The organism is Burkholderia sp. MSMB1588, from assembly GCF_001546925.1.
In the GTDB taxonomy this organism is placed as follows: Bacteria; Pseudomonadota; Gammaproteobacteria; order Burkholderiales; family Burkholderiaceae; genus Burkholderia; species Burkholderia humptydooensis.
Map to the genome: position 1 here is coordinate 1,606,435 of NZ_CM003770.1, position 227,360 is coordinate 1,833,794.

At 69.3% G+C, this 227,360-nt stretch carries 193 protein-coding genes and 7 pseudogenes (2 of these 200 only partly in view); 101 read left to right on the forward strand and 99 right to left on the reverse strand.

Going from position 1 to position 227,360, the window contains the following annotated elements:
- The 8 genes in view from sctT (WS92_RS06355) to WS92_RS06390 are tightly spaced (at most 13 nt apart) and all read right to left on the reverse strand, a layout consistent with a single transcriptional unit that may run on beyond the window.
- Positions 1 to 187: the 5' end (the start) of a type III secretion system export apparatus subunit SctT gene (sctT, locus tag WS92_RS06355; protein ID WP_059932364.1), read on the reverse strand. Its footprint begins 707 nt before the window's first position; only the first 187 of its 894 coding nucleotides appear in the window; it begins with the start codon at positions 185 to 187; its stop codon lies off the left edge, out of view.
- Entirely contained in the window at positions 184 to 702 is a 519-nt protein-coding gene (locus tag WS92_RS06360) for a type III secretion protein HrpB7 (RefSeq protein ID WP_141667981.1), read from the reverse strand. The genes sctT (WS92_RS06355) and WS92_RS06360 overlap by 4 nt, the downstream gene beginning before the upstream one ends.
- On the reverse strand, positions 699 to 2,027 hold the full coding sequence (gene sctN / locus WS92_RS06365; RefSeq protein ID WP_006028710.1) for a type III secretion system ATPase SctN: 1,329 nt from the start codon (positions 2,025 to 2,027) through the stop codon (positions 699 to 701). Before sctN ends, WS92_RS06360 begins: the two co-directional genes overlap by 4 nt.
- A complete protein-coding gene (sctL, locus tag WS92_RS06370) occupies positions 2,024 to 2,740 on the reverse strand; it encodes a type III secretion system stator protein SctL (protein WP_059932326.1) in 717 nt (238 codons plus the stop codon). Before sctL (WS92_RS06370) ends, sctN begins: the two co-directional genes overlap by 4 nt.
- On the reverse strand, positions 2,725 to 3,408 hold the full coding sequence (locus WS92_RS06375) for a type III secretion protein HrpB4 (protein WP_059932324.1): 684 nt from the start codon (positions 3,406 to 3,408) through the stop codon (positions 2,725 to 2,727). The genes sctL (WS92_RS06370) and WS92_RS06375 overlap by 16 nt, the downstream gene beginning before the upstream one ends.
- Positions 3,405 to 4,244, reverse strand: a complete 840-nt coding sequence (sctJ, locus tag WS92_RS06380) for a type III secretion system inner membrane ring lipoprotein SctJ (protein ID WP_015603946.1) — start codon at positions 4,242 to 4,244, stop codon at positions 3,405 to 3,407. The genes WS92_RS06375 and sctJ (WS92_RS06380) overlap by 4 nt, the downstream gene beginning before the upstream one ends.
- A gap of 2 nt (positions 4,245 to 4,246) precedes the next feature.
- The gene (locus tag WS92_RS06385; RefSeq protein ID WP_015602697.1) at positions 4,247 to 4,663 is read right to left on the reverse strand and encodes a type III secretion protein HrpB2; all 417 of its coding nucleotides are present in this window, start codon (positions 4,661 to 4,663) and stop codon (positions 4,247 to 4,249) included.
- 13 nt (positions 4,664 to 4,676) lie between these two features.
- Positions 4,677 to 5,252 (reverse strand): HrpB1 family type III secretion system apparatus protein, encoded by a 576-nt coding sequence (locus tag WS92_RS06390; protein WP_059932322.1) that lies wholly within the window; start codon positions 5,250 to 5,252, stop codon positions 4,677 to 4,679.
- Positions 5,253 to 5,487: 235 nt separating this feature from the next.
- Here WS92_RS06390 and sctU point away from each other — a divergent pair, with 235 nt between their 5' ends.
- The 13 genes from sctU (at position 5,488) to WS92_RS06465 (ending at position 17,090) form a co-directional block, all read left to right on the forward strand.
- Complete coding sequence (sctU, locus tag WS92_RS06400; RefSeq protein ID WP_015603656.1) at positions 5,488 to 6,570, forward strand: type III secretion system export apparatus subunit SctU; 1,083 nt, start codon at positions 5,488 to 5,490, stop codon at positions 6,568 to 6,570.
- Complete coding sequence (gene sctV / locus WS92_RS06405; RefSeq protein ID WP_006028717.1) at positions 6,567 to 8,639, forward strand: type III secretion system export apparatus subunit SctV; 2,073 nt, start codon at positions 6,567 to 6,569, stop codon at positions 8,637 to 8,639. The genes sctU and sctV overlap by 4 nt, the downstream gene beginning before the upstream one ends.
- Positions 8,636 to 9,241 (forward strand): type III secretion system protein SctP, encoded by a 606-nt coding sequence (gene sctP / locus WS92_RS06410; RefSeq protein ID WP_059932320.1) that lies wholly within the window; start codon positions 8,636 to 8,638, stop codon positions 9,239 to 9,241. The genes sctV and sctP overlap by 4 nt, the downstream gene beginning before the upstream one ends.
- Positions 9,242 to 9,275: 34 nt before the next feature.
- Positions 9,276 to 10,478, forward strand: a complete 1,203-nt coding sequence (gene sctQ / locus WS92_RS06415) for a type III secretion system cytoplasmic ring protein SctQ (RefSeq protein ID WP_059932362.1) — start codon at positions 9,276 to 9,278, stop codon at positions 10,476 to 10,478.
- Complete coding sequence (sctR, locus tag WS92_RS06420; protein WP_006028720.1) at positions 10,465 to 11,115, forward strand: type III secretion system export apparatus subunit SctR; 651 nt, start codon at positions 10,465 to 10,467, stop codon at positions 11,113 to 11,115. The genes sctQ (WS92_RS06415) and sctR overlap by 14 nt, the downstream gene beginning before the upstream one ends.
- Before the next feature lie 26 nt (positions 11,116 to 11,141).
- Positions 11,142 to 11,405 carry a type III secretion system export apparatus subunit SctS gene (sctS, locus tag WS92_RS06425; protein ID WP_006028721.1) on the forward strand — a complete coding sequence of 88 codons (264 nt, stop codon included), beginning with the start codon at positions 11,142 to 11,144 and terminating at the stop codon, positions 11,403 to 11,405.
- Positions 11,402 to 12,283, forward strand: a complete 882-nt coding sequence (locus WS92_RS06430) for a hypothetical protein (RefSeq protein ID WP_059932318.1) — start codon at positions 11,402 to 11,404, stop codon at positions 12,281 to 12,283. The genes sctS and WS92_RS06430 overlap by 4 nt, the downstream gene beginning before the upstream one ends.
- 210 nt (positions 12,284 to 12,493) lie before the next feature.
- A complete protein-coding gene (gene hrpD5 / locus WS92_RS06440; RefSeq protein ID WP_059932316.1) occupies positions 12,494 to 13,501 on the forward strand; it encodes an HrpD5 family protein in 1,008 nt (335 codons plus the stop codon).
- Between the two features lie 27 nt (positions 13,502 to 13,528).
- Positions 13,529 to 13,780, forward strand: a complete 252-nt coding sequence (locus tag WS92_RS06445; RefSeq protein ID WP_059932314.1) for a hypothetical protein — start codon at positions 13,529 to 13,531, stop codon at positions 13,778 to 13,780.
- Between the two features lie 176 nt (positions 13,781 to 13,956).
- Positions 13,957 to 14,148: a hypothetical protein gene (locus tag WS92_RS06450; RefSeq protein ID WP_009915560.1), complete on the forward strand. Its 192-nt coding sequence runs from the start codon at positions 13,957 to 13,959 to the stop codon at positions 14,146 to 14,148.
- Positions 14,149 to 14,238: 90 nt separating this feature from the next.
- Positions 14,239 to 14,694 carry a CesT family type III secretion system chaperone gene (locus WS92_RS06455; RefSeq protein WP_006028725.1) on the forward strand — a complete coding sequence of 152 codons (456 nt, stop codon included), beginning with the start codon at positions 14,239 to 14,241 and terminating at the stop codon, positions 14,692 to 14,694.
- A 346-nt stretch (positions 14,695 to 15,040) separates the two neighbouring features.
- Complete coding sequence (locus tag WS92_RS06460; RefSeq protein WP_059932312.1) at positions 15,041 to 15,463, forward strand: hypothetical protein; 423 nt, start codon at positions 15,041 to 15,043, stop codon at positions 15,461 to 15,463.
- Between the two features lie 175 nt (positions 15,464 to 15,638).
- Positions 15,639 to 17,090, forward strand: coding sequence for a helix-turn-helix transcriptional regulator (locus WS92_RS06465; protein WP_059932310.1), 1,452 nt, complete (start codon positions 15,639 to 15,641; stop codon positions 17,088 to 17,090).
- Positions 17,091 to 17,216: 126 nt separating this feature from the next.
- Here the strand turns inward: WS92_RS06465 and WS92_RS06470 are convergent, their stop codons facing one another.
- Positions 17,217 to 17,702, reverse strand: coding sequence for an HrpB1 family type III secretion system apparatus protein (locus tag WS92_RS06470; RefSeq protein ID WP_059932308.1), 486 nt, complete (start codon positions 17,700 to 17,702; stop codon positions 17,217 to 17,219).
- Between the two features lie 290 nt (positions 17,703 to 17,992).
- Between WS92_RS06470 and WS92_RS06475 the strand changes: the two genes are divergently transcribed.
- The 4 genes from WS92_RS06475 to WS92_RS06490 all read left to right on the forward strand — a co-directional run bounded on the left by WS92_RS06475 (position 17,993) and on the right by WS92_RS06490 (position 22,127).
- The gene (locus WS92_RS06475; RefSeq protein ID WP_082743748.1) at positions 17,993 to 18,541 is read left to right on the forward strand and encodes a hypothetical protein; all 549 of its coding nucleotides are present in this window, start codon (positions 17,993 to 17,995) and stop codon (positions 18,539 to 18,541) included.
- 128 nt (positions 18,542 to 18,669) lie between these two features.
- The gene (locus tag WS92_RS06480; protein WP_059932354.1) at positions 18,670 to 19,758 is read left to right on the forward strand and encodes a sensor histidine kinase; all 1,089 of its coding nucleotides are present in this window, start codon (positions 18,670 to 18,672) and stop codon (positions 19,756 to 19,758) included.
- Between the two features lie 36 nt (positions 19,759 to 19,794).
- The gene (locus WS92_RS06485; protein ID WP_015602941.1) at positions 19,795 to 20,544 is read left to right on the forward strand and encodes a response regulator transcription factor; all 750 of its coding nucleotides are present in this window, start codon (positions 19,795 to 19,797) and stop codon (positions 20,542 to 20,544) included.
- Positions 20,541 to 22,127 (forward strand): secretin N-terminal domain-containing protein, encoded by a 1,587-nt coding sequence (locus WS92_RS06490; protein ID WP_059932306.1) that lies wholly within the window; start codon positions 20,541 to 20,543, stop codon positions 22,125 to 22,127. Before WS92_RS06485 ends, WS92_RS06490 begins: the two co-directional genes overlap by 4 nt.
- 173 nt (positions 22,128 to 22,300) lie before the next feature.
- Here WS92_RS06490 and WS92_RS06495 read toward each other — a convergent pair whose 3' ends face one another.
- Positions 22,301 to 23,404: a type IV pilus twitching motility protein PilT gene (locus WS92_RS06495; RefSeq protein WP_015603958.1), complete on the reverse strand. Its 1,104-nt coding sequence runs from the start codon at positions 23,402 to 23,404 to the stop codon at positions 22,301 to 22,303.
- Between the two features lie 324 nt (positions 23,405 to 23,728).
- Between WS92_RS06495 and WS92_RS06500 the strand changes: the two genes are divergently transcribed.
- The 10 genes from WS92_RS06500 to sctC (WS92_RS06545) all read left to right on the forward strand — a co-directional run bounded on the left by WS92_RS06500 (position 23,729) and on the right by sctC (WS92_RS06545) (position 35,217).
- A complete protein-coding gene (locus WS92_RS06500; protein ID WP_059932304.1) occupies positions 23,729 to 24,226 on the forward strand; it encodes a toxin co-regulated pilus biosynthesis Q family protein in 498 nt (165 codons plus the stop codon).
- Positions 24,226 to 25,998 carry a PilN family type IVB pilus formation outer membrane protein gene (locus WS92_RS06505; RefSeq protein WP_059932302.1) on the forward strand — a complete coding sequence of 591 codons (1,773 nt, stop codon included), beginning with the start codon at positions 24,226 to 24,228 and terminating at the stop codon, positions 25,996 to 25,998. Before WS92_RS06500 ends, WS92_RS06505 begins: the two co-directional genes overlap by 1 nt.
- Positions 25,999 to 26,009: 11 nt before the next feature.
- Positions 26,010 to 27,299: a type 4b pilus protein PilO2 gene (pilO2, locus tag WS92_RS06510; RefSeq protein ID WP_059932300.1), complete on the forward strand. Its 1,290-nt coding sequence runs from the start codon at positions 26,010 to 26,012 to the stop codon at positions 27,297 to 27,299.
- Between the two features lie 13 nt (positions 27,300 to 27,312).
- Positions 27,313 to 27,804: a type IV pilus biogenesis protein PilP gene (pilP, locus tag WS92_RS06515; protein ID WP_059932298.1), complete on the forward strand. Its 492-nt coding sequence runs from the start codon at positions 27,313 to 27,315 to the stop codon at positions 27,802 to 27,804.
- Positions 27,801 to 29,432 (forward strand): GspE/PulE family protein, encoded by a 1,632-nt coding sequence (locus WS92_RS06520; RefSeq protein WP_059932296.1) that lies wholly within the window; start codon positions 27,801 to 27,803, stop codon positions 29,430 to 29,432. The genes pilP and WS92_RS06520 overlap by 4 nt, the downstream gene beginning before the upstream one ends.
- Positions 29,422 to 30,498 carry a type II secretion system F family protein gene (locus WS92_RS06525; RefSeq protein ID WP_059932294.1) on the forward strand — a complete coding sequence of 359 codons (1,077 nt, stop codon included), beginning with the start codon at positions 29,422 to 29,424 and terminating at the stop codon, positions 30,496 to 30,498. The genes WS92_RS06520 and WS92_RS06525 overlap by 11 nt, the downstream gene beginning before the upstream one ends.
- A 32-nt stretch (positions 30,499 to 30,530) precedes the next feature.
- Positions 30,531 to 31,088, forward strand: coding sequence for a type 4 pilus major pilin (locus tag WS92_RS06530; protein ID WP_059932293.1), 558 nt, complete (start codon positions 30,531 to 30,533; stop codon positions 31,086 to 31,088).
- A 40-nt stretch (positions 31,089 to 31,128) separates the two neighbouring features.
- Positions 31,129 to 31,608, forward strand: coding sequence for a type IV pilus biogenesis protein PilM (gene pilM / locus WS92_RS06535; RefSeq protein WP_059932291.1), 480 nt, complete (start codon positions 31,129 to 31,131; stop codon positions 31,606 to 31,608).
- Positions 31,608 to 33,290, forward strand: coding sequence for a shufflon system plasmid conjugative transfer pilus tip adhesin PilV (pilV, locus tag WS92_RS06540; protein WP_059932289.1), 1,683 nt, complete (start codon positions 31,608 to 31,610; stop codon positions 33,288 to 33,290). Before pilM ends, pilV begins: the two co-directional genes overlap by 1 nt.
- Positions 33,291 to 33,405: 115 nt before the next feature.
- Positions 33,406 to 35,217, forward strand: a complete 1,812-nt coding sequence (sctC, locus tag WS92_RS06545; RefSeq protein WP_006028742.1) for a type III secretion system outer membrane ring subunit SctC — start codon at positions 33,406 to 33,408, stop codon at positions 35,215 to 35,217.
- 52 nt (positions 35,218 to 35,269) lie between these two features.
- Here sctC (WS92_RS06545) and WS92_RS06550 read toward each other — a convergent pair whose 3' ends face one another.
- From WS92_RS06550 to WS92_RS06560, 3 genes are all read right to left on the reverse strand, one after another.
- Positions 35,270 to 35,917: a hypothetical protein gene (locus WS92_RS06550; RefSeq protein WP_059932287.1), complete on the reverse strand. Its 648-nt coding sequence runs from the start codon at positions 35,915 to 35,917 to the stop codon at positions 35,270 to 35,272.
- A 358-nt stretch (positions 35,918 to 36,275) separates the two neighbouring features.
- A complete protein-coding gene (locus WS92_RS06555) occupies positions 36,276 to 36,506 on the reverse strand; it encodes a hypothetical protein (protein ID WP_009915523.1) in 231 nt (76 codons plus the stop codon).
- A gap of 198 nt (positions 36,507 to 36,704) precedes the next feature.
- Positions 36,705 to 37,514 carry a hypothetical protein gene (locus WS92_RS06560; RefSeq protein WP_059932352.1) on the reverse strand — a complete coding sequence of 270 codons (810 nt, stop codon included), beginning with the start codon at positions 37,512 to 37,514 and terminating at the stop codon, positions 36,705 to 36,707.
- Positions 37,515 to 37,593: 79 nt separating this feature from the next.
- On the opposite strand from WS92_RS06560, the gene WS92_RS35620 reads away from it, so the two are divergent.
- A complete protein-coding gene (locus tag WS92_RS35620; RefSeq protein WP_063534636.1) occupies positions 37,594 to 37,935 on the forward strand; it encodes a hypothetical protein in 342 nt (113 codons plus the stop codon).
- A 165-nt stretch (positions 37,936 to 38,100) separates the two neighbouring features.
- On the opposite strand, the gene WS92_RS06570 is transcribed toward WS92_RS35620, so the two are convergent.
- The 6 genes from WS92_RS06570 to speB form a co-directional block, all read right to left on the reverse strand.
- Positions 38,101 to 39,510, reverse strand: a complete 1,410-nt coding sequence (locus tag WS92_RS06570) for a hypothetical protein (RefSeq protein ID WP_059932285.1) — start codon at positions 39,508 to 39,510, stop codon at positions 38,101 to 38,103.
- 179 nt (positions 39,511 to 39,689) lie between these two features.
- Positions 39,690 to 39,977, reverse strand: a complete 288-nt coding sequence (locus WS92_RS31365) for a PAAR domain-containing protein (protein WP_080595205.1) — start codon at positions 39,975 to 39,977, stop codon at positions 39,690 to 39,692.
- An 11-nt stretch (positions 39,978 to 39,988) separates the two neighbouring features.
- Complete coding sequence (locus tag WS92_RS31370; protein ID WP_231755945.1) at positions 39,989 to 41,032, reverse strand: T6SS immunity protein Tli4 family protein; 1,044 nt, start codon at positions 41,030 to 41,032, stop codon at positions 39,989 to 39,991.
- Complete coding sequence (locus tag WS92_RS06575) at positions 41,026 to 42,978, reverse strand: esterase/lipase family protein (protein ID WP_059932283.1); 1,953 nt, start codon at positions 42,976 to 42,978, stop codon at positions 41,026 to 41,028. Before WS92_RS06575 ends, WS92_RS31370 begins: the two co-directional genes overlap by 7 nt.
- A 37-nt stretch (positions 42,979 to 43,015) precedes the next feature.
- Positions 43,016 to 45,796, reverse strand: coding sequence for a type VI secretion system Vgr family protein (gene tssI, locus WS92_RS06580; RefSeq protein WP_059932281.1), 2,781 nt, complete (start codon positions 45,794 to 45,796; stop codon positions 43,016 to 43,018).
- 338 nt (positions 45,797 to 46,134) lie between these two features.
- Positions 46,135 to 47,118, reverse strand: coding sequence for an agmatinase (gene speB / locus WS92_RS06585; protein ID WP_059932279.1), 984 nt, complete (start codon positions 47,116 to 47,118; stop codon positions 46,135 to 46,137).
- Positions 47,119 to 47,269: 151 nt separating this feature from the next.
- Between speB and WS92_RS06590 the strand changes: the two genes are divergently transcribed.
- From WS92_RS06590 to WS92_RS06605, 4 genes are all read left to right on the forward strand, one after another.
- The gene (locus tag WS92_RS06590; RefSeq protein WP_059932277.1) at positions 47,270 to 48,184 is read left to right on the forward strand and encodes a LysR family transcriptional regulator; all 915 of its coding nucleotides are present in this window, start codon (positions 47,270 to 47,272) and stop codon (positions 48,182 to 48,184) included.
- A gap of 242 nt (positions 48,185 to 48,426) precedes the next feature.
- The gene (locus tag WS92_RS06595; protein ID WP_009915517.1) at positions 48,427 to 48,876 is read left to right on the forward strand and encodes a hypothetical protein; all 450 of its coding nucleotides are present in this window, start codon (positions 48,427 to 48,429) and stop codon (positions 48,874 to 48,876) included.
- Between the two features lie 140 nt (positions 48,877 to 49,016).
- On the forward strand, positions 49,017 to 50,036 hold the full coding sequence (locus WS92_RS06600) for an AAA family ATPase (RefSeq protein WP_059932275.1): 1,020 nt from the start codon (positions 49,017 to 49,019) through the stop codon (positions 50,034 to 50,036).
- Complete coding sequence (locus WS92_RS06605; protein WP_059932273.1) at positions 50,033 to 50,569, forward strand: hypothetical protein; 537 nt, start codon at positions 50,033 to 50,035, stop codon at positions 50,567 to 50,569. The genes WS92_RS06600 and WS92_RS06605 overlap by 4 nt, the downstream gene beginning before the upstream one ends.
- A gap of 27 nt (positions 50,570 to 50,596) precedes the next feature.
- Here the strand turns inward: WS92_RS06605 and WS92_RS06610 are convergent, their stop codons facing one another.
- Together WS92_RS06610 and WS92_RS06615 are read right to left on the reverse strand one after the other, a co-directional pair.
- Positions 50,597 to 51,946, reverse strand: a complete 1,350-nt coding sequence (locus tag WS92_RS06610) for a type II toxin-antitoxin system HipA family toxin (protein WP_059932271.1) — start codon at positions 51,944 to 51,946, stop codon at positions 50,597 to 50,599.
- Complete coding sequence (locus tag WS92_RS06615; protein WP_059932269.1) at positions 51,943 to 52,317, reverse strand: helix-turn-helix domain-containing protein; 375 nt, start codon at positions 52,315 to 52,317, stop codon at positions 51,943 to 51,945. Before WS92_RS06615 ends, WS92_RS06610 begins: the two co-directional genes overlap by 4 nt.
- 862 nt (positions 52,318 to 53,179) lie before the next feature.
- Here WS92_RS06615 and bcsB point away from each other — a divergent pair.
- Genes bcsB through WS92_RS06660 form a run of 9 tightly spaced genes read left to right on the forward strand, consistent with a single transcriptional unit; the run spans position 53,180 to position 68,707 of the window.
- Entirely contained in the window at positions 53,180 to 55,453 is a 2,274-nt protein-coding gene (bcsB, locus tag WS92_RS06620) for a cellulose biosynthesis cyclic di-GMP-binding regulatory protein BcsB (protein WP_059932267.1), read from the forward strand.
- A 4-nt stretch (positions 55,454 to 55,457) separates the two neighbouring features.
- A complete protein-coding gene (gene bcsZ / locus WS92_RS06625; protein ID WP_059932265.1) occupies positions 55,458 to 56,867 on the forward strand; it encodes a cellulose synthase complex periplasmic endoglucanase BcsZ in 1,410 nt (469 codons plus the stop codon).
- Complete coding sequence (locus WS92_RS06630; protein WP_059932263.1) at positions 56,834 to 61,261, forward strand: cellulose synthase subunit BcsC-related outer membrane protein; 4,428 nt, start codon at positions 56,834 to 56,836, stop codon at positions 61,259 to 61,261. The genes bcsZ and WS92_RS06630 overlap by 34 nt, the downstream gene beginning before the upstream one ends.
- A gap of 10 nt (positions 61,262 to 61,271) precedes the next feature.
- Positions 61,272 to 63,386, forward strand: coding sequence for a cellulose biosynthesis protein BcsE (gene bcsE, locus WS92_RS06635; RefSeq protein ID WP_059932261.1), 2,115 nt, complete (start codon positions 61,272 to 61,274; stop codon positions 63,384 to 63,386).
- Complete coding sequence (locus WS92_RS06640) at positions 63,383 to 63,595, forward strand: hypothetical protein (protein WP_059932259.1); 213 nt, start codon at positions 63,383 to 63,385, stop codon at positions 63,593 to 63,595. Before bcsE ends, WS92_RS06640 begins: the two co-directional genes overlap by 4 nt.
- Entirely contained in the window at positions 63,592 to 64,377 is a 786-nt protein-coding gene (bcsQ, locus tag WS92_RS06645) for a cellulose biosynthesis protein BcsQ (protein ID WP_059932257.1), read from the forward strand. Before WS92_RS06640 ends, bcsQ begins: the two co-directional genes overlap by 4 nt.
- Positions 64,374 to 66,914: a UDP-forming cellulose synthase catalytic subunit gene (gene bcsA / locus WS92_RS06650; RefSeq protein WP_059932350.1), complete on the forward strand. Its 2,541-nt coding sequence runs from the start codon at positions 64,374 to 64,376 to the stop codon at positions 66,912 to 66,914. Before bcsQ ends, bcsA begins: the two co-directional genes overlap by 4 nt.
- 33 nt (positions 66,915 to 66,947) lie before the next feature.
- Positions 66,948 to 68,513 (forward strand): cellulose biosynthesis protein BcsG, encoded by a 1,566-nt coding sequence (gene bcsG / locus WS92_RS06655; protein WP_059932256.1) that lies wholly within the window; start codon positions 66,948 to 66,950, stop codon positions 68,511 to 68,513.
- Complete coding sequence (locus WS92_RS06660; RefSeq protein WP_059932254.1) at positions 68,510 to 68,707, forward strand: hypothetical protein; 198 nt, start codon at positions 68,510 to 68,512, stop codon at positions 68,705 to 68,707. The genes bcsG and WS92_RS06660 overlap by 4 nt, the downstream gene beginning before the upstream one ends.
- Positions 68,708 to 68,754: 47 nt before the next feature.
- Here the strand turns inward: WS92_RS06660 and tauD are convergent, their stop codons facing one another.
- Entirely contained in the window at positions 68,755 to 69,588 is an 834-nt protein-coding gene (gene tauD, locus WS92_RS06665; RefSeq protein ID WP_015603273.1) for a taurine dioxygenase, read from the reverse strand.
- Positions 69,589 to 69,877: 289 nt separating this feature from the next.
- Between tauD and tauA the strand changes: the two genes are divergently transcribed.
- From tauA to WS92_RS06685, 4 genes are all read left to right on the forward strand, one after another.
- On the forward strand, positions 69,878 to 70,888 hold the full coding sequence (gene tauA / locus WS92_RS06670; protein ID WP_006028947.1) for a taurine ABC transporter substrate-binding protein: 1,011 nt from the start codon (positions 69,878 to 69,880) through the stop codon (positions 70,886 to 70,888).
- Positions 70,889 to 70,908: 20 nt separating this feature from the next.
- A complete protein-coding gene (locus WS92_RS06675; protein WP_059932251.1) occupies positions 70,909 to 71,691 on the forward strand; it encodes a taurine ABC transporter ATP-binding protein in 783 nt (260 codons plus the stop codon).
- A gap of 2 nt (positions 71,692 to 71,693) precedes the next feature.
- Positions 71,694 to 72,548 (forward strand): ABC transporter permease subunit, encoded by an 855-nt coding sequence (locus WS92_RS06680; protein ID WP_059932249.1) that lies wholly within the window; start codon positions 71,694 to 71,696, stop codon positions 72,546 to 72,548.
- Between the two features lie 409 nt (positions 72,549 to 72,957).
- A complete protein-coding gene (locus WS92_RS06685) occupies positions 72,958 to 74,055 on the forward strand; it encodes an IS5 family transposase (RefSeq protein ID WP_082761070.1) in 1,098 nt (365 codons plus the stop codon).
- 168 nt (positions 74,056 to 74,223) lie between these two features.
- Here WS92_RS06685 and WS92_RS06690 read toward each other — a convergent pair whose 3' ends face one another.
- From WS92_RS06690 to WS92_RS06720, 7 genes and pseudogenes are all read right to left on the reverse strand, one after another.
- On the reverse strand, positions 74,224 to 75,549 hold the full coding sequence (locus WS92_RS06690; RefSeq protein WP_006028944.1) for an NADH:flavin oxidoreductase/NADH oxidase family protein: 1,326 nt from the start codon (positions 75,547 to 75,549) through the stop codon (positions 74,224 to 74,226).
- Between the two features lie 286 nt (positions 75,550 to 75,835).
- Positions 75,836 to 76,444 (reverse strand): acyl-homoserine-lactone synthase, encoded by a 609-nt coding sequence (locus WS92_RS06695; protein ID WP_006028943.1) that lies wholly within the window; start codon positions 76,442 to 76,444, stop codon positions 75,836 to 75,838.
- A gap of 173 nt (positions 76,445 to 76,617) precedes the next feature.
- On the reverse strand, positions 76,618 to 77,310 hold the full coding sequence (gene bpsR3, locus WS92_RS06700; protein WP_006028942.1) for an N-acyl-homoserine lactone dependent regulator BpsR3: 693 nt from the start codon (positions 77,308 to 77,310) through the stop codon (positions 76,618 to 76,620).
- 623 nt (positions 77,311 to 77,933) lie between these two features.
- Positions 77,934 to 78,695, reverse strand: a pseudogene (locus WS92_RS06705) (AMP-binding protein); the annotation flags it as partial.
- Positions 78,696 to 78,847: 152 nt separating this feature from the next.
- Positions 78,848 to 79,630, reverse strand: coding sequence for a 2OG-Fe(II) oxygenase (locus tag WS92_RS06710; protein WP_059930355.1), 783 nt, complete (start codon positions 79,628 to 79,630; stop codon positions 78,848 to 78,850).
- Between the two features lie 146 nt (positions 79,631 to 79,776).
- Positions 79,777 to 81,363, reverse strand: coding sequence for an inorganic phosphate transporter (locus WS92_RS06715; RefSeq protein ID WP_059930357.1), 1,587 nt, complete (start codon positions 81,361 to 81,363; stop codon positions 79,777 to 79,779).
- 156 nt (positions 81,364 to 81,519) lie between these two features.
- Positions 81,520 to 81,984: an Lrp/AsnC family transcriptional regulator gene (locus WS92_RS06720; RefSeq protein WP_006028937.1), complete on the reverse strand. Its 465-nt coding sequence runs from the start codon at positions 81,982 to 81,984 to the stop codon at positions 81,520 to 81,522.
- Positions 81,985 to 82,118: 134 nt separating this feature from the next.
- Here WS92_RS06720 and WS92_RS06725 point away from each other — a divergent pair, with 134 nt between their 5' ends.
- Together WS92_RS06725 and WS92_RS06730 are read left to right on the forward strand one after the other, a co-directional pair.
- A complete protein-coding gene (locus WS92_RS06725) occupies positions 82,119 to 82,739 on the forward strand; it encodes a LysE family translocator (RefSeq protein WP_059930358.1) in 621 nt (206 codons plus the stop codon).
- A 380-nt stretch (positions 82,740 to 83,119) separates the two neighbouring features.
- Complete coding sequence (locus WS92_RS06730) at positions 83,120 to 84,709, forward strand: S53 family peptidase (RefSeq protein WP_015602619.1); 1,590 nt, start codon at positions 83,120 to 83,122, stop codon at positions 84,707 to 84,709.
- 215 nt (positions 84,710 to 84,924) lie between these two features.
- Here the strand turns inward: WS92_RS06730 and WS92_RS35625 are convergent, their stop codons facing one another.
- Complete coding sequence (locus WS92_RS35625; RefSeq protein WP_156442984.1) at positions 84,925 to 85,275, reverse strand: hypothetical protein; 351 nt, start codon at positions 85,273 to 85,275, stop codon at positions 84,925 to 84,927.
- Between WS92_RS35625 and WS92_RS06740 the strand changes: the two genes are divergently transcribed.
- Positions 85,231 to 86,895 (forward strand): S10 family peptidase, encoded by a 1,665-nt coding sequence (locus WS92_RS06740; RefSeq protein ID WP_015602780.1) that lies wholly within the window; start codon positions 85,231 to 85,233, stop codon positions 86,893 to 86,895. The genes WS92_RS35625 and WS92_RS06740 overlap by 45 nt on opposite strands.
- Positions 86,896 to 87,016: 121 nt before the next feature.
- On the opposite strand, the gene WS92_RS06745 is transcribed toward WS92_RS06740, so the two are convergent.
- Positions 87,017 to 88,240 (reverse strand): alpha-hydroxy acid oxidase, encoded by a 1,224-nt coding sequence (locus WS92_RS06745; RefSeq protein WP_059930363.1) that lies wholly within the window; start codon positions 88,238 to 88,240, stop codon positions 87,017 to 87,019.
- Positions 88,241 to 88,339: 99 nt separating this feature from the next.
- Between WS92_RS06745 and WS92_RS06750 the strand changes: the two genes are divergently transcribed.
- Positions 88,340 to 89,227 (forward strand): LysR family transcriptional regulator, encoded by an 888-nt coding sequence (locus tag WS92_RS06750; protein WP_006028932.1) that lies wholly within the window; start codon positions 88,340 to 88,342, stop codon positions 89,225 to 89,227.
- A 111-nt stretch (positions 89,228 to 89,338) separates the two neighbouring features.
- On the opposite strand, the gene WS92_RS06755 is transcribed toward WS92_RS06750, so the two are convergent.
- Positions 89,339 to 90,658: an MFS transporter gene (locus WS92_RS06755; RefSeq protein ID WP_015602916.1), complete on the reverse strand. Its 1,320-nt coding sequence runs from the start codon at positions 90,656 to 90,658 to the stop codon at positions 89,339 to 89,341.
- Between the two features lie 263 nt (positions 90,659 to 90,921).
- Positions 90,922 to 92,619: a M4 family metallopeptidase gene (locus tag WS92_RS06760; protein WP_059930365.1), complete on the reverse strand. Its 1,698-nt coding sequence runs from the start codon at positions 92,617 to 92,619 to the stop codon at positions 90,922 to 90,924.
- A 192-nt stretch (positions 92,620 to 92,811) separates the two neighbouring features.
- Between WS92_RS06760 and WS92_RS34370 the strand changes: the two genes are divergently transcribed.
- Positions 92,812 to 93,048, forward strand: a complete 237-nt coding sequence (locus tag WS92_RS34370) for a hypothetical protein (protein ID WP_141667983.1) — start codon at positions 92,812 to 92,814, stop codon at positions 93,046 to 93,048.
- 26 nt (positions 93,049 to 93,074) lie between these two features.
- Here WS92_RS34370 and WS92_RS34375 read toward each other — a convergent pair whose 3' ends face one another.
- The 10 genes and pseudogenes from WS92_RS34375 to WS92_RS06805 all read right to left on the reverse strand — a co-directional run bounded on the left by WS92_RS34375 (position 93,075) and on the right by WS92_RS06805 (position 99,444).
- Complete coding sequence (locus tag WS92_RS34375; RefSeq protein WP_141667984.1) at positions 93,075 to 93,323, reverse strand: hypothetical protein; 249 nt, start codon at positions 93,321 to 93,323, stop codon at positions 93,075 to 93,077.
- Positions 93,305 to 93,742, reverse strand: coding sequence for a hypothetical protein (locus WS92_RS06765; protein ID WP_015602968.1), 438 nt, complete (start codon positions 93,740 to 93,742; stop codon positions 93,305 to 93,307). Before WS92_RS06765 ends, WS92_RS34375 begins: the two co-directional genes overlap by 19 nt.
- Positions 93,743 to 93,756: 14 nt before the next feature.
- A complete protein-coding gene (locus WS92_RS06770; protein ID WP_059930367.1) occupies positions 93,757 to 94,671 on the reverse strand; it encodes a winged helix-turn-helix domain-containing protein in 915 nt (304 codons plus the stop codon).
- A gap of 569 nt (positions 94,672 to 95,240) precedes the next feature.
- Positions 95,241 to 95,441 (reverse strand): hypothetical protein, encoded by a 201-nt coding sequence (locus WS92_RS35630; protein ID WP_015603952.1) that lies wholly within the window; start codon positions 95,439 to 95,441, stop codon positions 95,241 to 95,243.
- A pseudogene (gene sctL / locus WS92_RS06780) lies at positions 95,404 to 96,079 on the reverse strand (type III secretion system stator protein SctL). The gene WS92_RS35630 and the pseudogene sctL (WS92_RS06780) overlap by 38 nt, the downstream one beginning before the upstream one ends.
- Positions 96,048 to 96,635: a type III secretion apparatus protein OrgA/MxiK gene (locus WS92_RS06785; RefSeq protein ID WP_059930369.1), complete on the reverse strand. Its 588-nt coding sequence runs from the start codon at positions 96,633 to 96,635 to the stop codon at positions 96,048 to 96,050. The pseudogene sctL (WS92_RS06780) and the gene WS92_RS06785 overlap by 32 nt, the downstream one beginning before the upstream one ends.
- A complete protein-coding gene (gene sctJ / locus WS92_RS06790; protein ID WP_059930372.1) occupies positions 96,632 to 97,534 on the reverse strand; it encodes a type III secretion system inner membrane ring lipoprotein SctJ in 903 nt (300 codons plus the stop codon). Before sctJ (WS92_RS06790) ends, WS92_RS06785 begins: the two co-directional genes overlap by 4 nt.
- 4 nt (positions 97,535 to 97,538) lie before the next feature.
- Positions 97,539 to 97,841: a type III secretion system inner rod subunit SctI gene (gene sctI, locus WS92_RS06795; RefSeq protein ID WP_015602803.1), complete on the reverse strand. Its 303-nt coding sequence runs from the start codon at positions 97,839 to 97,841 to the stop codon at positions 97,539 to 97,541.
- A gap of 59 nt (positions 97,842 to 97,900) precedes the next feature.
- A complete protein-coding gene (bsaL, locus tag WS92_RS06800) occupies positions 97,901 to 98,170 on the reverse strand; it encodes a type III secretion system needle filament protein BsaL (RefSeq protein WP_009915466.1) in 270 nt (89 codons plus the stop codon).
- Positions 98,167 to 99,444 (reverse strand): PrgH/EprH family type III secretion apparatus protein, encoded by a 1,278-nt coding sequence (locus WS92_RS06805; protein ID WP_059930375.1) that lies wholly within the window; start codon positions 99,442 to 99,444, stop codon positions 98,167 to 98,169. Before WS92_RS06805 ends, bsaL begins: the two co-directional genes overlap by 4 nt.
- 486 nt (positions 99,445 to 99,930) lie before the next feature.
- Between WS92_RS06805 and WS92_RS06810 the strand changes: the two genes are divergently transcribed.
- The 21 genes from WS92_RS06810 to WS92_RS06910 all read left to right on the forward strand — a co-directional run bounded on the left by WS92_RS06810 (position 99,931) and on the right by WS92_RS06910 (position 121,555).
- Positions 99,931 to 100,596 (forward strand): helix-turn-helix domain-containing protein, encoded by a 666-nt coding sequence (locus WS92_RS06810; protein WP_041862113.1) that lies wholly within the window; start codon positions 99,931 to 99,933, stop codon positions 100,594 to 100,596.
- A gap of 13 nt (positions 100,597 to 100,609) precedes the next feature.
- Positions 100,610 to 102,505 carry a type III secretion system outer membrane ring subunit SctC gene (sctC, locus tag WS92_RS06815; protein ID WP_059930378.1) on the forward strand — a complete coding sequence of 632 codons (1,896 nt, stop codon included), beginning with the start codon at positions 100,610 to 100,612 and terminating at the stop codon, positions 102,503 to 102,505.
- The gene (sctW, locus tag WS92_RS06820) at positions 102,502 to 103,677 is read left to right on the forward strand and encodes a type III secretion system gatekeeper subunit SctW (RefSeq protein ID WP_059930379.1); all 1,176 of its coding nucleotides are present in this window, start codon (positions 102,502 to 102,504) and stop codon (positions 103,675 to 103,677) included. Before sctC (WS92_RS06815) ends, sctW begins: the two co-directional genes overlap by 4 nt.
- Before the next feature lie 2 nt (positions 103,678 to 103,679).
- Positions 103,680 to 105,749, forward strand: a complete 2,070-nt coding sequence (gene bsaQ / locus WS92_RS06825; RefSeq protein WP_059930381.1) for a SctV family type III secretion system export apparatus subunit BsaQ — start codon at positions 103,680 to 103,682, stop codon at positions 105,747 to 105,749.
- A gap of 11 nt (positions 105,750 to 105,760) precedes the next feature.
- Positions 105,761 to 106,168, forward strand: a complete 408-nt coding sequence (gene bsaR, locus WS92_RS06830) for a type III secretion system protein BsaR (protein WP_009915457.1) — start codon at positions 105,761 to 105,763, stop codon at positions 106,166 to 106,168.
- Positions 106,165 to 107,493 (forward strand): SctN family type III secretion system ATPase BsaS, encoded by a 1,329-nt coding sequence (bsaS, locus tag WS92_RS06835; protein WP_059930383.1) that lies wholly within the window; start codon positions 106,165 to 106,167, stop codon positions 107,491 to 107,493. The genes bsaR and bsaS overlap by 4 nt, the downstream gene beginning before the upstream one ends.
- Positions 107,490 to 107,954, forward strand: a complete 465-nt coding sequence (locus WS92_RS06840) for a hypothetical protein (protein WP_059930386.1) — start codon at positions 107,490 to 107,492, stop codon at positions 107,952 to 107,954. The genes bsaS and WS92_RS06840 overlap by 4 nt, the downstream gene beginning before the upstream one ends.
- Complete coding sequence (locus WS92_RS06845) at positions 107,932 to 109,164, forward strand: SpaN/EivJ family type III secretion system needle length determinant (RefSeq protein ID WP_059930388.1); 1,233 nt, start codon at positions 107,932 to 107,934, stop codon at positions 109,162 to 109,164. The genes WS92_RS06840 and WS92_RS06845 overlap by 23 nt, the downstream gene beginning before the upstream one ends.
- A complete protein-coding gene (gene sctQ, locus WS92_RS06850; protein WP_059930446.1) occupies positions 109,161 to 110,135 on the forward strand; it encodes a type III secretion system cytoplasmic ring protein SctQ in 975 nt (324 codons plus the stop codon). Before WS92_RS06845 ends, sctQ (WS92_RS06850) begins: the two co-directional genes overlap by 4 nt.
- On the forward strand, positions 110,125 to 110,814 hold the full coding sequence (gene spaP / locus WS92_RS06855) for a SctR family type III secretion system export apparatus subunit SpaP (protein WP_006028899.1): 690 nt from the start codon (positions 110,125 to 110,127) through the stop codon (positions 110,812 to 110,814). Before sctQ (WS92_RS06850) ends, spaP begins: the two co-directional genes overlap by 11 nt.
- Positions 110,815 to 110,847: 33 nt before the next feature.
- Entirely contained in the window at positions 110,848 to 111,102 is a 255-nt protein-coding gene (bsaX, locus tag WS92_RS06860; protein ID WP_004187417.1) for a SctS family type III secretion system export apparatus subunit BsaX, read from the forward strand.
- Between the two features lie 33 nt (positions 111,103 to 111,135).
- On the forward strand, positions 111,136 to 111,891 hold the full coding sequence (gene sctT, locus WS92_RS06865) for a type III secretion system export apparatus subunit SctT (RefSeq protein ID WP_171845198.1): 756 nt from the start codon (positions 111,136 to 111,138) through the stop codon (positions 111,889 to 111,891).
- A 3-nt stretch (positions 111,892 to 111,894) separates the two neighbouring features.
- Positions 111,895 to 112,995 carry an EscU/YscU/HrcU family type III secretion system export apparatus switch protein gene (locus WS92_RS06870; protein WP_059930392.1) on the forward strand — a complete coding sequence of 367 codons (1,101 nt, stop codon included), beginning with the start codon at positions 111,895 to 111,897 and terminating at the stop codon, positions 112,993 to 112,995.
- 125 nt (positions 112,996 to 113,120) lie between these two features.
- Positions 113,121 to 113,636, forward strand: coding sequence for a SycD/LcrH family type III secretion system chaperone BicA (gene bicA, locus WS92_RS06875; RefSeq protein ID WP_059930394.1), 516 nt, complete (start codon positions 113,121 to 113,123; stop codon positions 113,634 to 113,636).
- 70 nt (positions 113,637 to 113,706) lie between these two features.
- On the forward strand, positions 113,707 to 115,590 hold the full coding sequence (gene bipB, locus WS92_RS06880) for a type III secretion system translocon subunit BipB (protein ID WP_059930396.1): 1,884 nt from the start codon (positions 113,707 to 113,709) through the stop codon (positions 115,588 to 115,590).
- 41 nt (positions 115,591 to 115,631) lie between these two features.
- Positions 115,632 to 116,882, forward strand: a complete 1,251-nt coding sequence (locus WS92_RS06885) for an IpaC/SipC family type III secretion system effector (protein ID WP_059930398.1) — start codon at positions 115,632 to 115,634, stop codon at positions 116,880 to 116,882.
- Between the two features lie 133 nt (positions 116,883 to 117,015).
- A complete protein-coding gene (bprA, locus tag WS92_RS06890) occupies positions 117,016 to 117,306 on the forward strand; it encodes a T3SS protein BprA (RefSeq protein WP_009915432.1) in 291 nt (96 codons plus the stop codon).
- A 61-nt stretch (positions 117,307 to 117,367) separates the two neighbouring features.
- Entirely contained in the window at positions 117,368 to 118,303 is a 936-nt protein-coding gene (gene sctA, locus WS92_RS06895; protein ID WP_059930400.1) for a type III secretion system needle tip protein SctA, read from the forward strand.
- A gap of 113 nt (positions 118,304 to 118,416) precedes the next feature.
- A complete protein-coding gene (locus WS92_RS06900; protein WP_059930401.1) occupies positions 118,417 to 120,726 on the forward strand; it encodes a hypothetical protein in 2,310 nt (769 codons plus the stop codon).
- Positions 120,723 to 121,004: a T3SS-associated acyl carrier protein BapB gene (gene bapB / locus WS92_RS06905; RefSeq protein ID WP_006028890.1), complete on the forward strand. Its 282-nt coding sequence runs from the start codon at positions 120,723 to 120,725 to the stop codon at positions 121,002 to 121,004. Before WS92_RS06900 ends, bapB begins: the two co-directional genes overlap by 4 nt.
- A complete protein-coding gene (locus tag WS92_RS06910) occupies positions 121,001 to 121,555 on the forward strand; it encodes a lytic transglycosylase domain-containing protein (RefSeq protein WP_015602564.1) in 555 nt (184 codons plus the stop codon). Before bapB ends, WS92_RS06910 begins: the two co-directional genes overlap by 4 nt.
- A gap of 373 nt (positions 121,556 to 121,928) precedes the next feature.
- Here the strand turns inward: WS92_RS06910 and WS92_RS06915 are convergent, their stop codons facing one another.
- Positions 121,929 to 122,714: a type III secretion protein BopE gene (locus WS92_RS06915; RefSeq protein WP_059930448.1), complete on the reverse strand. Its 786-nt coding sequence runs from the start codon at positions 122,712 to 122,714 to the stop codon at positions 121,929 to 121,931.
- Between the two features lie 393 nt (positions 122,715 to 123,107).
- Between WS92_RS06915 and bopA the strand changes: the two genes are divergently transcribed.
- From bopA to WS92_RS06940, 5 genes are all read left to right on the forward strand, one after another.
- The gene (gene bopA / locus WS92_RS06920) at positions 123,108 to 124,661 is read left to right on the forward strand and encodes an autophagy evasion T3SS effector BopA (RefSeq protein WP_059930403.1); all 1,554 of its coding nucleotides are present in this window, start codon (positions 123,108 to 123,110) and stop codon (positions 124,659 to 124,661) included.
- Positions 124,658 to 125,110, forward strand: coding sequence for a chaperone SicP (gene sicP / locus WS92_RS06925; protein WP_006028886.1), 453 nt, complete (start codon positions 124,658 to 124,660; stop codon positions 125,108 to 125,110). Before bopA ends, sicP begins: the two co-directional genes overlap by 4 nt.
- A gap of 239 nt (positions 125,111 to 125,349) precedes the next feature.
- Positions 125,350 to 126,021, forward strand: coding sequence for a two-component system response regulator BprB (bprB, locus tag WS92_RS06930; RefSeq protein ID WP_082743592.1), 672 nt, complete (start codon positions 125,350 to 125,352; stop codon positions 126,019 to 126,021).
- 117 nt (positions 126,022 to 126,138) lie between these two features.
- Positions 126,139 to 126,582 carry a hypothetical protein gene (locus tag WS92_RS06935; protein ID WP_059930405.1) on the forward strand — a complete coding sequence of 148 codons (444 nt, stop codon included), beginning with the start codon at positions 126,139 to 126,141 and terminating at the stop codon, positions 126,580 to 126,582.
- A 152-nt stretch (positions 126,583 to 126,734) separates the two neighbouring features.
- Complete coding sequence (locus tag WS92_RS06940) at positions 126,735 to 127,790, forward strand: AraC family transcriptional regulator (protein WP_059930406.1); 1,056 nt, start codon at positions 126,735 to 126,737, stop codon at positions 127,788 to 127,790.
- On the opposite strand, the gene WS92_RS06945 is transcribed toward WS92_RS06940, so the two are convergent.
- The 17 genes from WS92_RS06945 to tssB form a co-directional block, all read right to left on the reverse strand.
- The gene (locus WS92_RS06945) at positions 127,781 to 128,920 is read right to left on the reverse strand and encodes an Ig-like domain-containing domain (protein WP_059930407.1); all 1,140 of its coding nucleotides are present in this window, start codon (positions 128,918 to 128,920) and stop codon (positions 127,781 to 127,783) included. The genes WS92_RS06940 and WS92_RS06945 overlap by 10 nt on opposite strands.
- Positions 128,921 to 129,099: 179 nt before the next feature.
- Positions 129,100 to 132,924 (reverse strand): type VI secretion protein IcmF/TssM N-terminal domain-containing protein, encoded by a 3,825-nt coding sequence (locus tag WS92_RS06950; RefSeq protein ID WP_197420758.1) that lies wholly within the window; start codon positions 132,922 to 132,924, stop codon positions 129,100 to 129,102.
- Complete coding sequence (locus tag WS92_RS06955) at positions 132,921 to 133,622, reverse strand: DotU family type IV/VI secretion system protein (protein ID WP_059930408.1); 702 nt, start codon at positions 133,620 to 133,622, stop codon at positions 132,921 to 132,923. The genes WS92_RS06950 and WS92_RS06955 overlap by 4 nt, the downstream gene beginning before the upstream one ends.
- Positions 133,619 to 135,016: a type VI secretion system baseplate subunit TssK gene (tssK, locus tag WS92_RS06960; RefSeq protein ID WP_059930409.1), complete on the reverse strand. Its 1,398-nt coding sequence runs from the start codon at positions 135,014 to 135,016 to the stop codon at positions 133,619 to 133,621. Before tssK ends, WS92_RS06955 begins: the two co-directional genes overlap by 4 nt.
- Before the next feature lie 32 nt (positions 135,017 to 135,048).
- Positions 135,049 to 135,855: a type VI secretion system lipoprotein TssJ gene (tssJ, locus tag WS92_RS06965; protein ID WP_059930410.1), complete on the reverse strand. Its 807-nt coding sequence runs from the start codon at positions 135,853 to 135,855 to the stop codon at positions 135,049 to 135,051.
- Positions 135,856 to 135,864: 9 nt separating this feature from the next.
- The gene (locus WS92_RS06970) at positions 135,865 to 136,257 is read right to left on the reverse strand and encodes a DUF4150 domain-containing protein (protein WP_006028877.1); all 393 of its coding nucleotides are present in this window, start codon (positions 136,255 to 136,257) and stop codon (positions 135,865 to 135,867) included.
- 27 nt (positions 136,258 to 136,284) lie between these two features.
- The gene (locus tag WS92_RS06975; protein WP_061083818.1) at positions 136,285 to 137,037 is read right to left on the reverse strand and encodes a DUF3540 domain-containing protein; all 753 of its coding nucleotides are present in this window, start codon (positions 137,035 to 137,037) and stop codon (positions 136,285 to 136,287) included.
- On the reverse strand, positions 137,034 to 138,098 hold the full coding sequence (tagB-5, locus tag WS92_RS06980) for a type VI secretion system accessory protein TagB-5 (protein WP_059930414.1): 1,065 nt from the start codon (positions 138,096 to 138,098) through the stop codon (positions 137,034 to 137,036). The genes WS92_RS06975 and tagB-5 overlap by 4 nt, the downstream gene beginning before the upstream one ends.
- A gap of 17 nt (positions 138,099 to 138,115) precedes the next feature.
- Positions 138,116 to 140,797, reverse strand: coding sequence for a type VI secretion system accessory protein TagAB-5 (locus tag WS92_RS06985; RefSeq protein WP_059930416.1), 2,682 nt, complete (start codon positions 140,795 to 140,797; stop codon positions 138,116 to 138,118).
- 25 nt (positions 140,798 to 140,822) lie between these two features.
- On the reverse strand, positions 140,823 to 143,807 hold the full coding sequence (gene tssI, locus WS92_RS06990; RefSeq protein WP_059930418.1) for a type VI secretion system Vgr family protein: 2,985 nt from the start codon (positions 143,805 to 143,807) through the stop codon (positions 140,823 to 140,825).
- Positions 143,808 to 143,834: 27 nt separating this feature from the next.
- Complete coding sequence (gene tssH / locus WS92_RS06995; RefSeq protein ID WP_059930421.1) at positions 143,835 to 146,663, reverse strand: type VI secretion system ATPase TssH; 2,829 nt, start codon at positions 146,661 to 146,663, stop codon at positions 143,835 to 143,837.
- A complete protein-coding gene (tssG, locus tag WS92_RS07000; protein ID WP_059930422.1) occupies positions 146,650 to 147,672 on the reverse strand; it encodes a type VI secretion system baseplate subunit TssG in 1,023 nt (340 codons plus the stop codon). The genes tssH and tssG overlap by 14 nt, the downstream gene beginning before the upstream one ends.
- The gene (tssF, locus tag WS92_RS07005; protein ID WP_059930424.1) at positions 147,660 to 149,411 is read right to left on the reverse strand and encodes a type VI secretion system baseplate subunit TssF; all 1,752 of its coding nucleotides are present in this window, start codon (positions 149,409 to 149,411) and stop codon (positions 147,660 to 147,662) included. Before tssF ends, tssG begins: the two co-directional genes overlap by 13 nt.
- A gap of 28 nt (positions 149,412 to 149,439) precedes the next feature.
- A complete protein-coding gene (gene tssE / locus WS92_RS07010; RefSeq protein WP_059930426.1) occupies positions 149,440 to 149,895 on the reverse strand; it encodes a type VI secretion system baseplate subunit TssE in 456 nt (151 codons plus the stop codon).
- A complete protein-coding gene (locus WS92_RS07015; RefSeq protein ID WP_009915381.1) occupies positions 149,874 to 150,362 on the reverse strand; it encodes an Hcp family type VI secretion system effector in 489 nt (162 codons plus the stop codon). Before WS92_RS07015 ends, tssE begins: the two co-directional genes overlap by 22 nt.
- 184 nt (positions 150,363 to 150,546) lie before the next feature.
- The gene (tssC, locus tag WS92_RS07020) at positions 150,547 to 152,073 is read right to left on the reverse strand and encodes a type VI secretion system contractile sheath large subunit (protein WP_006028867.1); all 1,527 of its coding nucleotides are present in this window, start codon (positions 152,071 to 152,073) and stop codon (positions 150,547 to 150,549) included.
- Complete coding sequence (tssB, locus tag WS92_RS07025) at positions 152,070 to 152,564, reverse strand: type VI secretion system contractile sheath small subunit (RefSeq protein ID WP_006028866.1); 495 nt, start codon at positions 152,562 to 152,564, stop codon at positions 152,070 to 152,072. The genes tssC and tssB overlap by 4 nt, the downstream gene beginning before the upstream one ends.
- A 259-nt stretch (positions 152,565 to 152,823) precedes the next feature.
- Here tssB and WS92_RS07030 point away from each other — a divergent pair, with 259 nt between their 5' ends.
- The 3 genes from WS92_RS07030 to tssA are packed head-to-tail and all read left to right on the forward strand — an operon-like array spanning position 152,824 to position 157,090.
- Positions 152,824 to 154,656, forward strand: coding sequence for an ATP-binding protein (locus tag WS92_RS07030; protein ID WP_059930428.1), 1,833 nt, complete (start codon positions 152,824 to 152,826; stop codon positions 154,654 to 154,656).
- Complete coding sequence (gene virG, locus WS92_RS07035) at positions 154,653 to 155,387, forward strand: response regulator VirG (RefSeq protein WP_059930430.1); 735 nt, start codon at positions 154,653 to 154,655, stop codon at positions 155,385 to 155,387. Before WS92_RS07030 ends, virG begins: the two co-directional genes overlap by 4 nt.
- Positions 155,378 to 157,090: a type VI secretion system protein TssA gene (gene tssA, locus WS92_RS07040; RefSeq protein WP_059930432.1), complete on the forward strand. Its 1,713-nt coding sequence runs from the start codon at positions 155,378 to 155,380 to the stop codon at positions 157,088 to 157,090. The genes virG and tssA overlap by 10 nt, the downstream gene beginning before the upstream one ends.
- A 233-nt stretch (positions 157,091 to 157,323) precedes the next feature.
- Here the strand turns inward: tssA and bimD are convergent, their stop codons facing one another.
- The 11 genes from bimD to WS92_RS07095 all read right to left on the reverse strand — a co-directional run bounded on the left by bimD (position 157,324) and on the right by WS92_RS07095 (position 168,498).
- Complete coding sequence (gene bimD / locus WS92_RS07045) at positions 157,324 to 157,680, reverse strand: protein BimD (RefSeq protein WP_059930434.1); 357 nt, start codon at positions 157,678 to 157,680, stop codon at positions 157,324 to 157,326.
- 49 nt (positions 157,681 to 157,729) lie between these two features.
- A complete protein-coding gene (gene bimA, locus WS92_RS31425) occupies positions 157,730 to 158,791 on the reverse strand; it encodes a trimeric autotransporter actin-nucleating factor BimA (RefSeq protein ID WP_082743593.1) in 1,062 nt (353 codons plus the stop codon).
- Positions 158,792 to 158,839: 48 nt separating this feature from the next.
- The gene (locus WS92_RS07060; RefSeq protein ID WP_059930442.1) at positions 158,840 to 160,123 is read right to left on the reverse strand and encodes an autotransporter strand-loop-strand O-heptosyltransferase; all 1,284 of its coding nucleotides are present in this window, start codon (positions 160,121 to 160,123) and stop codon (positions 158,840 to 158,842) included.
- Between the two features lie 160 nt (positions 160,124 to 160,283).
- Positions 160,284 to 161,101, reverse strand: a protein-coding gene (locus tag WS92_RS31430) for an IS5 family transposase (protein ID WP_085954781.1) whose coding sequence is annotated in 2 segments (ribosomal slippage) — positions 160,284 to 160,753 and positions 160,753 to 161,101 — 819 coding nt in all. Because the reading frame shifts where the segments join, the coding sequence is not laid out codon by codon here.
- Between the two features lie 85 nt (positions 161,102 to 161,186).
- Entirely contained in the window at positions 161,187 to 162,212 is a 1,026-nt protein-coding gene (locus WS92_RS07065; RefSeq protein WP_059931751.1) for an N-acetylmuramoyl-L-alanine amidase, read from the reverse strand.
- 251 nt (positions 162,213 to 162,463) lie between these two features.
- Entirely contained in the window at positions 162,464 to 163,078 is a 615-nt protein-coding gene (locus WS92_RS07070; RefSeq protein WP_059931753.1) for an SCO family protein, read from the reverse strand.
- A complete protein-coding gene (locus tag WS92_RS07075) occupies positions 163,075 to 163,929 on the reverse strand; it encodes a formylglycine-generating enzyme family protein (RefSeq protein ID WP_059931755.1) in 855 nt (284 codons plus the stop codon). The genes WS92_RS07070 and WS92_RS07075 overlap by 4 nt, the downstream gene beginning before the upstream one ends.
- A gap of 24 nt (positions 163,930 to 163,953) precedes the next feature.
- Positions 163,954 to 165,543, reverse strand: coding sequence for a copper-containing nitrite reductase (nirK, locus tag WS92_RS07080; RefSeq protein ID WP_059931757.1), 1,590 nt, complete (start codon positions 165,541 to 165,543; stop codon positions 163,954 to 163,956).
- A gap of 408 nt (positions 165,544 to 165,951) precedes the next feature.
- Entirely contained in the window at positions 165,952 to 166,392 is a 441-nt protein-coding gene (locus tag WS92_RS07085) for an SRPBCC family protein (RefSeq protein WP_059931759.1), read from the reverse strand.
- Positions 166,393 to 166,435: 43 nt separating this feature from the next.
- Positions 166,436 to 167,278, reverse strand: coding sequence for a phosphoenolpyruvate hydrolase family protein (locus WS92_RS07090; RefSeq protein WP_015603318.1), 843 nt, complete (start codon positions 167,276 to 167,278; stop codon positions 166,436 to 166,438).
- Between the two features lie 2 nt (positions 167,279 to 167,280).
- Complete coding sequence (locus WS92_RS07095) at positions 167,281 to 168,498, reverse strand: Tm-1-like ATP-binding domain-containing protein (RefSeq protein WP_059931761.1); 1,218 nt, start codon at positions 168,496 to 168,498, stop codon at positions 167,281 to 167,283.
- A gap of 111 nt (positions 168,499 to 168,609) precedes the next feature.
- Here WS92_RS07095 and WS92_RS07100 point away from each other — a divergent pair, with 111 nt between their 5' ends.
- Positions 168,610 to 169,551, forward strand: coding sequence for a TetR/AcrR family transcriptional regulator (locus tag WS92_RS07100; protein WP_059931763.1), 942 nt, complete (start codon positions 168,610 to 168,612; stop codon positions 169,549 to 169,551).
- Positions 169,552 to 169,679: 128 nt separating this feature from the next.
- On the opposite strand, the pseudogene nadE reads toward WS92_RS07100, so the two are convergent.
- The 3 genes and pseudogenes from nadE to WS92_RS07115 form a co-directional block, all read right to left on the reverse strand.
- Positions 169,680 to 170,192, reverse strand: a pseudogene (nadE, locus tag WS92_RS07105) (NAD(+) synthase); the annotation flags it as partial.
- A gap of 84 nt (positions 170,193 to 170,276) precedes the next feature.
- A complete protein-coding gene (locus WS92_RS07110) occupies positions 170,277 to 171,182 on the reverse strand; it encodes a DMT family transporter (RefSeq protein ID WP_059931765.1) in 906 nt (301 codons plus the stop codon).
- Between the two features lie 90 nt (positions 171,183 to 171,272).
- Entirely contained in the window at positions 171,273 to 171,458 is a 186-nt protein-coding gene (locus WS92_RS07115) for a hypothetical protein (RefSeq protein ID WP_006028849.1), read from the reverse strand.
- A gap of 213 nt (positions 171,459 to 171,671) precedes the next feature.
- Here WS92_RS07115 and WS92_RS07120 point away from each other — a divergent pair, with 213 nt between their 5' ends.
- Both WS92_RS07120 and WS92_RS07125 read left to right on the forward strand, forming a co-directional pair.
- Positions 171,672 to 172,430, forward strand: a complete 759-nt coding sequence (locus WS92_RS07120; RefSeq protein WP_015602580.1) for a DeoR/GlpR family DNA-binding transcription regulator — start codon at positions 171,672 to 171,674, stop codon at positions 172,428 to 172,430.
- 229 nt (positions 172,431 to 172,659) lie between these two features.
- The gene (locus tag WS92_RS07125) at positions 172,660 to 174,459 is read left to right on the forward strand and encodes a phospholipase D-like domain-containing protein (protein WP_009915356.1); all 1,800 of its coding nucleotides are present in this window, start codon (positions 172,660 to 172,662) and stop codon (positions 174,457 to 174,459) included.
- 156 nt (positions 174,460 to 174,615) lie between these two features.
- On the opposite strand, the gene WS92_RS07130 is transcribed toward WS92_RS07125, so the two are convergent.
- The 4 genes from WS92_RS07130 to WS92_RS07145 all read right to left on the reverse strand — a co-directional run bounded on the left by WS92_RS07130 (position 174,616) and on the right by WS92_RS07145 (position 178,122).
- The gene (locus WS92_RS07130; protein ID WP_006028846.1) at positions 174,616 to 175,290 is read right to left on the reverse strand and encodes a TetR/AcrR family transcriptional regulator; all 675 of its coding nucleotides are present in this window, start codon (positions 175,288 to 175,290) and stop codon (positions 174,616 to 174,618) included.
- Positions 175,291 to 175,380: 90 nt separating this feature from the next.
- Complete coding sequence (locus WS92_RS07135) at positions 175,381 to 176,673, reverse strand: NAD(P)/FAD-dependent oxidoreductase (RefSeq protein ID WP_015602759.1); 1,293 nt, start codon at positions 176,671 to 176,673, stop codon at positions 175,381 to 175,383.
- 150 nt (positions 176,674 to 176,823) lie between these two features.
- Positions 176,824 to 177,153, reverse strand: a complete 330-nt coding sequence (locus WS92_RS07140; protein ID WP_059931767.1) for a type II toxin-antitoxin system Phd/YefM family antitoxin — start codon at positions 177,151 to 177,153, stop codon at positions 176,824 to 176,826.
- 60 nt (positions 177,154 to 177,213) lie between these two features.
- Complete coding sequence (locus tag WS92_RS07145) at positions 177,214 to 178,122, reverse strand: LysR substrate-binding domain-containing protein (RefSeq protein WP_059931769.1); 909 nt, start codon at positions 178,120 to 178,122, stop codon at positions 177,214 to 177,216.
- Positions 178,123 to 178,307: 185 nt separating this feature from the next.
- Here WS92_RS07145 and WS92_RS07150 point away from each other — a divergent pair, with 185 nt between their 5' ends.
- The 3 genes from WS92_RS07150 (at position 178,308) to WS92_RS07160 (ending at position 182,228) form a co-directional block, all read left to right on the forward strand.
- The gene (locus WS92_RS07150; RefSeq protein WP_015603052.1) at positions 178,308 to 179,327 is read left to right on the forward strand and encodes a DUF1338 domain-containing protein; all 1,020 of its coding nucleotides are present in this window, start codon (positions 178,308 to 178,310) and stop codon (positions 179,325 to 179,327) included.
- A gap of 54 nt (positions 179,328 to 179,381) precedes the next feature.
- Positions 179,382 to 180,602, forward strand: a complete 1,221-nt coding sequence (locus WS92_RS07155) for an aminotransferase-like domain-containing protein (RefSeq protein ID WP_015603825.1) — start codon at positions 179,382 to 179,384, stop codon at positions 180,600 to 180,602.
- A gap of 114 nt (positions 180,603 to 180,716) precedes the next feature.
- Entirely contained in the window at positions 180,717 to 182,228 is a 1,512-nt protein-coding gene (locus WS92_RS07160) for an L-piperidine-6-carboxylate dehydrogenase (RefSeq protein ID WP_059931771.1), read from the forward strand.
- Here WS92_RS07160 and WS92_RS31445 read toward each other — a convergent pair.
- Positions 182,227 to 182,515: pseudogene (locus WS92_RS31445) on the reverse strand (FAD:protein FMN transferase); the annotation flags it as partial. The gene WS92_RS07160 and the pseudogene WS92_RS31445 sit on opposite strands and share 2 nt — an antisense overlap.
- A 28-nt stretch (positions 182,516 to 182,543) precedes the next feature.
- On the opposite strand from WS92_RS31445, the pseudogene WS92_RS07165 reads away from it, so the two are divergent.
- Positions 182,544 to 182,756: pseudogene (locus tag WS92_RS07165) on the forward strand (sensor histidine kinase); the annotation flags it as partial.
- Positions 182,757 to 183,095: 339 nt separating this feature from the next.
- On the opposite strand, the gene WS92_RS07170 reads toward WS92_RS07165, so the two are convergent.
- Both WS92_RS07170 and WS92_RS07175 read right to left on the reverse strand, forming a co-directional pair.
- On the reverse strand, positions 183,096 to 183,674 hold the full coding sequence (locus tag WS92_RS07170; RefSeq protein WP_009915346.1) for a hypothetical protein: 579 nt from the start codon (positions 183,672 to 183,674) through the stop codon (positions 183,096 to 183,098).
- A 154-nt stretch (positions 183,675 to 183,828) separates the two neighbouring features.
- Positions 183,829 to 184,830 carry a LacI family DNA-binding transcriptional regulator gene (locus tag WS92_RS07175; protein ID WP_006028837.1) on the reverse strand — a complete coding sequence of 334 codons (1,002 nt, stop codon included), beginning with the start codon at positions 184,828 to 184,830 and terminating at the stop codon, positions 183,829 to 183,831.
- Between the two features lie 226 nt (positions 184,831 to 185,056).
- Here WS92_RS07175 and ptsP point away from each other — a divergent pair, with 226 nt between their 5' ends.
- The 6 genes from ptsP to WS92_RS07205 all read left to right on the forward strand — a co-directional run bounded on the left by ptsP (position 185,057) and on the right by WS92_RS07205 (position 193,835).
- Positions 185,057 to 187,612, forward strand: coding sequence for a phosphoenolpyruvate--protein phosphotransferase (ptsP, locus tag WS92_RS07180; protein WP_059931773.1), 2,556 nt, complete (start codon positions 185,057 to 185,059; stop codon positions 187,610 to 187,612).
- On the forward strand, positions 187,609 to 188,646 hold the full coding sequence (locus tag WS92_RS07185) for a 1-phosphofructokinase family hexose kinase (RefSeq protein ID WP_015602773.1): 1,038 nt from the start codon (positions 187,609 to 187,611) through the stop codon (positions 188,644 to 188,646). Before ptsP ends, WS92_RS07185 begins: the two co-directional genes overlap by 4 nt.
- A gap of 22 nt (positions 188,647 to 188,668) precedes the next feature.
- On the forward strand, positions 188,669 to 190,426 hold the full coding sequence (locus WS92_RS07190; RefSeq protein ID WP_059931775.1) for a PTS fructose-like transporter subunit IIB: 1,758 nt from the start codon (positions 188,669 to 188,671) through the stop codon (positions 190,424 to 190,426).
- A gap of 403 nt (positions 190,427 to 190,829) precedes the next feature.
- Positions 190,830 to 191,564: a GNAT family N-acetyltransferase gene (locus tag WS92_RS07195; RefSeq protein ID WP_015602847.1), complete on the forward strand. Its 735-nt coding sequence runs from the start codon at positions 190,830 to 190,832 to the stop codon at positions 191,562 to 191,564.
- A 53-nt stretch (positions 191,565 to 191,617) separates the two neighbouring features.
- Positions 191,618 to 192,271, forward strand: coding sequence for a glutathione S-transferase family protein (locus tag WS92_RS07200; RefSeq protein ID WP_015603486.1), 654 nt, complete (start codon positions 191,618 to 191,620; stop codon positions 192,269 to 192,271).
- 139 nt (positions 192,272 to 192,410) lie between these two features.
- Positions 192,411 to 193,835 carry an MFS transporter gene (locus tag WS92_RS07205; protein ID WP_059931777.1) on the forward strand — a complete coding sequence of 475 codons (1,425 nt, stop codon included), beginning with the start codon at positions 192,411 to 192,413 and terminating at the stop codon, positions 193,833 to 193,835.
- A gap of 246 nt (positions 193,836 to 194,081) precedes the next feature.
- Here WS92_RS07205 and WS92_RS07210 read toward each other — a convergent pair whose 3' ends face one another.
- The 5 genes from WS92_RS07210 to WS92_RS07230 all read right to left on the reverse strand — a co-directional run bounded on the left by WS92_RS07210 (position 194,082) and on the right by WS92_RS07230 (position 201,489).
- A complete protein-coding gene (locus WS92_RS07210) occupies positions 194,082 to 195,095 on the reverse strand; it encodes a DUF2891 domain-containing protein (protein WP_059931778.1) in 1,014 nt (337 codons plus the stop codon).
- Positions 195,096 to 195,166: 71 nt separating this feature from the next.
- Positions 195,167 to 195,805: a hypothetical protein gene (locus tag WS92_RS07215; RefSeq protein WP_059931780.1), complete on the reverse strand. Its 639-nt coding sequence runs from the start codon at positions 195,803 to 195,805 to the stop codon at positions 195,167 to 195,169.
- 192 nt (positions 195,806 to 195,997) lie between these two features.
- Entirely contained in the window at positions 195,998 to 196,789 is a 792-nt protein-coding gene (locus tag WS92_RS07220) for a cupin-like domain-containing protein (protein ID WP_015602758.1), read from the reverse strand.
- A gap of 1 nt (position 196,790) precedes the next feature.
- Positions 196,791 to 198,155, reverse strand: coding sequence for a DUF3326 domain-containing protein (locus tag WS92_RS07225; RefSeq protein ID WP_059931782.1), 1,365 nt, complete (start codon positions 198,153 to 198,155; stop codon positions 196,791 to 196,793).
- Entirely contained in the window at positions 198,142 to 201,489 is a 3,348-nt protein-coding gene (locus tag WS92_RS07230) for a Rieske 2Fe-2S domain-containing protein (protein WP_059931785.1), read from the reverse strand. Before WS92_RS07230 ends, WS92_RS07225 begins: the two co-directional genes overlap by 14 nt.
- A 175-nt stretch (positions 201,490 to 201,664) precedes the next feature.
- Here WS92_RS07230 and WS92_RS36435 point away from each other — a divergent pair.
- Positions 201,665 to 201,874 (forward strand): annotated as a pseudogene (locus WS92_RS36435) (ABC transporter ATP-binding protein); the annotation flags it as partial.
- Positions 201,875 to 201,916: 42 nt separating this feature from the next.
- Here WS92_RS36435 and WS92_RS07235 read toward each other — a convergent pair.
- Positions 201,917 to 202,681 (reverse strand): TetR/AcrR family transcriptional regulator, encoded by a 765-nt coding sequence (locus WS92_RS07235; RefSeq protein ID WP_006028825.1) that lies wholly within the window; start codon positions 202,679 to 202,681, stop codon positions 201,917 to 201,919.
- A 218-nt stretch (positions 202,682 to 202,899) separates the two neighbouring features.
- Here WS92_RS07235 and WS92_RS07240 point away from each other — a divergent pair, with 218 nt between their 5' ends.
- The 5 genes from WS92_RS07240 (at position 202,900) to WS92_RS07260 (ending at position 209,912) form a co-directional block, all read left to right on the forward strand.
- Positions 202,900 to 204,081 (forward strand): isovaleryl-CoA dehydrogenase, encoded by a 1,182-nt coding sequence (locus WS92_RS07240; protein ID WP_059931787.1) that lies wholly within the window; start codon positions 202,900 to 202,902, stop codon positions 204,079 to 204,081.
- Between the two features lie 22 nt (positions 204,082 to 204,103).
- A complete protein-coding gene (locus tag WS92_RS07245) occupies positions 204,104 to 205,711 on the forward strand; it encodes a carboxyl transferase domain-containing protein (RefSeq protein WP_006028823.1) in 1,608 nt (535 codons plus the stop codon).
- A gap of 20 nt (positions 205,712 to 205,731) precedes the next feature.
- Positions 205,732 to 206,517, forward strand: a complete 786-nt coding sequence (locus WS92_RS07250) for an enoyl-CoA hydratase/isomerase family protein (protein WP_015602552.1) — start codon at positions 205,732 to 205,734, stop codon at positions 206,515 to 206,517.
- Positions 206,518 to 206,641: 124 nt separating this feature from the next.
- Positions 206,642 to 208,642: an acetyl-CoA carboxylase biotin carboxylase subunit gene (locus tag WS92_RS07255; protein ID WP_059931789.1), complete on the forward strand. Its 2,001-nt coding sequence runs from the start codon at positions 206,642 to 206,644 to the stop codon at positions 208,640 to 208,642.
- A gap of 127 nt (positions 208,643 to 208,769) precedes the next feature.
- Positions 208,770 to 209,912: a DUF2827 domain-containing protein gene (locus WS92_RS07260; RefSeq protein WP_009915317.1), complete on the forward strand. Its 1,143-nt coding sequence runs from the start codon at positions 208,770 to 208,772 to the stop codon at positions 209,910 to 209,912.
- Between the two features lie 24 nt (positions 209,913 to 209,936).
- On the opposite strand, the gene WS92_RS07265 is transcribed toward WS92_RS07260, so the two are convergent.
- The 11 genes from WS92_RS07265 to WS92_RS36440 all read right to left on the reverse strand — a co-directional run bounded on the left by WS92_RS07265 (position 209,937) and on the right by WS92_RS36440 (position 224,344).
- Complete coding sequence (locus WS92_RS07265) at positions 209,937 to 210,404, reverse strand: DUF4019 domain-containing protein (protein WP_015602772.1); 468 nt, start codon at positions 210,402 to 210,404, stop codon at positions 209,937 to 209,939.
- 47 nt (positions 210,405 to 210,451) lie between these two features.
- Entirely contained in the window at positions 210,452 to 211,600 is a 1,149-nt protein-coding gene (locus WS92_RS07270) for a DUF2827 domain-containing protein (protein WP_006028818.1), read from the reverse strand.
- A 21-nt stretch (positions 211,601 to 211,621) separates the two neighbouring features.
- Positions 211,622 to 212,776, reverse strand: coding sequence for a DUF2827 domain-containing protein (locus WS92_RS07275; RefSeq protein WP_059931791.1), 1,155 nt, complete (start codon positions 212,774 to 212,776; stop codon positions 211,622 to 211,624).
- Positions 212,773 to 213,234 carry a YadA C-terminal domain-containing protein gene (locus WS92_RS07280; protein ID WP_059931793.1) on the reverse strand — a complete coding sequence of 154 codons (462 nt, stop codon included), beginning with the start codon at positions 213,232 to 213,234 and terminating at the stop codon, positions 212,773 to 212,775. The genes WS92_RS07275 and WS92_RS07280 overlap by 4 nt, the downstream gene beginning before the upstream one ends.
- A gap of 15 nt (positions 213,235 to 213,249) precedes the next feature.
- Positions 213,250 to 215,046, reverse strand: coding sequence for a tetratricopeptide repeat protein (locus WS92_RS07285; protein ID WP_059931795.1), 1,797 nt, complete (start codon positions 215,044 to 215,046; stop codon positions 213,250 to 213,252).
- 257 nt (positions 215,047 to 215,303) lie between these two features.
- Positions 215,304 to 215,624, reverse strand: a complete 321-nt coding sequence (locus WS92_RS07290; RefSeq protein WP_059931797.1) for a hypothetical protein — start codon at positions 215,622 to 215,624, stop codon at positions 215,304 to 215,306.
- An 85-nt stretch (positions 215,625 to 215,709) separates the two neighbouring features.
- Entirely contained in the window at positions 215,710 to 220,773 is a 5,064-nt protein-coding gene (locus WS92_RS31455; protein WP_082761065.1) for an ESPR-type extended signal peptide-containing protein, read from the reverse strand.
- Between the two features lie 1,001 nt (positions 220,774 to 221,774).
- Positions 221,775 to 222,677 (reverse strand): aminomethyltransferase, encoded by a 903-nt coding sequence (locus tag WS92_RS07325; RefSeq protein ID WP_041861937.1) that lies wholly within the window; start codon positions 222,675 to 222,677, stop codon positions 221,775 to 221,777.
- 129 nt (positions 222,678 to 222,806) lie between these two features.
- Entirely contained in the window at positions 222,807 to 223,022 is a 216-nt protein-coding gene (locus WS92_RS07330; RefSeq protein ID WP_004198708.1) for a hypothetical protein, read from the reverse strand.
- 192 nt (positions 223,023 to 223,214) lie between these two features.
- Positions 223,215 to 223,877, reverse strand: coding sequence for an NADPH-dependent FMN reductase (locus tag WS92_RS07335; protein WP_006028811.1), 663 nt, complete (start codon positions 223,875 to 223,877; stop codon positions 223,215 to 223,217).
- Between the two features lie 80 nt (positions 223,878 to 223,957).
- Entirely contained in the window at positions 223,958 to 224,344 is a 387-nt protein-coding gene (locus WS92_RS36440) for a hypothetical protein (RefSeq protein WP_230479336.1), read from the reverse strand.
- A gap of 106 nt (positions 224,345 to 224,450) precedes the next feature.
- On the opposite strand from WS92_RS36440, the pseudogene WS92_RS07345 reads away from it, so the two are divergent.
- The 3 genes and pseudogenes from WS92_RS07345 to WS92_RS07355 all read left to right on the forward strand — a co-directional run.
- Positions 224,451 to 225,911: pseudogene (locus tag WS92_RS07345) on the forward strand (glycine betaine/L-proline ABC transporter ATP-binding protein); the annotation flags it as partial.
- Positions 225,904 to 226,806 (forward strand): choline ABC transporter permease subunit, encoded by a 903-nt coding sequence (choW, locus tag WS92_RS07350; RefSeq protein WP_006028807.1) that lies wholly within the window; start codon positions 225,904 to 225,906, stop codon positions 226,804 to 226,806. The pseudogene WS92_RS07345 and the gene choW, both read left to right, overlap by 8 nt.
- Before the next feature lie 114 nt (positions 226,807 to 226,920).
- Positions 226,921 to 227,360, forward strand: partial view of a GlxA family transcriptional regulator gene (locus tag WS92_RS07355; protein ID WP_015603856.1) — the beginning only. It continues 559 nt past the right edge of the window; the window shows 440 of its 999 coding nt (coding positions 1-440); its start codon is at positions 226,921 to 226,923; its stop codon lies beyond the right edge, outside the window.

Consider the following 227,360-nt stretch of genomic DNA (forward strand, 5'->3'; position numbering starts at 1 on the left):
ACGCGATGAACAGGCACCACACCGCCGCCGCGCCGCTGCGCATCGGGCCTTTCATCACGGTGTCGGCGGTCGCGGGCAGGATCGACATGATCACGAGCAGCCGCTCGCTCGACAGCGCGAGCAGCACGATGAAGCCGATGAGTTCGTCGCCCAGGTGCTGCAGCGCAAAGATGTCGTTGGTGTTCATCTGCATGCCTCGTCCGATGCCCGCGCGGCCGCGAGCCGGCGTGCGAGCACGCCTTCTTCGATGTCCTCGTCCTGCGTGTCCTCGGCGGCCGCCTCGGCCGCGCGCGCGAGCTGCTTGATCCGCTCGCGCACGACGTCGATCTGCGCGTCGTTGCGCGCGATCCGGCGCGCGGTCGCGGCGAGCTGGTCGAGCTTCGCCTGCAGCGCCGCGCGCAGCCCCGCGCATTGCGCGCTCGCGAGCGCGTGCTCGTCGAGCAGCGCGTCGCGATAGCGGCGGCATGCCGCGTAATCGCCGACCGCGAACGGCGCGTGGCCGGCCGCCATCGCGTCCACGCGCGCCGCATAGCGATTCGCCGCATCGAGCTTCGCGTGCGCGTGCGCTTCGCCCTGCGCGAGTTCGGCCGCCGCCGCGTCGCGTTCGGCGCGCAGCGCGGCCTGCTCCGCGCGCAGCCTCGCGCCGCGCTGCTCGCGCCGCGCGAGGAGCGTCTCGAAGGCACGCTGCCTGCGGCGCATCACTGGACGAGCGCGTGCAGCGCGGCGAGCGTCGCGTCGGGCGGCGAGTACTCGTCGGTGCGCTGGTTGAGGAACGTGCGAATCCGGTCGATCTTCGCGACCGCCTCGTCGGCCGCCGGATCGCTGCCCGCCTGGTATTCGCCGAGCTGCAGCAGCGTCTCGATCTCTCGGTGCTTCGCGAGCAACTGGCGCAGCCGGCCCGCCGCGCCGACGTGCTCGCGCGTCGCGACCTGCGGCATGATCCGCGACAGGCTGCCGAGCACGTCGATCGCCGGATACTGGTTGCGCGCGGCGATCTCGCGCGACAGGATGATGTGGCCGTCGAGAATGCCGCGCACTTCCTCGGCGATCGGGTCGCTGCCGGAATCGTCCTCGGCGAGCACCGTGTAGAGCGCGGTGATCGAACCGTGCTCGCCCATCCCGGTGCGCTCGAGCAGGCGAGGCAGCTCGGCGAACACGGAAGGCGGGAAGCCGCGCCGCGCGGGCGGCTCGCCGGCCGCGAGGCCGATCTCGCGGCCGGCGCGCGCGAAGCGCGTGAGCGAATCCATCATCAGCAGCACGCGCTTGCCCTGGTCGCGGAAATACTCGGCGATCGCGGTGGCCGCATACGCAGCCTTCGCGCGCTCGATCGACGAGCGGTCGGACGTCGCGCACACGACGACCGAGCGCGCCATGCCGTCCTCGCCCATGATCAGCTCGACGAACTCGCGCACTTCGCGGCCGCGCTCGCCGATCAGCGCGATCACGTTGACGTCGCACGACGCGCCGCGCGCGAACATGCCGAGCAGCGTGCTCTTGCCGACGCCCGCGGGCGCGAAGATCCCCATGCGCTGGCCTTCGCCGAGCGTGATCAGGCCGTCGACGATGCGCACGCCGGTGGCGAGCGGCGCGTCGACCATCCTCCGCGACATCGGGTTCGGCGGCGGCGCGATCACGGGACGCAGCGCGTCGTAGTCGAGCTCGCCGCGCCCGTCGATCGGCTCGCCGAAGCTGTCGATCACGCGCCCGAGGATGCCGTGGCCTACCTTCACCGACAGCGGCCGCCGCAGGCCGATCACGCGCGTGCCGCGATTGATCTCGCCGAGCGTGCCGAACGGCGACAGCAGCGCGACGTTGCGGGTGAAGCCGACGACTTCCGCATGCTGGATCAGCGCGCCCGACGCGCTGCGCAGCTCGCACAGCTCGCCCAACGTCGCTTCGAGGCCGACCACGCGCATGAGCGTGCCGATCACTTCGAGCACCTTGCCCGTCATGTCGACGGCGGGCTCGATCGCGAGCCGCGCGGCCATCGCGTCGGCGACGCGGGACAGATCGGTCAAGGCATTCATGGGCGGCCCGCGTCGTCGAGCGCGCGGGCGAGCGCCGCGCGGATCGCGTTCAGTTGCGTGTCGAGGCTCGCGTCGACGGTGCCGAAATCGGATTCGCACACGCAGGTGCCGCGCGCGACGCGCGGCTCGACGACGACGTCGACGGGCGCGTTGCGGCCCTGCCGGCGCCATGCGTCGGCCAGCAGCCCGAACTGTTCGCGCGCGGCGTCGTAGTCGGCATCGCACACGCGCACCGTCAGATAGCTCGCGCCGGCGACGACGCGCTCGACGGTCTCCGCCGCGCGCGCGAAGAGGCCGCGCGCGTCTTCCGCGCGCACCATCTGCTGGACGGCCGCGGCGACGAGCTCCGCGAGCCGCTCGCGCATCCGGTCGCGCACGCGCCGCTCCTGCTCGAACGAATCGGCCGCCTGCGCGTGCCAGTCGGCGATCGCCTGCGCGCGGCCCGAATCGTAGCCGCGCGCGTATGCGCTGTCGTGCTCGCGCCGCGCGGCGTCGACGAGCGCGTCGGCCTGCGCGCGCGCGTCGGCGGCGATCCGTTCGGCTTCGTCGCGTGCCGCGCGCAGCACGGCGTCGCGTTCCGCCGCGAGCGCGTCGAGCGCGGCGTCGAGCGCCTGAACCGTTTCGAACGCGTCTCGGCGCAGCACGCCGTGCGGCGCCGCGATGCATAGATCGTCGGCGAGCGCAATCCCGCGGTTCTTCAGCCAAAAAGCCATGACCACTCCGGAAACAGCGACGGCAGGCGCGCGAGCAGCATCGCGCCGTCCGCGTCAGCCGCCGCGCGTTCGATCCACGGCGCGCGCGCGGCGTCGCGCGGCAGCGCGAGGCGCACGATGCGCATCGGCCCCGCCGGCGACCAGGCCCGGTCGCGCTCGAACAGGCACCAGCCTTCCCAGGCGAGGTCGTCGCCGGACAGCCGTGCGAGCGGCGCGGCCGGCTCGCGGCGATCGAGATCGCGCGCGCGCGGCGCGTCGGGCAGCGCGGCGAGCGCGCGGCAGCCGCCCGCGCCGACCCAGCCTGCAAGCCGCTCGCGGCTCGCGCGGCCGATCCAGTGGCGCAGCTCGGCGCGCCGGAACAGCAGCGCGCGCACGCGCATGAGCCGCAGCGCATCGGCCACAGGCAGCGCGGCGAGCCGGTCCGCGGGCGCGTCGAAGCCGTCGAGCGCCGGCGACGGGCCCGCGAGCGTGCGCAACAGCAGCCGCGAGCACGCGGCGCGCAGCGCGGGCGCGCGCTCATGCATTGTCGCGACGAGCGGCGCGAGCGCGCCGTGCCAGCTCGCGTGGACCCAGTCCGCCGCGCGTCGCGCGTTCGCGTCGTAGCCGGCGAGCCACGCGGCCCGCGTCGAGACGCTGGCGACGCTCGCGACCGGCGCGCCGCCGCTCATCGCGCGCCGGCCTGCCGAGGCGCGGCCGCGGCCTTCGCGCCGCCGCCGCGCAGCCGCGCGGCGAGGCCGCCCACACCCGAGCCGCCGCCCTTGCGCGCGCGCCACCACAGCGCGCCGCCCGCAGCCGCGAGCGCGACGCCTACGAGGATGGCGACGAGCACGCCGGCGAGCGTCGCGCCGCCGGATTTCTGCGCGGGCGGCTGCGCGGCCGACACGAGATCGACCGGGTCGGCCGCGACCGACGTGACGCTCACTTCGTCGTACGTCAGCCCTTCGACGCTATGGACGACGAGGTTCTTGATCTGTGGCGTGAGCGTCGCGAGATTCGCGTTCGGCCGGTACTTGATGAACACCGACGCCGACGAAGGCTTCGCGACCTGCGCGAGCGGATCGTTGTTCGGCAGCACGATGTGCACGCGCGCGACGACGACGCCGTCGATCTTCGACAGCGTATCCGACAGCTCCTGCGACACGCCGTAGATGAACCGCACGCGCTCCTCGGTCGGCGTCGACACGAGGCCGTCCTTCTTGAAGAGCGCGCCGAGATCGTCGTAGCGTGCCGCGGGCAGCCCGCGCGCGCGCAGCACTTCCATCGCCTTGACGATCTGTTTGTCGTCGACGGCGAGCGTCCACGTCTTGCCGCCGTCGGGCGTCTTCTTCTGCGCGTCGACGCCGTTTTGCAGCAGCGCGGCCATCATTTCGTTGCAGTCGCGCTCGGCGAGGCCGCCGTACAGCTCCTGCCGGCAGCCGGCGGCGAGCGCCATGCACGCGACGAGCGCGGCGAGCCGGGCCCTGCGGCCGGCGGCCGCGGAGATCGGGAGACGGAGTGTGTTCATGATCACTGGTTCTTCATCAGCGAGCCGATCGCGTCCTTCGTCGACGTGACGACGCTCATCTTCGCCTGCAGGTCGATCTGCATCGCGGTCGCCTCGGCCGACACCTGGATCGACGCCGCGACCATCTCGCTCATCGACATCTCGTTCGCGTGCCGGCTCAGATAGGCGGTGTTCTCGAGCACCTGCTTGAGCGCGGCGTCCGACGTCTCGACGAGTTTCGACACCGCGCTCGTTTCGTGCGCCTGCGCGACGGGCGGCGTCGGCGTCGCGTTCGACATCAGCGCCTGGAAGCGGCCGGCGACGTCGGCAGGTACTTCCGGCGGGACGTTAGGCATCGACGCGGCCGGCGCGGCGGCCGCGTCCGAGAACGCGACGTCGAGCGCGCGGGTCAGATCCACCGGGGAAAGCGGGGCGTTCATGCGGATCTCCCCGTCAAAGACGCAGATATTGCTGGTGCGAGAACGCGGCCTGCGCATCGAAGCCGCTCGACGGATTCGCGGGCGGCGCATCGGCCGCGTCGCCGCTCGGGTTCGCGTTCGCGACCGATTCGGGCAGCTCCCATACGCCCGTGCGTTGCGCGTGCTCCTTCGCGAGCATCACGTCGTGCTGCCGCTCGAGCGCCTTGACGAGCGCGATCGCCTGCGCGGGGCCGCCCGCCGCCAGCACGTCGTCGGCGGCGATTCGCCATTCCGGATCGCGCTTCAGTTGCAGCGCGAACGCGAGCAGCGCCTTGCCGTAGATCGCGTTCGTCGGGCCGTTCGCGACCGCCGCGAACACGCGCACCGCGTCGTCGAAGTGGCCGAGCGCGACGTGCAGCATGCCGTCGAACATGTCGGCGGCGGGCAGTTGCGGCGCGAGCACGCGCAGCGCGTCGATCAGCAGGCCGATGTCGTAGGGATCGGCGGCCGGACCGCCGAGCGCGCCGCCGAGCGAGAGGCTCGCCGCGTCGATCAATACGTTCAACGCTGCCTGGCTGCATCGCAGATAGGTCGGCCGGGATTCGTCCATGGTGTGCGCTCCGTGTCGCCGCGCGAGCGGCGCATGTCGTTGAGGAAAAGGCGTATGGGGCGCAAGGTAGCAGCGCGCCGCCGCCGCCCGGCCGCCGATGCGAAGCGCGCGCGTGCGGCGCGAAGCGTCGCGCGCGCTTCGCGCCGCACGGCGCGGCTTCGGGCCGGCGCGCGCGCGCGGCGCGGCGCGCCGCTAACGTACGCGCCATGTCCGACTCTCGAGAGGAACGGCGGCGATGGCCGAAGAGAAAACCGAGGAGCCCACCGAGAAGAAGCTGAAGACGGCCCGCGAGAAAGGCCAGGTCGCGAAGAGCAAGGACGTCGCGGACGCGGTGACGCTGGCGGCCGCGATCGGCGTGCTGACGGCGGGCGAATCGATGCTGACGGGCGGCCTCACGCGCGCGATCCGCACCGCGCTCGACTTCGTGCACGGCGAGCGCACGCCGCAGGCGACGCTCGCCGCGCTGCACGATCTCGCGGCGAGCGCCGCGCTGACGATGCTGCCGTTCGTCGCCGCCGCGATCGTCGCGGGCGTCGCGTCGCAGGCGCCGCAGGCGGGCTTCATGATCACGCTCGAGCCCGTGATGCCGAAGTTCGACGCGATCAATCCGATGGCGGGCATCAAGCGGATCTTCTCGCTGAAGTCGCTGCTCGAGCTCGTGAAGATGATCGTCAAGGCGATCGTGCTCGCGTGCGTGATCTGGAAGATGATGACGTCGCTGTTTCCGCTCGTCGTCGCGAGCGTGTACGAGGCGACGCCGCAGCTCGCGCGCGTGCTGTGGACCGTGCTGATGAAGCTCGTCGGCGTTGTCGCGCTCGTCGTCGCGGTGTTCGCGGCGGCCGACTACAAGATCGCGCGCGTGATGTTCATCCGCGACAACCGGATGACGAAGGAAGAGACGAAGCGCGAGCACAAGGAGAGCGAGGGCGATCCGCACACGAAGGGCGAGCGCCGCCGGCTCGCGCGCGAGATCGCGACGAGCGCGCCGCCGCGGCAGAAGGTCGGGCAGGCGAACGTGCTCGTCGTCAACCCGACGCACTACGCGGTCGCGATTCGCTACGCGCCCGACGAGCATCCGCTGCCGCGGGTGATCGAGAAGGCCGTCGATGCCGGCGCGCTCGCGCTGCGCCGCCACGCGCACGCGCTCGGCGTGCCGATCGTCGGCAACCCGAGCGTCGCGCGCGCGCTGTACCGCGTCGAGCGCGACGCGGCGATTCCCGAAGAACTGTTCGAAACGGTGGCCGCGATCCTGCGCTGGGTCGAATCCATCTCGGGCGCGCGCGCCGACGCCGCCCCTCCCTCCGCGAGGTCGTCATGACGCTGAAAACCCTCAAACTTCCCGCTGGCGGCGAGGTCGGCATCACGGTGCTCGTCGTCGCGATCGTGTCGCTGATGATCCTGCCGCTGCCGCCAGAGGTGATCGACGTGCTGCTCGGCATCAACATCGCGATCAGCGTCACGCTGCTGATGGTGACGATGTATGTCGGCAGCATCGTGTCGCTGTCGGTGTTTCCGTCGGTCCTGCTGTTCACGACGCTGTACCGGCTGTCGCTGAACATCGCATCGACGAAATCGATCCTGCTGCACGCGAACGCGGGCGACATCATCGAGAGCTTCGGCGAGCTCGTCGTCGGCGGCAATCTCGTCGTCGGCCTCGTCGTGTTCCTGATCATCACGACCGTGCAGTTCATCGTGATCGCGAAGGGTTCGGAGCGCGTGGCCGAAGTCGGCGCGCGCTTCACGCTCGACGCGATGCCGGGCAAGCAGATGAGCATCGACGCCGACCTGCGCGCGAACATCCTGACGCCCGACGAGGCGCGCCGCAAGCGCGCGACGCTCGCGAAGGAGAGCCAGTTGCACGGCGGGATGGACGGCGCGATGAAGTTCGTCAAGGGCGACGCGATCGCGGGGCTCATCATCACGCTCGTGAACATCGTCGCGGGCATCGCGATCGGCGTGATGTACCACGGGATGACGGCGGGGGAAGCCGCGAACCGCTTCTCGATCCTGTCGGTCGGCGACGCGATGGTGTCGCAGATTCCGTCGCTGCTGATCTCGGTCGCGGCGGGCGTGATGATCACGCGCGTCGCCGACGATCACGACGAAGGCGAAGGCACGTCGCTCGGCTCCGAGATCGCGAGGCAACTGGGCGGCAGCCATCGCGCGCTGTATTTCGCGGCGGTGCTGCTGCTCGGCTTCGCCGCGGTGCCGGGCTTTCCGGCGGCGCTCTTCGTGCTGCTGTCGGCGACGCTCGCGTTCGCCGGCTACCGGCTGCAAAAGGGCGCGCGCCGCTCGACCGCGCGCGGCGAGCCGGTGATCGCGCTGCAGCGCGCGGGCGCGAAGAGCGGCACGCCGTCGATCCTGCCGCGCGCGCCGCTCTTCACGTGCGCGATCGGCGTGCGCGTCTCGCCCGATCTCGTCGCGCGGCTCGCGCCCGCCGCGCTCGACCGCGCGTTCGACGAGGAGCGCGCGAAGCTGCAGGAGGAGCAGGGGCTGCCGTTTCCCGGCATCACGCTGTGGACGAGCGGCGCGCTGCCCGCGGCGACGTGCGAGATCCTGATGCGCGACGTGCCGCAGGCGCGGCTCGAATTGCCGGCTGACCAGACGATGCTGCCCGACGCGGCGTCCGATCCCGCGCTCGCCGGCCGCTGCACGAAGCGCGGGCCCGCGGGCGGGCTCGCCGAGAGCTACTGGATCGACGACAAGGCGGCGCCGGCCGGCGCGCGCGCGTGGCGCGCCGAGCAGGTGATCGCGCACGAGACGATCGCGCTGCTCAGGCGCAACGCCTACCTGTTCCTCGGCATTCAGGAAACCCAGTGGATTCTCGACCAGCTCGGCCTCGACTATCCGGGGCTCGTCGCCGAGGTGCAGAAGGCGCTGCCGACGCAGCGCATCGCCGACGTGCTGCGCCGCCTGCTCGAAGAGCACATCCCGATCCGCAACGCGCGCGACATCATGGAGAGCCTCGTCGCGTGGGGGCCGAAGGAGAAGGACATGCTGATGCTCGCCGAATACGTGCGCGGCGACCTGTCGCGCTATCTCGCGTATCGCGCGGCGCGCGGCGCGCGGCAATTGCCGGCCGTGCTGCTCGACATGGCGGTCGAGCAACACATCCGGCAGTCGATCAAGCAGACGCCCGCCGGCAACTTCCTCGCGCTGCCGCCCGAGCAGGTGCGCTATCTGGTCGACAGCATCGCGTCGTTCGTCGGCGACGCGCCGCGCGACGACGTCGCGCTCGTCACGTCGATGGACGTGCGCCGCTACACGCGGCGGATGATCGAGGCGCGGCTCGGCTGGCTGCCCGTCTATTCGTATCAGGAGCTCGGCGACCAGGTCGAATTGCGGCCGGTCGGCCGCGTGACGATGCCGACGGCGGCCCACGCATGAGCGCCGCCGACCTGAGGCCCGTGCGGATCATCGCGGGCGAGCCCGCGCCCGAGCCGGGCGGCGCGCCGCGTGCCGCGCGCCGCGGCTTCGACTACGCGCAGTTGATGCGGCGCTCGCGCGTCGCGCCGGCCGGCGAGCGCGCGCCGGACGGCGGCGACGCGCGGCGGCGCGACGCGTCGAGCCCGTGGCGCGGCGGCGCGACGCCGCGCGTCGAGCGCGATCCGGCCGCGCTGCCGGACGCGGTCGGGCGCGAGGCGATGGCGCGCGCGCGCGCGGGCTCCGATGCGTTCGTCAATCAGGTGTTCGCGCAGCGCGAGCGGATGGTGCGCGTGGCCGAAGCGCTCGCGCCCGAGATTGCCGCGCTGTGCGCAGACGACGCATCGAGCCGATGGGAGATCAGCCTGCCGCTCGACGCCGCGCTGCTGCCGGACACGGTGCTGCATCTCGTTCTTTCGCGTTTCGACTTGCGGCTTCGGTTCGACACGCCGGACGCGGCGACGCGGCACTTACTCTCTACGCATGGCGCGACGCTGCACGCGCGACTCGACGCGCTGCTCGCGCATGACGGCGCGCCGCGCACCATCGAGATCGACGTCGGCTGAGCGAGCGCGCAACCGAACCCGACCCACCATGACGATGGATACCGAGCCGATCGAACTGGAACCCGACACCGCCGAGCCGCCCGGCATCAGCGCCGCGCTGCCGCTGCCCGCGTGCAGCGCGTTGGACGCGGCGCTCGCGCGCCTCGTCGCCGACGCGCGGCTCGCCGCGTGGCTCGCGCGCTTCCCGGCGCTGTCCGGCTGGCGCGCGGCGACCGGCGAACGGCCGCGCTTCGAGCGCCCCGGCGTGCTCGACCTGCGGCGCGACGGCGCGACCGCGCGCGTCGCGATCGACCTCGCGGCGTTTCCGGCGCTCGACGTCGTCGCAGCGCCTGCGCTCGATGCGCGCGGCGACGCGAGCGCGTCGCTGCGCACGGCGCTCGCGTCGGCGCTGCTCGCGCCGCTCGTTGCCGCGTTCGCGGCGGCGGGGCTCGACGGCGTGACGATCGGCGCGCTGCGCGCCGCGCATCCGGCTGCGCTCGGCGCTGCGCGCTGCGTGCTGTCGTTCGCGCTTGACGGCGCGCCGCTGCGCTGCGCGCTGCTCGACGCGCAGACGCCGTGGCTCGACGCGCTCGCGGCGCGGCTGCGAAGCGAGCGGCCGCGTGATGCGGCGGGCCTGCTCGCGCGCGTGCGCCTGCCGGGGCGTGTGCGGCTCGGCTCGCGCAGGCTGCCGCTCGCGGTGCTGCGCAGCCTGCGGCCGGGCGACGTGCTGCTGGGCCTGGCGCCCGCCGCGCTTGGCGTCGCGCGCGCGGGCCCGCTGCATGCATGGTGGGGCGCGCGTCGCGCGACGCAATGGCACGCAACCGTTCTGATCGAGGGAAACACGATGACGATGACCGACATGCCCGACACCGCCGACGATCTCGACGAGCCAATCGTCGCGGGCGATTTGCAGGCCGATTCGCAGGCTCATTCGCGCTCCGATTTGTGGACGGATTCGCCGACGGATTCACCAAGCAATTCGCCCGCCCGCGACGCGCCGTCCGCCGTGCCCGAGCCGGCGGACCTCGGCGACGTCGATCTGCCCGTGCACGTCGAGATCGACACGCTGTCGCTGTCGATCGCCGAGCTGGCCGCGCTGCGGCCGGGCTACGTGCTCGAGCTGCCGCTCGCCGCGCGCGATGCGCCGGTGCGGCTCGTCGCGTACGGCCAGGCGATCGGCGGCGGCCGGCTCGTCGCGGTGGGCGCGCATCTCGGCGTGCGGATCGACCGGATGGCGGGCGACGATGGTTCAGTTTAACGACATCACCGGCCTTTTGATCGCCGTGCTCGTGATGAGCATGGTGCCGTTCATCGCGATGGTGGTCACGTCGTACGCGAAGATCGTCGTCGTGCTCGGCCTGCTGCGCAACGCGCTCGGCGTGCAGCAGGTGCCGCCGAACATGGTGCTCAACGGCATCGCGATCCTCGTGTCGCTGTACATCATGGCGCCCATCGGCTTCGCCGCGCAGCAGCAGCTTCAGGGGCAGGCGCTGTCGCCGCAGCCGACGCAGGCGATGCTGCAGGCGTTCGGCGCGGCGAAGGAGCCGTTCCGCCGGTTCCTCGCCGCGCACTCGCGCGAGCGCGAGAAGCGCTTCTTCCTGCGCTCGGCGTCGGTGATCTGGCCGAAGGCCGCGGCCGCGCAGTTGCGCGACGACGACCTGATCGTCCTCGCGCCCGCGTTCACGCTCGCGCAGATGACGGACGCGTTCCGCATCGGCTTCCTCCTCTACATCGCGTTCATCATCGTCGATCTCGTGATCGCGAACGTGCTGATGTCGATGGGGATGAACCAGGTGCAGCCGACCAACGTCGCGATCCCGTTCAAGCTGATGCTGTTCGTCGTGATGGACGGATGGTCGACGCTCGTGCACGGCCTCGTGCTGACCTATTCCTGAATCCCGATTCCGAGGAGGCTCGCCCGATGGAAATCGACGACCTGATCCGGCTCACGTCGCAAGGCATGATGCTCTGTCTTTACATCTCGCTGCCCATCGTGCTCGTCGCGGCCGCGTCCGGCCTGGCGATCTCGTTTTTGCAGGCGATCACGTCGCTGCAGGAGCAGAGCATCTCTTACGGCGTGAAGCTCATCGCGGTGACGGTGACCGTCGCGATCGCCGGGCCGTGGGCGGCTGCCGAGATCCTGCATTTCGCGCAGCAACTGCTGACCGAGGCGGTGCCGTCATGAGCCGCATCACGCGCGCGACCGCGCACACCCTCCACGCGGCGAGGCATGAACCGCGGCGGCGCCGGCCGGTGCGCGCGCGCGCCGCGACGACCTACGGCAAGTACGGTACGCGCTTCGCGTATTCGAACGGCTATCAGGCGAGCATGATGGCCGCGCGCAACCAGATGCTCGCGAAGCTCAAGGCGCGCACGAAGGCGGCCGTGGCGGGATCGCGCCGCCGCCGCCGCGCGGACAGCCCGGGAGACGCATTCGACGCCGGCGACGAAGCGCCGGCGCCGCACGCGCAGGTCGCGCCGCACGACGAGCACGAGCGCGGCGGGCATGCGGGCGGGCGCGGCGGCGGCAGGCAGCAGCGCGATCAGGACGAGCGCGACGGCGAGCCGGCGACCGTGTCCGCGCTGCCGCGCGTGCGCGCGCGGACGGCATCCGCGCCGTTCCCCGCGCAACACGCGCTGCGCGACATCGCGCGCACGCTCGCGGACGGCGCGCAGCGCGAGCAGGCGCTGCGGCATCTGTGGGCCGACACGCTGCTCCAGCTCGGCCGGCGCGTCGATGCGCAGCCCGACGCGCACATCACGGCCGCGCTGCTGAATCACCACGCGGACCTGCTCGCCGCCCGCTTGCGCACGGGGCCGTGGACGCCGAGCGGCTGGAGCGGCGTGAAGCAACTGCTGCTCGACGCGATGCGCAGCGAGGGCGGCGCGCCGCGCGACACGTCGGTCGCGCGCGGCGAGCGTGCGCGCACGCACTACCTGCTGCTGCCGCTCCTCGTGTTCAACGCGGAGCGGCCGTCGACGAACGTGCAGCTCGCCCGCGCGATCGCGAGCGTCGAGACGCTGCGCGGCGGCATGGCTGCCGCGCGGCGGCCGCGATCGTGAGCGCGGGCGTCGCGATGAGCGCGGCGCTTCGCAAACGCGGCGGCGAATTCGCGCGGCGAACGGACCGCGTTGCCGCATCGAACTATTCTGGCTGCATGGATGAACGATGCGGCGCGATCGAAGCGGCGCACCGTTCTCGATCGATTCTCTCGATTTGCTCGAATCGATCGATGCGAATGAACCACACGACGCAAGGATGAGGAGCGACCGATGAAGCTGCTGCGGATCCTGACCGGCCTGCACGCCGGCGCGGAAATCGCGCTCGACGCGGGGGAGCACCGGATCGGCGCGGGCGACGACGCGGAGGTTCGCATCACCGACTGGTGCGACGGCGACCTGCTGCTGTCGATCGACGCGCAGGGCGCGACGCGCGCGCGGCGCGCGGCGAGCGTGCCGCCCGAGACGGCGGCGGACCCGTTCGATGCGGACGGCTCGCCGCTCCTGATGCTCGACTTCGTGCCGGTGCCGTTCGGCGAAACCGCCCTGTGCGTCGGGCCTGCGGACGGCGCATGGCCGAGCGATCTCGAACTGCTTGCGACGCTATGGGCGCCGCCGCCCGGCGCCGATGCGGCGCGGCGCGGCGCGCAGCGCAAGCTCGCCGCGTGCGCGGCGGCGGGCGGCGCGCTCGTCGCCGGGCTGCTCGCGATGGGCGCGATGCTCGCGAGCGCGCATCCGGGCGCGCCGCCGGCGGTCGAGACCATCGGCGCGCTCGCGAACCGCGTGGGCGGGGAGCTGAAGCGCGCGGGCTACGCGGAGCTGCACGCGGCGCCGCGCGGCGCGATGGTGGCCGTCACCGGAATGGTCGCGACGCCCGCCGACGACCTCGCTGCGCGCAAGCTGCTCGAGCGCCTCGCGGCGCACCGCGTCGAGCGGCAGTACGACGTCGCGCAGGACGATGCGCAAAGCATCGGCGAGTCGCTCGGCACGTCGGGCACATCGGGCGCGACGGTCGCGTATGCGGGGCAGGGGCGCTTTCGGGTGTCGGGCGTCGTGCCGGATCTCGCGCAGTTGCGCGCGGCGGTCGAGCGGGTGCGCGCGGACGTCGGGCCGAACGTGCGCGCGATCGAAGTCGACGCGCGCCAGTCCGGCGACGCGCCCGTGCCCGTCGCTTACTCGGGCATGCTCGAGATCGGCGACGTGCGCTACATCGAGACGCCGGACGGCGTGAAGCACGTGTTTGCGGGCGCGCCGGCCGACGGCGCGCCGGAGCTCAACTGACGGGACTCAACTGACGGGAGAAGCGGCATGTACGAAGCATTGGAGCGGGCGGCGGAGGAATTCGGATCGCTCGAGCGGGCGCTCGCGGCGCCCGACGCGGCCGCGCGGATCGGCGCGATTCGCCACGCGCTCGGCGAGACGGCCGAGCGCGTGAGCGCGGCCACCACGCACGCGGGGAGCGATTACGAGCGCGACGCGATGCAGAAGATCTATCGCGGGCTGCTCGCCGCGCAGCGAATCGTCGCGACGCTGCACGAGTCGAACGCGACGGCCGCCTGACGGCCACGGTTTCGCCGCGCAGCGTGCGGCGGCTAACGGAGCGGCGCGAGCCGTTCCGGACGATGCCGCACGCTGCGCGGCAAAAAAGCGGCGGGCCGCGCGATGGGCAACAAGCGGCGGTTGCGCCGGATCTTTGTCGATGCGTGTACGCACGCACTATCTAAGGAGTGTTGACTATGAGCATGATTAATACGGCGTTGCAGGCTGGCGGAGCTGTGTTGAATTCAGGCGCCAGCGCCGATGCGGGCATCGCGGCGATGAAACAGATGGCTCAGGATCAAATGAAGATGACGATCGCACAGTCGGAAATGGAAGTGCAAAAGGCTGCCGTCGGCCTGATGCAAAAAGGCGCGGAGAAGATCCAGTAAGTTGGCCGCTGCTCGCCGGGTGTCGGACAGCCGGCGCTTCGTGCGCCGGCTGTTTTTTTGCCGCGTGCCGGATTCCGGAACGGAATAGCCATGAGCCAGGAACGCTACGAGAAAGTCATCGCCGAGGTGTGCGCGATCGTCGATTTGCCGGATGTCGACCATGTGCTCGACACGCGCTCGATCGAGGTCGAAGGCTTCGACGTGCGGCTCGAACACTTCGAAGACGATCCGGATTCGATGTACGTGAACTTCCATTATGGAATCGTCAGCGCGGGCCGCACGCTCGCGGTGTACCGGCTGCTGCTCGAGGCGAACCTGTTGATCTACGCGCAGGACCAGGCGCAGCTCGGGATCGACGCGGACACGGGCAGCATCGTGCTGCTGATGCGTTTGCCGCTCACGCCCGACGTGACCGGCGAGACGCTCGCCGATCTGTTCGCGCATTACGCGGAACACGGGCGCTACTGGCGGCAGAACATCATCGAATCGGGCGACGAGATGTTCAACGGGATCGCGTCCGGCGAGTATTTCTGGCTGCGGGTGTAGCACGCGCCATTTATCAACAAGTTCTTCGAGGTCACTCAAAATGGGAAATTGCATCAGTAACGACGGTACTCATTCAGGTCGCGTAAGCGGCGATTACCAGGAGTCTCATGAGCTGACAAGGCCAACCCGGTCCGATGCTCGTCGCCCGCCGCGACGCACGACGGCCGGCCCGGTTGCCGGTCTCGGTGCGCGTTCGCGCGCAGCGCCTCCGCCACGACTTCGGGCCGCAGAGGGGGGGCATGGCACGCTGCACGGGTGGATCGAGGCCATCAACCATTCCGCGCGCTCGGCGCGGCCTATAAGCGTCGCAGACATTCAAAGCCGAGACGTTCCGATCCCTCCGACGGTGTACCGCGCTGCGAGGGACGACGCAGACGATATCGCGGAAAACGGCGTTCCCAGCGGCCGGTCTCGTCACCAGACCGACGACGAATATCTCGCGGACATCATTCGCCATACCGCACGCACAGGCGGCAGCGGGGGGCAGGTGCCATCGTTCAGTGCGAATCAGGCGACGTCATCGCGCTTCCTTAGACCGGGTATCGGAATGTCGTTTGTCACGGTCGACACGACCCGCGATCCGCGGGGATTTCGCACGGCGGCCAACATCCTTCTGCATGATGCCGAGCGCCTGGTGCAGCAACGGCTTGTTAGCCCGGGCACGGTCGCACGAGCGATCGAGAAACTTGTCGACGAGAACGAGAGCGAGGTTTTTTATGTACGTGGAAACGTACCGCACTCGATGATTCAGAGCGCCTCGGCGCGATGAGCCGCGGCTGGACCGCAATCGTAACGGAACGTCACAAACTGCTGCGCGGATCCGGCTCGAACGAGACGATGACGGCACGCATCCACGCCCGGCGCGTCGCGAAAAACGCGGCGCCCGGCGCGCGGATCGGGCTTGAACACTTCGTATTCGACACCGTTTGCCGAGAGGACCCGCCATGTTTTCGACACTCTATTTCGCTACCGCCGCCGCGCTCGCCAACCCGTCGTCGCATGACGCTTACGTTGCCCGCGTGCTCGACGGCCGCTTCTCCGAAGCATCCGCGCTCGTCGCCGCGCGCTGCGACGGCGAGCCGGGCGGCATCGCCGCCGACGTGCGCGACATCCACGCGTATGCCGACATCCAGCTCGTGCTCGGCCGCTTCGAGGAGGCCGAGGAAACGTTCCGCCGCGCGCAGAAGCTGCTGCGCGAATCGCGCGACCAGACGCGCGTGATGACCTGCCGCAACGCGAGCTGGCAGGCATTCTTCCAGAATCGCTTCGGCGTCGCGCAGGCGGGCTTCCAGCGCATCGCCGACGATCGCACGGCGAGCGGCGAGCAGAAGCTCGAAAGTCTGATCGGCGCGTGTGTCGTCATGCACCACCTGGGCCGCGCGGAAGACGCGATGGCGGCGCTCGATGCGCTCGACGCGGCCGCGCGCGACGCCGTCGATTCGCGTTGGCTGCAACTCGCGCGCGCGCTGCGCACGGATCTGCTGCTGCAATACCAGATCGGCCGGGCCGACGCGCTCGGCGATCACGTGTACTGGCGCTCGGCGCTCGCCGATCTGCCGCCCGCGGCGTTCGTCGATGCGGGCGCGGGCGCGGACGAGGCGGCGGCCGGCGGCCCGCAGGTGCCGCTGTTGCGGATGCGCGTCGGCTACATGCGGGAGGTGAGCGCGCTCGCGCTCGGCGATCATTCGGCGCTCGCGCGGATCGATGCGCATGTCGGCTGGTGCGCGCAGCGCGGCATCGCCGACTATCAGCGCAGCGTGCGGCTCGAGGCGGCGCTCGCCGCGCTCGCCGGCCACGCGCCGAACGTCGCCGATGCGATGATCGCGCCGTATCGCGACGCCGCGGCCCGCTGCGGCACGCACGTGCGCTGGACGCTCGACTATCTGTATTGCGCGGCGAAGGTCCGCGAACAGCAGGGGCGGATTCGCGAATCGTCGGCGCTGTATGCGCGCTATGCGCTCGCGTCGGTGCGGCACGTGCGTTCCGACGGCGCGGCGCTGGCGCCCGCGCTCGCGATCGCGCGCTGCGGCACGCATGCGGCCGCGCCGAGCGACGACGTCAGCGCGCGGCTGCCCGGCAAGTACCGGCGCGCGTATCGCTATCTGATGGAGCGGCTCGATCAGCGCGACCTGTCGGTGCGCGAGATCGCCGCGCACATCGACGTGACCGAGCGCGCGCTGCAGGCGGCGTTCAAGACCTATCTCGGGCTGTCGCCGAGCGAGTTGATCCGTCGGCAGCGGATGGAGCGGATTCGCGGCGAGCTGCTGTCCGACTCGCCGCGGACCGCGAGCGTGCTCGAGATCGCGAGCCGCTGGGGCATCCAGCACCGGTCGACGCTCGTCAACGGTTATCGGCGAATGTTCGACGAGGCGCCTTCGCAGACGTTCGACCGGTGACGTCGCGGCGGCGGCGCGCATCGAGGCATGCGCTGCCGCCCGGCGGCGTGAACGGACGGCGGGCCCGAACGGGTGCGCTTGAACGAGTGCGCTTGAACGACGCGTGAACCCGTACCCGCCCCGTCCTCACCCCATCCCGCTCGCATGCACGCGCCGCGCCCACTGATACCGATCGAGCCGCAGCAGTTGCGAGATGCGCGCGGCGACGTCGTCGTCATGCGCGCCTGCGTCGTTCGCGCGCTCGTTCACGTCGAGAAACCGGCCGACGAGCACCGTCGACGCGCGATCGCCCGACAGCAGCACGGTCTGCGCATAGCGCCGCCAGTCGTCGTCCTGCAGCGCGTACAGGCACCAGCTCTGCAGCGCCGCGCACAGCGGCGTGCCGCGCTCCTGTTCCTCGAGCGTGCGCAGGATGTGCAGCGCGCCGATCCAGTCGCGCCGGCTGATCCGCAGCCGCACGTCGCACAGGTCGACCGCGGCGTTGCGCGGCTGCAAGATGCGCAGCGCGAGCAGCAGTTCGTCGAGGTCCGCGTGCGCGCTCGCGCGCAGCCCGGCCGAAAAGACCGAGAGCAGCGCGCGCAGGGCGGCCTTGTTGCACGGTTTGATCGCCATGTCGGTGCGATGCGTCGAGAAAAGATGATCCGTCGACGATGATCGCCGTCGCGCGCGTGCACGCGGCCGTCGCGCGCGAAGCGGCATCGCGCGCGACGAAGCGCTGCGTGCCGCGCGGCGGCGGCGCGCACCCCGCCGCCGGTCGTTTCGGGCGCCGCGACGCCGCTTCGCGCGCTTTGCGGCGCGCACGGACGCGCTGCCTAAGCTTGTCGTCGAACCGCGGGCGCACCAGGGCCGTGCGCGTTCTTTTTCCTTTCCCTCAGTCGATGCACATTCATAGCGAGACGATCATGAGCGTTAACGGCATTTCGAACCAGACTCTCAATCCGACGCAGTACTCACCCTCGTCGACGTCGTCGAGCAGCCGCGATCAGAAGATCGAGGAACTGCTCCACGAAATCGAAGACCTGCTGATGCAGGGCGATTCGGGCGACGGCGACGATTCGACCGTCGGCAGCGATTCGGACAACAACCCGCCGGCCGGCAACCGCGGCGCGACGAACAACGCGGCCGTGCCGGCGGGCAACCAGCCGGGCCAGGGCCTGCACGACGTGAAGCTGAACACGAAGGCGGGCGGCGAGGCGCTGCATCTGCAGGAAGACTCGCAGGGCAACCTGTACAACGGCAGCGGCAATTCGGTCGGCGTCGTCGACAAGAACGGCAACGTCACGCTGAATTCGGGCGCGACGAAGGAGCTCCAGCGCCTCGAGACGGGCGGCAGCCACGATCTGTCCAACTTCGCGAACGTCGGCAAGCGCGGCGCGGGCGGCAACATCGAGTTCACAGCCGACGAAGTGACGGTGAGCGCGGGCGACCTGAACCAGAAAAACGACTTCTGACCGCGCGGGCGGCGCGGCGGCACTGGACAAGCACTTTCGAATCGGTCCACACTGCGCGCTTGCGCCGCCGCGTCGCGGCCCGTCCAATCATTCGCGGATTCCGACGTCCGCCGGAGTCGATCTTGAGCGTGTCGCAACGGGCCGATGCCCGAATTTTCGAGGTGATGCAGGCCCGGCAGCCGTGGGGCACGCTCGCGCTCGACCACGACGGCGCGATCGTCGCCGCCACCGCGCGCGCGCACGCGCTCCTCGGCCGCCCGCTGCGCGCCGGGCTGCCGCTCGCCGCCGTGCTCGGCGACGCGGCGCCCGCGGATTGCGCCGCGCTCTTCGACACGCTCGAACAAGGCTTCGAATTCGAAACCGACGAAGCGATCCTGTGGCTCACGCTGCAGCCGGTCGAGCACGATCCGGCGATCGCGGCGACGGTCTCGGTCGCCGACGTCACGCCGCTGCGCCGCGCGCTCGACGAGCGCGTCGCGTCGCTGCGCTTTCTTGCGCACGATCTGCGTTCGCCGCAGAATTCGATTCTCGCGCTGACCCAACTGCACGACGCCGATCCCGATGGGTTCGCCGCGTGCGGCGGGATCGAGCGGATCGGGCAGCTCGCGCGGCACGCGCTGCTGCTCGGCCAGGACTACCTCGTCGCGTCGGCCGCGGACGATCTGCGGCAGCGCCATTTCGTGCGCTTCGACCTGCGCGCGATGCTGCGCGAGCTCGTGCCGAAACTCGAAGTGAGCGCCGTCTATCGCGGCGTCGCGTTGCAGCTCTGGCTCGACGACGCCGCGCCGCTATGGCTGCGCGGCGCGCGCGTGTTCGTCGCGCGCGCGTTGCAGAACCTGATCGACAACGCGGTGCAGGCGTCGCGGCAGGGCGCGCGCGTCGAGATCCGGCTGCACGTGCGCGATGCGCACGCGGAGGTGACGATCCGCGATTGGGCGGGCGGCTTGCCGGGCCTCGCGGCGGATGGGCGGATGACCGATTTCGCGCCGCTCGCCAAGCGTGGATCGAGCGGCTCGATGGGCTTCGGCCTCGGGCTGCAGCTCGCCGCGCAAGTGGTGGCCGCGCATGCGGGCGCGCTGTACGCCGAATCGAATCGTGGCGTCGGCACGACGTTCGTGATGCGTGTGCCGGTGCTCGCGCCGGCGGCCGGCGCCGCGCCGCGGGCCGTGCCGGACGGCGTCGCGCGCTGGCGCGCGAGCGTCGCGCCGGATGGCTGAGCCCGTTTTTTTCGCTTGACGTTCCTTATTCTTGCGATGTCCGAACCGAACATGCAGCGCACCGTGCAGCAGCCCAAGCAGATCGTCGTCGTCGAGGACGATCCGGTGCAGCGCACGCTGCTCGTCACCTGGCTCAAGGCCGAGGGCTACCGCGTCGCGGCGTTCGACGACGGGCTCGACGCGCGCCGCTTTCTCGGCGAGAGCTGGGCCGATCTGCTGCTGCTCGACTGGGACCTGCCCGGCATGACGGGCGAGCGGCTGCTCGCATGGGTGCGCGGCCGCGCGCGCTCGATCGTCCCGGTGATCTTCCAGACCGTGCATTCGGACGAAGAGGACATCGTGAAGATCCTGGACGCCGGCGCGGACGATTTCCTCATCAAGCCGCTCGAAAAGCAGACGCTGCTCGCGCGCGTGCGCGCGCTGCTGAGGCGCTTCGCGGCGCTCTCCGCCGATAGCGCTCGCATGCGGCTCGGCGGCTACCTGCTGTCGCGCGCGACGCTGACCGTGTCCGGCGGCGGCGCGTCGCACGCGTTCAGCGCGAAGGAATTCGACATTCTCTGGCATCTGGCCGAGCATCCGGGCGCCGTCGTGCAGCGGCAGGATCTGCTGCGGCTCGTCTGGGGCGCGGACGCGTCCGCGCAGACCCGCACGGTCGACATGTACGTGAGCCGCCTGCGCAGCCGGCTGAAGGCGGCGGGCATCGGCTGGACCGTGCATGCGGCTTACGCGACCGGCTATCGCCTGAATCTGGGCGCGGACGCGGAAACGGCGGATCATCCATCGTGACGCCGCGCGCGGCCGCGTCGGCTGCCGCCGTGGCGCTCGCGCTCGCGCTCGCGAGCCATGCGCCGGCGCTGCACGCGGTGCCGCTCGCGTGGCCGCTCGCGCGCTTCGACTATCGCGTCGGGCCGGTGAGCGCCGCCGTCGCGTTGAGCGAGCTGAGCCGCCGGTCCGGCGTCGCAATCGACGTCGACGCGCACGCGCCATGCCGGCTCGACGTGCGCGATGCGTTGCCGCCGCAGCGCTTCGTCGACTGGGTCGCGCGCACGTGCGGGCTCGCGTCGTATTACGACGGCGCGGTGTTGCAGCTCGTCGCACCCGATGCGTTCGAGCGCGCGGCGGTGCGGCTCAATTACGCGACGCCCGCCGAGCTGCGCGCGACGCTCGCGCGGCAGCGGATCGTCGACAGGCGCTTTCGGCCCGGCTACGACGACGCGGCGCGGATCGTGCGCGTGGCCGGCCCGCCGCGCTATGTTGCGCTCGTGCTCGCAGCCGCGCGCGCGCTCGACGAGGCGGCGCAGGCGCGCGTGCGCACCGAGACGCGCGCGTTCCCGCTGCGTGCGCGCACGGCGGCCGACCGCGTCGCGCGCGGCGATGGGGATGGGGGGAGCGATGCGCCGCTGCCGGGGCTCGCGACGCGGTTGCGCCGCCGGCTCGAGCAGGACGGCGCCGCGCGGCGCGCAGTGCCGGGCGTGCGCGAATTCACCGCATCGTTGCCGATCGTCGACGCGGACGCACGCTCGAACACCGTGCTGATCCGCGACGCGCCCGCGCGGCTTGCGCGCGACGCGCGGCTCGTCGCGCAGCTCGATACGCTGCCCGCGTCGATCCGGATCGACGCGTTCGGCGTGACGCTCGCGCCCGCGCAGCTCGACGCGCTCGGGCTGCGGTGGCGCGACGACGCGCAGGCTTCGGGGGCGCCGCGCGCGGCGGGCGATGCGCCCGTATTGCCTGTATTGCCCGAATCGCCCGAATCCACCAGCGCATCCGCGCCGCGCGTCGCGATCGCGTCCGCGCCGGACGGCTGCGCGGCGACGCGCGCGCGCATCGCCGCGCTCGCCGCGCACGGCGACGCGTCGATCGACGCCGACGGCTCGACGCTGACGCTTCCCGACGGCAGCGCGGACTTCGGCCGGCTGCGGCTGGCGTTCGTCGCGTCGGGCGACGGCGACGCGCGGTCGCTCGATGCACAGCGCAACGGTTTCGCGATGCGGGTCACGCCGCACGAGACCGCGCAGCCGGACCGCTATGCGCTCGACATGCGGATCGTCGAGCGCTGGGCCGACGGCGCCGGCCGCGCGGCCGGCGCGTCGTCGCGTGAAACCGTGTCCGGCGTGACGCTCGCGGCGGGGGAATGCGCGGCAATCGCGCTGCCGCTTGCCGCGGGGCGCGGCGAGCAGCGGCTCGTGCTGGTGACGCCGCGCGCGATGCCGGCCGATCCGGCGCGCGTGCCGCCGCCGGCATCGCCGAGCGCGCCGGCCGCGGCACGCCCGCGCACGGCGTCACGCGCGCATCCGCCGGTGCCGCCGCTTTCGCCGCCGCTCGACGGCCTCGGCCTCAGGACGCAGACACGCCTGCTCGGCAATTGATGCGAATCCCGCCCATTATTAAACGGCCATCGCGCACGATTCAGGTGCGCGATGGCAATCGTCTTTTGAAATTAATGTGGCCAGTCGATTAACACGGCGATTCGGCTTGTTTATATGATTTTTTTTCGACTTTAGACCGGCGTATAAAAATGCCAGATCGGCTCCGCGCACGGCTAGCGATTGACAATGGACTGCATCATTTCATGCAGTTCGAGCCGATTGTAAGTTGCCCGTAACGCGTCTTTCGTCGTGATCCGGTTGCGGGCCGCGAGCGCGGCGAGATCGTCGTTCAGCGAGCGCGACATGTTGTCCTCCCGGCGCCGCAGGAACTCGTTGACGAGATGCAGCTTCGTCGGATCGGCGATCAGCTTCGCGACCTGGTTGTTGTTGTTGAACAGCAGCTCGCTCGCGAGCACGAGGCTCTCGCCGTCCGCGCTCGGCACGAGGCTCTGGCAGACGATGCCGATCAGCGATTCGGCGAGCGCGACCGCGTGCCGGTCGCGCTCGCCGGCCGGAAAGAACGACAGCAGCTTGTTGAGCGCGCTGACCGCGCTGCCCGTGTGCATCGTCGCGAGCACGAGGTGGCCGGATTCGCCCGCCTGCAGCAGCGTGTCGGCCGTCTGCGCGTCGCGCACCTCGCCCACCATCACCACGTCCGGCTTCTGCCGCAGCGCCTCGCGCAGCCCGTGCGGGAAATTCGGCGTGTCGGTCGGCACTTCGCGTTGCGAAATGATCGACTGGCGGCGCTCCAGATAGTATTCGATCGGCTCCTCGATCGTGACGATATGCGTGTTGCGCGTCGCGTTGACGTGCTCGAGCAGCGACGCGATCGTCGTCGTCTTGCCCGAGCCCGTCGGGCCCGTGACGAGGATGATGCCCTTCGTGTTGTCGAGCATCGAGCGCACATACACGGGCAGGCCGAGTTCCTCGAGCGGCAGCGGCTTGAGCGGCAGCCGGCGCATCGAGATCACGATCTTGCGGCCGCCGCCCGCGCGATACACGTGGCAGCGCAGCCGGCAGCGCGTGAGGACGAACGGGCGGTCGAGCGTGCCCTGACGCAGCGCGCTCTCCCAGTGCTCGTCGATCGCGTCGAGCAGCGGGCGCATGTCGTCGAGGAGTACCGGTTCCTCGCTCGTCTCGACCCAGCCGCGCGGCGTCTTGATCGTGACGGGGCGGTCCTGCTCGATGTGGATGTCGGTGAACATCTGCTTCAGATCGATCAGGCCGAGCACTTCGCTCGCGAGATCGCGCATCGGGGCGGCGGCATGCTGGTTCATCTTGGCGATTCGAATGAATGGAATGGGCGGCGCATTGCGGTGGAGCATTGCGCGCGGCGATTGGGAAATTGAATGGTCTATTGAATTTTGCACGTCAACTAGCTTTTGTCAAACTGTTCGGGGTATATTTGCCGCGCAATAATCAATTCAATAATGCGACTGCGTGCGCAGACCTATTATGTAAAGCCGAGGTAATCCAGGGTTCGGAAAGCCATTTCCGGCCGCGAGGGCAGTCCGACGCGTCGGGCGCGGCATCCGGGAACGTCGGGCGGCCAAGCGCGAGGGCCAGCGGCGCAAGGCAGCAGTCGAGTAACGAGGAAAATCATGATGCACGGCGCCACGGTCGCCGCGGCCGCGTTCATCGCGATCGCGCTTCTTGCAACCGATTGCGCGGCGAGCGGTCCGCCCGCCGGCACCGATCCGGCATCGGGCGGCTCGTTCGCCGAGCGTTTCGATCACGCACCGCTGACGGCGCCGCGCGTCGATGTGTTTCGCGCGCCATCGCCGGCCGCGTCGACCGCGCCATCCGCGCCGCAGCCGACTGCGGACATGTCCGTTCAGGACATGCCCACGTGGGACGTGCGCGCCTCCGACGGCACGATTCGCGGCGTTTTGTCCCGATGGGCGAGCGCGGCGGGCTGGCAGCTCGTCTGGGATGCGCCCGTCGATTTCAGCGTCGATGCGCAGGCGACGCTGCGCGGCTCGTTCGAGGATGCGCTGCAAGCGCTCGTCGCGAGCCTCGGCCGTACGTCGACGCCGATCCAGGCGATTCTCTATCGAGGCAATCACGTGTTGCGCGTCGTCGCGCAAGGAGCGGGCTGATGCGTGTCTTTTTCGCCGTTTCATTGCTGGCCGCCGCATGGCTCGCCGGCTGCACCGGGCTTCGCGGCGGCATCGAGCGTGACGCGCGGCGCGATTCGAACGAATCCGGCGCGCTCTTCAAGCGCGCCTCCGACGGCGACAACAACGTGCACGCGCTCGCGCCCGTCGTCGTCGACAACGGGCTGTGGGTGTCGGCGGGCGCCGTCAAGCTGCGCAGCAGCGAGCAGTTGCCGCCGCTGTTCGACGAGCCGGCGTCGTTCGACCGCGCGGTCTCTTCGTTATCCGAATTCGCCGAGCAGATCTCGCGGCTGACCCAGGTGCCGACGCAGGTCGCCGCGAGCGCGCAGCAGGCGGCCGCGCGTGCGCAGCGCGGTGGCGGCGCGGAGGGCGCCGCGCGCGGCGCGCCCGCGTTTCTCGACGCGGCGGGCGGGCGTTCGGTGCCGCCGCTGCCGTCCGGCATGCCGGGCGGCGCGTCGGCGGGCGGCGGCAAGGCGGGCGGCAGCGGCGCGGGCGCGGACGCGGACGGCGGCGGCACGTCGTTCGCGCCGGTGCGCATTCTGTACGCGGGCGGCACGCTGAGCGGCCTGCTCGACGCGGCGTGCGCGCGCTTCGGCGTCTTCTGGAAATACGAGCAGGGCGCGATCCGCTTCTTCTTCACCGATACCCGCACATTCCAGGTCAACGCAATTCCGGGCGATTCGTCGCTGAACGCGTCGGTCGTGAGCGGCGCGACGAGCGACGGCACGTCGGGCGGCTCGCAGTCGGGCGGCTCGGGCGGCTCGGGCGGCGGCCTCAACGGCGCGAGCTCCGGCACGACTGGCCTCACCGCGAACAACACGGCGAACACGGCGGTGAACTCGCAGCTATCGGTGTTCAACGGCCTGCAGAGCGCGATCCAGTCGATGCTCTCGCGCTACGGCAGCTCGGTCGCGTCGCCCGCGACGGGCTCGATCTCGGTGACCGACACGCCCGACGTGCTCGAGCGCGTCGCCGCGTTCATGGCGCAGCAGAACCGCTCGCTGTCGCGGCAGGTGCTGCTCAACGTGACCGTGCTCAGCGTGTCGCTGAAGGCGGGCGACGCATACGGGATCGACTGGAGCCTCGTCTACAAGACGATGTCGGCGGGATTCAACATCACGAATCCGTTCAATCCGGTGTCGCTGACGAATCCGGCCGATCTGTCCGCAACCGTGCTCAGCCCGACGAGCCGCTTCAACGGCACGAAGCTGCTGATTCGCGCGCTGTCGCAGCAGGGCACCGTGCGGCGCAAGACGTCGGCGTCGGTCACGACGCTGAACAACCAGCCGGTGCCCGTGCAGGTCGCGACGCAGACGGGCTACCTCGCGTCGGTGTCGACGACGAACACCGCGAACGTCGGCTCATCGACGGCGCTCACGCCGGGCACCGTGACGACGGGCTTCAACATGACGCTGCTGCCGCACGTGCTCGACGACGGCACCGTGATGCTGCAGTTCTCGACGAACATCTCGTCGCTGCTCGAGCTGAAGGAAGTGTCGAGCAGCACCGGCGGCAGCGGCGAGGCGCGGATCCAGACGCCCGACGTCGACATGCGCAACTTCCTGCAGCGCGTCGCGATGAAGTCGGGCGAGACGCTCGTCATCAGCGGCTACGAAGGCACGAACGATTCGCTCGACGAGCGCGGCGTCGGCACGCCGAAGATGATCGCGCTCGGCGGCGGCTACGAGGCGCAGCGCGCGCGCGAGGTGATCGTGATCCTGATCACGCCCGTCACGCAGCGCGGCGGCGCGTAACGGAGCCGGCGATGAGCGCGCAGGTGATTCAAATCGGCCGCCAGCGCTTCGTCGGCGGCCTGTTCTGGCAATCGCTGTCGAGGCGCAACGAGCTGCGCGCCGAAGCGGTCGAGCTCGCGAAGAAGCTGAAGTTCGACCTGATGGTGCTGCGGATCGATCGCGGCGTCGCGGCGGCGGGCTACGCGAACACGCGCGACGGCTTCGCGCCCGGGCATCTGTCGCTCGGCGCGATGGTGTCGCGCGCGATCGCGCTCGAAGGCGCGTTCTACAACGGGCGGCGTCAGCCCGCGCCGAACTGGCTCGGCGCGTTCGCGCTGCCCGACGGGCGCTGGGCGTACTTTGCGGTGCGCGACCACGCGTTCATGCCGAACGGCGACTGGGTGGGCAGCCGCGAGGAAGCGCTCGAGCGGCTGCATACCGATTACGCGTGGGGCGGCTGGAACGTCGTGATCGGCGAGCCGGAGCTCGAGAAGCAGGGCTTCCAGAATTTCCAGCCGAAGCGGCTCGACGATCTGCTGCCGCGCCGCGGCGGCCGGCCGCGCACCGAGCGCTGGTGGGCGCTCAAGCCGGTCGAGCGGCGCCTGTCGCCGCGCGCCGCGCTGATCGCCGCGACGGTGGCGTGCGTCGCGCTCGGCGGCGCGCTCGCGTATTGGCATCATCGCGCGAAGGTCGAAGCGCAGGAGCGCGAGGCGGCGCTCGAACGGGTGCGCGCGGAGCTTGCCGCGCGGCAGGCGAGAAGCGGCCCCGTTGCGCCTCCGTGGGCGACGCTGCCCGATGCGGTCGCGTTCGCGCGCGCGTGCGCGACGCGCTTCGGGCGGCTCGCGCCGGGCGGCTGGCGGCTCGAGCGCTACGAGTGCACGCCGGGCACGGCGCATTACGCGTGGGCGCGCAACGGCTCGAACGTGCGCTACCTGATCGCCGTCGAGCCCGCCGCGACGGTCGACACCGACGGCGAGCGCGCGACGCTCGACGTGCCGCTCACCGCGCCGACGGCGAACGACACGCCGCTCGTCGACGATTCGGTTGTCAGGACGCAACTTCTGTCGCGTCTGCAATGGCTCGACGCGGCCGCTAAACTGGACCGGCTGCTTCCCGATCAGGCGTCGCGCGCGCCGCTCGCGAACCTCGCGCAGCAGGCGGCCGCCGCGCCCGCGTGGCGCGCGTACCGGCTGAACGCGCGCCTCGGCGGCGTCGCGCCGCCGGAGTTCGTGCGCGCGATCGACGTGCCGGGGCTGCGCGTCGAGCGCATCGCTTACCAGAACAATCAGTGGACTCTCGAAGGAGTGCTCTATGCGAAATAGTCGCGTCCGATCGATGTGCGCGCTTGGTGTGGCGCTCTTCGCCGGCATCGCGCGCGCGGCGGGGCCCGCGCCGTCCGACGACGGCGGCGCGACCGCCGAACGGCTCACACGGTTGCAAAGCGAGACCGTTCTGCTGCAGGCGCAGTTGAAGAAGCTCGAGACCGAGCAGCAGGTCGCCGAGCGCACCGCGCAGCTCGCGCGCGCGCGCGGTGGCGGCGCGCCCGCCGGGCAGTTCGCTGTGACGGCGATCGAAGGCGTCGGCAAGCGCGCGTTCGCGACGCTGCGGATGAACGGCGGCGCCGAATTCGAGGTGCAGCGCGGCGACGCGCTGCCGGACGGCGGACGCGTCGCCGCGATCGAGCCGCGCGCGGTCGTCGTGTCGAATCGCGGGCGCACGTACCGGTTGTCTACGGCGTCGCCTTCCTATGCGGGCTATCCGCCGCTGCCGGCCGACGCGGCCGCGCCGCTGCCGACGCTGCCCGCCTTGCCGGCGAGCGGATCATGAGCCGGGACGCGCAACGGCCCGACCCGGCGGCCGCGCGCGCGACGCCGCACGCCGCCGCCGACGACACTGCCGATGCCGCCGCCGTCGCGCCGCCGCGCGGCCCGCGCGCCGTCAGCGAAGCGGGCGACTTCGCCGCGAGCGTCGAGGAGCGCAAGTTCGTCTGCCTGTTCGACGACGGGCGGCTGCTCATCGCCGAAGGCCACGAGATGAACCCGTTCGTGCTGTCGTATCGCGCGCGGCTCGACCGGATGGGCCGGCCGTACCGGCCGACGCCGGCGACGCTGATGCAGGTGCGCGAGGCGTACCGGCGGAACGTCGCGGGCGGCGGCGAGCGGCTCGACCACACGGTGATGCAGGTGCTCGCGAAGGAGCTGATCGGCCGCGCGTGCCGCGAGCGCGCGTCCGACGTTCACATCCGCGTGCGCCGCTTCAGCACCGAGGTCTACTTCCGCGTCCACAACGAGCTCGTGCGCGTGAACGAGCATACGCGCGAGCACGGCGAGCGCCTGCTCGCGACGCTGTACGGCGCGATGACGACCGTGTCGGACAACAGCTACCGGCCGAGCGAGCGGCAGGACGCGAGCATCGGCGACCGCGACAAGCTGCCGGACGACCTGTACGGCGTGCGGATCGCGACGACGCCGACGAGCGAGGGCAGCCTGATGGTGCTGCGGCTGCTCTACAACGATGCGGGCGACGCGACCGATCTCGCGGCGCTCGGCTTCGCGCCCGAGCACGTCGCCGCGTTTCGCGCGCTGCGCGCGCAGCCGCACGGAATGAACATCATCAGCGGCCCGACGGGCTCCGGCAAGTCGACGACGCTGCAACGGATGCTCGCCGCACAGATCGACGAATCGCACGGCAGCCTGCACGTGATCACGGTCGAGGACCCGATCGAATATCCGATCGACGGCGCGGTGCAGACGCCGGTGGCGAACGCGCCCACCGAGGACGCGCGCGCGCTCGCGTTCGCGGCGGCGATCACGAACGCGATGCGGCTCGACCCCGACACGATCATGATCGGCGAGATCCGCGACCGCGCGTCCGGGCAGACCGCGCTGCGCGCGTCGATGACGGGCCATCAGGTGTGGACGACGGTGCACGCGAACAGCGCGCTCGCGATCGCCGACCGCCTGATCGATCTCGGCCTGCACGCGCGGATGATCACCGATCACACGGTGATCTCCGGGCTCATCAGCCAGCGTCTCGTGAAGCTCTTGTGCCCGCATTGCAAGCTGCGGCTCGCCGATCATCCGGAGCGCATCGAGCCGGGCCTCTTCGCGCGGCTGCGGCTCGCGCTCGACACCCGGGTGCACGACGTATGCATCGCGGGCGACGGCTGCGCGCAGTGCGGCGCGGCCGGCACGATCGGCCGCACGGTGGTGGCCGAAGTGATCCTGCCCGATGCGCGGCTCTTCGAGTTCCTGCGCGACGGCGACAAGGTCGGCGCGCTCGAGTACTGGACCCGCACGCTCGGCGGGATGACGCTCGCCGAGCACGCGCTGCGCAAGGTCGCGGCGGGGCTCGTCGATCCGCGCGGCGTCGAGCGCGTGGTCGGCACGCTCGCGCCGGCGGCGGGCGAGGCGCGGCAGCAACTGTCGCTCGTCGGGTTCAGCTATGGCACTTGAGCTGAATCGCCATTGGGCGAAGCTGTGCCTGAATGCCGACGAGCGGCTGCGCGTGTACCGGAAGATCGCGAAGATGCTCGGCAACGGGCTGCCGCTCCTCAAGGTGCTCGAGGAGCTCGAATGGCGCGCGTCGCGCGAGGGCCGCAAGCCGCGCGAGCCGCTCGCGATCGTGCTGTCCGACTGGCGCCTCGCCGTGCAGAACGGCGGGATGCTGTCCGAGGCGATGGACGCGTGGGTGCCCGCGACCGAGCAGATGATCGTCGCGGCGGGCGAGCAGGCGGGGCGCATCGAGGACGCGCTCGCGTCGGTCGCCGACATCGTGCAGTCGAGCCGCAAGATCCGCCGCGCGGTGACGGGCGGCGTCGCGTATCCGGTCGGGCTCGTCGTGATGGTGATCGGCTATCTGTACCTGTTCGGCACGCACGTGATTCCGAAATTCGCGCTGATCGCCGATCCGTCGCACTGGCACGGCGCCGCGCGCTCGCTGTATCTGATGTCGCTGTTCGTGCAGGGCTGGATGCTCGTCGTCGTCGCGGCGCTCGCGGCGGCGCTCGTCGCGCTCGCATGGTCGCTGCCGCGCTGGCGCGGGCCGCTGCGCATCTATGCGGACCGCGTGCCGCCTTATTCGATCTACCGGCTCGTCGCGGGCAGCGGCTTTCTGATCGCGTTCTCGGCGCTGCAGGCGTCGGGCGTCACGGTCGAGAAGGCGCTGCTGAAGATCGGCGCGGTCGCGGGGCCGTGGCTGCGCGAGCGGATCGACGACACGCTCGTCGGCGTGAAATCGGGCCTCAACGCCGGCGAGGCGCTGCTCAACACCGGCTATCAGTTTCCGTCGCGCGAGATCGTCGAGGATCTGTGCATCTACGCCGAGTACGGCGGCTTCGACGCGGCGCTCAGGATGCTCGCCGACGAATGGCTCGAAGAGGGCGTCGCGCGGATCGCCGCGCAGATGCGCGTGCTGAACGGCGTCGCGATCGTCGTGCTCGCGGTGCTGATCGGCTGGCTCGTGACGGGCTTCTTCGGCATCCAGCAGGAAATCGCCGCGATGACGCGCGCGATGCATTGACGTCGCGCATTTTCAATTCAGGAGAAACCAACATGAAACCACTCGCCGCCCATCCCGCCTACCGCCACGAGTCGGCGCTCTGCCGGCGCCACCGCCACGAGCGCGGCGCGTCGCTGCTCGAGAGCATCGCGTATCTCGGCGTCGCCGCGATCGTGATCGTCGGCGCGATCGCGCTGCTCGGCTCGGCGTTTTCCAGTGCGAACACGAACCGGCTCGCCGAGGAGCTGAACGCGATTCAGACGGGGACCAAGAAGCTTTATATGGGGCAGGTGAACAATTACGGGGACAATGCTCCGCTCAATGCGAACCTGGTTGCGGCGAAGGTGTTTCCGAGCACGCTGCCGACCGACAACAACGGCAACGTATCGAACGCGTGGGGCGGCGCGGTCACGGTAACGGGGGCCGGCCAGACCTTCACCGTCCAGTACACGAACGTCCCGCGCGACGTCTGCATCAATACGCTGACGGCGGGCGGCAACTGGCGGACGGTTGCGATCGGCGGGAATGCCGCGATCGGCTATCCGGTTTCCCCCGGTAACGCGACGACGAACTGCGTGGACAACGCGTCGATCGTCTGGACGTCGAACTGACGCCTCATCGACTCCTTCGCCATCGCCCACGCCGCCGCTCATGTACGCCTTGGCCGTCGCGCTGGCCTTCGCATCGCTCGCCGCCGTCTACGCGACACTGCAAGGCCCGTCCGCCGTTCCCGCGCTGCAACCGTCGCGCGCCGCGCAAGCGCTCGCGGACAATCTCGCCGTCTACCGCCAGGCGGCGCTCGACTACGCGCGCACGCATCCGGGCACGCGCGGCGCGGTGCCGAACGCGCAGCTTCCGTTTCCGACGTGGTATCCGGGCGCGAACCCGCTTTGGCGCAACTACGTCGAGCGCGGCACGGTCGTCGCGTATGCGGCGTCGCCGCCGCCCGTGAACATCGCGGGCGAGATCGCGGCGCTCGCCGACGGCTCGCTGCTCGCGGGCGTTGCGTATCGCGGCGCGGTCGTGCGCCCCGGCTACGCGAATCCGAACGCGCCGGCGGACGGCGTGCCGCTGCCCGCGGGGCTTTCGATCGCGAACGGCCTTCCGGTCTGGATGGGGCAAGCGTACTGATGCATTTCATGTCTTCCCGCCGCCGCGCGCGCGGCTTCGCGCTGATCGAGATGCTCGGCGCGCTCGCGATCGCCGCGCTGCTGCTCGCCGGCATCGCGGCGATGCTGGACACGTCGCTCGACGACGTGCGCGCGCAGCAGGCCGCGCAATACCAGGCGCAGGTGACGGCCGCGGCGACGCGTGCGTTGAAGCGCGACTACGACGCGTGGCTGCAGCGCGCGAACGCGCAAGCGCCCGTCGTGATGACGCTCGCCGATTTGCAGGCGACGAACGATTTGCCCGCCGCGCTGCAGACGCGGAACGCGTATGGTCAGCACACGTGCGTGCTCGTCAAGCGCACCGCGAGCGGCGTCGGACTCGACGCGCTCGTCGTGACGACGGGCGGCGAGACGATCGGCGACAAGGAGCTCGGGCTCGTCGCCGCGAGCGCGGGGCCGGGCGGCGGCTCGATCGCCACGAGCGCGCCCGCGCTCGCGCGCGGCGCGTTTGATGCGTGGCGCATGCCGCTCGGCACCTACCTCGGCGGCAGCTCGCCGACATGCGATCCGGCCGACGCCGCGCCGCCGAATGCCGGCCATCTCGCCAGCGAGATCTTCTTCAACGGGCCGGGCCAGCAGATCAACAGCGATTACCTGTACCGCGTCGGCGTCGGCGGCCATCCGGAGGCGAACGCGATGCAGGTGCCGATCTGGCTCACGCACACGTTCGTCGATGGCAGTACGGACGCGGCGAACTGCGGCGCGGCGGGCAGTTACGCGAACGGCAAGCTCGGCGCCGACGCGGCCGGCAATCTGCTGAGCTGCAAGAGCGGCGTGTGGCGCGGCGCGGGCGGCCACTGGAAGGACCCCGTCGCCACGGCCGACGATCTGCCCACCGACGCATCGAACGAAACCGGCGACGTGCGCCTCACGCTCGACACGTTCCGCGCGTTTGCGTGGACGGGCTACGCCTGGAAGGCGCTCGCCGTGGACCAGAACGGCAACCTGATCGTGCCCGGCGTCGTCTCCGCGAACCAGTACGAAATCACCGGGCGCGTCGTCATCAACACGCCGTGCGCGCCCGATCCGAGCCGGCCGAACGCGGGGCTCGTGTCGATGGACCAGGACGGGCAGGTGCTGTCGTGCCAGGACGGCAAGTGGCTGCCGCAATCGGGGATCAAGATCGGCGGCACGGAGACGGCGTGCGAGATCCTGATGGAGACGCCCGGCGCGACCGATTTTTCGTGCGGGTACACCTACCGCGGCCCCTATCCGAACCCGCCGCTCATCACATACGAATCGGACGGCACGTACACGTACACGATCGACCGGCCGGTGAAGCTCGACAACAACGGGCTCATTTCGGTGAGCGCGTACATGCACATGAGCTATGCGACGTGCGCGCTGAAAGGGCGGGAAGGACAGATGCGTCTCGTCGTCGACGTGATCGACGTTCAAAGCGACCGGGTGATCGCGCACGGCGAGGCGCAATCGACGAAGCTGATCGAGGACGCCGCGACGATCAACGTCACGCTGAATCAGGCCGCCGAGCCGCGCAGCGGCTACACGGTCAGGCTTTCGAGCAAGTGGGCGACGTACGACAGCTACTCGGGAACGCCGTGGACGTCGACCTATTGCAGCGGCGGCAAGACCTTCCTCCAGACGCCGCTCGTGACCGGCTGGACGATCAATTCGTTCTATTGAACGGGCCTTCGCCGCGCGCGGGCGCCGCCGCGCGGCGCTGCGGTTAACTGCAGGGGTCTCCCATTCGCGGCGCGCGATCCGACCGACGGTGCGCGCGCTCCCACCGGACGGACCCATGAAGGCCAAGATCCCCGTTTTGCTGTCCCTGCTGTGCTCGCTCGCGAGTCTTTCCGCCGATGCCGCGCCCGTCCGCTGGCGCAGCGCCGAAATCCAGTACGCGGCGGAAGGCAAGGACGTGAAGGACGTGCTGCGCGATCTCGCCGCGAGCCAGAACATCGCGGCGAACGTTGCGCCCGGCGTGAGCGGCGCCGTCAGCGGCAAGATGAGGATGTCGCCGCAGCGCTTTCTCGATACGCTCGCCGCGTCGTTCGGCTTCGTCTGGTATTACGACGGCACCGTGCTGTACGTGACGCCCGCGAGCGACATGAAGAGCACGCTCGTCAAGCTCGATCACGCGAACACGGGCGACCTGCGCGATCTGCTCGAACAGATGAAGGTTGCCGATCCGCGCTATCCGGTCACCTACAACGCGCGGCAGCGCACCGCGCTCGTCGCGGGGCCGCCGCGCTACGTCGAGCTCGTGACGAGCGTCGCCGCGCGGCTCGACGAGAATTCCGCGCGCACGGGCGGCACGGCGATCCGCGTGTTCTCGCTGAAGCACGCGTGGGCCGCCGATCGCGACGTGAACGTCGACGGCACGACGGTGACGATGCCGGGTGTCGCATCGCTGCTGAACCGGATGTATCACCCCGGCGACGGCAAGCGCGCGTCGCAGACGACGGTCGGCCAGCCGATCAGCCGCGCCGCGCCGATGACGGATCTCGGCGGCGGGCGCAGCGGCGTGCCGCCGTTGCCGCCGCTGCCGCCGTACATGCAGGCCGCGCAGTCGGGCGACGGCGCGGGCATGCCGGCGGGCGGCGATCCGCGCCCGGGCGGCCTGCTCGCCGCGGCGATCGCGAATCCGGGCGCGGCGCGCGCGCCTGGCGGCGGCATGCCCGACGCGAACGGCTTGCCCGGCGGCGCGAGCGGCGTGGCAGCGGGCGCGGGCGACGCGCCCGACCTGCCGGTGATCCAGGCCGACCCGCGCACGAACTCGATCCTCGTGCGCGACGTGCCCGAGCACATGGCGCAGTATCCGGACCTGATCGCGCTCCTCGACGTGAAGCCGCGCCTGATCGAGATCGAGGCGCGCATCATCGAGATCGACGACGGCGCGCTCAGGCAGCTCGGCGTCGACTGGCGCGCGCACAACAGCCATGTCGACCTGCAGACGGGCACGGGGCTCACGTCGCAGAATTCGTATGCGAACGGCTCGCTGAATCCGACGTTCGGCTCGATCTCGCTGTCGGGCAACGATTCGGTCGGCGTGCCGGCGAGCCCGCTCGGGCTGTCGCTGACGGCCGTGCTCGGCGATGCCGGCCGCTACCTGCTCGCGCGGATCAACGCGCTCGAATCGTCGAACCAGGCGCGCACCGACGCAAGCCCGAAAGTCACGACGCTCGATAACGTCGAGGCGGTGATGGACAACAAGAAGCAGTTCTTCGTGCGCGTCGCGGGCTACACGTCGGCCGACCTTTACAGCATCTCGACGGGCGTGTCGCTGCGCGTGCTGCCGATGGTCGTCGAGGAAGGCGGGCGCACGCAGATCAAGCTCGACGTGCGGATCGTCGACGGCGAGCTGTCGCAGCAGACGGTCGACAACATTCCGGTCATCGTGTCGAATGAGATCAACACGCAGGCGTTCATCGAGCAGGGGCAGGCGCTCCTGATCGCGGGCTACAAGGTGGACGCGCGCTCGAACACGCAATCGGGCGTGCCGGTGCTGTCGAAGCTGCCGTTGCTCGGCGCGCTGTTCCGCTCGACCGACAAGCAGGACAGCCATAGCGAGCGGCTCTTTCTCGTGACGCCGCGGGTGATCGAGCCTTGAGCGGGCGGCATGCGGCCGCGTCGCGCCGGCCGGGTGCTCGCGCGCATCGCGCTCATCGGCCGAGATAGAGATAGAGCGACGCGAGCGCCGCCGTGACGATCGTCGCGGCGAGCGGCAGGCGGAACTGCGGCGCGCATCGGGCGATCTTGAGCATGAAGCCGGTATGCAGGCGCTTCGGCGACGCGAGAAACGCGACGTACCAGACGGCGAGATTCAGGCCGAAGGCGATCGAGAACAGCACGCTCATGCCGGCCGTGCGCAGAAACGCATGAAGGAGGCCGGAAGCCGGCGGCGCGCCGATGCCGATCCACTGTCCGAGCAGCAGGCCCAGCATCAGCGCGCCAAGCGAATAGGTATTGAGCATCACCTGGTGCGCGGCGAGCGCGAGCCACTTTTGCCGCGGCGCGGCGACGAGCATGCCGAAGAGAACCATGCCGAGCGTGGCGAACACGTTCCAGATGTGCGGGCCGATGCCTTCCTGGATCGCCGCCTGAAGGTACGTGACCGACCGGTGGCTGCCGAGCCAGCCGGTCACGATGACGCCCGCGATCGCGGGCAGCACCCACGCGGCGAGAACCGTGAACGCTTCGAAAAGCGTGCGGCCGGGCCAGAAATCCGACCGCGCGAAGTCGCGCGTGTGATGGCGGAGCCAGTGACGGGTTCGAAGCAGCAGCGTATGCAGGACAGGAGCGGCGATCATGTTCGAGCGTGGGCCATGCGCGCCGGACGCGCGCGCGATGCATGTCGCGGGGCGGCGGGTGACGGCGCGCGGTGACGGTGGATGATTCGAGGTTGACGGCAGCGTGCGGCGAAACTTGATAGCCGGTTTGCTTGCGCGCGCATCGGATCATCGCCGAAAACGTCCGCGTCCGGGCCCGGCCGCGATGCCGACGGTGCGGAGCTGTCGCGATTGCCGCCGACATGCGCGAGCGTTCACATGCTGCGTTGCGCGTTTTGCATGCAGACGGGACACGGCGATCGCCACGGTTCGACGCGCGCCGGCGTAGCCCGGCATCGCGCATCGTCGATGCGGGCGGCGCGGAGAAGGCGCAGTCGCTTCAGTTGCGCTTGCGCGAGCGCATCCGAACCGCGGAATCGAATCGCGCCTGAGCACGGGCGAGCTCGTCGAGCGCGCGATCGAGGCGCGACACCGCGGCCGCGTATTCGATGCTCGACGTCGTCTCCCCGGCGTCGCCGCGAACGGCGCGGAATGCGCGATCGACGTTGCGCGTCGCCTCGAAAAAACGCTGTGCGGCCTCGGCTTCCCGGGAATGCGGGATGGACGACATGGACGTTTCTCCTCCGTTGCCAGACATGACAGGCCGATCGCAAGCGCTTGCATCGCGCGATGCTCGCTTTGTCCCGATCGGGCCGCCGTGACCGGATGGCGACAGATGACCGGCGCGCAACGATGGTGCGCAGACGACGCAACGCTTCGCGCGTCGTCGCGCGGCGCGCGTCAGGCTGCACGTCAGACGCGCGGCCCGTCACCACGCATGGTTCGCATGCGCATGTGCGGGCGCGGCGTGGCCGAACGGCGCGGCGGATTCGACAGGCGACATGTCGAACAGATCCCGCGTGAACCCGCGCGCCTGCTCGGCGGCGGCGGGCTGGCTGCGCAGACGCGTGACCTGCTCGACGAACGTATCCAGATCGCCGTCGCGCGTCGCCTTCGTGATTTTCGCGAGATCGCGCGCCTTCAGCACGCTCGGTTGCGTGAGCCGCACGAAGTACGGCGCCTCGAGCTCGACCGACAGCGCGAGCGGATAGCTCCTGCCCGTCTGCTCCGTCTCGCGGCCGACGCAATCGACGACCGCCGCGCTCTGCGCGGCGCCGAGCACCTTGCCCGTGCTCACGCTGCGCAGGTGATCGGGATACACGCGCAGGCGCGTGCCGATGCTGAGCTCGGTCGGCGACGCGCACACGAGCGCGTAGTAGTGCTCGCGACGCCGGCCGGAAGGCAGCGTCGCGCGGCTCGTGATGAACGTATGCAGCGGCAATTGACGCACCTGGCCGCTCGCATCGATCCACGCGTTCCACAACAGCACGTCTTCCGTTTTTCTTTCCGGCTGCCTCGCCTTGCTCGACGCCGGCGAGAACAGCGCGATCAGCGAGCCCGTGCGGTGCGCGGCGATCTGCGCGCTGGTGCCGAGCGGCTGGCCGATGCCCCACAGAAACCGCCCGCCTCCGAGCCGGCGCTCCCATTCCTTTCTCAGCACGGTCGTCGGGAGCGCTTCGCCGGATTCGTGACCGATCTTGGTCCAGCAAAACGTCGGGGGGAGGTGTTTCAGTGTCATCAACTTTCTCGGAATGCGGCCGACCGTCAGCTTCGACGATCAATTCATTAGGCGTTAATGTATATGTATAATGCATGCTATGGAAGCCCCCAAGAGACATTTTTCTGTTCAGGACCTGTTGAGCCGATTATTGGCCGATACCCGCTCGTCCAGCGAAATAGCGAGGCTTTCGGGCGTCAGCCAGCCCACCGTCTCGCGACTCAGGTCGTCGAGCGGGCGTCGGCTGCGCAGGAGCGCATCATTCAATAAGCTATGCAGTTTCTACGGTGTCGAGACGCGGCAATCGGGCCGGTTGTCGGCGCCGTACAACGATTTGCTGCGCGAGGCGATCGTCGAGGCGTGGGACGGCTCCGAAGAGCACGGCCGCGCGCTGCTCGGCGTGATCAAGGGGTTGAAGGAACTGAGCGGCAAGCCGGGATGAGGGCTTGCGCGATGCGTGGGCTCGATCGCGTGCGGATTCGCGGTGCGCCGTGCGGGGCGTCGCGATCGCGCGTGCCCGCCGGTTGCGTCGGCGCAGCAGGCCGGCCCTACCCGCGATGCGATGCGGCCCGCCGAAGGCGGGCCGCATTTCTCGCGCTGACGGTTGTTACTTGCGGCCGAGATACTGTTCGGTGCAGATGTGCGTGAAGTGGATGATCGACGTCCGCTCCCGGATTTGTGCGTTGTCGAGATACGCGACAGCGAACGCATACGGGTTGTAGGTGATCCGCCAGCGATCCGAGGGCACCGACATCGTGTTGAAGTCGCCCGTCACCGTTCCGCCGCCCTGGCACACGCCGACGTTCAGATCGACGAGCAGGTTGCCGTTCGCGTCGGTGTAGCCCGACGTTTCCGTCAGCAGCGTGTTGGGGCCGTTCGGGCCCGCGCTGTCGTATGCGCGCAACCAGATGCGCTCGCCGGGCGGCAGGCGGACGTTGCCTGTCGAATCCCACGCGATGGCGCCTGCGGACACGACCCGCGCGACGTTCTCGTTGCCGCGCACGAGATGCGTGATGTTCTCGTTGTCGAGGAGGCGATAGAAGCCCGCAGTGCCCGCGCCGTCCGACACGCGCAGCGTATACGCTTGCGCGGCGGGCGCGGTTGTGCCCTTGTCGTAGACGCGGAACATCAGCGTCGCGCCCGCGGGCGACGTGATGTTGTACGACGTGCCCGACGCGAGCGTCGCCCACGTGTTCGGCGCAGTCTCGAGCTCGGCCGTCTGCGTGCCCGCGCCCTTGAACGTCACGTAGTTCGCCGTTTGTGTCGACGGCACCTGCACCGCGTAGTAATCGAAATCCGCGACCGTATCGAGGTTCGCGCTGATCTGCTGGTTGCCGGTCAGCTTCGTCGGATGCAGGATCGAATCGTTCGGCTCGTAGCTGTCATAGCCCGTCGTGCCGAACACCTGGAACTGGAACGGCGCGTTGCCCGCGCCTTGCTGCGCGCTGACGAGCAGCAAGAGGCGCACCGGGCCGTTCGGCACCGCCTCGACGATCTTGTTCGGCGACAGGTCGGCCTGGCTGTCGAGCACTGTCCACGAGCCGTCTTCGTTGACTTGCACGAGATGCGCGTCGTGCTGCTCGTTGGCGGGCAGGCTCACGACGTACGCGACGATCTTCGTCGCGCTCGGCGCGACGAACTGGAAGCAGTCGGCCTGGCCGGCGGGCGCGGTGACCGCGTTGTACGCGGCGCCGATCGTGACATCGGTGCAGTTCGCGACGGGCGGCGCGACGGTTGCGGCGGTTGCGGTGGTCGTTGCGGCGAGCGTCGCTTGGCGCTTCGCGAGCGGCGCGCGCGTGCCGGCCTGCCGGATCGCGCTGGCGGACAGCGTCGGCAGCGGCCGCGGCAGGGTCGGCAGCGACGCGCGGCGCGCGGCGAGCTGTTCGCCGATTTTCGTCGGCTCGGCCCGGCTGACGCCGTCTACGTGCGATTGCGCGACGAGGGTTGGCGCTTGCGCCCACGATGGGCTCATCGCCGCCGCGGTCAGCAGCGCTGCCGCGTACTTCAGTCTTTTCATAGGGTCTCCGTATGTGGATGCGCTTGATGCGCGGCAATCATCATACGTTTGCCACGGGGAAATAGGGCGGGAAAGTTTCGGAATTGTTTGGGGGGCGTGTGCGGATGCGCTGATGGACCGTCAATGAGCTGTATTAGCCAACAATCGATACACATTGCTAGCTTCGAAGTGTCGAGCATTCAGACTTCGATATATGACGCCGACTGAGATGCCACCAGTTTCGGCGACGGCGAACACAAGCAGATACAAAGATCGTCGCTTAACGCCGCCTGTCGCCCATCCGGCCCCGTGCTCGAAATTCGGGGACCATCACACGCAATCTTGCCGATTGTTTTACACGCCGGGCACAGCACAGGATCGTGCTCATATGCTTGTTCGCGGCCATTCAGCAGGTCGCCGCCATCGCCTCTTTGCACGATGCCGCCGGCTGTCGTCAGGTCGCCTTTCACGATGTCATATCGTCGCATGTCGTGCTCTCTTAAACCGCGCCCGGACGCAACCGCAAGCTATTCAGCAGCGTGTCCCATGTTTGCAGTGCGCCAGTCTCGTCCACTGGCGACGTTGCTTGATCCGGCGGCAGATCAGGGGAGGGGGAACCCAGCAACAATTGGATTGCCGTATGCGGCTTCGCGAGCGTGCTTGGATCACCCGGAGCCAGCAGGTAGAAACGATACGACGTAATCGGGCCGTCCTTTAGTTCGAATAACACTTCTTCGCCGTCCATTCCGCCCACCGTGCGTTTGCCTTGACGCAGAATACGATAGCTCCCACTGCCTGCGACTCGATCCATTTGTGCACGTAGGTCGGGCAATGTCTTAGTTAGTGGCTTCCCTTGATCCTGATTGATGGACTCCCTCATCTGGATCACCAGTAACGCTGGACGCCCCGGCATTAGCGCGAAGGACTGGCTCAATTCTTCCGTGTACTTGGACGAACCTGCCACGATTCCGCCATCGAAACAGAAGCCTGACTCCGTCGGCACCTTCCAGTTATCGCGTGCTTTGATGCGACGCACCGTATCGTTATAAATATCTTCCGCCCGATCAATTGCCGAAGAGCCAATTCCACCTACAACGTGAAAAAGTTTATTTTCATCGAAAACATAAATATCGGAATCAAAGGGAAGTTTTGAGGATTTTGCTACGCCTTCTTGAAAAATAAAAACTCGAGAATTATTTGTTGGGGAAAATGATTTTTCAAGCCAAGCGAGTCCAGTTTTTTCCTTTAGGTTAACGGGATTAACGCGCTGCATGGTGCGAAGTTCTTTTTCTCGGGCTTCAATTTTGGCTTTATATTCGGGGAGCGAAACGTTGTACTGAGTTTCAAGTTTATCTCCCCGGTACTCATACCGTTGGTTCGAGATTTCGCTCGTCGTAGGGCGATCGAAAACAAAGCGGCCAACACACCACGGACGCGGTTTGGACAATAAAGGATTGGTCATCGTTGGTTCCCCGGAATAGGTTATCGAGTTGGCGCACACGCCCACCACCACAATCAGAATTCGTGAAATACGAGTCAGCATGACGGCTCCCGCGCTTCTTGCGCAATTTGTACAATGCTATAGAGCAATGCCCATCGGGTCCACGGATGGTTGTAGCTGAACTGATGTTCGTAGCCGCCTTGATCGAACACCATCTGTACACCCGGAGCCGCACCGCCGCCAGCACTGTTTGCAGGGGCTTCCGCCGACCACACGGGCACCGTGCCATCGCCGGGAACGATGCCATTCTTGCTTGGGTCGGTTGTGGTGCTACCGGGCGGAAGCTTCGCCACTTTTTGCACTTCGAATTCGACGGTCAACTTGCGTGATTCCAGATAGATGCGCAGGTTCCCCTTCCCAGAATCAGAATTGGGATCGACGTGCAAGAACGTCGCTGCGCGCAGTTCTTCTTCTGTCACATCGGAAGGCAGATTCCCGGTCCAGATCACCGTGCCCCACCCCAGCAAATCTTCAAGCTTTTCGCCCGGCTCGATAGTTGGTTTACCTTTTTTATCACCTGATGAGGATTTCCATTTCGATTCCAATCCGCCGTCGGCATAGGAAACGTATGTTTTGTCGTGATAGGAATCTATTATTTTGCTTTGATTTGCGACAACGATTCGCATCTTTTCCCCGAAATTCTCTAGTACCGTTTTTCCATGCCCGTCCATATCGAGCTTCGCCTTAACTGTGCCAGCAGGATCGAGCAAGGAAGCATCGGGAACCAGTCCATACCACTTCGGGTTGATGTAAATGTCGTTATATGCATCACCACCTTTCGGCAACTGCATTACCGGTTGGCCATTGATCCGCGCAAATATCCACCACGGCTCACCCTTGTGATAGTCCGGCATCGGTAATAGCTCCAGCGGCCCCGGTGCGTTCGCTGCAACCGCCGTGAACTCCGCCGCGTTGTTCCCGACCAGGCTGCCGTTGATGAAGCCCTTCAACGCGCCCTCGTTACCGGCTCCGGTCCTGAACCGCTTCGCCGCAACCGGGGCGCCGGTTGCGGGCTGCACGCTATGAAACACCCCATACATCAGGTTCCCCGCGCCGTGCATCGCAATCGCCATCCGTGCGACCAGTCCACCCATCGAATGGGTCAGAATGATCGCCTTGTCGGTATGGTTCTCTGCGATGATTTCCTTGATGCCCATCAGGCGCGTTATCTTCTTGGTCTTCGGGTCTTTGTAATCCGAGCCGTTTATTACATCGAGTCCGGATTTTTCGTTCGATTGCAGCCAGTTATAACCAATCGCATAGACCCGATATCGAAACTTCGCGAAGTGATTGAATGCAGTCGATTTCTCGTCAATCGCTTGACCCTTGCCCTGCGTCCCCGCATCGGTCGCCCCATAGTCGGCAGGTTCGGTTCCAAGCAGCGGCTTGAGCGCCCACTTCTCACCCGTTGAATCGGGCGTCACCCACACCCCATGCGGCTTACCCATAAACTTAGGGCGATTGAGTTGTTCTTCCAGCCAAGCCAAAACCGGGTGATAGCTGGTCCGGTGTATCGACCCCCACCCCCGGCGGCGTGCTTCCGCCTCGTCCACGTACTGCTCCGGGCTATCGTTCTCGCCATGTTTGCCGACATTGATCGGCCCATGTGGCGTCACCGCCGCCTTGGTCGGATCGAACTGCGTTTCGCGCGTGGACGCGCCCTTGAACCACAATCCAAGCAGCGCGGGAAGTCCGCCCAGGTTCCCCAGCATCCCGTCCGTGTTTGGTGCGAAGAACATCTCGTCGCCGGTATCGGTGTTCGTCAAGAGCGAGCCCATGACGCCCGGCAGAAAGATCACCGGAATGATGGGCCGCACGTCGCACAACAATTCCTTGCTGCGCGTGTCGCTCGCTGGCGTCAACGTAAAGTGGCCGTACGACGATCCATCCGGGGCAGTGCGCCCCATCACCTGCACGACCTCTTGCTCGGCCGCATCGCCATCGGACGGCGCAACGCCGCCCGGATTGTCAGTCGGGTTATCGCTCATCGTGGATTGCTCTAATCATCTTGTTTGAATTGGGATGTCATGCCGACGTGTCGCCCGTGCTCGGAGTAGGGCGCAAAGCGTGGAGTTTCAGCGACTCGACATCCTCGTTCTTCTGCTCGGCAATGTGTCCCAATTCGTTCGTCATGCCTTTGATGCGCGTGCCGTCGTCGCGCACAATCTCGTACGGATGGTTTTTCATTACTTCGCCCGTGATTTGATTTCGCAGTACGTACGGGTCATTGAATTTCGCCTGCGGCAAGCTGTTCAGGTGCTGCGCGACGGAACTCGGCCCCTGACGGCTGAAGGATGCAGACTTGACCGTGCGCGGGCCTTGCGTCCCATCCTCGATGCCGCCAGCCGTCCACCGGGTGTACGAACCACCGGCCTTGATCCAGATTTCATCGGCATCGAGCACGATGCGCTTGGCCTTCATCGTCACGTCTTTGCCCGCGTTGATGCTCACGTTGTCGGTGTTGGCCGACATTTTGATGGGGCCTTTCGCCGTGACAAAGAACGCGCCAAGTTTCTGCGCGAAGAAACTGACCTTTTCCGCTGCCGCCACGATCATCGCTTTGCCCGTCGCAACATGGGTATTGCCGTTGCTGACGATATTCGCCTCGCCCTCGGCAACGATATGGGCCGATCGATCCGCTACGAGCGCAAGGTCTTTCGGCGTCGATACCAGAATGTTGGGCTGCGCAAATCCGTTGGCGCTGCCCGTGCCGCCGCCCGCCGTCACGCCGCCTGACGTTGAGCCTGATACCGCGTGCTGAATCTCCTTCGATAACCCCTTGAGCGCGTCCTGGCCTGCTTGCAGGGTTTCCGCTTGCGCGGTCATGCTCGCGCTCGATAGGGACTCGACCAACATGCCCGCCTGCTGCAACTGGGTTCGCGCCTCGTCCACGCTCATCTGCTCGTCGTCGTAGCCCTTCGGATGCGTACTGATCGACAAGCCCTTGCTCGCGCGAACCGCACCGAACTCGTCGGCGTGCAGGGCGAAACCCGAACCCAGATATCGGCCGCGCGTGTTGCCGTCCTGCTGAATCAGATAGCCCTGCATCAGGGCGGCATAGCTCTTGCCCGTGTAGCTGATGATCCGCGTGCCGCTTTGATGCGTGGCATCGTCGTGGACAAATGCGTTGTATGCGCCCGTGCCGCCAAACCCTTGCGACTGGAATCCCGACAGCAGCACATTCGAATGCCATTGCGAAGGGGTCGTGCCGCCGTTGACGCGCCCCAAAATGAATGGCTTGTCGCAATCGTTTCCCCAATAAGCGACGAGTACCCATTCTCCGGCTCTGGGCACATGAACCGAACCATAGCGGTTACCCGTGTCGGCCTGCATGGTCGACAGCAGCGGCGACGATCCGAACGCATCGTCTGGATTCTTCCGGTCCCACGCGAAATGCACGCGGACCTGATTGCGTTCATTCGTCCACGCCTCCATCCCTTTCTGTGTGACGACGATGGCGTGCTCAATCGTCATCTGCGGCTTCCGATGCACAAGCGGGCTACGATATTCGACGCTCGCCTCCTGTGCCTCGACTTCCATCACGAAGAATCCCGCCGTTCCATCCACGACGTGCCCTGGTGTCGAAAAGCGCGTCCCGTGTGCCGCCTGTTGCTCGGCCAGCGTCGCACGCAGACTGCGCGGATATTCGGTCACCTGCTGACCAATCGGTACGTTGTTTTCGATAAACCAGCGCGCCTCGATCACGAGGAATTCCCGCTTCGCCGGGTCACTGTCCGCATGGCGAGGGTGGTTGTTCAAGGTGAACCGCAATCCCGCATCGAGCCACCGTAGACCACCGACGCCGAAATACCGGCGCGCGCGTGATTCCCAGACTTGCACGCGGCGATGCGCACGCGTCTCGCCGCTGTCCATGTCGGCATAACCGTAGGCCGTCGGCTCGTAGATCGTCATCGGGGCGCGCGGAATGCCATGTGTGTACCGGTGTCGTCCATCGTCTTCGACATAGGTCGTCGATTGCAGCGCACTGCTCGCCTCAAAATGTGAGGTTGGCCGTTTGTAATCGAACGAGCGGGACATGAATTGCAGGCTCTGCATCGTCTGCATGATCGCCCATTGCGTGAACCCGTCGGCCTCGTGGTCGGTGTTGCCTCGATAGTATTCAGCGGGTTTCGCTGCCGGCAATGTCGACACGCGATCCAGAACGATAAGGGTCGTTTTTGGCGATTCGCCGTCGCGTGTTGGCTCATGCACCCAATAGAAGTACCAACCTTCCTCTTCGAGAAGGCGGTGGACGAAATGCAGGTCGGACTCGCTTTGCCGACACCACGAGCGCACAACCGGCTCGTTCGTCAGATCGAAGCGGAACCGCCCCCGAAGCTGCGGATACCGATTGAGTATTTCTGAAATGATTTCGCGCGCATCTTTTTCGAGCCATCCTTCGTCGTTGCGGGAATGGCTCAGGAAAATCAGGGCGGAGGAAAATTCGAGCTGGTACGTTGACAGACCGCCGTCCCCGCCCAGATAGCCGACCTGATGCACAAAGCCGTGCACCGGACGATAAACCGGATCGGCATACAGCACAGTCCGCTGCTGAATCCAAAGGGTAACGGGCTGGTGCATCAACGAAAGCAACGCGGTGTCGTCGTTCAGCGACGCCACATCGACCGTCCAGTGGTAGTCGCCGCCGATGCCGGACGATCCGCGCGCCCGCAATGGCGTCAATGCGTTTTTGCCGAGCGGGGTGTCCAGCATCAACAGCCGGTCACGCTGGAGCATTCCCCGGTGGACGGCCTCATAGAGATCGCGATATTTCAGTTCCCCGAGCTTGGGTGGTCTGAGTACCATTTTTCGTTATCCTTTCTCTCAGGTTCGACCGTCAAGAAAGTGACACGAGGACGGTCAGCCATGACGACCAAGGGTCGCTCGCGCGATTGTAGCTTACGTCAGACGAAACCAAGGATTGGCGTCAGAATCATTTGACAATCGCTAATGTCCGCTCATGTCCCAAATAACCGGATTGCATGCGCGCGGAATGATCGTCGCGAACGCCGTGGAGAACCCCCTCGCAATATCAATGACGAGCCGGCCTCGTCGTATTGCCGCCGTATTTCGCCATCCAGTATCGGGAGGCGGTCAGGCGCAATCTATTGTCGCGTGACTATTCGTGCGCCGGAGACGCCCTTTCATGCGCTGATGCGCGGCTCAGGCGAGCCTTGCGCGCGCCGCTTCACGCCGGGCAGCACGCAGAGCATCTCGTAAGCGAGATTCGCGCCGACGAGAGCCGTGGTGCCGAACGGATCGTACGGCGGCGCGACCTCGACGAGATCGGCGCCGACGATGTCGAGCCCCCACGCGCCGCGCACGATCTCGAGGCCCTGCGGCACCGTGAGGCCGGCGATCTCCGGCGTGCCCGTGCCCGGCGCGTACGCGGGATCGATGCCGTCGATGTCGAAGCTCAGATAGACGGGGCCGCCCTGCACGCGCGCGCGCACCTCCTCCATCAGCGGCGCGAGCGACCGGTTCCAGCACGCCTCGGCCTGGACGACGCGAAAGCCCTGGTCGCGGCACCAGTCGAAATCCTCGGCCGCGTAGCCGGTGCCGCGCAGCCCGATCTGTACGACGCGCCCGCGGTCGAGCAGGCCTTCCTCGACCGCGCGGCGAAACGGCGTGCCATGCGCGATCTTTTCGCCGAACATCGTGTCGTTGACGTCCGCGTGCGCGTCGACGTGGATGAGGCCGACGCGCCCATGCCTGCGATGCATCGCGCGCAGGATCGGCAGCGTGATCGTGTGGTCGCCGCCGAGCGTGACCGGGCGGCAGCCGTGCGCGAGGATTTCGTCGTACGCGGTTTCGATCCGCGCGATCGAATCGGCGAGGTTGTACGGGTTCGTCGCGACGTCGCCGACGTCGGCGACGCGCAGCGAATCGAACGGCGCCGCGCGCGTCGCCATGTTGTACGGGCGCAGCAGCACCGATTCGCTGCGGATCTGGCGCGGGCCGAACCGCGCGCCCGTCCGGTTCGACGTGCCGAGATCGAACGGCACGCCGACGAAGCACGCGTCGAGCCCCGCGGCGCTCGCCGCCTGCGGCAGCCGCATCATCGTCGCGATGCCCGCGAAGCGGGGCATCGCGTTGCCGCTTTGCGGCTGAAAGTCGTGGTCCGGCATCGTTTTCCTCCATCATATCGAATGTGCCGTATCATGCAGATACGACGACAGTTGGCGTTGTACGCCGCCAAAATGGCGGCTTGAATCATGAAGATCGAACATTCACATTGATGAATGTCGATGCATCGGCGGCGCTCGCCAAGGAGAACGCATGCTCGGCACCCTGACGGACCTGGACCTTCGGCTGATCCGCGTGTTCGTCGCGGTGGCCGACGCGGGCGGCGTGAGCGTCGCGCAATCGACGCTGAACGTCAGCCAGCCGACGATCAGCACGCAGTTGTCGACGCTCGAGACGCGCCTCGGCTTCCGGCTGTGCGAGCGCGGGCGCAGCGGCTTTCGGCTGACGGCGAAGGGCGAGCGCTTCTACGCGCTCGCGAAGAAGCTGTACGCGGCCGTCGACGAATTCACGAGCGAAGCGCGGCACATGGACAAGACGCTCGTCGGCACGCTCTCGATCGGCCTCATCGGCCACACGCCGATCAGCGAGAACGCGCGCGTGAGCGAGGCGATCGCGCGCTTCCGGCAGCGCGACGAGGCGGTGCGCTTCGTGATCTCGGTGCGGCCGCCGGGCGATCTCGAGGAACGGCTGCTGGGCGGCGACGTGCAGATCGCGATCGGCTATTTCTGGCATCGCGTGCCGACGCTCGAGTACGCGCCGCTCTTCATCGAGCGTCAGGTCGCGTACTGCGGGCGCGGTCATCCGCTCTTCCGGCGGGCCGGGCGGCTCGCCGCGGCGGGCGTCGCGGATTTCGAATGGGCGTGGCGAACCTATCCGTCGCCGGAAGTGACGCTGTCGACGACGCCCGCGAAAGTCACCGCGCACGCCGACAACATGGAGGCCGTCGCGCTGCTGATCCTGTCCGGCCATCATCTCGGCTATCTGCCGCAGCATTTCGCGGCTCCGTACGTGAAGCAGGGGCTGCTCAAGGCGCTGAATCCCGGCGCGCTGCGCTACGACGTGACGTTCGACGTGGTCACGCGGCGCGGCGGCCGGCGCGATCCGATCGTGCAGGCGTTTCTCGACGATCTGACACACGCGCACCGGGGCGACGCGGCGCACGCGTGAGCGGCGATCCGCTCGAAATCCGCTCGATTTCCCGCATGACGCCCGCGCGATTCGACGCCGCGCGCGCATCGATGCCGCCCGACGGTGCGCGCCCCGTTTTTTTCCGCGGCGGCGCGCGCGGGTGGACCTGTTCCATTTGAGCCAGGTCAAGTCAGCCGGCTTCGACTGCACGCAGTATGCATTCGGGCGAACGGAGTTTCGCCGGCGCGCGTGCGTCGGCGGGATCGCAACGGAGCAATGCAATGGAACGCGGGGACGGGCATCGTCGACGGCGAAGGCTGGCCAGGTGGATTCATGCAGTCGGGCTGAGCGCGCTGTTCGCAATCGGCATCACGTGGATCGGCGCGGCCGTCGATCATCCGGTCGAGCAGGCGATCGTCGACGGGATGGCGGCGCCGGAATGCGCGAGGGTGCGCGCGATGCCGGCGGGCTCGCTGCTGTCGGCGCAGCAGCCGGACAGCGCGGTCTGCCGGTCGTTCTTTCTGTACCGGGCGGCGTATGTCGACGCGGCGAGCAACCCGGACGGCTATTCGGCGGCCGTGATGCGGGCGCGCGTCGACGAGTTCTGGCAGCTCGTCGGCTATGTGCTCGCGCTGTGGTTCGTGTTCGTCTGCGTCGTCGTCGGCATCGTCCTCGTCGTGCGGCGGCTGTTCGAGCAGCACACGAGACACCACAAGTCGACGCCCACTTGAATCGAATCGCGCGGGCCCGCGCCGGGCGGGCGCGGCCGCGAGGCGCGCGACGCAAACCCGCGTCGTTGACTACGATCAATTGCCACGCTCCGAACCGTAGCAGCATGAGCGTTACGCCATACGAATAATGCTCGTGTGCCATGTCCGATTTCCTGTCCCTGCGTCTGCCTCCCGAAGCGCTGCGCCGCGTGTGCGACCCCGCGCAGCTCGACTTTTCCACGGCCGCCGAGCTGCCGGACCCCGACGGCATCGTCGGGCAGCAGCGGGCCGTCGACGCGATCCGCTTCGGCATCGAGATCGCGCACGGCGGCTACAACCTGTTCGTGCTGGGCCCCGCGGGCGCGGGCAAGCATACGGTGCTCGACCAACTCCTGAGCGCACGCGCGAAAGCGGAGCCGGCCCCCGACGGCTGGTGCTGCGTGCACGACTTCGCGCATCCGCACAAGCCGCACGCGCTGCGCCTGCCGCCCGGGCGCGCGTGCCGGTTGCAGCGCGACATGGCGCAGCTCGTCGACGAACTGCGCGCGGTGATTCCCGCGACGTTCGAGAGCGACGCGGCCGCGCAGAACGTCGCGCTGATCCGCACGCCGCTCGGCTTTTCGCTCGCGCCGCAGCCCGTGCCGCTCGACGTCAAGGTGATCCTGTTCGGCGATCGCTGGCTGCACTACCTGCTGCACGAGCCCGACCCGGATTTCTGCGAGCTGTTCAAGGTGTCGGCGGATTTCGAGGAGGACTTGCCGCGCGAGCGCGGCGGCGGCGTGTCGCTCGCGGACACGCCCGTGCGGCAGTCGCTCGCGGTGACGGGCTCGATCGATCAGCACGGCGACGTGCAGGCGATCGGCGGCGTCAACGAAAAGATCGAAGGCTTCTTCGATCTGTGCCGCGCGCGCGGACTGACGGGCGAGCAGGGCGTCGTGATTCCGCGCGCGAACGTCAAGCATCTTGATGTTGCGCGAGGATGTCGTCGACGCGGGCGCCGCCGATGCGCAGGGCGATTTCCCGCGCGACAGCGTGAACGGACGGGTCTGCGCGAAGCTCGCGTCGTTCGCCGACGTGCGGCGCATGTTCGCGCAGTCGCCGTCGGCAGGCGGGCGGCACCGGTGGCGGCCGGGGGGCGACGCACACGTGCGGATCGTCGCGACGAAGGGGAGGCGCAATGAGTGAACCGGCGAATTTTCTGGCGTTCCTGCCTGCGGGCAAGGGGCTGATGTGCGCGACGACGATGGCCGTCGTCGACGAAGACGTCTACGGCTGGTACACGGGGCCGAGTGCGCGCGGCCTCGTCGCGGCGTTCTTCATGCTCGAGCACTACTACTCGACGCACGAGACGGCGTTCTATCACAGCGTCGACGACGACGCGCGCGGGCCGTGGGTGCTCGCGTGGCCGAGCGTCGAGATCGATGCGGGGCGGCTGCCGCCCGTGTCCGATGCGATGTGCGCGGAGCTCGAGCGCATGCAGGACGCATTCGCCGCCGAATGGCTGTTCTATTGCGACGATCCAGCCGCGGCGGCCGAGGCCGCATGGTATCGGACGCAGGGGCTGCCGCTCGAAGGTGCCGGCATCCGGCATGCGCGGCTCAATCGGCTCGACCGCGGCGGGACGCTGTGGACGTATGCGTCGCCGTCGCTCGATCTGAACATCGTCGACTGCCTGCGGCAGCGCTGGCCGCTCGATTACGCGCTCGCGCCGTAGCGGCGCGCCGGCGGCCGCGCCGCGTCGTCACGACGCTCGCGCGGCCGCGCCGGCCGCGAGTTTCGCGCTCAGGCGACGCATCCCGTTGAAGATCGTATCGGCGACGTCCATCGGAAAATCTCGCGGCAGCCTGGCTGATACTTCGTCGGCGACGCCCTCGGTGCGCGCGGTCAACGCGCCGATGATGTCGTCGACTTCGGCCGGCGCGAAGCCGACGCGCTGGCCCTGCGCGATCCAGTGCCGCCGCTGGATCTGGTGGATCAGGTAATGGACGTGCTTGCCGCGCACGCCCATCGCGAGCCGCGCGCGCTGCGCCGGCAACCGGTTCGCCCCGCGGCCGATCACCGGATGCGCGGACAGCACGTCGTAAAGCGGCGTCGATCGATAGCGGTTGCCCGGCAGATGCGCGATGCTGAAGTTCTTCGCGTGGCCGTCGGTCGCGGCGAGCAGCCAGAACACGATCTGCGCCGCGAAGAACGCGTAGCGGTCGGCCGCGCGCTCGGAGCCGGCGAGCACGCCCATGATCGTCTCGATGCCCGGCCCGCCATCCGCCTGATATTTGTCGAGCGCGGACGTGCCGGTTGCCTGGCACATGTCTTCCTGCGGCAGGCGCAGGATCCAGCGCGCGTCGCTCGACGGCCTGCGGTCGAAGCGCTCGACGACGAGCGCCTTCTGGCCGTCGAAATGCGCGATGTCGCAATGCGCGACCGGCAATCCGTATGCGGCGACGATCTTCGAGCACAGCCATTCGTTCTCGACCGACGTGCGCATGTCCGCGCGCCGGTTGCCGACGAGCCCGAGCGGCAGCTTCAGGATGTGCGTGGTCGGCGTGCTGCCGTCGGGCAGCAGCCAGCGGCCGCGATGGCGCAGCAGCGCGGTCTTTTCCTGCGCGCCGGCGATCGACAGGCGCAGGTCGTCGAGCGGCTCGTGCTCGCCGGCTTGCGGCGCGGACGTGATGTCGCGCAGCAGGCGTGCGATGTCCGCATCGGCGAGCGCGTGGCCGCGGATGCGTTCGAGATCGTCCGGCGCCTCGTCGGGCGGCAGCATCTGCAGCGCGCCGACGCAATCGCGGCCGAGCGTCGCGAGCAGCTCGAACGGCGACGTGCCGTCCGTCCTGTAGCGCATCGCGATCCGCCGGCGGATCGGCTCGCTGTCGGGCAGCAGGTTGTCGAAGTAGTCGCTGACGAGCCGGCCGCGATACGGCTGGTTGCCCGGCGTGAACGGCAGCGACAGCGACAGCGGGCGGCCTTGCGGGTCCGCGATCCATTCGTCGAAGTAGACGAGGCGCTCGCCGTCGCGCGCGTGCTCCCAGTAGCCGACGGGCAGGCCGTTCATCCACAGGTGCAGGCGCGCGGTGCGCGCGCGGCGCGCGCTCACCAGTCCTCCCGCTGCTTCGGGGCGGCGCGCTTGCGCGCGGGGCGGGGCGTGCGCTCGGCGGCGCGCGGGGCGGGCATCGGCCGGTCCGCGGCCTTGCGCGCGGGCGCGGCGGCCTGCTTGGTGACTTGCTTCGCGGAAGTGGTATGGACGTGGGTCAGCGTGAGCTCGACGTCGAGGACGCGCAGCACCTTGAACAGCCGCTCGACGCTCGCCGACGCCGGGTTCGCCTCGAATTGCGCATACGTCTGCTGCGTGACGCCGAGACGGCTCGCGAGCATCGCTTGCGTCAATCCGGCCACCTTGCGGAAGCCTCGCAGGATGGGCCGCAATTGGTCGAGCGTCTTGATCTCGTGTTCGATGATGATGGCCATGCGCGCACCTGATTGAAGTACAAGGGATTGCCTGTAATCGAAGAAAACAGTTTATATGCTGTAAGTTGAATTTACAAGGTTTGGGCTGTTTTTTATAAAAACAGCTTATATCCTGTATGTTGCTGGGCGCGAGCAGATCGCGCGACGGCGTGGGAGGGGCGATTTGCCGCGGCGCGTCTTGCGTGCCGAAGCGGCCGTAGGCGCGGCAACGTTTGCGTGCGCGCGGTTTTTCGTTTGCGTATGACGATTCGCGCATCGTCCCTGTTTTCAGGCGGTTCGGGCCGCGCCGCGGCGTCGGTTTCCCGTCAAAAATTGCGCTGGCCCATGCGCTTTTAAGCGGCGATGTCCCGTATAATTCGCAGCTTTTTGACAGTCTGACGATCGGCTCCATTCGGGCCTCGCATCAACGCCGGACACGGCGGGCGGCGATCGCGCGATCGAAATCGTCAGACCGAAAAACGGCAAGCCGACGATGCCGTTCCGGCGCGTCCGCGCGATCGCAGTGCCTGCGTTCGCGCCGCGCGCTCAGGAGGAATTTCCCGGCAGGGCGGCGCGCGGGGGATTTCCGCGCGCCGGCCGCAGCGTGGCATGACGGGGGCGTTGCCGTTCGGGGCGGGATGACGGCGCGCGGTCACGCACGCGAACAATCGACAGCCACAGGCCGTAAGCGGTCTGTCGGCCGGCAGGCCGCTCGCGCCTGCGCGGACGATTGAGCGCGACTCGATTTCGAGACAGTCAGCAGGCCAATCCAATGTTCGCCGACAACAGGCCAGGTTTTTCGCGGGGAAGCTACGGACATCGACGCACGGCAGTGCCAGTCGTCCGGCATCGAGGCCGGTTTCGCCTCGGCGCGGCGGCGCCGATGAAGCCGATTGCAACGTTTGCGTGCGCATTCGCGATCGCCGCCGCGCTCGTTCATCCTGTTCCATCGCTCGCCGCCGGCCAGGCCGGCGCGTCCGCGCCGCTTGCCGCCTCCGCGCCGCTCGTCATGCCGCTCGCCGCGACGGCGCCGTCGGGCATCGCCGGCGCCGCGATCCGCGTGCCGTTCGCGACGCTCGGCGCATACGAGCCGCTGCGCCTGCGCGGCAGCGATACCGCGCGAACCGTCAACGTCGGCGTGCGGCTCGACCGGATGGTCACGGCCGCGCGGCTGCGGCTCACGTATACGTATTCGCCGTCGCTCGTGTTCCCGGTGTCGCATCTGAAGGTGTCGATCAACGGCGAAGCGGTCGCGACGCTGCCGTTCGACAGCGCTCACGCGGGCCGCGCGATCACGCAGGAGATCCCGCTCGATCCGCGCTACTTCACTGATTTCAACCAGATCGAGCTGCGCCTCATCGCGCACTACACGCTCGATCATTGCGAGGACCCGGAGCATTCGGCGCTTTGGGCCGACGTGAGCCCGACGAGCGAATTGATCTTCGACGAGGCTTCGGTGCGGCTGCCGAACGATCTCGCGCTGCTGCCCGCGCCGTTCTTCGATCGCCGCGACAACAGCCGGCTGCGGCTGCCGTTCGTGCTGCCCGCGACGCCCGACGACGCGACGCTGCGCAGCGCGGGCGTGCTCGCATCGTGGTTCGGCGCGCTCGCCGATTACCGGCACGCGCGCTTTCCGGTGTCGTCGGCGCTGCCCGCGAGCGATCATGCGGTGGTCGTCGGCACGGCGGCCCGGTTGCCGGCGTCGCTCGCGCTGCCGCCGATCGACGGGCCGATGCTCGTCGTCGCCGACAATCCGGCCGCGCCCGACAAGAAGCTGCTCGTCGTCACGGGCCGCAGCGCGGCCGACGTCGACGCCGCGACGAACGCGCTCGTGCTCGGCAACGCCGCGCTGTCCGGCCCGTGGGCGCGCGTGTCGCGCATCGACATCGGCGCGCCGCGCAAGCCCTACGATGCGCCGCGCTGGGTGCCGGTGAATCGGCCGGTGACGTTGCGCGAGCTCGTCGACAATCCGGCCGACCTGCAAGTGCGCGGCAGCGCGCCCGATCCGATCCGCCTGAACCTGCGCGTGCCCGCCGATCTGCATTCGTGGGGCGGCTCGGGCGTGCCGCTCGCGCTGCACTATCGCTACACCGCGCCGACCGTGCGCAGCGATTCGATGCTCGCCGTCGAGATCAACGATCAGCTCGTGCAGTCGTACCGGCTCTCGCCGCGCAGCCAGGACGCGCGCGGCCGCGTGCAGTTGCCGCTCCTGTCCGGCGCGGACAGCCGCGCGACGAACGACGTCGACATCCCGGCGTTTCGCGTCGGCAGCGCGAACCAGTTGCAGTTGCGCTTCACGCTCGATTCGGAGAAGACGGGGCTTTGCACGGGCGTCGCGAGCGAGCCGCAGCGCGCGGCGATCGATCCCGATTCGACGATCGATTTCTCGCGCTTCATCCATTACGCGATGCTGCCGAACCTCGCGTACTTCGCTAACAGCGGCTTTCCGTTCACGCGCTACGCGGATCTTTCGCAGACCGCGGTCGTGCTGCCGGAGCGGCCGTCGCCCGCCGAGCAGGAGGCGTATCTGACGATGCTCGGCCACATGGGGCAGTGGACCGGCTTTCCGGCGCTGCGCGTGCAACTCGCGCGGGCGGCCGATGCGCCGCGGATCGCGGACAAGGATCTGCTCGTGATCGACGGCGCGCCGCCTTACGCGCAATTGGCGAACTGGCGCGACGCGCTGCCCGTTGCGATCGGCGCGGCCGGCGGCGGTTTTTCGCGCGCGGCGTTCTCGGTGAAGGAGCGCTGGCGCGACGACGCGCGCTCGCCGTCCAGCGGCGCGCGCTTCGAGCAGAGCGGCACGCTGGCCGCGCTGTTCGGCTTCGAGCGGCCGGGCAGCGACGGGCGCAGCGTCGTCGCGCTGACGGCGACCGATGCGCGGCATCTCGGCGATCTGCTCGACGTGTTCGAAAAGCCCGGCCTCGTCGCGCAGTTGCAGGGCGACGTCGCGCTCGTGCGGGCGGGCGCCGTCGAGAGCCTGCGCGTCGGCGAGCCCTATCTCGTCGGCTACGTGCCGTGGTATGCGCGCGTGTGGACGGCGGTCGCGAAGCATCCGGCGCTGCTCGGCCTCGTCGGCGCGGCGGCCGGGCTGCTGCTCGCGCTCGGCGCGTTCGGCGCGCTGCAGCGGATCGCCGCGCGGCGGCGGGGGATCTGACGCGATGGCGCGGCGGGCGGGGCGCGGCGGGCGCGAGGCGGGGGAGGCGCGAGAGATGCGACAGGCGCGGGCAGGCGCGGCGCAGCGGCGATCGTCGCGCGGGCGGCGGATGCTTGGGCGCGTGGCTGCGCGCGTCGTGGCGGCGGGCGTCGCGGTGGCGGCGCTCGCGGCGATGTCGGGAAGCGTCGCGTGGGCGGCGGAGCGGGCACGGGGCGATGACGAGCGGCTCGATGCTGGATTGCGCGACGCGGCGGGTGCGATCGCGGCGTCAGCATCGGCATCGATGTCGGCATCGCCGCCGGCGGAGCCTGCCCGCGCGTCCGCGGGCGCCGCCGCCTGCACGCCGTCCTGGCCGCGCTGGGCGCGCTTCAAGCGCGATTTCGTGTCGGCCGACGGCCGCGTGATCGACGTCGGCTCGGCCGACGAGCGGACCGTGTCCGAGGGGCAGGCGTACGGCCTCTTCTTCGCGCTCGTCGCGAACGACCGGCCGGCGTTCGACGCGCTGCTCCGCTGGACCGAGGACCACCTCGCGCAGGGCGACCTGGCCGCGCATCTGCCCGCGTGGCTGTGGGGCCGAGCGGCGGACGGCGCGTTGCGCGTGCTCGACGCGAACGCCGCATCCGACGCCGATCTGTGGATCGCGTACGCGCTGCTCGAAGCCGGGCGCCTGTGGCGCGAGCGCAGCTACACCGCGCGCGGCGCGCTGCTCGCGAAGCGCGTGCTCGACGACGAGACCGCGACGTTGCCGGGGCTCGGCCTCGTGCTGCTGCCCGGCCCGACGGGCTTTCGGCCGGCGCGCGACGCATGGCGGCTGAACCCGAGCTATTCGCCGCCGCAGGCGATTCGCGGGCTCGGCGCGCATCTGCCCGGCGACGCGCGCTGGGCGCGGCTCGCGGCGAGCGTCGGCCGCGTGCTGATCGACAGCGCGCCGCACGGCTTCGCGCCGGACTGGGCGCTGTACCGCCCGGACCACGGCTTCGAGCCGGACGCCGACACGCACGGGGCGAGCGCGTACAATGCGATTCGCGTCTATCTGTGGGCGGGCATGCTCGACGCGGACGACGCGCTCGCGCGGCCGCTCGCCGCGCATTTCGCGCCGTTCGCCGCGCACGTCGCCGCGCACGGCGCGCCGCCGGAGACGGTCGATGCGGCGACGGGCGCAGCCGGCCCGCACGACGGCAACGCCGGGTTTTCCGCGGCGGCTGTGCCGTTTCTCGATGCGCGCGGCGAGCGCGCGCTCGCCGACGCGCAGGTCGCGCGCATCGCGCGGCTCGAACGCGAGACGGCGAGCGGCTACTACGCGAACGTGCTGACGCTGTTCGGGCTCGGCTGGCGCGACGGGCGTTACCGGTTCGCGGCGGACGGCACGCTGCGGGTCCGATGGAGCGAGCCGTGCTCGATGCCTGCTCGTTGAAGGCGGCGCCGAAGGCGAAGCGGCTCGCGGCTCGCGCGCGATGCGGCGCGCGGTTCGCCGGGATGGCGACCGCCGCGGCACTCGCAGGCGTTGCTTCGATTGCCGTGTTCGCCGCGCCTCGCTTAGCGTTTGGCGCGGCGACGGATGGTTTCGCCGTGGCGGCGGCGGGGCAATCGTTCGCTTCCGTTTTCGTTCCCGCAGGAGGGGAGCCGCGCGCATCCGGACGAGCCGTCTCGATGGCGAAGGCATTGTCGCCGTGGTTCTCGCCGGGCCCGCGCACGTCGTCGGACGCGATGTCCGCGCGGACCGAATCGATATCGCCGGATGCGCCGACGCAAGCCGTCGCAATGGCGCAAGCATCGTCGGTGCGGCTCGCGTCGATTCCGCGCACGTCGTCGGACGCGATGTCCGTGCGGACCGAATCGACACCGCCCGGCGCGCCGCATCGGCACGCGCCGCTTGCCGCGATGCGCGCGCGCACGGCCGCGGCGTCGTCGCCGTTCGCGCTGGCCGGCCCCGAGCCGGCCGCGCTTCGATCGATCGCGCCGCCGTATCCGACGCCGGCTGCGCAAGCGCCGGCGATCCGCTTCGTGCCCACCTTGCCGCGCGGCGCGCCGGCGACGCCGCAGCCCGTCGCGACGCCGCACGCGCCCGACGCCGACGCCGCGCGCGAGCTGTACGCGACCGCGCGCATGTGGGCGAACAAGCACCGCGACGACCTCGCGCGCGACGCGCTGCGCAAGGCGTTGCTGATCGCGCCGCGCGACCCGGTGCTGCTCGCCGGGCAGACGCGGGTCCTGCTGCGCGCCGGCGACGCGAAGGGCGCGCGCGCGTCGCTCGAACGCCTGAGGCAGGCGGCGCCCGGCGCGCTCGTGACGCGCCAGGTCGACGACGAATACCGCGTCGCGACGAGCGGCCGCGATGAGATGGCGCAGATTCGCCTGCTCGCGCGCAGCGGGCGCGGCGACGAAGCGGCTCGCCGCATCGTCGCGCTGTTTCCGCACGGCGCGCCGGCGGGCTCGCTCGGCGCAGAGTATTACCAGATCGTCGCGAGCGCGCCCGACGGCCGCGCGCGCGCGATCGACGCGCTGCGCCGGACCGTCGCCGCCGATCCGGCGGACGTCGACGCGGCGACGGTGCTCGCGAAGCTGCTGAACCAGCGCGGCGACACGCGCGCGCAGGCGAACCGGCTCGCATGGTCGCTCGTCGCGCGGCCGGACACGGACCGGCGCGCGTCGCTCTCGCTGTGGCGCAGCGTGCTGCAGTCGGCGGGGCGCGATCCCGCGTATCTCGACGCATTCCGCGCGTATCTGACGTTCGTGCCCGACGACGACGAGTTCCGCGGCGACGCCGCCGCGCTCGAGCAGCAGCGCGACGCGCGGCTTCGCCTCGAACGCGATCCGGACTACATCGCGCAGCAGCGCGGCCTGCAGGCGCTCGCGCGCGGCGATCTCGCGGCCGCCGAGCCGCTTCTCGCGCGCGCCGCGGCCGCGCGCGCGGGCGACCCGGACGCGGTCGGCGGCCTCGGGCTGCTGCGTCTGCGGCAGGGCCGCCACGACGAAGCGCGCGCGCTGTTCGTGCGCGCGGCCGCGCTCGCGCCGGACAATCGCGAGAAATGGACGAGCCTCGCGGGTACCGCGCGCTTCTGGGGCACGCTCGCGCAGGGCCGCGCGGCCGCCGCGCAAGGGCGGCCGGAGGACGCGGAGCGCGCCGCGCGCGCGGCGCTCGCGCTCGAGCCGGACAACGCCGACGCGAAGCTGCTGCTCGCCGATTCGCTGCTCGCGCGACGCGACTGGCGCGCGGCGGAGCCGCTGCTGCGCGCGCTGCTCTCCGCGCGCGCGCCGAGCGTGTCGGCCGCGCGCAGCATGCGCACGCTATACGAGGAAACCGGCCGCGCCGATGCGTTCGGGCCGCTCGTCGATGCGCTGCAAAGCCGTTTCGCCGCGGCCGACGATCGCGCGGCGCTCGCGCGGCTGCGCGCCGAGCTGCTCGCGCAGCAGGCGGACGCGCTCGCGGCGGCGGGCAAGCGCGGGCCGGCCGCGCAGCGCTACGAGGCGTCGCTGCGCATCGCGCCTGATGCGCCGTGGGCCCGCTTCGCGCTCGCGAGCCTGTATCGCGACATGGGTTTGCCGCAGCTCGGCCGCGCGGTGATGGACGACGGGCTCGCGGCGTCGGACGCGGCCGACATGCGCTATGCGGCTGCGCTCTATCGCAACTCGCTCGACGACGTCGCGCTCGCGCAGGCCGTGTTCGCGACGATTCCGGAGGCGAGCCGCACCGACGGGATGCGCGCGTTCGCGCGCAAGCTCGATGCCGAGGCGGCGCTCGCCGATGCGCGGGCCGCGCTCGCGCGCGACGATCGCGCGGCGGCCGACGCCGCGCTCGACCGCGCGCAACGCGCCGCGTCCGACGATCCGGACCTGCTCGCGGCCGTCGGCGCGCAGTGGATCGACCTCGGCGAAGTCGAGCGTGGCCTCGCGCCGCTGCGCGACTGGATCGCCGCGCATCCGCGGCAGGCGGACGCCGGCGTGCGGCTGCGCTACGGCGATCTGCTCGGCGGCGCGCAGCGCGACGACGCGCTGGCCGCATGGCTCGGCGCGCTGCGCGACAGCGGCGCGCCGCTCGACGCCGCACACGCCGCGCGCCTCGAGGATCAGTCGCTGCGGCTCGTGCTGCGCGAAACCGACGACGCGCTCGATCGCAACGACTATGAGGCCGCCGGGCGCCTGCTCGATCGCGCGAGCCCGGCGGGCAAGGCCGATCGCCGCTATGCGCTCGAGGTGGCCGAGCTGGCGCGCGCGCAGGGCCGCTACGACGCCGCGCGCGCGGCGCTCGCGCCGGTGCTCGCGCGTGCGCCCGACGATGCCGACGCGCAGCTCGCGCTCGCGCGCATCCTCGACGACGACGGCGAGCACGCCCGCGCGCTCGCGCTCGTGCGCGACGTGCTCGCGCGCACGCCGCCCGACGACGTCGACACGCAACTGTCGGCGTTGCGCCGGCTGACCGCGCTGCGTCGCGCCCAGGAGGCGGCCGCGCTGGCCGACACGCTGCGCGCCGCGTATCCGGCGCGCGCCGACGTGACGGTCGCGGCCGGGCGGGTCGCGCAGGCGCTCGGCCGCTACGACGACGCGGCGTCGCTGTACCGGCAGTCGCTCGCGCAGGAGCGCGCGGCGGGCGCCGCGCCGCGCCGCGACGGCGCGACGCCCGCGCAGGCCGCATGGGCCGACCTGCAGCAGCGGCGCGATCCCGAGATCGAAGCGGGCTGGCTGCCCGCGTACAAGTCCGGCGACGAGGGCGTCTCCGCGTATCGCGCGCATCAGGTGCCCGTCTATCTGCAGATCCCGTATCGCTACGACGGCCATGCGTTCGTTCATCTCGACGCGGTGCGGCTCGATGCGGGCACGCTCGACACGAGCGATCCGAAAGCGTACGCGCTCGGCACGTTCGCGACGCATCCGGCGCTCGCCGACGCGTCCGCCGCGCCAGGCGGTGCGCTGCGCCAGCGCGCGACGGGCGTCGGCGGCGGCATCGGCTACCGCAACGACGCGTGGCGCGTCGACGTCGGCACGACGCCGCTCGGCTTTCCGGTGCATTACGTCGTCGTCGGCGTGCGTTACCGGTTCGACGCGGGCCCGGCGAGCTTCTCCGTCAGCGCGTCGCGGCGGCCGGAGACGGGCAGCGTGCTGTCGTACGCGGGGCTGCGCGATCCATGGACGGGCGCGACGTGGGGCGGCGTGCGGCGCGACGGCGTCGGCATGCATGCGTCCGCCGACATCGGCCGCGTGAACCTGTTCGCCGATCTCGCCGCCGCGCGGCTGACTGGGCGCAACGTCGCCAGCAACGCGGCCGTCACGCTGCGCACCGGATTCATGACGCCCGTCTATCGGCGCGCGGACATGCGCGTGAGCGCGGGGCTCGTCGGCAACGCGTGGCACTACGCGCAGAACCTGCGCTACTACACGTACGGGCAGGGCGGCTACTACAGTCCGCAGCGCTACCTGTCGATCGGCATGCCGATCGAATGGGCGGGGCGGCGCGGCGCGTTTACGTGGGACGTGAGCGCGACGGTCGGCGTGTCGAACTCGTTCGAGCGCGATTCGCCGTATTTCCCGAACGGGCTGCCGGATTCGGCGCTCGTCAAGTCCGCGCAGGCGCTCGGCAACCCGGTGTTCTCGCGCGGCTCGACGCGCGGCGTGTCGTTCTGGTACGGGTTCGCGGGCGTTGCCGAGTATCGCGTGAACGGGCGGCTCGCAATCGGCGCGCGATTCGATGTCGACCACGCGCACGATTACGCGCCGAGCGCCGGGCTGCTGTACGTGCGCTACGCGTTCGACGCACGCAAGGACAGCGGCGGCTTCTCGCCGTCGCCGGTGCGACTCTATTCGAGCTACTGACGGATGCGAGATGAGCGACTCACGCTTGAAATCCACCGATCCCGTTTCCATCCGGTCCGCAAGCGGCGAAGCCGACGCGGGCGCGCTCGGGCGTCTGCGCGCGCTGTGGCGCGCGTGGTCGCGCGCGGCGATGCCGCGCGAGCGCGCGAGCGCGACGAACCGGCTCGCGATCGACGCGCTGCCCGACGAGTGGACCGAGCTCGCGCCGGGCGGCCTGTACGTGGTGTACGCGGCGGCGCGCACGGGCGCGTGCGATGCGCTGATCCGGGACAGCGTCCGGCATGCGCGCACGCGCGACGTCACGGTCGTGCTCGCGCGCGAGCGCGCGGAGGTCGCGGCGCGGCTGCGCGAGATCGGCTTCGTCGACGGCGTGCACGCGCGGGGTTGGCCGAGGCGCTTGAACGTGCTCGCGATGCCGCCGCGCGATACGAACACGCGGGACGCGTCGGCCGCATTCGATACGCCGGACGAGCTGGACGCACTGAATCCGCAACCGGCGCAACCCTCGCAACGAGACGCCGCACCCGCACCCGCGTTCGCGCGCCTCGTCGGCGGCCTGCGCGCGCTGAAGCGCTACCGCTTCCGTGCGAACGCGCTGTACTTCGTCGAAGGCGCCGAGCGCTGGCTCAGTTGGCACGATCCCGCCGCGCTGACGCACGAAGGGCGTGCGCTCGCCGGCTGGTGCCGCTCGCATCGGATCGCGCTCGTGCTGCTGATCGATCCGCAGGCGGCGGAGGCCGACGCGAGCCGCGCCGGCACGCCGCACACGGCAGCGTCGCGCATCGCGCCCGCCACGCGTGACAACACGCATGGCGACGATCGCGCAGCAGATCGCATCGACGATCGCGCCGCCCCCTTCGCCGTCGACCGCACGCCCGCCGCGCGCGGCGGATTTCACGGCGCCTGCGCAGGCGTCGCGCAATTGCAGCGCACGCACGGCGAGCTGCGCTGGCGGGTCGATTTCTGGCGCGCGCGCGGCGCGGTTGCCACAGGCGAGTTGCGCGCGCTGCGCTTCACGGGCGACGGACGGCTCACGGCCGTGCCGGCGGCCGGCGCGCACGCGGCGCGCGGCGACGCGCGGCTCGCGTTCGACGAGATGCGCGTCGTCGCAAGCCGCCGCGTGGTCGAGCGCGAATCGTGGGTGCCGGGCGACTGGGACATCGTCGACGACAACGCCGCGGTGCTCGACGCCTGCGACGGCGCGCATGCGGCGACCGCGGTGCTCGCGTTCACCGGCCGCGCGCAGCTCGAGGCGCTGTGCGCGACGATCCACGCGCTGCGCCTGCGGTGCGGCGGCGCGCTGAAGATCATCGTCGTCGAGCGCGGCGAGGCGATGCGCCATCAGTTCGAGCAGCTCGCGCTGAACCTCGGCGCGAACCAGGTCGTCGCGCGCAACCTGCCGTTCTCGCGCGTGCTCGCGGTGCTGCGTTCGCTGCGGGGCCAACTGTACGCGCGCCCGGTCGCGGCCGACTATCGGGCCGCGCTCGCCGCGTCGCTCGGCGACACGGTGCTCGGCTATCTGCCCGTCGGCGCGTTCTGCTCGCATGCGCGCGCGGTGCTCGAGCGCAGTGCGGTGCTCGCGCTGTCGCATACGCTCGTGAAGCTGACGCTGCTGCCAGGCGTCGCGCATGCGCACGCGCTGCGCGCGTGCACGCTGCGCCGCGCGGGCGACGTGCTGACCGCCGACGCGCAGCACCTGTACCTGTTCCTGTTCGCCTGCGAACTCGCCGATGCGCACGACGTGCTCGGCCATCTCTTCGGCGTGCCGATCGAGCGGATCGCGGATCGCGTCGTGCATCTCGCGGAAGAAAGCATCGAGCACGAGTTGAACGCGCTCGACGCGGCGAACCGGCGCGCGCCAATCGCCGATTACAGCGATCTCTTCTCGGCGGCGGCGGGCGGGCCCCCCGCGCGCAACGATGGTTCGTCGGCCGAACGCGCGCCGCGCGCATCGACCGGAACTGCGCAAATCGTCGTGCCGCCGCCGATCGCACCGATTACACCGACGGTTACGCCGCACGCGCCGCGACCGCACCGGCCGCGCACTGCCGGCGCGATCGCCCACGCGCGCGCCCGCACCGCCACGCGCGACGCGATGCCGTTGCGCATCAGGGAGGCCGAATGATTTCGCTGATGGTCGCCGGCTTCGTCGCCGGCATCGTGATCGCCGTTGCGATCCGGCTCGTCGCGTCGCGCGGCGGCACCGGCCGCGGGCTGTCGTTGCCGCGCGATTTCGATCGCCGCGACGCGGTCCACTGCACGATCGAACCGGTCGCGCTGCACGCGCGGTTGCTGCCGTCGGCCGCGCAACGCGAACGGCGGGACGGGCGATGAAGACGATCGCGATCGTTTCGACGACGGGCGGCGCGGGTCGCACGATGCTGACGGCGGCGCTCGCGGCGCTGCTCGCGCGCGGCGGCCGGCCGGTCGTCGCGCTCGATTTCGATCCGCAGAACCTGCTCGGCGTGCAGCTCGGGCTCGACGCGTTCGCGCCGGCGGGCGTCGCGCGCGCGCTGGCGGGCGCGGGCGGCGCGTGGCACGCGCACACGTGGCGCAGCGCGGATGGCGTGCTGTTCGTGCCGTACGGCCATGTCGATTCCGCGCAGGCGCTCGCGTGCGACGCGCGGCTCGCCGCCGATCCTGAATGGCTCGCGCGCTCGCTCGCCGACGTCGCGCTGCCGGCCGAAGGCGTGACGCTGATCGACACCGCGCGCTTCCCGTCGCAGCAGGCGGCGCATGCGTTGCGCTGCGCGGATCTCGCGCTGTGCGTCGTGCCGCCCGATCCCGCCGCGTGCGCGACGGCCGCCGCACGTCTGCCGGAGCTGCGCGCGGCGAGCGCGGGCGCGCTGCGCATCGTCGTGAACCGGCTGAACCCGGCGCGCGACATGCAGCGCGACGTGCTCGCGATGCTGCGTGCGGCGGCAGGCCCGGGCGTCGTGCTCGAGCAGCGCGTGCATCTCGATGCGGCATTGCCCGAGGCGCTCGCGCGCGGTACGTGGTTCTTCGACGACGCGCCGCATTCGCAGGCGTCGCACGATCTGCACGGCGTCGCGAGCTGGGTCGACGCATGGCTCGGCGCGCCGGCCGCGCGCGACGCGACGGGGGCGCCCGCATGACGGCGCGCGCGGCATTTCGTCGACGGATCGGCGGCGCGGCCGCGCGCGTGCGCGGCTGGGTCGCGCGCGGCCTCGGCGTATCCGACGAGCGTTCGTCGTTCGACTGGCTCGTGCGCGTGTTCTTCCATGCGCCCGCGCCGGGCACGCGCGACGTCGCGCGCGACTGGCTGCGCGCGGCGGTTCTTTGGGCCGCCGCGCAATGGGGCGTGACGCGGCCGCGCCGCGCGCGCGACTGGCTCTGGCGCGCGTTCGTGCGTGCGCCGCACGAAAGGCGGTCGCGCGCGCGCGATCCGTTCGCGTGGATCGACGCGACGCTCGTACCGGCGTTGACGCTCGCGCGCCGCATGCAGCGACGCATCGACGGATGGCTCGCCCGCTTGCCGTGGCATCGCTGGGGCGAGCGCGTCGAGCGCGGCGCGCAGCGCGCCGGCGCGCATCGCTGGCTGCTGCCGGCGAGCGGCGCGGCGGGGCTCGCGCTGTGGCTCGCGGCCGGCACGTCGCCGCTCGCGCCGGCGGGCCAGTTCGCGTTCTTCGCGACGCTCGCCGCGCTCGCGCTCGCGCTGCGCCGCATGCCGGGCCGCCTGCCGACGCTCGCGCTCGCGACGTTCGCGCTGCTCGCGATGGCGCGCTACATCTGGTGGCGCAGCACCGAGACGCTCGACTTGCGCACGCCGCTCGAAGCGTGCGTCGGCTATCTGCTGTACGCGGCCGAGGCGTACACATGGCTCATCCTCGTGCTCGGCTTCGTGCAGACCGCGTGGCCGCTCGAGCGTCCGGTCGCGCGCCTGCCGGACGATCCCGCCGGCTGGCCGAGCGTGGACGTCTACATTCCGACATACGACGAGCCGCTCGCCGTCGTGAAGCCGGCGATATTCGCCGCGCAGAGCCTCGACTGGCCCGCGGACAGACTCAACGTCTATCTGCTCGACGACGGCCGCCGCCCGGCGTTCGAGGCGTTCGCGCGCGATGCGGGCATCGGCTATCTGACGCGCGACGACAATCGCCACGCGAAGGCGGGCAACATCAACAGCGCGCTCGCGCGCACGCACGGCGAATACGTCGCGATCTTCGACTGCGATCACGTGCCGACGCGCTCGTTCCTGCAGACGACGATGGGCGCATTCCTTCGCGATCCGAACTGTGCGCTCGTGCAGACGCCGCATCATTTCTTCTCGCCGGACCCGTTCGAGCGCAACCTCGGCACGTTCCGCCGCGTGCCGAACGAGGGCAGCCTGTTCTACGGGCTCGTGCAGGCGGGCAACGACCTGTGGAACGCCGCGTTCTTCTGCGGCTCGTGCGCGGTGCTCAAGCGCGGCCCGCTCGAAGAGGTCGGCGGCGTCGCGGTCGAGACCGTCACCGAGGACGCGCACACCGCGCTCAAGCTGCATCGCCGCGGCTACACGAGCGCCTATCTGCCGACCGTGCAGGCCGCGGGCCTCGCGACCGAAAGCCTCGCGGGCCACATCCGGCAGCGCGCGCGCTGGGCGCGCGGAATGGCGCAGATCTTCCGGATCGACAATCCGTTCGTCGGCCGCGGCCTCGGTTTCTTCCAGCGCGTGTGCTACGGCAACGCGATGCTGCATTTCTTCTACGGCATTCCGCGGCTCGTGTTCCTGACGATGCCGATCGCGTACCTGTTCTTCCACCTGTATTTCATCAACGCGTCGGCGCTCGCGCTCGCCAGCTACGTGCTGCCGTACATGGCGCTCGCGCACGTCGCGAACGCGCGGATGCAGGGGCGCTTCAGGCATTCGTTCTGGGCCGAGGTGTACGAATCGGTGCTCGCGTGGTATATCGCGCTGCCGACGACGATCGCGTTCCTGAGCCCGAAGCACGGCAAGTTCAACGTGACCGCGAAGGGCGGGCGGATCGACGAAGGTTACGTCGACTGGGCGACGTCCAGGCCCTATCTCGCGCTCTTCGTGCTGAACGTCGCGGCGATCTTCGCGGGCGGCGTGCGGCTTGCCGCGGGCGGCGGCGACGAGGCGTCGACGATCCTGATGAACGTCGCGTGGGCGCTGTACAACCTCGCGATGCTCGGCGCGGCGCTCGCGGTCGCGCGCGAGGCGAAACAGGTGCGCGTCACGCACCGGATCGCGATGCGGGTGCCGGCGACGCTGCTTCTCGCCGACGGCACGACGGCCGCGTGCCACACGAAGGACTACTCGGCGGGCGGCCTCGGGCTCGATGCGGTGCCGGGTGCGCGCATCGCGCTCGGCGACACGTTCGACGTCTGCGTGAGCCGCGGCGACCGGCCGTTCCATTTCCCGGTGCGCGTGACCCGCGTCGACGCCACGCATCTCGGCGTGCAGTTCGAGCGGCTGACGCTCGAGCAGGAGCGCCAGCTCGTGCAGTGCACGTTCGGCCGCGCGGACGCGTGGCTCGACTGGCGCGACGCGAACCGCGACGCCGACGACGCGCCGCTGCGCGGGCTGAAGGAGGTGCTCGCGATGGGGTTCGCTGGCTACGCGCGGATGCTGCGGGCCGCGACGAGCGCGATGCGGGCAAGACGCGCGGCCGACCGGACGCGTCATTGACGCGCCGATTCAACTGACGACGGAGCCACGTCGATGACGTTCTGGAATCTGTATTTCATTCTGAAGCTCTATCTGTTCGCGGCGGGCCATCTGAAGCCGCTGTGGATCGCGAACCTCGGTTTCGCGCTCGCGCTCGCACTGAGCTCGCCGGTGAGGCGGCGCGGCTTGCGGCTGCTGCGCCACGCGCTCGCGTTCGTGATCGGCGTGCCGTTGATGTACTACGAAGCGGACGTGCCGCCGTTCGCGCGGCTCGTCGAAACGCTCGGCAGCCTGCGCTCGTTCAGCGTCGGCTACTGGATGGAGCTCGTGCCGCGCTTCGTGCCGCCGATGCTCGCGCTGATCGCGCTCGGCGTCGTGATCGGCTATCTGATCGTCAATCGCTGGCTGCGCGTCGCGACGTTCGTGCTGCTCGCGCTGATCGCGCTGCCCGTGTGGCAGGCGGGCAGCGCGGCGCTCGCGCGTCTCGACGCGGCGGCCGTGGCCGCCGGGGCCGCGTCCGGGCCGGTTGAAACGGGGCGTGCCGCGCAGCCGCAGGATCACAACGCGGCGCTTGCCGCGTTCCGCTCGCAGGAATCGCAGCGGCAGGTGACGTTCGGCCGCCCGAGCACCGATCCGGCGACGCAGTTCGACGTGATCGTGCTGCACGTCTGTTCGCTGTCGTGGGACGACCTCGACGTCGCGAAGCTGCGCAATCATCCGCTGCTGGGCCATTTCGACTATCTGTTCACGCACTTCAGCACGGCGGCGAGCTACAGCGGCCCGGCCGCGATCCGCGTGCTGCGCGCGAGCTGCGGGCAGGAGGCGCACGCGGACCTGTACAAGCCCGCGCCCGCGCAGTGCCATCTGTTCGCGCAGCTCGCGGGCGCCGGCTTCGCGCCGCAGACGCTGCTCAACCATGACGGCCACTTCGACAATTTCCTGCAGTTGATCCGCGACAACATCGGCGTGCCGAACGCGCCGATGATCCCGAACGCGGACGCGCCCGTCGCGATGCACGCGTTCGACGGCTCGGCGATCAAGGACGACTATGCGACGCTCGCGAACTGGTACGCGAAGCGCGGCGCGACCCTGGGCCCCGTCGCGCTGTACTACAACACGATCAGCCTGCACGACGGCAATCAGTTGACGAGCGGCCGGATGTCGAGCCTCGACTCGTATCCGCTGCGCGCGCGCAAGCTGATGGACGATTTCGACCGCTTCGCGGATCTGGTCGCCGCATCGGGCCGCCGCGCGGTGATCGTGTTCGTGCCCGAGCACGGCGCGGCGCTGCGCGGCGACGAGAAGCAGGTGGCGGGGCTGCGCGAGATTCCGACGCCGCGGATCGTGCACGGGCCGGTCGGCGTGCGGCTCGTCGGCTTCAAGGGCGACCACGGCGCGACGACCGTGATCGACGCGCCGGCGAGCTTCCTCGCGGTCGCGCAACTGCTGTCGAATCTCGTGTCGAACAGTCCGTTCAAGCCGGGCGTGACGCTGTCGCAATACGCGGCCGATCTGCCGCAGACGCGCATGATCGGCGAGAACGAAGGCACGGTGACGATGACGACGCCGACGGGCTACGCGGTGAAGACGCCGGACGGCGTATGGATCGAGGAAAAATGACGAACGGGAATCCGGACACGGCGGCGATGGCGCGCGGCGGTGAGCCGCTGCCGTCGAACGACATTGCAGGGCTCGCGTGCCGCGTGCGCGAGATCGATCCGTCGCGCTATCTCGACGAGCAGGCGCGGCTCGCGTACCACGATGCGCTCGACCGGTGGCCGCTGCTTGCGAAGCTGATGGGGCTCGCGGATTGACGCAGGCGGGCTTCGTCGCGCGATGCGCGCGGCGCCGCGCCGCCCGCTCAATACGGCCGGTCGCCGACGATCGTCGCGCGATGCATCACCCGGTGCGTTTTCCCATAGTCGTTCACCGCGTAGTGGATCGTCGAGCGGTTGTCCCAGAACGCGACGTCGCCCGGCTGCCAGCGCCAGCGCAGCGTGAACTCGGGCCGCGACTGATGCGCGAACAGGAAGCGCAGCAGCGCCGCGCTTTCTTCGTCGGGCAGCTCGTTGATCTCGGTCGTGAAGCCCTCGTTGACGAACAGCGCATGGCGGCCGTTCTCCGGATGCGTGCGCACGACGGGGTGCGTGACGCCCGGATGCGTCGCGCGCGTTTCTTCCCAGCGCGCGCGATCCTCCGCTGTGAGGCCGAAGCGCTTCAGCGGAAACGACTTCGTGAAGTCGTGCTGCGCGGTGAGGCCGTCGAGCTGTGTCTTCACGCGATCGGACAGCGCGTCGTAAGCGGCGAAGCCGCTGCCCCACAGCGTGTCGCCGCCCGTCTCGGGCAGCGTGCGCGCGGCGAGGATCGACGCGCGCGGCGGCGTTTCGACGAACGTCACGTCCGTATGCCAGATCGCGTTGTCCTTCAGGTCGAACACGGCGTTGTCGAGCACCATGATCTCGCGCGCATCCGGATGCGACGGATAGATCGGATGAACGTGCAGATCGCCGAAACCGGCCGCGAAGTCGCGATGCTGGACCGCGCTCAGGCGCTGGCCGCGAAAGAACAGCACCTGATGGCGCGCGAGCGCGGCGCGGAGGTCGTCGCGCAGGTCGTCGGTCGCGTTCGAGAGGTCCACGTCGTCGACGATCGCGCCGATCGCGGGTGTCAGTCGGGTCAGTTTCAGTCGGGTCATCGTCGGTCCGGATTCGGTGTGTCGGCGTCGGAGCGCGGCTTGCGTGCGCAGCCGGCGCTCGTGCGCCGCGCGTGGCGGAAAGCCGGAGAGTCTCGCAAAGCGCATGCGTGCGGTGAACCAACGAAATCCGCATTGCTTATCGTTGCGCCGGGATTGCAGCCGGCCCGGCGCAATCGCCGAATGCGCCGTCTCATATCCTTCGCAGATTTCGTTGTTTAACAGACGGCGCGCATCCCGGTAATCTCGACGGCCATCCGAATTCAACGCATCCAGAAGAAGGGAAGGCCTCATGATTCTCAAGCGCATCCTCGTCGCCGCGACGCTCGCCGTAGCCGTTTTTTCCGCGGTTCGTTCGCAGTCCGCATGGGCGGACACGGTGAACGTCGCCTATCAGTACGGCGCCGATCCGGCGAAGCTCGCGCAGGCGGGAGCCGCGTACGAGAAGGCCACCGGCTGGAAGATCAACTGGCGCCGCTTCGATTCGGGCGCGGACGTCGTCGCGGCGCTCGCATCCGGCGATGTCCAGATCGGCGACGTCGGGCAGAGCCCGTTCACCGCCGCGGTGTCGCGCGGCGTGCCGATCCAGGCGGTCGTGCTGAACGCGCTCACCGGCGTGTCGGAAGCGCTCGTCGTGCGCGGCGGCGCGCATATCGACAAGCCGGCCGATCTCGTCGGCAAGACGATCGCGACGCCTTACGCATCGAACTGCCACTATGCGCTGCTCGCCGCGCTCAAGCACTGGGGTATCGATGCGCAGCGCGTGAAGATCGTGAACCTCGGGCCGACGGAGATCGTCGCCGCGTGGGAGCGCGGCGTGATCGACGCCGCTTACACGTGGGACCCGGCGCTCGGCCGCGCGAAGGCGAGCGGCGGCAAGGTGCTCGTCGATTCGGCCGAGGTCGGCAAGTGGGGCGCGCCGACGTTCGACCTGTGGGCGGTGCGCAGCGATTTCGCGCAGGCGCATCCGGATTTCGTGTCGAAGTTCGTGAGCGTGACGACGCAGGCGATCGCCGACTATCGCGCGAACGGCCGCGCGTGGACGAGCGCGTCGCCGCAGGTCGCCGCGATCTCGCGGCTGAGCGGCGCGACGACGGGCGACATTCCGCAACTGCTCGCGGGCAATCTCTATCCGACGGCCGCCGAGCAGGCGTCGCCCGAGCTGCTCGGCGGCGGGACGGCCGCCGCGATCGCGTCGACCGCGCGCTTCCTGAAGGAGCAGCGCAAGATCGACCGCGTGCTGCCCGATTATCGGCCGACGGTGACGGACCGGTTCGTCCGCGCGTCGGTCGCCGCGCGCTGATCCGACGCGGCGGCACCGGCATGGCGAAGCTTTCCGCGCAACAGGTATCCGTCGTCTACGCGTCGCGCCGCGGCGCGCTGGCGGCGCTCGAGAACGTATCGATGTCGGTCGGCAGCGGCGAGATCGTCGTCGCGCTCGGCGCGTCCGGCTGCGGCAAGAGCACGCTGCTGTCGCTGCTCGCCGGCTTCCAGCCGCCGACGTCGGGCCGAGTGAGCGTGGACGGCGCGCCCGTCACGGGGCCCGGCGCCGATCGCGGCGTCGTGTTCCAGGACGACGCGCTGATGCCGTGGCTCAACGTGATCGACAACGTCGCGTTCGGGCTGCGGATGCAGGGCGTCGGCCGCGACGCACGCAACGCGCGGGCGCGCGACGTGCTGCGGCTCGTGAAGCTCGCGGGCTTCGAACAGCACCGGATCGACGAGATTTCGGGCGGCATGCGTCAGCGCGTCGGGCTCGCGCGCGCGCTTGCCGCGGACCCGTCGTTCCTGCTGATGGACGAGCCGCTCGGCGCGCTCGACGCGCTGACGCGCGAGCACATGCAGACGCTGCTGCTCGACGTGTGGCGCGCGACCGGCAAGGGCGTCTTTCTGATCACGCACAGCGTCGAGGAAGCGGTGTTGCTCGCGACCGAGCTGCTGATCCTGTCGCCGCGGCCGGGCCGGATCGTCGCGCGTCATTCGCTCGATTTCGCGCGGCGCTACGCGCACGGCGAATCGATGCGCTCGATCAAGAGCGATCCGCGCTTCACCGAAATCCATCTCGCGCTCGTCGAGCAGTTGATGCGCGAAACCGAGGAGGTCTGACGTTGGCCGCGACCGAACCGAATTCCGATCTCGCCCTGCCGCTTTCGGCGACGAACGCGGCCGCCGCGGCGTTGCGCGAGCGCCGCGGGTTGCGCGTGCATGCGGGCCACGCGGCCGCGCTCGCGACGTGGGTCGCGCTCGTCGCCGGATGGTGGCTCGCGGCGCGCTTCGAATGGGTTCCGGCCGCGCTGCTGCCGGGCCCCGAGGCCGTGCTGCGCAAGCTCGTCGTGCTGAGCACCGAGGGCTTCGACGATGCGACGCTAGGCCAGCATCTGCTCGCGAGCCTGTCGCGGATCGCGACGGCGTTCGCGCTCGCGGTCGTCACCGCGATTCCGGTCGGCATCCTGATCGCGACGAACCGGATCGTGCGCGGCGTCGTCGATCCGGTCGTCGAGTTCTACCGCCCGATTCCGCCGCTCGCGTACTTGCCGCTGATGGTCGTCTGGTTCGGGATCGGCGATGCGTCGAAAGTCCTGCTGATCTATCTGACGATGTTCGCGCCGCTCGCGATCGCGACCGCCGCGGGCGCAAGCGGCGTATCGGAAAGCCGCCTGCGCGCGGCCGCTTCGCTCGGCGCGACGCGCTTCAAGCTGCTGCGCCACGTCGTGCTGCCGAGCGCGCTGCCCGACATCCTGACCGGCGTGCGCATCGCGCTGGGCGCGGGGTGGTCGACGCTCGTCGCGGCGGAGCTGATCGCGGCGACGCGCGGGCTCGGCTTCATGGTGTACTCGGCGTCGCGGTTCCTCGTGACGGACGTCGTGATCGCGGGGATCCTCGTGATCGGCGCGATTGCGCTCGCGCTGGAAATCGGCTTGCGCGCGTTGCAGCGGCGATTGACGCCGTGGCGGGCGGATTAGGGTCTGTTTACATACGGAACGTGCATGCGAATGCCCGAAATCGCCCGTAGGGCAAGAAGTGAGGAGTGCCGTTTGGCCGAGCCAAACGCCCCGAAGGAAGTCCCCTTGGGGGACAAGCGACGAGCGACGCCGCCCTACGGGCGATTTCGGGCATTCCCCTGGAATGGATTCCAAGTTCGGGGTTGCCACGAGAACGGCCGCTCGCCGCGTTGCGCTTCTTGCGAATACGTCCAGTATTCGCCGCGTCACGCGCCTCGCGAGCGGCCGTTCTCGTGGCAACGCATGCACGTTCCGTATGTAAACAGACCCTAGCAGGCTGTTGAATTTGGGCCCAGCGTAAACGGGCGTTGAGAGTCGCGCGTTATGGATATCGTGTTCATGACCTTGGGCAATGAGAGCGATGCGCGGAATGGACGAGATGCAAGAACCGCTGTTCACAACGGTCAAGCTGGAAGACTTCGTGCCGGCCGATCACCCGCTGCGGCCGGTACGGCAACTTGTCAACGAAGCGCTCAAGCAGCTCAACGGATTGTTCAGCGTGATCTACGCGGACAGCGGCCGCGCGTCGATTGCGCCGGAGAAGCTGCTGCGGGCGTTGCTGCTGCAGGTGCTGTACTCGGTGCGCAGCGAGCGCATGCTGATGGAGCAGATGCGCTACAACCTGCTGTTCCGCTGGTTCGTCGGGCTGGCGATCGAGGACGCCGTGTGGGACCACTCGACGTTTTCCAAGAACCGCGACCGGCTGCTCGAACACGAGGTCGTCGAAGCGTTCTTCACCAAGGTCATGGGCTTGGCCGAGCAGCGTGGCCTGCTCTCGCGCGAGCACTTCTCGGTCGATGGCACGCTGATCCAGGCCTGGGCCAGCCACAAGAGTTTCCGCCCCAAGGACGGCCCGGGCGACGAGCCGCCCGCGGGTGGCGCTCGCAACGCCGACACTGACTGGCGTGGCCAGCGGCGCAGCAACGAGACACACCAGTCGAGTACCGATCCGGATGCACGCCTGTTCAGGAAGAGCAAGCAAAGCGGGGCCATCCTCGCTTACCAAGGACACATTCTCATGGAGAACCGCTCGGGCCTGGTGGTGGGTGCCGTGGTGAGCCATGCCGACGGCTTTGCCGAACGCGCGAGCGCCCTGCGCTTGCTTGATTGTGTACCGGGCCGCCATGCCAAGACGCTGGGCGCCGACAAGGGTTACGACATGCGCGACTTCGTTGGCGATTGCCGGGCACGCAAGGTGACGCCGCACGTGGCACGCAACGACACCCGCCAAGGCGGCAGCGCGATCGACGGCCGCACCTCGCGGCATGCCGGCTACCGGATCAGCCAAGTCATCCGCAAACGCATCGAAGAGCACTTCGGTTGGGGCAAGACGGTGGGCCGGATTCGGCAGACGGTGTATCGCGGCATCCGGCGCGTCGATCAGCACTTCAAGCTGACGATGCTCGCCAGTAACCTGACTCGCATGGCTCGAATACTGACGGTGGCGTCGCCCCGAGTTGCGCAATAAGCCGCCTGAGCGGGGCCGACGTGCGTCGGCATGCCGGCTGGCATGTCCACCAGCCGGGAGATTTGCATGGTGCTGCTGTAATTCACCGCTTGATCGCACGTGAAATCCTTTTAACCAGCGCTCCGGTTGTCATGACGGAGGGCTTTTCAACAGCCTGCTAGGGTCTGTTCAATGCGCGTCGTGCCGCTGCCCGCCGGCGATCGACGTCGTCGATCCATGAGCGGCCGACGCTTCGGATGACGAAGCACGCAGGCGCCTCGCCTTGAAGATCGCACAGCCCTTCGACGACAGATCGAGCAGGAACGACTTCAGCGCGTTCTCGTCGGGGATCGGATTGCGCCCCTTGCCGATTCGATGGAGCTGCCGCGTGTACCACGTGATCTCGAGCGAGCCGAGGCTGTCGAGGTATTTGACGCCCGTGCTGAGCGGCTTCACGCGATGCCGCGTTTCCTCGCCGCGCAACAGCCGCGCGGGCGCGTCGGGCTCGATCGCGAGGATGCGCCCGAGGCCGATCAGGTCGAGCGCGCCGTCGCGCAGCGGCGCCTGCATGCCGGCGAGGCTGCGGAAGCCGCCCGTGACCATCAGCGGCACCGTCACTTCGGCGCGCACCTTCTCGGCGAACGCGAGGAAATACGCTTCGCGCGCGATCGTCGACGCCTTGCGGTCGCCAAGCTGCATCACGGGCGCTTCGTAGGTGCCGCCGGAGATTTCGACCAGATCGATGCCCGCATCGACGAGCGCGCGGATCACGTCGCGCGATTCTTCCTCGGTGAAGCCGCCGCGCTGGAAATCGGCCGAATTGAGCTTGATGCCGATCGGAAAGTCCGGGCCGACCCGGCGTCGCACTTGCGCATACACCGCGAGCACGAAGCGCCGGCGATTCTCGGCGCTGCCGCCCCATTCGTCGGTGCGCTGGTTGTGCTGCGGCGACAGGAACTGATTGATCAGATAGCCATGCGCGCCGTGCAACTGGACACCGGTGAAGCCCGCCTGCTGCGCGATGGCGGCCGTCGTCCCATAGCGCCGGATCAGATCGTCGATCTCGGCGCTCGTCAGCGCGCGCGGCACCGCGAAATACGGCGACAGCTTCGGCCCGAAGCCGATCGCCGACGGCGCGACGGTCTCCGCGTTGAGTCCGCGTATTGCCTGCTTGCCCGGGTGATTGATCTGCATCCAGACCTCGCTGCCGTGCGATTTCGCGGCCGCGGCCCATTCGCGCAGGCGCGGCAGGTCGCGGTCGTCCTCGATCACGGCGTTGCCGGGCTCGCCGCGCGCCTGGCTGTCGATCATCACGTTGCCGGTGACGAGCAGGCCCGCGCCCGAATTCGACCAGCGCCGGTACAGCGCGATCAACTGCGGCGTCACGCGGCCGTCGTGACCGCATAGCGCTTCACTCAGCGCCGATTTCACGATGCGATTTTTCAGCACGACGCCGTTCGGCAGCGTGAGCGGCTGCGCGAGCAACGCGCCCGCGGCGGGATTCGGATCGGACATGGCGTGACGCTCCGGTTGGGTCGACGGTCAGGAATCCATCGATGAATGTTACATCAACTGATGTAGTGGTTGGGATCGTAGGTTCAAAATCGGAACCGAGTCAAGACGGGGTGACGCGGATGCCGATTCGGGTTCCGGAGCGGTCGAGCCGGGCGGCGCGCTGACGATGCGGTTAGAGGAGATCGCCCAATTCGGCGGCGCGCAGCGAAATCGCCAAAAAACAATCGGCAAGAAATCGGCAAAAACGACAAGACGCGCGTCTCGCCCGAGGCGCCCGCGCCGACGCTCAATGCATCGACAGACACGATGCGCACTGCTTGCGGCCCAGCGGCGCGAACGCGAGGCACGGCAGGTCGACTGAGCACGCGGACAGGCTGCCGTCCGCGGACGCCATCGCGTTGCCGAGGCGATGCAGCGCGATGCCCGAGCGGCGGTACAGGCGCTCGATCGACAGCGTCATCACGCCGACCACGCGCGTCGCGCCGAGCGACGCGGCCACCGTGAGCACCGACGGAAAGAAGTCCATCCCGAGCGGCTCGCGCCCGGTCGCGCGGCGGCGCCGGCGCGACGCGGCGAAGCGCGACATTTCCCAGACGGCCGGCGATTGCGGCGCGGGCGACGAGCCGAGCAGATGCGGAAACACGTCGCGCAGCAGATACGGGCCCGTCGTCGGCAGCAGGCGCGCATAGCCGCAGACTTCGCGCGCGTCGTCGAGCGCGACGACGTGAACCGTCGACGGACCGTCGAACTCGTCCCATTCCGCATGATCGTCATGCGCGCGACCCGCGATCGTCCAGCCGAGCCGGCGGACGAACACGTCGTAGCGATACGCGCCGAGATCGGTCTGGACGTGCGGCGGCAGTTCGTTCAATCGGCCCGCGATGATGTATGACATGGCGCTTGGTTCTCCGATGGATCGATCGTTGGCGTGAGGACAGCGCGCGTCCGATCGCGTATGAGCGGTGAGGGGCGAGAGGCTCGCGCGCGACGCAGCCTCGCCGCGGCAGGGCGACGATGGCGGCGGCGGATGAGACGGGCGGCGCTAACGAATCCGGATGGACCGCGCGCTCATGGAAAGATGAGCCCCTGTCGCGTGGCCTTCACAGCGGCGAACGTGCGGCTGCGCGTGTTGAGCTTCTCCATCGCGTTCTCGATGTGGAAGTCGACCGTGTATTTGGAGATGTCGAGCATGTTCGCGATGACCCACGACGACTTGCCGCGCGCGACCCACGTGAGGCACATCTGTTCGCGGTCCGTCAGATGGACGGACGGCGGAATCGGGCTGCACGTGCGCATGCTCTGGAACTGCAGATTGAACTGCATGCCGAGCAGATACGCGTTGCGCCATTTCGCGTCGGCGTCGTGCGTCGGCGCGGTGCCGGACAGGCTGACCAGCAGCACGCGTCCGAGCGGCTGATGCAGCGGAATGCTGATGCCGTTGTCGAGTCCCGCGTCCTCCGCTTCCATCAGCAGATGCCGTTCGCGCAGATTCGACGTCGCGATGTCGTTCCACGAGAACGGCGTGCTGTACTGGAATGCCGCGCGATGGACGGGATCGATGGCGAAGTAGTCGCTGCGGGTGTAATGCTCGACCCACTCCGACGGATAGTGCAGCGAGACGACGTCGATCGATGCCGGATGCGACGCGCCCGACAGTTCGACGATCGCATGGTGCTGATAGCCGATCTGCAGCGCCGCCTGCCTGAAAGTCTCGATCAGCGTGCGGACGTCGCGCGACTCCGGCAAGGTGGCGGAGAGCATCGGTGTCGAAGCGCTTTCCCCGGACGACGACCCCGCACCGTCGTCTCCACCTGTTCGATATTCGCGTTGAAGCAGCCTGCTCAATTTGCATGCCCCCGTTATTGAAAATCAAGACTTTCGAAAGTGCCGTGTACCGGGTTGGGGACGCGTCGCCAATGAAAATCGGATAACGCAATGACGTTGAAATTGTCTGCAAATAATATCAAATGCAATAACGATTGCAAGAGCGGCGTTCGGATAATCGGCGGTTCATTTTGGGAGAGCGTCCGATATTTTTATCTCGATGCGCCGGGTATTTTTCGCTGCCTGAAACGATCCGGATGACGAGGTGGTGGGGTGCGAGCAGATTGACGCAGCGATCGGCATTTTAAACCGATGCTGCGATGCAATAGGCAAGTTCATTTCATTTTCGCGTCGGCAAGTTTTTATGCGGGGAGCGAGTAAGCATGGAATCGTCGCGGGAAATCGCTGCCAGCGGGGAGTGGCGGTGAGTGATTATTCGGGCGGATTCGGGCTTATTAGATGTGCGGTAAATTCTTGTTTTCGTCGGAAAATGGCGAGCGAATATATTCGTGGCGGAGCGCGAGCGGGCGCCGCATTTCGCGCGGCGATCCGGCCGGCCTTCAGAGCGTTTCGACGAGATTCGCCGCGTCCGCGCGCAGCGCGACGCGATCGAATTTTCCGTTCGGATTGCGCGGCAGCGACGCGCGGGTTGCGATCGTATGCGGCACCATGTACGGCGGAAGCTGCTGCGCGCACCATGCGCGCAGCGCGTCGTGCGCGAACGAATCGGCGGACAGCGGCACGACGACGAGCGTGATCGATTCGCCGAGTTCGTCGTGGGGCACGCCGAGCGCGACCGCTTCGGCCACGAGCCCGCTCGCGTGCGCGACATCCTCGATCTCCTCGGGGCTGATCCGGTAGCCGGAGCGCTTGATCTGCGCATCGTTGCGCGCGACGAAATAGAGGAATCCGTCGTCGTCGCGGCGCACGAGATCGCCGGACCAGACGGCCGTCTCACGCGGCGCGCCGCCCGGCTTCACCTCGGGCGAGGGCCGATAGCGAAGCGCGGTGCGCGCCGCATCGTTCCAGTAGCCGAGCGTCACGCAAGCGCCGACGTGAACCAGTTCGCCGACCTCGTTCGGCGCGCATGGCGCGCCGTCCTCGCGCACGACGAGAATCCGCGCGTTCGGCATCGCCTTGCCGATCGAGTCGGGGCGACGGTCGACTTCGGCGGGGTCGAGATAGGTCGAGCGGAACGCTTCCGTCAGCCCGTACATCAGATACGGCGATGCGTGCGGGAACAGGTCGCGCAGCGCGCGCAGCACCGGTTGCGGCATGTGGCCGCCGGTGTTCGCGAAATAGCGCAGCCGTGTGCGCGCATCGCGACAGATGGATGCATGCGCAACCATTGGGATTCGTTCGGCCCGGCGTGCGTGGTCGAGCGCGCGGAACGCGGCGCATGCGCATCGATTTGCGCGCGTCGGCCGTCGTGATGCTCGTTCAGTCCGTGCCCGCGGCGGCGTGAGCGTCGGCGTCACAGCGCATCATGAAAGATGATCCCGAGCGTGTATCGTTGCCCGGAGCGCAAGCGGCTCACGCCATGCCGAAGATTCACCCGATATGTGCCGCGCGCGCCTTGCACCGGACGATGATGAACGGCGAAGACGACCGCGTCGCCTTGTTCGAGCGGCACGACGTCGACGCGCGATTGCATGCGCGGCCGTTGCTCGGTGATCACGAATTCGCCGCCCGTGAAATCGGCGCCCGGCTTCGACAGCAGGATCGCCGCCTGCAGCGGGAATACATGTTCGCCGTACAGATCCTGATGCAGGCAGTTGTAGTCGTCTTCGCGATAGCGCAGCAACAGCGGCGTCGGACGCCGTTGCCCGGCCGCGTGACAACGTTCGATGAATCGTTCGTGCTCGGCGGGGAAGCGCGCGTCGATGCGCATCCGCGCATGCCAGCGATTCGCGATCGGCGCGAGGTGCGGATAGAGCGACGTGCGCAGCGCGTGGATCGCGCGCGGCAGCGGGTGGCCGAAATACTGGTATTCGCCGCGGCCGAACCCGTGGCGCGCCATCGTCACGCGGCTGCGGAACAGCGCGTCGCGCGCGTAGAGCGCGGCGAGCGCTTCGCACGTGCGCGGCGCGAGCAGCCCGCGGACGATCGCGTGACCGTCGCGGTCGAGATCCCGTTCGATCGACGCCCACGGCAGCGCGTCGATCCGTTGCGCGAGCGCCGTTTCGCGCGACGCGCCGCTCGCCGTTTCGTCGCGCGCGCGGGCGGCCGCCACAGGTGGTTCGGACATCGTATTCATCGGCGCTTCCTCGCTGCATCGTGGGGGGATCGATGCGGCCAGTCTAGCGAGGCGGGCGATTCCACGCACACCGGATCTTGCGCTGCAATTCGCGCCGCGCGTTGCACGCCGCCGCCGCACGCCGCGCCGTCATTCCGCCGCGCGCGTCAGAGCAACGCGTGGAAGGTCCAATAGAGCGCGCCCGCGAGCACGATCGACGCGGGCAGCGTCAGCACCCACGCGAGCACGAGGCTGCGCACCGTGCTCCATTGCAGCCCCGAACCGTTCGCGGCCATCGTGCCCGCGACGCCGGACGACAGCACGTGCGTCGTCGACACCGGCAGCCCGTATGCATCGGCCGCGCCGATCGTCAGCATCGCGACGACTTCCGCCGATGCGCCTTGCCCGTACGTCAGATGCTGCTTGCCGATCTTCTCGCCGACGGTCACGACGATGCGCCGCCAGCCGACCATCGTGCCGAGGCCGAGCGCGATCGCGACCGCGACCTTGACCCAGGTCGGAATGAACTTCGTCGCGTGATCGAGGTGCTTGCGATAGTCGTCGAGCGCGCGGCGGTCCGCCTGCGAGAACGCCGGCTGGCCGGTCTTCTCCATCAGGCGCAGCGCTTCGGACACCAGATACATCGTATTGCGAACGTTGTCCGCCTGGCCATCGGGCACTTTCGCGATCGAGCCCGTCGCGCCGACTTCGGCCGCGAGCGCGTCGGACAACTGACGAACCGCGGGCAGCGTCGCGCCGCCCAGGCGGCGCGACTGCACGTACGTCTGCACTGCGGCGCGCGGGTTCGGCGACGGCGGCGCGTCGCCCGCATAGTGCGCGAGCGCCTCGGACGCGCGATGCGCGACGGCGATGAACGTCTGCGTCTCGCCGGGCGTGACCGCCTTGTTGAGCGCGTACGCGGTCGGCACGGTGCCGATCAGGATCAGCATGATGAGCCCCATGCCTTTCTGCCCGTCGTTCGAGCCGTGCGCGAACGACACGCCGGTGCAGGTCAGGATCAGCAGGCCGCGGACCCAGAACGGCGGCGGCTCGTTCGTCTGCGGCTCGAGATACAGCGCGGGCACGCGCACGAGCGCCTTCAGCGCGACGAGCAGCAGGCCCGCGCACAGGAACCCGGCGATCGGCGAGAACAGCAGCGACTTGCCGACGCCCGCCGCCTGCGCCCAGTCGACGCCGCTTGTGCCGGACGGCCCGTGCATCAGTTGATTCGCGAGCCCGACGCCGATGATCGAGCCGATCAGCGTGTGCGAGCTCGACGAAGGCAGGCCGAAATACCAGGTCGCGAGATTCCATGCGATCGCCGCGATCAGCAGCGCGAACACCATCGCGAAGCCCGCGCCGTGGCCGACCTGCAGGATCAGCTCGACGGGCAGCAGTTGCAGGATGCCGAACGCGATCGCACCCGTGGACGCCATCACGCCGAGAAAATTCCAGATGCCCGACCAGATGACCGCGACGTTCGGCGTCAGCGAATGCGTGTAGATGACGGTCGCGACGGCGTTCGCGGTGTCGTGGAAGCCGTTGACGAACTCGAAGCCGAGCGCGATCGCGAGCGCGACGCCGAGCAGCAGATACGGAAACGCCGATCGTCCGCCGACGGGGGCGAGATCCGCGAACAGGTGGACGAACACATACGCGACGCCGGCTGCGAGGAGGGCGACGAGGAGCGCGACGCCCAGATGCCGGGTGCGCCCGAGCTCTTCGCTCGCCGCAGCGGACAGAGGGTGGTTCATGACGGCCCTTGTTTGGAACGAACCTTTCGATCCTAGCCGTCGCGATCAGGCAGTTTGATGACAGCGCGCAAAGGAGGCGCGATTCGGGGGCGCGATTCGGAGGCGCGATTCGGGCGTGCGGTTCGTCGGCGGCGCGGCACTGGCAGCCGCGCGCCGTCACGGAATCGGCAGCTCGGCTTCGCGCTTCACCTCGCGCAGCGACAGCGCCGACTCGATCGACGTGACGCCCGGTAGCACGCGCAGCGTCTCGCGCAGGAACGTGCCGTAGTCGTCGAGATCGTGCGCGACGACTTGCAGCAGATAGTCGGCGGACCCCGACACGTTGTGGCACGACAGGATGCGCGGAATGCCGAGCACCTCGCGCTCGAAGCGGTTCGCGACGCTGCGGTCGTGAACCGAGCAGCGCAGCAGCACGAACGCGACGACGCCGAAGCCGAGCGCGTTGCGCGAGAGCTGCGCGCGATAGCGCTCGATGTAGCCGTCGCTTTCGAGGCGCTTGAGCCGGCGCGCGCACGGCGTTTCGCTCAGGCCCACCGAATCGGCGAGGCGGGCGACCGGGATGCGGCCGTCGAGCTGCACTGCGGCGAGAATGGCGCGGTCGGTTTTGTCGAGATCGATCATGGTGTGGGAATGCTCTAAAAAATCGGTTTCCAGTAGTGTATTCCAATAAATTTGGTGCATCTGACGGCCAAATTAGCCAAAAAATCCTTGCCGGGAAGGTGCAATATGGAGCCCTTTTCCACCCGGGTTCGATCATGCTTTCCGCTCATCTGCTGCTCGTCTACGTCGCTGCCGTCGTCGCTGTCTACGCCGTGCCCGGCCCCGACATGGCGTTCGTGCTGCAGACGGGCATCGGCCGCGGCGCGCGGCACGGCGCGGCCGCCGCCGCCGGGCTCGGGCTCGCGCGCGCCGCGCACGTGACGCTGTCCGCGTGCGGCATCGCCGCGCTCCTGAAGAGCGCGCCGTGGCTCTACGAGACCGTGCGCTACGGCGGCGCGCTGTACCTCGCCTACGTCGCGGTGCAGATCTTCCGCTCGCCGGCGTTTGCGTTGCCCGACGACGGCGCGCCCGCTGCCCGGCTGCGTCATACCTTCGCCAAGGGCCTCCTCACCAATCTGCTCAACCCGAAGGCGCTGCTGTTCTGCTCGGTGCTGCTGCCGCAGTTCGTCCAGCAGGGCGGCGCGCCGGTGATCGCGCAGATGGCGGCGCTCGGCGCGGTGCTCGTGCTCGCGGGCTTATGCTTCGATCTCGCGTGCGTCGCCGGCGCGGCGCGCATCGCCGGATGGTTGCGCGCGCATCCGCTTGCGCAGATCGCGCAGCGCTGGACGTTTTCCGCCGTGCTGTTCGGCTTCGAGCTGCGACTGTCGATCGACTGACTCGATCGGCTGACGCGACGCGCGCGAGTGCCGGCATCGGCATCGATGCACGACGCGATCGACGCACGCGAGGCAACTAACCGCGAATTTCCCGGAATCGCCTGAAATCGCCCGAATCGGCGCGCCGCGCGCGCCGCCCGTGCGCAAGCGCGTCTCGCGCGGCGCGTCGAACGTCGCGAACGGCCGAGCGAACGGCCGTCGCGAGCGCTCGAGATGCGTGCGCAGGATCGCCGCGCGTGCTTTACACTTGCTTTGCCGTACTGTCGCACGGTCCCCGTGGCGGCGTGTGTGCGCCGTCCGACATACCGCCCGGAACTGCGATCGGGCGACCGTGTCCGAATCCTGGCAACCCGTTATCACGGCTTCTGGAGGATCCGAATATGGCAAGGCATCTTCACGCCGGCAACGAATCGCAGATCGTCGCCGAATCCACGTGCATCGGCCCGTGCGATCCGGCCGAGACGATTCATGTGGCGGTGATGTTGCGGCGGCAGGAAGAGCAGCACCTCGATTCGCTGTTGCAAGGCCTCGCGAGCGGCGATCCGAACGCGAAGCCGGTCTCGCGCGAAGCGTTCGCCCAGCGTTTCTGCGCCCATCCCGACGACGTCGGGAAAGTCGAGGCGTTCGCGCAGCGGCACGGCCTCGCGGTCGCGCGCGTCGATCCGGTCGAGAGCCTCGTCGTGCTGACGGGCACGATCGCACAGTTCGAGGCGGCGTTCGGCGTGAAGCTCGAGCGCTTCGAGCACCGGACGATCGGCCAGTATCGCGGCCGCACGGGCGACATCACGCTGCCGGACGAGTTGCACGACGTCGTCACCGCGGTGCTCGGGCTCGACAATCGCCCGCAGGCCCGGCCGCACTTCCGGCTGCGGCCGACCTTCCAGCCCGCGCGTGGCACGGCCGTCACCTTCACGCCGCCGCAGATCGCGGCGCTCTACGATTTCCCGCCCGGCGACGGCGCGGGCCAGTGCATCGCGATCGTCGAGCTCGGCGGCGGCTATCGGCCGGCCGAGGTCCAGCAGTATTTCAGCGGCCTCGGGCTCGCGCGGCAGCCGAAGCTCGTCGACGTGAACGTCGGCGCCGGCCGCAATGCGCCGACGGGCGATCCGAGCGGGCCGGACGGCGAAGTCGCGCTCGATATCGAGGTCGCGGGCGCGATCGCGCCCGGCGCGACGCTCGCCATCTACTTCGCGCAGAACAGCGACGCCGGCTTCATCCAGGCGGTCAACCAGGCCGTGCACGACACGACGAACCGGCCGTCCGTCGTGTCGATCAGTTGGGGCGCGGCGGAGGCTAGCTGGACGTCGCAATCGATCCAGGCGTTCGGCCGCGTGCTGCAGTCGGCCGCGGCGCTCGGCGTGACGGTGTGCGCGGCGTCCGGCGACGACGGCTCGAACGACGGCTTGCAGGACGGCGCGAATCACGTCGATTTCCCGGCGTCGAGCCCGTACGTGCTCGCGTGCGGCGGCACGCGGCTCGACGCGCTGCCGGGGCAGGGCATTCGCAGCGAGGTCGTGTGGAACGACGAAGCGGCGGGCGGCGGCGCGACGGGCGGCGGCGTCAGCACCGTGTTCGACGCGCCGCAGTGGCAGAGCGGCCTGAGCGCGACGCTCGCGCAGGGCGGCAGTGCGTCGCCGCTCGCGAAGCGCGGCGTGCCGGACGTCGCGGGTGACGCGTCGCCCGCGACGGGCTACGAGGTGCTCGTCGCGGGCACGTCGACGGTGATGGGCGGCACGAGCGCCGTCGCGCCGCTGTGGGCCGCGCTCGTCGCGCGGATCAACGCGGCGGCGGGCAGCCCCGCGGGCTGGATCAACCCGAAGCTGTACCGGAACGCGGGCGCGCTGCACGACGTCTCGGTGGGCGACAACGGCGCGTATGCGGCGACGCCGGGCTGGGACGCGTGCACGGGGCTCGGCAGCCCGGACGGCGCGAAGGTCGCGGCGGCGCTGAAGAGCGGCGCGGCGGGTTGACGGGCGGCGGGCGAGACGGTGCGCGGCGTCGCGCATGCCGGCGCGCCGACGCATCGGGCACGCAGGTGCGCGGGCACGCGGGCTGCGGCGTTGCGGCGCTTGACGCCGGAGGCGGGGTGCCGGAGATTTTTGCTGTGCGGGACGGCCGGAGCTGGGCCCAGCCGCGGCGGTTCGGCGGCGCCGGTGCACGATGCACGGCACCCCCGACGAAGCGATCATCGCGCCGGCGGCGACGTGACGCGCCATAAGCGCCGCGCGGCCGGCGCGGCGACGATGATTTCGAATTCCCGGCTCGCCGTTGCGGCGATGCCGGCGCCGCAACGGCGTGTCGCCGCCGCTGCGGCGAAGCAGCAGTGAAGCAGCGGCGGCAGCGGCGGCAGCGCATTGCGCGAAGCCGGCCCGAAGCCGGCCCGGCGTGATTCGCCTTCCGCGGCGCGCACGCGGCCGGCGTTGGCGGCAAACGGCTTGGCACGATTGACGATTCGTTCATGCACCCTCAATAGAACAGAAGGAGCAGCACGATGAGCATCGATTCGACTTCTTCCGGCGGCGTGCAGCCGCTGCATCACGGCGCTTCGGCTTCGGTTCACGCGCCGCCGCCGATCGTCGTCACGCCGAAGGACGACGGCGATCAGCCGTTCTTCGACCCGCTCGCCTACGGCAACGGTCCCGACGATTCGGTGGCGGACACGACCGAGGCCGCGGCGATCACGCACCACACGATCCAGATCGACGGCCGCACGATCGCGTACACGGCAGCCGCGGGCCACCTCGTGACCGTCGACGCGAGCAGTTCGCAGCCGGCCGCGAAGATCTTCTACGTCGCGTTCACGCAGGACGGCCAGCAGGAGGAAACGCGCCCCGTCACGTTCTTCTACAACGGCGGGCCGGGCTCGTCGGCGGTGTTCGTGCTGCTTGGCTCGTTCGCGCCGCGGCGGATCCGCACGTCGATGCCGAGCTTCACGCCGCCCGCGCCGTACCGGATGGAAGACAATCCGGACAGCCTGATCGACAAGAGCGACCTCGTGTTCATCAATCCGGTCGGCACCGGCTATTCGGCAGCGATCGCGCCGCGCAAGAACCGCGATTTCTGGGGCGTCGATCAGGACGCGAACTCGATCAAGCAGTTCATCAAGCGCTATCTGACGAAGAACAACCGCTGGAACTCGCCGAAGTACCTGTTCGGCGAATCGTACGGCACCGCGCGCAGTTGCGTGCTCGCGTACAAGCTGCACGAGGACGGCGTCGACCTGAACGGGATCACGCTGCAGTCGTCGATCCTCGATTACCGGCAGGCGGGCAATCCGGTGGGCGCGCTGCCGACCGCGGCGGCCGACGCGTGGTATCACAAGCGGCTCGGCGTCGCGCCGGCGCCGGCCGATCTCGGCGCGTTCGTCGAGGAGGTCGCGCAGTTCGCGCGCACCGACTATCTCGGCGCGCTGCGCAAGTTCCCGCAGGCCGACGCGGCCGTCGTCAAGAAGCTGTCCGACTACACCGGCATCGACACGACGACGCTGCTGTCGTGGAGCCTCGACATCGCGGGCTACGACACGCGCGGCAACTCGCTGTTCCTCACGACGCTGCTCAAGGCGCGCGGCCTCGCGCTCGGCGCGTACGACGGCCGCGTGACGGGGATCGAATCGGGGATCGCGGGCAAGATCGATCCGAACTCGGGCGGCAACGATCCGACGATGACGGCGGTGTCGGGCGTCTACACGGCGATGTGGAACGCGTATCTGAACGAGCAACTGAAGTACACGTCGAACTCGTCGTTCACCGACCTGAACGATCAGGCGTTCAAGTACTGGGACTTCGGCCACATCGATCCGACGGGCGCGCAGCAGGGCGTCGATCCGAAGGGCAACGTGATCCTGTACACGGCGGGCGATCTCGCCGCGACGATGGCGCTGAACGTCGACCTGAAGGTGCTGTCGGCGAACGGTCTCTACGATTTCGTCACGCCGTTCTACCAGACGGTGCTCGATCTGCAGCAGATGCCGCTCGAGGCGCCGACGGTACGGCAGAACCTGTCCGCGCGGTTCTATCCGTCGGGGCACATGGTGTATCTCGACGGCGGCTCGCGCACCGCGCTCAAGCACGATCTCGCGCAGATGTACGAATCGACGGTGCGCGACACCGCGGCGGTGATGCGGATTCGCGCGTTGCAGGAGAAAAAGCGCACGTAGCGCGGCGCTTCGAAGCCGGCGGCGAGCGCCCGAAACGCCTTGGCAGCGGGGCGTTTTCGGGCGTTCGTGGTCATTTGCGGCAGCGTCTGGCGGCGCTTGGCGACGGAATCGCCCGCCGCCGTCAACGCTTGCGAATCAGCACATCGGGCGTCAACTGCTCGCAGCCGTTGACGCCGAGCATCGCCAGGTTCCGGTCCACTTCTTCCCGCAGCAGGCGAATCGCATGCGCGACGCCGGCTTCGCCCGCCACCGCCGCCGCATAGTTGAACGGCCGCCCGATGAACACCATCCGCGCGCCCAGCGCCAGCGCCTTCAGCACGTCCGAGCCGCGGCGAAAGCCGCTGTCGATCATCACCGGATACCCGTCGCCGACAGCCTGCACGACGTCGCGCAGGACCCGCATCGGCGATACGGCGCCGTCCAACTGGCGGCCGCCGTGATTGGACAGGATGATGCCGTCGGCGCCCGCTTCGCGCGCGATCAGCGCATCGTCGACGCTGAGCACGCCCTTGATCACGAGCTCGCCCGTCCATTGCTCGCGGATTTGCCGCACGTGCGCCCAGTTGAGGTGATCGCGCGCGGAGAAATCGCGCAGCACGTTGGCGGAAAGAATCGGCGCGCCGCGCGTCGCAAACGAATTCTCGAAATGCGGCATGCCGTGCGTGAGCAGCGTGCGCGCGAACGTGCGCAGCAGCCAGCGCGGCCGCGTCAGCCCGTCCCAGAAAAGGCGCGGGCTTGGGCGCAGCGGCGTCGAAAAACCCGTGCGCACGTTGTTTTCGCGGTTCGCGGACACAGGAATGTCGACGGTGACGACGAGTGTCCGGTAGCCGGCGCGCGCGATGCGCTCGACGAGCGCGCGAATGCGGCCGGCGTCGCCCGGAAGGTACGCCTGGAACCACGTGTCGGGCGCAGCGGCGGCCACGTCCTCGAGCGGGATCAGCGACGAGCCGCTCATGATCGACGCGATCCCCGCGCGCTGCGCCGCGCGCGCGAGCACGACGTCGCCGCGATACGTCGACAGCGCATTGATGCCCATCGGCGCGATGCCGAACGGCGACGCGTAGCGCCGGCCGAACAGTTCGACGCCCTGCTGCCGCTGCGAAACGTCGCGCAGCACGCGCGTCACGAAGGCGTATTCGTCGAATGCCGCGCGGTTGTCGTCGCGGGTGCGGTTGTCTTCGGCCGCGCCGCTGACGTAGCCGAAGATCGGGCGCGGCAGCGCGCGGCGCGCCTTCGCCTCGAAGTCGTGCAGGCTCAGCACGTCCCGCAGGACGCGCGGCGGCCTGGCGGCGGCGCTTGCCGCAGGCCGGTTCTGTTCGACGATCGGGGAGGTAACGGTGCTCATAGTGGGCTTTCCTGACGCGACGCAGCCATTCTATGCAGCCGAGGCATCGATAAAAAGCGATAATCTTCAAACGAAATCGTTCGATAAAAGCGAAGAATCATGGCAACTCCGACGCTCAAGCAACTGGACGCCTTCTACTGGGCGGCGACCTGCGCCAATTTCTCGACCGCGGCGCAGCGGCTTCATCTGTCGATCTCGTCGTTGTCGAAGCGGATCAACGAGTTGGAGCAGGCCGTGGGCCGCACGCTGTTCGACCGCAGCGGCCATCGCGCGGTGCTGACCGAAGACGGCGAAACGCTGCTGCCGGCCGCCGTTCGCGTGCTGGAATCCGTCGCGGCGCTGCAGGACGCGTTCGCGGAAGACAAGGGATTGACGGGCCGCCTGCGCTTCGGCGTGGGCGAGCTGTCGGCGCTGACGTGGTTGCCTCGCTTCGTCGCGGCCGTGCAGAAACTGCATCCGCAGTTGAGCCTCGAGCCGTACGTCGACGTCGGCGCAGCGCTCGAAGAGAAGGTGGATGCGGGCGAGCTGGATTTCGCGGTGATCGCGGGCCGTTCGTCGCGCGGCAGCATCCAGTCGCAGCCGGTGACGGAAGCCCGGTTCGCGTGGATGGCCGCGGAAAAACTGGCGGGCGGCGAGCGCACGTTGACGCCGGCGTTGCTCGCGCGCCATGCGCTCGTCATCCTGCCCTCGGGCTCGGGCGTTACGCGCATCCTCGACGAATGGCTGCTCGCGTGCGGAATCAATCATCCGCGACGCATCGCGTGCAACAACTGGAGCGCGGTGGCGGGCATGCTGCGCGAAGGCGTCGGCATCGGTTTCCTGCCCACCGGCTGGGCCGATGCGCGAACGGGCGGCGGCCTCGTGCAACTGACGAGCGAGCCGCCGCTGTCGCCGCTCCACTATGCGTTCCAATGGCGGCGCGGCGACATGCGCGGGCTGATTCCGTCGATGCTGGCGCTCGTGCGGCAGCACGCGGATTTTCGCTGAGCCGGCGTTCGGTGTGCGTCGGGACACGTCGCGTCGCGTCCCGTCGCTTCGCGGCGCAGCGGTGCGGGAATCAGCGCGGGAATCGGCGCAACGCACGACGACGAACCGGATTCAATCCCGGTCGATGCAGGACACGGCCTTCGGATCGGGCATCCATAGATAGCACAGCAGCGACACCAGCACGCACGCGGACACGTACCAGAAGAACCAGGTCTCGTGGCCGATGCTCTTCGTCCACAGCGCGATGTACTCGGCCGTGCCGCCGAACAGCGACACCGTGATCGCATAGGGCAGGCCGACGCCCAGCGCGCGGATCTCGACCGGAAACAGCTCGGCCTTCGCGACCGCGCTGACCGACGAATAGAGGCTGACGATCAGCAGCGCCGCCGAGATCAGCGCGAGTGCGCCGCCCATCGTCTTCACCGTCGTCAGCGCGCTGAAGATCGGCACCGTGCACAGCGTGCCGAGCACCCCGAACGCGATCAGCAGCGGGCGGCGGCCGACGCGATCGGACAGGCTGCCGAACACCGGCTGCATCAGCACGAACGCGATCAGGCTGATGACGGACACCATCGACGCGTCCGCCTTGCTCATCCCCGCGCTGTTGACGAGGAATTTCTGCATGTATGTCGTGTACGCGTAGAACGCGACCGTGCCGCCGAGCGTCAGGCCCGCGACGATCAGGCAGGCGCGCTTGTGCCGGAACAATCCGGCGACCGACGCGCGGCTGCGCCGGCTCTGCCGGTGCTGCTCGAACGATTCCGTTTCTTCCATGTTCCGGCGCAGGAAGATCGCGACGCCCGCCGCGAGCGAGCCGATCAGGAACGGAATGCGCCAGCCCCAGCTTTCGAGTTGCGCGGCGCTCAGGAAGAATTGCTGCAGCGCGACCAGCACCGCCATCGCCAGCAACTGGCCGAGCGACAGCGTCGCGAACAGGAAGCTCGAATAGAAGCCGCGGTTCGTCTTGTCGGCCATCTCGCTCAGATAGGTGGCCGAGCTCGCATACTCGCCGCCGAGGCTCAAGCCCTGCAGCAGCCGCGCGGTGACGAGCAGCACGGGCGCCGCGATGCCGATGCTGGCGTAGCCGGGCGTGAGGCCGATGATCAACGAACCCGCGCACATCGCGAGCACCGAAATCAAGAGCGCGGCGCGGCGCCCCTTGCGATCCGCGTACAGGCCGACCAGCCAGCCGCCGATCGGCCGCATCACGAAGCCGACGGCGAAGATCGCCGCGGTGTTGAGCAACTGCACGGTCTGGCTGCCGGACGGAAAGAAGACCTTCGCGAAATACAGCGAAAACGCCGAGTACACGTACCAGTCGTAGTACTCGATCAGATTGCCGACCGATCCGCTGAAGATCGAGCGAAGGCGGGCGAGGGTCCCGGCTGGCGGGGAATAGGGGGCAGTAGCAAGAGGGCGGACTTGCGACACGTGATGTCTCCGGTTTCGATTGTCTTCATTGCCCGTGCGCATGCCGGCGCCGGACGGCGGCGCGCGTTCGGGTGCAGCAAGGGTAAGAGGAGGAGGCAATCGGCGGAAAGCGAAATAATCGGAACAAGTTTGTTCGCTTTTGTGGAAGCTTCCGCGAAGAGACAAGCCGGCGGCGAGGCTGGGCCCCGTATCGGCCGGGCCCCGTATCGCGCCGCGGGCCGGACGCGCCGCGCGACTGTTGCCGCGCGGCCCGCGACGCGCCGTCAGTTCACGCCGGCGGCGCTCCACGCTCGCGCGACCGTTGCGCTTTCAACCGAATTCGCGCCGTACAGGTCGTTCGCCGCCTGGATCGACGCGCGACGCGCGCTCGGGTAGCTGGAGTAGGTGGTCAGGTACAAGGTCAGCGTCCGATACCAGATCTTGCCCGCTTTGTCGCGGCCCAGGCCGCCGAAGCCGGTGTCGCCGTTGCAGACCAGTTGGCTCTTCGACAGCCCGGTATCGGTCGACGGCGTGACCGGGCCTTCCGCCAGCAGATAGAAGAACCGGTTGCCGACGCCCGACGTGTAGTGCGGGTCGTGGCGCGGATTCATCCACGAGAAGCCGCCGGACGGATAGCAACTGTACGACCGGCCGTCGAGATCCTGCTTGTACATCTTGCGCAGGCCGCCGCTCGTGATGCGCGCGCCGATCACGTAGTTGCCCGGATCGTTCGGATTGTTCGCGTAGTACTTGACGAGCGTGCCGAAGATGTCGGACGTCGATTCGTTGAGGCCGCCCGCGTCGCCCGAGTAATTCAGGTTCGCGGTGGCCTCGGTCACGCCGTGGCTCATCTCGTGCCCGGCCACGTCGATCGACACGACAGGCTTCGGCAGGCGCGTGCCCGGCTCGCCGTCGCCGTACACCATCACGCGCGACGACAGCCATGCGGCGTTCGCGCCCGTCGTGCCGCTGCCGGTGTCGAACACGACGTGCGCGTAGCTCTTCACGCCGCGGCCGTCGTTAAAGATGCCGTTGCGGTTGTGCGTGGCCTTGTAGTAGTCCCAGGTCAGCGCGAGGCCGTAGTCGATGTCGGCGGCGACGGTTTGCCGGTCGCTCGTCGTGTTGTTGCCCCACACGTTCGTGCTGCTCGTGAAGATCGGCAGATCGGTGGACTGCTCGACTTCGTCCGAGCTCAGGCCGCGGCCGTCGTACACTGAGCCGCCGCCGCGGGTCGGATCGAGCAGCCGGTACGCGTTCGTGCCGGTCTGGTCGGTCGTCAGCGACAGGTTGCCGTAGTACAGCGAACGGCCGGTGCCCGTCACGGAGGCGGTCTTGATGAGGTCCTGCGCGTCGAGCACGCTGCCCGTGCGCGCGTCGATGTAGTAGATCACGGCTTCGCCGTGCGCGTCGGTCGCCTTGCCGTACACGCGCACCGCATAGGCGAGCGTGGGCGCGGCGTCGCGCGCGAACACGACGAGCGCCGCGCCGTCGACGCGGCGCACGTCCGCGCCGAAACGCTTCGACGCGACGCGCAGCGCCGCGTCCGCGCCCACGTCTGGCGCGTTGCGCACCACGAAGCGCTCGCCGATCTTGCCGATCTTGCCCGCGAGATCGATCGGTGCGAGCTGCGTGAGGCTCGCCTGCTTCAGCCGCCCCTGGCTCGAATGGACGACGACGTCGCCGCCGATCACGGACAGCCCCGCGTAGAAGCGGTCGAAGCGCACGTGCTCGGTGCCGTCGGGGTCGACGATCACGTCGCGCACCTGGAACTGGTCGCCGTCCGCCGGCGCTTTCGCCTGCACGCCAGCGAACTTCAGCGTGCGCGCGGCGCTGCCGGCGGCGAGGTTGAAGGTGGACGGGTTCTGCTGGATCAACTGCAGCGCGCGGTCGGCCGCGGCCTGCGGATCGTCGGCTTGCGCAAACGCGCTGACACACGCGAGGGAAATCGCGGTGATCGACAGCAGGCAAGATAGTTTCTTCATGTAATCCCCCAGATAATGAATGATTGCGTGATTATTCAAAATGCATTAACTGCAAGCATTAAACATGAGAGGTACCTTTGAACTGCAGAGGCATGCTAGGAGGCCAATTCAATATTTACAAGATATTTACCAAAAAATTAATGTTTCATTGTTTCGGTGTGAATCGAGTCAGGCGTTGGTGAGGAATCTGAAATGATCCTGTGCGGCGCATCGGGCGCGCCGCCGATGTCGAGCCGCCGGCGCGCGCCGGGCGGCAATCGCGTGGTGCGGGCGGCGGGGCGGCGCTGCTCGCGAGGCGGCTCGGTGGAATGCGCGGCGCGCATGCGGGCCGCCAACGGCGGTCATATTCAGTTTTTCTGGATATTCAATTGGATTGTTGATGGTATTTTTTGTGAATATTCCATTGATTCGCGAGGATCTGATTGTTAACCCGGATTGCCTGAGTTTTGAATTTGTCAGCGAAGATCGGGCGAATGAGTGGCGCGCCGAATGGCGATATTTGTCCGGAAGGATGAAATGGCGCGGCGGCCGATGATGCGGAAAAACGACGCGCCGCATGATGCGATGGCCGCCGGCACGGCGGACGGCGGCGCGATATTGTCGCGACGGGCTTGCGCGGTGATCGATTGGCCGCGCGAGGACCGAAAGCCGTTCGCGGCGACGCGATGCGAAGCGAAGCGGCCGCTCAGGGCTGCGCGACGCACATGCCGGCGCGATCGTCGCCCGTCTCGACGATCCACGCGTTCGACGCGAGCTTGCGAAAGCGCAGGTCGATTTCGTCGCCGACGTCAGGCAGCGCGGACGGCAGCGGCTGCGACGCCGCGCTGTCGCGCGCCGTATAGGCGACGTGGTTGACGCGGCACAGCAGCGAGCCGTCGCCTCTGAAGAGCGTTTGCAGCGAGCCGCTGCGATCGATGGACAGGTTCACTTTCTCGTGCTCGAAGCAACCCGACACGTGCACGCGGTGCACGTCGAGCCAGAACGACGTCGACAGCGTGGCCTGACGCGTCACGCCGTCCTTGCTCAGCACGAAGCGCGGCTGGCGGATCACGCATTTGCTGCGCGGCAGGTCGCGATACGCGCCGACCGTGACGTACCAGGCCGTCCATCCGCTCAGCACCAAGACGCACAGTGCGATCAGTTGCTCTTTTCGAAGAAATAGGCTTGGCACAGTTCAGGCGTTTCGTAGATGGATTCCGGGCATACCGCGAGCCAGTCGTTCGATCCCAGCTCGATCTCGTAGACGAAGCTGCCCTTGAGCGGCTTGACGTCGATGGCTTTCAGCAGATCGGGTTGGTTCATGCGGCCGTCGGAGAAGTAGTGGATGCCGTCGATGGTTCGCGTGAAGCGGAACCGGAAGGTGTTGTCGCGATGCCGGAACGTCTGCCACGTGAGCACGCTCGCCCACGCCGCGAGCGTTACGTAGATCGCGAGATACGCCGCTCGGCGCCGTGGCGATCGCGCATGCGTCGCGCGCGTGGCGGGCGGCGGCGGCGCGGGAGTCGCGCGCGGCGTAGTCGATGTATCCGGCGCATGCGGTGCGTCCGGCTCGTTCGATGCGATCGGTGCGATCGGTGCGGCAAGCGGGGCGTGTGCTGCGTGCGCGTCGGCCGGCGCGGCGGCGGGCTCCGGTTCGGACGAAGCGGGCGCGGCATGCGCATCCGAAACAGGCGGCGATTCGTCGAGCGGCTCGGCGAACCCGAGGAAGCGAAGGCCGAGCCGCGGCAGCGTCTTCACTTGCGTGGGCGGGATGCCTTGCTCGTCGAGCTTGACGCGCAGCGCGCGCACGAGCTGGTGATAACTGCCTTCCGTGACGAAGAGCCCCTTGCTCTCCCAGATGTGCTCGATCACGGCCTGCTTGCTGGCCGTGCCCTGCATCAAGATGCAAAGCAATTCGGTTTCGTTGGCGGTAAGCGTGGTGACGATGTCGCCGCGAGAAAGCGTCATCGCTTGACTATCGAATATGACACTGCCGTCGATCTGGTACTTGCTCAAAATATGGCGTTTCTCACTGTTTGAAAAGTCATTCGAAGGCGATGTGAATCGCCTCATATGGGCCGACTCGAGCGAGTGCGCGTCGAATTGCGCATCGTGCGTATTTCTTTTCGAGTACTGACCAATGGCGGCGCGTGTGGAAGCCGCGCTGCCGCGCCGTTGGGCGGCATCTGCGTCAATCCGTCGCGGAGATCCGGATAAAGCGAGCGGCGTATGGCGCCCCGATAGTGAATGGTCCTAAAGCGTTTCTTGTGACCTCGACAACAGACAGATGCTGCATTATCTTTTACGAAATTGTCGTAAGCAATTATTTAAGAATAGTGCTCAATTGTGTGTCTCGGCGATTCAGCTCGAATGATGCCGAAGTTCGGTGTGCGAATTGCACGATTTCAATGGGAAATTGCGCTTGAAAAGCGCCCGGCGAGAAAAAAGAGACGCCGCGGGAATCGATGAGAGAAGGTGCGCCGGTGCATGTGGCGCATGCGTTTCGTGGTCGATGCGTCACGTCGTCTTTTTCGTGCGGCGTGTGCGACGAGGGGGGATGCGCAGCGATGCCGGGGGCGGCATCGCGAATCACGCGGTGCGAATGCGAATGGGGGAGCGGCGGGGGAAGGCGGCGCTCGCCATCACCAACTGCCGTTGCCGTCGAACGTCGGGCAGGCGCTCGGATCGTCGGGGTCGGGGAACATCACCTGCTGCTTGAAGTCGTCGATCAGCCATCGCCTCATGATCTCGTCGAGCGGGGTGGACGGCTTCGGTGCGTCGCGCTCCGTCGAACGATCGACGGCGTCAGTCTGCGCGTGTGTCGCGGTTTGCAAGGGCGTCATGGCATGGGCTCCTGTTCGGTTGAAGTGTCGGCGGTCCCGGCTGCCGCGCGGCACGCGGCGAGCGCCGCATCGCAAAGCTCGTGTGCGATGTCGCGCGGATCGAATTCGAGAATGGCCTCGTCCGATTCGACGACGAACGTTCGCGTGTCGGCGACGACGACCTGCGCCGACGGATACGCGTCGTTCAGGCGTTCGCGTATCGCGGGCGCGATCCGCTTCGCGTGCGCCGGCACGGACACGCGCAGCGGGCGGTCGGCCGCGCACGCGCGCCGGCTCGCGAGCGCGCCGGCGATGCGCAGCAGCAGATCGGGATCGTCGAGCAGGCGTTCGAGCGAGCAGCGGACATCGTCGACGACGCGTTCGAGCAACGTCGCCCGCTGCGCGTCGATCCGCTCGATGCAAGCGGCGACTTCCGCGATCGCGCGGGCGAACCCGGCTTCGTAGCCGGCCGTCGCCGCGCGCGCGCGGCATGCATCGGCGTCGCGTTCGGCGTCGCGCACGAGCCGTTGTGCGCGGCGCCTCGCTTCGTCGAGCAATCGTTCGGCGCGGGCCGCCTGCGACAGCGGCGCGCGCTTGAGCAGCACGCCGGCCAGCGGCGCGAGCGTGTCAGGAAACTGGCGCAGGGTCGAGGAGCGCATGATTCACCGCGAAGGAGAAGAGCGTGGGAGACGAGGCGCCGCACGCATCGTCGCGCGCGCCGCCCAGTTCGGAGGCGAGCCGCGTCGCATGCGCGCGCGGGAACAGCAGCGGCAGCCGCTGGCGCAGCGCACGCGGCGCGTCGCGCAGCGCGGCCGCGACGCACGCGGCGCCGGCCGCGACGATCGCGTCGTCGTCGGGCGCGCCGGCGCACGCGGCTTTAGGCACGGCCGCGAGCGGTACGCACAGAAAGCGCTGGCTCGACGCATCGAGCCGCACGTAGCGCCCGTGCTCGACGAGCGCCGCGCGCAGCCGCTGCACGCCGATCAGGAACGCGATGCGCGGCAGCCGCGCCCAATGGTCGACGCAGGGCGCCGCGAGCGGCGCGCCGCGCCAATCGCAATCGATCGAGGTGTCGAGGCGATGATGATCGATCAGCCACTGGTTCGCGACGTCCGCGGGCACGCGCGCGAGGTCGACGCCGGCGATCGTCCGATGATCCGGATGCGCATAGCCGAGCGGGCCGTACATCACCTGCATCAATGCGTGCGGATTCATCGGCGCGCCTCCGGCGGGGCGCCGCGCGACGCGTGCGATGCATCCGGCGCGTTCTCCGCGTCGAAGTGCGCGGCCGTGTCGGGTGCGTCGAGTGCGTCGATCGGGGCCGGCGCATCGGTGATGTCCGGCGCGGCCGCGCCGACCGGCCCGTCGGGCGCGGTGCTCGCCGACGCGTCGCGCGCGGCGGCGGCGCGCCTGCGGCGCTGGCAGGCGAGCCCGCCCGCGGCCGCCGCCGCGAGCGCGACCGGAATGGCGGCGAGCCAGTAGAGCCACGCGGCGCCCGCATGCGACGCCGGCGGCGTCGGCGCGCCGCGGAACAGCGACGGCGCGCGATACAGGATGACCGAGATGTCGTCGTAGTCGATGTTCGTGAAGCTGTTCTTCACGAACCGCTTCACTTCGCTCACGAGGATGTCCGCGTTCACGTCGTTGCGATACGTGAGGAGCGCGGCGACGTGCATCCGCGCGTCGGGCTTGCCGCTGTCGGACGGCTTGAGCGGATAGCTCACCTGCACGCGCGCGCTGACGACGTTCTGCAGCGCGGCGAGATTCTGCTCGAGGCGCTGTTCGACGGCCGACAGCAGCCGCGCCTGCTCGGCCTGCGGCGACGCGACGAGCGCGTCGGCCGGAAATGCCTGCGCGATCTGCACGCGCGCCTGCGACGGCAGGTTGTATTGCCGCAGCAGATCGACGGCGGTCGGAAAGTCGGCCTGCTCGACGCTGACCGCATAGCCGGTCTTGCCGAGGTCCTCCTTGCGCACGGCGAGATCGTGCGCCTGGAGCACCGCGACGACGTCGTTCGCCTGCTGCTCGGTCAGGTTCTTCAGCAACTCCTGCTGGTTGCACGCGGCGAGCAGCAGCAGCGCCGGCAGCAGCGAGAAAGAGACGAATCGCTTCATCGCGTCATTGCGCCTTGACGAGCGTCTCCACTGCCGAGACGGCCTTGCGCGCGAGCGTGCTCGCGAGCGACATGTAGATGTTGTAGTCGGACAGCTCGGTCTGCAGCGCGATCAGCTTCTCCGGATGCGCGAAGTCGACCGGATCGGCGAGCCGCGACTCGATGCTCGCCTTCGCGACGTTCGACTTGTCGTTCGCATCGGCGAGCGTTTGCTTCAGGATCGCGTCGAGCGTCGCCGGCCGCTCGGGCGATTCGATTTCGCTGAGCTGCGGCAGCGCGGACACGGCGTGCGGATTCATGATGTTCATGATCGTTCGGACCGGCGCGGCGCGGCTCGCGCCGCGTCGCCCCATAGAGGAAGTGAGGGTTAGCGGAAGTTCGAGACGATCGACGAATCGATGTCCTTCATCGATTTGACCGCGCTGCTCTGCGCGTTCCGGTACAAGTTGTATTCGGACATGATCATCTGATAGTTCGCGAGCGCCGTCGGGTCGCTCGGGTTCTTCGTGAGGTTCGCCTGCGCGTCCTGCAGTTGCTGGTTCAGATCCTTCACGCCGGTGTCGAACGCGCGGCCGATGCCGGTCAGGTAGCCTGACCACTCGTAGTCGGCCAGCAATGGAGTCGGGGAATTGCTCATCGGAAATGTGCTCCTTCCAGGGGTTGCGGGAAATACCAGGACGCGTGATCGAGCAGCACGTAGCCGTCGCCGCCTTCCCGATAGGATTTGCCCTTCAGCCAGTCGGTGCGCAGCGCGATCTTGAAGTCGACGCGGCGCGTGCCCCACTTGTGGCCGAACGAGCGCATGAGGTTTTGCAACGCGGCGAGCTCCTCGTCGCCGAACGACGTCGCCACCTCGAACGACGCGCCGCCTTGCCGCGCGAGCAGCCGGTAGCGCGCGCCCACCTTGTCGAGCGCGTTGCGCGCTTCCTGCTCGATCGCGCCGAGGCTCGCGTCGATCACGCGGACGTCCTGCACGTAAGGCGCCGCGCGCCGCAGCTCGCGGACCGCGCGTTCGCGCGCGGCCGCGGGCAGGCGGTCGGTGACGATCAGCTCGGGGCGCTCGGGCGCGTCGAGCCGCACGGTCACGAAATCGATGCCGGCTTCGTCGAGCCGGCCCTCGATCCGCCGCCGCTCCGCGCCGATCACGGCGACCTCGACCCGCTCCGGCAGCGCCGCCTTCAGCAGCGCCTCGCGGTCCCATTCGGCGCCGTCCTGCGACGCGCTCAGCACATAGATCCGGCCGTCGTCGCCTGGCAGGATCGCGTTGCGCGCGGGCGCGCCCGCCAGCACGCCGTTCACGCTCGCGAGCTTCTGCGCGCCCGCATAGCGTTGCACCTGCCAATACGCCAGCGCCGCGAGCGCGCCCCCCGCGACGAGCACTGCGCCCAGCTTGAGCGCGAAGCGCGATATGCGCTCGGGGGGCTCGGCGGCGGCGTCCGACGCCCGCGGGCGCAGCGCGTGCGGCTCGGGCTGCGGCGCATAGTGCACGACCGCGTCGCTCCATCCGTCGCCCTGGCGCTTGACCGCGAACGCGACGTCGCCGGCGCGGCAGACGGTATTGAACGCCGCGCATTGCGTGACGCAACCGTCCGCGGACAGAAAATCGACTTCGAAATCGCCGCGCGCGGCGTCGCCGGTTTCCGCCATTTGTATCGCCCGCCCCGGCAAGCGGGGAAAACGCAGGCGAAAATTCGGCGAACCGGCCCGATGCGGGATATACAGCGTATCGACCGCATGCTCCAGAAAATGATCGGCGCGATTTTCCGGTTTCCCGGCCGGACGATCGTCGACCACGTGCTCGCCGACACAGAAAAATAGTTCGCCCGACGGAATCGCAATGTCCGATCCGAAAAGCGGGCCGAACAGGATTCGAAGCTGCAGGCTTTCATGTCCGGGATCTGGTTTATTCATCTCGGTGATTTTCCAAGGCGGCCTGGACGACAAATGGCCCGATGATGGATATGCCGTTCGTTCGATCGATTCCGTTGCCGTCGATCGTGAATCGGATAATCGGATTCGAATCGGGCGACTGCATCGATCGGGATCTTGGCTGACGCGCCGGAATCCGGCTCGATGACCGGAATGTACCGCCGGGCGGACTTCTGCACCATGAATGGCCCTGAATAGTTCTGAATGGAAATATGAAAGAAGATTATTGTCAGATGAATCTATCTGATTTTCGTGAGATTTTATAAATCGCCGAATTTTTGCTTGATCAGAATGTGACACCTGATTAATCTGCGTTCCCGGAAAGGCCGCGAAATGCATGGGCGATATTTCACGGACAATATCGAGGAGTGCGCGATGGCGAATCGATTCAATAAATTCGATTGCGTGGTGGTTTCACCAGGAAAATCCAGATTATTTACGGGGCCGGCAATCAGGCTGATCAGGCCGATCACGGAAAACGCGAAACTGGACGTATCGTTCGGCGCGGCGTCCCATGCCGTTTCGATCGACAAGGATAAATCGGCGCTGGTCGCCGGCGCCGGTCAATTCAAAATCGCGTCGCGCGAAGGCGCATGGCGTTTTCATGACGTGCCGTTATTCGAGGCGGCGAAATTGCTCGCTTTTCTGGAAAGCTGCGCGAAGCCGAATGGCGCAGGACGCGAATATCGCGCGGGCGTGCCGGACGGCGCGGTGATCGACGCGCCGGGCGACCTGAGCATCTGGAAATTCGACCGGTGGCTGATCGCTCGCGTGATGGGCGCGCCGCACGCCGCCGATCCGCTGCTCGCGTTCCTGCGCGCGCAGGAGAGCTACGAACTCGTGCGCTTTCTGCTGCGCGAGCGCGCGAGCCCGCAGCCGATCGCCGCGCTCGCCGCGCGCTACGGCGTATCGGAGCCGCACTTTCGGCGGCTGTGCCGGCAGGCGCTCGGCCGCGGCCTGAAGCGCGAGCTTCGGCAATGGCGCGCCGCGCAGGCGGTGCTCGAAGTCGTCGAGAGCCGCGACAGCATGACCGAGGTCGCGATGAGCAACGGCTTTGCGTCGTCGTCCCACTTCTCCAGGGAAATCAAGGACTTGTTCGGCATTTCGCCGTGCCGGTTCCGCCGCAGGACATGAGGAGCCTGAACCGATGATGTATGCCGACACGGCCAGACGACACGCAGCCGCGCTCGCCGCATCGCTGCTGATGACGGGCGCGGCGCTCGCCGCGCCGACCGACGCGGCGCCGCCCGCCGACTCGGGCGGGCCGCCCGTGCTGCTCGATGCGGCGGACGGCGGCGCGCGCGCCGCTGCGCAGCCGGCGGGCGTCGCGCCGCAAGACGGCGAGCGCCATTTCGTTGCGAACGACGCGAGCATCAGCGTGCTGCTCAACGCGCTGTCCGGCCGGCTGCGCAAGCCGATCGTCGCGAGCGACAAGGTGCGCCGCAAGCACGTGACGGGCGAGTTCGACCTCGCGCGTGGGCGCGCGCTCCTCGCGCAACTGGGCGAATCGATGTCGCTGCTCTGGTACGACGACGGCGCGTCGATCTACATCTACGACAACTCGGAGATCAAGAACGCGGTCATATCGATGCGCCATGCGACCGTGCGCAACCTGCGCGACTTCATCCGGCAGACGCGGCTCTACGACCCGCGCTTTCCGGTGCGCGGCGACGACCTGAGCAACACGTTCTACGTGACGGGCGCGCCCGTCTACGTGAATCTCGTCGCTGCCGCCGCGCGCTATCTCGACGAGGTGCGCTCGAACGAGGCGAGTGACAGACAGGTCGTGCGCGTCGTGCAGCTTCACAACAGCTTCGTCGTCGATCGCCAGTACGCGCTGCGCGACAAGGAGATCGACATCCCGGGCATGGCGACCGTGCTCGGCCGGATCTTCGGCCCGGCGCGGCCGGGGGCGCCGGCGATGTCATCCGCCGCGCCGGCCGCGTCGGTCGCGTCGGTCGATGCGGCGGCGCGCGGCGGCGCGGGGGGCGCAATCGGCAAGACCGCGTTCTCGCTCGCCGACGCATTGCCCGCGCCGCTCGATGCCGGCAACGCGCCGGGCGGCGCAGGCTCGCCGGATTCGGCGCACCCGACGAGCGCCGCGAGCCCGATGGGCGGCCCGTCGGGCGGTGTCGCGGTGCCTGCGTCGGACGGCGTGCGCGCGGTCGCGTATCCGGACACGAACAGCGTGATCCTGGTCGGCCGGCTCGACAAGGTGCAGGACATGGAGGCGCTGATCCGCTCGCTCGACGTCGAGAAGCGGCAGATCGAGCTGTCGCTGTGGATCATCGACATCCGCAAGAGTCGGCTCGACCAACTGGGCATCGATTGGCAGGGCGCGCTCAATGCGCCCGGCATCGGCGTGGGCTTCAACAATCGCGGCGGCGGCAATGTGACGACGCTCGACGGCACGAAATTCCTCGCGTCGGTGGCGGCGCTCAGCCAGACGGGCGACGCAACGGTGATCTCGCGGCCGATCGTGCTCACGCAGGAGAACGTGCCGGCGACGTTCGACAGCAACCAGACGTTCTACGCGAAGCTGATCGGCGAGCGCGCGGTGCAACTCGATCACGTGACCTACGGCACGCTCGTCAACGTATTGCCGCGGCTCACGCGCGATGCGTCGCAGGTCGAAATGATCGTCGACATCGAGGACGGCAACACCGACGGCGCGACGAGCGACGGCCAGATCGTCGTCGACAACAACGCGATGCCGCTCGTCAACCGCACCGAGATCAACACGGTCGCGCGCGTGCCGCGCGAGATGAGCCTGCTCATCGGCGGCAACACGCGCGACGACGTGACGCGCCGCACGTTCAGGATTCCTGGGCTCGCGAGCATCCCGTTGATCGGCGGGCTGTTTCGCGGGCATTCGGACCGGCACGAGCAGGTCGTGCGCGTGTTCCTGATCCAGCCGAAGCTGCTGCGCGCGGGCGCGGCCTGGCCCGACGGGCAGCCGTGGGAATCCGGCGATCCGTCGGACAACGCGACGCTGCGCGCAACCGTGCAGATGCTCAAACCCTACATGGACGACAGATCATGAGCTCGATCATCGGCGGCGCATCGGCCGCGCGGCGCGGCTTTTCTGTCGACGGCACCGGCGCGGCGAACCGGCTCGACGCCGAGCCGTCGCTCGACGAAGCGCCGCAGGCGCCGGCGGCGGGCGCGGCCGGCGTCGACGCGCAGCTCGCCGAGCTCGACGGAGAAGCCGCGAACGCCGCTGCGCAGTTCGGCCGGTTCCGCGCGTCGGAGCGCAAGGGGCGCCGCAGCGACGATCTCGAACGGATACTCGACACGGACGCCGACGAGAAGCTCGACGAGCTTGCCGCGCTGCTCGGCCGCCAGAGCCTGCCCGACGGCCGCGCGACGCGCGGCCGCGCGGACCTCGCGGCGCTGCTGCGCGACGCGCGCGAGCGCTTTCGCGACGAGAGCGATCTGCTGCTCGCGCTGCGCGAGCTGCGCCGGCGGCGCCGGCTCGACAGCGAATCCGTCGACGTCGTCGAGCGCGCGATCGAGGAACTGCTCGCGGGCGACGGCAACAAGCGGATCAAGGCGGGCATCAACGCGGCGCTGAAGGCGAAGGTGTTCGGCGCGCGCATGCAGCTCGATCCGCGCCGGCTGCGCGAGCTGTACCGGCAGTTTCTCGAGTTCGACGGCTCGTATCTCGTCGTCTACGAAGACTGGATCGAGCAGTTCGGCGCGGGCCGGCGCAAGCGGATTCTCGACTACGTGAGCGCCGCGCTGTCGTACGACATGCAGTCGCACGACCCGAGCTGCGGCTGCGCGGCCGAGTTCGGGCCGCTCCTCGGCACGCTGCATCACGCGCGGCTGCTCGCGTCGGCCGACGAGCTGTTCGTCGGCCGGCTGCTCGACGATGCGCTCGCGCGCGATTGCGGGCTCACCGAGGCGCGCGCGCTCGCGACGATGCTGGGCGGCCTGCAGCGGCCGTTCTCGGTCGCCGACGTGCTGCTGCGCACGCTCGGCGATCTGCTCGAGCCGCTCGCGGCCGAGCGCCGCTCGCAATTGCTGCAGCTCGCGCTGCGCGCGTTCGCGGGCGTGCCGATCGCGCTCTACGGCGACGCCGACGCGCGCCGCGCGGCGCTCGGCGCGCTCGAGGAGCTGATCGGCGCGACGTATGCGCGCGAGCGGCGGCAGGCGCGCGCGCGCGCGGACGGCGGCTCGCGCGCGGCGCCTTTCATTCGATCCGGTCGATAGCCATGCTGAAGAATCTCCTGCTCAAGGCCCAAGCGCGCCCCGAACTGATCGTCCTGTGCCTGATGGTGCTCGTGATCGCGATGCTGATCGTGCCGCTGCCGCCCTATGTGCTCGATTTCCTGATCGGCCTGAACATCGTGACGGCGCTGCTCGTGTTCATGGGCTCGTTCTACATCGTCAACATCCTCGAATTCTCGACGTTTCCGTCGATCCTGCTGATCACGACGCTGTTCCGGCTCGCGCTGTCGATCAGCACGAGCCGGATGATCCTGCTCACGGCCGAGGGCGGCAAGATCATCACGACGTTCGGGCAGTTCGTGATCGGCGACAACCTTGTCGTCGGCTTCGTCGTGTTCGTGATCGTGACGATCGCGCAGTTCATCGTGATCACGAAGGGCTCGGAGCGCGTCGCCGAGGTCGCGGCGCGCTTCTCGCTCGACGCGATGCCCGGCAAGCAGATGAGCATCGACGCGGACCTGCGCGCCGGCATCATCGACAACGAAGGCGTGAAGGCGCGCCGCTCGGCGCTCGAGCGCGAGAGCCAGCTCTACGGCTCGTTCGACGGCGCGATGAAGTTCATCAAGGGCGATGCGATCGCCGGCATCGTCGTCATCTTCGTGAACCTGATCGGCGGCATCTCGGTCGGCGTGATGCAGCACGGCATGTCGGTGTCCGACGCGCTCACGACCTACACGATCCTGTCGATCGGCGACGGCCTCGTCGCGCAGATCCCGGCGCTCTTGATCGCGATCGGCGCGGGCTTCGTCGTCACCCGCGTGAGCGGCTCGGGCAACAACCTCGGCGCGAACATCGTCGGCGAGCTGTTCTCGAACCCGTTCGTGCTCGCCGTCACGGCCGTGCTCGCGCTCGCGATCGGCCTGCTGCCCGGTTTCCCGCTCATCGTCTTCCTGCTGATCGCGCTTGCGCTCGGCGCGCTGTACGTGCGCCGCGAATGGCGCAAGCCGGGCGAGCTGGCGCGCGAGGGCGGGCTCGTCGGCAAGGTCGCGGGCGCGCTGTCGGGCGGCGGCGCGACGCAGTCCGCCGCCGCCGTGGACGACGTCGACATCGACAAGCTGATCCCCGAGACGGTGCCGCTGATGCTGATGGTGCCCGAGGCGGCGCAGCCGATGTTCGAGCGGGACGGCGTGATCGGCGCGTTCAGGCGGCGCGCGTTCGTCGACATGGGGCTGCGGCTGCCCGACATCCGCGTCGTGTATTCGCCGCAGGTGCATCCGCGCGAGGCGATCGTGCTGATCAACGAGATCCGCGCCGCGACGTTCGCGATCTGCTTCGACAGGCATCGCGTGATCGGCTCGACGCTCGCGCTCGAAGGGCTGCCCGTCGACGTCGTGACGCTGCCGGACGGCGCGGGCGGCGACGCGTGGTGGGTGCCGGACTCGCAGACCGGCGCGCTCGCGAAGATCGACGTGCTCACGCGCCCGGCGATCGACGACCTGTACGGGCAGTTTCTCGCGGTGATGCTGAGCAACGTGTCGGAATTCTTCGGCGTGCAGGAGGCGAAGCGCCTGCTCGACGACATGGATCGGAAGTATCCGGAGCTCATCAAGGAAAGCTATCGGCACATTTCGGTGCAGCGGATCGCCGAGGTGTTCCAGCGCCTGCTTGCCGAGAAGATCTCGATCCGCAACATGAAGCTGATTCTCGAATCGCTCGCGCAATGGGGGCCGAAGGAGAAGGACTCGATCCTGCTCGTCGAGCACGTGCGCACGGCGCTCGCGCGCTACATCTCGAATCGCTTCGCGGCGGGCGGCAAGCTGCGCGCGCTCGTGCTGTCCGCCGAGTTCGAGGACGCGGTGGGCCACGGCGTGCGGCAGACGTCGAGCGGCGCGTACCTGAACCTGGAGCCCGCGACGAGCGAGCAACTGCTCGACCGGCTCGCGCTCGAGCTCGCGCGCGCGGGCTTCTCGCAGCGCGACATGGTGCTGCTCGCTTCGATGGAAGTCAGGCGTTTCGTCAAGCGGCTGATCGAGAGCCGCTTTCCGGAACTGGAGGTGCTGTCGTTCGGTGAAGTGGCCGACAGCGTCGCAATCGATGTGTTGAAGACGGTCTAAGGAGAGAAACGATGAATGTGGATGTCGTCATGCTCGTCAAGGAAAGCATGGAGAAGATGGATTGCGGCAGCGCGATCGCGGGCGAACTGGATGCGCACGCGCCGATCTGCATTGCCTTTCATTCGATGCCCGAAATGTTCGTCGAGCGCGACGGCGAGCACGTGACGATCTGGAGCCGGCTCGACTGCGCGGGCGAGAGCCAGCTCGCGCGCTGCGCGTTCGATCTGCTCGCGTATCAGTTGCCGCGCGGCTCGGACGCGTTCGCGTCGCGCCGGCCGCTGCTGTCGCTCGTCGACGATGCGCTCATGCTGCACGGCCGCGTCGAGCCGCGCTGCCTCGCCGACGCCGACGGCTTCACCGAGGCGCTCGAGACGTTCTACGCGGACCTGTGCGCGATCAACGAGATCCTCGCGCGATGAAGGCCGCCGGCGATCCGCTGCGGCTCCTCGCGCGGCGTGCGCATCCGCGCCGCATCCAGGGGCCGATCATCGAGGCGCCGCTGCCGGACGTCGCGATCGGCGAGCTGTGCGCGATCCGCGCGTCGGCGGGCAGCGACACGGTGATCGGCCGCGCGCAGGTGGTGGGCTTCGGGCGCGACACCGCGATCCTGAGCACGCTCGGCAGCACGGCCGGGCTGTCGCGGCAGGTCGCGCTCGTGCCGACGGGTGAGCGGATGACGATCGACGTCGCGCCGGCGATGCTCGGCGCGGTCGTCGACGCGACGGGCGGCATCGTCGAGACGTTCGGCGCGAAGCGGGAGGCGGGGGCGGAGGGGGCGGCGCGCGCCGCGGCGCCGCGCCGCCGCACAATCGACGCCGCGCCGCCCGATTACGCGGCGCGGCGCCCGATCGAGCGGCGGCTCGCGACGGGCGTGCGCGCGATCGACGGGTTGCTCACGTGCGGCGTCGGCCAGCGCATCGGCATTTTCGCGGCCGCGGGCTGCGGCAAGACTTCGCTGATGAACATGATGATCGAGCATGCGGCGGCCGACGTGTACGTGGTCGCGCTGATCGGCGAGCGCGGCCGCGAGGTGTCCGAGTTCGTCGAGCGGATGCGGCGCTCGGGCAGCCGGGACCGGACGGTCGTCGTGTACGCGACGTCGGATCGCTCGTCGGTGGACCGCTGCAACGCGGCGCTCGTCGCGACGACGATCGCCGAGTATTTCCGCGATCTCGGCTGCGACGTGATGCTGTTTCTCGACTCGATGACCCGCTACGCGCGCGCGCTGCGCGACCTCGCGCTCGCGACGGGCGAGGCGCCCGCGCGGCGCGGCTATCCGGCGTCGGTGTTCGAGCAGTTGCCGCGCCTGCTCGAGCGGCCGGGGCGCACGGAAGCGGGGAGCATCACCGCGTTCTACACGGTGCTGCTCGAAAACGAAGAGGAGCCCGATCCGATCGGCGACGAGATCCGCTCGATCGTCGACGGTCACGTGTATCTGAGCCGGCAGCTCGGCACAAAGGGGCATTTCCCGGCGATCGACGTGCTGAGGAGCACGAGCCGTCTGTTCGACGAGATCGCGCACGCGCCGCATCGCACGGCCGCGATGCAGTTCCGGCGGCACCTCGCGCGCATCGACGAGATGCAGGTGTTTCTCGATCTCGGCGAGTATCGGCGCGGCGAGAACCCGGAGAACGACGACGCGCTCGACAGGCGGCCCGCGCTCGATGCGTTCCTGCAGCAGGCAATCGACGAGGCGTCGGCGTTCGACGACACGCTCGAACGGATGCGCGAGGCCGCGTCATGAAGCGGCTCGACGGCGCGCGGCGGCTGCTCGCGGTGCTCGAGCGGCGCGGCGATGCGCTGCGCCGGCAGGCGGCGCGCGAACGCGACGCGCTCTCGGCGCTCGACAGGCAGATCGCCGAGCGATGCGCGACGATCGCGCGCCTGCGCGAGCGGCTCGCGGCGAGCGCGCCGCCGAAGCCGTATGCGCGCAGCGAGCTGATGCGCGTGCGCGGCAAGCAGGCGGTGATCCGTTACGAGATCGCATGCAGGGAGATCGAGGCCAGCGATCTGCGCGAGCGCCGGCAGGCGGCCGAGCAAGCGTTGCGCGGCAGCCAGGCCGCCGCGCTCGCGCTCGAGCGGCGCCGGAACGCGCATCGCGACTGGCTCGCGCGGCGCAGGATCGAAAACGAGCGGCTGCGCGAATCGGCCGCTGATGCGGACATCACGGAAGGAGCAGGTCATGGGTTCAACCATCAGCATTAGCGCGCCGATCGCGGCGGGCGTCGAGCCTGCCCCGCGCGCGCAGACGCCGGGCGGCGGACAGGCGTCCGATTTGCAGCGCGCGTATCGCGAGCAATGCGGCAAGGTGCTCGACAAGCGCGACGACGGGTGCGACGACGGACGTGATGGCGACGACGCCGAAGCCGGGCGCGTCCACGCGAGGAAAAGGGCAAAGCGCAACGGCGAGCCGCCGGTTGCGGCGGTTGGGATGCCCGCACCGCATTCGGCGCGGGACCGGGCGATCGCGCTGCGGTTCGGCGGGGCGCGAGGCGGCGCGAACGCGCGTGTCGCGGGCGTCGAAGCGGGCGTCGAAGCGCATGTGGCTGACGGCGCGCGCACGCGCGTCGAGCCGCGCGACGAAATCGCGCCGCGCCGCGCCGCGCCGATGCGCGGCCACGCGCCGGCGCTCGGCGTGGTTCGCGCGACGGGCGAGCGAGCGCCCGATGCTTCGACGGCCGACGCGCGCGCGCCGCAAGCGGCGGCCGACGTCGCGCCGCCGTCCGTGCCGACGCAGGCGCAACGCGCGGCGCAACGCACGCCGGACGGCATCGTGCGCGACACGGCGGCCGGAGCTTCGCGGCATTCCGCGATGGCGGCGGACGCCGCGGCGTCGCGCTCGCCGGCGCTGCCCGCCGCGCGCTTGCCGGCCGCGACGATCGCCGCTGCATCGGCTATGTCGGCTGTCTCGGCCGCATCGTCGACCCGACGCCCGACGGCCGCCGCTTCGCCGGGCGCCGCGCGCGAACGCGTCGACAGCGACGATTCGAACCGCGCGGGCGACGCATCGCTCGCCGGTTTCCCGCGCGCCTTTCAACCGCAGGCGTCGATGCGTGCGGCGGAGCCTGCCGCGCGCGCGCACGACCCGTCGCGCGCCGCGCGCCAACGCGCGCAGGCCGGCGCGGCGCAAACGGACGCGCGCGACGTTCGCGACACGCAAGGCACCCAGGTGCGCTACCGCTTCAACTCATGGGACGGGCGGCCCGCGGTCGAGTTGCGCTTCGATCCCGGCTGCGCGCCGCGCGTCGTCAGCGCACAGCCGAGCCACGAGCGCGTGCAGCGCGCGATGGAGTACGGCGTCGATCGGCTGACGCCCGGATGGACCGTCGAATTCGATCGGCAGCGCGCGGATGACGACGGCGGCCGTTCGCCGTGGCGCCGCGCGCGGCAGGAGCCGGAGGCGGACGAACGATGAGCGCGCGCTACACGCTGTTGCGGCGCGTCGCGCCCGCGGAGCTGCCGCTGTACCGGAGCGCGCAGGCGCTGCGCGCGGGGGGCGAGTACGCCGCGCTGCGCACGATCGCGCCGCCGCGCGGCTATGCGGCGCTGCGCGCGACCTGGCGGGGCGTCGAGCACGACGGCTGGGTCGACGTCGACGATCTGATGCGCCGCCGCTACCCGGCGCTCGGCGCGCTCGCGTGGCGCGCGCTCGACAGGCGCTACGCGCTCGATCTGCTGAGCGGGCGGGACGCGGCGGCCGAGCTGCCCGCGCCGCCGGGCGGCTGGGCGCACGTGCGGCTCGTCGATCTCGTCGAGCGCAAGCTGCCCGCCGAGCCGCTGCTGTGCTTCGACGCGCCGGGCCGCGTGCGCGCGCTGTTCCGTGCGTTTCCGAGCGAAGCGCCCGCGCCGCGCGCCGCTGCCGACGTCGGCGGCGTGCCGCTCGCGATGCGCTTCGCGATCGGCGTCGCGCGCCTGCCGCTCGCGCTCCTGCCCGCGGTCGCGCCGGGCGACGTGTTGCTCGTCCGCGCGCCGCGCAACGTGGTCAGGATCGGCGCGTATGCGCTGTGTGAATTTTGCTGGGAAGGAGAAAACATCATGCTGAACGAACCCCTGACCGAACCGGCGATCGACGATCCGCACGACGATCTGCATGACGAACCGACGACGGCGGACGCGCTGCCGGACGCATCGCCGCAGGCTTTCGACGTCGCTGCGCTGCCCGTCACGCTGGAGTTCGTGCTGCACGACGAGCGCGTGACGGTCGCGCAGCTCGCCGGCTGCCATCCGGGCCTGGTGCTGCCGCTGCGCGGCGCGCCGGGCGAGGTGACGATTCGCGCGAACGGCCTGCCGTTCGGCCGCGGCGAGCTGATCCAGGTCGGCGAGCAGTTGGCGGTCGAGGTGAAGGCGCTCTGGCGCGCGAAGCCGGCGGCATGCGATGGCGAATAACGAAATCGCGCTGATCGTCCTGCTGGCGGCGGCGACGCTCGTGCCGTTCGTCGTCGCGGCGGGCTCGTGCTTCATCAAGTTCTCGATCGTGCTCGTGCTCGTGCGCAACGCGCTCGGCATCCAGCAGGTGCCGTCGAATCTCGCGCTCAACAGCATCGCGCTCATCATGTCGCTGTTCGTGATGATGCCCGTCGCGCAGAGCGCGTACCGGTATCTGCAGCACCATCCGCTCGACGTGATGAACGGCGCGTCGGTCAACGATTTCATCGACGGCGGCCTCGGCGGCTACAAGCGCTATCTGACGCGCTACTCGGACCCGGCGCTCGTGCGCTTCTTCGAGCGCGCGCAGGCCGCGCGCCTGAAGAGCGACGACGCCGACGCAGCCGATGCGGACGTCGCGGGCGACGGGCCGGACGGCCTCGACAACTCGCTGTTCTCGCTGCTGCCCGCGTACGCGCTCACCGAGATCAAGAGCGCGTTCAAGATCGGCTTCTACCTGTACCTGCCGTTCCTCGTCGTCGACATGGTGGTGTCGAGCGTGCTGCTCGCGCTCGGGATGATGATGATGAGCCCGGTGACGATCTCGGTGCCGATCAAGCTGATCCTGTTCGTCGCGATGGACGGCTGGACGCTGATCTGCAAGGGCCTGATCGAGCAGTACCTGAACCTGATGCAATGACCGCGCCCAGGCGCATTTTTAGGAAGACAAACGATGGCTGAACTCACCTATGCGGGCGACAAGGCGATCCTGCTCGTGATCCTGCTGTGCGCGGCGCCCGTCGCGGTCGCGACCGTCGTGGGCCTCGCGATCGGCCTGTTCCAGACGGTCACGCAATTGCAGGAGCAGACGCTGCCGTTCGGCCTGAAGATGCTCGCGGTGTTCGGTTGCCTGATGATGCTGTCCGGCTGGTTCGGCGGCAAGCTGCTCGCGTTCGCGACCGAGATGCTGTCGATCGGGCTGCGCTGAGCCGCTTCACGTCACGTCATGCCGAGCGACACGATGGATGTCTCGATGGAAGCGTTCTACCGGCAGGCCGGCGCGATCGCGATCGCGTATGCGCGCGTCGCGCCGGTGTTCTATCTGCTGCCGTTCCTGAATGACCGGACGATCGTCAACGGGGTCGTGAAGAACACGATCGTGTTCGCGGTCATTCTCGGGTTGTGGCCGAGCTTCGCGCACCCGCATCTGCAAGGCGGCGCGCTCGCCGGCGTCGCGCTGACGGAGGCGGCGGCGGGCGTCGTGCTCGGCGTCGCGCTGTCGCTGCCGTTCTGGGTCGCGGCGGCGGTGGGCGAGCTGATCGACAACCAGCGCGGCGCGACGATCAGCGATTCGATCGATCCGGCCACGGGCGTCGAAGCGTCGGCGCTCGCGCCGTTCGTGAGCCTGTTCTACGCGGCCGCGTTCCTGCAGCAGGGCGGCATGCTGACGATCGTCGGCGCGCTCGAATCGAGCTACGTGACGGTGCCGGCGGGCGCGCTGTTTTCGGTCGATCTGCCGCGCGTCGGCGCGCTGCTGACCGATCTCGTCGCGCACGGGCTCGCGCTCGCCGCGCCCGTGCTGATCGTGATGTTCCTGACCGATGCGCTGCTCGGGCTCTTCTCGCGCTTCTGTCCGCAGGTCAATGCGTTCTCGCTGTCGCTGACGGTCAAGAGCATCGTCGCGTTCGCCGTGTTCCACCTGTATTTCCTCTATGCGGCCCCGCACGAACTGACGGCGCTGCTGCACGCGCATCCTTTCAGCGGCCTGGTGAAGTGAGCGATGGCGGAGAAAACCGAAAAGCCGACCGCGAAGAAGCTGCGCGACGCGGCGAAGAAAGGGCAGACGTTCAAGGCAAGGGACATCGTCGCGCTCGTCGTGATCGCCACGGGCGCATTGGCCGCGCCCGCGCTCGTCGATCTGACGCGTATCGCGGCCGAATTCGCGCGGATCGCGTCGTCGGGCGCGCAGCCGGACCCGGGCGCCTACGCGTTCGCGTGGGCGAAGCTGTTCCTGCGGATCGCCGCGCCGTTCGTGCTGCTCTGCGCGGCCGCGGGCGCGCTGCCGTCGCTCGTGCAAAGCCGCTTCACGCTCGCTGTCGAATCGATCCGCTTCGATCTCACGGCGCTCGATCCCGTCAAGGGAATGAAGCGGCTCTTCAGTTGGCGCTCGGTGAAAGACGCGGCGAAGGCGCTGCTCTACGTCGCCGTGTTCGCGGTCACGGTGCGCGTGTTCGCCGATCTCTGCCACCACGACGTGTTCGGGCTGTTCCGCGCGCGAGCGGCGCTGCTCGGCCACATGTGGATCGTGCTGACGATCCGGCTCGTGCTGCTGTTCCTGCTGTGCGCGCTGCCCGTGCTGATCGTCGACGCCGCCGTCGAATACCACCTGTACCACCGCGAGCTGAAGATGGACAAGCACGAGGTGAAGCAGGAATACAAGGAGAGCGAGGGCAATCACGAGATCAAGAGCAAGCGGCGCGAGATCCATCAGGAACTGCTGTCGGAGGAGATCAAGGCGAACGTCGAGCAATCCGATTTCATCGTCGCGAATCCGACTCACATCGCGATCGGCATCTATGTGAACCCGGACATCGTGCCGATTCCGTTCGTGTCGGTGCGGGAGACCAACGCGCGCGCGCACGCGGTCATTCGGCACGCCGAAGCGTGCGGCGTGACGGTCGTGCGCAACGTCGCGCTCGCGCGCTCGATCTATCGCAACTCGCCGCGCCGCTACAGCTTCGTGAACCAGGACGACGTAGACGGCGTGATGCGCGTGCTGATCTGGCTCAAGGAAGTCGAGGCGGCGAATCGCGGTGGACCGCCGCCCGGGATGGCGCCCGAGACGCCGCCCGCGCCGCAGGCGCGCGATCGAAACGCTTGACAAGCCGAAAAGACTGCTTTGTGAAATTTTCCTGAGCGAGAGGCGCGTAACGTAGCAACCGTCATTGAACGGCACCGCAACGCGCCGACATCCATGTGACTGAAAGAACCGAACGAGGTGACGGCATGACGCAACGCGACGTGAACATAGACGACATCGAAGCCGACGAGATGGCGGCGGCGCTGCTGGACGCGGTCCAGAACGGCGCGACGCTGAAGGACCTGCATCGGGTGCCGCAGGACCTGATGGACGGCATCTACGCGTTCGCGTACCGCTTCTACCAGCAGGGGCGGATCGACGACGCGGAGGTGTTCTTCCGTTTTCTGTGCATCTACGACTTCTATAACGCCGAATACGCGATGGGGCTCGCGGCGGTGTGCCAGTTGAAGAAGGAATACGCGCGGGCGATCGATCTGTATGCGCTCGCGTACTCGCTGTCGAAGGACGACTGCCGGCCGATGTTCCACACCGGCCAATGCCATCTGCTGATGGGCAAGGCGCCGCTCGCGCGGCGCTGCTTCGGCATCGTCGCCGAGCGCTCGCGCGACGAGCGCCTCGCGCAGAAGGCGCAGTCCTATCTCGACGGGCTCGACGAAGTGGGCGCCGATGCGGCGCCCGCACCGGTTGAAAACGACCTCTAGGATCTGTTTACATACGGAACGCACATGCGCTCCGTATGTAAACAGACTCTAGCCAACAGGAGCTGATCGTATGTCATCGGGAGTGCAGGGCGGATCGGCCGCCAACGCGAACGCTTACCAGACCCATCCGCTGCGCGACGCGGCGCGCGCGCTCGGCACGCTGTCGCCGCAGGCGTACGTCGACGTGGTGTCGGCCGCGCAGCGCAATTTCCTCGAGCGAATGTCGCAGCTCGCGTCCGGGCAGTGCGGCGCGCAGCCGGGGACGGACGACGCGCGGCTCGACAGGCTTGACGATAAGCCGGCGCTGCGCGCGCCGCAGGAACGCGCAGCGCCGCAATCCGACACGGCGAACGCGCAGCCGCAGGACGGCGGCAGCCGCGCGAGCGGCGCGGCGAAGCTGACCGAGCTGCTCGGCGTGCTGATGAGCGTCATCAGCGCGAGCAGCCTCGACGAGCTCAAGCAGCGCTCGGACATCTGGAACCAGATGTCGAAGGCCGCGCAGGACAACCTGAACCGGCTGTCCGACGCGTTCCAGCGGGCGACCGACGACGCGAAGGCGGCGACCGACGCGGCCGCGCAGGCCGCCGCCGCGGCGAAGCAGGCCGCCGCCGACGCGAAGGCCGCGGATGCGGCTGTCGACGCCGCGCAGAAGCAGTACGACGACGCGGTGAAGCAGGGCCTGCCCGACGATCAGTTGAAGGCGCTGAAGGCGGCGCTCGAGCAGGCGAAGCAGCAGGCGAGCGACGCGCATGGCCGTGCGGACGCGTTGCAGGCCGACGCGGCGCAGAAGCTCGATGCGGCGACCGCGCTCGCGACGCAGGCGCGCGAATGCGAGCAGCAAGTCGACGACGCGGTGAATCAGGCCGCGCAGCAATACGGCGCGAGCGCGCCGCTGCGCGCGGCGTCGCCGAAGCTGAGCGGCGCGGCCGAGCTCACGGCCGTGCTCGGCAAGCTGCAGGAGCTGATCTCGTCGGGCAACGTGAAGGAGCTCGAATCGAAGCAGAAGCTCTTCACCGAGATGCAGGCGAAGCGCGAGGCCGAGCTGCAGAAGAAGTCCGACGAATATCAGGCGCAGGTGAAGAAAGCCGAGGAGATGCAGAAGACGATGGGCTGCATCGGCAAGATCGTCGGCTGGGTGATCACCGCGGTCAGCTTCGCGGCGGCCGCGTTCACGGGCGGCGCGAGCCTCGCGCTCGCCGCCGTGGGGCTCGCGCTCGCGGTCGGCGACGAGATCAGCCGCGCGACGACGGGCGTGTCGTTCATGGACAAGCTGATGCAGCCCGTGATGGACGCGATCCTCAAGCCGCTGATGGAGGTGATCTCGTCGCTGATCACGAAGGCGCTCGTCGCGTGCGGCGTCGATCAGCAGAAGGCCGAGCTCGCCGGCGCGATCCTCGGCGCGGTCGTGACGGGCGTCGCGCTCGTCGCCGCCGCGTTCGTCGGCGCATCGGCGGTGAAGGCGGTCGCATCGAAGGTGATCGACGCGGTCGCGGGCCAACTGACGAAGCTGATGGATTCGGCGATCGGCAAGATGCTCGTGCAACTGATCGAGAAGTTCTCCGAAAAGTCCGGGCTCCAGGCGCTCGGCTCGCGCACCGCGACCGCGATGACGCGGATGCGCCGCGCGATCGGCGTCGAGGCGAAGGAGGACGGCATGCTGCTCGCGAACCGGTTCGAGAAGGCGGGCACCGTGATGGACGTCGGCAATCAGGTGTCGCAGGCGGCGGGCGGGATCGTCGTCGGCATCGAGCGCGCGAAGGCGATGGGCCTGCTCGCCGACATCAAGGAGGCGATGTACGACATCAGGCTGCTCGGCGATCTGCTGAAACAGGCGGTCGATTCGTTCGCCGAGCACAACCGCGTGCTCGCGCAACTGATGCAGCAGATGTCGGACGCGGGCGAGATGCAGACGTCGACGGGCAAGCTGATCCTGCGTAACGCCCGCGCAGTGTAATACGGGCGATCACGTTTGTTTTCGAAGTCGAAGAGGTGCGTATGTCAATCGGTGTGCAAAGCAGCGGCATCAACATCAGCAACCCGGAGCTGTCCCGGCTCGCCGACGCGGGGCTGCCCGGGCAGGGCGAGAAGGCGGTTCGCGATGACGGCCGCGCGGTCGCGCGCGCGGACGCGGCGCTCGCGGCCGCCGTCGGCGAGCGCGTGTCGCAGCAGCGCGACGCGGGGCCGGGCGAGCCGCGCGTTGAGCTCGCCCAGCCGAAACCCGCCGCGCAGACGCGCGCGACGGACCGGAGGACGGTCTCGGGAATGGAGCGCGAGCACAAGCGGCTCGCCGCGAGCCAGATGCCCGCCGTGAGGAACATGCTCGACGCGCTCGTTCAGCGCCACGCGCCGCCCGCCGATGCGAAGGCGGGCGGCGAAGGCGCGAAGCGCGTCGGCGACGATGCGCCGCGCGCGACGGCGAACGAGCCGCAGCGCTTCTCGTTCGCCGAGGACAAGGCGTTCGACGCGATGCTCGCGCTCGGCATCGCGATGCAGAAGAACGTGCAGTCGGATCTCGTGATGCAGGGCAAGCTCACGACGCTCGCGCACGACGCGATGATGAGCGCGGCCGCGCAGGATCGCAGCATCGGCGCCGCGCAGATGACGGCCGCGATCGCGGGCGGCGCGCTGCAGGCGGCGACCTCGCTCGGCGGCGCGGTGCAGCAGATGAAGGGCTTGAGCACGAAGTCGATGTCGATCGAAAAGGAGATGAAGCCGCAGGCGGAGCTCAAGCAGTTCCACGCCGAGCAGGCGCTCGAACTGCGCGGCGTCAACAAGCCGGTGTTGCAGAACGACGCGGTGTCGCACGTGAAGGTCAAGCGCGACACCGGGGAGGCCGCGCGCCACGAGATCGACCCGGGCGGCGAGCGGATGAGCGACGAGCACGCGAGCGTGCTCGCGCAGGAGGCGCCCGCGCGGCAGCACCGGATCGACATGCACGGCATGCGCCACGAACAGAACCTCGTGAAGGCGAGCCGCCAGCAGATGAAGGGCGACCTGATCCAGTCGGGCGGCCAGATCGGCAGGAACCAGATCGACGGCGCGTCGGCGCAGCAGCAGGGCGCGGATCGCGCGGAGCAGAAAGAGGACGAGAGCGCGCAGCAGACGGCGATGGCGGCGGCGAGCGCGCGCGACGAAGCCGCGCACCGCGGCCGCGAAGCCGCGCAGAAGGCGATCGACGCGGCGAAGAGCCAGGTCGCGAACGACAACGCGGTGGCCGCGCAGGTAGCCGGCAATCTGCGGACCTGACGGTTCGCGCCGCGGCGGACGCGGGGGGCGTCGCCCGCCGCGCGCCGTCGCGTTTCGGGGGCGGGCGATGGCGTTTTTGTGAAAGCCTGCGCCGGCATCCGTCTCCAGAATCGGAATTCCGATGGTTGAGCGCATGGCGACATACAAGGAACTGAAGGCCCGGGCCGAGGCGTTGAGCGCGCAGGCCGAAGCGGCGCGGCAGGCCGAATTGCAGGCCGCGATCGACGACGTGCGCGCGAAGGTGCGCGAGTACGGTCTGACGGCATACGACGTGTTCGGACACCGAAAGAAACCGGGCGAGCGCAAGCGCGAGGCGGTCAGGCCGAAGTACCGCGATCCGGCGACGGGTGCGACCTGGAGCGGGCGCGGCATCGAGCCGAAATGGATTCGCGGCCGCAACCGGGACGAATTCCTGATCGAGTGAAGGCGGGCGCCGCGCATCGCGCGCGCCCTCGATGAATCCGATAGCAAGGAGGTGAAACACGATGAACATCCAGGCCGACATGGGGCGCGCGCTGGCCGCGCGCGATTGGCAAGCGGTCGCGGCGCTCGCGAAGACGATGCCCGCCGATGCCGGCGCGCGGGCGATGACCGGCGACAATCTGCGCGCGGCGGGCGTCGATCGCCGCGCGCCGGAGCACAAGCTCGGCGCGGCGATCGACGAATTCGCGTCGGCCCGGCTGCCCGATCTGGTCGACGGCCGCCTCGTCGAAGGCCGCCGCGCGGACCTCACGGTGTTCGACGACGCGCGCGTCGCGGTGCGCAGCCACGCGCTCGCGCAGCGCAACCTGCTCGAACGATGGGAAACCGGGCACCTGGGCGGCACGCTCGACGCCGCGGGCAGCGACGGCGGCATCGAGCCGGACCCGATCCTTCAGGGGCTCATCGACGTGATCGCCCAGGGCAAGTCGGACGTCGATGCGTACGCGACGATCGTCGAGGGGCTGACGAAGTATTTCCAGAGCGTCGCCGACGTGATGAGCAAGCTGCAGGATTACATCTCGGCGAAAGACGACAAGAACATGAAGATCGACGGCCATGCGATCCGCGAGCTGCTGCAGGACGTCATCGATCACCTGCCGACGATGCAGTTGCCGAAAGGCGCGGACATCGCCCGCTGGCGCAAGGAGCTCGGCGACGCGGTGACGATCAGCGATTCGGGCGTCGTGACGATCAATCCGGACAAGCTGATCAAGATGCGCGATTCGCTGCCGGACAGCGGCGACGTGACCTGGGACACCGCGCGCTACCAGGCGTGGAACACCGCGTTCTCCGGCCAGAAGGACAACATCCAGAACGACGTCCAGACGCTCGTCGAGAAATACTCGCACCAGAACTCGAACTTCGACAATCTCGTCAAGGTGCTGAGCGGCGCGATCTCGACGCTGACGGACACCGCGAAAAGCTATCTGCAGATCTGAACGAGGCCGCGCGCCCGTGCCGTCGCGCTCGCTGCCGCGATTGCGGCGACGGCGCGCGCTCGCGCGGGTCCTGCCCCGATCCGAAGCAACCGACAAGAGGAAAAAAATTCGTCATGCCGCCGTCCATTCACCGATCTTCGTCCCTCAACAGCACGCCGGCCGCGGTCGCCGGCGGCGCTCCGCGTTCGTCCGGGCGCGGCGGCTTCCCGGCCGACGTGGCGCGCGTGGCGAGCGCGCGCCGGCATACGTTGCCAGTCATAGGCACGCGGCGCGGCGTCGAGAACGATCGCAGCGCGTCCGCGCTACGTGAATCGTTCCGGCAGCGCCTCGACACCGTGTCGTCGTGCGCGATGCAGCCGCCCGAGGACGACCCGCGCGCGACGGCCGCTACGGCCGGCCAGCCGCACGGCGCGACGTCGCTCGAACAGGCGCGTGCGTATCTGGGCGAACTCGCGGGCGAGCGTCGCGGCGCGCTGACGACGCTCGTCGCGCAACTGGGCGGCCACGATCGCCGTGCGCTCGACCATCTCGCGATGACGGTGCACGCGCTGCACCTGACGGTCGACGACGCGAGCCATGCGACGACGTTCGCCGGAATCGGCGACGCGCTCGCATCGTTCCTCGCGGCCGCCGCGCGAGCGGGCGCGAGGAACGGCTCGGCGTCGCGCGATCTGTGCGTCGAGGGCAACAAGGACTACCGGAAGCTCTGCGAGCGCGTCGGCGCGTTACTGAGGGCCGATGGCGTCGCGAGCGCGATGTTCGGCCGTGCGCGCGAGCGCGGCGACGCGGCGGCGGGCGCGCTCGTGTCCGAGCGGCTCGGCGGCCGGATGGACGGGCACGTGCGCACGAACGGGATGGTGAACCGGCACGGCGGCGACGCGCAGCTCAGGATGGCCGACGCCGCGCAGCGCTTCGCGCTCGGCGCGCGCCACGCGACGAATCTCGTCGACATGGTCGGCACCGCGCTCGATCTGCTCGGGCGTACTGATCAGTTGCTGAACGACGTTGCGCTGAAGCGGCCGGGCGCCGATCCGGGCGCTGATCCGGGCGGCGCGCCGACGGCCCCGCACGGCGGGCCCGCGCCGGACGCGACGCCGCAATCGGTCGCGCCGGTCGTCGTCAACAACCATAACGAAAACAACGTGAACGTAAACCTCGACGGGCTCGAGAAACTCGTCGGCGATCTCGGCAGGATGATCGGCGCGCTGCTGACGCGGATGGACGCCAGCGATCCGCCGCGCGCGCAGCGTCCGGCCGATGATGCGAACGGTCCCGCGCGCGCTCGCGCGACCGTCGTGAAAGCGCCGGTGCCGTTCGCGCGGGCGTCGAACGGCGCGCCGGGCTCGCCGCCGGCCGACGCGCGCGGCGATGCGCCGGCGCCGGTGGCGAGCGCGCCGTCCGTCGATCGGCGGATGCCGCCGCCGGCGACCGTTGACCGGGGCGTCGGCGCCGACGCGCCGCCGACGGGCGCGTGGCGGCGCGGCGACGACGGCAAGTGGCGAATGGACCGGGCCGATCCGGTCGTCAGGACCACCGAAGGCGCGACGCGGATCGATCCGTTCAGTCGCGTCGGCACGCGCGTGACGCCCGGAGCAGGCGCTGCCGGTGCGTTGCATGGCGGGGCGACGGGCTCAGCGGAGCCGCGCATCGCGGACGTGCGCGCGCAAGGCGCGGGCCGTGACGCGGACGGTGCGCGAGTCGCCCGGTCGAATGACTCGAATGGGCGTTCGGGCGGGCAGCCCATTGACGAACGCGCGGCGGATGCCGCGGATGCTGCGGACGCGCGTAGCGGCGGTACCGGCGATTCCGCGCCGGGCATGCCGCCCGCGACCGGTTCGTGGTCTCGCGATCCGGCAAGCGGCAAGTGGGTCCGCGCAGGCGGCGACGCGCCGCTCCGGTCGACGGAAGGCTTCAGCCGGATCGACCCGTTTGCCGGTTCGCGGCGCAATGTGTCCGCGTCCATGTCCGCATCCGCGCCCGCGCTTTCGTCTTCATCGTCATCTTCGTTCGCGACGGCTTCGACGCCGGCCGCCCCTACCGTCGCATCGCGCGTCACGTCGAGCGACGCATCGATCGCCGCGTCCGACGGCGGCCCCTGGCCGCGTCCGTCCGCGCTCGCGCCGCGCCGCGCCGATCCGCGGCAGATGAACCGTGCGCAGTTGGAGCGCGCGGGCCTTTATCCGCTCGTCGACGACGATGCATTGTCGTCGGCGCGGTCCGCGCCGGCTGATGTGGCCGATGCGGCTGCCCGGCGCGCATCGCGGCCCGGCGCAGGCTTGCCGAAGCCGAACGCGAAGCCGGACGCGGGCTCGCGTCCGGCGAGGACGTATCCGCCCGTCGAGCCGGCCAGCCGAATCGTGACGACCGAAGGCGCGACGCGCGTCGGCTGGGCCGATTCGATCGACAAGGGCGCGAAGCGATGACGGCCGGCTCGCGCCCGAACGACGCCGCCGCGCTCGCGGCGGCGGCGGCGCTGCTGGCCGGCATGCTGGGCGTGCCGGAAGCGCGGATAGCGCCGGAGCAGCGGCTGCTCGACGATCTGGCGATGGATTCGCTCGAATTGATCGAACTCGCGATGGAGCTCGACGAGCGCTGGAACATCCGGCTCGATCGCGCGCGGCTTGCCGACGTCGCGACGGTTGCCGACGTCGCCGCGCTGCTCGGCGCGGCCGCGCAGCCGGACGGCGCGAGCCGGACATGAGCGCGCGCCGATCCGCGGCGGCGCGCATGCGCGCACGCGTCGCACGCGTGGCTGCGGCGTTCGCGGTCGGCATCGTGTGGGCGGGCGGCGTCGCGCATGCGGACTGCATCGACGACGCCGCGCGGCGCTACCGCGTCAACGCCGATCTGCTGCGCTCGATCGCGTATTACGAGTCGGGGCTGAATCCGCGCGCGCTGCATCGCAACGACGACGGCTCGACCGACATCGGCCTGATGCAGATCAATTCGGTGCATTTGCCGGCGCTGCGCGATCAGGGAATCGACCTTCGCCGTCTGTACGACGCGTCGGTCAACGCACGTGTGGGCGCGGCGCTGCTGCGCCGGCAGATCGATCAATACGGCGACACGTGGCGCGCGGTCGGCGCGTATCACTCTCGCACGCCGGGCTTGAGCGACCGCTATGCGCGCGCGGTTCACGACGTCTATGTCGCGCGGCCCTGGGCAAGAAAAGCGACGGCGCAGCGGGACGTGGCGCGCGCGATGCCGGCGCGTGAGCCGGGGCTCGTCATCGAGGAAGCGTCGGTGCAGTGAGATTGCGGCGGCGGCGGGTGCCCGCGCCGCCATGAGCGTGCGTCGCCGCTTCGATGGCGGCTGGCGATCAGGAATCCGATGCGTGCCGCGTCGGCGTGCGACTCGCTCCGCGGTGTCGCGCATCGCCCGATGCCCGACGGATATTCGACGAATGGGCCGTGATCGAATGGCGATCGAGCCGCGATCGATCGAGCGCTGAAACGCGGGCCGGCCCGGGCCATGAATCGAGCCGGGGCCGGCGAATCGATTGCGGCTCCCGAGTCGGCCGAATCCATCGAATCCATCGAATTCCGCGGATGCTGCGAACTGGCCGAACTCCGCGATCCGGATCATCCAGGCGGGCCCGCCGGACGATCCGGACCACGCTACATCGTCACGCGGCGCCCGGCGCGTCCGTTGTCCCCTTCGCATCGCTCGACGCCTCTTCCGCCGCTCGGCGGTACGTGGCATCGAGCGTCTGCACCGTCTGCCGGAAGCGGGCGAGCGCGTCTGAACGCTCGGCCGGCAACGCGCTCGCGACGAGGTCGATCGCCTGTTGCCGCGCATACGGCTGAAGCTCGCGATACTCCGGGCGCGCGGCCAGCTCGGCGCCCATCAGCGTATCGGCGCGCTGCCGGATTTCGGCGTAAAGCGGATTCGTGCCGGCGCCGCTCGGCGTGAACACGCCTTGCTTGTCGGCGCCGGGCAGCCCGGTTGCGCACGCCGCTTCGCCGAGCGCCTTGACGAACGCCGGCCGCGCGTTGCCCGCGCGCGTGGCCGGGTCCATGCAGAACCGGTCCTTCGCTTCGCTGAAGATCGCGCAGAGCGTTGCTTCGTAGACCTGCCGGCCGAACTTCGCGTCTTGCCGGATTTCAGGGGTGCGCGCGTGGGCGACCTGCTTGACCGCCTCGTCGACGAAATGCCGGATCGCCTGTTTCGGGTCGCCGGCGGGGCGATGGCTGCCGACGTAGCGAACGCCCTGCAGCTTGACCCGCCCGGGCGCGCAGTCCGGCGCGCTGCGGCGGAACAACTGCCCGAGCGTCTCGCCGATCTTGTTGAAGATGCGCTTGATCTGCTGTGCGAACGACGTGCGCGGCCGCGATTCGCAGCGCTTGACGTGAACGTCGAACGACGCCTTTCTGACGTGCGTGAATCCGCCGATTCTCGGGTTGTAAGTCATGTCGTGCTCTCGGTTGAGTGGAAACGGAATCCGCACGTCCGCTTCCGCGCCGCGTTTCGTTCGACGAAGGCGCATGCGCAAAGCGGATGTCCGGATCGATTCGATTTTATGGAGCGGGTCGCCTCGTCCGATTCCATAAATTGCTCATTTGCGGCGGCGTGCGTGCGCGTCCGTTTCCGCGACGAACCGACGTGTGCGCGCTGACTGAGCGGAATCTGAAAGCGACGCCGGACGAATGTCTTCAGCATCGATTTCGATGTCGAGCGGGATTGACGTGCCGTCCGACCAACGCGTTGGCGTGCGCCGGGGCGACGCTCCGTTCGACGGCCATGCGCGGCGGCCAGCGCGGCTGCCGCGCCGTATCGGAATGTCTCGTAGCGAAGGGAGGACTTGATGATCAATGTCGATGCATTCGTCGCAAGCGCACGATCCGGCGCGCGCGTCGTGGTCGGCGACGGCGGGCGCGGGCCAACCGCGTCGGTCGCGAGGCTGGGCATGAAGGAGCGGCTGTTCGCGTTCCTCGCGCACGTCCCGCTGCTCAAGCATTGCGACGCGGTGCGGCGCTATGCCGAGCAGGCCCGCACTGAAAACCGCCGCGCGCTCGAGGTGTTCGTGCTCGCGCTGTCGAAGCGATATGGCGCGGAAGGCGCCAGGGCCGCGTTCGACTACGGCGCACGGCGCGACGGCGCGCCGCTCGATCGGCGGCTCGTGCGCAACATGGTGTCGATCGCCGAACATTTTCACGGCACGGGCGATGCGAAACCGCTGGCGCGCCAGATCGTGTTTCGGTCGTGGGAATGCCGAGGTCTCGATCATCCGGGACACGCGTCGCTGACGATCAAGAATCAGGCGGACGCCGATGCAGGCCGGCATGTCTACGAGCACGTCAGTTGGTGGCCGCTCGAACCTTTCGATGGTAAGGGATTCGGGCGTGTCGAAGCGGAAGCGCTGAACGGATATCGCCGGGACAAGCGATCGGAAATCGGTGCGGAAACCGTGCGCAATCTGTGGCGAGGCGAGATCGCGAGAGGAAAGATCCAGAAGGAAGCCTACGATCCTCTTGGCGACGCGGAGCTTCGCGCCGCGCGTTTTTTCCCGAGAGCGGGGCAGAAACTGGATAAGGAGCGGCAATGGGGGCTGAGCGCGCGCAAGGTGTACTTCCCCGCGATCGGATTCAACCGCGACAAGCGCGACGCGGCCGGCCGGGACACGTTCGTGCTGTTCGGGCTGAACGAAGCGGCGATGTTGCGCGATGCGCGAACCGTGAAGGAAGCGGCGGCGACGGGCGAGCTCAGATACCAGATGATCAGCACGGAGGAAAACTGCGCGTCGATCGCGCTGCGCGTGCTGCGCTCCGGCGGCGCCGAGCACTTCGTGCCGTATGCAGCCGCATGGGTCTCCGAGGACCCGAATCGCGCGCATGCATACGCGCAGGCCGTGCAGTCGAGGATCGACACGCTGAACCAGCAGCGCGCGGACGTCGCGCGCTGCTGCGATCGGCTGGGCGGCAGCGCATCGGTGCAGCAGGCGTGGCGCGCGTTTTCGACGGCCGGCGCGACATCGGCCGGCCGCGCCGCGCACGCGCCGCGGCAAGCGCGGCTCGGCGATCACGCGCGCGAAGTCGAACGGATCGGCGCGTACTTCGCCGAGCTGTCTGCCGCGCGATCCGGCAAGCATCGCGATCGCGCGGACGCGGATCTCGCCGATGCGATGAAGCGCTGCGCGCCGTCGGCTCGCGACGATGTCGCGGCGCTGACGCGCAAGGCGCGCGTGTTCGTCGAAACGCTCGGCCGGCATCTGGGCGCGCCGCCGCAGGACGATCGGGGCGCGCTGCGAATACTGGCCGCGCACGCGATGATCGGGCAGATCGAGGCGTTCATGTCGATCGCGATCGACGCCGATTCGAATCCCATGATTCAGACTTCAGACGGAGCACCCGAACGATGAATACGCATACCGAATGGTTGAATGCGCTGGGCGAAGCGGCGGGCATGCCGCTCGATTTCGACGAGAACGGGCAGTGTTTCCTGCTGCTCGACGCGCAACTGATGATCTCGATTCGCGAACGGCCCGATGCGCTCGTGCTGTATGGAATGGTCGGCGAATTTCCGGCGCATGCGCCGGCGGAACTCTGGAGGCGGATGCTCGCCATCAATCTCGACTTGGCGGAGGCGGGCGGCGGCGGTCTCGGCTTCGACGGCGACACGGCAGCCGTGATGCTGATCGAGCGCATCGCGACGGCGAATCTCGGCGCGCGCGAATTCGTCGACGCATTCGAGGCGTTCGCGTCGCGTCTCGAAAGCCTGATCGGCGCGTTCGAGCAGGTGGGCATCTACGACGCCGGCGCGCGGGACCGTCCGGCGGATTCGCGCGCGGCCCGCGCGTTGCGCGGCTGAATCGACGCGGAGCGGACCGTGTCCGGTTGTGATGCGCGATGTCCGTTGACGCGCCGCCGCGGTCGCCGGACGACGAACGAATGAGCGAATGAAACGGATCTGAAATTTTCCGGTGATGCGCGCGCGCTACGTTCAAGGGCGCGGCTGGGCGTGGCGGGAAGGGCTGCGCGCCGTTCGGGCGACGCGTCACGTGAGCGGGCGCGCGGGAGAGGATGCTCTGGAGCAACAAAGAATCGATTATGGTCGTAGAGAGAAAGTGTGAAAGGGTGCTCGTCGTCGACAGCCATCCGATCGTGCGCGATGGCATCGAGGTCGTGCTCGGCAAGGCGTATGCGGGGATCGACGTGGGCGGGGCGGCCGACATGGCCGAGGCGAGCGACCGGTGCGGGCGCGACCGCCCGGATCTCGTGCTGATGGACGTGATGCTGCCGGGCGACGATCCGCTGCCGGCGATGAGCGAGATCCTGCGCGCGCATCCGGACGTGCGGTTCGTCGTCTTCACCGCGCTCGGATCGGAGGCGCGCGCGGCGGATGCGATCCGCCTCGGCGCGTCGGGCTATCTGCTGAAGTGGTGCAGCCCGGACGGCATCGTGCAGGCGGTCCGGCGCGTGATGGCGGGGCGCGTCCACATCGACCCGTCGCTCGACGAGGCAAGGATCGCGTCGGCGGCCGGCGGCCGCACGCCTCCGTCTCCCGTCGACGAGCTCACGCGGCGCGAGAAGCAGGTGCTGAAGCTGATTGCCGACGGGATGCGCAATCGCGAGATCGCATCGCTGCTGAACATCAGTCCGAAGACGGTGGATTGCCATCGGCAGCGGCTGATGCAGAAGCTCGGCGCGCGCAACGTCGCGAATGTGATCCACTGGGCGTATCGATATGGATACGCGAACGCGTGCGCGCCCGCCATGTAGCGCGGCCCGCGCGGGCAAGCGCCCGATCGCGCGCGGCGGCGAGCGGTTCGTGAAAGTACCGCGCCGAAGCGTGCCGGAAAATGAACGCTCGCTAATGTTCACGACAGGAAAGACATCATGAAGCTGAATGGAATGATCGCCGCGCAATGGAATCATCGACATGACGCGGTCGAACGGCAGGCGCGACGCACTGGCGATGGCCGGCGCGTATGCGGCGTCGCGAGCGAACGCGACGGCCGGACGATGAGAAGCGAGATCAAGGCGATCCGGATGGACGTGCTCAAGGCGATCCGCTTCCACAGTGCGGTCAGCACCCCGGTGCTGCTCGCGAAGCAAAACCGGATCGCCGCGAACGTTCGTGAGGTCAGCGAAAAGATCGACAGGAAGGGGCTGTTCGGCAAGATGGCCGAAGCAGTCAAGTACGTCGCGCACCGCGGCCTGTATTTCGACCGGCGCGCGCTGAGAAAACTCGACGCGTTGGTCGTCCGGCACATCGGCGATCGGCCCGAGGATCGCAAGTTCAAGGTCTTGCCTACGCGGCTGCGGCGTCCGGCGCCGTGAGCGCGCGCGGCGCCCGCGCCGCGCGTCCGGAGCGCCGGCTTGCGTCGGGCGGGCGCCGGCCACCGATGCGTTGCGCATCGCGCAACGCATGATGCGCGCGATGCGCACTCGGGCAGACGCTCTTTCAGTCGCACATTTCACCGGCCTTCACGATGGCGAAGATGCATGCGCCCGGCAGCGGCACGCTGCTGCAGTTCTTTTCGACCGACGACATGCCGCTCGCGCGCGCAACGTCGTTCTGGAGCGCGCACGTGTTCCAGTGCGAGGACGTGCGCGCGGAGCAGGCGCGCGCGTTTCACGGGCACGGCTTTCTCTGCCGGCGCGAGCGCGGCCGGTTCGTTCGTTTCCGCGGCGCGTCGCTCGACGCGCGGATCAGCGAAACATGGCTGAGCGCCGCGGCGGCCGACGCGCACGTGACGATCTGCGCGCTGCACGCAGGCGAGTGCACGGTCGAGGCGCCAGGCTTGCCGGATGCGCGCTTTCGCGCGAACGAGCTGTTCATGCTCGACGGCGGCCGGCCGATGCGCGTGCGCTGGGATGAGCCGTGTTTCAGCGCGCTCAGATTGCCGCGCGCGTCGGTGGGGCGCACGCTCGGCCAGGCGGCGATGGAGGCGTCGCCGAGCGCGGCTTCGTTGCAGACGGCGCGGCTCGCGCCGTTTCTCGCGGCCGAGCTGGCGCTCATCGGCGATCGTGGCCCGGGGTTGTCGTCCGACGAGCTCGATTGCGTGCTCGCGCGCGCGGCCGAACTGGGCCGCGCGCTGCTTCAGGCGGCACTGTCGGCGCGCATGCGGCGCGGCGCGCCCGCGCGCGCCGACCGGCTGCAGGCCGCGTACCGCTACATCGACCAGCATCTGCATCTGCCGACGCTCACGCCCGAGCGGATCGCCGACGCGATCCATTGCTCGCGCACGCAGCTCTATCGCCTGTTTCGCCACGAATCGCAGACGGTGCAGGCGGCGCTGCGCGACGCGCGCCTGAACCGCAGCCTGCGCTACCTCGAGCAGCCCGAATGCACGCTCAGCATCGGCGAGATCGCGCATGCGTGCGGTTTTCCCGATCAGTCGACGTTCGGCAAGCTGTTTCGCCGGCGCTTCGGCAGGACGCCGGGCGAGGTGCGCCGCGCCGCGCGGGGAGGCGGCGGTGAAGCCGCGCCGCCCGACTTCGCGGAAGGCGCAGACGCGGCGCGTGCATCAGCATTTCATCGATAGATTGCGACTTCGATCGCCACGCCAACAAGATCCGGGTTGGACTCCGAATGACGGTACGATGCAGGCAAATCGCGCAACTGCTGCTCACTGACCACGCTCACCTGCACGTCGTCGATGCAATACCAGACTCCATCCCGCTTCACATAGGCGACATAGTGGCCGCGCGTGTTGTAGCCGAACGCGACGAGCCGGTCGTGGTTCGGCAGTGCCGCGAAGTCGAACAGGCTGTTCAGCCTGAACGCCTTGGCGTCGGCAGGCGCGTCGCGTATGTCGGATGCGTCGAACGCATCATTGAGCGGCATGCGCAGTTCCATCAGCACATCTGCCAGGTATCCCGGCCCGCTGTCCGGAATATTTGTCGTCGCGCGCAACGCAGCGACCGCGGCTTGCAACTGCTCGTCGAGCTCTTGGGCCGATGCGGCGTCGTAGTCTTCGAGCAGTGCGCGAACGGCGGGTGGGACGTCCTGGTTCGACACGATGCCGTCGAGCGCCGACGAATGAACGGCCAACTGCAGCGCCGTGTTGATGAAGCACGAGCCGCCGAGGTTGCGCAGGCCGCGCGGCGGCGTGGTCGGCGCGGTGTCGAAGCTGGCCGTCAGCGGATGGGCCGACCGTTCGCCCGTCGCGCTCTCGATGCCGGCGGGCACCACGATCTCGTAGCGGCTGTTCGACTTGAGCGGCGCGAGCGGCCTGAACGCGAGCCGGCGATCGCTCAGCCACGACAACGCGCCGACGGCGACGCTCGCGCGATCTTCGCCGTGTAGCGCGATGCGTCCTGCTGAGCGCGGCGCGATCGCGCGATCGAATTCGAGCTCGATCGTCGGGCGGCGCAACGCCGCGTGTGTTGGCGCGATGCCGGCGGATATGCCGCCGGGCGCAGCGGCGGGCGTGGCGACAGGCGCAGCGGTGGGCGCAGCGGCGGGCGGGATGGCCGGCGTCGCGGCCGGCGGCGCGTGTCCGCTGGGTCCGTGCGCGACGGGCGCGTTCGGCTGCGCCGGATACGCGAGCTGCACGGTCGGCGGCGCGAACGCGCGCGGAGCGGATTCGTTCGAATCGTCGCCGCCGCCGCATCCGGCGAGGGAGGCGACGGCCAGCGCGAGCGCCGTGCCGGCGCGCCGGGGGGATCGCATGCCACGGGCAAGCCGGGACGAATCGCGGGGCGAGTCAGATGCGGCGCGTCGAGCCGAAGGCTGCGCGTCGGGATGGTCGAGGGGGTTCGACGTGTGTTTCATCATGGCAAGACTGAAGGTGAACAGAAACAGAAAGTGAACATCAGTGGATTCGGCGGCTTGACTGGGCGACGAGCGGATCACGGACGCGCGCCGCCGCCGCCGGGCCCGTCGCGAGCCGGGTCGCCCCAGCACGCGCCGATGCGGCGGGGCAGCGCGGCGTCCACCGCGCCCGGTGTGCTCGACGCAGACGACGCGCGTGCAACGTTCGCCGCGGAGCCGCCCGCGCCCGCCCCGTCGTCCTGCCGGCTCGCGGCGCGCCGCTGCCGCGCGATGTCGTCGCGGCGCTCGCGCTCGAGCGCGTCGATCCGCTCGACGTGCGCGAGCAGCGCGTCATGTCCCGAGAAGTCGTAACGCACGTCGACGTAGCGCACGCCGAGGCGTTCGAGCTGCGTTTTCGCGTCCGGAAAATCGCCGGGCGCGAAGCGCCGCACGCCGTAGCGGAAGTCCTGGACGAAGCGCGCGACGCCGAGCGGCCCCGCGTACCGGCGCACGAGCGTAACGCCGCCGAGCGCGATGCGCAGCGTCGCGTCGCCGCATCGATCGGGCTGCCAGTCGACCTGCTCGGACACGCGCAAGTTGTAGTTCGTCAGCGTGCGCGCCTGCGGCGCGCATTGCAGCGTCAGCACGGTCTCGAACGGCTTGGCCTGCGCTTCGCGGTTCACGTCGGTCGGCTGCGCGACGATCCCGATGCGCACCGTCTGCGCGTTGAGCGCGTCGATCTGCTTGCCGAGCGACGCGATCCGCTCGTCGAGCTCGGCCGCCGCCTGCTGTTGCGCGCGCCGCTCGGCTTCGCGCCGCGCCTGCGCGACGCGCCGGGCGGCCGCGTCGTCGACGAGCGGCAGGAACGCATCGGTGAACGGCAGCCGGTAGCCGAGCGTGTCGGCCGCCGCCGCGCGCGCCGCGCCGACGCGCACGAACGGCTTCGCCGGGCCGTCGACGAACGCCCAGATCGCGCCTTGCGGGCCGTACAGCCGGTCGTTGGCGTCGTCGTGCGTCGCCGCGCGCCTGAGCGGCCACAGCACGTCGCGCTCCCAGTCGTCTTGCAGCGCGCACGACGCCTGCCGCTCGACATACGCGATCACCGCGTGCAGCGGGCCGCCGACGAGGCTCCAGACGACGTCGCCGCCGACGTCGCGACCGCCCGCGAGCCGCTTGACGTCGCGCAGCGCATCGTCGGCTGCGCGCATCGCGGATGCTTCCACCGACGGATCGACGCCGAAGCCGTGGAAGTCGGCCGCGAGCCGGTAGGCGGCGCCGGGCCCCGCGAGCGCGTCGGCGGCGAGCGCGGCGACGCGCCGCTCGTAGTCGACGAGCGCGTTGCGCAATGCGGCGTCGCGCTCGAGCGTGAGCCGGCCTTGCGCGGGCGCGCCGCCGAGCGCCTCGCGCAGCGCGCGGCCGCCGCTGCGCGAGATCGAGCCGAGCGTTGCGCCGAGGCCGCCGCTCGCCGCGGGCAATCGCGCGGGCGCGAGCATGTGCGACGCCGTCCGGACGAAGCGCAGCCACGGCGGCAGCGCGTCGTCGCGCACGGATTCGAATTCGCGATCGACGCGTGCGAGCAACGCCGAGAACGGATCGCGGCGATCGGGAATCCGGTCGATCACCGTGCGCCATTGCGCTTGCGTCGTCAGCCCTTGCTCGCCCTGCGGGAAGCGCGCGACGAAGTCGCGCCAGGCGTCGATGCGCCGCGCGCGATACCACGCATCGAATGCGTCGCGATGGAGCGCGAACTTCGGCCGGTTCGCGACCGCCTGCGCCATCTCGTCGAGGAACGCGTCGATCGCCGGACGATGCGCGGCCGTCAGCGCGGCAGGTACGCGCACGTCGCGCAGCGCGGCGGGTTGAGCGGCAGGCAGCGCGGGTGGCGCGGGTGGCGCGGCGGCCGGCCAGAAGTCGGCGAGCGTCACGTCGCGCGGCATCGTTGCGTCGGGCAGCGCGAGCAGCCACGCGCCGTCCGGGTCGCGGTACGCGAGCCGTTCGAGCTGCGCCTGAGCGGCCGCGAGCCGTGCGGCGAGCGCGCTGTCGCCGGGCGCGCTCCACGCGATCCGGCCGACGGCGAGCGCGCCGATGCGCGGCGGCAGCCCGTCGCCGCGATCGCGTGCGCCGCTTGCGTCGTTCGTGCCGCTTGTGCGCCGCTTGCCGCCTGCGCCGTCGTCATCCCGCGCGCGCACGGCCGCCGGCGCGGGCATCCGCGCGAGCGTCTCGCGATCCGCGCCGCGCAGGCGCGCCTGCATCAGGTTCACGTAGCGGACCAGATTGCGGATGCGCGCGGCGACATCGCCGTCGTCAGCCGCGCGCGCGTCGCTCGCGCCGTCCGGCTCGCCGAAGAACAGCCGATCGGCGGCGGGCTCGATCGAGCGCCGATAATGCGCGACGTAGCGGCGCTTGAGTTCCGCTTCGAGCCGGCCGACGGGCGTCGCGTCGGCGATCGGGGGCGCGAGCCGCCGCACGAGCCGCCGCTCGTCGCGCCGCTCGACGTCGGCGATCACGCGGCCGATTCGCTCGAGCGTCGCCGCATCGCGCGCGAGCTCGCCCGTGAAGCGCGGATGCGCGGGATAGTCGCGGCGGATCAGCTCGACGGTCCGCATGTCGCCGACGAACGACGCGCTCATCAGCAGCCCGGCCGCGACGCACGCGAAGAGCCATGCGGCCAGCGCGACGCGCGCCGGCGTCAGCCGCGAGCGGCTCGGCCGCTCGACGGGCCGCCATGCGTCGCGCTCGCCCGGCAGCACGCGCGCGAACACGTCGTGCAGGAACAGGCCCGCGTCGCCGGGCGCGCGCGCCGGCGCGGCGTCGAGCCAGTCGGGCAGCGTCAGCGACGGCGCGCCGCCCGCCTGCCGGCCGCTCGTGAACAGCAGCCCGCGCAGATACGGCGTCTCCTGATAGACGTTCGGGCCGAACGCCGCGCGCGCGAACGCATCGAGCGCGGGCCGCACGCGCGCGAGCTCGTGCGGCAGCATCAGCGCGCGCGGCGAGGGCGGCTCGCCGCGCGCCGCCAGCGCGACGCGCAGCGCGGCGAGCCGCGCGTCGATGCTGTCGAGCGCGTGTGTGACGAACGCATCCGCGTCGTGATCGCCGAGATAGCCGAACGCGCGATCGCGTTGTTCCGGCGCGAGCTGCGCGGCCCATTCGTCGAAGCCGTAGAGCCGGTCGCATTGCGTGACGAGCACGTAGACCGGAAAGCGCCGGTCGAACAGGCGGATCAGTTGCTCGAGCCGCTCGCGGACCGCGCAGCCGTCGATCGTCAGCGCGTCGCGATCCGCTTCGACGAGGCGCGGCGCGTCGATCGCGACGACGACGCCGTTGACGCCCCGGCGCGCACGCGCGCGGCCGAGCTGCTCAAGGAGCGCGCTCCATGCGCGGTGGTCGCCGTCGGTCGCGTCGGGCTCGGCGAAGCGGCCCGCGAGGTCGAGCACGACCGCGTCGTCGAAGCACCACCAGTCGCAGTCCTCGGTCGGCTCGATGGCCGCGTCGTGGCGCGCGCGCCGCAGCGGCGACGCGATGCGCGCGCGCGCGAGCGCCGTCGTCTTGCCCGCGCCCGTGCGGCCGATCACGAGATACCAGGGCAGCGCGTCGCGCGGCCGGCCGCGCAGGCCCGGCGCGGGCGCGGCGCGTTCGAGCGCGTCGAGCGCCGCGCGCCAGCGCGCGGCGACGCGCAGCTCCGGCGCGTCGCGATCGGCGGGCGCGCGCTCGGCCGCGTCGAGCCGCGCGAGCTGCCTGCGCGCGCGAACGGCGCGCAGCGCGCGGCGCGCGATGGCACCCAGCAGCCATCCGGCGAGCGCCGCGCAGAACACGGCGGGCGCGCTCCACAGCGGCCAGTCGAAGTAGAGCGAGGTCGCCCAACTGAGCGCGGCGAGCGCGAGCAGCGCGACGATCCGCGCGATCATCATGCCGAGCGTCTTCATTGCAGCCTCGGGAACACCGAGTCGACCATTCGCACGATGACGACGTGATAGATCAAATAGAGCGACAGCAGGATCGCGAGCGGCAGCCCGACGTTCAGGCCCGCGAGCGCGATGCGGCAGCGCGTGCGCGCGTTGGCCGCGGCGGCGCGCGGATGTCCGGCGTCGTCCGGGTACCCGTCGTCCGGATACCCGTCGTCCGGATATGCGGCGGGGAACGGCGGCTCGCCTTCGGCGGGCAGTGACGCATGCGCCGACAACGCGTCGAGCGCGCGCCGCCGGATCGCGTCGAGCGGCCGGCTGCCGCCGTCGTAGCCGTAGCGGCCGCGAAAACCGAGCTGCAGGCACAGCAGATAGACCGCGAGCACGTTCGCGCGCGCGCCGTCGAGCGCGTCGAGGCGCTCGAAGAACACGACGCCCGCGTGCGACGTGTCGAAGTGGCGCTTCTGCAGCAGCCGCAGCGTCCAGCGGTCGGCATCGTCCCAGCCGCTGTTCAGCAGCGCCTCGTCGATCCACGCGCACACCGCGAACAGCGCGTCGTCGACATCGGCTTCGGGCGCGCCCGCGCAGGCCGCGTGATCGCGCGCGCGCTCGATCAGGATGTCGAGCCGCAGCGCGACTTCGGCGGCGTCGCCGCGCGGCGATTGCGCGAGCTGCCGCGCATACGCGACGAGCGGCATCATCGAATCGGACAGCTTCATGATGCGTGCCTCACTGCGATGAGTTCCGCGTGCAGGTCGTCCGGCGCATCGGCCCAGCGCAGCGAGATGCGGCCGTCGCGCCGGATCGCGTCCCACGGCCGGCCGGCCTGCTCGATCCGGAAGTAGCGCGCGTCGCCGCGGCGCGGCAGCCGCGGCGGCGCGCCGGGCAGGCGGGTCAGCTCGACGCCGGGCAGCGCGAGCGCGGTGAGCTGCGGCATCTCGTCGGTCGCCGCGATCCGGCCGCCCAGCAGGAAGCGTTGCGCGAGCGTGTCCGGATCGTGCGCGCTGCGGATCGCGACATAGATCAGATGGCGATCCGCGAACACGTCGGGCGGCAGTCGCGCGGACCGTTGCGCGGGCTGCCGCTCGCCGTCGGGCTCGAACGTCGCGACGCAGTCGGGGCCGACCGCGATTTCGTCGAGCAGATGGCCGATCAGCGCGTGCGCGCGCGAGAAGCAGCCGCCGAGATCGCGGTGGTCATACGGCGGCAGGCCGCCGCGCGCGTCGGGTGTCTCGCCGAGCATGTCGAAGCGCTCGGAGAACGCGCTCAGCTCGCCGACGAGCTGGCGCAGCACGCCGTAGACCGTCCACGGATGCAGCCGGTCGCATTCGGCGAGATGGAACAGCAGCGGGCCGAAACGGTTCAGCGAGCGCAGCGCGAGCAGGAACGCCGTGTAGCTCGCGTCGAACTCGGCGCGCTGCATCTCGCGCGGATTCTTGTACTGCTGCAACTGCCGCGCGCGGCCCGCGAGCTCGTCGCGGATGCAGCGGAGCCGGTCGAGCAAGGCGCGCGCGCCCGTCAGCGCATAGCACGGCGGCGCGAAATCGTCGTCGAGCCGCAGGCGCTCGCCGTCGCGCACGATCCGCGCAATCGGGATCGTCTCGTGCCCGGCGAGCGCGTCGAGCTCGTGCCCGAACACGATCTTCAGCACATGCTTGAGCGTGCGCACCGGCGCGCCCGGCTGGTTCGAATAGAGGTCGCCGACCTCGTCGGCGCACGGCAGCGTCGCGTAGCGCGTCGCGGCGTCGGGCAGCGCGTCGGGCGTGGACGCCACCGTCACGTTGTTCGCGCCGCGCGCGAGCCGCCTGAGCGCGACGTGCACGACGAGCGCGCGGCCGTCGTCGAGCCACGCGGGATCGAACGCGCGCGCGGCGACGACCGCGTTGCCCGGATATTCGACGTAGCTGCGGTCGGAAAAGAGCAGGTGCGCCGAGCGGATCTCGACCGCGCGGCGGTCGATCGCGGCCTGCGCGAGCGACAGCGCGCCGACGCCCCAGAAATGCGGCGGGCCGGACGCGAGCCACGGCTCGACGCGGAACTGCTGATGCAGTTCGGCCAACTGAAAATGTTGCGGTTGCAGCAGCATCCCCTGATGCCAATAGATGTTGTCCATGTCGTTCGTTCCGGTTCGTGATGCGTCGCGTGTCATCGCTTGCGCGGCGCGCGGGCGGCGGCCTCGCCGTTTTCGTTGCTGTCGCGGTTGCCGCCGCCGTTCGCGTTCGCGTTTGCGTTTGCGTTCGCGTTTGCGTTTGCGTTTGCGTCAGCGCTCGGCAGCGTCAGCGTTTTCGCGCCGCTGTCGAGCGTCGTCCACGCGCGCGCGCCGGGCGGCGGCAGGTTCAACTGCGCTTCGCGCGCGTCGGTGATGCTCTGCGCGCCGAGCCTGAGCCGCAGCCCGAGCGTTCGCGGCGCGGCGCGATAGGTGGACGAGAACCAGCCGCGCTTGTCGATGTGCAGCGGCACGTCGAAGAGGCGCGCCGCGCGGGGGCCGTCGGCGTCGTAGTAGCCGGCGACGATGCCGACGTAGCGCGCCCGCTGCGCGCGATCGATCGACAGCGCGACGCGCGCGCCCGGCGCGACGACGTAGCGCGTCGTCTGGATGAAGTCCGCCGCGGGCCTGCCTGCCGCGAGCGTCGCGCGTAGCCGGTCCGGATCGTCGGCGAGCTCGCGGAACGTCTGCGCGTCCGCGCTTTGGAATACTGCGAGCAGCAGCGTGTGCGGCGCGTTCAGGTATTCGTTCAGCCGCGGCGATGCGTCGATGTCGATGCGCAGCGCATCGGGCGCGTAGTCCCATCGCACGTCGGCGCGCGCCTGCTCTTCGGTGACGCCCGTCGCGCAGCCGGTGAGCGCGGCGAGCGCAACGAGCGCGGCGGCGCATGCGGGGCGTGGCCGCGGCGGCCGAACCGGCCGGCGCGCATGTGCCGCCGACGGCATCGAAATGTGTCGTTCGTTCATGCCCGCGCCTCAGCTCATCACCATCACTTTTTGCTGGCTGGGCTGCAGCACGGCGCCCGTCGCATTGCCGTCGTTGTGCTTCGTCGGCGTCGTCAGCCGCACGGCCGGGCTGCCTTCGAGCTTCACTTTCGCGCTGCCGGCCGTGAATTCGACCTTGCCCATGATCTTTCCGGACATCGCGCCGCCGGCGGTGCCCGGCTGATCGCCGTTCGTCATCGGAATCGTCGATTTTTTCGTGAGCGCTGGCATCCCGCAGACGAGCACTTTCGTCGTGATCGACGCGGCCATCATCGGCAGGCCGGTGTTCGGATACGGGACGGGCACGGGGCCGCCCGGCGTCGGGGTCTTGCAGACGTCGGCGGGGCTCATGCACAGGCCGGACGCGGTGGTGACGACAAACATGTTGGAACTCCGAATTGAAGGAAGCAGTCAGCCGAGATCGATGCGCTCGCCGTCGATGCCGACGTGGCGGTCCGCAAGTAGCGTGACGTCGCGCGCGTGCAGGTGCGCGCGCTCGTCGATCCGCCAGCGCGCGCGCGCGGCGCGCAAGTCGTCCACGCCGCACACGCGGCGAAAGCAGTCGCCGAGCGTGTGGAGCGCGCGTCCGATCGTCGACGTGAAGCGGCGCGCGACGAGGCGTACGTCGTGCGCGCGGCCGACGATCGACTGCGCGTGCGCGTCGAGATGCGCGGCGCGCACGCGTGCGCGATGCGCGCTTACGTCGACGCGCGGCGCGCACGCGTCGATCCGGTCGCGCGCCGCGAGCGCGATGCGCGGCGCGTCGATGCGCAGCCCGTCGGCGCCGGCCTCGAGCACGACGCCGCCCGGCAGCGCGAGCGCGGCGTGCGGCGCGCCGGCGCGCGCGAGCACGGCGAGCACATACGCGGGCGGCGCGCCGCACGCATCGTCGTCGCCGTGCGCGCGGGCGCGGGCCGGCGCCCAGATCAGCACGCGATCACCGACGTCGGGCGCGAGCAGGCAGCCGTCGGCGCGCCGCGCGCGGCCGACGGGATCGTCGAGCGATAGCCAGTCGCCGGCGCGGCCCGTCACGCAAGACGCGCGCAACGACGCATCGGCCCCGGATGCGCGCGGCGCGTCGACGGGCGGCAGCGGCGCGGCCGCGCCAGGGGAGGCGGAGGAAGCAGGCAGGGGCGTCATCGAAGCGCGAGAGTCGTGTGTCATCGTTCAGGTGCGGTCCATCGTTCGGCCCGCGCGAGCGCGGGATCGGTCGCGCGCGCGCCCGTCTTGCGCGCGCCGTCCCAGCGCGCGGCGCGGTCGTCCACGCCGTGCAGGTTCGCGTGCGAGAAATCGGCGCCGGCGCAGTCGGCGCGCGACAGCGTCGCGTGCGAGAAATCGCAGTAGGCGAAGCAGCCGCCCGCGAGCGTCGCGCCTGCGCAATCGGCGCGCGCGAACAGCGACATCCGCGCGCGCAATCCGCGCGCGTTCGCTGACGACAGGCGCGCGCGCGCGAAATCGGATTCGTCGAACGCGGCCTCGGCGAGATTCGCGCCGACGAGCGTCGCGCCCGCGAAACGCGTGTGGCGACCGCGCGCGCCGACGAGCGTCGCGCGTTCGAGATCGGCGTCGAAGAACATCGTCTGCACGAGCGATGCGCTGCTGAAATCGCTGCCGGCGAGCGTCGCGCCGCTGAAATGCGTCATCGTCAGATCGCAGCGGTCGAAGCGTTGCCCGCGCAGATTCGCTTCGGCGAAGAGCGCATTCGTCAGGCGAGTGGCGTCGAAGCGCGCGGTCGACAGGTCGGCGCGCATCGCCGCGAAGCGCTCGAGCTCGGCGCTCGCGAAATCGGTGCGCTCGAAGCGGCAATCGACGGTTTCGCAACGCAGCAGCTTCGCGTGCGCGCACCGCGCGGCGGAGAAATCGCCGCGCTCGAACGTCGCGCGCGCCCACAGCGCGTCGGTCAGCGTCGCGCCGGCGAGGTCGGTGTCCGTCATCACGAATGCGTCGCCCGTCGTCGCGCGCAGGCTCGCGGCGCGCAGCGCGACCGCGTGCCAGCCCGATTCGCCGAGCGTTGCGCCATCGAGGCGCGCGCCCGTCAGATCGCAGTGCCGCCAGCGCGTCGCGTCGAGCTGCGCGGCCGACAGGTTCGCGCCGCGCAGGATCACGCGATCGAACGTGCAGCCGGACAGATCGCGGCCGGAAAGATCGGCATCCGAAAGATCGATGCCGGATAGCGTGCGGGTGTCGGCGAGGGCGGCGAGCGCCGCGTGAACGGTGTCGGACATGGGTAGCGTCGAGTGAATCAGCGGGGGGAGGCGAGTTCGGGGCGGCCCGGCACGGTGAAGAGCGTTCGCTCGACGTTCGCGCCGTCGAGCTGCGATCGGCCGAGCGCGACGCCGTAGCAGTCGGCGCCGTACAGGTTGCTCGATTGCAGTTGCGCGCCGTCGAGCCGCGCGCGGCGCAGCGACGCGCCGAGCAGGTTCGAGAAGCGCGCGTCCGCGTGCGTCAGATCGGCCTTCGTCAGATCCGCGTGCCGCGCGAGCGCGCGCGTCAGTTGCGCGCCGCTCGCGATCGCGCGCGCGAGGCTCGCGCGGTCGAGCGTCGCGGCGTGCAGATTCGCGTCGCGCAGGTCGACGCCGTCCCAGTTCGCGCCGTCGAGCGCCGCGCCGCTCAGGACGGCGTGCCGGAACGACGTCGATGCGTCTGCGCGCGAGCCGCGCAGCGATGCCGAGCGAAGCTGCGCGCGCGACGCCCGCGCGCCGTACCATTCGGCGCCGTCGCACTGCGCGGATGCGAACACCGCATCCGCGAGCGTCGCGTGCTGGAAGTTCGCGCGCGGCACGCGCGCCGACGTGAAATCGGCGGCGTCGAGCGCGCAGCCCGCGAAGCTCGCATGCGCGCCGTCGAGCCGCGCGGCCGCGAGCCCGGTCATCGCGCTCGCGTCGAATTGCGCGTGCGCGCAATGGCTGTCGGCGAGCGACGCGCGCGTGAAGTCGCCGCCGGTGAAATCGGCGCGATCAAGGCGCGCGCGATCGAGCGCGGCGCCGCGAAACGATGCGCCGGGGGCGGACGTATCGACGAAGGTCGCGTCGCGCAGGTCCGCGTTCGAGAAATCGGCGCGCGACAGCAGCGTGCGCTCGAACGACGCGCCGGCCAGCCGGCAGCCGGCGAAGCCGGTGCGTTCAAGGCGCGCATCGCGGAAGTCCGCGCGTTCGAGCGCGGCCGACGACAGATCCAGGCCGCTCAGGTCGAGGCCGGCGAAGCCGAGCCCGCGCGCGTGGCGCTCGATCACCTGCTCGCGCGTGAGCGGTTCCGCGAGCAGCGCGTCGTCGGCCGGCGGCGCGGCGGGGCGCGTCGCCGCGAGGGCGGGGGCGGCGTCGGCGAGCCCGTTCGCGGGCGGTGGCCGGTCCGGCTCCGCTGGCGTATCCGGTTCGACGATCGCTTCGCCGCTGGCGGGCGCGGCGAGCCCGGCCGTCAGCGCGTCGACGTCGAGCGGTGCGTCGAGCGCATCGAGCGCATCGAGCGCATCGAGCGCGTCCGCGAGGGCTGCGAGCTCAGGCCGATCCCGCGCGGCCGCCTCCATCTGCGCACGCGACAGGCCGTGCTGCTCGACGAGCGTGCGGATCTGCGTGTCGGCTTGCCGAAGCAGGTCGGCGAGCGACGATGCGTCGCCCGGCGCCTGCGAATTCGGCGAAGCGGGCGGCGAAGCCGGCGAAGCGGGCGGCGAAACATCGCGTTGCCCGCCGGCCGCCGCCGCGTCGTACTGCGCTTGCCATTGCGCGGTCTGCGCATCGAGTTCCGCCGCGAGCGCGGCGAGCTCGTCCAGGTTCATGTCGGCGGGCGCTTCGCGCGCCGGCAGCAGACGCGCGATGTCCGCTTCGGCGATACCCAGTCCGGCGAGCAGCGCGTCGGTTTGCGCGGCGAGCGCCGCCGCGTCCCGTTCGAGCGCGGCCAGTTCCGGCGCGGGCAGCGGCGCAGGCGATTCCGGCACTGCCGGCTGTTCCGCGTGCGAAGCCGATGCCGGCCCGGTCGGCGCTCGATCGGCCGCGCGGCCGGCAGCGGCGCGCGCTTCATCGCCGGCGATCGCTGCAGGCGCAGGCGCAGGCACGAGTGCGGCGGCGGGCGCGAGCGCCGGGCGAGAGCCGTCGTCTTCAGGCACCGGCCGGCCGACGTAAGCGCCGTCGGGCAACGGCGGCGCGTCGGCGCTTTCCCAGCCGGCGATCACGCGCACGACGTCGTCGCCGTCTTCATCGTCGATCGCGGCGAGCGCGCGATACAGGACGATGCCGCACGCCGCGCCGGGGAACAGCCAGACGGTTTCCGCGCGCATCGGGCACGCGTCGATGCGCGCGGCGCCATCGATCGCGCGCTCGACGAAGCAGCGCGCCCGAACGCGCGGCAGCGCGCCGGCGATGACCGGCCGGTCCGCATGCAGGTTGACGAGCTCGATGTCCTCGCCGCCGCGCCAGAATCCGGCGATCCGCTGGTCGCGCGGCGCGGCGTGGAAATGCTCGGCGCGCGTGCCGGCGGGCAGGTGGGGCCAGCGCGCGGCCAGCCAGCGTTCGTCGAATGGCCCGAGATCGCGCGCGCGCTCGGGGGCCGACGGCGGCAGCGCGTGAAATTCGGCGAGCGGTGCTGACGCTCGCGCGTCGACGAGCCGCTCCTTGCACGCCGCGCCGATGCGCGCGCGCACCGCGACCGGCGCGCGCGCGCCGCGTTCGCGGCCCGGCGGCGCATACGCGTCGCCGTAGACGAGAAATTCGCCCGCCGGCTTCGGCAGGCCCTCGTCGAGCGGCGCGTGCCCGTCGAGCCACTGCTGCGCGACTTGCCAGAGCGCGGCCTCCGTCGCGAGATCGCCGGGGCCGGCGGGCGCGCCGGCGCGCAGCGGAAAGCAGGCGAGCGCGCCGATCGACAGCCGGTCGACGCCTTCGAAGCGCAGTGTCCGGCACAGCAGCGCGAGCGACTCGGGTTTGACGATTTTCATGATGGAATCCGAACGAATGCGCCCGTCAGCCGAGCTGGATCAACTGGCCGTCGAATTTCAGCGACGCGCTGCCGTTCAGCTTGACGTTGGTCGCGCGCACGTCGATCGCGCCGTCGCTGCCGAGCTTGAGCGATGCGCTGCCGCAACCGGCCGCGATCTTGCCTTCGTCGAGCTCGACGCTCGATTTGCCCGCCACGACGCCGATCTTCGCCTCGCGCACGTCGAGCTTCGCCTTGCCCTGCGCATGCGCGAGCGTGACGCCGTCGGCCGTCGCGACAAGCCGGTTGCCCTTGAAGCCGAGCTGGGCGTCGGATGCGCTCATCCGCACGGCGCTCAGGTTATTCACGTGTTTCTCGAGCTTTTGCTGGAGGTTGTCGATCTTCAGCGTGACGAGCCTGTGCTTCGCGTTCAGTCCGGCGAGCTTCGCTTCCTTCGCCTTGATCGCGACCGCCGCGACCGCATCGGCGGGCGACGGCGGCGTGGGCACGAGCGCGCTGACGCCGAACGCGTTCTGACGGGTCGACAGCACTTCGTTTTCCGAAATGTCGGCTTCGAGATCGGCGATGTCCTTCACGCAGGCATCGAGATCGCGGCGCAGCCCGATCAGGTCCTTCAGGTCGAGCCTGGTGGCCGGATCGGCCGGCACCGCGAACAGCAGCGTGTCGCTCGCGTGGACGTGCGCGTGCTTCGCCGATTCGACGCCCCAGCGGCCCTTGCCGGCGCTCATCGCGACGCCCGCCGCGCCCGGCCCCTTCGCGTGCGTCGACCATGTGAGCCCGTCGACGGCGAGCGACATCCGCGTCGCGTGCGTGAGGTTCTTCGCGGCGAGGGCGATGCCGTGCTTGCCGAGCGACAGGTCGGCGACGAGCGGCAGCGCCTCCTGCAGCTTCGCGACGTTCGCGAGCAGTGTGCGCGCCGTCGCCATCAGCGCCGTGCTGACGGCGCTCGCGCCGGCGAACTGCGCGGCGGATATGCCGAAGCCCGCCCAAGGCAGATCGGCAACCGCGCCGCCGCCCTTGATGAGCCCCGCGGCGGCGGCCGCGGACCCGGCGTTCGCGAGGCCCGACACGATCATGAACTTGCGCACCGTGCCCTTGAGCTTGTCGAGCTGCTTTTGCAGCAGCGCGGATGCGTCCTGCCCGGCGGACAGCCGGATCGCGCCCGTCGCGGACTGCTTGTGCAGCGTCTGCAGCAGCGTCGACGCGCTGTCGTTGATCTCGAATGTCCGGCTGCCGGGCAGCATCCAGCGCAGGTTGCCCTGCAGCGTGGTCAGGAAGTTCGCGCTGACGTCGAGGCTGTTGCGCACGCCGACGTAGACGTCGGTGTTGCCGCCCATCGACACCGAGCACTTGAGCCCGCCCGAGAAGCTGTACGCGTTGCCGAGCGAGAAATCGAACTTGTTGCCGGACGTGAGGAGCGCGAGGCCGCCGCCGGGCCCGACCGCGCCGATGCCGATGTGGTTGTCCGGCGCGTGCAGCCACGTCGCCGCGCCGCTGCCGTCCTTCATGTAGAGCTGGTTGTGCTCGGTCAGAATCCGGTGCGCGGCGGGGTTGCGGCGCGTGACGACGCTGCGGTGCGACGAGTTGGGCACCGCGCCGACGATCACGGGGCGGTCGGGGTCGCCGCCGTCGAAGGCGATCTTCACTTCGGTGCGCTTCAGCAGCGGAAGGTGCATGCCGCGGTCGGCGCCCGCATAGGGCGTGGCCATCCGGATTCGCGCGGAGCCCTGGTTCGCGGGATGCGCGGTGTGCGCGAACGGAAAGCGCACCTTGTACTGCCCGTATTCGTCGAGCTCGGCGAGCTTGCCGCCGCCCTCGCCGTCGACGATCGCGCTGATGACGCCCGCCGCGCGCGGCTTCGGCGTCGCGCGCGGCGGCCGGTACTGGACGTCGGCGGCAATCGCGTCGAACTCGGCGCGATAGACGGGCGCGCCCGGCGTCGCGCCGAACGGCGTGTCGAGATCGGGAAACAGCAGGCCCGCCTGCGAGCCGCGATGCGTGACCGCCGTCACCAGATAGCGGCCGTCGAAATCCGCGCGATAGTGGCCCGCGAGCGCGACGAAGCGGCCGGCGCGCAGGCCGGCCGCGGTCGCCTCGCCCGAGAACCGGCGGCCTTCGCAGACGAGCGCCTCGGCGCGCAGCTTCGCGTAGCGCCGGCCTTCGTCCTTCGTGTGGAAATGCTCGTCGCTCGACACCCGCTCGCCGATGCCGTCGCGCGACACGCGCTCGCGCACTTCGAGCGGCAGTTCCGCCTTGCGGTGATTGAAATCGCGCAGCACGACTTCGCGCGGCAGCGGCGTCGCGCGGCACGCGAACGCCTGCACGCGGTTCGATTCGATGCCCGTGTCGAAGTCGGCCGCGGGCAGGTAGCGCAGCGCGAGATCGTCGGCGGGGCCCGGCTGATGGCGGCGGTCGTCGACGATCGCGAGCGTCTCGCGCTTGCCGTCGTGCTCGAAGTAGTAGTAGAGACCTTCCTTTTCCATCCAGCGCGACACGAAATCGAGATGGCTCTCGTCGTACTGGCAGACGAAGCTGCGCTTGCGATAGCCGCCGCCGTGCCGCAGGCGGTAGTCGCGGCTGCCGAACGACGCGCCGCGCAGCACCTGCTTCACGATGTCGGGAATCGTCTGCTCGTTCAGATAGACGTCGGATGCCTTGTACAGCGACAGCCGCCAGAGGCGCGGCACGAGCGTCGCGCGATAGACGGTGAGGTTGCGAAAGCCGTTCAACTGCTCGAATTCGGCGAGCACGCCGGCATAGCGGGTCGTGCCGGCGTCGCCGTATGGCGGCAGGATCGTGAGCGTGGCCGCGCGGCTCAGCATCCTCGCGAAGTCGATTCGCGGCTGCTCGCTCACGAGCGTCAGCTCGAACCGGTACGGCTGCGAGATCGCGTCGCGGCCGGTCAGGTCGACGACCTCGAACGCGGCGTCGTCGTACGCTTCGCTCGCGAACGTGAAGCGCCGCGCGTTCGCGGGCGGCGCGGCGGCATCGTGTCGGTGGGATGGCAACATCGGGAACTCCTGGGCGGCGGGGGGACGTCAGCGCGCGTTGGGCGCGTTGGGCTCATCAGATGCATCGAGCGCATCGGATGCACCCCGCGCATCGCCCCCGGCCGGCCCGTCGGCCGACACGGCGAAGCGGCCGCCGGCGTCCACCGCGACGCGGATCGCGGCCACCTGCGTCGCGTCCGCCGCGCAGACGAGCACGTGCTGCGCGAGCGCGGGCAACACGTGCCGTTGCAGGATGAAGTCGACGTTGCGCGCGCCCGATTCGACTTCGGTGCAGCGCGCGGCGACGTGCGCGACGACGGCGTCGTCGTAGACCACGCGCGTCGCGTGCTGCGCGGCGACGCGCGCCGCGATGCGTTCGAGCTTCAGCCGCGCGATGTCGGCGAGCGCGTCGGGCGCGAGCGTCGCATATGGAATCTCGGTCATCCGCGCGAGCAGCGCGGGCTTGAAATGGCGCGACAGCGCGGGCCGGATCGCCGCGCGCATCGCGTCCGGATCGGGGCGGGCGCCGTGCGCCGCGAGATCGGCGACGGCATCCGCGCCGAGATTCGACGTGAGGAAGATCACCGTGTTCGCGAAGTCGACTTCCTTGCCTTCGCCGTCGGACAGCGTGCCCTTGTCGAACACCTGATAGAACAGGTTCAGCACGTCCGGGTGAGCCTTCTCGACTTCGTCGAGCAGCACGACCGAATAGGGCCGCTGGCGCACCGCCTCGGTCAGCATCCCGCCTTCGCCGTAACCGACGTAGCCGGGCGGCGAGCCGATCAGCCGGCTCACGTCGTGCCGTTCCTGGAATTCGCTCATGTTGACGACGACGATCGAGCGCTCGTCGCCGAACAGCGCGTCGGCGACGGCGAGCGCGGTCTCGGTCTTGCCGGTTCCCGACGGCCCCGCGAGCAGAAACACGCCGAGCGGCCGGCGCGGATCGCGGACGCCGGCCGCGCCCGTCTTCACGGCCTGCGCGATCTGCCCGATCGCGTGATCCTGGCCGCGGATGCGGCGCCTGAGCGTATCGGCGAGCCGCAGCATCACGTTCGCGCGGTCGCGGCGCAGCTTGCCGGCCGCGATGCCGGTCCAGTCGGCCACGACGTCGGCGATCGCGTCCGGATCGACGTCGATTCGCACGAGCCGCGCGTCGCGTTGCGCGTGCTCGAAACGGCGGGTCGCGTCGGCGAGCGCGCGCGCCGCACGCTCGCGCGCGTCGGCGTGCGAGGCCGGCTCGGCATGCACGCGAGAGGCGGCTGCGGCGGCCCCGGCACTCGCATCGACATCGGCTATGTCGGCGATGTCGGCAACGTCGGCAACATCGACGGCGTCGGCCGCTTCAGCGGCATCCGCGGCCGCCCGGCACGCGCGGCGCGCGCCGACGAGCGCCTGCGCCGCGTCGCGCTGCGCCGCCCATGCGTCGCGCAACGCGTCGGCGCGCGCGGACAGCGCGGCGTGCTCGCGATCGATGTCGGCGACGCGCGGCGTGTCCGGCGCGCAGCGCTCGGCCAGTTCCTGCCGCAGCGCGCGCCGCTCGCGCTCCAACGCCTGGATCGCGCGCTGCGCGTCCTCGAGCGCGGCGGGCTTCGTCTGCTGGCGCACCTTCACGCGCGCGCACGCTGTGTCGAGCAGGTCGATCGCCTTGTCCGGCAACTGCCGGCCGGTGATGTAGCGCGCCGACAGCTCGGCCGCGGCGACGAGCGCGTCGTCGCGGATCGTCACGCCGTGCGCGTCCTGATAGCGGTCCTTCAGGCCGCGCAGGATCATCACCGACGTCGAGACGTCCGGGCTGTCGAGCTTCACCGGCTGGAAGCGCCGCGCGAGCGCCGCGTCCTTCTCGAAGTGCTTCTTGTATTCGCTCCACGTGGTGGCCGCGATCGTGCGCAGCTCGCCGCGCGCGAGCGCGGGCTTCAGCAGGTTCGCCGCGTCGGACGCGCCCGCCGGGCCGCCCGCGCCGATCAGCGTGTGCGCCTCGTCGACGAACAGCACGACGGGCGTCTGCGACGCGCGGATCTCGGCGATCACGCGCTTGAGCCGCTGCTCGAATTCGCCCTTCACGCTCGCGCCCGCCTGCAGCAGCCCGAGATCGAGGCCGAGCAGCGTCGCGTGGCGCAGCGTCGCCGGTACGTCGCCTTCGGCGATCCGCAGCGCGAGCCCCTCGACGACGGCCGTCTTGCCGACGCCCGGCTCGCCGACGCACACCGGATTGTTCTTGCGCCGCCGCGCGAGGATGTCGACGATCTGGCGGATCTCCGCGTCGCGGCCGAACACCGGGTCGATCCGGCCGGCGCGCGCTTTCGCGGTGAAGTCCTCGCAATAGCGGGCGATCGCGCTCGGCGCATCGTGCGCGTCGTTCGCATCGCCCGGCGCGGCGTCGCGCGCGGCGGGCCGGCTCGATTCGATCGATTGCGCGCACGCGCCGCTCGCAAAGCGCGCGACGAGCGCGTCCTTGCGCAGCGACTGCAGCACGTTGCCGCCGCCGGGCGACGGCTGCCGCGCCGCGCGCGCGACCGCGGCGGCGAGCACGGCCGCCGAGCGGATGTGCGTCTCGCCGAGCTCGAGCGACGCGATCAGCCACGCGTCCTGCAGCAGCGCGAGCAGCGACGGCGCGAAGGCGGGGCGTGCGCCGCCGCCCGCCGGCCGCGCATCGAGCGCCGCGTCGGCCTGCCGGCGCAGGCGCGCCGCGTCGGCGCCGCTCGCGCGCAGCAGCAGCGCGACGTCGGCCGACGGCTCGTCGCACAGCCGCGCGAGCAGGTGCTCGACGGCGACGTCGTCGTGCCGGCGCGCGACGCAGGCGCCGACGGCGTTTTCGAGCGCCGTCCGGCAATAGGGGTTGAGCTGTTCGATCAACGGTTTCGGGTCAACCAGCAGCATGATGGGGTCTCGCTTGATCAAAGAGGGAGGGCGGAAGACGGAATTCGGGCGACGCCGCGCGTTGGGGCGCCGGCCCGCCCAGCCACGCGTCGAGCCCGACGCGCGACCATGCGCGGCCGCCGCAGCGCGCGGGCAGCGCGTCGCGCGCGCGCACGCGGACCACGACGTCGACAGTGAACGGCTGCGTCAGATAGAGGCGCGCGAGGAACCGGAGCCGGCGGAACGCTTCGCCGCCCGGCATCAGCGCGCGGAACAGCGGGCCGGGCACGTCGCCGAGCACGATCCGCAACCGGGCGCCGTCGTCGCGCATGTGCGTGCCGACGCGCGCGTCGACGCCGAGCCGATGCGCGCGCGCGCCGACGCGGGTGCGCTGATCGCCGGGAATCGGCAGCCACTGCGGCACGCACGGCTCGATGTCGACCGTCGCGGGCGCGAACGCATCGGCGAGCAGCGCGCGCAGCCCGGACGCCGAGCGCGGCCGCTGGCTCAGCAGCCCGACGTAGCGCAGCAGCGCGTGCGCGTGCAGGCCCGCGTCGCGCGCGACGCGCGCATCGACGCCCGCGAGCGCGTAGAGCGGGCGCAGCGCGTTCTCGTCGCGCTCCTCGACGATCCGCAGCGACAGCCGATGCTTGAGCCAGGCATCGAACAGCAGCGGATAGAGCGCGCGATGCAGCACGTCGAGGAAGCTGCGCGCCGCGTGGCGGCCCTTGAACGCTTCGTCGATCAGGTCTTCGGTATAGAACGTCGGCAGCGGCGACGACACGCCGTACAGCCCGAAGAAGTTCGCGACGACCCGGTAGCCGCCGTCCTCCGCCTTGTCGATGCGCTCGATGTCGGTGTCCGGAAACGACAGCGCGAGATTCGGCCGCGTGTGGATCGGCATCCGCGCGTCGGGCCTGCACGCGGCCGCGTCGCGCCGTTCGCGGACGATGCGCCGCAGCAGCCGGATCGCCTGGAAATACGCGAAGTGCTTCGCCTCGCCGAGCAGCACGGGTTCTAGAGCAGGCATTGCGCCCCCATCCTCGGCGGCCACGCGAAGCGCCCGCCGTCGGGCGACGCGTCGATCTCGACGCGCGTATACGTGTTGAGCGCCGCGTATTCGGCCAGAAAGCGCTCGAGCACGCAGCCGAACAGATACAGCTCGCCCGCGCCGCCGAACGCGTGCGCGCGGCAGCGCAGCGCGACGTGCTGGCCGCTCAGCATCCGCTCGCCGACGATCCGCGTCTCGGCGCGCACGTCGACCGATTCGATGCCGTCGATGCGGCGGCGGTCGGCTTGCGCGCGCGCATCGTCGCCGCGCTCGCCGAACGCGTGGAGCGCGAGCATCTGCTTCAGGTTGTCGACGTTGCCGAGTGACAGGAAATTCAGCGCGAGATGGCCGATGGTCCGCCACAGCAGCGGCTCGCCGAGCGGCGGATCGAGCGGCGGGCTCACCGGCGCGATGTTCGCGAACGCGAAGCGCTCGGGCGAGCTGTCGGTCGGACGGCACACGTCGCCGATCTTCAGGCGCGCGGGCAGCGCGCCGTTCGTGCACGACAGGCCGATCGACAGCGTTTCCGTCGCGAGCGCCTCGCCGGGCGGATAGGCGAGCGCCAGATGGACGTCGTGCCCGCGTCCGTCGAGCGCCGCGCGGCGAATCAGCCGGTAGCTCGCGGCGTCGCCCGCGGCACCCGCGTCGCCCGCGACGCCGAACGGAACGTAATGCCGGTCAACAGGATGGCCGGGACGATAGCCGACCACGCGATCGACCGAGTGTATCCGGCAGTGGCCGTGCGCGTCGCCTTCGGGTTGCAGCCGGTAGTCGGTCGCGCGATGCTCGTGCTGGATCGGCACCGCCTCGTGCGCGAACAGGTTCAGCGCGGGGGCGACGTTCAGCCGGAAGCTGTCGCGATCGATGCCCGCCAGCCAGTCGGGGGCGCAATCGAGCGCGAGCCACACGCTGAACTGCGCGCCCGAGCGCGAGGCGCGCCAGCGCTCGAGTCCGCTCAGCTCGACGAACAGGAATTTCTCGGCGAACGCGAAATACTCGTGCAGCAGCCTGAAGCCGGGGAACGCGCGCTCGGGGCAAGGCAGCAGCGCGTCGTCGAAGCCCGCCGGCCGCAGCGCGCGGCTGCCGAGCGCGCAGCGCGGGCCGGGCCGATCCGGCGGGCCGCATGCGATGTCGACCGATGCGACGTGCCGCATCAGGAGCGCGAACAGCCGGCTCGCGTGCAGCCGCTCGCCGGCGACGAACAGGCGAATGCGCGCCGCATCCCATTCGCTCGCGTCGATGCCGAGCATCTCGAAATCGAGCCGCAGCGCGGGCCCGCCTTCCGCGGGCGGCACGAACCGGCAGCCGGCGAGCGCGATCGGCTCGACATCGAGGCTGCCGCACGTGCGGAACCGGCAGGCCGTGCCGTCGACGGGCGTCGATTCGATCTCGGTGCCGGCCGCGATCACCGCGCGCTCGCGCAGCGCGCCGCGCGGCTCGAACGCGATCAGCGTCGCCGCCGGAACCGGGCAGAGCGAGTGCGGAAACAACAGGTTCGCGAGCGCCTGCACGAGCTCCGGCAGGCCATCGTCGAGCTTTTGCCGCGCGAGCCCCGTCAGAAACGCGACGCCTTCGAGCAGCCGCTCGACGTCCGGGTCGCCCGACGGCGCGCCGAGCATCGGCGCGAGCAGCGGGTACGCGCGGCCGAACTCGGCGGCGAGCTCGCGCAGGCGGACGAGCTCGTCCTCGTAATAGCGATTCAGCGTGGTGGTGGTCATGATGGACGCGCGGTGAAATCGCGCGCGCTCAGCAAATGGTTCGGATATCGATCTTTCCGTTGCCGCCGACGGTCGTCAGAAAGCGCGCCGGCACTTCGCGCGCGTCGATCACGAGCTGCGCGTCGAGACTGAAGTGCAGCGTCGTCGCGCCGGGCGCGCGCTCGGCGAGCGCGATGCGCGGCGATTTCAGCCGCGGCTCGTAGCACGCGATCACGCGCTCGATCTGCGCCTCGATCTCGCGGGCGGACCCTTGTGCGAAGCCGCCCGCGAGATTCGTGAAGTCCGGCACGCCGAAGGCCGGATCGATCGGCACGTGGCCTTGCCGCGTGTTCAGGATGCGGCGCAGGTGATCGATGATCGAGCGCGTGAGCGCGTCGGTGCGAGGCAGGCGAGCATGCTCGCCGCCCGCCTCCCAGTCCGCGATGCGTTCGAGCAGGCGACGCCCGCCCGGCGGGCGCGCGCTCACTTCTTCGGTGTGAGCCATGAGTCTTCGGCCTCGATGCCGTCCAGCACGTAGGTCCACGTGATCTTCTCGTAGGTGAACGACACGTCTTCCATGTGACTGAGCTCCTTGTTGTCGAGCACGAGGCAGTTCGGCGTCCACGAGCGGATTTCCATCAGGATCGCGTTCTCGAGCTTGACCGTGTAGTAATGCTCTTGTTTGCCATCCTTATTGATCCGCCAGTACTCGAGCACGACCGACTTCATGTGCTCGCCGGACGTGAGCGCCTGCGCCAGCTTCGGCGACGACTTGTCGATCTCCTTCGTCAGCATCATCGGCCCGTGAATTCGCGGGCCGGTCGGCAGGCCGGTCTGCAGGTTCTTCGGGATCTCGATCTTGTGCTCGACGCCCTGGACGAGAATCTTGTTCTCGTGGCCCGCGATGGCGCAGGAGCCCTCGATGTTGCCCTGGGTTTCCCCTTCGAGCGTGAGATAGCACGGCATCGGCATGGTGAATTCCTCCTGATGTGGCGGCGCGCCGCGCGGCGCGCCGGATTGACGAACGCCGCGGCCCGACGCGAGGCCGCTGACGTGAAACGATTATTGGCGGCGCGGATTGGCTTTTCGTTTCGGCGCAGCGCCCGAACGTCACGGATGAAACATTCGGCGCGCAAGCGCCGAGGGCCGCGCGCCGTCAGCGCTTTTCGAGCTTGCCGACGAGCGACAGCGTGAACGACGCGCCCATGTACTTGAAATGCGGCCGCACCTTCATGTCGACGCGGTACCAGCCCGGCTCGCCCTCGACGTCCGACACGAAGATCTCCGCCTGGCGCAGCGGCCGGCGGCTGCGCACGCCCTCGGTGGGGTTGTCCATGTCCGCGACGTACTGGCGGATCCACTGGTTGAGCTCCTGCTCGAGATCGCCGCGCTCCTTCCACGTGCCGATGTTCTCGCGCTGGATCACCTTGATGTAATGCGCGAGCCGGTTGACGACGAAGATGTACGGCAGTTGCGTGCCGAGCCGGTAATTCAGTTCGGCTTCCTTGCCTTCCTTGCCGATGCCGAAGAATTTCGGCTTTTGTGTCGAATTGGCGGAGAAGAACGCGGCGTTGTCGCTGTGCTTGCGCATCGTGAGCGCGATGAAGCCCTGCTCGGCGAGCTCGAACTCGCGGCGCTCGGAAATCAGCACATCGGTCGGGATCTTGTTCTGGATCTCGCCCATCGCCTCGTATGCATAGAGCGGCAGATCGGCGACCGTGCCGCCGCCCTTCGGGCCGATCACGTTCGCGCACCAGCGGTAGTCGGCGAAGCTCGCGGTGAGCCGCGTCGCGAACGCGAACGCCGCGTTGCCCCACAGGAAATCCGCGTCGCCGCCATCGACGCGCTCGTCGTAGTTGAAGCGCTTGACGGGCGTCGTGTTCGCGCCGTACGGCAGCCGCAGCAGGAAGCGCGGCAGCGTGAGGCCGACGTAGCGCGCGTCCTCGCTTTCGCGAAACGCGTTCCACTTCGCGAATTGCGGCCCCTCGAACAGCGACGCCAGATCCTTCACGTTCGGCAGCTTGCCGAACGAATCGATGCCGAAGAACGCGGGGCCCGCCGCCGCGACGAACGGCGTGTGCGCCATCGCCGCCGTGCTCGCGGCGTATTGCAGCAGCTTGACGTCCTGCGCGCCCGGCCCGAACGTGTAGTTCGCGACGATCGCGCCGATCGGCTGGCCGCCGAACTGGCCGTACTCGGCCGTGTAGACCTTCTGGTACAGGCCGGATTTCGTGATGTCGGGCGAATCGTCGAAATCGTCGAGGAGCGCCGCCTTGCCGACGTCGAGGAACTGGATCCTGATGTTCTCGCGGAAATCCGTGCGCTGGACGAGGAACTTCAGCGAGCGCCACGTCGATTCGAGCTGCTGAAAATCCGGATCGTGGAGGATCGCGTCGACTTGCCGGCACAGCTTGCGGTCGATCTCGGCGATCATGTCGTCGATCGTCGCCTGGCTCACGGTCTCGATCGGGCGCTTCGGTTTCGCCAGATGCGCGACGAATGCCTGAATGCCTTGGCGCGTGATCGGATACGCGTCCTCGTCGCGCTTCACGCGCGCGGCCTCGATCAGCTCGTCGAGCAGCGATGCGGGGGAGTCGGGCGCCGCCGCGTGCGGCGCGTCGTCGTTCTTCGGGGATTGCAGGTGTTCGCCTTCCATGGTCGTCTGTTCCGTGTCGCGGTTCATTGGTCGTCGAGGCCGAGTTCGGTGAGCAGTTGCTTGCGCGCGCCCTTGTCGGCGACGATCTCCTGGATGCGCCTGCGAAAGCCCGGGATGTTGCCGAGCGGGCCCTTCAGCGCCTTCAGCGCGTCGCGCAGCGCGACGAGCTGCTTCAGTTCGGGCACCGTCTCGACGATCGCGTCGGGCGAGAAATCGTCGATCGATTCGAAGCCGAGCGCGACGGCCAGGCGTTCGTCTTCGCCCGCCTGATCGTCGAGCAGGTTCGGCACGCTCAGCGCGAGCCGAAGGCGCTGCGCCTTCATCACATCGTTGAAGTCGTCCTTGTCGACGTTCACGGGCGCGAGCTCCTCGAGCGGCGGTTTGTCGTCGGCCGTCGAGAATTCGCCGAGCACGAGCACCTTGAGCGGCAGCTCGACTTCCGCTTTCGCGTCGCCCGTGGCCGGGCGATAGACGATGTTGACCCGCTCTTTCGGCGCGACGGATCCGTTCGTTGTCATGTTGGGTTCTCCTCTTCGTTGTCGCTCGCGGGCGACGGTCGTGTCCGGATGCGCGCGGCGTTTTGCATGAAACGCTCAAAAGCCGCACCGGCGGGGCCAGTATCGAAGGAAAGACGGAACCGGCGTTAGCCGCCGGGTTCCAATTTTTGGTCGCCGCGTGCCGCCTTCGTTGCGGATGAAAAGAACGGCGCGACGCATCGCCAAGATCGATTGATGTCCGAAACAAAGACGGTTTAGTATTCGCCGACCGCTGAGACCTATGCACGAAAATTCCATCGATGCCGGCCCGCCCGCGCGCGCCCGGCCCGCACGCATCAAGCAGGCGTCGCGCCGCGCGCCGCGCCGCGGCGATCGCGCATTCGCGCCGGGCGGCGCGCTGAACGCGGCGGGGCTGCTGCTGCTGCTGTTCTACGCGAATCATCTGCTGACGCGGCCGGGCGCATGCACGTCGCTCAATCACACGCTGTCGGCCGTCGTGTGGCCCGCCCCGGTACTGGGCATCGCGTTGCTGCTACATTGCCGGCGGCCGCTCGCGTGGGGGCTCGGCGTGGTTTCGCTGTTCGTCACGCTGCTCGCCGCGGGCTCGCTCGACTGGGTGCCGTGGCGCGTCGACGCGCTGTTCGCGGCCGTCAACGCAATCGAGGCGATTGCGGGCGCGTGGCTCGCGCGGCGCTACGTGAGCCCGGGCGGCGGCGTGGACACGCTGCGCGGCTTCGCGATGTTCGTGCTGCTGTTGCCGCTCGGCATGGCGGCGATGCATGCGACGCTCGCGGCGGCGATCCTGTCCGTGTGGCTGAACGATCGCGAGTGGCTGAACGAATGGTCGCGTGCGTATGCGGCAAACGCGCTCGCATTGCTCGCGTTGCTTCCGGCGCTTCTCACGTGGAACGCGCGCGCTTGCCGCGCGGCGTGGTCGCGCAGCCGGAATCAGTTGCCCGCGCTCGCGACCTTCGGTTCGCTGTGCTTCGCATCGATATGGGGCGACCAGGCCGAGGTCGCGCGCGCGTTGCTCGCGCTGTCGTTGTGCTGGGCCGGGATCGAGGGCGGTCTCGTGCTCGCGTCCCAGCTCAACGCACTCGCGGCGATCGCCCTGATCGCGATGACGCTCGACGGCCGCGGGCCGTATGCATTGCATTACGACGGTCACGGCGTCTGGGCGCTGCAGGTCGATCTGATCGGCGTCGCGATCCTGTCGATGTGCATCGCGATCGCGACGGGCGAGCGACGCCGGCTCGCGCGGCAGATCGAGCGATCGCGCAGGTTCGAGTCGCTCGGCTTCTTCGCGGGCGGGATCGTTCACGACTTCAACAACGTGCTGACGACGATCGATTGCCATGCCGAATATGCCTCCGATCGGCTGGCGGGCGGCGCGCGCGCGGACGAGTCGATCGACGAAATTCATCGCGCGGTCGAGCGGGGGCGCGATCTGACGACGCAGATCCTGCTCGCCGCGCGCCGCGGCGAACCCGTGCTGACGCGGGTGAGCGTCGACGAGGTCGTCGACGACGCGCTCGCCGCGATGCGCGCGGCCGCCCTGCGCGGCATCGAGATCGTCCGGTGCGGCGATGACGCGTGCGGCGACGCGCGGCGTGACGACGCCCGTCACGTCGTATTCGCCGATCGCAGCCAGCTCGCGCGCGCGGTCATGAATCTCGTCGGCAACGCAGTGCGCGCGGCGCGCGCGACGGTCGTCGTGCGTATCGGTGCGAACGACGGCGCGAACGACGATGCGAACGACGGCGGCGCGCCGGCCGCCGACGCATTCGATGTCGCGATCGGCGAGCCGTCGGTGCCGGGCGGCGTATGGATCGAGGTGAGCGACGACGGCGACGGCATCGGCGTCGAGCCGCTCGACCGCATCTTCGAGCCGTTCTATTCAAACCGGTCTGGCGCGCCGGGCACGGGGCTCGGCCTGGCGATCGTCGCGGGCGCGGCGATCGCGCATCGCGGGCAGATCGCCGTCGCGACGGATCGCGGCGCGGGCAGCCGCTTCAGGCTCACGTTGCCCGCGGCGCACGGGACGGGCGCGTCGGGCGCACCGGGAGAAGCGGACGCCGGCGCGCGCGGCGCAGTACAGGAGAAGAAACGATGAATGCGACAAGATCGCCGGCGGTGCTCGTCGTCGAGGACGACGAGCCGTTGCGGCGCGTGCTCTGCAATTACCTGTCGGGCCACGGCATGGCCGTGGACGGCGTGGGGACGGCAGCCGCGGCCGCCGATTCGGTCGAGCGGCGCGAATACGAAATGGTGCTGCTCGACCTCGGTCTGCCGGATGGAGACGGCATCGACGTGCTGCTGCGCTGGCGCGATTCGCAGCGCTTTCCGCTCATCTGCGTGACGGGCCGAAGCGAAGAGGCCGATCGCATCATGGGCCTCGAATTCGGCGCGGACGATTACGTCGTGAAGCCGTACTCGCTGCGCGAGGTGCTCGCGCGGATGCGCGCGCTGTGGCGGCGCGCCGAGCCGTCGACAACGCCCGTGCGGCGCGGCAGGCATCCGCGCGCATACCGTTTCGACGGCTGGACGCTGAACATGAACACGCGCCGGCTGTCGACGCGCGACGCGCAGGACGTTCCGCTGACAGTCGGCGAATTCAATCTGCTGGCGTTTTTTCTCGGCTCGCCGTCGCGCATCGTCACGCGTGCGCAGTTGCTCGAGTGCACGCGCGCGTTCGACGACGTGTTCGATCGCGCGGTCGACGTGCAGATCTGGCGGCTGCGCAAGAAGATCGAGAAGAATCCGAAGCATCCCGAACTGATTCGAACGGAGCGCGGCGTCGGCTACTACTTCGCCGCGACGAACGTGGAGACGCTATGGGAATGAGCGAACGGCCTCGGCCGGGCGGCGCGGCGCCGGTTGCGCGCCCGCCCGTGGATGTCGACGCGCTTGCCGCGCTGGGGCGCACGGACATCGATCCAGCCGCGCCCGCGGGGGCCGACGTGCGCGCCGACGCGCGGTTCGATGCGCTGCACGCGGAACTCGCGAAGCTCGCATCGCCGGGCGCGAGCGGGCACGTCGACTGGCGCTCGGCGATGAATCTCGCCGCCGGGCTGCTGCGCGATCGAGGCAAGGATCTGCTCGTCGGCTGTTATCTGGCGGGCGCGCTGCTGCAGATCGGCGGCGCGGCGGGGCTGCGCTGCGGGCTCGAAGTCGTCGGCGATCTCGTCGAGCGTCATTGGGGCGCGATGTCGCCGCCGGTGGCGCGGATGCGGGCGCGGCGCGGGGCGCTGCAATGGCTGCTCGATCGCGTCGACGCGACGCGGGACGCCGGCGCGGCCGCATGCGGCCGCGCTTGTCCGGCCGAACTGGTCGGGCAATTGCGCGCGGCCGCGCGGCGGATCGATGCGCTGCTGGCGGAGCGCGACGACGACGCGCCGACGATGCGCGCGGTGAATGCGTTCGCGGACCGGCTGCCGGTCGAGCCAGTCGAGTCGAACGCGATGGATGCGCCCGTCGAGGTGGGCGAGACTTCCGCGAGCCTCGCGGCCCGCTCCGCCGGGCAGGCATCAGTCGAGCCGGCCGATCGTACGGCGCTGCGCGCGAACGCCGACGCCGCCCGGCAACCGGCGTCGCTCGCCGATGCGGCCGGCCGCGAGCGCGCGCTCGCCGATGCGCTCGCGCAACTGCATCGCATCGCAGCGGCGTTCGCGCAAGCGGACTGGACGGACGTGCGCGGCGTCCGGCTGCGCCGCTTCGCGTGCTGGTCGAGCGTGCACACGCTGCCGGACACGGAAGCGGACAGCGGACGGACGCGGATCGCCGCGCCGAATGCGCAGATCGTCGACGTGGCGAAAGGCATCGACGTGCAAGGCGAGCCCGCGGATGCCGTCCGCTTCGCCGAAGAGCACGCGCAGGCGTTCCCGCTCTGGCTGGATTTGCAGCGGATCGCCGCGCGCGCGCTCGCGCGCGGCGACTGCGCCGACGCGCAACGCGAGGTGGAGGCGGCGGTTCGTGCGCTGCTCGCGCGGCTGCCGGGCCTCGATGCGCTGAAATTCGCGGACGGCACGCCGTTCGCCGACGACGCGACGCGCGCGTGGCTCGCCGGGCTTTCCGTGCAGGGCGGCGCGCGGAACGCGGCGGCGCCGCTTTCGTCTTCGCCGTCCTTGCCGATGACGGGCGACCCGGATCGTGCGCAGGGCGATGCGCGCGAAGCGGCCGCCGACGACGCCATCGATCGTGCGAGCGCGCTCGCCGCAAGCGGCCGGATCGATCTCGCGCTACAAGCGATTCAGCAAGCGATCGATCGCGCGCCGGGCGCCGAACGCCGGTTGAGGGCGCGCATCCGGTTGTGCGAGCTCGCGCGCGATCATTGGGCGCATGAGATTCCCGACGCGTTCGCGCGCGGCGTGATCGAGCCGATCCGCCGGCACGACTTGCTCGCATGGGACTCCGAACTGGCGCTCGACGGCTTGTCGGTCGCGTATGCGCTGCTGATTCGGCGCGATCGAGATTCGGCGCATGCGCGGACGGTGCTCGACGAGATCGCGGGCGTCGACGCGGCGCGGGCGATGCGTTTGTCGATGTGAAGGGAAACGCGCGGGACGCGGCGCGGCAGGGCGCTTGCCCGTGCATGCGCCGAGCGTGCCGATGCGAAGCTGTGTCGTTCGCTCGCGTAACGGGGGCGCGGCGATCGCGCGAGAGGGGGCGGGGTTGTCGTTGCCGCGCATGCAGCGCGTGGCGTGCGGCGCGCGAAGAGCGAAGAGCGCGCCGCGACGTGCCGCCGCCCGTAAGCGGTCGGGCACGTCGCGGCGCGAGCGGATCAGGACATCCGGGAATCGGCGGCGGCCGGACCCGGCTGTAGCGCCTGTGCGGGCGCATGGCGCGCGCCGCTCGGCGCGGCGCATGCCGACGTGGCCGGGTCGGCGGACGGCGCCGCCTTGATCGTGTTGAAGATGCCCCAGCCGCGATTGATGTACACGCCGGTCTCGTGCTCGCCGCTCATCGACCGGATGCTCTCGTTGAACTCTTCCATGTAGGAGGGCCTGCCTTGCGAGGCCGACGCGCCGGCGTCGACATGCGTGACGGGCGCGGGTTCGGCGTCGCGAGTGCAGCCGCCGAGGCTCGCGATCGACAACGCGAGCGCCGGGAGGGTTGATAGAAGGATCGGAAATTTCATCGTGCCGTTTGCTTCCTTGACGATGTGTGCGATGCGCGCTTGCGGGCGCTCACCATTGCCAGCTCATGCCGACGCCGACCGTATTGCCGCCTGCGCTCATCGCGACGCCCGCGCGCACCTTGAGGTTTTCGCTGATGCGCGCGGTGCCGCCGAGCGCGACGGCGCGATGGCCCTTGTAGACCGCGCCGCCGACGCCGATCGACAAGGTCTTGTCGCGGTCGACATCGGGAATCATCGTCAGCGCGGTTGCCGCGGCGACGCCGGAATACGCGTCGCGCGCGGTGTCGGAGATGCTCTGCTGAAGGTCGCCGATGCGCTGGTTCGTGTAGGCGTTCGCATTCGACATCGCGAGGTTCAACTGACCGACATTCACGGCATCGGTGGCTTGCGTGCCGGCTGCGACGTGCACGATTTGTCGTTCGTCACCGTGACGACCGACGGATACCGTGTTGTTACGATCCGCTATGGAGCCAGCGCCGAGCGCGACAGTATTTTGACCGGACGCATTTGCTTCGGCGCCGATCGCAGTTGACCGGCTACCGCTCGCTTGAGCGAGCCATCCGCTCGCAAGTGAATCGCTGTCCTTAGCGCGTGCAGGGAGGTCAAGAGCAATAGAGTTCGTGCCCATTGCTGAGGCACCGGCCGAATTGAAGTTGATGGTGACGTTTGTCGCGGGTCCTGAAGTTGGTGTCGCGTTAGGAATCGACGGCAGTTGTGTCGGCTGTGTCGGCTGCGTCGGCGGTGTCGGCGGTGTCGGCGGTGTCGGCGGTGTCGGTGTCGGTGTCGGTGTCGGTGTCGGTGTCGGTGTCGGTGTCGGTGTCGGTGTCGGTGTCGGCGGCGGCGGCGGCGGCGGCGGCGGCGGGACTTTGTTTGGTAGCGTGCGGTTCCCAACTGGTTTCAATTTAATGCCACCTTTTTTTATCTGCTCGATCACCGCGTTAAACGCCGTACTTTCAGCCTGTTCGATAGCGAGCGCATCCGTGGAAAAGCCGAGGGCCAGCGGAGCGATGGACGAACATAGCAGATGCGCGAAGCGCTGAAATTGAACGGTCGATGCGGCTCGCCCGGTGTCTTGTTGAGCATGAGAGCGGGGAAGACGGTGATATTTCATACGGTGAGGATGTATAGAACCAATGAGACGGATTGTCGGGTGGGGGAATCAACTGGCGATAGCAGGAATCGATCGAATCGTGTGCTTGATTTGCTCGACGCTCACGAGCCGCGCACATTCGAACTGCCGCAACGTCCCCGCATGACGCGGGCACGCCGACGCATCGGCATCGTCGAAGTTCGCGCTTGCGTCGTTCCAGCAGCTATTGCACGCATGGAAATTGATCACGCGATACGGCGTGTCGAATTCGCTGACGGGATGCGTGAATCCGCTGATGAGCACGACGGGCGCGCCGGCCGCCCATGCGAGCCACGCGAGATCGCCGGGCACGCCGATCAGGCACGCCGCATGCCGCAGCCACCGCGCGCGCTCGGTCCACGGCGTGTCGGGTGGAAGAACGTGCGCGGCCTGCGTGAGCGCGCTGCTTTCGTCGACGACGTCCGGCGAAGGCGAATCGACGCAGACGATCCGATAGCCGGCCGCCGTCAGAAACCGCTGCAAATCCCGCCAGCCGCCGGGCCGCTCCCAGCGCGCGCAGCGCAGCGCGCTTTGCGCGGCGATGCAGACATAGCGGCCCGCGAGCGGCCGGCTGTCGTCGGCTAGCTCGATGCGCGGCGGCGCCTCGCGCGGATCGACGCCGAGCATGTACGCGGCGCTGCGGTGCGCGCCGACGAGTTGCGGCGCGCTTGGCTGGTACGCGCGCGCTTCGTCGCCGGAAAAGCGCCCGAGCCGGTACGTCGCGTAGTAGCACTCGGGCTTGACGAGCTCGGGCGTCACGAACTCGATGTCCGGGTGGCCCGGTTTGAGCAGCGAGATCAGCGGCGCCGGCATCGAGCACGTCAGCCTGCAGCGATGTTGCCGCTGGAATTTCACGGCATAGCCGAACCAGCCGAGCGCCTCGCCAAGCCGCCCCGCTTCGAACTGAATCAGCACGGGCTTGCCGTGCGCGTCGAACTGATGCTTGAAGACGCGCTTGCCGCCCGCGTCGATCTCGATCAGGAACGGCACGAAGTGCTTCCGCGTGCTCGTCACGACGCCCGCGCCGATCTGCGTGTCGAACAGCGGCATGTCGGTGTGCGCGTCGCGCAGGCGGACCGTCCAGTCTCCGTCCGGCAGCAGCACGCGGCAGCCGTCGTTGAAGTCGAAGCGCACGCCTTCGGTGCCGGACCACGTCGGCATGTCGGCGGGCGGCGTGAAGCCTCGCGCGTGCGTTCCGTTCGGCGCGGCTATCGGCTGCGGTGCGCACGGATGTGATCCTGAGAACGTGACCTTCGGCACGTCGTACGCGCTTCGTCTGGCGTTCGCATCGGAATACGAAAGAGAGGAGTGCATGATGACAATCGTTGTTCGGTGGCGCGCCGCAATGCGGGCGAAAAAGGCGCGTGCGTCTTGGTGCGGAACCGCGCGCGCGGCGATGGCCGTTGCACGGCGACGCTTTTCCGCTTGCGACGCAACGCGCAGGGAGGTCGTTACGTTCGACTAAGAGACGGTTTCATAAAGACTGCTGGGCTCGCCGCAGGGTATTCCAGCAGATCAGGCAGCAGCCGAGTTTGAGGAACGCTTCGTGAATGTCGGCGCGACGTTCAAAGCGAATACGTAGACGGCGGAAATGATGCAGCCAAGCATGAGTACGTTCGACGACCCAACGGACTTTTCCAAGGCCACTACCGTGCGGCTGACCGCGCCGCGCGATGCTGGTGGGGATGTTGCGCTCGTGAAGGATGCGTCGGTATTTGTCGTGGTCGTAACCACGGTCGGCGTAGACGCGGGCAGGACGGCTCAGAGGCCGTCCACGCACGCCGCCGATCGGCACAATGGCCTCGATCAGCGGAACCAGTTGGGTGACGTCGTTACGATTGGCGCCGGTCAGGATTGCCGCGATCGGCGTTCCGTTGGCGTCGGTGGCGATGTGGTGCTTCGACCCGGGTCGAGCTCGATCGGTGGGGTTCGGGCCAGTTTTTCGCCCGCCCCAACCGCACGAATCGACGATGAGTCGACGACCACACGGGAGAAGTCGATCTTCTCGGCTGCTCGCAGTTTCGCCAGCAGCACCGCGTGCAGTCGATCCCACACACCGGCTTGCTGCCAATCGCGCAGCCTGCGCCAACAACTTACGCCTGAGCCGCATCCCATTTCGGACGGTAAGTCGCGCCAACGAATGCCCGTCTTCAGCACAAAAAGGATGCCCGTCAAAGCCGCACGGTCCGCTACCGGCTTGCGACCGGGGTACTTGAAGCGGCGCGGCTTTGGCGGAGGTAGCAGTGCTTCGATCAGTGCCCACAGTTCGTCATCAATGATTGGCTTACCCATCTCCTTGGCCCGTCTGTCACGACGGCCAAGGTTAACAGGATGCTGAAAAAGTTAACAGCCCCTTGGACTCTTTTTGAAACCGTCTCTAAGCGAGTGGATTCGCATCGGCGAAGCCCAATGCCGGCGCCTGATCGTTTTTTTCAGGCGTGGAGGCTTTCTCGTCGCGCAACGGCTGCTCGTCGCGCGCGATGTACTTGTCCAGCAGCGCATCGAGTATCGCGACGGTTTCGACGTCGGGCACGCCGTCGTATCGTGCTGGGCGGAAATGCATCTGGAATGCCGCGATCGCGTCCGTCGTCCGCAAATCGAGCGCGCCGGTTTGCGGCGTGTCGTAGCCGTATGCGAGGAGCTTCGCCTGGAGTTCGGCGACCTCTCCGCGAAACGGCCGGCAGGCGCGGTAGTACGCGACGGCGATCGCGTCCGGCCACGCGCCGACGCCGTATTGCTCGTACAGCGTTCGCCACGGAAAGAGCGGGCCGGGATCGAGCTTGCGGCCGGGCGCGATGTCGGAATGCCCGACGACCTTCTGCGGCGGGATCGCGTGACGCGCGACGATGTCGGCCGCGAGTCGGCCGACGGCCGCCATCTGCTCGTCCGGGAACGGCGACCATCGGCGCTGCATCAGCGGCGCGTCTTCGTCCGCATCGGGAAAGCCGGCGTTGACGATCTCGATGCCGATCGAGCCCGCGTTGAGCAGGCGCTCGCCTTGCCAGTAGCTGACGCCCGCGTGCCACGCGCGCCTCGATTCCGGCACGAGCGCGAACACGCGAAAGCGCTTGCCTTCGTCGGCCGCATCGGGCACGAGATAGTGCGCGCTGACGGGCCGCGTCGGATCGGTCAGCAGTGCGACGGAGCGCGCGAGCGGTTGCGCGGTGTAGTGCAGCACGAGCGTGCGCACGCGCGAGTCCTGGTTCGGCGACGAGATCGACGGGTCGATCGCCAAGTCATGCGCACGGCGTGCGTCGCTTGCGCTGCGCGGGTTGCCGCCGGCGGCATGCGTGGCGTACGGCGATGCGAGCACGCCTGCGGTGCATAGCGAGGCGCGCGCAATGAATCGGCGGCGTTTCGCGTTCGCGATGTCGTCGCGTCGCGTTTGACGTGGTTGGCTCATTCAGTGGTTCCTCTTGGGCGAGCGTCCGGCGCGATCCCGGTAGCGGGACGATCGCGATCCGCATCGCGATGCATGCGCCGACAGAACGGCTTCGGCAGCGGTAGCGCCGATCGTTCGGCCGATCATTCAGCAGCGCGATTATTTCAAGCAGCGGGCGTTTGGGCGTCGGGGAAACAACCGATATCGGGCGATTCGGTCACGTCGATTATTGAAGCGCTCGAAGCGGCGCCGTTCCGGACGCCGCCGTCCTTTCATTGCGCGGCGAGCTGCTTGCGCATCGCGTCGACGAACGCGGGGTCCGTCTCGCCGAGCGTGTTCGTATGCGCAACGATGCGGCCGTCGGCATCGAGCAGCACGATCGTGCTCGAATGGTTGAATTCGCCGCTCGCGAGCTTGCGGTACTGAACGCCAAGCAGCGCGGCGACGGTCCGCGTGCTGGCGCGGTCGGTGCGCGCGAGCCGCCAGCGCGCGTCGAGGCCGTGCGCGTTCGCGGTCTTGCGCAGCACCGCAACCGAATCGCGATCGGGATCGATCGTCACCGCGACGACCTTGATACGCTTGCGTGCGGGCTCGCCGCCCGCGTCGAGCGTGAGGCCGATCGTCTCGAACAGCATCGGGCATACCATCTTGCACGACGTGTAGAACATGCTGACGAGCGTCGGCGTGCCGCGCAGATCGGCAAGGCTAAATGTTTTGCCATCCTGATCGGTCAGCATTGCGTTCGCCTGATACAGCGAATCGCTTGCCGACGCGACGGCCGCAGTGGTTGCGGCGGCGGCAAGGCCCGCGCCGTGAGCCGCCGTCGCGACGCACGCGGCGGCGATCAGCGCGAGCGCGCCGCGCGGCCCGAGAGAGTCAAGCTTCATGGTTGGTCTCCTGAAATCGAACGGGCGCAGCGAAAGCCGAGGCTTCCGGTCGAATCCGCGCCGGTGAGGGAAGACAGCAGCGCGACGCGCATCAGCACCGCGTAGCTGTCGCGGCGCACGATGCTGATCGCGCCTGCGCCGCAGAAGCGCTGCTGGTCCGGGTCGCCTTGCGTGCGGCTGTCGCCGCTGATGAAAAGGGCGTTGAAGTCGTCGACCCATTCCCAGATCAGCCCGTGCAGGTCGCGCACGCCATAGACGTTCGGCGCGCCGCCGACGCTCGGCGGCACGCGCGCCGCCGGCTGCTCGTACCACGACAGGATCTGCCGGCGCCACAGCGGATCGTTGCGCGCGTCGGTGCGCGTCGCGTCGGCGGCCGCCGCGTACTCCCATTCGAGCCACGTCGGCAGCCGCGCGCCTTCGCTCGCGCAATACGCGCGCGCGGCGAACCAGCTCACGCCCGTGACGGGCGCGTCGGGCGGCGTCGCGGAAGCCGGCTGCAGCGGTTCGGCCCAGTCGACGAGATACGCGGGGCCGGCGAACACGCGCGCGACGCGGTCGCGCCGCCATTCGGGATGCGTGCTGACGAACGCGGCGAACGCGCGAACCGTCACCGGCGTATCCTGCAGCTCGAACGCGTCGATGTGCACGGGCGTCGAGCGGCCCGGCACATCCTGCGGCAGCGCGCTCTCGAAATCGCCGCCCGGCAGCCGCACGAAGCGCGCGGCGTGCGCGGCGTGCGCGGCGTGCGCGATCGTCACGCCGAACGCGAGCGTCAGCGCGACGATCGCGAGGCCGGCGAGCCGCGCGGCGCTCGCCGCACGGCCGGCATGGCGTGGTGTCGACGCGCGCATGGCGGTTCTCCCTGACGCCGGCGCTCAGTGCGCCGCCTCGGCGACGGCCGGCGCTTTCGCGCGGGCCTTCGCGACTTCGTCCGCGCTGATTCGGCCGCCCGGATTGTTCCAGTTGTTCAGCACGTAGGTCAGCACGTTCGCGACTTCGTCGTCGGTCAGTTGCGCCATCGGCGGCATCGCCGAATCGTAGTCGCGGCCGTTGAACGTCACCTTGCCGTTCAGGCCGTGCAGCAGGATGCCGACCGCGCGCTTCGGATTCGCGGCGAGGAAGTCGGAGCCGGCGAGCGGCGGGAACACGCCCGGCAAGCCGCTGCCGGCGCTTTGATGGCACACCGCGCAGGTGCTCGCGAACACCGCGCCGCCCGCTTTCACCTGCGCCGGCAGCGACGGCGGCGCGGCGCTCGCGGCGGCGCCCGTCTTCACGAGCGAGGCGCCGCCCTTTGCGTCGGCCTTCGCGTCGGCCTTCACGCCGGCCTTCACGCCGGCCGTGGCGGCGGCGGGCGATCCGGTCGGGCCCGATCCCGCCGCGGCGGTGACGCTGTCGCCGCTATACGGCGCGTCGAGCTCCTTGCCCGAATAGATCGCCTTGTCGTCCGGGCCGTCGACCTTCAGGATCGCGAGCGCGCCCTTGTTGAACGCGCGGAAGATCGAGTGATCGACGAACGTGTAGTTGCCCGGCACGCGCGTGTGGAATTCGATCGTCGCCGCGCCGCCCGCCGGAATCAGCGTCGTCTGCACGTCGTTCTGCGTGACGCTCGAGCCGTCCGCGCGCACCTTGTCGAACACCGCGCCGATCACGTGAAAGCTCGACACGAGATTCGGCCCGCCGTTGCCGACGAACAGGCGCACCGTCTCGTCGGTGCGCGCGCGCATCGCCTTGTCGCCCGTCAGCGCGCCTTCGGCGCCGTTGAAGACGACGTAGGTCGGGCGCTCGTCGATCGCCTTGTCCATGTCGAACGACTGCAGCCCCTTCTCGCGATACTTGCCGTTCGTGTAGAAGTCGCCCTGCATCACGTAGTACTCGTGGTCGACCTTCGCCAGTCCTTCGGGCGGCTCGACGAGAATCAGGCCGTACATCCCGTTCGCGACGTGCATGCCGACGGGCGCGGTCGCGCAGTGATAGACGAAGAGTCCTTCGTTGAGCGCCTTGAAGGTGAAGCGCGATTCGTGGCCAGGCGCGGTGAAGCTCGACGTCGCGCCGCCGCCCGGGCCCGTCACCGCGTGCAGGTCGATGTTGTGCGGCATTTTGCTGTCCGGACGATTCTTGAGATGGAACTCGACCGTGTCGCCTTGCCGCACGCGGATGAAGTTGCCGGGCACCGCGCCGCCGAAGGTCCAGAACGTGTAGTTCACGCCGTCGGCGATCGGCATCACTTTCTCGACCACTTCGAGATCGACGATGACCTTCGCCGGATAGCGGCGCGTGATGGGCGGCGGCACGTTCGGCGGGCTCACGAGCGTCGCGTGAATCGGCTTGCCCTGCGGCGGGCCGAAATCGCCGGGCACCTTGCCCGTGGTGGTGGCCGCCTGCGCGCTCGCCGCGACCATCGCGCCGAGCAGGACGGACAGGAACGTGGCGCGCAGTTGGCCACGGATCGGTTGCAGGTCTTTCATGATCAGCCCCTCGCTGGCTTCGTTTCCTCCAAGCTATCGATCGCGGGGTGGTCGAGTATTGATACGCAGCAAGTGCATCTTTAAGGGTGCGGCAAGGTCGGGAAATTACTTAATCCAGATGAATTCCGGGCGGCGCGGCTGCGCCCGCTTGCCGCAAGTCGTGCGGGGTGCGAACGGTTCGCGCGCTATGCGCGAACCGTTCGCCGTCTGCGTGGGGAGGCGCCGTCATGCGCGGCGCGATTGCGGATAAAAAGTGGCCGACCGGTCACGGTCGGCCAAAAAGGTTCCGGCTTTATCCGAGGGCCATTGCCAGAACCCGAGAAACGGCCGGCGGCGCGAACCGCCGGCAAGCCGCGCGCGATGCCCGCAACGGGCGCCGGCGCGGCGAAACATTGCGGCTGCGGCACGTCAGCGCGCCTGCAGCTTGTCCGCGAGCGAGCGAAAGCCCGCCGCGAACACGTGCTCGCTGATCGACGCGGCAACCGGCTGCAGCTCGACGCCTTCCGTCGTGAAGTTCGCCCACCACTGCGCGAACGTCTTGCCCGAATCGGTGACGGGGACGAGCTGCACGCCCGCGACATAGTTGCGCACCGGCATCGTCGATTCGACGATCGAGTATTCGAGCGCGTGATTCGGCTCGTCGAGCTTCAGCAGCTTCTCGCGCACGTAGCCGTCTGCAAGCGTGAGGTGGCGGATCGCGCCGACCGTGTAGGCGTCCGGGCCCGGCTCGAGGCGGCTCTCGACGATCGCCGGATGAAATGCGGCGAGGCCGTCGAAATCGCGCAAGAACGCCCAGACGCGCTCGATCGGCGCATCGATGACACTGCTGGCGAAGGAGGTGTAGCTCATGTCGTTCGGTTCCTCGTGGAGGCGCGCGCGTCGCGCGCGGGCGTCATGACGCGATGCGCCTGTCGATCTCCTTGAAGCGGCGCGTCATGTCGGTCAACGCGGTTTCGGCCGGCAGCCGCTCCATCGAGCTCGCGCCGTAGAAACCGTGGCACTGCGGACACGCGCGCAGGATGTATGCGGCGTCCTCGGGCGAAGCGATCGGCCCGCCGTGGCAGAGCACGATCACGTCGTCGCGCACCGATCTTGCCGCATCCGCCCAACTGCGCACGAGCGGCGCGCAATCGGCGAGCGTGCGCGCGGTGTTCGCGCCGATCGTGCCGCCCGTCGTGAGGCCCAGATGCGCGACGACGATGTCCGCGCCCGCCTCGGTCATCGCGATCGCGTCGGCCTCGCTGAACACGTACGGCGTCGTCAGCAGGCCCTTGCGGTGCGCGAGTCGGATCATGTCGACTTCGAGCGCGTAGCCCATGCCGGTTTCCTCGAGATTCGCGCGGAAATTGCCGTCGATGAGGCCGACGGTCGGGAAGTTCTGCACGCCTGAAAATCCGAGCCGCGCCAGCTCGTCGAGGAACGCGTCGAAGTTGCAGAACGGATCGGTGCCGTTCACGCCGGCGAGCACGGGCGTCGACTTGACGACGGGCAGCACCTCGCGCGCCATGTCGACGACGATCTCGTTCGCGTTGCCATACGCGAGCAGCCCCGCGAGCGAGCCGCGCCCGGCCATCCGGTAGCGGCCCGAGTTGTAGATCACGATGAGGTCGATGCCGCCCGCTTCCTCGCATTTCGCGGACAGGCCCGTCCCCGCGCCGCCGCCGACGATCGGCTCGCCGCGCGCGATGGTCGCGCGCAGTTTTTCGAGGATGTCGGCGCGTGAAAGTCTCTTCATCTTCAATTCCGGTGTGCTGCGTAAAGCGACAAGAAGTGTTCGACGGCGATGTCGGCGAACTGCGGATCGTTGATGTGCGCGGGCACGCGCACGAGGCGGCGGTTCTCCGTCTGCACGACGGTGGCTTCGAGCGCGGCGTGGAGCGCCGCGTCGGCTTCCGGGTTCCAGAACGCCTGGCCCGGCGCGTCGAGCGCCGAGACGCCGCCCTCGGGAATCAGGAAATGCACGGGGCCGTCGCACGCGTTGAGCTTCGCGCCGATCCATTCGCCGATCCGGCGATTCTCGTCGGGCGTCGTGCGCATCAGCGTGACCTGCGGGTTGTGCTTGTAAAGCAGCCGCTGCGCGTAGCGGGGCGGCACCGTGTCGATGTGGCCGAAGTTCACCATGTCGAGCGCGCCGCATGAGCCGACGTACGGCGCCTTGCTGCGCGCGATCGCGTCGAAACGATCTTCGCCGCACGCGAGCACGCCGCCCATCAGCAGGTCGCAGACTTCGGTGGTGGTGAGATCGAGCACGCCGTCGAGCAGGCCGCTGTCGGCGAGCTTTTCCATCGCGGGGCCGCCTTTGCCGGTCGCATGGAACACGATGCAGTCGAAGCGCGCGTCGAGCCGCGACGTGACCGCCTGGATGCACGGCGTCGTCACGCCGAACATCGTGAGGCCGAGCGCGGGCTTCAGGTCGGCGGGCAGCGGCCGCATGTCGCGCACCGCGCCCGCGATCATGTGCGCGCCGTTCGCGAGCACCTGGCGCGAGATCCGGTTCAGGCCGGCGATGTCCGCCACCGAATAGAGCATCGCGATGTCCGACGAGCCGATGTACGCGGACACGTCGCCCGACGCCATCGTCGAGATCATCAGCTTCGGCACGCCGATCGGCAGCGCCTGCATCGCCGGCGTGACGAGCGCCGTGCCGCCGGAGCCGCCGAGGCCGATCAGCGCGGCGACGTCGTCGCGGCTCCTGATGTAGTGTTCGAACGCAACCGCCATCGCGGCGATCGCGCGGCCGCGGTCGCCGCAGAACACGGCGGCCGCGCCGTCGGGGTGGTGCGCGGCGACGGCGTCCGCGCCGATGTCGGCCGCGAGCCCCGGCGCGCGGGTCGACAGGTCGACCACGACCGCCGAGAGCCCCGCGTCGGCGATCCGGTCCTTGACGAAATGCGCTTCCGCGCCCTTTGTATCAACGGTTGCCGCAACGTAGATCTGTTTACGGTGGGGTACCATTTGGTCTCCTTCGCCGATCGTTCGTTTGTCGCACGATGTACCGCGATTCGATTCCGCGATAACTTTAACACAGATGAGACGGCCGTCTCAGCGGTCGTCCTCACACAACACATGCCAACTCCCGTATCCGCACCGGAAACGCTGTCCGAAACGCGCGCGCAGACCCGCGAGCTGTTGCTGCAGACCGCGCTGTCGATGCTCGAACAAGGCTGGTTTCCGTCGATCACCGAGCTCGCGAACGCATCCGGCGTGTCGCGCGCCACCGCTTACCGCTATTTCCCGTCGCAGGCGGCGCTCGTCAGCACTGTCGTCGACGAGAGCCTCGGGCCGGTGCTGCAATGGCAGCCGACGTCGACGTCGGTCGAGGCGCGCGTGAACGAACTGCTCGACTTCGCGTATCCGCGCATGGAGCAGCATGAGGGCGCGTTGCGCGCCGCACTGCAGGTCGCGCTGCATCAGTGGGCGAACGAGCGTGCGCGGCGCGCGCAGGACGAGCCGAAGTACCGGCGCGGCAATCGCCGACGGCTGCTCACGCTCGCCGTCGAGCCGATGGTGCAGGCGGGCGTCGATCCGGCGGTGGCCGCGCGGCTCGCGCAGGCACTGTCGTTGCTTTACGGCACCGAGGCGATGGTCGTGCTGAAGGACATCTGGGGGCTCGACTTCCGGCAGTTCATGAACGTCATCAAATGGATGAGCTCGGCGCTCGTGCGGGCGACGCTCGCGCAAGCGAGCGGTGCGGCGGCGGGAGCCGCGGGCGCGGTGGCGGATGCGGTGGCGAGCGGCGCCGGCGCGGCGGCAGGGGCGGGAAGCGCGGAGAGCGCGCAAGCCGCGCGCGATGCCGGCGCGACGGCAGACGCTTCGCCGCAAGGCGGCGACCGCGCCTCTTCGGGCAGCACATCTTCGGGCAGCACATCTCCGGGGGGAGCCGCCACCGTGCAGGGCGGCACCGGCTCCGCGGGCGGCGCGGATCAGAACCGCGACGCCTCCGGCGCAAACATCGAGGGTCGCCCGCTCACATCGCCCGCTTCCGACGATGACAAGCGCGATGCCTGAATAGGCGACTCGGCCGGCGGCGCATGCGCCGCTGCGAGCTACGCCGCGGCGGTGCGGGGCGCGCGTCCGATCACGCTCCGGAGCGAAGCGACGGGACGGCGCCGAGCCGACGCCGATTCCGTGAGCGCTCACGCCGGGCGGTCCGGCCAGTCGAACATCGTATAAGGCAGCGCGCGCTTGTGGCGCGTCGCGTCGTAGAACCGAAGCACCGTCTTGGCGACCGCGTCGTCGGCCGGCTTGCCTTCGAGAAAATCGTCGATCTGCTCGCACGTGAGCCCGCACGCGTGCTCGTCGGGAAGTTGCGGACGCAACGTTTCCAGATCGGCGGTCGGCGTCTTTATCACGAGCTGCTCGTCGGCGCCCAGCGTGCGCGCGAGTTCGCGCACGCGGCGCTTCGTCAGGCCCGTGAGCGGCAGCACGTCCGCGCCGCCGTCGCCGAATTTCGTGAAGAAGCCCATCACCGGTTCCGCCGCGTGATCGGTGCCGATCACGACGCCGCGCCGCGCGCCCGTAACCGCGTATCGCGCGATCATCCGCTCGCGCGCCTTGATATTGCCGAGCACGAAGTCCTGATGTGCGTGGTCGAGATACGCGAGGCCGCCTGCCGCAAGCGTGGCGAGCATCGCGTCGGCGGCCGGTTCGGCCGTCGATCTGGCGGCCGGTCGCGGTTGCCGGTTGTGGGCGCGAGTCGCGGGCGTCAGTTGCGGCCGTCGACTGGGGGCGTCTCAGTTGCGGCGCGCGAGCGTGACGCCAGCGAGCGCGACCGCGAAGCCGGCGATCTGCAGCGGCACGAGCGTTTCGCCGAAGAGCGCGTAGCCCTGCAGCGCGGCGAGGGGCGGCGCGAGGAACAGCAGCGACGTCGCGCGCGCCGCTTCGCCCCGGCGCAGCATCGCCATCAGCAGCATCACCGCGACGCCGGACAGCATCCCGATGCCCCATGCGAGCGAGAGCCACAGCGCGGGCGCGCCGTGCCAGCGGGTTTCGCCGAGCGCGACGGCCGCCGCGCCGGCGACCATCGCCGCGCCGAGATTCTGCAGCGCGACCGCGGTGCGCAAGTCCGCTTGCGCGAGCGAGGTCTTCTGATAGAGCGAGCCGGCCGTGATCGATCCGACCGCGGCGAGCGCGATCGCGACGACGGCCCACGCGGGCGCGCCGCCTGCCGCCGCCGGCGCGGCGCCGAGCTTCGGCGCGAGCACGAGCGCGACGCCCGCGACGCCGAGCGCCATGCCGAGCCAGCCGCGTGCGGTGAGCCGCTCGCCGAAGAGCGGCGCGGCGAGCGCGGCGGTCGCGAGCGGCTGCAGCGCGCCGAGCAGCGCCATCACGCCGGCGTTGAGCCCTTGCGCGACGGCCCAGTAGCTCGCGCTCAGATAGACGCCTTGCAGCAGCGCGCCCGCGAGCAGATGGCGGCCCCATTCGCGCCGCGCGGGCCACGGCGCGCGCGTGGCGAGCGCGATGCACGCATAGAGGAGCGCGGTGCCCGAGAAGCGCGCGAGCAGATACAGGCTCGGATCGGCATACGGCTTGATCGCGCGCGCGACGATGAAGCCCGTGGACCACAGCGCGACGAACGCGGCGGCGGTGGCGGCGGAAGCGAAAGCAGGCATGCGAAACGGGCCGGACGACGCCGGCATGACGACGAAGCGGCCGAGTATCGCGCGCCGGCGCGCCGCCGTCTTGTCGAAATCTGCACTGCGGGCGGCTTGGGCCGAACGCGGTTCAGTTCAGTCGAGCGAGAACGTGTCGAGCGGCTGGTTCGCGCTGGGTTCGGTCGCGAAGCGCGCGCTCAATTGCCGGTGCAGCCGGCGCGCCTCTTCGAGCGTGAGATCGATCCAGTACGGGTCTCCTGCCGCGTCGTTGAGCCGCTCCGGCGGAAACTGGATTTCGAGAACAGCGCCTTTGCGATACATCGGTTCACCTCTGTCGGTTGGTTGGGGCGAGCGGCGAGTTTAGCAATGCGCGGCGAATCCGATTGCCGCACGGGGCGAAACACTGAATTGCTTGCAGGTTGCAGGCGAAGGCCGGCCGGGCAGGGCAGCCGGCGCGAAGCGCCCGCGCCGTACTACAATAGCCCGCCATTCGCCATCCACGCTCCGATCCGCGGCCCGGCCGCGCCGCGCGCCATGCTTGCAGAACAACGTCATCGCTACATCCTGACCGAACTCGGCCGTGCGGGCGCGTTGTCGGTCGCGCAGCTCGTGAACGCGCTCAACGTGTCGCGCGAGACGATCCGCCGCGATCTGAACGCGCTCGCCGCGCGCGGCCTCGTGATCACGACGCATGGCGGCGCGCTCGCGGCCGACCGGCAGGAGCCGAGCGTGTCCGAGCGCGACGCGTCGCACGCGGAGGCGAAACGCGCGATCGGCCGGCGCGCGGCCGAGTTCGTGCCCGACGGCGCGTCGGTGCTGCTCGACTCGGGCAGCACGGTCCACGCGGTCGCGCTCGCGCTCGTCGACCGCCATCGGCTGACCGTCTACACGAACGACTGGCGGATCGCCGGCGTGCTCGGCCGCCGCAACGGCAACCGCGTGACGCTGCTCGGCGGCGAGCTGTCCGACGACGAGGACGCGACGTTCGGCCTCGACACGATCCAGCAGCTCGCGCAATACCACGTCGATTTCGCGTTCGTCGGCGCGGGCGGGATCACGCCGGACGGCACGCTGACCGACTACTCGCGCGTCGTCGCCGAGGTGCGCGGGCGAATGCTCGCGGCGGCGGCCGCGCCGATCGTCGTCGCCGACCACTCGAAGTTCGGACGCGTGACGCCCGTGCGGATCAACGGCTCGGACGCCGCGCGCTTTCTCGTGACCGAGCGCGCGCCGGACAAGACGATGCGGCGGGCGCTGACGTCGCGGGGGCTCGAGCTCGTCGTCTGCGGATGAGCGCCGGTTCGCCGGCCGGGTGCGGCGAGCGTGCGATGCGCAAGATGTTCCGGCGTACCAGGCACTCTATTTTCCTGAAACCGGCAGGGTAGCGCGATGCGGCGCGGCGGGCGGCCGCGCCGAAGCCCGCGCGACACGGAAACTTCATCCGGATGTCACACGCGCGGCAAGCTCGCGTTGAACACTCGACGCTTTCACTTTGGAAGGCGATGAGCCGAGGAGGGCGGCGATGTCCGTCAGCGTGCGCAGCTATCTTTCCCCGACGTTGGTCCTGCTGGCCTTCGACTGGCCCGACGCGCAGCGGCGCGACGATTTTCTCGGCTTCGCGATCAAGCGCACGCCCGGCTTCTGGTCGGCGGACGGCAAGACCCGCGCCGCGACGAGCTGGCTGCCGAACCGGCTGACCTTCGACGGCCCCGCGGCCCACACGCAGGGCGATGCGCCGACCGACCAGGCGCCGATCCAGAAATTCATGTGGTGGGACGCACGGATCGATCCGCCCGATCGCGGTCAGACGTTTCGCTACGACGTCTATCCGGTCGTCGGCACGCCCGCGTCGCTGCAGGTGCTCGAAGCCGACGCGGGCGTGTGCGCGATCACGCTGCCCGCGCACGTCGAGGGCGGTGTCGGCACGTGGTTCAACCGCGCGGTGGTGAGCTCGCAGGCGTTCGCGAAGCAGGCCCGCGCGCTGCATCTGGCCGACGGCGCCGCACCGTCGCCCGACGCGGCGCTGCGCCTGCGCACGTGGCTCGCGAACGATCTGCAGGAGACCTTCGGGCTGATGCTCGGCGCCGACGCGCGGCGTGCGGCATCGGCCGTCTATCACCTGACCGATCCGCTGTGGGCGATTCCCGCATTCGACGCGTTCGGCCGCGCGCACGGCGCGGATGCGCTCGCGATCGTCTACGACGCGCACGAGACGAAGCGCGGCTCGGGCGAGCCGCCGCTGCCGTCGCCGAACCAGCCGGCCGTCGAGCAACTGACGGGCGTCGCGATGCTCGCGCCGCGCGACAAGACGCGGATCATGCACGACAAGTTCATCGTCGCGGGCGACGAGACCGGGCCCGCGCGCGTGCTGACCGGCTCGGCGAACTTCACGACCGAGGGCATCACCGAGCAGGCGAACGTGCTGCACACGTTCGAATCGGCGGCGCTCGCCGAGCTGTACAACGCCCGGGCGCGCGCGCTCGCGTCGAATCCGGGCATCGCCGAGACCGCGCGTCTCGCGCCCGGCTGGACGGAGCCGGTCGAGGTCGGCTCGGCGCGCGTGCGCGTGTCGTTTTCGCCGGAGCCGCGCGGCGTGCGCACGCAGATCGATACGATCGTCGACGCGGTTCGCGGCGCGCAGCATTCGGTCGCGTTTTGCCTGTTCATGCCGACCGACGCCGCGCTGCGCGACGCGTGCTTCGCGGCGGGCGACCGCGGGCTGATGATGTTCGGGCTCGTCAACGCGATCAGCGCGCGCGGCGCGCAGCAGGCGGATGCGGATCAGCGCGACGGCAAGACGCTCGACGCCGCGCGTCTCGCGAACCTGGAGCTGTATCACCGCAGCCGCTCGAATCGCGACGTGATCGACGCCGCCTACTTCTCGCCCGCGACGGTGCCCGACGGCTTCGAGCCGGAGCTGCGGCTCTTTCCGGGCGAAGCGCCGCCGCCGTATCCGCCCGTGGTCGTTCACCACAAGTTCATCGTGATCGATGCGGAAGGCGCGAACCCGATCGTCTACAGCGGCTCGGCGAACATGAGCGCGAACTCCGAGCACTACAACGACGAGAACCTGCTCGAGATTCGCGATGCGCGCGTCGCGGGGATCTATCTCGCGGAATTCCTGCGGCTTTACGAGCACTATCGTGCGCGCGCGCTGGCGATCGCTTCGCGTCGCGGCAACGGCTCGAGCGCCGGGGCGGCGGGTGCGCGCGGCGGCCTCGCGCTGCAGCCCGATTCGCGATGGGCGAAGAAGTATTTCGTCGACGGAAGCCCGGAGGAGAAGGCGCGGATCGCGCTTGCGGCGCCGGTGGCGGCGCGTTGACCGGATCGGGCGCCGGCGTCGGCATTTGCGTGCGCGTCGTGCCGCATCGTCGATGTGCGGCCTGCGGCCCGATTCGCGGTCGCAGGCCGGGAACGAACCGCATGACGATCGCCTCGCTCGGCGGCGCGCCGGCGCCGGCGGACGATCGGCCGGCGATCAGCGGGCAACGTAGCGCAACACGGTATCGGCGATCATCGCGCGATGCCGCGCACGCAGCCGCGGCGACGACGGATCGCGGCCGAACGCGGTGCCGAACGTATAGCGGTTCGCGACGCGATGAAAGCAGAACGAGCTGATGAGCAGATGCAGATCGAACGGGTCGACGTCGTCGCGGAACACGCCGCTTTCGACGCCGCGCGCGAGCAGTTCCTCGAGCGTCTTGATGATGCTGACGTTGCGGTTCTTGAACGACTTCAGTTGCTCGATGTATTTCGCGCCGTGAATGTTCTCGATCGTCACGAGGCGCACGAAATCGCGATGCTTGTCGTGATAGTCGAACGTGAATTCGACGAGCCGGCGCAGCCCTTCGCGCGGCTCCAGTTCGCCGACGTTCAGCTCGAGCTCGAGCGTGCGGATGTCGCCGTAGACCTTCTCCAGCACCGCTTCGTACAGCCCTTCCTTGCTGTCGAAGTAGTAATAGAGCATCCGCTTCGTCGTGTTCGTGCGTTCGGCGATCGCATCGACGCGCGCGCCCGACAGCCCCATCGCCGAGAACTCCTGCGTGGCGACGTCGAGGATGTTGCGCTTCGTCTGCTCGGGGTCGTATTTGCGGCGCGCCTCGTCTCGCCTCGCTTCGGCGTCGGGCGCTGCGGCCTTGCTTCCTTGTTTCATTTTGGCGTGATCGGACGGCGGTGATCGGACGGCGGCATGGTCGGCGCATTCTAGCACGCACCCCAAGCGGCTTTCGCCCGACTCCTGGCTCTAAAAGACGGGTTTGCCGGAGCGTGCGCAGCGGCGCGCGGCGAGCGCGTCGCGCGCCTCGCACGCGCTGTACGTGAGCTGCGCAGCGGCGAGCCCCGCGAGGCCGAACGTGCGCACGAGGCCGAACCTCGCGAAGCCGTCGGGCACGGGGCGCCCTTCGGCGAGCGCCGCCGCGAGCACTTCGCCCGCGACTGTCGTCGGCGCCATGCCGTGGCCGCCGAAGCCGACCGCGTGCCAGACGCCGTCCGCGTCCCGGCCGATCTGCGGCATCTTGTGGCGTGCGTAGCTCATGAGCCCGCCCCACGCGAACTGCACGGCGACGTCGCGCAATTGCGGATACACACGCAGCAGATCGCGCCTGAGCAGCCGCGCGATGGCTTGCGGCCCGCGTTCGAGCACGGAGATGCGGCCGCCCCACAGAATCCGGGTGTCGGCGAGCGGCCGGTAGTAGTCGAACGCGAAGCGGGTGTCGTAGACGGCCGATTCGCATGCGATCGCATCGGCGAGCCGCGCGCCGAGCGGCTCGGTCGCGATCACGTAGGTCGCGATCGGCAGCACCGCGCGCTCGATGCGCGGATACACGCCGCGCGCGTAGCCGCCGCCCGCAAACACGACACGACGCGCGCGCACCGCGCCGCCGTCGGTCGCGACGACGAAGCCCGCGCCGTCGCGGCGGATCGCGCGCGCGGCCGAATGCTCGTGAATCCGCGCGCCGCCTCGCGCGGCCGCCGCCGCGATACCGAGCACGTACTTCAGCGGATGGAAGTGGAACGCGTTGCGTTCGAAGAGGCCGCCGTGATAGCGCTCGGTCTTCAGCCGCGTGCGCAGCTCGCGATCGTCGAGCGGTTCCCAGTCGACGCCGAACGCCTCCTTCATCAGCTCGCGCGGCGCGCAAAGACGCGCCGGATCGTCGAACCAGTTCGCGAGGATCACGCCGCCGTCCACTAGCTCGCAGTCGATGCCGTAGTGCGCGGCGCGCGCGCGGATCAGGCCGACCGCGTCGATCGTCAGGCGATAGAGCGCGCGGGCGGACGCGGGGCCGAGCGTGCGCAGCAAGTCCGCGTTGTCGAGGCTGTAGCCGCCGAACACGAAGCCGCCGTTGCGGCCCGATGCGCCGAAGCCGACCGTTTGCGCGTCGAGCACCGCGATGTCGCGCACGCCGCGCTCGACGAGCCCGAGGGCCGTCGACAGGCCCGCCAGGCCGCCGCCGACGATGCACACGTCGACGTCGATGCGTTCGGCGAGCGCGGGGTAGGGCGTGCGCGTCACCGTGGCTTCGTAGTAGTTCTGCATGCGGTTGTCGTTCGGGCCGTTCGTGGCCGGTTAAGAGCGAATGATCCCACTATCGTATCGGTTGTCTTGCGCGCGATGAAGCAGCGTCTGCACGGATGGACGCAGGCGCATCGGACGCCTTCCGCCGCCGAAGCGCGGATCGTCCCTGCGTCAATCGATGCCGGAGCGAGTCACGGCCGGCGGCGGATCGGAGCCGCGGGCATCGGCGGCGGCATCGCCCGTCGCGGGCGCCGCACGTTCGGCCGCGCCGTCGGCGCCGGGAGCGCCGCCATCGCGCATCGGCGCCGCACCGGGCCGCTTCGCCTGCTCGCGCTCGAGCCGGTGATAGTGATCGAGCCGTCTCGCGTCGATCAGCGCGACGTACGCCGCGCCGTTCTTCGTGATGATCTTCTCGCCGCCGCCCCGCGCGTCGTCCGCCAGCTCGGAAAAGCGGGCGCGCGCGATGGACAGCGGCACGATGTCGACGATGCGAATGGTCATGATCGGTCTCGCGTGGCCGGCCTGCCGCCGGCCGATGAACGAATGAGCAGGAGGGTCGCGTCAGCTTATCGGCCGCGCCGGCGCGACGGAACCCAGCCATTCGGCCAACGCGACGAACGGCTCGCTGCCGGCGGCGGCGTCCGGCGCGACGAGGTAGTAGCCGGCGTCGCTCGGCAGCCGCCAGTCGAGCGGCGCGCAAAGGCGCCCCGACGTGAGTTCGTCGGCGACGAGCAGCTCCGGCATCAGCGCGACGCCCATGCCCGCGTGCGCGGCCGCCGTCAGCATCGTGAACAGCTCGTAGCGCGGCCCGCGCACCGCGCGCAGATCGTTGTCGAGTCCGTGTGCGCGAAACCAGTCGCGCCACGCGTCCGCACGCGTCGACAGGTGCAGCAGCGGCAAGTCGAGCAGCGCGTCGCGCGTGATCCGCCGCCCGTTCGCGTTCAGCAGCGCCGGACTGCAGACGGGCAGCATGTCGCCTTCGAGGAACAGCAGCCGCCCTTGCGTGCCGGGCCACAGCGCATGGCCGAAGTAGATCGCCGCGTCGAACGTCGAATCGCTGAACAGGAACGGCTCGGTGCGCACCGACAGGTTCACCGTGATGTCGGGCCGCAGCGCGCGGAATTGCGGCAGGCGCGGAATCAGCCATTGGCTCGCGAACGTCGGCACGACCGCGAGCTCGAGCGTCGCGCCGATTCCGCGCTGCGCCATCAGCTCGAGCGTGTCGCGCTCGATGCGCTCGAGGTTGCGCCGCACGAGCGCCGCGTAGTGGCGGCCGTGCGGCGTCAGCACCACCCGCTTCTTGATCCGCAGGAACAACGCAACGCCGAGCCGCGCCTCGAGCGACGTGATCTGGCGGCTGACGGCGCTTTGCGTGAGCGCCAGCTCGTCGGCCGCGCGGGTGAAGCTTTCGTGGCGGGCCGCCGCTTCGAAGACCTGCAGCGCCGCGAGGTTCGGAATGCCTTTTCGCATCGGCTGTCGAGCGATCGGAAAATCGCGAGTTGGTGAATTTCAGGAATGAGCTGGTGAGTTTATATCAATTGCCGGGCGGATTTTGCGCACCGAAAATCGACCCCGGACATTTCAGGCGCGCCGCCTCGCCGCCCGATAAGTGCCGCGCCCGCCGCCGCAACGACGCAAACCCACGGAACAACCCGATGAACCCGAATCTCGCCGCCTTGCTCGCCACCGTTTCCGATCAGCCGACCCTCGACGAGTTGATGCGGTTCATGCATGTTCCGACGTGCTTCGAGCGCTGCGAGCCGGGTGTCGTCACGCGCGCCGAGCTCGCGCAGGCGCTGAACATGGCGCTGTTCGCGGATCTGCTCGAACGGGTGCCGACGGGCCGCGCCTATACGCGCGACGTCGCGCTCGGCGGCGGCCGCGTGACCTTCGATCACGGCGCGCTGCGCACCGTGCGCTGGCCGTCGTGCGGCGCGCTGCCGCCTGGCGAGGCGGCGTTCACGCGAATCCTGCGCCCGCTCGGCTATCGGCTGAACGGCACGTATCCGCTCGAGCGCCTCAGGATGACGGGCCGCTCTTACGCGCATCTCGACGCGCCGCACCAGATCGCGCAATTCTTCGTGAGCGAGGTTCATCCTGAGCGCTTCAGCGCCGCGTTCCAGGCGGCCGCGACGAACGTGCTCGGCACCTCGGCCGATCCGCTGACGCCGCAGGCCGCCGCGACGCTCGCCGAGCTCGAGCGCGACGCATCGCTGCCGCTCGCCGACGCATGCGCGCTCCTGCCCGTGCTCGTGCGCTGCTTCGGCCGTCAGCATGCGAGCCCGGCGCTCGCCGACTACGAAACGCTGCTCGCCGAATCGGCGGAGATGGCGTGGATCGCGACCGAAGGCAACGCGTTCAACCACGTGACCGACCGGGTGCCCGACGTCGATGCGCTCGCCGCCGCGCAACGCGCGCTCGGGCGGCCGATCAAGCCGGCCGTCGAGGTGTCGCGCTCGGGCCGCGTGCGGCAGACCGCGTTCCGCGCGGACCCGGTCGTGCGCGCGTTCGTCGACGCGTCGGGCGCGCTCGTCGAGCGCGAGGTGCCGGGCTCGTTCTACGAATTCATCACGCGCGACACGGTCGCCGATGCGGAGACGGGCCGCCGTGCGCTCGATCTGAGCTTCGACGCGGGCAACGCAACCGGCATCTTCAAGATGACGGCCGCCGCCTGATCCGCCCGGCGTCCGATCCGCCTTTCGCCTGACTTCTCCCGCACCGGAGCCGCCATGACGCTCGCCGCCGCCGCTGTCGACTATCCGTTCGCCGCGCCGTTCGCCGATCCGCAGGGCTCGCCGATCCGCGAGCTGTTCAAGCACGTCGGCAAGCCGGGGATGATCTCGTTCGCGGGCGGCTATCCGTCCGCCGAGCTGTTCGACCGCGAAGGCATCGCGGCGGCGTTCGCCGACGCGACCCGCGACGATCCGGTGGCCTGCCTGCAATACGGCGACACCGCAGGCCAGCCCGGCCTGCGCGCCGCGCTCGCCGACTGGATGACGCGCGCGCGCGGCGTGGCGTGCGACGCCGCGCAGGTGCTCGTCACGACGGGCTCGCAGCAGGGCTTCGATTTGCTCGTGCGCGCGCTGATCGAGCCGGGCGACGTCGCGCTCGTCGAGGCGCCCGCGTATCCGGCCGCGCTGCAGGCGCTGCGGCTCGCGGGCGCGAGGCTCGTGCCGGTGCGCACCGATGCCGACGGCGTCGATCCGGACGCGCTCGCCGCGCAGCTCGCCGCGTGGCCCGCGGCCGAGCGCCGCCCGAAGCTGCTGTACACGGTGCCGACGTTCGCGAACCCGACGGGCGCGACGCTGCCGCCGGCGCGGCGCGCGCGGCTCGCGGCGCTCGCGGCCGACGCGCGGTTCGTGCTCGTCGAGGACGATCCTTACGCGGACCTGCGTTTTTCCGGCGAGCCGGTGAGGCCCGTGCTCGCGCACGACGGCGCATCGGACTGGACGGTCTATCTCGGCAGCCTGTCGAAGATCGTCGCGCCGGGCCTGCGGATCGGCTGGGCGGTCGCGCCCGCCGCGATCCTGCGGCGGATGACCGTGGCGAAGCAGACGAGCGATTTGTGCACCGCACCGATCGCGCAGGAGGCGATCCGCCGCTATCTGGAAAGCGGCCGGCTCGCCGCGCATTTGCGCACGATCGCGCAGACTTACGGCAGCCGCTGCCGCGCGCTCGTCGGCGCGCTCGCGCAATTCGTGCCGGACGAGGTCGAATGGCGCGAGCCGTCGGGCGGCATGTTCGTGTGGGCGCGCTTGAGCGGCGGCCGCGACGCGGCCGAGGTGCTCAGGCGCGCGCTCGAGCACAACGTGATGTACGTGCCCGGCGCGGCGTTCTACGCGCGCGACGCGGATGCGGGCAGCCTGCGGCTGTCGTTCGCCGCGCCGGGCGAAGCGGAGATCTTCGAGGGCGTGCGCCGGTTGCGCGCGGCGCTCGCGGCGCGCCGTTAGGACCAGGCCGAATGGCCAGTGCGCTTGCATGCGGCGCGCGAACGCGGTCCAATCGATTCATTCGCGGCGGCGACGCCGCACCGATCAACCCGATTCTGTTCTGAAGAGGAAGCGATGCAATTCAACGACATTCTCGCCGCGCTCGACGTCGATCTGTCCCGCTGGCAAGGCAGTGCGCTGACCGCCCGGTCGCCCGTCGACGGCGCGACGCTCGCGACGCTCGCCGCCGACAGCCCGGCGGACGCCGGGCGCAAGATCGACGCCGCGCATCAAGCGTTCCTCAAGTGGCGCACGGTGCCCGCGCCCGTGCGCGGCGAACTCGTGCGCGTGTTCGGCAACGTGCTGCGCGAGCACAAGGCGGCGCTCGGCCGGCTCGTCACGCTCGAGGCGGGCAAGATCGCATCCGAGGGCCTGGGCGAAGTGCAGGAGATGATCGACATCTGCGATTTCGCGGTCGGTCTGTCGCGGCAGCTTTATGGCCTGACGATCGCCTCCGAGCGCCCCGGCCACCGGATGATGGAGACCTGGCATCCGCTCGGCGTGTGCGGCGTGATCTCCGCGTTCAATTTCCCGGTTGCCGTATGGTCATGGAATGCGGCGCTCGCGTTCGTGTGCGGCGATCCGGTCGTCTGGAAGCCGTCCGAGAAGACGCCGCTCACCGCGATCGCGTGCCACGCGCTGTTCGCGAAGGCGGTGCGCGAATTCGACAGGACCCATCCGGGCGTCGTGCCGGAGGGGCTGCACCAGCTCGTGCTCGGCGGCCGCGACGTCGGCGAGGCGCTTTGCGCTTCGCCGAAGGTGCCGCTCGTGTCAGCGACGGGCAGCGTGCGGATGGGCATCGAGGTCGCGCAGGTGCTGAGCCGCCGGCTCGCGCGCAGCATTCTCGAGCTCGGCGGCAACAACGGGATGATCGTCGCGCCGAGCGCGGATCTCGATCTCGTCGTGCGCGCGGTCACGTTCGCCGCGGTCGGCACGGCGGGCCAGCGCTGCACGACGCTGCGCCGGCTGATCGTGCATCGCGGCGTCGCCGATCAATTGCTGCCGCGCCTCGAGAAGGCGTTCGCATCGGTGAAGGTCGGCGATCCGCTCGAAGCGGGCACGCTCGTCGGCCCGCTGATCGATCGCGCGTCGTTCGACGCGATGCAAAAGGCGCTCGCCGATGCGCGCGAGCAGGGCGGCGATGTCAAGGGCGGCGAGCGCGTCGAACTCGGTCATGCGCACGCGTACTACGTGCGCCCCGCGCTCGTACGGATGCCGAAGCAGACGGCCGTCGTCACGCGCGAGACGTTCGCGCCGATTCTGTACGTGCTCGTCTACGACGATTTCGAAGACGCGCTCGCGATCCACAACGGCGTGCCGCAAGGGCTGTCGTCGGCGATCTTCACGAACGACGTGCGCGAGGCCGAGCAGTTCATGTCGGCGGCGGGCAGCGATTGCGGGATCGTGAACGTGAACATCGGCACGAGCGGCGCGGAGATCGGCGGCGCGTTCGGCGGCGAGAAGGAGACGGGCGGCGGCCGCGAGTCGGGCTCCGACGCGTGGAAGAGCTACATGCGCCGCGCGACGAACACGATCAACTACAGCCGCGAATTGCCGCTTGCGCAGGGCGTGAAGTTCGACGTGTAAGCGGCGCGCCGGCGCGCGGGTCCATCGTGTGCGAGAGGCGCTCGCCGTCGAAGTCGGCCCAATGCCGGTAATCGCCGGACGTTGCGACAGCCGCGTCGACGAGATCGATCGCGCCCGTCGCGCCGCGCCGGTCGTGGTCGGGCGCTTCGAGCGCGATCGTCCACGGCGAGCCGTCCGGCTTGCGCCCGCGCGCGCAGCTCGCCGTCGATGCCGACGAGCCACGCGTCGATCGCGCGGCATGGCGACGGCAAAGCGTCGCGGATGTCCGATGCGCGGCGGGCGTCGATCATGTCCGGCGTGTCCGGCATGTTCGCGGCGGCGGCCGGGCTCGAGCGTTTGACGAAGCCGTTCGAACGCGGCGCGACGACGGCGAAGGGCAGCGGCCTCGGGCTTGCGATCGTCGACGCGATCGCGAAGGGCGCGGGCGCGTCGTTCGCGCTGCGCTCGCCGGCGCCGTGCGAGACGGACGGGGTTCAGGCGGTGGTCGAGGGGCTCGCGCTCGGCGACGATCGTGCGACGCGCCCGTGAGCGTGCAACCCGCCTGGCGAGGCGCGCTTCCCGATTGCCGTTCGCGCTGGGCGCGAAGTTCAGCGGGCAAGCGGCGGGCGCGGCCGGCCGGAAGAGCGCACAGGCGGTTCGCTTGCGCACCGCCCGAAAAAAGCTCGGGAACCATTCCGAGCCCTTTTTCCTGTCGCGATTCCGGCGCCGCGCCCGATCGGTTCGTCGGCGTTCGCGGCTGCCCGCGTCAGCTCGCCATGTGCGTTCGGCGAGCGCTTGCCGGGATCGGGGCCCGATGCGGGGCCCGATTCGCGGCGCGATAACGGGCGCCGACGGCGTGCCGCATTTCGTCGAGGCCGGCGCGCGGCGTCAGAACCAGCCGGATATCCATCCCGCGATGCCTTTGAACGTACTCTTGATGCTGTCCCACGCATTGCTGAGCCACGCGACGACATCCTTTACGACGCCCACGATGAAGCTCGTAATCTTGTCGAAAAGTTCGCTGAAGAAATTGCCGATCTTGTCCATCAAGGCGACGATCGGGTGCTGAAGTTCCGGGTGTTCCAGTCCGATTTTGATCGCCGTGTCGAAAATCTTGTCGATTCTCGCGTTGGAATCCTCCTTCGCCTTTTTCCTCTGTTCTTCCATCTTCTTCTTGAATTCTTCGACGGAAGCGGGAGACGCTCCTGAACTCTTCAGCGCCTCGGTTGCGCCGACGATGCCGGTCTCGATTCCGCTCGCTTCCTCCTGTCCGGACGATTGCGCGTCGATTTGCAGCCCTTTCAGCAAGTCGTTGTCCTGCGCTGAAAGCTTCGCGGAAGACGCCTGCGCGGCGGTGAAATAAGAGGCGAGCTGCTGCGAGGCGGCATAGCGGCGGGGCGATGCCTGATCAAGAGACGACTTGTAATGCGTGCGCATTTCCTCCAGAACGTCGGTAAATTGGCTCATTTTGTGGCTCCTCGGAAAAGCACGGATTGAATTTGAAAGCGAGAGCCGTGCCGATTATCTCTCGACTAAAGAGTAGGATTTATTCGTCGGTGAATACCTACCATTTTTGTTAGTTTGAAATTTTCAGGGGCGGGTATTTTGTGATGCCGGCTGCTTACGCGCCGTTCCGCGCGGCCGTCGACCCCCGCACGATCAACTCCCCCGGCAGCACCAGCGTGCGCGCGGACATCGCCGGATCGGCGAGCCGCTGCGTAAGCAGTTGCATCGCGTTCTTGCCGATCTCGTAGACGGGCTGCGCGATCACCGTCACGCCGGGCGTGACGAGCTCCGTCCATGCGTCGTTGTCGAAGCCCGCGAGCGCGACGTCGTCCGGCACGCGCGCACCGCGCTCGCGCAGCGCACGATACGCGCCGAGCAGCAGCAGGCCGTTGCTCGCGACGATCGCGTCGGGCCGCGCGGCCGCGTCGCCCGACAGCCACGCATGCACGCGCGCGTGCGCCGCCTGCGGATGCGGATCGACGAATTCCGCGTCGACGGGCAGCGCGTGGCGGCGCAGCGCGTCGACGAACGCCGCGTGCCGTTCGCGGCCCGTCGTGCTCGCGTTGCCGAACAGCCCCGCGACGCGCCGGTAGCCGCGCCCGACCAGATGCTCGGCAAGCCGCGCCGCCGCGTCGCGGTTGTCGAGCGTGACCGCGTCGGCCGCGCCCGCCGGCCCCGCGCGGTCGATCATCACGACCGGGAACGCGTGCGCGCGCGCGTCGAATTGCCGCGCGGCGTCGTATGTCGGCGAATAGATGACGCCAGTCACGCGCTCGCTTTCCATCAGCCGCAGGTACATCGCTTCCTTTTCCGGGTTCTCGTCGGTGTTGCAGAGGATCACGCGCATGCCTTGCGCGTATGCGGCGTCCTCGACCGCGCGACTTACCTCGGTGAAGAACGGGTTGCGCACGTCGGACACGATGAGGCCGATCGTCGCGGTTTCGCCCGAGCGCAGCCGGCGCGCGGCCGCGTTCGGCCGGTAGTCGAGCCGCTCGATCACTTCGAGCACGCGGCGGCGCACGGTGTCGCGCACCGGGCCGTTGTTCGACAGCACGCGCGAAACCGTCGTGACCGACACACCCGCCGCTTCCGCGACATCCTTGATTCGTAGCGCCATGACGACTGAAATCGATTTCTTTCCGGGATCGGTATTTACCCTGAATCTGGGCGACGGAAGCAACCCCCGGCGCAAGCGCCGGGGCCGCCCGCAGACAGGCCGTTTGCCTATTCTATCGGCGCTTGCCGCACATTTCACGCGGTTTCCCAAAATCGGGGAACGCTTGACGGTCAAAGTGGTATCGATTCCAATACGCACATTCCAACGACTCATCCCAGGAGACGCGATGCCGCCGTTGCTCACCGCGGAACTCGTCCGGCTCGGCGCGAAGGCCGACTCGAAACACGATGCGATCGGCCAGGCCGGCGCGCTGCTCGTCGCGGCGGGCGTCATCGAGCCCGGCTATGTCGACAGCCTGCACGGCCGCGAGCAGGTGTCGAACACGTACCTCGGCAGCGGCGTCGCGATCCCGCACGGGCTGCAGGAGGATCGCCACCTGATCCGCCGCACGGGCGTCGCGGTGCTGCAACTGCCGGACGGCGTCGAGTGGCAGGGCGGCGAGCGCGCGCGGCTCGTCGTCGCGATCGCCGCGCAGTCCGGCGAGCACATCGCGCTGCTGCAGCGCCTGACCCGGCTGATCGGCGATCCGGCGCAGCTCGAGCGGCTGCTCGCCGCGCGCGATCCGCAGGCAATTGTCGACGCGCTGAACGGCGCGCAGCCGGCGCGCGCGGCAAGCAGTGCAAGCGTAACGGGCGCGGCCGGTGGCGCGTCGGCCGCCGTCGCCGCGGCGACGCCCGCCGACTACGCGCACCAGCGCGAACTGATCCTCGACTATCCGCACGGCTTGCACGCGCGGCCCGCGAGCGCGTGGGTCGCGACCGCGAAGCGCTATCAGGCGGCGCTGCGCGTGCGTTGCGGCGAGTTCGCCGCCGATCCGAAGAACCTCGTCAGCCTGTTGCAGCTCGGCGCGACCGCGCAGGCGCGGCTCGTCGTGTCCGCGCAGGGCGTCGACGCGGCCGACGCGCTCGCCGCGCTCGCGCGCACGATCGAAGCGCTCGCCGCCGAGGAGCATGCGCGCGCGGCGGCCGCGCAGGCGCGCCGGCAGAGCGCGCAGCCGGCGCTGTGGACGCCCGAGGACCCGGCGACCGCGTTCGAGGGCATCGGCGCGGGGCCGGGCCTAGTGACGGGGCCGGTGCGCGTGCTGCGCGCGACGCGCGTCGACGTCGAGGACCGGCCGGGCGACACGCTCGACGCGTCGCATCGGCTCGAGCGCGCGCTCGCCGATACGGCGGCCGAGCTTGACGCGCTCGCGCGCGAGACGGCGTCGCGGCTCGGCGCGGCCGAGGGCGAGATCTTCGTCGCGCAGCGCGAGCTGCTGAACGACGCCGGGCTGCTCGACGAGGTCGTGCGGCTGATCGTCGACGGGCACGGGCTCGCGTGGGCGTGGCATCGCGCGACCGAAGCGCAGGCCGGGCGGCTCGCCGCGCTCTCCGATCCGCTCCTCGCCGCGCGCGCGACCGATTTGCGCGACGTCGCGCGGCGCGTGCTGCGGCATCTCGGCGAGACGGGCGACGGCGCGGCGGCGGGCGGCGCGGGCGCGCCGTCGATCCTGATCGCCGAAGATCTGACGCCGTCCGACACCGCGCAGCTCGACCCGGCCGTGACGCTCGGCTTCTGCACGGTCGCGGGCGGCCCGACGTCGCACACGGCGATCCTCGCGCGCACGCTCGGCGTGCCGGCGGCGGTTGCGTGCGGCGCGACGCTGATGGGCGTCGCCGACGGCGCGTGCGCGGTGCTCGACGGCAACGCGGGGCGGCTTTACGTCGGCGTGTCGGCGCGCGATGCCGAGCGCGCGCGGCAGGTCGAGCAGCGCCTGGCCGACGAGCGGCGGCGCGCGAGCGCGAACCGCGCGCTGCCCGCGGCGACGCTCGACGGCCACGTGATCGAGATCGGCGCGAACATCACGCGGCCCGCGCAGGTTGCGGACGCGCTCGCGCAGGGCGCGGACGGCGTCGGCCTGATGCGCACCGAGTTCCTGTTCCTCGAGCGCCGCGACGCGCCCGACGAGGACGAGCAATACGCGTGCTACAAGCAGATGGTCGACGCGAGCGGCGGCCGGCGGCTCATCATCCGCACGCTCGACATCGGCGGCGACAAGCAGGTGCCGTATCTGAACCTGCCGCACGAAGCGAATCCGTTCCTCGGCGTGCGCGGGCTGCGCTTGTGCCTGCGGCGGCCGGATCTCTTCGTGCCGCAACTGCGCGCGCTGTATCGCGCGGCGAAGGCGGGGCCGCTCTGGATCATGTTCCCGATGGTGTCGACGCTCGACGAGGCGCGCGACGCGCTCGCGCTCGCCGAGACCGTGCGCGCCGAGCTCGACGCGCCGAAGGTGCCGCTCGGCATCATGGTCGAGACGCCGTCGGCCGCGGCGCTCGCCGATCACTTCGCGCAGGTCGTCGATTTCTTCTCGATCGGCACGAACGATCTGACGCAATACGTGCTCGCGATCGACCGCGAGCATCCGGAGCTCGCGCGGCTCGCCGAGAGCCTGCATCCGGCCGTGCTGCGGATGATCCGGCAGACGGTCGACGGCGCGCGCCGTCATCGCAAGTGGGTCGGCGTGTGCGGCGGGCTCGCGGGCGATCCGCTCGGCGCGTCGATTCTCGCTGGCCTCGGCGTCGACGAATTGTCGATGAGCGCGCGCGACGTCGCCGCGGTGAAGACGCGGCTGCGCGGCGCGCGGCTCGACGCGCTCGCGGCGCTCGCCGCGCGCGCGCTCGACTGCGCGGACGTCGACGCGGTGCGCGCGCTCGATTCGGCCGAGATCCGGGCGGCCGCATGACGACCGTCGTGACCGTGACGCCGAATCCGGCGCTCGACCAGACCGTGCGCGTGCGCAACCTCGCGCTCGGCGACGTGAACCGCGCGGAATCGCTCGAATTCAACGCGGGCGGCAAGGGCGTGAACGTCGCCGGGTGCCTCGCCGACTACGGGATCGCGACGATCGCGACCGGGCTGCTCGGCGCGGACGACGGCGCGGCGTTCGACGCGATGTTCGCCGACAAGCAGATCGCGGACCGCTTCGTGCGGATCGCGGGGCGCACGCGGATCAACGTGAAGCTCGTCGACGATGCGCGCGGCGAGACGACCGACATCAATCTCGCGACGTCGCGGCCGACGGCGGCCGATGTCGCCGCGCTCGAGCGCCGGATCGTGGAACTCGCGGCGCCCGGCTGCTGGGTCGTGCTCGCGGGCAGCCTGCCGCCGGGCGTCGATGCGTCGTTCTACCGGCGCGCGACGCGCGCGCTGCACGACGCGGGCGCGCGCGTCGCGCTCGACACGAGCGGCGCGCCGCTCGCCGACGCGCTCGCGGCGGGCGACCCGCGCGAGCTGCCGGACCTCGTGAAGCCGAATCTCGCGGAGCTCGAGGCGGCGCTCGGCCGCGCGCTCGCCGGCGACGACGCGATCGTGCGCGCCGCGTGCGAGCTGGCCGCGCGGGGGATCGCGCACGTCGTCGTGTCGCTCGGCGCGCAGGGCGCGCTCGGCGTGGCGGCGGAATTCGGCGCGGATGTCGATGCGAACGTCGCCGCGCCGCGGCCGACCGCCTACCGGATCTTCCGCGCGACGCCGCCGCGCGTGCCTGTCGCGAGCACGGTCGGCGCGGGCGATGCGTTCGTCGCCGGGCTCGTCGCGAGCCTGACGGAAGCGCGCGCCTGGGGCGACGCGGGCCGCCGCGCGACCGCGTTCGCGGCCGCGAAGCTCGCGCGCGTCGGCCCGCACCTGCCCGGGCGCGCGGCGCTCGACGCGCTCGCCGCGCAGGTCGAAGTCGACACCTTCACGCTGGCCGCCGAAGCGGGCGGCGCCGTTCATTCATAAACCGGGCAGGCCGGAGACAGTCATGGAAAAATTGATCGGACTCGTGGCGGCGCCGGCGCGGACCGCCGCGCCGACCTTCGCCGCGCACGCGCTCGGCCGCGCCGCGCAAGCGCGCGGCGTTGCGCTCGCGCTCGAGACGCGCAGCGCGCTCGGCGTGCAGACGCCGTTGTCCGCCGAGCAGATCGGCGAGGCGAGCGCCGTGCTGATCGCGGCGGACGATCCGGCGTCGATCGACGAAGCGCCGTTCGCCGGCAAGACGATTCATCGCGTGTCGGTCGACGATGCGATTCGCGACGCGCACGCCGTGCTCGCGCGCGCGTCGGGGCAGGCCGCCGTCGCTTCGGCCGCGCAGGCTGCCGCTGCCGCGTCGAGCGGCTCGCGCCCGCTGAAGATCGTCGCGATCACGTCGTGCCCGACCGGCATCGCGCACACGTTCATGGCGGCCGAAGGGCTCGCGCAGGGCGCGCAGGCGCTCGGCCATGCGATTCACGTCGAGACGCAGGGCTCGGTCGGCGCGCAGAACCGGCTGACCGACGCGCAGATCGCCGAAGCGGACCTCGTCGTGATCGCCGCCGACACGCAAGTCGACAAAAGCCGCTTCGGCGGCAAGCGGCTCTACGAGACAGGCACGAAGAGCGCGATCGGCAAGGGCGCGGCGCTGATCGAAAAGGCGATCGCCGACGCGCGCGTCGAAAGCGGCGCGGCGGCGCTTGCCGATCAGGTCGCCGCCGCGAAGCAGGCGCGCGCCGCGAAGGCGGGCGGCCCGTACCGGCACCTGATGACGGGCGTGTCGTACATGCTGCCGTTCGTCGTCGCGGGCGGCCTGCTGATCGCGCTGTCGTTCGCGCTCGGCGGCATCTACGCGTTCGACGACGCGCACAAGGGCACGCTCGCGTGGTCGCTGTTCCAGATCGGCGCGAAATCGGCGTTCGCGCTGATCGTGCCGGTGCTGTCCGGCTACATCGCGTACTCGATCGCGGACCGGCCGGGCGTCACGCCCGGCATGGTCGGCGGGATGCTCGCCGCGAGCCTGAACGCGGGCTTTCTCGGCGGCATCGTGTCGGGCTTCCTCGCGGGCTACGCGGCGCTCCTCATCAACCGCCATCTGAAGCTGCACCGCAATCTCGAAGGGCTGAAGCCGGTGCTGATCATTCCGCTCGTGTCGACGCTCGTCGTTGGCCTGTTGATGCTCTACGTCGTCGGCTCGCCCGTCGCGGCCGCGCTGCACGCGCTCGAAGGCTGGCTGCGCTCGATGCAGGCGGGCAGCGCGGTCGTGCTCGGGCTGATCCTCGGCGGGATGATGGCGGTCGACATGGGCGGCCCGGTGAACAAGGCGGCTTACGCGTTCAGCGCGGGGCTGATCGCGAGCCACGTCTATACGCCGATGGCGGCGACGATGGCGGCCGGGATGACGCCGCCCCTCGGCATCGCGCTCGCGACGTGGCTGTTCCGGCAGCGCTTCGGGACTGAGGAGCGCGAGGCGGGCAAGGCGGCGGCCGTGCTCGGGATCGCGTTCATCACCGAAGGCGCGATTCCGTTCGCCGCGCGCGATCCGATGCGCGTGATTCCAGCGTGCATCGCCGGCTCGGCGGTGACGGGCGCGATCTCGATGGCGGCGGGCGCCGAGCTGAAAGTGCCGCACGGCGGGATCTTCGTGCTGCCGATTCCGAACGCGGTCACGCATCTGGGCGTGTATGCGCTCGCGATCGTCGCCGGCACGCTCGTGACCGCGCTCGCGGTCGGCATGCTGAAGCGGGCGGCGCAGCCGGCGGCGGCCTGAAGCCGGGGCGGCGCGCGGCCGCGGATGCGGCCGTCGCCCGCTGCACACTTGTGCGCTTGCGCGCGTCGCCATCGGCGACGTGCGATGTTCCGCACCGACGCCATGCGCGCCGCGCCGCGATGCTTCGGAGTCCGGCATCGGGGCGCGGCATTCCGGCAAATGGAACGGCCCGTTGATTGTCCGCACGTCCGCTTCCGTCGTGGACGCACGGACGATACATTGCGTGAACGATCCGCGCGATCCACCGACCGCCGCCCCCGTTCGCGCTCCCCGAAGCGGCGCATCCCGCCGACGTCTCTTACAATCGGATGCGCCGCCGCGATGCCGGGCGGGTCGATCCGGGATCGTCGCGCGGGCTTCGTCGCCGACCGGCGCTCCGTTCATCGTTTCGGGAATCCTTTTCGTGAGTGACAACGCCTATACCAACGAATTCGGCCAGCCGACCGGCGCGCCGGTGCCCGGCTGGCAGCCGCGTTCCGCGCCGCCGCGCACGCCGGCGCAGGGCCGGTTCTGCCGCATCGAGCCCGTCGATCCGGGCCGGCACGCGGACGATCTGTATGCGGCGTACGCAACGGCCGCCGACGGCCGCGACTGGACGTACATGGGCGGCGGCCCGTTCGCCGACGCCGCGAGCTATCGCGCGTACCTGGAGAAGGCGACCGCAAGCGACGATCCGCTGCATCACGCGATCGTCGATCTGGCGACGGGCAAGGCGGTCGGCACTTTCGCGCTGATGCGCGCCGATCGCGCGAACGGCGTGATCGAAGTCGGGTTCGTCGCGTATTCGCCGCTGCTGCAGAAGACCTGCGCGGGCACCGAGGCGCTGTTCCTGCTGATGCGGCGCGTGTTCGACGAGCTCGGCTATCGCCGCCTCGAATGGAAATGCGACAGCCTCAACGCGCCGTCGCGCGTGGCGGCGCTTCGCTATGGCTTCACGTATGAGGGGCTATTCCGGCAGGCCGTCGTCTACAAGGGGCGCTCGCGCGACACCGCATGGTATTCGATCGTCGACGGCGAATGGCCCGTGCTGCGCCCGGCGTTCGAGCAGTGGCTCGCCGCCGGGAATTTCGACGAGCAGGGGCGTCAGCGGCAGTCGCTGTCCACGCTGATCGCGGCGGCGCGCGGCGGCGGCGCGTGACGCACGGGCGGCGAGCGCGAGCGTCGATTCCGCCGTCGAATTCGGGAGACTGCATGGGCGAACTGACGATATGGGGGCGGCGCGATTCGTTCAACGTGCAGAAGGTGCTGTGGCTGCTCGACGAACGCGCGCTGCGCTACGACTGGCGGCCCGCCGGCGGCGGGTACGGCGGCCTCGACGATCCCGAATTCCTGCGGATGAATCCGCACGGCCGCATTCCGGTGCTGCGCGACGGCGCGCACGCGATCTGGGAATCGCACGCGATCGTTCGCTATCTCGCCGCCACCTACGGCGACGACGCGCTCTGGCCGCCGGACCCGCTCGCGCGCTCGCAGGCCGACCGCTGGATCGACTGGATGCTCGCGACGCTGCAGCCGGATTTCCTGACGGGCGTGTTCTGGGGCTACTACCGCACGCCGGAGCCGCGGCGGCGGTGGGATGCGATCCGCCGCGACGTCGCGCGCTGCGCGCGGCATTTCGGCGTGCTCGACCGGCAGCTCGCGGATCGCCCGTTCCTCGGCGGCGAGCGCCTCGGGCTCGCGGACGTGTGCATCGGCGTATCGCTGTACCGCTACTACGGGCTCGACATCGAGCGCCCGTCGCTGCCGAACGTCGAGCGCTGGTATGCGCGGCTGCAGGCGCGGCCCGCATATCGGCGCAACGTGATGCTGCCTTTCGGCCATCTGAAGGGGCGTCTGGACTTCTGATCCGCGTGGCGCCTCCGGACTTCCGGCATCGATTGGCCTCGATTTCGACGCCGAGGCGGGCGGCCGGTAAAATGCCCGAACCCCGGCGGCGGCCCGCGGCCGCCGTCAGACGACAACGATATTCGGAGACACTCCCGTCATGGCTTCAACGGAAAGCGCGTCGCGCGCATTGGCGTCGGCATCGGCGACGGCGATCGACGCCGGCGTCATCTCGGCGCGCCTCGACCGCCTGCCGCCCACCCGCAGCGTCTGGAAACTCGTCGCGCTGCTGAGTCTCGGCTTTTTCTTCGAGCTCTACGATTTGCTGTACAGCGGCTACGTCGCGCCCGGCCTCGTGAAGAGCGGCATCCTGAGCGCGACGACGCACGGGCTGTTCGGCACGACGGGCGTCGCGAGCTTCATCGCCGCGCTGTTTGCGGGGCTCTTCATCGGCACGATCGCGTGCGGCTTCCTCGCCGACCGCTTCGGCCGCCGCGCGGTGTTCACTTGGTCGCTCCTGTGGTACACGGCCGCGAACGTCGTGATGGCGTTCCAGGACACCGCCGCGGGCCTCAATTTCTGGCGCTTCGTCGTCGGGCTGGGGCTCGGCGTCGAAATGGTGACGATCGGCACGTTTATCTCAGAGCTGGTCCCGAAACAGATCCGCGGCCGCGCGTTCGCGTGCGAGCAGGCGGTCGGCTTCGCCGCGGTGCCCGTCGTCGCGCTGCTCGCGTACCTGCTCGTGCCGCGCGCGCCGTTCGGCCTCGACGGCTGGCGCTGGGTCGTGCTGATCGGCGCGCACAGCGCGCTCTTCGTCTGGTGGATTCGCCGCCAGTTGCCGGAAAGCCCGCGCTGGCTCGCGCAGCAAGGCCGGCTCGACGAAGCCGAGCGCGTGCTCGCCGCGCTCGAGGCGAAGGTCGAGGCGGAGTACGGCCGGCCGCTGCCGCCGCCCGCGCCCGCCGAGCCCGTCCCGCCGCGCGGCCGGTTCGGCGACATGTGGGCGCCGCCGTACCGCAAGCGCACGGTGATGATGACGATCTTCAACGTGTTCCAGACGGTCGGCTTCTACGGCTTCGCGAACTGGGTGCCGACGCTGCTCATCAAGCAGGGGATCACCGTCACGACGAGCCTCATGTATTCGAGCGTGATCGCGCTCGCGGCGCCGATCGGGCCGCTGATCGGCCTCGCGATCGCCGATCGCTTCGAACGCAAGACGGTGATCGTCGCGATGGCGGGCGCGGCGATGATCTCGGGGCTGCTGTTCAGCCAGGCGTCGGCCGCGTGGCTGCTCGTCGCGCTCGGCGTGTGCCTCACGCTCGCGAACAACATCATGTCGTACAGCTTCCATGCGTATCAGGCCGAGCTGTTCCCGACGGCGATCCGCGCGCGCGCGGTCGGCTTCGTCTATTCGTGGAGCCGCTTCTCGGCGATCTTCACGTCGTTCGCGATCGCGGCCGTGCTCAAGGGATTCGGCACGCCCGGCGTGTTCGTGTTCATCGCGGGCGCGATGGCGATCGTGATGGCGTCGATCGGGATGATGGGGCCGCGCACGAAAGGCATCGCGCTCGAAGCGATATCGCATTGACGGCGCGCCGGGCGGACGGCGCGCGCGTTCGATGCGTGCGCCAGCGCCTGGCGACGAAGGGCTGGCCGGCGGCGGGCATGCGGGCGGCGTGCCGCGATGCCGTATTCAGGCGAGCCGCATCAGCGGTCCGCTCCGCGCACGTGGCTTTGCGATGGGCGTGCTCGAACGGCGCGACCCGATGCGCGCGACAGGCGTCGGACGATGCAACGACGTCGGACGCAGCCGACGCCGCTTCCGTCGGTCGGCTCACGCCTCCAGCGCGAGCACCGCAAACGACGCGAGCCAGTGCTCGCCCATGTAGTCGCCCGCGACGTGCTCGAGCGCGCTCGCGAGATGCGCGTCGGCCGCGCCGGCGAGCGCCGCCCGGCGCGGATCGCCGTCCGGCAGCGCCCGCGCGAGCGAGCGCTGGCACCACGCGCGGCTCAGGTTCAGGCCGTCGAGGTGCGCGATCTTGCCGTCGGTGCGGTCGGTGACGGTGGCGGGCGTGAAGAGCGTCGCCGGCTCGCGCGCGGCGAGCGACGGCAGGAACGCGTCGAACCACGCGAGAAACTCGTCCGCCGGCAGCACGCGCCGCATCAGCTCCGCCTCCATCAGCGCGGGCGACAGGAACTCGTCGCCGCTCGGCTCCCACGCCTGACAGTTCGCGTCGCGCAGATGCCAGCGCCGCGCGGTGTCGACGATCAGCGCCTCGAGCGCCGCGCGCCCCGTCTGCCGTGCGAAATCGAGCGCGAGCGACAGCGCGAACGCGGTGTTGAAGTGCGTGCCGACGCGCAGCGGATAGGTCGCCTTCGGCAGGAATTCGGTGAAGCGCTCGACGAAGATGTCGGTCAGCGGCGCGAGCGTCGCCGACCAGCGGCGGCCCGCGTCCGACGTCATCGATGCGAGCTGCGCGGACAGCGCGAGCAGCCATCCCCAGCCGTACGGCCGCTCGAAGCCATGATTGTGCGGCAGGTTCAGGTACGCCGCTTCGCCCGCGACGTTCTCGGCGGTGAAGTGCGCGTCGACGGTCTCGACGATGCGCCGCGCCTGCGGCAGATCGGCAAAGCGATCGAGCAGCCGCGTGACGAGCCAGTAGCCGTGCACGCACGAATGCCAGTCGTAGCTGCCGTAGAAGATCGGATGCAGCGCACGGGGGCCGCGCACGTCTTGCGGGCCGGCGAGCGAATGCGTGAGCTTGTTCGGATATTCGCGCGTCAGGTGGCCGAGCGCGAGGTTCGCGAATTGCGAGGCGAGGGCGGGCGTCAGTTGTCGGGCGGTCATGGCGAGGGCGTCGAAAGAAGAGCGGCGCGCATCGCGCGCGCCGCGGTCGACGACATGTTACTCGCCGGCGTCTACGGACGGCAGTGCAACTGCTGGTAGCGCGTTTCGAGCTCGATCTGCTGCTCGCTGCGCTCGCGCTGTTCCTTCGCTTCCCGCTCGGTGGCCGGATACGGCTGGTGCGCCGACGAACGGCTCCCGTAGCCGGACGACAGCGCCGCGAAGTTCGACGGCGCATGGCCGTTCGCGGACGGCAACGGCCGCGACGGCGGCGGCTCGTAGACGGGCGGCGCGGGGACTTTCCACGGCGTCGGGCTGTTGATCGCGCTCGGCGTGAGCAGCGCGGGCGGCGCCGAGCGTGCGGCGGCTTGCGTGTGGCGCGCCAGATTGTCGATCTTCGACGCGAGCTCGTCGCACGCTGCCTGCCGGCCCTGATCCTGCGCGAACGCGAAGTTGCGCTGCAGCGGGGCCGCGTATTGCGGCTTCGCGCCGGATGGCGCGGGCTTCGGCAGCGTTTGGGGGGCGAGGCTGCCGGACGGCAGCGAATGGGCGCGGGCGGGGGCGGGCGGCGTCTTCTGGCGTGGTTGCGGCGGCGCCGCGCGGGACGCCGCCGCCGCGCTCGCCGGCGAGCCGGCAAGCGGCTGCGCTTGCGCGCTCGTGCACGCCGCGAGCAGGATCGCGGCCAGCGCGGCGCGCGACATCGGGACATTCATGCGGCGAAGTAGCGACAAAAATCTAACGAGCCGCGGATCGTCTCATGGCGAGCCGTGTCATGTCGATTGGATTCGTGTGGAGATTTGTCTCGGTGAGCGCGATGGCTCGGGATTCTCGTCTGCGCCCCGCCGACGGCGTAGGTTCGGATCGACAGCGCGCATCCGCAAGCCGCATGCCGAACGACACGCGCGTCACTTGACCCAAAGCGGATGATCCGCATAACGGCAGAATCGCGCGATCACGCGCGGCTTCAGAAAATATCTCGCGTTGGCGGCATTGATGAAATTCTCCGACAGCGCGAGGCTCGGCTCTTCGTTTCTGACCGCGTGCCACCAGGTGGCCGGCATGTACATGATCTCGCCGGGCTGCTGCACATGCATGTGCGCCCGTGCGTTCGCGAATAGCGGAAAGCGATCGAGGTCGGGGCGAAACGCGTCGACTGCCCCTCGATACATGCATTGCGCCTGATCCGGCGAATAGACGAGCCACCGCTTGCTGCCGACGAACAGCGCGTTCCACGCGCTCGTCAGCAGGAAATCGACGTGCAGATGCGACGCCGACGAGGCCGGGCCGATGTACAGCCAGCGCCATTTCGGTTGCCACTTGCCCGGAAGGCGCGTCGCCCAGTTCGCGAAGTGGCGCGGAACCCGATACTGCGCGCGCAAGTCCGGAATGTCGTCTTCGAATACCCAGTCTTTCAGATAGAAATGCGCGTCCGGATCGCCGAGGCTGTCGATGTAATCGGCGAGCGGCAGCGTGACGGTGCGGTCGTAGTCGTCGGAACGCCGGGCGACGATCGTCACGTTGCCGTGGCGACGTTTGAAGTAATCGAGATTCCAGAGGCGCGCGGCCTCCCAATCCCGCATGAGGCCCGTGAGCACGACCGGTTTTCCCGGCATTGCATACCGTTCGACGAACTCCTCGCACGACAGCGCGTCGCGTCTGTCGATCGGCAGGAAACCAGTTCGCGCGACGCCGTTCATGTCAGGCCACGTTCGCGGCGGCCGCGATCGGCGATGCGCCGCGCGCGCGCTCCGTGCCCACGCGAAGCACGTCGACGGGTTCGAGCGGCCGTCTGACCGAATCGGGATTCAGGCCCGCGCGCATCGAGGCGATGACGCCCGCGGCTTCCCAGTAGTTGTCGACGATGCGCAATTGTCCCGGCGCCCACGGCAGGCTGCGAAGATCGTTGCGCATGACGTTGCGATTCTCGCGCACGGCGATGACGGGTATGCGTTGCGCCAGTGCGGCGAATACCGGCAATCCGACGCAGCCTTCGGGAATCACGATGCACGACACGTCGGACACGGATACCGTCCCGGCGGCGTCGCTCGCGCGCGCGAGCTCGACGATGCGGGGCGAGCGCTTCAAGCCCTTGAGGATGCACTGCAGGAACGTGAGGGAAACGACTTCCGGCGCGATGCGCGGATCGACTACGCCGTAATCGCGCACGGCGAAGCGCGCGTCTTCGTACATCGGCGAGTGCGCCGACGGCACCGAGAACAGTGTCGATATGGTGTGCGTGAGCATGGCTTCGACGCCGCCCCACGGATTGACCATGCCGAGCGTGCCTTCGTAGTAGCCGGTGCGGCATTCGTCCGGGACGTGGATGTGCGAGGCGATCGCGACTGCGTCGAACGTGTCGCGATGCTCGGCGAGCAGCGCCACGAGCGCGTCCAGGTTCTCGACGACGCCGGCCGCGCGGCCGCTCGACGCATAGGTGCTCGTCAGGCGGATGCCGGGGTCCAGGTGCAATACGCGAGGGCAATCGAGGCCGTATGCGGCGCGCGCGGCATTGACCGAGTTGATCGCCGCGTTGACGAAGGTCGGGCATTCGTTCGAGCCGACGACCGCGAGCACGCGGTTTGCCCGCACCGGTTGAAGGCCGATCTGGCCGAGCAGGAGCCGGCAGATGACGCTGCCTTCGACATAGAGGCCGTTCGCCGGCAGCTCGTTGATGTCCGCGGCGTTGACGACGTTCGGATGCGTGATCAGGCGATCGCAGATCGACGACAGCAGCATCGCGACGGGGCCGGCGTCGCCGTCGTGGCCGCCGATTTCCGCGCCGATGCCGGTCGGCACGATCAGCGCGACGTTGAATTCGCCGCCGCCGATGCGCGTTCGCCGCTCGCATTTGAACAATCCGCCGGCCCGGATGGCATCGGGAATCTCGCCGTTCGACAGCACGCCGATTTCGCAATCGAATCCGCGTTCGTCGCTGCGCGTGACGACGAAGCGCACCGGCGTCTCGTCGGGTTCGAGCTGTTGCCGCGTGAGCTCGCGAAGACGATCGAGCGACACGCTCGCCAGCGGGCGGGAAACGGAAAACGCTTTTTCATGGATATGCATGGTCGAGTCCCCCGTTCTGGCGAAGAAAGTCTTCGTAGGAAAACCGCTGGACCACCGCGAGCCTGCCGGTTTCGTCCCTGCGATAGATGGTTGGCATGTTGATGCCGTTGAAGCGATGCGCTTTCACGAGCGTATAGGCGCCGGCGTTCACGAACGCCACGCGGGAGCCCACCTTCAGCGGCGCGTCGAAGCGACAGGTGCCGAACAGGTCCCCTGCGAGGCACGACGCGCCCGCCAGCAGGTACGCATGCTCGTGCGCGGGATGATGGCCGGCGACGTCCGGCCGAAACTGATATTCGAATACCTCGGGGTAGTGATTGACGGTCGTATCGAGCACGGCGACGGACGTGCCGCCGCTGTCGAACAGATCGACGACGGACGCGACGATCGTCCCGGCCGCACGCGCGATCGCCGCGCCCGGCTCGACGAACAGCGTGATGCCGAAGCGCTCGCGCAGGCGTTTTGCGCACGCGTGGAACCGGTCGACGTTTCGCGCGTTGTCCGCGATGTAGCCGCCGCCCAGATTGACCCAGGCGAGACCGTCGAGCGCGCGCGAGAGCCGCTTTTCGATGTGATCGATCGTTTCGGCGAGCTGACCAAAATCGGGGGAGTCGCAGTTCGTGTGGAAATGAATGCCCTGCAGGCCCTGCAGCGCGCGCGGATCGTCGGCGACGGCGCGTTCCATCGCGTCGAGCGGCACGCCGAGCTTCGAATGAGGCCGGCACGGATCGTAGCGCGCGTCGGCCACGACCGAATATTGCGGATTGATCCGCAAGCCGCACGACAGGCGGCCCGCGAACGCGGCATGCAGGCGACCCCATTGCGACAGCGAGTTCAGCGCGACGTAATCGCAGTTGTCGACGATCGCGCCGAGGTCGCGGTCGCTCAACGCCGGCGTCGTGAGATGGATCGAGCCCGCCCGGCCGAGGAGCGCGCGCGAAAACGCGGCCTCGAACGGCGAAGATGCGGCGAAGCCGTCGACATGCGGCGCGATGCATTCGAGCGCTCCCGCGTGCGAGAACGGCTTCAGCGGATACAGCAGGCGGCAGCCGCTGTCGCCGAGCAGCGCGTGCATCGAAGACAATGCACCGCGCAGCGCGCGTTCGTCATAGACGAATGCGGGCGTGTCGAGCGCATCGAGCGCATCGAGCGTTTCGGCGTCGCGTCGCCGGGCGGACGGTGGCGTGGCGGCGGAGGTCGCGGAGGCCGCGCAGGCGCGGCGGGCCGCATCCGCGCCATCGCTCCGAGGCGCGCCGTTTTCGTCGCGCTCGCGCAGTCTGAGCGCTTGATTCACGCGCGCGATCGCGCCGTCGGGCGGACGTCGAACGCAGCGCGTGACGGGCAGGGCGCGCCGCAGCAATTGCTGGAAATCCGCGACGCTCACTTCCATGTCGTTGAATACGCCGCGCCGATCGTAACTGCGCGTCGATGCCGCAACCTGGTTTCGATAATTGAGTTGAATGTCTTCCTCGACGAGCTCGATCTGCAATTGCTCGACATTGCATTGCCGGGCGACGTTCAGCGCGCCGTCCGCCGCGTGGCCGTAGCTGCGGATCTTCACGCTGCACGCTCGCGGGCCGACCGGAATGAACGACATCGCCTGGATGTGATCGGGAAAGACCGTGATGCCGAGCATCGTCGCCGTTTGCGCCGTTTCGGGAATCGAGCCGAACACCGTCAGTTGAAGCGGGCGCGAAAGGGCGGCGTTGCCGTCGGCCATCGCGCGTTGCCGGGCTTCCTCGTCGGCGCCGTGTGTCGCGCCGCACTTCAATGCATCGCGATAGCGCGCCTCGACGGGCGACAGTCGCGCCGATTCCGGTTCGCGCAGCGTCAGCAGGTCGGATTGGCTCGACAGCTCGAACAAGCGGATCATCGCCCGGTGCGCCGCCGGGAAGTGATACATCTCGAGAAAGTTTTCCCACAGAATCTTCGCGTCCGCTTCGACGGCGAAGTCGTACCAGCCCTTGCCGATGAGCGGCGCCATCCGCTCGATCCGGTATGGGGCGAGCATTCGCGCATGCTCCCAGATAGCGGCGACGCCGCCTCGGCCAGCCGCGAACCGCACGAATATCAGCCCTTGCCAGAGGTCGACGTCGATCGGCGCGAGCGCGCCGCACGCGCGCAGCCGTGCCGGATCGTCGGTTCGGCGATCGATGTCGATGAGGCGCTCGGCGCGTATCGCGCCGTCCCGGCCGCGAGAAACGTATGCGCGCTCGCCCGATACGTCGAGCGTCAATGCGCGTTCGCCGTCGCCCAGCTCCGCCGCGTGGCCGACGAAATGCCAGGCGGGCAGGACGAGCGCGTCCCTTTCGAGCGCGTGCAGCTCCGCGTCGCCGTATACCCAGGTGGCCATCGTCTCGCGCAGCGGTCCGCTCGCGAGCCGAGGCCCGATGTCGGCGATGTCGGCGATGTCGGCGATGTCGGCGCTATCGATCGTCGGCTCGCCGCTTCGTTTCGCGAGCGACGCGTAGTGCGCCGGGATGTCCGGATACGTCAGCAGGTGCTGACGAAGCTCGGCGCGAAGCACCGACAGGATAGACGGATCGCGCGCACGGCGAATCTCCGCCGCGAGGAAGCCGATGCGCAGCAGCACGCGGAACCGGTCCGGCACGAACGGCCGCTTGACATCGGGAAACGCGAAATACACGCGCTCGTACAGCGCCGCCATTCGGCGGCTGACGCGCGAGACCGCTTTGCGCACGAGGATGCCGCCGCCGTCGTCGACGACTGCAGGAACGCGCGACAGAGAAAAGGCTTGCTGGCGAAAATCCGTGCCGAACTCGCCGTGTCGCGCCCCCGGCGCGTTTGCGCAGCGTCCGTCGACGTCGAAGGTCCAGCCGTGATACGGGCATCGAATGTGGCGATGCGGATCGAATGAGCCGGCAGCCTGAAAGATCTGCGTCTGCCGATGAGGGCAAACATTCAGGAACACGCGCGCCTCGCGCTCGCCCGAGCGGACCGCCGTCATGCTTTCCTGAAACGCATAGCCCGTCACGTAATCGCCGACGTTCGGCATCTCGTCCAATCGACAAAAGAGATGCCAGTCGTCGGTGTCGGCATGGTGTTCGACCGCCCGCAGCATCGTTGCCGCGTAGAATGCGCGCGCATTCTCGAGCGAGACAGGCTTGCCCGTTTGCGCCGCGTATCGAGCGGCTGCGCGATCGAAATGCGAGGCCGTTTCGCCTGCGCCGTCGAGCAGGGCTTCGACTCGCGCGTCCCAGTCGGACAGCGACGATGCGGCCGCTTGGCGTGCGCGGACGACCCATTCGTATTGTTCAAGACCACAAGCAATCAGTTGTCTTTCGTATTCTCGATCGGCCCCGGGGTGGTCCATTCACGCGTTCCCTCGCAAAAAAACGCGACGACGAAGTTCGGTTCGGATAATGGATGCGTCGTTGTTTTCATCATAGGTAATGAAAATTAAATAGGGTAGCTTGAGATTGCGTTGGCGCGTCGCGATCGGTGCGACGGGCGAAACAATCGGCGGGAATGTCGACGAGAGATTGAATGTGGCTCGGCCGAAGCTGATTTGCATGGACGAGCCGACGATGGGGCTGTCGCCGCTCTATGTCGACAGGATGTTCGAGCTGATCGACGCGATCAACAGGCAGGGCTTGACGGTGTTCATGGTCGAGCAGTACGCGAGCCTCGCGCTTCGGAGCGCGCACTACGGCTATGCTTTGCAGATGGGGTGCGTCGTGCTCGATGGGGCGGCTGAGTTGTCGCTGGCGTGCAGAGAGCGCCCGGCGCACGCGTTGCCGTTACGCCGGCTTCCCCGCCTTGCGGCTCGCCGCCGGCTCGCGCGGCGCACGCGCGCACGCCTCGTCGAGCCGCCGCATCGCGTCCGCGACGTCGCTCCGAAAGCGCACGAGCGCCGCGTTTTCCGGCGCGGGCGGCTGCAGCCCCGTCCACAACAGATCGATCAACTGCTCGGCCGTCGTCTCGGTGTCGAGCTTCCGATGGCCGAGGATCGCGTCCCACAGCACGTGCTCGATCGGCCCGAACACCATCGAGCGCAGCAGGCTGAGCGGCATGTCGGCGCGCACCTGTCCCGTCGCCTGTCCGCGCGCGAGCACGTCCATCAGCGGCGCCGTGTAGCGGCGCTGCAAGGCCGCCAGCTCGTCGGCGAGCGCGTGCTGCTTCGCGCGCCCCTCGGAGAGCACGAGCGCGCAGAGGCCCGTGCCGTTCACGAGCATCAGCCGCAGATGCGTGCGGACGATGAACGCGAATTGCTGCCGCACCGATCCGTCGCGCGACATCCCCGTCTCGAACGCATCGATGATTTCGTCGTACCAATCGGCGATCACGCGCGCGCACAGCTCCCGCTTGCCGCGAAAGTAGCTGAACACCGTCGCCTCCGACACGCCGACGCGCTGCGCGATCTCCGCCGCGGTCGCGTGCTCGTAACCTTTCTCCGCGAAGACTTCGCGTCCCGCGCGCAAGATGTCCTGCACGCGCTGCTGCGACTTGCGGCCGGCGGGCGCGCGCGGCGCGTCCGCGCGGTCGGTTTTCTGAGTGGCGGTCATATGGGTTGTCCCGCGGGGGTGTCCTGCGGCTGTCGGGCGTCGTTGCGGTGTGCTCGATCATAACTGAGTAGCGCTCAAAAAACTATTGACGCTCGTGCGGATCAAGCGCGAAACTAGCGAAAATTCCCGCAGCATATGGCAATGAACCGGCGGACGTATCGATTTGAGCAAGACTCAATAATCGATGCGTCCGAGGACTTCCTGGAGACGGAGGAGACATGAGCAACCTGCCCGGCGTGAACTTCATGCTCGGTGAAGACATCGAGATGCTGCGCGATTCGATCGCGCATTTCGCCGCGAAGGAAATCGCGCCGCGCGCGGCCGAGGTCGATCGCACCGACCAGTTCCCGATGGACCTGTGGCGCAAGTTCGGCGAGCTGGGCGTGCTCGGGATGACGGTCGCCGAGGAGTACGGCGGCGCGAGTCTCGGCTACACCGCGCACATGGTCGCGATGGAGGAGATCTCGCGCGCGTCGGCGTCGGTCGGGCTGTCGTATGGCGCGCATTCGAATCTGTGCGTGAACCAGATCCACCGCAACGGCACCGAGGCACAGAAGCGCAAGTATCTGCCGAAGCTGATCTCCGGCGAGCACATCGGCGCGCTCGCGATGAGCGAGCCGAACGCGGGCTCCGACGTCGTCAGCATGAAGCTGCGCGCGGACCGGCGCGGCGACCGCTACGTGCTGAACGGCACGAAGATGTGGATCACGAACGGTCCGGACTGCGACACGCTCGTCGTCTATGCGAAGACCGAACCGGAGGCCGGTGCGCGCGGCATCACCGCGTTCATCGTCGAGAAGGGGATGAAGGGCTTCTCGGTCGCGCAGAAGCTCGACAAGCTCGGCATGCGCGGCTCGCACACGGGCGAGCTCGTGTTCGAGGACGTCGAGGTGCCCGAAGAGGACATCCTCGGCGAGCTGAACGGCGGCGTGAAGGTGCTGATGAGCGGTCTCGACTACGAGCGCGCGGTGCTCGCGGGCGGCCCGACGGGCATCATGGCCGCGTGTCTCGACGCGGTCGTCCCGTACGTTCACGACCGCAAGCAGTTCGGCCAGCCGATCGGCGAATTCCAACTGATCCAGGGCAAGATCGCCGACATGTACACGACGTTCCAGGCATGCCGCGCGTATCTGTACGCGGTCGGCCGGCATCTCGATGCGGGCGGCAGCGCCCACATGCGCCAGGTGCGCAAGGATTGCGCGGGTGTGATCCTCTACACCGCGGAAAAAGCGACGTGGATGGCGGGCGAGGCGATCCAGATCCTCGGCGGCAACGGCTACATCAATGAATATCCGGTCGGCCGCCTGTGGCGCGACGCGAAGCTCTACGAGATCGGCGCCGGCACGAGCGAGATCCGCCGGATGCTGATCGGCCGCGAGCTGTTCGCGGAAACGGCCTGACCCTGCGCGCGGAGCCCACGCGATGCCGATCATCGAATCCAAGCTGAACCCGCGTTCCGACGAATTCCGCGCGAACGCCGCGGCCCTCGAGGCGCTCGTCGCCGACCTGCGCGAGAAGATCGACCGGCTCGCGCTCGGCGGCGGGCAGGCCGCGCGCGACAAGCATCTGTCGCGCGGCAAGCTGCTGCCGCGCGAGCGGATCGCGCAACTGCTCGATCCGGGCACGCCGTTCCTCGAGCTGTCGCAACTCGCCGCATACGGGATGTACAACGACGACGCGCCGGGCGCGGGCATCGTCACCGGCATCGGCAGGATCGCCGGCCGCGAGTGCGTGATCGTCTGCAACGACGCGACGGTCAAGGGCGGCACCTACTACCCGGTCACCGTGAAGAAGCACGTGCGCGCGCAGGAGATCGCGGCCGAGAACCGGCTGCCGTGCGTGTATCTCGTCGATTCGGGCGGCGCGAACCTGCCGAATCAGGACGACGTGTTTCCCGACCGCGACCACTTCGGCCGGATCTTCTTCAATCAGGCGAACCTGTCGGCGGCGGGCATCGCGCAGATCGCGGTGGTGATGGGCTCGTGCACCGCGGGCGGCGCGTACGTGCCCGCGATGAGCGACGAGTCGATCATCGTCAGGAACCAGGGCACGATCTTTCTCGGCGGGCCGCCGCTCGTGAAGGCCGCGACGGGCGAGGAAGTGAGCGCCGAGGATCTCGGCGGCGGCGACGTGCACACGCGCCTGTCCGGCGTCGCCGATCATCTCGCGCAGAACGACGCGCACGCGCTCGCGATCGCGCGCACGATCGTCGGCAACCTGGGCGCGCGCCACGGCGCGTCGCTTGCGATGCGCGAGCCGCTGCCGCCGCGCTACGACGCGAAGAGCCTGTACGGCGTGATTCCCGTCGATACGAGGAAGCCGTTCGACGTGCGCGAGGTGATCGCGCGGATTGTCGACGATTCGGCGTTCGACGAATTCAAGGCGCGCTACGGCACGACGCTCGTCACGGGCTTCGCGCACATCTGGGGGCACCCGGTCGGGATCGTCGCGAACAACGGCATTCTGTTCTCCGAATCGGCGACGAAGGGCGCGCACTTCATCGAGCTGTGCTGCCAGCGCAAGACTCCGCTCGTGTTCCTGCAGAACATCACGGGCTTCATGGTCGGCCGCAAGTACGAGAACGAGGGCATCGCGCGCCACGGCGCGAAGATGGTGACGGCCGTGTCGACCGCGAAGGTGCCGAAGTTCACGGTGATCATCGGCGGCTCGTTCGGCGCGGGCAACTACGGGATGTGCGGCCGCGCGTTCGGCCCGCGCTTTTTATGGATGTGGCCGAACGCGCGGATTTCGGTGATGGGCGGCGAGCAGGCGGCGTCGGTGCTCGCGACCGTGCGCCGCGACGGGATCGAGGCGAAGGGCGGCGAATGGTCGGCGCAGGACGAGGAGGCGTTCAAGCAGCCGATTCGCGACCAGTACGAGCGCCAGGGCCATCCGTACTACGCGAGCGCGCGCCTGTGGGACGACGGCGTGATCGACCCCGCGCAGACGCGCGACGTGCTGGGCCTCGGCCTCGCCGCCGCCATGAACGCGCCGATCGAGGACACGCGCTTCGGCGTGTTCCGGATGTGACGCATGCAAAGGAGCCGATGATGCGCTACGAAACGATCGAAGTGACCGACGACGGCCGTGTCGCGACCGTCACGCTCGCGCGCCCCGACGTGCGCAATGCGTTCAACGAGACGATGATCGCCGAGCTGACCACCGCGTTCGACCGGATCGACGCGCATGCGTCGCTGCGCGCGGTCGTGCTCGCCGCGCGCGGCCCCGCGTTCTGCGCGGGCGCGGACCTGAACTGGATGAAGAAGATGGCGGGCTTCTCCGACGACGAGAACCGCGCCGACGCGCGCCGGCTCGCGCGGATGCTCGATGCGGTCTACCGCTGCGCGAAGCCCGTGATCGCGCGCGTGCACGGCGACGCTTACGCGGGCGGCGTCGGGCTCGTCGCCGCGTGCGACATCGCGATCGCCGCCGAGGACGTGAAGTTCTGCTTGTCCGAGGCGCGTCTCGGGCTGATCCCGGCGACGATCGCGCCTTACGTCGTGCGCGCGATGGGCGAGCGCGCCGCGCGCCGCTATTTCGCGACGGCCGAGGCGTTCGACTGCGCGAAGGCCGCGCAGCTCGGCTTCGTGCACGAGCGCGTGCCGGCCGGCGCGCTCGATGCGAGCGTCGCGAAGCTCGCCGAAGCGCTGTGCGCGAACGGTCCGCAGGCGGTGCGTGCGTGCAAGACGCTCGTGCGCGACGTCGCGGGCCGCGCGCTCGACGCCGCGCTGATCGAGCAGACCGCCGGCTGGATCGCGAAGACGCGCGCGGGCGCGGAGGCGCGCGAAGGCGTCGCGTCGTTCCTCGAGAAGCGCACGCCGTCGTGGCGCGCGTGATCCCGTCGTCGGCCGTCGGCCGCCGCGCGTCGCCACGGCGTGCGGCGATGGCCGTGACGCAGCGCGCCGCGCGACCCGCGCGCCGAACCGAATCCGTTATCGATTTCCCGTTTCCCGACTCATCATGTTCGACAAGATCCTGATCGCCAATCGCGGCGAAATCGCCTGCCGGGTCGCCGCGACCTGCCGGCGCCTCGGCATCGCGAGCGTCGCGGTCTATTCGGATGCCGACGCGCACGCGAAGCACGTCGCCGCGTGCGACGAGGCCGTGCACATCGGCGGCGCGGCAGCCGCCGACAGCTACCTGCGGATCGAGCGCATCATCGACGCCGCGCGCGCGACGGGTGCGCAGGCGATTCACCCCGGCTACGGCTTCCTGTCCGAGAACGAAGATTTCGCGCGCGCGTGCGAGGACGCGGGGATCGTGTTCGTCGGCCCGCCTGTCGAGGCGATTGCCGCGATGGGCTCGAAGGCGGCCGCGAAGGCGCTGATGCACGCGGCCGCGGTGCCGCTCGTGCCCGGCTATCACGGCGACGATCAGGCTCCCGCGCTGCTGCAACGCGAAGCGGACCGCATCGGTTATCCGGTGCTGCTGAAGGCGAGCGCGGGCGGCGGCGGCAAGGGGATGCGCGTCGTCGAGCGCGCGGCCGATTTCGCGGCGGCGCTCGCGTCGTGCCAGCGCGAGGCCGCGGCGAGCTTCGGCAACGATCGCGTGCTGATCGAGAAATACCTGCAGCGGCCGCGCCACGTCGAAGTGCAGGTGTTCGGCGACACGCACGGCAACGCGGTCTATCTGTTCGACCGCGACTGCTCGGTGCAGCGCCGCCACCAGAAGGTGCTCGAGGAAGCGCCCGCGCCGGGCCTCGCGCACGAGCTCAGGCAGGCGATGGGCGAGGCGGCTGTCGCGGCCGCGCGCGCGGTCGGCTATGTCGGCGCGGGCACCGTCGAATTCATCATGACGGACGACGCGTTCTACTTCATGGAGATGAACACGCGCCTGCAGGTCGAGCATCCGGTCACGGAGATGGTGACGGGGCTCGATCTCGTCGAATGGCAACTGCGCGTCGCGGCGGGCGAGCCGCTGCCGCTGCGGCAGCCGGAACTGCACGTGCGCGGGCACGCGATCGAGGCGCGCCTGTATGCGGAGAACCCGGCGCGCGGCTTCCTGCCGTCGACGGGGCGCCTGAAGCATCTGCGCTTCCCGGCGGGCGTCGAGTTCGACGTCGGCGCGGCCGTGCGAATCGACAGCGGCGTGCGCGAAGGCGACGCGATCACGCCGTTCTACGACCCGATGATCGCGAAGCTGATCGTCCACGGTGACACGCGCGCGCAGGCGCTCGCGATGCTCGGTCGCGCGCTGCGCGAATGCGAAGTGGTCGGCCTGCACACGAATGCGGAGTTCCTGCAGCGGATCGTCGCGAGCCGGCCGTTCGCCGACGCGGATCTCGACACCGGGCTGATCGAGCGCCACCGCGACGCGCTGTTCGCGCCGCAGCCGGCGCCCGCGGCGGCGCTCGGCCTCGCGTGCGCGGCGCTGCTCGCGCGCGAGCGGGCGGCGGCGGGCGCGGGCGGCGCGGCGTCGCCGTGGGCCGCGCTGCCGAACTGGCGGCTGAACGCCGGCTACCGGCGCACGATCGGATGGCGCGCGCTCGACGACGACGCGATGCTCGAGGTCCGCTACCTGGAGCGCGGCGGCGTGCAGTCGCTCGAAGTCGGCGGCGTCGCGAAGCCGTTCGCGTGGTCGCGCGGCGCGGGGCCGCTCGACTTCGACGTGACGTTGGGCGGCGTGCGCGCGAGCGGGCGCGTGCATGTGGACGGCGATACGTTCCACGTGTTCTGCCAGGGCGTCGCGCGCGCGTTCGAGTGGCGCAACCTGCTCGCGCACGCGGCCGATTCGACGGAAGGCGAGGGCCGGCTCACCGCGCCGATGCCGGGCAAGGTGATCGCGGTGCTCGTCGAGCCGGGGCAGAAGGTGGAGCAGGGCGATCCGCTCATCGTGATGGAGGCGATGAAGATGGAGCACACGATCGGCGCGCCGGCGGCGGGCGTCGTCGCCGAGGTGCTGTACGCGGTCGGCGATCAGGTGGCGGACGGCGCGCAATTGCTCGTGATGGGACAGGCTTGAGCGGCGCGGCGCACGTTAACGATATCTGACAGTCCAGTCACGGGATGTCCGCTAGACTCGAATCCTGGTGCGGGCGGCGGCGCCGCGCGTGCGCTACACTGCGTAATTCCCTTCCCTCCGGCATGCAATGACATCCCCTGTCGATTTGAACGGCCTGCGCATCGGTATCACGATCGGTCTGCGCGAGCCGAACGAGAGCCTTTGGATCAACGGCATCAAGCAGAACGCGCTGTTTCTCGCGAAGCTGCTGATGAAATCGTCGCGTGGCTATCGGGTGACGATCGTCAACACGACCGGCGTGCCGATCACCGACGCGCTGCCGTGGGACCGCCGGATCTTCGACACCCGCTCGTTCACCGACATGAAGGATTCGCTCGACGTGCTGATCGAGCTCGGCGGCCAGATCGACGGCGAGCAGACCGCTTACCTGAAGGCGCGCGGCGTGAAGCTCGTCAGCTACTGCTGCGGCTTCGAGTACATCCACGCGACGCAGTCGATCCTGTTCGGCCGCCGGATGTGGGAAACGCTCTTCATCAACCGCGGCTACGACGAGATCTGGGCAATTCCGCAGATCGCGCCGTCGTCGCTGCCGTTCCTGCAATCGCTGCGGCGCGCCCCAGGGCGCGTCGTGCCGTTCGTCTGGGACCCGATGTTCCTCGCCGAGCGCACGCGCCTCATGCACGAGCGCGGCGAGTACCGGCCGAGCGGCAAGCGCGCGAAGCGGCTCACGGTGATGGAGCCGAACCACGACGTCGTCAAGTTCTGCGTGTATCCGATGCTGATCATCGACGAAGCGTATCGGCGCGACCCGGACGCGATCGCGTTCACGCACGTGACGAACGCCGATCGGCTCGCGCGCGACAGCCCGGAATTCGTGATGCTGATGAATTATCTGGAGGTCGTCCGCGCGAGCAAGGCGAGCTTCGTCGGCCGCTTCGATACGCCGACCTTCCTCGCCGAGCATACGGACGTCGTCGTGTCGCACCAGTGGGAGAACCCGCTCAACTACTTCTATTTCGACGTCTGCTGGCAGGGCTATCCGCTCGTCCACAACGCGCATCTCGTGCCGGACATCGGCTACTACTACCCGGACAACGACGTGCAGACGGGCACGGAAGCGCTGATGCGCGTGCTGCGCGAGCACGACGACGACTGGGAAGGCTACGCGGCGCGGCAGCGCAGCCTGCTGCGCCGCTATACGTCGAAGAATCCGACGCTCGTCGCCGAATACGACACGCTGCTCGCGAATCTCGTCAACAACGGGCGCTGACGCGCCTCGCGCCGCCTATTCCACCTATTGCCCCGCGAGGGCCGGCGCCACGCCTTGCTGCTGCCGCGGCGCATACGAGACGAGGCGCCACTGGCCGTCGCTTTCCCGCCGCAAGCTCAGCTTCTCGAACACGACCTTGCCGCCTTGCAGCGTCGTCGTGAAATCGACGTTCGCGTACAGCCCGTCCGGCACGTCCTTCGTGTTCGCGAACTGAATCAGCATGATGTCCGACCAGCCTCGCCGCGCGACCGCGCCGAGCGGCGCGCGCAGCCGGCGCGTGTCGTCGGCGAAGCGCTGCGCGGTGGACTTGCTCCTGACGAAAGCGGCGCAATCTTTCCACACGTCGTCGAAGCGGCCTTCGTCGATCTGCTTCAGCACGTTCTCGGCGCTTTGCAGCACCCCATCGGGGGACGGGCTCGTTTGCGCGTGAGCGAGCGCGCCCGCGGCCAGCAGCGCGCCTGCGGCCGCGCATCGAGCGACGATTTTCTTCAAGGTGACCTCCTGGTTGAAACCGGGCAATGCGGCGGGTGCGGCCGGGCTTACCGGTACAGCGCGGCGATCGCCTCCGTATAGGCGGCGACGTTCTCCGGGCGGTAGATGCTGACCGAATCCAGAACCTGCCGCGACTGCTCGCGATACGCGTCGAGGTTCGCGTCGTGCTCGCGGAACGCCTTCAGCAACTGGCGGCCGCCTTCCTGGCAGTCGAAATCCGGATAGAAATAGCCGGCGCGGCCGAGGTACGGCGAGTTGTGAACGAGCGGATAGCCGCCGTACAGCAGCTCGTAGTACAGGTAGTTCTGCGCGTTTTCCCACGTGTGCGACACGACCGCGTCGCCATAGGCCGCCATGAACTCGTAGACCGCGAAGCGTCCCTCGAACGTCGTGAGCCCGTGGTCGACGATGTCGAGGCTACGCGCGAAGTGGACGAACGTCGTGTGCTCCTTCATGTGCAGCGTGTTGCACACGCGCACGAATTCGACGAAGCTCGGCTGCGCCCGATACGCTTCTTCGGCGACGAGCATCGGCACGATGCTCGTCTTCACCATGCAGATGTTCGGCTCGAACATCGCCACGCGCCAGCGCGGCTTGCCCGGCTTGTAGCCGAATTCGAGGCCCGGGCCGAGCGTCGCGCGCGCCTTGTCGAACAGGAGCGGATGCCAGATGTGCGGGACGATCGTCACCGGGCTGCGCAGCCCCGATTCGAGATAGTGCCCGCACGAGTGCTCGAACTCGGGAATCGTCCACACGCCATCGTAGCGCGCGCCGGAGAACAGGAAGCCGGACGGCTTGTCGAAGATCGCGCGCTCGATGTCGATCACGTAGTCGTTGCCGACGCGCATCGTCACGACCTTGCCGCCGCGCCGCCGATACTCGGCGATCCAGCCGGCGTTGAACTGCGCGCTCATTTCGATCAGCACGTCGCAGCGCGTCATCGCCTCGTCCATCGAGATGAGCGGCACGTTCCATTCGCCGAGCATCAGTTGCGGATCGGCGTCGCTCGTGCCGCCGTTGACCATCACCGCTTCGGCGACGAGCGGCGACTGGCGCAGCAGCAGCACGAGCAGCAGGCAGTTCTGGAAGATGCCGTTCTCCCACAGCGACTGGCCGGCGCCGCGCACGAACAGCGACACGCCGACGACGACGCGCTTGCCGCCGTTCGGCACGTCATGGGCGGTGGTTTCGGACATGCGTTTTTCTCCGGGAAAGGCTCAGGCGAACAGACGCGCGACATACGCGTCGAGGTTGCTGCGATTGTCGATCGACACGCTGTGCAGCAGCGCGTCGGCGTGGCGGCGATAGTCGTCGAGATGCGCGTCGTGATGACGCCACGCGTGCAGCAGCGCGCGGCCGCCCGCGGCGGAATCGAATTCCGGGTAGTAGTAGCCGGCGCCGCCGAGCAGCGGCGAGTTGTGCACGAGCGGGTAGCCGCCGTACAGCACGTCGTAGTACAGATAGTTCTGCGGGTTTTCCCACTGGTGCGAGATCACCGCGTCGCCGTGCTGCGCGAGGAACGACGGCAGATCGATGCGCGGCTCGAAGGTCGCCTTGTGCTCGCGCACGAGATCGAGACTGTTCGCGAAGTGGACGAAGGTCGCGTGCTCCTTCATGTGCAGCGAGTTCACGACGAACAGGTGCTCGACCGCGTCGGGCTGCGCGCGGTGGAATTCGTCGGCGGCGAGCATCGGGTAGTGGCTCGTCTTCACGACCGAGATGTTCGGCTCGAGGATCGACAGCCGCCATTTCGCGCGGCCCGGCGCATAGCCGAAGCGCAGGCCCTCGGCTTCGAGCTGGCGCGCGCGGCGCCCGATGAAGTACGGCGACCAGATGTGCGGCACGACGTGCACCGGCGCGCGCGTGAGCGTGCGCAGCAGCGGCGCGTCGATCTTCTCCGATTTCGGCAGGATCCACACTTCGTCGAACGGCCCGCCGTTGAAGATGTGGCCCGACGGCCGGTTGAACATCGGCGTCTCGCAAAGCCCGCTGTACGTGTGGCCGACGAAGCAGACGACGAGCTTCTTGCCGAGCGCCTTCATGTACTTGAGCCAGTCGACGGGCAGTTGCGCGCCCATCTCGATCACGACGTCGAGCGCGTGCGACACGTCACGCGGCTGCACGAGCGGCACGTCGAGGCCGCCGAGATCGAGGCCGGCGGGCAACGCCTTCGCGTCGCCGCCGTTCAGGAAGTAGACCGGGCCGATCCGGTCCGACTGCTTGAGCATCATCGCGAGGAACGCAATGTTCTGATGAATGCCGTTTTCCCAGATTGCCTGGCCGTCGCGGGCGAAGAGCGAGATGCCGACGGCGAGGCGCTTGCCGGGCGCGTCGCGCGGCCCGGCTGACGAAGAGTGGATGGAATCGATCACCAGCTATATCCGTATCCTGCATCGAAGGTCTTGTTCTGCCCCGACACGCCGATGCCCAGTTTGAGAATGCCGCAGTTCGTCACGTGCGCGCTCGCGCCGCGCGCGATCCCCGACTGACCCGCGAAGCGGGCGGCGGCGACGTTGATCGTCTTGCCCGGCTCGACCTGCGGCAGCATCGTCGGCGCGGCGGCGGCCGCGATGCCCTGACGCGCCATCGAATCGGTCTGCCGCGGCGCTTGCAGAATTTCGCTCGGCTGCGCGCGCGGAACGTCGATCCGGGGCGGCCGGCCCGGCAGCGATTGTGACATAGAAGCCGGCCGCGCATTCGACTCGTTCGCGTCGAGCGCGCCGTCGGTTTCGCTGCGGGCCGCGACGCCCGTCGAGCGCGGCGCGATGCGCGCGCCCGCCATCGACAAGTCTGCGGCCAGCGGCCCGATCGCACGATTGAACGTCGACATGCTGCGCAGCCGCCGTTATCCGCGCGCGGCCGCGAGCGCGGCCAGCTCGCCGCGCACGCTGTCGAGCACCGGCGTCCAGTCGCGATACCGGGCCTGCCGGCGGAGCCGGATCGAGTCGTACCACAGGCTGTCTTCGCGATCGATCATCCAGACCCAGTGCGGATTGACGTCGAGCAGCAGCCGCGTCGGCCGGCCGAGCGCGCCCGCGAGGTGCGCGACCGACGTGCAGACGGTGACGACGAGGTCGAGGCTCGACAGATACGCGGCCGTGTCGTCGAAGCTTTGCAGCTCGGCCGTGTGGTCGATCACGTCGAGGCCCGCCGCGCGCATCGTCGCGACGTCGCTTGCGCCGTCGATCTGCAGGCTGTGGAACGCGACGCCCGCCACGTCACGCCATGCGCGGGCGCAGGCCGCCGGGTCGATCGCGCGCAGCGGGTTGCGCTGGTGCGTGCGGCTGCCGCTCCAGACGAGACCGACGCGCAGCCGGCCGTTGGCGGGCTGCCGCGCCGCCCATTGCGCGGCGCGCGCCGGGTCCGCGCGCAGATAGCCGCCCGCGGACGGGATCGTGTCCGGCCGCACGCCGAGCATCAGCGGCGCGCTGCCGACGGGCAGGTGATGGTCGAACGCGGGCAGTTGCGGCGCGTCGTGCCGCACGATCCGCATCGGCGTGCCGGCGAAGCTGCGCGCGAAGAGCGGCTCGAGGCCCGCGAAGCACGCGAAGACGACTTGCGCGCCGGCGCGCGTCGCCTGGTCGGCGACGATCGGCGCGAAGCGCGCGAACTGCAGCGCGTCGCCGAAGCCCTGTTCGCCCCACAGCATCAATGTCTTGCCGGCGAGCGGCTCGCCGCGCCACTGCCGCTGCGGCGATGGGCGCGGGCGATCGCCCAGCTCGCGCGAGCCGTTCCACCGCGCCTCGTGGTTCGCCCAACCGTTCTCGTAGTCGCCGTGCAGCAATTGCAGCATCGCGAGCGACCATTGCATGACCGGATCGTCCGGCGCGCTGCGATGCGCGTGCGCCGCAGCGGCGAGCGCGTCCGGCCAGCGCTGCAGCTCTTTCAGCGCGTTCGCGCGCGCGAGTTGCGCGATCGCGTAGCTCTGCCCGAGCGCGCATGCGCGCTCGGCCGCGATCAGCGCGCGCGCCGGCTCGCGCAGCGCGAGCCAGGCATTCGAGCCGTTGCACCACGCCATCTGGCTGTCCGGCTCCGCGCGGATCGCCGCTTCGGCTTGCGTGAGCGCCTCCCGATGCATCCCCGTCTGATAGCGAAGGGCGGCGAGATTGTTGCGCAACATCGGGTACGCGGGATCGAGCGCGCCCGCGCGCCGGTACGCGTCGGCCGCCGCCGCGTATTCGCCCGCGTAGTGGTGCGTGAGGCCGAGCAGGAACCACGACTGCGCGTCGTTCGGCGCGCGCTCGCACAGCGCTTGCGCAACCGGACGGGCGAGCGCGTGGCGATGGGTCTGGTGCAGCAGCTCGATCCATTCGGCGAGCCAGCCCGTCGCGGCCGGATCGGCGCGATGCGCGGCGTCGAATGCGGCATGCGCGCGCTCGGTCTGCCCGGCGAGCCGATCGAGACGCGCGCGCTCGACCCATGCGCTCGCGCACGGCGGCGTCGCGGCGAGCGCCGGCCCGAGCGCGGCGGCCGCTTCGTCGAGGCGGCCGAGCAGGCGCAGCCAGTGCGCGCGACAGGCGAGCGCGCCGGCGGACGCGGGCTCGGCCGCGCACCATGCGTCGATCGCATCGGCGGCGGCGATCAGTTCGCCTCGCTTCAGTTGCGTCTGGATGTCGGCGAAACGATCGGGATTGGCTGGCATGTCGTGCGTTCGGAAGATCGGTGAGGAGCCGCCGGCCGTCGACTCGGGAGACGGTCGCGGCCGGGCGTTTCGAGATTCGAACGATATCGCAGTTTTGTGCCGGATCGAAGCGCAAGCGGAGTCGGATCGAAGCGGCCGGGGCAAAGTCGGTAGGAAGCTGGGGGAGCCGGATCGACAGTGGACCGAGGGCGAACCGAGGCGGGGCCGGGCGACTCGCGCTCGGACGCGCGCCGGCATGCGGCGCGGGACCTGGCGGCTTACTGATCCGACTGCGCGGCGTTCTGCGCCGCCGCGCAGTCGAACGTGAGGCTCGACGGCTCGCTGCGCCCGCCGTCGCCGCGATAGTCGGCGGCGCGCTCGAGCGTCTCGACGGCGCGATCGCCGCACACGCGCGCGGCAATCTTCGTGCACGTGTCGTACTTCCCGAAAACGCCGCCGCAGGCGACGCGATAGGCGTTCGGATGGCCGGGCAGGCTCGTTTGCGTCACCGTGTACGTCGGCCCGCTCGACGCGCTGCATCCGGCGAGCGCGGCGAGCGCGGCGAGCGTCGTCAATCCCATTCCTGCGATGTGCTTCATCGTGTTTCTCCAAGCTGGTGTGGAAACGACGGACGCGAATCGGGCGCGTCCGTCGTTTCGGGCGGCCCGCGCCGGCCCGTCGTCGTTACTTCCACTGATAGAGCATGCCCGCGCCGATCACCTTCTGGTTGCCGGCGAAGCCGCCGTTCAGCGACGCCTTCAGGTTCTCGGTGATGCGCGCCTGCATGCCGACCGCAATCGCCTTCTGGCCGAGGAACGACGAGGTGCCGACGCCCATCGCGAAGTTCGAGTCGCGATCCATGTGCGGAATCGACGCCATCGCCGCGACCGCCGCGATCCCCTGGCGGGCCATCGTGTCGGTCTGCTGCAGTTGCTGCTGCGTCTGGTTCAGTTGCGAGCCGAGATTGTTGATCTGCGTCTGCTGGTTCGACAGCGATTGCGACATCGACGTCGACACGGCATTGAGCTGATTGACGTTGACCGCGTCGGTGCCTTCGGTGCCCGCCGCGACGTTCGTGATCTGGCGCTGCTGCGTGTCGCTGCCGACCGACACGACGTTCGAGCGGCCGCCGTCGTTCGAGCCCGCGCCGATCGCGACCGAGTTCGAGCCGGCCGTGACGGACGGCGTGACCGCCTTCGGCGAGCTCATGTCGGCGGCGACGCCGGTGCTCGCGGGCAGCGATTGGATCACGTTGTTCGTGATCGACGTCGACAGCGACGTGAGCTGCGTGTTGATGTTGGTCACGCTCGTCGACAGCGACGCGACGTTGCTGTTGGTGGTCGACAGGCCGGTGGACAGCGAGCCGATGCCGGTCGAGGTCGACGTGGACAGCGACGCGAGGTTGCTGTTGGTGGTCGACAGGCCGGTGGACAGCGAGCCGACGGCGGTCGAGGTGGACGTGGACAGCGATGCGAGGTTGCTGTTGGTGGTCGACAGGCCGGTGGACAGCGAGCCGACAGCGGTCGAGGTGGACGTGGACAGCGATGCGAGATTGCTGTTCGTCGCGTTCAGGCCGGTCGACAGCGACGCGACGTTGCTGTTGGTCGCGTAGAGCTGGCTGCCGTTGACGGCGTCGGTGCTGGTGGCGGAGATGCGGCCGGCGGCGACGTTCGTGACCTGGCGTTCCGCGCCCGGCGCGCCGACGCTGAACACGCCGATGGGCGCGCTGCCCGCGAAGCCGCCGAACGTGAGGCCGCCGACGGTTGCCGACGTGACGGGAACGGCTGCCGACGTCGTCGCGCCGCTGCCGATCGCGACCGAGTAGTCGACGTTCGCGACCGCGTTCGGGCCGATCGCGACGCTGTTCGCGCCGGTTGCGACGCTGTCCGGATCGGTCGAGTTCGCGTGGAAGTACTTGATGCCGTTGGCGTTGATGCTGTCGATGGCGGAGCCGACGCTGGTGTTGGCGGTGGTCGTGCCGTTCGCGTTGTACGTGGTGTACGAGGGCGCGGAGATCGCGCCGGTGGCCGGATCGTACGTTGCGCCGCCGCCGAGCGCCGCGGCGGTGCTGTTGCCGAGGTTCGTCGTGTTCGTCGTGATCGAGCTGATGCTGGTGGACAGCGAGCCGATGCCGGTCGAGGTGGACGTGGACAGCGATGCGAGGTTGCTGTTGGTCGACGACAGGCCAGTCGAGAGCGAGCCGATGCTGGTCGAGGTGGACGTGGACAGCGATGCGACGGTGCTGTTGGTCGTCGAGAGCCCCGTCGAGAGTGAGCCGATGCCGGTCGACGTGGAAGTCGACAGCGAAGCGATCGAGCTATTCGCCGAGCTGAGGCCGGTCGAGGTCGACGTGGACAGCGATGCGACGGTGCTGTTGGTCGTCGAGAGGCCGGTGGACAGCGATCCGATGCCGGTCGACGTGGAAGTCGACAGCGAAGCGATCGAGCTATTCGCCGAGCTGAGGCCGGTCGAGGTCGACGTGGACAGCGACGAGACGGTGCTGTCGGTCGTCGAGAGCCCCGTCGAGAGTGAGCCGATGCCGGTCGACGTGGAAGTCGACAGCGAAGCGATCGAGCTGGTGGCCGAGCTGAGGCCGGTCGAGGTCGACGTGGACAGCGATGCGACGGTGCTGTTGGTCGTCGAGAGCCCCGTCGAGAGCGACGAAATCGAGCTCGAGGCCGAGTCGAGCTTCGACGCAACTGCGTAGAGCTGGCTGCCGTTGATCGCATCGGTGCTGGCGGCGGTGACCTGGCCTGCGGCGACGTTGGTGATCTGGCGTTCCGCACCCTGTGCGCCGACACTCACGACGCCCACGGGCGCGCTGCCCGCGAACGTGCCGAGTGTGGTCGAGCCGACCGTCGCGCTGCTGGTCGGGTTGGCCGCGGCCGTCACCGAGTTCGCGCCGAGCGCAACCGAGTTCGCCGTGGCGGCCGTCGCGCCCATGCCGATCGCGACGGCGTTCGTGCCCGTCGCGACGCTATCCGGGCCCGTCGAGTTCGCGTGGAAGTACTTGATGCCGTTGGCGTTGATGCTGTCGATGGCGGAGCCGACGCTGGTGTTGGCGGTGGTCGTGCCGTTCGCGTTGTACGTGGTGTACGAGGGTGCGGAGATCGCGCCGGTGGCCGGATCGTACGTTGCGCCGCCGCCGAGCGCCGCAGCGGTGCTGTTGCCGAGATTGTTGGTCGTCGTCGCAACGGTCGACAGGCCAGTCGACAGCGAGCCGATGCCGGTCGAGGCGGAGGTCGACAGGGAGGTCAGCGAGCTATTCGTGCTGCTGAGGCCGCTGGACAGCGACGTGACGTTGCTGTTGGTCGTCGAGAGACCAGTCGACAACGAGCCGATGCCCGTCGACGTGGAGGTCGACAGCGAAGCGACCGAGCTGTTCGCCGAGCTCAGACCCGTGGAAGCGGACGTCGAAAGCGAGGCGACCGCGCTGTTGGTGGTCGACAGCCCCGTGGACAGCGAGTTGACGCCGCTCTGCGCAGTGCTGATGCCCGACGAAGCGGAGGTCGACAGGGAGGTCAGCGAGCTATTCGTGCTGCTGAGGCCGCTGGACAGCGACGCGACGTTGCTGTTGGTCGTCGAGAGACCAGTCGACAACGAGCCGATACCCGTCGACGTGGAGGTCGACAGCGAAGCGACCGAGCTGTTCGCCGAGCTCAGACCCGTGGAAGCGGATGTCGAAAGCGAGGCGACCGCGCTGTTGGTGGTCGACAGCCCCGTGGACAGCGAGTTGACGCCGCTCTGCGCAGTGCTGATGCCCGACGAAGCGGAGGTCGACAGGGAGGTCAGCGAGCTATTCGTGCTGCTGAGGCCGCTGGACAGCGACGTGACGTTGCTATTGGTCGTCGAGAGACCAGTCGACAGCGAGCCGATGCCCGTCGACGTGGAGGTCGACAGCGAAGCGACCGAGCTGTTCGCCGAGCTCAGACCCGTGGAAGCGGACGTCGAAAGCGAGGCGACCGCGCTGTTGGTGGTCGACAGCCCCGTGGACAGCGAGTTGACGCCGCTCTGCGCAGTGCTGATGCCCGACGAAGCGGAGGTCGACAGGGAGGTCAGCGAGCTATTCGTGCTGCTGAGGCCGCTGGACAGCGACGCGACGTTGCTGTTGGTCGTCGAGAGACCAGTCGACAACGAGCCGATACCCGTCGACGTGGAGGTCGACAGCGAAGCGACCGAGCTGTTCGCCGAGCTCAGACCCGTGGAAGCGGACGTCGAAAGCGAGGCGACCGCGCTGTTGGTGGTCGACAGCCCCGTGGACAGCGAGTTGACGCCGCTCTGCGCAGTGCTGATGCCCGACGAAGCGGAGGTCGACAGGGAGGTCAGCGAGCTATTCGTGCTGCTGAGGCCGCTGGACAGCGACGTGACGTTGCTATTGGTCGTCGAGAGGCCAGTCGACAACGAGCCGATACCCGTCGACGTGGAGGTCGACAGCGAAGCGACCGAGCTGTTCGCCGAACTCAGACCCGTGGAAGCGGATGTCGAAAGCGAGGCGACCGCGCTGTTGGTGGTCGACAGCCCCGTGGACAGCGAGTTGACGCCGCTCTGCGCAGTGCTGATGCCCGACGAGGCGGAGGTCGACAGGGAGGTCAGCGAGCTATTCGTGCTGCTGAGCCCCGTGGACAGCGAACTGATGCCCGTCGACGCCGACGTCGACAGGCTAGCGATGCTGCTTGCCGTCGTGCTCATGCCGGTGCTGAGCTGCGCGACCGTCACCGCGTCCTGCGGCGCCGAGCCGTCGGCAACGTTCGTGATGCGGCGCAGCGCGGTCGCGCTGCCGACCGACACTTCGGACAGCGGCGCTGCCGTGCCCGTCAGGTAGCCGGTGCCGGTGGGCGCGCTCGCGCCCGTCTTGCTGCCTTGGCCGATCGCGACGCTGTTCGCGTATGCGGCGGTGCTCGATGCGCCGATGGCCGTCGTGTTCGAGGCGGCGGCGCTGGCCTGGTAGCCGATCGCGAGCGCGTTCGTGCTGCTCGCCGCAACCGTTGCGCTGTCGCCGAGCGCGATGCCGTTAGTGCTGCTCGCGCCGACCGTCGCCGCGCGGCCGATCGCGACGCCCGACTGCGCCGCCGCGCTCGATTGGCCGCCGAGCGCGATCGAGTCCTGCGCGCTCGCCTGCGCCCCCTTCGTCGCGTTGCTGCCGATTGCGATCGCGCCCGCGCCGGATGCGATCGTCGAGTTCGCGTACGAAAGCGGCGTCGTGCCGTTGCCGCCCGCGCCGCCAATGGCGACGGAGTTCAGCGCGCTGGCGGTGCTGCCGAAGCCGAGCGCGGTCGCGGCGGTGCCGCTCGCGGTCGTTTCGAGGCCGGCCGCCGTGCCCCACAGCGCAGCCGAGCTGAGAAAGCCCATCGCGGTGCCGCCGGTGTTGGTGACTTGCGCGAACGCGCCGTAGACCGTCGCCGCGAGCTGATTGTTGCCGCTCGAGTTACAGCCGGAGACGGTCGAGTAGGTGCCCGACCCGTCGACGGGGTAGGCGTTCGTATTGCCCGTCGTCGTGCGGCCGACGGTTGCGTTGCCGCTGCCCGACGTGCAGGACTGCACCGTGAACTGGCCGAGCGCGTTGACGCTGCCGGGGATCATGGTATCGGCGCTCGCGAGTGACGGGACGCCGACGAGCAGCGCGGCGGCGACGGCGACAGCGGCGGCCACGACCGATTTGTTCGGCTTGCCGCGAGCCGAGTCGAGTTCCGAAGCGGCGACCCACGCGCCAAGCGCTTCATTCCAGATAGAGCGGTACGAGCGATTCATACGAAAACGGCCTCCGAGGGCAGCGCAACACGGGAGCGTTATTTGTCTGACCTGAGAGTCCGTGCTCGCGCTGATTAATTTGGTATGCGGAGTCTATTTGATTGATGTTTTCAAGACTTCAAAGAATTGCAAAATCAGGCTTTGCAAATGGTTAAAAAAAGTTTGAGGCTGGAGTGTTGTGATTGGTCAATTTTTGTTAATTTAATAGATAATACGAATGAGCCGGGGTGATGCCGATCGGTCCGTGGATGGCCCGTGCGGAAAGGGCGGTGGCGGAGTGGTGGACTACGGGGCGTAGCTTGCGCTTCAGAAAGGAGACTGCAGTCTCATGTAAAACGTTTGCGCCGCCTCCATTCCTTTCTATTCGTAATATTGTTTAATTTAATATTGTAATGTTTTCTTGTGGGGTTTTGTTAATGGATTAATTTATGCAATTCAAGTGGATAAATCATTTTGTTTTGATGAAGGTGTTTGGCGTGGAAATGCGATGGAATTTGTTTCTTCGTCGACCGGGCGGTTCGTGCGCCGCCGCACCAGGCGGGCGTCCGCGGTTCGTTCCATGAGACACGATCATTTGCTCATCTCGAGTGGGAAGTGCTCAGGAAATAGGTCGCATCTTCCAAACGTCTTTCGCTCATTTACATGTCGCCGCTTTATTGTCGGTAATCCTTTCCAGGCAGAAACGCTTTGTCACAATGCTTTCGTATTGCTGTCGTTTCAGGCGGCCGAGCGCGATACGCAACCAATGCGATCGAATCCGCGCGGTGACGCACGGAAGCGAGCGCTGCTCCGTCCGGCGGGGCGCAGCGTGCCCCGTCGTACGGACGCGAAGCAAGGGTATTTTTTACCGGTTTAAATATGGGGTACGCCTCTTTTTAAACGATGTGTCGGGCCGTCGTAACCCAAGGTCCGATCTTCGCCATCGCGGCGTCGAAGGCAGCTTGTCCGTTCGCGAGCAGCAGCCCCACCCGATGCGTGACGATGCGCGCAACCGCGCGCGATTACGGCTTCCTGATGAAGCGCAGCGCGAACCGCGCGAGCCGCGGCACGATCGCCGGCCGCAGCAGCCGCTTGTCGTAGCCGGTCATCCGGCGGTTGTTCTCGGCGAGACACAGCTCGATCAGCTCGCGCGGATTCAGCGCGTCGCCGACGGTTGCCGCCGTATTGGCCGGAAAATTCGCGTCGCGCGCGACGCCGTCGGCGTCGATGCCGCGCGCGATGCCGATCCGCTCCCAGATCAGGAACGCCCATACCGCGGCGACGCGCGCGAACAGCCACGGCCTGCGCCACCATCGCATGTTGCGCCAGTACCATCCGAACCAGTTCGCGAAGAACAGGATGTGGCGGCCTTCCTCCTGGATCACGGGCTCGAACGTCTCGACGAGTTCTTCCGGAAAATAGCCGGAGCGCTGCGCGGAGCGGAACAGGCCGAATGCGAAGAAGCTGTCGATGGATTCGCTGAAACCCGTGACCATCCATGCCCATTCGGCGTCCTTCGGCGCCGGATACGCGGGCTCGCGCGCGAGCCGGATGCCGTACGCCTCGACGAGCTTCGAGAGCACGACCTTGTGCCGCGCTTCCTCGGCGGCGTTCAGGTCGAGCGCGGCGCGCAGCAACGGATCGCGCACTGTCGACGCGAACGTCGCGACGCGAATCGATGCGCGGCCCTCGGTCTGCACGGCGATGTCCCAGATCGGCAGCGACGTCAGGCGCTGAAGTGCTTCGGGGGCGAGGGCGGGCCAATCGATGACGGCCGGCTTGTACGGGTTGTGGGTGTCGAGCAGCATCTTGCAGAACATCTGCTTGTGCGCGTCGGAACCGATTCGCACTGGGCCGCGACTCTCATGGACCCAGTTGCGCATAGCGTGATCCGCCGCTTGTTCTCGTCGCAGCGTGTCAGACATGGCTGATTGGTATCGTGATGTCAGGAGCTGACGATTCTTGCATAGCTCGATGAATCACGTATTTTGGCGGCCGCTGCCGCAGGCGCCGCCTGCGGGCGCCGCGCGTGCCGGCCGGCGCCGGCGACGGGCTCAACAGTGGGAATCGACCCACAGGCGTCCCCAGCGGAACGCGTAGGCAAGTGCGTGCTCTTCGTCGAAGAAGAAATCGATGGCGTCGAACGAGTAGGCGCGCGCGGGCGCGGGGCCGGCTTTTTCGATCGTGAGGTTCGCGGCGAACAGGCCGTTCGGCAAGCGCGCCGCCGCGGGCGCGACCTCGTAGCCCTTGTAGCGGATCGAACGATTCATGGCTTTCGCGAAGGGAGAACGAGGTTGCAGCGTAAGCAATCGACGCGTGCGCGTGAACCAATCTTTATGCTTAAGCAAATCACCCGGCGCGAACGAATGGTCATCAGCGCGGGGCAACGCGCGGGAGGAGCAGGCCGCCCGTCGAAGCGCACGCGCGCCGCCGCACGCAGCGAGCGCGCGATGCGCGTGCGTTCAGTGCGTCGCAGCTTCCAGCACCGTCGCGAGCGCGTTGTCGCTCGCGACACGGGTTGCCGCGCGGTGCGACGCGAACGCGAGCGCGAATTCGGCGGCCTGCGCGCCGACGGTCTCGAGCTGCGCGGCGACCTTCGAATCCGAGCAGCGATCGACCGTTTCGAAGCGCGTTTCGAGCGTGTTGACCGCGGCGCCGAACGGCGTCGGCCAGCCGCGCAGCGCGTGGACGATCGCGCGCAGCGACGTCAGCACGGTGCCCGCCGCCTGCCAGCCGTACGCGGTGACGATGCAGCCGACCGCGCGTCCGTCGAGATACGGGCGCTCGTCGGCGCGCAGTTCCTCGAGCGTGTCGAGCGCGTTCTTCACGAGGCCGGACACGCCGCCGTGGTAGCCGGGCGTGGCGATGACGATCGCGTCGGCCGCGCGCACGGCGTCGATCAGCTCGCGTTGCGCGTCGGTGAGCGCGCGGCGCTCCGGCGCGTAGTGCGGCAGCGTGTGCAGGAACGGGCCGTCGAACAGGCGGGTGCGGGCACCCGCGGCTTGCGCGCCGCGCAGCGCGAAGCCGAGCGCGCGCTCGGTCGACGAAGCCGCGCGGGTCGTGCCGCCGATGCCGACGATGAACGGCCGGCGGTGTTGGTCAAATGCGGTCAAAGTGCGCTCCATGAGGGTGCGGCGCCTGGCTGGGGCAGGCCGAGAGTTGCATGTTAGCGAGCCAATCGGTGCGCGGGAAACGACTTTTCGTTCTATCGATATACCCGGCGGCCGCTTGCGCGGCTTCGCGCGCGACGCAATTGGATAGCAGAAATGCTTGGTTGGGATGCGTCCGGCCGGCCGATATGATCGGCTCCGTCTCCTCCATGAAACTTCTCTGACATGGGTTGGCCCCGCCGGTTGGAATGTCGGCGGGGCTTTTTTTCGTTCGTGCGCGGCGCAGGCGGGCGTCGCGCGATGGCGCGGGCGAGCGACGAGCCATCGCGGGATCGAATCGGCAGCGAAGCGAACGTTCGAATCGATGCGTCTGACATCGCGCCGCCCGTCGACGGCAAGCCCGCGCGCGTCACGTTGCGCTCGTCGAGCAGCGCGTCGAACGCTTTGAGCAGATTGAAGTCGAGCGTTCTGATATCGACCATGCTTATCGGTTGCTGTGGAGAGATTGAATCGAGCCTATATCCCGGCCGCGTCGCCGATTCAAGCGCGCAAAGCGCGCATCTCAGCGAATAAGTCTGCGGAAACCCGGCGCGCGATGCGGCGCCGCGCAAACGCCGCGTGAAGCCTCCCGCGCGTAGCACGGGCGCGCGTCGCCGGGCGGCCCGCCCGTCGCGGCCGCGCGACGCGCGCTGCGGCGCGTCATGCCGCTCTCCGGCGCCTTTCGTCGGTGGTCCGAAACGGTCGTTCGCAGCACTTGTACCGACGTGTCGTATTTGCGCAAGCGTTTGTCGCAATTCGTCGGCTGCACGGGGTTTTTTCTGGCAACCATGTAGGCACGCTGTGACGGCGTATTTCCCCGCTCAACGAGGAGACGTTGCAATGGATGCCCCGAAGGTCGTAGTCGATGGTCTGTGCAAGGTGTTTGGAAGCAATCCGCGGCAAGCGCTGGACATGCTCGCCGCAGGCGCGACGAAGGATGAAGTGTTCGCGCGCACGGGCCAGGTGGTCGGCGTGCACAACGTGTCGTTCGACGTGCGGGAAGGCGAGATTTTCGTGCTGATGGGCCTGTCCGGCTCCGGCAAGTCGACGTTGATCCGGCTCGTCAACCGGCTCGTCGAGCCGAGCGCCGGCAAGGTGCTGATCGACGGGCGCGACGTCGCGGGGGTGCGCCGCGCGGAGCTGACCGCGCTGCGCCGCACCGACATGAGCATGGTGTTCCAGTCGTTCGCGCTGATGCCGCAGCGCACGGTGCTGTCGAACGCCGCGTTCGGCCTCGAAGTGGCCGGCATGGGCCGCAAGGACCGCGAGCGCCGCGCGATGGGCGTGCTCGAGCAGGTGGGCCTCGCGCAGTTCGCGCACAAGCTGCCCGCCGAGCTGTCGGGCGGCATGCAGCAGCGCGTCGGCCTCGCGCGCGCGCTCGCGGTGAACCCGTCGCTGATGATCATGGACGAGGCGTTCTCCGCGCTCGATCCGTTGAAGCGCAAGGAAATGCAGAACGTGCTGCTGCAACTGCAGAAGGAGCAGCGCCGCACGATCATGTTCGTGTCGCACGATCTCGAGGAGGCGCTGCGCATCGGCAGCCGGATCGCGATCATGGCAGGCGGCCGGCTCGTGCAGGTCGGCACGCCGCAGGAGATCATCGCGAACCCCGCCGACGACTACGTGCGCGCGTTCTTCGAAGGCATCGACACGAGCCGCTACCTGACGGCGGGCGACCTGATGCTCACGGGCGCCGTGCCGACCGTGTCGAAGCTCGATGCGACGCATGTCGCCGCGTCGCTGAACGGCAGCGCCGAATACGCGTTCGTGCTCGACGAGGCGCGCAAGATCCGCGGCTTCGTCACGCGCGACGCGCTGAACGGCGCGACGCCGAACGTGCGCCAGGTCGAGAGCATTCCGCGCGACGCATCGCTCGATCACGTCGTCGAGCGATGCGTCGCGCATCCGCACGCGCTGCCCGTCGTCGACGACGACGGCTGTTACTGCGGCTCGGTCGACCGGGCCGTGCTTCTGAAAGCCATTACGCGTTCGCGAGGTTCCCATGTCTGAACTCATCCCCCTCGGTAGCTGGGTCGACCAGTCGGTTCACTATCTGCTCGACCACGATGCGAAGACGTTCGACGCGATCGGCCGCGCGATCGAGGGGCTCGCCGCGCTCGTCGAGCACGGGCTGCAAGCCGTGCCGATGGGGCTGATGATGGCGTGCTTCGTCGGCGTCGGCCTCTGGCGCGTCGGCTGGCGCTTCGCGATCTTCACGGCGGCGTCGCTGTTCCTGATCTTCGCGACGGGCTTCTGGGATCAGACGGTCGTCACGCTCGGCCTCACGCTGTCGTCGACGATCGTGAGCCTCGTGCTCGGCATTCCGCTCGGCATCTGGGCCGCGAAGAGCAAGTGGGTCGCGGCGATCGTGCGGCCGATCCTCGATCTGATGCAGACGATGCCCGCGTTCGTCTACCTGATTCCGGCCGCGATGCTGTTCGGCCTCGGCCGCGTGCCGGGGATTCTGTCGACGGTGATCTTCGCGATGCCGCCCGCCGTGCGCCTGACGAGCCTCGGCATCCGCCACGTGAACCGCGAGATCGTCGAGGCGGGGCAGGCGTTTGGCTGCACGCCGTGGCAACTGCTGTACAAGGTGCAGTTCCCGAATGCGCTGCCGTCGATCATGCAGGGCGTGAACCAGACGATCATGATGGCGCTGTCGATGGTGATCATCGCGTCGATGGTCGGCGCGGGCGGCCTCGGCAACGACGTGCTCGCGAGCATCCAGCGCCTCGACATCGGCTTGGGCTTCGAGAGCGGCCTGTCGGTCGTGCTGCTCGCGATCATCCTCGACCGCATCACCGAGAGCTTCGGCCGCGCGCCGGGCACGGCGAAGGCGCCGCTCTTCTCGGGCTTCCGGCAACTGTTCGGCCCGCGCTCGCGATCGTCGGTCGCGCAGGCCTGACGTTTTCCGCTTTCGTTCGTTTCCCCGGTTTCTTCGTTTCGCCGATCCGGTCGTCTCCGGCGGGCCCGCCCGCCGCCGGAGCGGCTTCGTGCAACCCGTTCGCTGGAGAGCGATGTGACGTCCGCCGCCGCTGCCGCACCCGCCGCCTGCGCCGAGCCGGTTTCCTCGGCCGCGCATTTCGGGTTCCTGACGTTGCCGAACTTCTCGATGATCGCGTTCACGAGCGCGGTCGAGGTGCTGCGCATGGCGAACTACGTCGCGCGCGCGGACCATTACCGCTGGTCGATCCTCTCGCTCGACGGCGCGCCCGTGCATGCGAGCAACGGGATCGCGGTGCGGCCGACGCAGCCGCTCGACGTCGACGATCCGCCCGACGTGGTGATCGTCTGCGGCGGCATCCGGATTCGTGAGGCGATGGACGAGGCGGTGCGCGGCGCGCTCGGCGCGCTCGCCGCGCGCGCGGTGCCGCTCGGCGGCATCTGCACGGGCGCGTACGTGCTGATGGCGTGCGGGCTGCTCGACGGCTACCGGTGCGCGGTGCACTGGGAGAACCT

Excerpts from the sequence above, each read along its gene's own strand:
- sctN (WP_006028710.1), bottom strand. The coding sequence starts at position 2,027 with ATGAATGCCTTGACCGATCTGTCCCGCGTCGCCGACGCGATGGCCGCG.
- sctL (WP_059932326.1), bottom strand. The coding sequence starts at position 2,740 with ATGGCTTTTTGGCTGAAGAACCGCGGGATTGCGCTCGCCGACGATCTA.
- WS92_RS06375 (WP_059932324.1), bottom strand. The coding sequence starts at position 3,408 with ATGAGCGGCGGCGCGCCGGTCGCGAGCGTCGCCAGCGTCTCGACGCGG.
- sctJ (WP_015603946.1), bottom strand. The coding sequence starts at position 4,244 with ATGAACACACTCCGTCTCCCGATCTCCGCGGCCGCCGGCCGCAGGGCC.
- WS92_RS06385 (WP_015602697.1), bottom strand. The coding sequence starts at position 4,663 with ATGAACGCCCCGCTTTCCCCGGTGGATCTGACCCGCGCGCTCGACGTC.
- WS92_RS06390 (WP_059932322.1), bottom strand. The coding sequence starts at position 5,252 with ATGGACGAATCCCGGCCGACCTATCTGCGATGCAGCCAGGCAGCGTTG.
- sctU (WP_015603656.1), top strand. The coding sequence starts at position 5,488 with ATGGCCGAAGAGAAAACCGAGGAGCCCACCGAGAAGAAGCTGAAGACG.
- sctV (WP_006028717.1), top strand. The coding sequence starts at position 6,567 with ATGACGCTGAAAACCCTCAAACTTCCCGCTGGCGGCGAGGTCGGCATC.
- sctP (WP_059932320.1), top strand. The coding sequence starts at position 8,636 with ATGAGCGCCGCCGACCTGAGGCCCGTGCGGATCATCGCGGGCGAGCCC.
- sctQ (WP_059932362.1), top strand. The coding sequence starts at position 9,276 with ATGGATACCGAGCCGATCGAACTGGAACCCGACACCGCCGAGCCGCCC.
- sctR (WP_006028720.1), top strand. The coding sequence starts at position 10,465 with ATGGTTCAGTTTAACGACATCACCGGCCTTTTGATCGCCGTGCTCGTG.
- sctS (WP_006028721.1), top strand. The coding sequence starts at position 11,142 with ATGGAAATCGACGACCTGATCCGGCTCACGTCGCAAGGCATGATGCTC.
- WS92_RS06430 (WP_059932318.1), top strand. The coding sequence starts at position 11,402 with ATGAGCCGCATCACGCGCGCGACCGCGCACACCCTCCACGCGGCGAGG.
- hrpD5 (WP_059932316.1), top strand. The coding sequence starts at position 12,494 with ATGAAGCTGCTGCGGATCCTGACCGGCCTGCACGCCGGCGCGGAAATC.
- WS92_RS06445 (WP_059932314.1), top strand. The coding sequence starts at position 13,529 with ATGTACGAAGCATTGGAGCGGGCGGCGGAGGAATTCGGATCGCTCGAG.
- WS92_RS06450 (WP_009915560.1), top strand. The coding sequence starts at position 13,957 with ATGAGCATGATTAATACGGCGTTGCAGGCTGGCGGAGCTGTGTTGAAT.
- WS92_RS06455 (WP_006028725.1), top strand. The coding sequence starts at position 14,239 with ATGAGCCAGGAACGCTACGAGAAAGTCATCGCCGAGGTGTGCGCGATC.
- WS92_RS06465 (WP_059932310.1), top strand. The coding sequence starts at position 15,639 with ATGTTTTCGACACTCTATTTCGCTACCGCCGCCGCGCTCGCCAACCCG.
- WS92_RS06470 (WP_059932308.1), bottom strand. The coding sequence starts at position 17,702 with ATGGCGATCAAACCGTGCAACAAGGCCGCCCTGCGCGCGCTGCTCTCG.
- WS92_RS06475 (WP_082743748.1), top strand. The coding sequence starts at position 17,993 with ATGAGCGTTAACGGCATTTCGAACCAGACTCTCAATCCGACGCAGTAC.
- WS92_RS06485 (WP_015602941.1), top strand. The coding sequence starts at position 19,795 with ATGTCCGAACCGAACATGCAGCGCACCGTGCAGCAGCCCAAGCAGATC.
- WS92_RS06495 (WP_015603958.1), bottom strand. The coding sequence starts at position 23,404 with ATGAACCAGCATGCCGCCGCCCCGATGCGCGATCTCGCGAGCGAAGTG.
- WS92_RS06500 (WP_059932304.1), top strand. The coding sequence starts at position 23,729 with ATGATGCACGGCGCCACGGTCGCCGCGGCCGCGTTCATCGCGATCGCG.
- WS92_RS06505 (WP_059932302.1), top strand. The coding sequence starts at position 24,226 with ATGCGTGTCTTTTTCGCCGTTTCATTGCTGGCCGCCGCATGGCTCGCC.
- pilO2 (WP_059932300.1), top strand. The coding sequence starts at position 26,010 with ATGAGCGCGCAGGTGATTCAAATCGGCCGCCAGCGCTTCGTCGGCGGC.
- pilP (WP_059932298.1), top strand. The coding sequence starts at position 27,313 with ATGTGCGCGCTTGGTGTGGCGCTCTTCGCCGGCATCGCGCGCGCGGCG.
- WS92_RS06520 (WP_059932296.1), top strand. The coding sequence starts at position 27,801 with ATGAGCCGGGACGCGCAACGGCCCGACCCGGCGGCCGCGCGCGCGACG.
- WS92_RS06525 (WP_059932294.1), top strand. The coding sequence starts at position 29,422 with ATGGCACTTGAGCTGAATCGCCATTGGGCGAAGCTGTGCCTGAATGCC.
- WS92_RS06530 (WP_059932293.1), top strand. The coding sequence starts at position 30,531 with ATGAAACCACTCGCCGCCCATCCCGCCTACCGCCACGAGTCGGCGCTC.
- pilM (WP_059932291.1), top strand. The coding sequence starts at position 31,129 with ATGTACGCCTTGGCCGTCGCGCTGGCCTTCGCATCGCTCGCCGCCGTC.
- pilV (WP_059932289.1), top strand. The coding sequence starts at position 31,608 with ATGCATTTCATGTCTTCCCGCCGCCGCGCGCGCGGCTTCGCGCTGATC.
- sctC (WP_006028742.1), top strand. The coding sequence starts at position 33,406 with ATGAAGGCCAAGATCCCCGTTTTGCTGTCCCTGCTGTGCTCGCTCGCG.
- WS92_RS06550 (WP_059932287.1), bottom strand. The coding sequence starts at position 35,917 with ATGATCGCCGCTCCTGTCCTGCATACGCTGCTGCTTCGAACCCGTCAC.
- WS92_RS06555 (WP_009915523.1), bottom strand. The coding sequence starts at position 36,506 with ATGTCGTCCATCCCGCATTCCCGGGAAGCCGAGGCCGCACAGCGTTTT.
- WS92_RS06560 (WP_059932352.1), bottom strand. The coding sequence starts at position 37,514 with ATGACACTGAAACACCTCCCCCCGACGTTTTGCTGGACCAAGATCGGT.
- WS92_RS35620 (WP_063534636.1), top strand. The coding sequence starts at position 37,594 with ATGGAAGCCCCCAAGAGACATTTTTCTGTTCAGGACCTGTTGAGCCGA.
- WS92_RS06570 (WP_059932285.1), bottom strand. The coding sequence starts at position 39,510 with ATGAAAAGACTGAAGTACGCGGCAGCGCTGCTGACCGCGGCGGCGATG.
- WS92_RS31365 (WP_080595205.1), bottom strand. The coding sequence starts at position 39,977 with ATGCGACGATATGACATCGTGAAAGGCGACCTGACGACAGCCGGCGGC.
- WS92_RS31370 (WP_231755945.1), bottom strand. The coding sequence starts at position 41,032 with ATGCTGACTCGTATTTCACGAATTCTGATTGTGGTGGTGGGCGTGTGC.
- WS92_RS06575 (WP_059932283.1), bottom strand. The coding sequence starts at position 42,978 with ATGAGCGATAACCCGACTGACAATCCGGGCGGCGTTGCGCCGTCCGAT.
- tssI (WP_059932281.1), bottom strand. The coding sequence starts at position 45,796 with ATGGTACTCAGACCACCCAAGCTCGGGGAACTGAAATATCGCGATCTC.
- speB (WP_059932279.1), bottom strand. The coding sequence starts at position 47,118 with ATGCCGGACCACGACTTTCAGCCGCAAAGCGGCAACGCGATGCCCCGC.
- WS92_RS06590 (WP_059932277.1), top strand. The coding sequence starts at position 47,270 with ATGCTCGGCACCCTGACGGACCTGGACCTTCGGCTGATCCGCGTGTTC.
- WS92_RS06595 (WP_009915517.1), top strand. The coding sequence starts at position 48,427 with ATGGAACGCGGGGACGGGCATCGTCGACGGCGAAGGCTGGCCAGGTGG.
- WS92_RS06600 (WP_059932275.1), top strand. The coding sequence starts at position 49,017 with ATGTCCGATTTCCTGTCCCTGCGTCTGCCTCCCGAAGCGCTGCGCCGC.
- WS92_RS06605 (WP_059932273.1), top strand. The coding sequence starts at position 50,033 with ATGAGTGAACCGGCGAATTTTCTGGCGTTCCTGCCTGCGGGCAAGGGG.
- WS92_RS06615 (WP_059932269.1), bottom strand. The coding sequence starts at position 52,317 with ATGGCCATCATCATCGAACACGAGATCAAGACGCTCGACCAATTGCGG.
- bcsB (WP_059932267.1), top strand. The coding sequence starts at position 53,180 with ATGAAGCCGATTGCAACGTTTGCGTGCGCATTCGCGATCGCCGCCGCG.
- bcsZ (WP_059932265.1), top strand. The coding sequence starts at position 55,458 with ATGGCGCGGCGGGCGGGGCGCGGCGGGCGCGAGGCGGGGGAGGCGCGA.
- WS92_RS06630 (WP_059932263.1), top strand. The coding sequence starts at position 56,834 with ATGGAGCGAGCCGTGCTCGATGCCTGCTCGTTGAAGGCGGCGCCGAAG.
- bcsE (WP_059932261.1), top strand. The coding sequence starts at position 61,272 with ATGAGCGACTCACGCTTGAAATCCACCGATCCCGTTTCCATCCGGTCC.
- WS92_RS06640 (WP_059932259.1), top strand. The coding sequence starts at position 63,383 with ATGATTTCGCTGATGGTCGCCGGCTTCGTCGCCGGCATCGTGATCGCC.
- bcsQ (WP_059932257.1), top strand. The coding sequence starts at position 63,592 with ATGAAGACGATCGCGATCGTTTCGACGACGGGCGGCGCGGGTCGCACG.
- bcsA (WP_059932350.1), top strand. The coding sequence starts at position 64,374 with ATGACGGCGCGCGCGGCATTTCGTCGACGGATCGGCGGCGCGGCCGCG.
- bcsG (WP_059932256.1), top strand. The coding sequence starts at position 66,948 with ATGACGTTCTGGAATCTGTATTTCATTCTGAAGCTCTATCTGTTCGCG.
- WS92_RS06660 (WP_059932254.1), top strand. The coding sequence starts at position 68,510 with ATGACGAACGGGAATCCGGACACGGCGGCGATGGCGCGCGGCGGTGAG.
- tauD (WP_015603273.1), bottom strand. The coding sequence starts at position 69,588 with ATGACCCGACTGAAACTGACCCGACTGACACCCGCGATCGGCGCGATC.
- tauA (WP_006028947.1), top strand. The coding sequence starts at position 69,878 with ATGATTCTCAAGCGCATCCTCGTCGCCGCGACGCTCGCCGTAGCCGTT.
- WS92_RS06675 (WP_059932251.1), top strand. The coding sequence starts at position 70,909 with ATGGCGAAGCTTTCCGCGCAACAGGTATCCGTCGTCTACGCGTCGCGC.
- WS92_RS06685 (WP_082761070.1), top strand. The coding sequence starts at position 72,958 with ATGGACGAGATGCAAGAACCGCTGTTCACAACGGTCAAGCTGGAAGAC.
- WS92_RS06690 (WP_006028944.1), bottom strand. The coding sequence starts at position 75,549 with ATGTCCGATCCGAATCCCGCCGCGGGCGCGTTGCTCGCGCAGCCGCTC.
- WS92_RS06695 (WP_006028943.1), bottom strand. The coding sequence starts at position 76,444 with ATGTCATACATCATCGCGGGCCGATTGAACGAACTGCCGCCGCACGTC.
- bpsR3 (WP_006028942.1), bottom strand. The coding sequence starts at position 77,310 with ATGCTCTCCGCCACCTTGCCGGAGTCGCGCGACGTCCGCACGCTGATC.
- WS92_RS06710 (WP_059930355.1), bottom strand. The coding sequence starts at position 79,630 with ATGAATACGATGTCCGAACCACCTGTGGCGGCCGCCCGCGCGCGCGAC.
- WS92_RS06715 (WP_059930357.1), bottom strand. The coding sequence starts at position 81,363 with ATGAACCACCCTCTGTCCGCTGCGGCGAGCGAAGAGCTCGGGCGCACC.
- WS92_RS06720 (WP_006028937.1), bottom strand. The coding sequence starts at position 81,984 with ATGATCGATCTCGACAAAACCGACCGCGCCATTCTCGCCGCAGTGCAG.
- WS92_RS06725 (WP_059930358.1), top strand. The coding sequence starts at position 82,119 with ATGCTTTCCGCTCATCTGCTGCTCGTCTACGTCGCTGCCGTCGTCGCT.
- WS92_RS06730 (WP_015602619.1), top strand. The coding sequence starts at position 83,120 with ATGGCAAGGCATCTTCACGCCGGCAACGAATCGCAGATCGTCGCCGAA.
- WS92_RS06740 (WP_015602780.1), top strand. The coding sequence starts at position 85,231 with ATGAGCATCGATTCGACTTCTTCCGGCGGCGTGCAGCCGCTGCATCAC.
- WS92_RS35625 (WP_156442984.1), bottom strand. The coding sequence starts at position 85,275 with ATGCAGCGGCTGCACGCCGCCGGAAGAAGTCGAATCGATGCTCATCGT.
- WS92_RS06745 (WP_059930363.1), bottom strand. The coding sequence starts at position 88,240 with ATGAGCACCGTTACCTCCCCGATCGTCGAACAGAACCGGCCTGCGGCA.
- WS92_RS06750 (WP_006028932.1), top strand. The coding sequence starts at position 88,340 with ATGGCAACTCCGACGCTCAAGCAACTGGACGCCTTCTACTGGGCGGCG.
- WS92_RS06760 (WP_059930365.1), bottom strand. The coding sequence starts at position 92,619 with ATGAAGAAACTATCTTGCCTGCTGTCGATCACCGCGATTTCCCTCGCG.
- WS92_RS34370 (WP_141667983.1), top strand. The coding sequence starts at position 92,812 with ATGATCCTGTGCGGCGCATCGGGCGCGCCGCCGATGTCGAGCCGCCGG.
- WS92_RS06770 (WP_059930367.1), bottom strand. The coding sequence starts at position 94,671 with ATGAGGCGATTCACATCGCCTTCGAATGACTTTTCAAACAGTGAGAAA.
- WS92_RS35630 (WP_015603952.1), bottom strand. The coding sequence starts at position 95,441 with ATGACGCCCTTGCAAACCGCGACACACGCGCAGACTGACGCCGTCGAT.
- WS92_RS06785 (WP_059930369.1), bottom strand. The coding sequence starts at position 96,635 with ATGAATCCGCACGCATTGATGCAGGTGATGTACGGCCCGCTCGGCTAT.
- sctJ (WP_059930372.1), bottom strand. The coding sequence starts at position 97,534 with ATGAAGCGATTCGTCTCTTTCTCGCTGCTGCCGGCGCTGCTGCTGCTC.
- sctI (WP_015602803.1), bottom strand. The coding sequence starts at position 97,841 with ATGAACATCATGAATCCGCACGCCGTGTCCGCGCTGCCGCAGCTCAGC.
- bsaL (WP_009915466.1), bottom strand. The coding sequence starts at position 98,170 with ATGAGCAATTCCCCGACTCCATTGCTGGCCGACTACGAGTGGTCAGGC.
- WS92_RS06805 (WP_059930375.1), bottom strand. The coding sequence starts at position 99,444 with ATGAATAAACCAGATCCCGGACATGAAAGCCTGCAGCTTCGAATCCTG.
- sctC (WP_059930378.1), top strand. The coding sequence starts at position 100,610 with ATGATGTATGCCGACACGGCCAGACGACACGCAGCCGCGCTCGCCGCA.
- sctW (WP_059930379.1), top strand. The coding sequence starts at position 102,502 with ATGAGCTCGATCATCGGCGGCGCATCGGCCGCGCGGCGCGGCTTTTCT.
- bsaQ (WP_059930381.1), top strand. The coding sequence starts at position 103,680 with ATGCTGAAGAATCTCCTGCTCAAGGCCCAAGCGCGCCCCGAACTGATC.
- bsaR (WP_009915457.1), top strand. The coding sequence starts at position 105,761 with ATGAATGTGGATGTCGTCATGCTCGTCAAGGAAAGCATGGAGAAGATG.
- bsaS (WP_059930383.1), top strand. The coding sequence starts at position 106,165 with ATGAAGGCCGCCGGCGATCCGCTGCGGCTCCTCGCGCGGCGTGCGCAT.
- WS92_RS06840 (WP_059930386.1), top strand. The coding sequence starts at position 107,490 with ATGAAGCGGCTCGACGGCGCGCGGCGGCTGCTCGCGGTGCTCGAGCGG.
- WS92_RS06845 (WP_059930388.1), top strand. The coding sequence starts at position 107,932 with ATGGGTTCAACCATCAGCATTAGCGCGCCGATCGCGGCGGGCGTCGAG.
- sctQ (WP_059930446.1), top strand. The coding sequence starts at position 109,161 with ATGAGCGCGCGCTACACGCTGTTGCGGCGCGTCGCGCCCGCGGAGCTG.
- spaP (WP_006028899.1), top strand. The coding sequence starts at position 110,125 with ATGGCGAATAACGAAATCGCGCTGATCGTCCTGCTGGCGGCGGCGACG.
- bsaX (WP_004187417.1), top strand. The coding sequence starts at position 110,848 with ATGGCTGAACTCACCTATGCGGGCGACAAGGCGATCCTGCTCGTGATC.
- sctT (WP_171845198.1), top strand. The coding sequence starts at position 111,136 with ATGGATGTCTCGATGGAAGCGTTCTACCGGCAGGCCGGCGCGATCGCG.
- WS92_RS06870 (WP_059930392.1), top strand. The coding sequence starts at position 111,895 with ATGGCGGAGAAAACCGAAAAGCCGACCGCGAAGAAGCTGCGCGACGCG.
- bicA (WP_059930394.1), top strand. The coding sequence starts at position 113,121 with ATGACGCAACGCGACGTGAACATAGACGACATCGAAGCCGACGAGATG.
- bipB (WP_059930396.1), top strand. The coding sequence starts at position 113,707 with ATGTCATCGGGAGTGCAGGGCGGATCGGCCGCCAACGCGAACGCTTAC.
- WS92_RS06885 (WP_059930398.1), top strand. The coding sequence starts at position 115,632 with ATGTCAATCGGTGTGCAAAGCAGCGGCATCAACATCAGCAACCCGGAG.
- bprA (WP_009915432.1), top strand. The coding sequence starts at position 117,016 with ATGGCGACATACAAGGAACTGAAGGCCCGGGCCGAGGCGTTGAGCGCG.
- sctA (WP_059930400.1), top strand. The coding sequence starts at position 117,368 with ATGAACATCCAGGCCGACATGGGGCGCGCGCTGGCCGCGCGCGATTGG.
- WS92_RS06900 (WP_059930401.1), top strand. The coding sequence starts at position 118,417 with ATGCCGCCGTCCATTCACCGATCTTCGTCCCTCAACAGCACGCCGGCC.
- bapB (WP_006028890.1), top strand. The coding sequence starts at position 120,723 with ATGACGGCCGGCTCGCGCCCGAACGACGCCGCCGCGCTCGCGGCGGCG.
- WS92_RS06910 (WP_015602564.1), top strand. The coding sequence starts at position 121,001 with ATGAGCGCGCGCCGATCCGCGGCGGCGCGCATGCGCGCACGCGTCGCA.
- WS92_RS06915 (WP_059930448.1), bottom strand. The coding sequence starts at position 122,714 with ATGACTTACAACCCGAGAATCGGCGGATTCACGCACGTCAGAAAGGCG.
- bopA (WP_059930403.1), top strand. The coding sequence starts at position 123,108 with ATGATCAATGTCGATGCATTCGTCGCAAGCGCACGATCCGGCGCGCGC.
- sicP (WP_006028886.1), top strand. The coding sequence starts at position 124,658 with ATGAATACGCATACCGAATGGTTGAATGCGCTGGGCGAAGCGGCGGGC.
- bprB (WP_082743592.1), top strand. The coding sequence starts at position 125,350 with ATGGTCGTAGAGAGAAAGTGTGAAAGGGTGCTCGTCGTCGACAGCCAT.
- WS92_RS06935 (WP_059930405.1), top strand. The coding sequence starts at position 126,139 with ATGAAGCTGAATGGAATGATCGCCGCGCAATGGAATCATCGACATGAC.
- WS92_RS06940 (WP_059930406.1), top strand. The coding sequence starts at position 126,735 with ATGGCGAAGATGCATGCGCCCGGCAGCGGCACGCTGCTGCAGTTCTTT.
- WS92_RS06945 (WP_059930407.1), bottom strand. The coding sequence starts at position 128,920 with ATGCGATCCCCCCGGCGCGCCGGCACGGCGCTCGCGCTGGCCGTCGCC.
- WS92_RS06950 (WP_197420758.1), bottom strand. The coding sequence starts at position 132,924 with ATGAAGACGCTCGGCATGATGATCGCGCGGATCGTCGCGCTGCTCGCG.
- WS92_RS06955 (WP_059930408.1), bottom strand. The coding sequence starts at position 133,622 with ATGAAGCTGTCCGATTCGATGATGCCGCTCGTCGCGTATGCGCGGCAG.
- tssK (WP_059930409.1), bottom strand. The coding sequence starts at position 135,016 with ATGGACAACATCTATTGGCATCAGGGGATGCTGCTGCAACCGCAACAT.
- tssJ (WP_059930410.1), bottom strand. The coding sequence starts at position 135,855 with ATGAACGAACGACACATTTCGATGCCGTCGGCGGCACATGCGCGCCGG.
- WS92_RS06970 (WP_006028877.1), bottom strand. The coding sequence starts at position 136,257 with ATGTTTGTCGTCACCACCGCGTCCGGCCTGTGCATGAGCCCCGCCGAC.
- WS92_RS06975 (WP_061083818.1), bottom strand. The coding sequence starts at position 137,037 with ATGACACACGACTCTCGCGCTTCGATGACGCCCCTGCCTGCTTCCTCC.
- tagB-5 (WP_059930414.1), bottom strand. The coding sequence starts at position 138,098 with ATGTCCGACACCGTTCACGCGGCGCTCGCCGCCCTCGCCGACACCCGC.
- WS92_RS06985 (WP_059930416.1), bottom strand. The coding sequence starts at position 140,797 with ATGAAAATCGTCAAACCCGAGTCGCTCGCGCTGCTGTGCCGGACACTG.
- tssI (WP_059930418.1), bottom strand. The coding sequence starts at position 143,807 with ATGTTGCCATCCCACCGACACGATGCCGCCGCGCCGCCCGCGAACGCG.
- tssH (WP_059930421.1), bottom strand. The coding sequence starts at position 146,663 with ATGCTGCTGGTTGACCCGAAACCGTTGATCGAACAGCTCAACCCCTAT.
- tssG (WP_059930422.1), bottom strand. The coding sequence starts at position 147,672 with ATGCCTGCTCTAGAACCCGTGCTGCTCGGCGAGGCGAAGCACTTCGCG.
- tssF (WP_059930424.1), bottom strand. The coding sequence starts at position 149,411 with ATGACCACCACCACGCTGAATCGCTATTACGAGGACGAGCTCGTCCGC.
- tssE (WP_059930426.1), bottom strand. The coding sequence starts at position 149,895 with ATGGCTCACACCGAAGAAGTGAGCGCGCGCCCGCCGGGCGGGCGTCGC.
- WS92_RS07015 (WP_009915381.1), bottom strand. The coding sequence starts at position 150,362 with ATGCCGATGCCGTGCTATCTCACGCTCGAAGGGGAAACCCAGGGCAAC.
- tssC (WP_006028867.1), bottom strand. The coding sequence starts at position 152,073 with ATGAACCGCGACACGGAACAGACGACCATGGAAGGCGAACACCTGCAA.
- tssB (WP_006028866.1), bottom strand. The coding sequence starts at position 152,564 with ATGACAACGAACGGATCCGTCGCGCCGAAAGAGCGGGTCAACATCGTC.
- WS92_RS07030 (WP_059930428.1), top strand. The coding sequence starts at position 152,824 with ATGCACGAAAATTCCATCGATGCCGGCCCGCCCGCGCGCGCCCGGCCC.
- virG (WP_059930430.1), top strand. The coding sequence starts at position 154,653 with ATGAATGCGACAAGATCGCCGGCGGTGCTCGTCGTCGAGGACGACGAG.
- tssA (WP_059930432.1), top strand. The coding sequence starts at position 155,378 with ATGGGAATGAGCGAACGGCCTCGGCCGGGCGGCGCGGCGCCGGTTGCG.
- bimD (WP_059930434.1), bottom strand. The coding sequence starts at position 157,680 with ATGAAATTTCCGATCCTTCTATCAACCCTCCCGGCGCTCGCGTTGTCG.
- bimA (WP_082743593.1), bottom strand. The coding sequence starts at position 158,791 with ATGAAATATCACCGTCTTCCCCGCTCTCATGCTCAACAAGACACCGGG.
- WS92_RS07060 (WP_059930442.1), bottom strand. The coding sequence starts at position 160,123 with ATGCACTCCTCTCTTTCGTATTCCGATGCGAACGCCAGACGAAGCGCG.
- WS92_RS07065 (WP_059931751.1), bottom strand. The coding sequence starts at position 162,212 with ATGAGCCAACCACGTCAAACGCGACGCGACGACATCGCGAACGCGAAA.
- WS92_RS07070 (WP_059931753.1), bottom strand. The coding sequence starts at position 163,078 with ATGAAGCTTGACTCTCTCGGGCCGCGCGGCGCGCTCGCGCTGATCGCC.
- WS92_RS07075 (WP_059931755.1), bottom strand. The coding sequence starts at position 163,929 with ATGCGCGCGTCGACACCACGCCATGCCGGCCGTGCGGCGAGCGCCGCG.
- nirK (WP_059931757.1), bottom strand. The coding sequence starts at position 165,543 with ATGAAAGACCTGCAACCGATCCGTGGCCAACTGCGCGCCACGTTCCTG.
- WS92_RS07085 (WP_059931759.1), bottom strand. The coding sequence starts at position 166,392 with ATGAGCTACACCTCCTTCGCCAGCAGTGTCATCGATGCGCCGATCGAG.
- WS92_RS07090 (WP_015603318.1), bottom strand. The coding sequence starts at position 167,278 with ATGAAGAGACTTTCACGCGCCGACATCCTCGAAAAACTGCGCGCGACC.
- WS92_RS07095 (WP_059931761.1), bottom strand. The coding sequence starts at position 168,498 with ATGGTACCCCACCGTAAACAGATCTACGTTGCGGCAACCGTTGATACA.
- WS92_RS07100 (WP_059931763.1), top strand. The coding sequence starts at position 168,610 with ATGCCAACTCCCGTATCCGCACCGGAAACGCTGTCCGAAACGCGCGCG.
- WS92_RS07110 (WP_059931765.1), bottom strand. The coding sequence starts at position 171,182 with ATGCCGGCGTCGTCCGGCCCGTTTCGCATGCCTGCTTTCGCTTCCGCC.
- WS92_RS07115 (WP_006028849.1), bottom strand. The coding sequence starts at position 171,458 with ATGTATCGCAAAGGCGCTGTTCTCGAAATCCAGTTTCCGCCGGAGCGG.
- WS92_RS07120 (WP_015602580.1), top strand. The coding sequence starts at position 171,672 with ATGCTTGCAGAACAACGTCATCGCTACATCCTGACCGAACTCGGCCGT.
- WS92_RS07125 (WP_009915356.1), top strand. The coding sequence starts at position 172,660 with ATGTCCGTCAGCGTGCGCAGCTATCTTTCCCCGACGTTGGTCCTGCTG.
- WS92_RS07130 (WP_006028846.1), bottom strand. The coding sequence starts at position 175,290 with ATGAAACAAGGAAGCAAGGCCGCAGCGCCCGACGCCGAAGCGAGGCGA.
- WS92_RS07135 (WP_015602759.1), bottom strand. The coding sequence starts at position 176,673 with ATGCAGAACTACTACGAAGCCACGGTGACGCGCACGCCCTACCCCGCG.
- WS92_RS07140 (WP_059931767.1), bottom strand. The coding sequence starts at position 177,153 with ATGACCATTCGCATCGTCGACATCGTGCCGCTGTCCATCGCGCGCGCC.
- WS92_RS07145 (WP_059931769.1), bottom strand. The coding sequence starts at position 178,122 with ATGCGAAAAGGCATTCCGAACCTCGCGGCGCTGCAGGTCTTCGAAGCG.
- WS92_RS07150 (WP_015603052.1), top strand. The coding sequence starts at position 178,308 with ATGAACCCGAATCTCGCCGCCTTGCTCGCCACCGTTTCCGATCAGCCG.
- WS92_RS07155 (WP_015603825.1), top strand. The coding sequence starts at position 179,382 with ATGACGCTCGCCGCCGCCGCTGTCGACTATCCGTTCGCCGCGCCGTTC.
- WS92_RS07160 (WP_059931771.1), top strand. The coding sequence starts at position 180,717 with ATGCAATTCAACGACATTCTCGCCGCGCTCGACGTCGATCTGTCCCGC.
- WS92_RS07170 (WP_009915346.1), bottom strand. The coding sequence starts at position 183,674 with ATGAGCCAATTTACCGACGTTCTGGAGGAAATGCGCACGCATTACAAG.
- WS92_RS07175 (WP_006028837.1), bottom strand. The coding sequence starts at position 184,830 with ATGGCGCTACGAATCAAGGATGTCGCGGAAGCGGCGGGTGTGTCGGTC.
- ptsP (WP_059931773.1), top strand. The coding sequence starts at position 185,057 with ATGCCGCCGTTGCTCACCGCGGAACTCGTCCGGCTCGGCGCGAAGGCC.
- WS92_RS07185 (WP_015602773.1), top strand. The coding sequence starts at position 187,609 with ATGACGACCGTCGTGACCGTGACGCCGAATCCGGCGCTCGACCAGACC.
- WS92_RS07190 (WP_059931775.1), top strand. The coding sequence starts at position 188,669 with ATGGAAAAATTGATCGGACTCGTGGCGGCGCCGGCGCGGACCGCCGCG.
- WS92_RS07200 (WP_015603486.1), top strand. The coding sequence starts at position 191,618 with ATGGGCGAACTGACGATATGGGGGCGGCGCGATTCGTTCAACGTGCAG.
- WS92_RS07205 (WP_059931777.1), top strand. The coding sequence starts at position 192,411 with ATGGCTTCAACGGAAAGCGCGTCGCGCGCATTGGCGTCGGCATCGGCG.
- WS92_RS07210 (WP_059931778.1), bottom strand. The coding sequence starts at position 195,095 with ATGACCGCCCGACAACTGACGCCCGCCCTCGCCTCGCAATTCGCGAAC.
- WS92_RS07215 (WP_059931780.1), bottom strand. The coding sequence starts at position 195,805 with ATGAATGTCCCGATGTCGCGCGCCGCGCTGGCCGCGATCCTGCTCGCG.
- WS92_RS07220 (WP_015602758.1), bottom strand. The coding sequence starts at position 196,789 with ATGAACGGCGTCGCGCGAACTGGTTTCCTGCCGATCGACAGACGCGAC.
- WS92_RS07225 (WP_059931782.1), bottom strand. The coding sequence starts at position 198,155 with ATGCATATCCATGAAAAAGCGTTTTCCGTTTCCCGCCCGCTGGCGAGC.
- WS92_RS07230 (WP_059931785.1), bottom strand. The coding sequence starts at position 201,489 with ATGGACCACCCCGGGGCCGATCGAGAATACGAAAGACAACTGATTGCT.
- WS92_RS07235 (WP_006028825.1), bottom strand. The coding sequence starts at position 202,681 with ATGACCGCCACTCAGAAAACCGACCGCGCGGACGCGCCGCGCGCGCCC.
- WS92_RS07240 (WP_059931787.1), top strand. The coding sequence starts at position 202,900 with ATGAGCAACCTGCCCGGCGTGAACTTCATGCTCGGTGAAGACATCGAG.
- WS92_RS07245 (WP_006028823.1), top strand. The coding sequence starts at position 204,104 with ATGCCGATCATCGAATCCAAGCTGAACCCGCGTTCCGACGAATTCCGC.
- WS92_RS07250 (WP_015602552.1), top strand. The coding sequence starts at position 205,732 with ATGCGCTACGAAACGATCGAAGTGACCGACGACGGCCGTGTCGCGACC.
- WS92_RS07255 (WP_059931789.1), top strand. The coding sequence starts at position 206,642 with ATGTTCGACAAGATCCTGATCGCCAATCGCGGCGAAATCGCCTGCCGG.
- WS92_RS07260 (WP_009915317.1), top strand. The coding sequence starts at position 208,770 with ATGACATCCCCTGTCGATTTGAACGGCCTGCGCATCGGTATCACGATC.
- WS92_RS07270 (WP_006028818.1), bottom strand. The coding sequence starts at position 211,600 with ATGTCCGAAACCACCGCCCATGACGTGCCGAACGGCGGCAAGCGCGTC.
- WS92_RS07280 (WP_059931793.1), bottom strand. The coding sequence starts at position 213,234 with ATGTCGACGTTCAATCGTGCGATCGGGCCGCTGGCCGCAGACTTGTCG.
- WS92_RS07285 (WP_059931795.1), bottom strand. The coding sequence starts at position 215,046 with ATGCCAGCCAATCCCGATCGTTTCGCCGACATCCAGACGCAACTGAAG.
- WS92_RS07290 (WP_059931797.1), bottom strand. The coding sequence starts at position 215,624 with ATGAAGCACATCGCAGGAATGGGATTGACGACGCTCGCCGCGCTCGCC.
- WS92_RS31455 (WP_082761065.1), bottom strand. The coding sequence starts at position 220,773 with ATGAATCGCTCGTACCGCTCTATCTGGAATGAAGCGCTTGGCGCGTGG.
- WS92_RS07325 (WP_041861937.1), bottom strand. The coding sequence starts at position 222,677 with ATGTCTGACACGCTGCGACGAGAACAAGCGGCGGATCACGCTATGCGC.
- WS92_RS07330 (WP_004198708.1), bottom strand. The coding sequence starts at position 223,022 with ATGAATCGTTCGATCCGCTACAAGGGCTACGAGGTCGCGCCCGCGGCG.
- WS92_RS07335 (WP_006028811.1), bottom strand. The coding sequence starts at position 223,877 with ATGGAGCGCACTTTGACCGCATTTGACCAACACCGCCGGCCGTTCATC.
- WS92_RS36440 (WP_230479336.1), bottom strand. The coding sequence starts at position 224,344 with ATGGTCGATATCAGAACGCTCGACTTCAATCTGCTCAAAGCGTTCGAC.
- choW (WP_006028807.1), top strand. The coding sequence starts at position 225,904 with ATGTCTGAACTCATCCCCCTCGGTAGCTGGGTCGACCAGTCGGTTCAC.